Annotated in this window: 188 protein-coding genes and 48 pseudogenes (2 of these 236 running past the window's edge); 128 read left to right on the top strand and 108 right to left on the bottom strand. The window is 68.2% G+C overall.

Annotated elements, in window-relative coordinates; genetic code table 11:
* The 5 genes from OG972_RS39210 to OG972_RS39230 all read left to right on the top strand — a co-directional run.
* A protein-coding gene (locus tag OG972_RS39210; RefSeq protein ID WP_266989706.1) for a family 78 glycoside hydrolase catalytic domain crosses the window boundary here: on the top strand, positions 1 to 1,056 show its 3' portion. Its footprint begins 2,205 nt before the window's first position; the window shows 1,056 of its 3,261 coding nt (coding positions 2,206-3,261); the start codon falls outside the window, past its left edge; it ends in the stop codon at positions 1,054 to 1,056.
* A gap of 274 nt (positions 1,057 to 1,330) precedes the next feature.
* On the top strand, positions 1,331 to 1,798 hold the full coding sequence (locus tag OG972_RS39215; protein ID WP_266989708.1) for a zinc ribbon domain-containing protein: 468 nt from the start codon (positions 1,331 to 1,333) through the stop codon (positions 1,796 to 1,798).
* Positions 1,799 to 1,983: 185 nt separating this feature from the next.
* Positions 1,984 to 2,913 carry an NAD(P)H-binding protein gene (locus tag OG972_RS39220; protein WP_266989710.1) on the top strand — a complete coding sequence of 310 codons (930 nt, stop codon included), beginning with the start codon at positions 1,984 to 1,986 and terminating at the stop codon, positions 2,911 to 2,913.
* Positions 2,914 to 3,056: 143 nt separating this feature from the next.
* Entirely contained in the window at positions 3,057 to 3,197 is a 141-nt protein-coding gene (locus OG972_RS39225; protein WP_266989712.1) for a hypothetical protein, read from the top strand.
* 45 nt (positions 3,198 to 3,242) lie between these two features.
* Entirely contained in the window at positions 3,243 to 4,247 is a 1,005-nt protein-coding gene (locus tag OG972_RS39230; RefSeq protein WP_266989714.1) for a zinc-binding dehydrogenase, read from the top strand.
* 318 nt (positions 4,248 to 4,565) lie between these two features.
* Here the strand turns inward: OG972_RS39230 and OG972_RS39235 are convergent.
* Positions 4,566 to 4,721 (bottom strand): annotated as a pseudogene (locus tag OG972_RS39235) (MFS transporter); the annotation flags it as partial.
* 55 nt (positions 4,722 to 4,776) lie between these two features.
* On the opposite strand from OG972_RS39235, the pseudogene OG972_RS39240 reads away from it, so the two are divergent.
* Positions 4,777 to 4,911 (top strand): annotated as a pseudogene (locus tag OG972_RS39240) (AraC family transcriptional regulator); the annotation flags it as partial.
* Between the two features lie 105 nt (positions 4,912 to 5,016).
* Here OG972_RS39240 and OG972_RS39245 read toward each other — a convergent pair.
* The 3 genes and pseudogenes from OG972_RS39245 to OG972_RS39255 all read right to left on the bottom strand — a co-directional run.
* Positions 5,017 to 5,157, bottom strand: a complete 141-nt coding sequence (locus OG972_RS39245) for a hypothetical protein (protein WP_266989716.1) — start codon at positions 5,155 to 5,157, stop codon at positions 5,017 to 5,019.
* 316 nt (positions 5,158 to 5,473) lie between these two features.
* Entirely contained in the window at positions 5,474 to 6,958 is a 1,485-nt protein-coding gene (locus OG972_RS39250; RefSeq protein WP_266989718.1) for a UDP-N-acetylmuramoyl-L-alanyl-D-glutamate--2,6-diaminopimelate ligase, read from the bottom strand.
* A 404-nt stretch (positions 6,959 to 7,362) separates the two neighbouring features.
* Positions 7,363 to 7,593, bottom strand: a pseudogene (locus OG972_RS39255) (GNAT family N-acetyltransferase); the annotation flags it as partial.
* Between the two features lie 2 nt (positions 7,594 to 7,595).
* On the opposite strand from OG972_RS39255, the gene OG972_RS39260 reads away from it, so the two are divergent.
* The 5 genes and pseudogenes from OG972_RS39260 (at position 7,596) to OG972_RS39275 (ending at position 11,552) form a co-directional block, all read left to right on the top strand.
* Entirely contained in the window at positions 7,596 to 8,042 is a 447-nt protein-coding gene (locus OG972_RS39260) for a hypothetical protein (protein ID WP_266991005.1), read from the top strand.
* A gap of 62 nt (positions 8,043 to 8,104) precedes the next feature.
* A pseudogene (locus OG972_RS49370) lies at positions 8,105 to 8,305 on the top strand (IS5/IS1182 family transposase); the annotation flags it as partial.
* Between the two features lie 227 nt (positions 8,306 to 8,532).
* On the top strand, positions 8,533 to 8,961 hold the full coding sequence (locus OG972_RS39265) for a hypothetical protein (protein WP_266989720.1): 429 nt from the start codon (positions 8,533 to 8,535) through the stop codon (positions 8,959 to 8,961).
* A 424-nt stretch (positions 8,962 to 9,385) separates the two neighbouring features.
* Complete coding sequence (locus OG972_RS39270; RefSeq protein WP_266989722.1) at positions 9,386 to 9,994, top strand: carbonic anhydrase; 609 nt, start codon at positions 9,386 to 9,388, stop codon at positions 9,992 to 9,994.
* A gap of 82 nt (positions 9,995 to 10,076) precedes the next feature.
* The gene (locus OG972_RS39275; protein WP_266989723.1) at positions 10,077 to 11,552 is read left to right on the top strand and encodes a SulP family inorganic anion transporter; all 1,476 of its coding nucleotides are present in this window, start codon (positions 10,077 to 10,079) and stop codon (positions 11,550 to 11,552) included.
* Between the two features lie 100 nt (positions 11,553 to 11,652).
* On the opposite strand, the pseudogene OG972_RS39280 reads toward OG972_RS39275, so the two are convergent.
* Together OG972_RS39280 and OG972_RS39285 are read right to left on the bottom strand one after the other, a co-directional pair.
* A pseudogene (locus OG972_RS39280) lies at positions 11,653 to 13,091 on the bottom strand (NF041680 family putative transposase).
* 726 nt (positions 13,092 to 13,817) lie between these two features.
* A complete protein-coding gene (locus OG972_RS39285; RefSeq protein ID WP_266989726.1) occupies positions 13,818 to 14,564 on the bottom strand; it encodes a DUF1775 domain-containing protein in 747 nt (248 codons plus the stop codon).
* 500 nt (positions 14,565 to 15,064) lie between these two features.
* On the opposite strand from OG972_RS39285, the gene OG972_RS39290 reads away from it, so the two are divergent.
* Positions 15,065 to 15,292, top strand: a complete 228-nt coding sequence (locus OG972_RS39290; RefSeq protein ID WP_266989728.1) for a hypothetical protein — start codon at positions 15,065 to 15,067, stop codon at positions 15,290 to 15,292.
* Between the two features lie 44 nt (positions 15,293 to 15,336).
* On the opposite strand, the pseudogene OG972_RS39295 reads toward OG972_RS39290, so the two are convergent.
* From OG972_RS39295 to OG972_RS39305, 3 genes and pseudogenes are all read right to left on the bottom strand, one after another.
* A pseudogene (locus OG972_RS39295) lies at positions 15,337 to 15,447 on the bottom strand (DUF3093 family protein); the annotation flags it as partial.
* A gap of 14 nt (positions 15,448 to 15,461) precedes the next feature.
* A pseudogene (locus OG972_RS39300) lies at positions 15,462 to 15,749 on the bottom strand (lipase); the annotation flags it as partial.
* Positions 15,750 to 16,240: 491 nt separating this feature from the next.
* Positions 16,241 to 17,467 carry a hypothetical protein gene (locus OG972_RS39305; RefSeq protein ID WP_266989730.1) on the bottom strand — a complete coding sequence of 409 codons (1,227 nt, stop codon included), beginning with the start codon at positions 17,465 to 17,467 and terminating at the stop codon, positions 16,241 to 16,243.
* Positions 17,468 to 17,773: 306 nt separating this feature from the next.
* Here OG972_RS39305 and OG972_RS39310 point away from each other — a divergent pair, with 306 nt between their 5' ends.
* Positions 17,774 to 18,742, top strand: coding sequence for a helix-turn-helix transcriptional regulator (locus OG972_RS39310; protein ID WP_266989732.1), 969 nt, complete (start codon positions 17,774 to 17,776; stop codon positions 18,740 to 18,742).
* Positions 18,743 to 18,884: 142 nt separating this feature from the next.
* Here OG972_RS39310 and OG972_RS39315 read toward each other — a convergent pair.
* A pseudogene (locus OG972_RS39315) lies at positions 18,885 to 19,058 on the bottom strand (IS5/IS1182 family transposase); the annotation flags it as partial.
* 92 nt (positions 19,059 to 19,150) lie between these two features.
* Here OG972_RS39315 and OG972_RS39320 point away from each other — a divergent pair.
* Positions 19,151 to 19,654 carry an ATP-binding protein gene (locus OG972_RS39320; protein ID WP_266989734.1) on the top strand — a complete coding sequence of 168 codons (504 nt, stop codon included), beginning with the start codon at positions 19,151 to 19,153 and terminating at the stop codon, positions 19,652 to 19,654.
* A gap of 309 nt (positions 19,655 to 19,963) precedes the next feature.
* Here the strand turns inward: OG972_RS39320 and OG972_RS39325 are convergent, their stop codons facing one another.
* On the bottom strand, positions 19,964 to 22,708 hold the full coding sequence (locus tag OG972_RS39325; protein ID WP_266989736.1) for a family 20 glycosylhydrolase: 2,745 nt from the start codon (positions 22,706 to 22,708) through the stop codon (positions 19,964 to 19,966).
* A gap of 387 nt (positions 22,709 to 23,095) precedes the next feature.
* Positions 23,096 to 23,428 (bottom strand): hypothetical protein, encoded by a 333-nt coding sequence (locus tag OG972_RS39330; RefSeq protein ID WP_266989738.1) that lies wholly within the window; start codon positions 23,426 to 23,428, stop codon positions 23,096 to 23,098.
* A gap of 114 nt (positions 23,429 to 23,542) precedes the next feature.
* Between OG972_RS39330 and OG972_RS39335 the strand changes: the two genes are divergently transcribed.
* Entirely contained in the window at positions 23,543 to 24,412 is an 870-nt protein-coding gene (locus tag OG972_RS39335; protein WP_266989740.1) for an alpha/beta fold hydrolase, read from the top strand.
* A 100-nt stretch (positions 24,413 to 24,512) separates the two neighbouring features.
* Positions 24,513 to 25,079, top strand: coding sequence for an SMI1/KNR4 family protein (locus OG972_RS39340; RefSeq protein WP_266989742.1), 567 nt, complete (start codon positions 24,513 to 24,515; stop codon positions 25,077 to 25,079).
* 407 nt (positions 25,080 to 25,486) lie between these two features.
* On the opposite strand, the gene OG972_RS39345 is transcribed toward OG972_RS39340, so the two are convergent.
* Complete coding sequence (locus OG972_RS39345; RefSeq protein ID WP_266989744.1) at positions 25,487 to 25,726, bottom strand: DNA-binding protein; 240 nt, start codon at positions 25,724 to 25,726, stop codon at positions 25,487 to 25,489.
* A 65-nt stretch (positions 25,727 to 25,791) separates the two neighbouring features.
* Positions 25,792 to 26,394, bottom strand: a pseudogene (locus OG972_RS39350) (transposase); the annotation flags it as partial.
* 110 nt (positions 26,395 to 26,504) lie between these two features.
* On the opposite strand from OG972_RS39350, the gene OG972_RS39355 reads away from it, so the two are divergent.
* Both OG972_RS39355 and gap read left to right on the top strand, forming a co-directional pair.
* A complete protein-coding gene (locus OG972_RS39355) occupies positions 26,505 to 27,461 on the top strand; it encodes a GlxA family transcriptional regulator (RefSeq protein ID WP_266989746.1) in 957 nt (318 codons plus the stop codon).
* Between the two features lie 107 nt (positions 27,462 to 27,568).
* Positions 27,569 to 28,567 (top strand): type I glyceraldehyde-3-phosphate dehydrogenase, encoded by a 999-nt coding sequence (gene gap / locus OG972_RS39360; protein ID WP_266989748.1) that lies wholly within the window; start codon positions 27,569 to 27,571, stop codon positions 28,565 to 28,567.
* A 125-nt stretch (positions 28,568 to 28,692) separates the two neighbouring features.
* Here gap and OG972_RS39365 read toward each other — a convergent pair whose 3' ends face one another.
* The 3 genes from OG972_RS39365 to OG972_RS39375 all read right to left on the bottom strand — a co-directional run bounded on the left by OG972_RS39365 (position 28,693) and on the right by OG972_RS39375 (position 31,851).
* Positions 28,693 to 28,899, bottom strand: a complete 207-nt coding sequence (locus OG972_RS39365; RefSeq protein ID WP_266989750.1) for a hypothetical protein — start codon at positions 28,897 to 28,899, stop codon at positions 28,693 to 28,695.
* A gap of 328 nt (positions 28,900 to 29,227) precedes the next feature.
* Positions 29,228 to 31,375 (bottom strand): M48 family metalloprotease, encoded by a 2,148-nt coding sequence (locus OG972_RS39370; protein WP_266989752.1) that lies wholly within the window; start codon positions 31,373 to 31,375, stop codon positions 29,228 to 29,230.
* Entirely contained in the window at positions 31,372 to 31,851 is a 480-nt protein-coding gene (locus OG972_RS39375; protein ID WP_266989754.1) for a hypothetical protein, read from the bottom strand. Before OG972_RS39375 ends, OG972_RS39370 begins: the two co-directional genes overlap by 4 nt.
* Before the next feature lie 521 nt (positions 31,852 to 32,372).
* Here OG972_RS39375 and OG972_RS39380 point away from each other — a divergent pair.
* Entirely contained in the window at positions 32,373 to 33,119 is a 747-nt protein-coding gene (locus tag OG972_RS39380) for a class I SAM-dependent methyltransferase (RefSeq protein ID WP_266989756.1), read from the top strand.
* Between the two features lie 1,380 nt (positions 33,120 to 34,499).
* On the opposite strand, the gene OG972_RS39385 is transcribed toward OG972_RS39380, so the two are convergent.
* On the bottom strand, positions 34,500 to 35,420 hold the full coding sequence (locus tag OG972_RS39385; protein WP_266989758.1) for an immunity 49 family protein: 921 nt from the start codon (positions 35,418 to 35,420) through the stop codon (positions 34,500 to 34,502).
* Between the two features lie 427 nt (positions 35,421 to 35,847).
* On the opposite strand from OG972_RS39385, the gene OG972_RS39390 reads away from it, so the two are divergent.
* A complete protein-coding gene (locus tag OG972_RS39390; RefSeq protein WP_266989760.1) occupies positions 35,848 to 37,398 on the top strand; it encodes a M20/M25/M40 family metallo-hydrolase in 1,551 nt (516 codons plus the stop codon).
* 208 nt (positions 37,399 to 37,606) lie between these two features.
* Positions 37,607 to 38,356, top strand: a complete 750-nt coding sequence (locus tag OG972_RS39395; RefSeq protein WP_266989762.1) for an MFS transporter — start codon at positions 37,607 to 37,609, stop codon at positions 38,354 to 38,356.
* 108 nt (positions 38,357 to 38,464) lie between these two features.
* Here the strand turns inward: OG972_RS39395 and OG972_RS39400 are convergent, their stop codons facing one another.
* On the bottom strand, positions 38,465 to 38,635 hold the full coding sequence (locus tag OG972_RS39400) for a hypothetical protein (RefSeq protein ID WP_266989764.1): 171 nt from the start codon (positions 38,633 to 38,635) through the stop codon (positions 38,465 to 38,467).
* Positions 38,636 to 39,001: 366 nt separating this feature from the next.
* Between OG972_RS39400 and OG972_RS39405 the strand changes: the two genes are divergently transcribed.
* Positions 39,002 to 39,520, top strand: a complete 519-nt coding sequence (locus tag OG972_RS39405) for a DUF402 domain-containing protein (protein WP_266989766.1) — start codon at positions 39,002 to 39,004, stop codon at positions 39,518 to 39,520.
* A gap of 150 nt (positions 39,521 to 39,670) precedes the next feature.
* Here OG972_RS39405 and OG972_RS39410 read toward each other — a convergent pair whose 3' ends face one another.
* Entirely contained in the window at positions 39,671 to 40,273 is a 603-nt protein-coding gene (locus OG972_RS39410) for a hypothetical protein (RefSeq protein ID WP_266989768.1), read from the bottom strand.
* A 798-nt stretch (positions 40,274 to 41,071) separates the two neighbouring features.
* Here OG972_RS39410 and thpR point away from each other — a divergent pair.
* Positions 41,072 to 41,668: an RNA 2',3'-cyclic phosphodiesterase gene (gene thpR / locus OG972_RS39415; protein WP_266989770.1), complete on the top strand. Its 597-nt coding sequence runs from the start codon at positions 41,072 to 41,074 to the stop codon at positions 41,666 to 41,668.
* A gap of 373 nt (positions 41,669 to 42,041) precedes the next feature.
* Here the strand turns inward: thpR and OG972_RS39420 are convergent, their stop codons facing one another.
* Positions 42,042 to 43,628, bottom strand: a complete 1,587-nt coding sequence (locus tag OG972_RS39420; protein WP_266989772.1) for an alpha/beta hydrolase — start codon at positions 43,626 to 43,628, stop codon at positions 42,042 to 42,044.
* Positions 43,629 to 43,804: 176 nt separating this feature from the next.
* On the opposite strand from OG972_RS39420, the pseudogene OG972_RS39425 reads away from it, so the two are divergent.
* A pseudogene (locus tag OG972_RS39425) lies at positions 43,805 to 44,107 on the top strand (acetoacetate decarboxylase family protein); the annotation flags it as partial.
* A 524-nt stretch (positions 44,108 to 44,631) separates the two neighbouring features.
* Positions 44,632 to 45,125 (top strand): annotated as a pseudogene (locus tag OG972_RS39430) (3-hydroxyacyl-CoA dehydrogenase family protein); the annotation flags it as partial.
* A gap of 592 nt (positions 45,126 to 45,717) precedes the next feature.
* Here OG972_RS39430 and OG972_RS39435 read toward each other — a convergent pair.
* Positions 45,718 to 46,443 carry a FadR/GntR family transcriptional regulator gene (locus tag OG972_RS39435; RefSeq protein ID WP_266989774.1) on the bottom strand — a complete coding sequence of 242 codons (726 nt, stop codon included), beginning with the start codon at positions 46,441 to 46,443 and terminating at the stop codon, positions 45,718 to 45,720.
* A 281-nt stretch (positions 46,444 to 46,724) separates the two neighbouring features.
* On the opposite strand from OG972_RS39435, the gene OG972_RS39440 reads away from it, so the two are divergent.
* From OG972_RS39440 to OG972_RS39460, 5 genes are all read left to right on the top strand, one after another.
* A complete protein-coding gene (locus tag OG972_RS39440; RefSeq protein ID WP_266991007.1) occupies positions 46,725 to 47,960 on the top strand; it encodes an aminotransferase class V-fold PLP-dependent enzyme in 1,236 nt (411 codons plus the stop codon).
* 63 nt (positions 47,961 to 48,023) lie between these two features.
* Positions 48,024 to 49,325 carry a sugar ABC transporter substrate-binding protein gene (locus OG972_RS39445; RefSeq protein ID WP_266989776.1) on the top strand — a complete coding sequence of 434 codons (1,302 nt, stop codon included), beginning with the start codon at positions 48,024 to 48,026 and terminating at the stop codon, positions 49,323 to 49,325.
* 8 nt (positions 49,326 to 49,333) lie between these two features.
* Positions 49,334 to 50,488 (top strand): carbohydrate ABC transporter permease, encoded by a 1,155-nt coding sequence (locus tag OG972_RS39450; RefSeq protein ID WP_266989778.1) that lies wholly within the window; start codon positions 49,334 to 49,336, stop codon positions 50,486 to 50,488.
* On the top strand, positions 50,485 to 51,321 hold the full coding sequence (locus OG972_RS39455) for a carbohydrate ABC transporter permease (protein ID WP_266989779.1): 837 nt from the start codon (positions 50,485 to 50,487) through the stop codon (positions 51,319 to 51,321). Before OG972_RS39450 ends, OG972_RS39455 begins: the two co-directional genes overlap by 4 nt.
* A gap of 164 nt (positions 51,322 to 51,485) precedes the next feature.
* Entirely contained in the window at positions 51,486 to 51,953 is a 468-nt protein-coding gene (locus tag OG972_RS39460; protein WP_266989781.1) for a hypothetical protein, read from the top strand.
* A 175-nt stretch (positions 51,954 to 52,128) separates the two neighbouring features.
* On the opposite strand, the gene OG972_RS39465 is transcribed toward OG972_RS39460, so the two are convergent.
* Positions 52,129 to 52,482 (bottom strand): VOC family protein, encoded by a 354-nt coding sequence (locus OG972_RS39465; protein ID WP_266989783.1) that lies wholly within the window; start codon positions 52,480 to 52,482, stop codon positions 52,129 to 52,131.
* 101 nt (positions 52,483 to 52,583) lie between these two features.
* Here OG972_RS39465 and OG972_RS39470 point away from each other — a divergent pair, with 101 nt between their 5' ends.
* The gene (locus OG972_RS39470) at positions 52,584 to 53,252 is read left to right on the top strand and encodes a GNAT family N-acetyltransferase (protein ID WP_266989785.1); all 669 of its coding nucleotides are present in this window, start codon (positions 52,584 to 52,586) and stop codon (positions 53,250 to 53,252) included.
* On the opposite strand, the gene OG972_RS39475 is transcribed toward OG972_RS39470, so the two are convergent.
* Both OG972_RS39475 and OG972_RS39480 read right to left on the bottom strand, forming a co-directional pair.
* Positions 53,150 to 53,590, bottom strand: a complete 441-nt coding sequence (locus tag OG972_RS39475) for a YkvA family protein (protein WP_266989787.1) — start codon at positions 53,588 to 53,590, stop codon at positions 53,150 to 53,152. The two genes, OG972_RS39470 and OG972_RS39475, sit on opposite strands and share 103 nt — an antisense overlap.
* A 14-nt stretch (positions 53,591 to 53,604) precedes the next feature.
* On the bottom strand, positions 53,605 to 54,228 hold the full coding sequence (locus tag OG972_RS39480; protein ID WP_266989789.1) for a Chromate resistance protein ChrB: 624 nt from the start codon (positions 54,226 to 54,228) through the stop codon (positions 53,605 to 53,607).
* A gap of 210 nt (positions 54,229 to 54,438) precedes the next feature.
* Here OG972_RS39480 and OG972_RS39485 point away from each other — a divergent pair, with 210 nt between their 5' ends.
* From OG972_RS39485 to OG972_RS39495, 3 genes are all read left to right on the top strand, one after another.
* Positions 54,439 to 54,567, top strand: a complete 129-nt coding sequence (locus tag OG972_RS39485) for a hypothetical protein (RefSeq protein ID WP_266989791.1) — start codon at positions 54,439 to 54,441, stop codon at positions 54,565 to 54,567.
* A 214-nt stretch (positions 54,568 to 54,781) separates the two neighbouring features.
* The gene (locus tag OG972_RS39490) at positions 54,782 to 55,060 is read left to right on the top strand and encodes a phosphatase PAP2 family protein (protein WP_266989793.1); all 279 of its coding nucleotides are present in this window, start codon (positions 54,782 to 54,784) and stop codon (positions 55,058 to 55,060) included.
* A gap of 120 nt (positions 55,061 to 55,180) precedes the next feature.
* On the top strand, positions 55,181 to 55,780 hold the full coding sequence (locus OG972_RS39495; protein ID WP_266989795.1) for a cation transporter: 600 nt from the start codon (positions 55,181 to 55,183) through the stop codon (positions 55,778 to 55,780).
* A gap of 261 nt (positions 55,781 to 56,041) precedes the next feature.
* Here the strand turns inward: OG972_RS39495 and OG972_RS39500 are convergent, their stop codons facing one another.
* On the bottom strand, positions 56,042 to 56,680 hold the full coding sequence (locus tag OG972_RS39500; protein ID WP_266989797.1) for a hypothetical protein: 639 nt from the start codon (positions 56,678 to 56,680) through the stop codon (positions 56,042 to 56,044).
* A 331-nt stretch (positions 56,681 to 57,011) separates the two neighbouring features.
* Between OG972_RS39500 and OG972_RS39505 the strand changes: the two genes are divergently transcribed.
* The gene (locus OG972_RS39505) at positions 57,012 to 57,380 is read left to right on the top strand and encodes a BlaI/MecI/CopY family transcriptional regulator (RefSeq protein ID WP_266989799.1); all 369 of its coding nucleotides are present in this window, start codon (positions 57,012 to 57,014) and stop codon (positions 57,378 to 57,380) included.
* On the top strand, positions 57,377 to 58,306 hold the full coding sequence (locus tag OG972_RS39510) for a M56 family metallopeptidase (RefSeq protein ID WP_266989801.1): 930 nt from the start codon (positions 57,377 to 57,379) through the stop codon (positions 58,304 to 58,306). The genes OG972_RS39505 and OG972_RS39510 overlap by 4 nt, the downstream gene beginning before the upstream one ends.
* Before the next feature lie 44 nt (positions 58,307 to 58,350).
* Here OG972_RS39510 and OG972_RS39515 read toward each other — a convergent pair whose 3' ends face one another.
* Positions 58,351 to 59,388 (bottom strand): NlpC/P60 family protein, encoded by a 1,038-nt coding sequence (locus OG972_RS39515; protein ID WP_266989803.1) that lies wholly within the window; start codon positions 59,386 to 59,388, stop codon positions 58,351 to 58,353.
* Positions 59,389 to 59,757: 369 nt separating this feature from the next.
* On the opposite strand from OG972_RS39515, the pseudogene OG972_RS49670 reads away from it, so the two are divergent.
* The 5 genes and pseudogenes from OG972_RS49670 to OG972_RS39535 all read left to right on the top strand — a co-directional run.
* Positions 59,758 to 59,874, top strand: a pseudogene (locus OG972_RS49670) (zinc ribbon domain-containing protein); the annotation flags it as partial.
* Between the two features lie 66 nt (positions 59,875 to 59,940).
* Complete coding sequence (locus tag OG972_RS39520; RefSeq protein ID WP_266989805.1) at positions 59,941 to 60,285, top strand: hypothetical protein; 345 nt, start codon at positions 59,941 to 59,943, stop codon at positions 60,283 to 60,285.
* A 217-nt stretch (positions 60,286 to 60,502) separates the two neighbouring features.
* Positions 60,503 to 62,131, top strand: coding sequence for a transposase (locus tag OG972_RS39525; RefSeq protein WP_266991009.1), 1,629 nt, complete (start codon positions 60,503 to 60,505; stop codon positions 62,129 to 62,131).
* An 83-nt stretch (positions 62,132 to 62,214) separates the two neighbouring features.
* Positions 62,215 to 62,550 (top strand): helix-turn-helix transcriptional regulator, encoded by a 336-nt coding sequence (locus OG972_RS39530; RefSeq protein ID WP_266989807.1) that lies wholly within the window; start codon positions 62,215 to 62,217, stop codon positions 62,548 to 62,550.
* Positions 62,550 to 62,924, top strand: a pseudogene (locus OG972_RS39535) (cation transporter); the annotation flags it as partial. The gene OG972_RS39530 and the pseudogene OG972_RS39535, both read left to right, overlap by 1 nt.
* Here the strand turns inward: OG972_RS39535 and OG972_RS39540 are convergent.
* Positions 62,919 to 63,465, bottom strand: a pseudogene (locus tag OG972_RS39540) (transposase); the annotation flags it as partial. The pseudogenes OG972_RS39535 and OG972_RS39540 overlap by 6 nt on opposite strands.
* Before the next feature lie 236 nt (positions 63,466 to 63,701).
* On the opposite strand from OG972_RS39540, the gene OG972_RS39545 reads away from it, so the two are divergent.
* The 11 genes from OG972_RS39545 (at position 63,702) to OG972_RS39595 (ending at position 74,601) form a co-directional block, all read left to right on the top strand.
* Positions 63,702 to 64,073 carry a hypothetical protein gene (locus OG972_RS39545; RefSeq protein WP_266989811.1) on the top strand — a complete coding sequence of 124 codons (372 nt, stop codon included), beginning with the start codon at positions 63,702 to 63,704 and terminating at the stop codon, positions 64,071 to 64,073.
* A gap of 385 nt (positions 64,074 to 64,458) precedes the next feature.
* Positions 64,459 to 65,331, top strand: a complete 873-nt coding sequence (locus tag OG972_RS39550) for a Ku protein (RefSeq protein ID WP_266989813.1) — start codon at positions 64,459 to 64,461, stop codon at positions 65,329 to 65,331.
* Positions 65,332 to 65,637: 306 nt separating this feature from the next.
* Entirely contained in the window at positions 65,638 to 66,408 is a 771-nt protein-coding gene (locus tag OG972_RS39555) for an alpha/beta fold hydrolase (protein WP_266989814.1), read from the top strand.
* Positions 66,401 to 66,991 (top strand): helix-turn-helix domain-containing protein, encoded by a 591-nt coding sequence (locus OG972_RS39560; protein WP_266989815.1) that lies wholly within the window; start codon positions 66,401 to 66,403, stop codon positions 66,989 to 66,991. The genes OG972_RS39555 and OG972_RS39560 overlap by 8 nt, the downstream gene beginning before the upstream one ends.
* 194 nt (positions 66,992 to 67,185) lie before the next feature.
* Positions 67,186 to 68,307: an ABC transporter substrate-binding protein gene (locus OG972_RS39565; protein WP_266989817.1), complete on the top strand. Its 1,122-nt coding sequence runs from the start codon at positions 67,186 to 67,188 to the stop codon at positions 68,305 to 68,307.
* 3 nt (positions 68,308 to 68,310) lie between these two features.
* Entirely contained in the window at positions 68,311 to 69,195 is an 885-nt protein-coding gene (locus tag OG972_RS39570) for an ABC transporter permease (RefSeq protein WP_266989819.1), read from the top strand.
* Entirely contained in the window at positions 69,192 to 69,983 is a 792-nt protein-coding gene (locus tag OG972_RS39575) for an ABC transporter permease (RefSeq protein WP_266989821.1), read from the top strand. The genes OG972_RS39570 and OG972_RS39575 overlap by 4 nt, the downstream gene beginning before the upstream one ends.
* Positions 69,973 to 71,145, top strand: a complete 1,173-nt coding sequence (locus OG972_RS39580; protein ID WP_266989823.1) for an ABC transporter ATP-binding protein — start codon at positions 69,973 to 69,975, stop codon at positions 71,143 to 71,145. The genes OG972_RS39575 and OG972_RS39580 overlap by 11 nt, the downstream gene beginning before the upstream one ends.
* Positions 71,142 to 72,560, top strand: coding sequence for an FAD-binding oxidoreductase (locus OG972_RS39585; RefSeq protein WP_266989825.1), 1,419 nt, complete (start codon positions 71,142 to 71,144; stop codon positions 72,558 to 72,560). The genes OG972_RS39580 and OG972_RS39585 overlap by 4 nt, the downstream gene beginning before the upstream one ends.
* Positions 72,561 to 72,577: 17 nt before the next feature.
* Positions 72,578 to 72,958: a cupin domain-containing protein gene (locus tag OG972_RS39590; protein ID WP_266989827.1), complete on the top strand. Its 381-nt coding sequence runs from the start codon at positions 72,578 to 72,580 to the stop codon at positions 72,956 to 72,958.
* Positions 72,955 to 74,601 (top strand): amidohydrolase, encoded by a 1,647-nt coding sequence (locus OG972_RS39595; RefSeq protein ID WP_266989829.1) that lies wholly within the window; start codon positions 72,955 to 72,957, stop codon positions 74,599 to 74,601. The genes OG972_RS39590 and OG972_RS39595 overlap by 4 nt, the downstream gene beginning before the upstream one ends.
* A 572-nt stretch (positions 74,602 to 75,173) precedes the next feature.
* On the opposite strand, the gene OG972_RS39600 is transcribed toward OG972_RS39595, so the two are convergent.
* Together OG972_RS39600 and OG972_RS39605 are read right to left on the bottom strand one after the other, a co-directional pair.
* On the bottom strand, positions 75,174 to 75,848 hold the full coding sequence (locus tag OG972_RS39600) for a response regulator (protein ID WP_266989831.1): 675 nt from the start codon (positions 75,846 to 75,848) through the stop codon (positions 75,174 to 75,176).
* Positions 75,845 to 77,491 (bottom strand): ATP-binding protein, encoded by a 1,647-nt coding sequence (locus OG972_RS39605; protein ID WP_266991011.1) that lies wholly within the window; start codon positions 77,489 to 77,491, stop codon positions 75,845 to 75,847. The genes OG972_RS39600 and OG972_RS39605 overlap by 4 nt, the downstream gene beginning before the upstream one ends.
* 97 nt (positions 77,492 to 77,588) lie before the next feature.
* Here OG972_RS39605 and OG972_RS39610 point away from each other — a divergent pair, with 97 nt between their 5' ends.
* The 5 genes from OG972_RS39610 (at position 77,589) to OG972_RS39630 (ending at position 82,232) form a co-directional block, all read left to right on the top strand.
* Complete coding sequence (locus OG972_RS39610) at positions 77,589 to 78,590, top strand: tripartite tricarboxylate transporter substrate binding protein (protein ID WP_266989833.1); 1,002 nt, start codon at positions 77,589 to 77,591, stop codon at positions 78,588 to 78,590.
* Positions 78,587 to 79,120, top strand: coding sequence for a tripartite tricarboxylate transporter TctB family protein (locus OG972_RS39615; protein WP_266989835.1), 534 nt, complete (start codon positions 78,587 to 78,589; stop codon positions 79,118 to 79,120). The genes OG972_RS39610 and OG972_RS39615 overlap by 4 nt, the downstream gene beginning before the upstream one ends.
* A complete protein-coding gene (locus tag OG972_RS39620) occupies positions 79,120 to 80,619 on the top strand; it encodes a tripartite tricarboxylate transporter permease (protein ID WP_266989837.1) in 1,500 nt (499 codons plus the stop codon). Before OG972_RS39615 ends, OG972_RS39620 begins: the two co-directional genes overlap by 1 nt.
* 11 nt (positions 80,620 to 80,630) lie before the next feature.
* Positions 80,631 to 81,026 carry a universal stress protein gene (locus OG972_RS39625; protein ID WP_266989839.1) on the top strand — a complete coding sequence of 132 codons (396 nt, stop codon included), beginning with the start codon at positions 80,631 to 80,633 and terminating at the stop codon, positions 81,024 to 81,026.
* A gap of 78 nt (positions 81,027 to 81,104) precedes the next feature.
* The gene (locus tag OG972_RS39630; protein WP_266989841.1) at positions 81,105 to 82,232 is read left to right on the top strand and encodes a DUF475 domain-containing protein; all 1,128 of its coding nucleotides are present in this window, start codon (positions 81,105 to 81,107) and stop codon (positions 82,230 to 82,232) included.
* 68 nt (positions 82,233 to 82,300) lie between these two features.
* Here the strand turns inward: OG972_RS39630 and OG972_RS39635 are convergent, their stop codons facing one another.
* A complete protein-coding gene (locus tag OG972_RS39635) occupies positions 82,301 to 82,801 on the bottom strand; it encodes an N-acetyltransferase (RefSeq protein ID WP_266989843.1) in 501 nt (166 codons plus the stop codon).
* A 330-nt stretch (positions 82,802 to 83,131) separates the two neighbouring features.
* Here OG972_RS39635 and OG972_RS39640 point away from each other — a divergent pair, with 330 nt between their 5' ends.
* Entirely contained in the window at positions 83,132 to 85,081 is a 1,950-nt protein-coding gene (locus OG972_RS39640) for a PQQ-binding-like beta-propeller repeat protein (protein WP_266989845.1), read from the top strand.
* 67 nt (positions 85,082 to 85,148) lie between these two features.
* Here the strand turns inward: OG972_RS39640 and OG972_RS39645 are convergent, their stop codons facing one another.
* Positions 85,149 to 85,346 (bottom strand): hypothetical protein, encoded by a 198-nt coding sequence (locus tag OG972_RS39645; protein ID WP_266989847.1) that lies wholly within the window; start codon positions 85,344 to 85,346, stop codon positions 85,149 to 85,151.
* Positions 85,347 to 85,590: 244 nt separating this feature from the next.
* Between OG972_RS39645 and OG972_RS39650 the strand changes: the two are divergent.
* Positions 85,591 to 85,752 (top strand): annotated as a pseudogene (locus OG972_RS39650) (restriction endonuclease); the annotation flags it as partial.
* A 66-nt stretch (positions 85,753 to 85,818) separates the two neighbouring features.
* Here the strand turns inward: OG972_RS39650 and OG972_RS39655 are convergent.
* Positions 85,819 to 86,013: pseudogene (locus OG972_RS39655) on the bottom strand (response regulator transcription factor); the annotation flags it as partial.
* A gap of 199 nt (positions 86,014 to 86,212) precedes the next feature.
* Here OG972_RS39655 and OG972_RS39660 point away from each other — a divergent pair.
* Both OG972_RS39660 and OG972_RS39665 read left to right on the top strand, forming a co-directional pair.
* Positions 86,213 to 86,764 carry a DUF664 domain-containing protein gene (locus OG972_RS39660; RefSeq protein WP_266989849.1) on the top strand — a complete coding sequence of 184 codons (552 nt, stop codon included), beginning with the start codon at positions 86,213 to 86,215 and terminating at the stop codon, positions 86,762 to 86,764.
* A gap of 94 nt (positions 86,765 to 86,858) precedes the next feature.
* Positions 86,859 to 87,305: pseudogene (locus OG972_RS39665) on the top strand (IS630 family transposase); the annotation flags it as partial.
* A gap of 102 nt (positions 87,306 to 87,407) precedes the next feature.
* On the opposite strand, the gene OG972_RS39670 reads toward OG972_RS39665, so the two are convergent.
* The gene (locus OG972_RS39670) at positions 87,408 to 88,118 is read right to left on the bottom strand and encodes a hypothetical protein (RefSeq protein WP_266991072.1); all 711 of its coding nucleotides are present in this window, start codon (positions 88,116 to 88,118) and stop codon (positions 87,408 to 87,410) included.
* 178 nt (positions 88,119 to 88,296) lie between these two features.
* On the opposite strand from OG972_RS39670, the gene OG972_RS39675 reads away from it, so the two are divergent.
* Entirely contained in the window at positions 88,297 to 88,542 is a 246-nt protein-coding gene (locus OG972_RS39675) for a hypothetical protein (protein WP_266989851.1), read from the top strand.
* A 62-nt stretch (positions 88,543 to 88,604) separates the two neighbouring features.
* Positions 88,605 to 89,249: pseudogene (locus OG972_RS49375) on the top strand (transposase family protein).
* A 201-nt stretch (positions 89,250 to 89,450) separates the two neighbouring features.
* Here OG972_RS49375 and OG972_RS39690 read toward each other — a convergent pair.
* Positions 89,451 to 90,485: an Lrp/AsnC family transcriptional regulator gene (locus OG972_RS39690; RefSeq protein ID WP_266989856.1), complete on the bottom strand. Its 1,035-nt coding sequence runs from the start codon at positions 90,483 to 90,485 to the stop codon at positions 89,451 to 89,453.
* A 108-nt stretch (positions 90,486 to 90,593) separates the two neighbouring features.
* On the opposite strand from OG972_RS39690, the gene OG972_RS39695 reads away from it, so the two are divergent.
* The 4 genes from OG972_RS39695 (at position 90,594) to OG972_RS39710 (ending at position 95,125) form a co-directional block, all read left to right on the top strand.
* Positions 90,594 to 91,754 carry an alpha-hydroxy-acid oxidizing protein gene (locus tag OG972_RS39695; protein WP_266991013.1) on the top strand — a complete coding sequence of 387 codons (1,161 nt, stop codon included), beginning with the start codon at positions 90,594 to 90,596 and terminating at the stop codon, positions 91,752 to 91,754.
* A 281-nt stretch (positions 91,755 to 92,035) separates the two neighbouring features.
* Positions 92,036 to 93,655 carry a benzoylformate decarboxylase gene (gene mdlC / locus OG972_RS39700; protein WP_266989858.1) on the top strand — a complete coding sequence of 540 codons (1,620 nt, stop codon included), beginning with the start codon at positions 92,036 to 92,038 and terminating at the stop codon, positions 93,653 to 93,655.
* A 52-nt stretch (positions 93,656 to 93,707) separates the two neighbouring features.
* Entirely contained in the window at positions 93,708 to 94,469 is a 762-nt protein-coding gene (locus OG972_RS39705; RefSeq protein WP_266989860.1) for an SDR family oxidoreductase, read from the top strand.
* 254 nt (positions 94,470 to 94,723) lie between these two features.
* Positions 94,724 to 95,125: a tautomerase family protein gene (locus OG972_RS39710; protein ID WP_266989862.1), complete on the top strand. Its 402-nt coding sequence runs from the start codon at positions 94,724 to 94,726 to the stop codon at positions 95,123 to 95,125.
* Positions 95,126 to 95,236: 111 nt separating this feature from the next.
* Here OG972_RS39710 and OG972_RS49380 read toward each other — a convergent pair whose 3' ends face one another.
* Positions 95,237 to 95,743 carry a hypothetical protein gene (locus tag OG972_RS49380; protein WP_323135933.1) on the bottom strand — a complete coding sequence of 169 codons (507 nt, stop codon included), beginning with the start codon at positions 95,741 to 95,743 and terminating at the stop codon, positions 95,237 to 95,239.
* Between the two features lie 170 nt (positions 95,744 to 95,913).
* Between OG972_RS49380 and OG972_RS39720 the strand changes: the two are divergent.
* Positions 95,914 to 96,243: pseudogene (locus OG972_RS39720) on the top strand (zinc ribbon domain-containing protein); the annotation flags it as partial.
* Positions 96,244 to 96,304: 61 nt separating this feature from the next.
* On the opposite strand, the gene OG972_RS39725 reads toward OG972_RS39720, so the two are convergent.
* Positions 96,305 to 97,960, bottom strand: coding sequence for an IS1182 family transposase (locus tag OG972_RS39725; RefSeq protein WP_266989864.1), 1,656 nt, complete (start codon positions 97,958 to 97,960; stop codon positions 96,305 to 96,307).
* A gap of 108 nt (positions 97,961 to 98,068) precedes the next feature.
* The gene (locus OG972_RS39730) at positions 98,069 to 98,560 is read right to left on the bottom strand and encodes an FBP domain-containing protein (protein WP_266989866.1); all 492 of its coding nucleotides are present in this window, start codon (positions 98,558 to 98,560) and stop codon (positions 98,069 to 98,071) included.
* Positions 98,561 to 98,631: 71 nt separating this feature from the next.
* On the opposite strand from OG972_RS39730, the gene OG972_RS39735 reads away from it, so the two are divergent.
* On the top strand, positions 98,632 to 99,201 hold the full coding sequence (locus OG972_RS39735; RefSeq protein ID WP_266989868.1) for a TetR/AcrR family transcriptional regulator: 570 nt from the start codon (positions 98,632 to 98,634) through the stop codon (positions 99,199 to 99,201).
* Positions 99,202 to 99,294: 93 nt separating this feature from the next.
* Positions 99,295 to 100,473 (top strand): GDSL-type esterase/lipase family protein, encoded by a 1,179-nt coding sequence (locus OG972_RS39740; RefSeq protein ID WP_266989870.1) that lies wholly within the window; start codon positions 99,295 to 99,297, stop codon positions 100,471 to 100,473.
* A gap of 95 nt (positions 100,474 to 100,568) precedes the next feature.
* Here OG972_RS39740 and OG972_RS39745 read toward each other — a convergent pair.
* The 3 pseudogenes from OG972_RS39745 to OG972_RS39755 all read right to left on the bottom strand — a co-directional run.
* Positions 100,569 to 100,853 (bottom strand): annotated as a pseudogene (locus OG972_RS39745) (IS110 family transposase); the annotation flags it as partial.
* Between the two features lie 125 nt (positions 100,854 to 100,978).
* Positions 100,979 to 102,356: pseudogene (gene allB / locus OG972_RS39750) on the bottom strand (allantoinase AllB).
* A gap of 50 nt (positions 102,357 to 102,406) precedes the next feature.
* Positions 102,407 to 102,805: pseudogene (locus tag OG972_RS39755) on the bottom strand (aspartate/glutamate racemase family protein); the annotation flags it as partial.
* A gap of 422 nt (positions 102,806 to 103,227) precedes the next feature.
* On the opposite strand from OG972_RS39755, the gene OG972_RS39760 reads away from it, so the two are divergent.
* Both OG972_RS39760 and OG972_RS39765 read left to right on the top strand, forming a co-directional pair.
* Positions 103,228 to 103,830 carry a glycosyltransferase family 39 protein gene (locus OG972_RS39760; protein WP_266991015.1) on the top strand — a complete coding sequence of 201 codons (603 nt, stop codon included), beginning with the start codon at positions 103,228 to 103,230 and terminating at the stop codon, positions 103,828 to 103,830.
* Positions 103,831 to 103,849: 19 nt separating this feature from the next.
* Entirely contained in the window at positions 103,850 to 104,752 is a 903-nt protein-coding gene (locus OG972_RS39765) for a hypothetical protein (protein WP_266989872.1), read from the top strand.
* A 186-nt stretch (positions 104,753 to 104,938) separates the two neighbouring features.
* Here the strand turns inward: OG972_RS39765 and OG972_RS39770 are convergent, their stop codons facing one another.
* The 3 genes from OG972_RS39770 to OG972_RS39780 form a co-directional block, all read right to left on the bottom strand.
* Entirely contained in the window at positions 104,939 to 105,358 is a 420-nt protein-coding gene (locus OG972_RS39770) for an SRPBCC family protein (protein ID WP_266989874.1), read from the bottom strand.
* Between the two features lie 26 nt (positions 105,359 to 105,384).
* Entirely contained in the window at positions 105,385 to 106,395 is a 1,011-nt protein-coding gene (locus tag OG972_RS39775) for an aldo/keto reductase (protein ID WP_266989876.1), read from the bottom strand.
* Between the two features lie 297 nt (positions 106,396 to 106,692).
* Entirely contained in the window at positions 106,693 to 106,977 is a 285-nt protein-coding gene (locus OG972_RS39780) for a hypothetical protein (RefSeq protein ID WP_266989878.1), read from the bottom strand.
* Between OG972_RS39780 and OG972_RS49385 the strand changes: the two genes are divergently transcribed.
* The gene (locus tag OG972_RS49385; RefSeq protein ID WP_323135969.1) at positions 106,877 to 107,722 is read left to right on the top strand and encodes a UTRA domain-containing protein; all 846 of its coding nucleotides are present in this window, start codon (positions 106,877 to 106,879) and stop codon (positions 107,720 to 107,722) included. The two genes, OG972_RS39780 and OG972_RS49385, sit on opposite strands and share 101 nt — an antisense overlap.
* Positions 107,723 to 107,869: 147 nt before the next feature.
* On the opposite strand, the gene OG972_RS39785 is transcribed toward OG972_RS49385, so the two are convergent.
* From OG972_RS39785 to OG972_RS39805, 5 genes are all read right to left on the bottom strand, one after another.
* Complete coding sequence (locus OG972_RS39785; protein WP_266989880.1) at positions 107,870 to 108,907, bottom strand: TIGR03571 family LLM class oxidoreductase; 1,038 nt, start codon at positions 108,905 to 108,907, stop codon at positions 107,870 to 107,872.
* Between the two features lie 193 nt (positions 108,908 to 109,100).
* Positions 109,101 to 109,931 carry an aldo/keto reductase gene (locus OG972_RS39790; RefSeq protein ID WP_266989882.1) on the bottom strand — a complete coding sequence of 277 codons (831 nt, stop codon included), beginning with the start codon at positions 109,929 to 109,931 and terminating at the stop codon, positions 109,101 to 109,103.
* Positions 109,932 to 109,948: 17 nt separating this feature from the next.
* Positions 109,949 to 110,311, bottom strand: a complete 363-nt coding sequence (locus tag OG972_RS39795) for a nuclear transport factor 2 family protein (protein ID WP_266989884.1) — start codon at positions 110,309 to 110,311, stop codon at positions 109,949 to 109,951.
* Positions 110,311 to 110,730 carry a heme-binding protein gene (locus OG972_RS39800; RefSeq protein ID WP_266989886.1) on the bottom strand — a complete coding sequence of 140 codons (420 nt, stop codon included), beginning with the start codon at positions 110,728 to 110,730 and terminating at the stop codon, positions 110,311 to 110,313. The genes OG972_RS39795 and OG972_RS39800 overlap by 1 nt, the downstream gene beginning before the upstream one ends.
* A 46-nt stretch (positions 110,731 to 110,776) precedes the next feature.
* Complete coding sequence (locus tag OG972_RS39805) at positions 110,777 to 111,988, bottom strand: MFS transporter (protein ID WP_266989888.1); 1,212 nt, start codon at positions 111,986 to 111,988, stop codon at positions 110,777 to 110,779.
* Positions 111,989 to 112,137: 149 nt separating this feature from the next.
* On the opposite strand from OG972_RS39805, the gene OG972_RS39810 reads away from it, so the two are divergent.
* On the top strand, positions 112,138 to 112,608 hold the full coding sequence (locus OG972_RS39810; RefSeq protein WP_266989890.1) for a MarR family winged helix-turn-helix transcriptional regulator: 471 nt from the start codon (positions 112,138 to 112,140) through the stop codon (positions 112,606 to 112,608).
* Positions 112,605 to 113,534, top strand: a complete 930-nt coding sequence (locus OG972_RS39815; RefSeq protein WP_266989892.1) for an NADP-dependent oxidoreductase — start codon at positions 112,605 to 112,607, stop codon at positions 113,532 to 113,534. The genes OG972_RS39810 and OG972_RS39815 overlap by 4 nt, the downstream gene beginning before the upstream one ends.
* Before the next feature lie 124 nt (positions 113,535 to 113,658).
* On the opposite strand, the gene OG972_RS39820 is transcribed toward OG972_RS39815, so the two are convergent.
* Complete coding sequence (locus OG972_RS39820) at positions 113,659 to 114,117, bottom strand: MarR family winged helix-turn-helix transcriptional regulator (protein ID WP_266989894.1); 459 nt, start codon at positions 114,115 to 114,117, stop codon at positions 113,659 to 113,661.
* A gap of 280 nt (positions 114,118 to 114,397) precedes the next feature.
* On the opposite strand from OG972_RS39820, the pseudogene OG972_RS39825 reads away from it, so the two are divergent.
* The 4 genes and pseudogenes from OG972_RS39825 to OG972_RS49395 form a co-directional block, all read left to right on the top strand.
* Positions 114,398 to 114,931, top strand: a pseudogene (locus OG972_RS39825) (aromatic ring-hydroxylating dioxygenase subunit alpha); the annotation flags it as partial.
* Positions 114,928 to 115,197, top strand: a complete 270-nt coding sequence (locus tag OG972_RS39830) for a hypothetical protein (protein WP_323135934.1) — start codon at positions 114,928 to 114,930, stop codon at positions 115,195 to 115,197. The pseudogene OG972_RS39825 and the gene OG972_RS39830, both read left to right, overlap by 4 nt.
* Positions 115,194 to 115,751, top strand: a complete 558-nt coding sequence (locus tag OG972_RS49390; RefSeq protein WP_323135935.1) for a ferredoxin reductase — start codon at positions 115,194 to 115,196, stop codon at positions 115,749 to 115,751. The genes OG972_RS39830 and OG972_RS49390 overlap by 4 nt, the downstream gene beginning before the upstream one ends.
* Positions 115,742 to 116,146: a 2Fe-2S iron-sulfur cluster-binding protein gene (locus tag OG972_RS49395; protein ID WP_323135936.1), complete on the top strand. Its 405-nt coding sequence runs from the start codon at positions 115,742 to 115,744 to the stop codon at positions 116,144 to 116,146. Before OG972_RS49390 ends, OG972_RS49395 begins: the two co-directional genes overlap by 10 nt.
* 301 nt (positions 116,147 to 116,447) lie before the next feature.
* Here the strand turns inward: OG972_RS49395 and OG972_RS39840 are convergent, their stop codons facing one another.
* From OG972_RS39840 to OG972_RS39870, 7 genes and pseudogenes are all read right to left on the bottom strand, one after another.
* Positions 116,448 to 116,621 carry a hypothetical protein gene (locus OG972_RS39840; protein WP_266989896.1) on the bottom strand — a complete coding sequence of 58 codons (174 nt, stop codon included), beginning with the start codon at positions 116,619 to 116,621 and terminating at the stop codon, positions 116,448 to 116,450.
* Positions 116,622 to 117,664: 1,043 nt separating this feature from the next.
* Positions 117,665 to 118,162 (bottom strand): nucleoside deaminase, encoded by a 498-nt coding sequence (locus OG972_RS39845; RefSeq protein WP_266989898.1) that lies wholly within the window; start codon positions 118,160 to 118,162, stop codon positions 117,665 to 117,667.
* 184 nt (positions 118,163 to 118,346) lie between these two features.
* Positions 118,347 to 118,715, bottom strand: a complete 369-nt coding sequence (locus OG972_RS39850; RefSeq protein WP_266989900.1) for a hypothetical protein — start codon at positions 118,713 to 118,715, stop codon at positions 118,347 to 118,349.
* A gap of 185 nt (positions 118,716 to 118,900) precedes the next feature.
* Positions 118,901 to 119,317 (bottom strand): annotated as a pseudogene (locus tag OG972_RS39855) (ISAzo13 family transposase); the annotation flags it as partial.
* Between the two features lie 157 nt (positions 119,318 to 119,474).
* Positions 119,475 to 120,629, bottom strand: a complete 1,155-nt coding sequence (locus OG972_RS39860) for an aromatic acid exporter family protein (RefSeq protein WP_266989902.1) — start codon at positions 120,627 to 120,629, stop codon at positions 119,475 to 119,477.
* A 179-nt stretch (positions 120,630 to 120,808) separates the two neighbouring features.
* On the bottom strand, positions 120,809 to 121,195 hold the full coding sequence (locus tag OG972_RS39865; protein ID WP_266989904.1) for an SsgA family sporulation/cell division regulator: 387 nt from the start codon (positions 121,193 to 121,195) through the stop codon (positions 120,809 to 120,811).
* Positions 121,196 to 121,308: 113 nt separating this feature from the next.
* The gene (locus OG972_RS39870; protein WP_266989906.1) at positions 121,309 to 121,740 is read right to left on the bottom strand and encodes a hypothetical protein; all 432 of its coding nucleotides are present in this window, start codon (positions 121,738 to 121,740) and stop codon (positions 121,309 to 121,311) included.
* 406 nt (positions 121,741 to 122,146) lie between these two features.
* On the opposite strand from OG972_RS39870, the gene OG972_RS39875 reads away from it, so the two are divergent.
* Positions 122,147 to 123,361: a transposase gene (locus tag OG972_RS39875; protein WP_266989908.1), complete on the top strand. Its 1,215-nt coding sequence runs from the start codon at positions 122,147 to 122,149 to the stop codon at positions 123,359 to 123,361.
* A gap of 913 nt (positions 123,362 to 124,274) precedes the next feature.
* On the opposite strand, the pseudogene OG972_RS39880 reads toward OG972_RS39875, so the two are convergent.
* The 7 genes and pseudogenes from OG972_RS39880 to OG972_RS39910 all read right to left on the bottom strand — a co-directional run.
* Positions 124,275 to 124,448: pseudogene (locus OG972_RS39880) on the bottom strand (transcriptional regulator); the annotation flags it as partial.
* 349 nt (positions 124,449 to 124,797) lie between these two features.
* Positions 124,798 to 125,157: a carboxymuconolactone decarboxylase gene (locus OG972_RS39885; protein WP_266989910.1), complete on the bottom strand. Its 360-nt coding sequence runs from the start codon at positions 125,155 to 125,157 to the stop codon at positions 124,798 to 124,800.
* Positions 125,158 to 126,102: 945 nt separating this feature from the next.
* Positions 126,103 to 126,816: a hypothetical protein gene (locus tag OG972_RS39890; protein WP_266989912.1), complete on the bottom strand. Its 714-nt coding sequence runs from the start codon at positions 126,814 to 126,816 to the stop codon at positions 126,103 to 126,105.
* A gap of 489 nt (positions 126,817 to 127,305) precedes the next feature.
* Positions 127,306 to 127,647: pseudogene (locus tag OG972_RS49400) on the bottom strand (IS630 family transposase); the annotation flags it as partial.
* A gap of 178 nt (positions 127,648 to 127,825) precedes the next feature.
* Complete coding sequence (gene ltrA / locus OG972_RS39900) at positions 127,826 to 129,217, bottom strand: group II intron reverse transcriptase/maturase (protein ID WP_266989916.1); 1,392 nt, start codon at positions 129,215 to 129,217, stop codon at positions 127,826 to 127,828.
* A gap of 833 nt (positions 129,218 to 130,050) precedes the next feature.
* Positions 130,051 to 131,469 (bottom strand): group II intron reverse transcriptase/maturase, encoded by a 1,419-nt coding sequence (ltrA, locus tag OG972_RS39905; RefSeq protein ID WP_266989918.1) that lies wholly within the window; start codon positions 131,467 to 131,469, stop codon positions 130,051 to 130,053.
* A 617-nt stretch (positions 131,470 to 132,086) separates the two neighbouring features.
* Positions 132,087 to 132,203: pseudogene (locus OG972_RS39910) on the bottom strand (IS630 family transposase); the annotation flags it as partial.
* Here OG972_RS39910 and OG972_RS39915 point away from each other — a divergent pair.
* Positions 132,181 to 132,723, top strand: a pseudogene (locus tag OG972_RS39915) (transposase); the annotation flags it as partial. The pseudogenes OG972_RS39910 and OG972_RS39915 sit on opposite strands and share 23 nt — an antisense overlap.
* Before the next feature lie 32 nt (positions 132,724 to 132,755).
* Here OG972_RS39915 and rph read toward each other — a convergent pair.
* Positions 132,756 to 135,353 (bottom strand): rifamycin-inactivating phosphotransferase, encoded by a 2,598-nt coding sequence (rph, locus tag OG972_RS39920; protein WP_266989920.1) that lies wholly within the window; start codon positions 135,351 to 135,353, stop codon positions 132,756 to 132,758.
* Between the two features lie 1,341 nt (positions 135,354 to 136,694).
* Between rph and ltrA (OG972_RS39925) the strand changes: the two genes are divergently transcribed.
* Both ltrA (OG972_RS39925) and OG972_RS39930 read left to right on the top strand, forming a co-directional pair.
* Positions 136,695 to 138,062, top strand: a complete 1,368-nt coding sequence (gene ltrA / locus OG972_RS39925; RefSeq protein WP_266979310.1) for a group II intron reverse transcriptase/maturase — start codon at positions 136,695 to 136,697, stop codon at positions 138,060 to 138,062.
* Between the two features lie 115 nt (positions 138,063 to 138,177).
* Positions 138,178 to 138,503 (top strand): annotated as a pseudogene (locus tag OG972_RS39930) (transposase); the annotation flags it as partial.
* A gap of 296 nt (positions 138,504 to 138,799) precedes the next feature.
* On the opposite strand, the gene OG972_RS39935 reads toward OG972_RS39930, so the two are convergent.
* Complete coding sequence (locus OG972_RS39935; protein WP_266989922.1) at positions 138,800 to 140,095, bottom strand: ricin-type beta-trefoil lectin domain protein; 1,296 nt, start codon at positions 140,093 to 140,095, stop codon at positions 138,800 to 138,802.
* Positions 140,096 to 140,665: 570 nt separating this feature from the next.
* On the opposite strand from OG972_RS39935, the pseudogene OG972_RS39940 reads away from it, so the two are divergent.
* A pseudogene (locus tag OG972_RS39940) lies at positions 140,666 to 140,998 on the top strand (IS200/IS605 family accessory protein TnpB-related protein); the annotation flags it as partial.
* Positions 140,999 to 141,577: 579 nt separating this feature from the next.
* Here OG972_RS39940 and OG972_RS39945 read toward each other — a convergent pair.
* Positions 141,578 to 142,861 (bottom strand): DUF6056 family protein, encoded by a 1,284-nt coding sequence (locus OG972_RS39945; RefSeq protein ID WP_266989924.1) that lies wholly within the window; start codon positions 142,859 to 142,861, stop codon positions 141,578 to 141,580.
* 775 nt (positions 142,862 to 143,636) lie between these two features.
* Here OG972_RS39945 and OG972_RS39950 point away from each other — a divergent pair.
* The 5 genes from OG972_RS39950 to OG972_RS39965 all read left to right on the top strand — a co-directional run bounded on the left by OG972_RS39950 (position 143,637) and on the right by OG972_RS39965 (position 151,399).
* Positions 143,637 to 145,052 carry a glycosyltransferase gene (locus OG972_RS39950; protein WP_266989926.1) on the top strand — a complete coding sequence of 472 codons (1,416 nt, stop codon included), beginning with the start codon at positions 143,637 to 143,639 and terminating at the stop codon, positions 145,050 to 145,052.
* 60 nt (positions 145,053 to 145,112) lie between these two features.
* The gene (locus tag OG972_RS39955) at positions 145,113 to 146,612 is read left to right on the top strand and encodes a DUF6056 family protein (protein ID WP_266989928.1); all 1,500 of its coding nucleotides are present in this window, start codon (positions 145,113 to 145,115) and stop codon (positions 146,610 to 146,612) included.
* A gap of 821 nt (positions 146,613 to 147,433) precedes the next feature.
* Complete coding sequence (locus tag OG972_RS49405) at positions 147,434 to 147,730, top strand: transposase family protein (protein ID WP_323135937.1); 297 nt, start codon at positions 147,434 to 147,436, stop codon at positions 147,728 to 147,730.
* A gap of 30 nt (positions 147,731 to 147,760) precedes the next feature.
* Positions 147,761 to 148,027 (top strand): transposase, encoded by a 267-nt coding sequence (locus tag OG972_RS49410; RefSeq protein ID WP_323135938.1) that lies wholly within the window; start codon positions 147,761 to 147,763, stop codon positions 148,025 to 148,027.
* Between the two features lie 297 nt (positions 148,028 to 148,324).
* Positions 148,325 to 151,399, top strand: a complete 3,075-nt coding sequence (locus OG972_RS39965; protein WP_266989930.1) for an alpha-L-rhamnosidase C-terminal domain-containing protein — start codon at positions 148,325 to 148,327, stop codon at positions 151,397 to 151,399.
* A 124-nt stretch (positions 151,400 to 151,523) separates the two neighbouring features.
* Here the strand turns inward: OG972_RS39965 and OG972_RS39970 are convergent.
* A pseudogene (locus OG972_RS39970) lies at positions 151,524 to 151,838 on the bottom strand (hypothetical protein); the annotation flags it as partial.
* A gap of 31 nt (positions 151,839 to 151,869) precedes the next feature.
* Here OG972_RS39970 and OG972_RS39975 point away from each other — a divergent pair.
* Positions 151,870 to 152,001: pseudogene (locus OG972_RS39975) on the top strand (GNAT family N-acetyltransferase); the annotation flags it as partial.
* A gap of 18 nt (positions 152,002 to 152,019) precedes the next feature.
* Here OG972_RS39975 and OG972_RS39980 read toward each other — a convergent pair.
* Positions 152,020 to 152,163, bottom strand: a pseudogene (locus OG972_RS39980) (IS481 family transposase); the annotation flags it as partial.
* A 25-nt stretch (positions 152,164 to 152,188) separates the two neighbouring features.
* Positions 152,189 to 153,109 carry a LysR family transcriptional regulator gene (locus OG972_RS39985; protein WP_266989932.1) on the bottom strand — a complete coding sequence of 307 codons (921 nt, stop codon included), beginning with the start codon at positions 153,107 to 153,109 and terminating at the stop codon, positions 152,189 to 152,191.
* Positions 153,110 to 153,225: 116 nt separating this feature from the next.
* Between OG972_RS39985 and OG972_RS39990 the strand changes: the two genes are divergently transcribed.
* The 5 genes from OG972_RS39990 to OG972_RS40010 all read left to right on the top strand — a co-directional run bounded on the left by OG972_RS39990 (position 153,226) and on the right by OG972_RS40010 (position 158,113).
* On the top strand, positions 153,226 to 154,347 hold the full coding sequence (locus tag OG972_RS39990; RefSeq protein WP_266989934.1) for a diaminopropionate ammonia-lyase: 1,122 nt from the start codon (positions 153,226 to 153,228) through the stop codon (positions 154,345 to 154,347).
* 165 nt (positions 154,348 to 154,512) lie between these two features.
* On the top strand, positions 154,513 to 155,067 hold the full coding sequence (locus OG972_RS39995; protein WP_323135970.1) for a LysE family translocator: 555 nt from the start codon (positions 154,513 to 154,515) through the stop codon (positions 155,065 to 155,067).
* Between the two features lie 50 nt (positions 155,068 to 155,117).
* Complete coding sequence (locus OG972_RS40000) at positions 155,118 to 156,392, top strand: M20 family metallo-hydrolase (protein ID WP_266989936.1); 1,275 nt, start codon at positions 155,118 to 155,120, stop codon at positions 156,390 to 156,392.
* Between the two features lie 129 nt (positions 156,393 to 156,521).
* Positions 156,522 to 157,706: an ArgE/DapE family deacylase gene (locus OG972_RS40005; RefSeq protein WP_266989938.1), complete on the top strand. Its 1,185-nt coding sequence runs from the start codon at positions 156,522 to 156,524 to the stop codon at positions 157,704 to 157,706.
* A 143-nt stretch (positions 157,707 to 157,849) separates the two neighbouring features.
* Positions 157,850 to 158,113: a dihydrofolate reductase family protein gene (locus tag OG972_RS40010; protein ID WP_266989940.1), complete on the top strand. Its 264-nt coding sequence runs from the start codon at positions 157,850 to 157,852 to the stop codon at positions 158,111 to 158,113.
* A 276-nt stretch (positions 158,114 to 158,389) separates the two neighbouring features.
* On the opposite strand, the gene OG972_RS40015 is transcribed toward OG972_RS40010, so the two are convergent.
* A complete protein-coding gene (locus tag OG972_RS40015) occupies positions 158,390 to 159,229 on the bottom strand; it encodes a helix-turn-helix transcriptional regulator (RefSeq protein WP_266989942.1) in 840 nt (279 codons plus the stop codon).
* 103 nt (positions 159,230 to 159,332) lie between these two features.
* Here OG972_RS40015 and OG972_RS40020 point away from each other — a divergent pair, with 103 nt between their 5' ends.
* A complete protein-coding gene (locus OG972_RS40020) occupies positions 159,333 to 160,040 on the top strand; it encodes an SDR family oxidoreductase (RefSeq protein ID WP_266989944.1) in 708 nt (235 codons plus the stop codon).
* A gap of 230 nt (positions 160,041 to 160,270) precedes the next feature.
* Here the strand turns inward: OG972_RS40020 and OG972_RS40025 are convergent, their stop codons facing one another.
* The gene (locus OG972_RS40025; protein ID WP_266989946.1) at positions 160,271 to 160,747 is read right to left on the bottom strand and encodes a PP2C family protein-serine/threonine phosphatase; all 477 of its coding nucleotides are present in this window, start codon (positions 160,745 to 160,747) and stop codon (positions 160,271 to 160,273) included.
* A 117-nt stretch (positions 160,748 to 160,864) separates the two neighbouring features.
* On the opposite strand from OG972_RS40025, the gene OG972_RS40030 reads away from it, so the two are divergent.
* Positions 160,865 to 161,242 carry a hypothetical protein gene (locus OG972_RS40030; protein ID WP_266989948.1) on the top strand — a complete coding sequence of 126 codons (378 nt, stop codon included), beginning with the start codon at positions 160,865 to 160,867 and terminating at the stop codon, positions 161,240 to 161,242.
* A gap of 37 nt (positions 161,243 to 161,279) precedes the next feature.
* Here the strand turns inward: OG972_RS40030 and OG972_RS40035 are convergent, their stop codons facing one another.
* The gene (locus tag OG972_RS40035; protein ID WP_266989950.1) at positions 161,280 to 161,504 is read right to left on the bottom strand and encodes a recombinase; all 225 of its coding nucleotides are present in this window, start codon (positions 161,502 to 161,504) and stop codon (positions 161,280 to 161,282) included.
* A gap of 263 nt (positions 161,505 to 161,767) precedes the next feature.
* Positions 161,768 to 161,848 (bottom strand): annotated as a pseudogene (locus OG972_RS49415) (helix-turn-helix domain-containing protein); the annotation flags it as partial.
* 90 nt (positions 161,849 to 161,938) lie between these two features.
* Here OG972_RS49415 and OG972_RS40045 point away from each other — a divergent pair.
* Entirely contained in the window at positions 161,939 to 162,400 is a 462-nt protein-coding gene (locus OG972_RS40045; RefSeq protein ID WP_266989954.1) for a hypothetical protein, read from the top strand.
* Between the two features lie 19 nt (positions 162,401 to 162,419).
* Here the strand turns inward: OG972_RS40045 and OG972_RS40050 are convergent.
* Positions 162,420 to 162,632: pseudogene (locus OG972_RS40050) on the bottom strand (IS5/IS1182 family transposase); the annotation flags it as partial.
* 120 nt (positions 162,633 to 162,752) lie between these two features.
* Positions 162,753 to 163,955, bottom strand: coding sequence for an IS110 family transposase (locus tag OG972_RS40055; protein ID WP_266989955.1), 1,203 nt, complete (start codon positions 163,953 to 163,955; stop codon positions 162,753 to 162,755).
* Positions 163,956 to 164,677: 722 nt separating this feature from the next.
* Here OG972_RS40055 and ltrA (OG972_RS40060) point away from each other — a divergent pair.
* From ltrA (OG972_RS40060) to OG972_RS40070, 3 genes are all read left to right on the top strand, one after another.
* Complete coding sequence (ltrA, locus tag OG972_RS40060) at positions 164,678 to 165,940, top strand: group II intron reverse transcriptase/maturase (RefSeq protein ID WP_266989956.1); 1,263 nt, start codon at positions 164,678 to 164,680, stop codon at positions 165,938 to 165,940.
* 622 nt (positions 165,941 to 166,562) lie between these two features.
* Complete coding sequence (locus OG972_RS40065; protein ID WP_266989958.1) at positions 166,563 to 170,753, top strand: carboxypeptidase regulatory-like domain-containing protein; 4,191 nt, start codon at positions 166,563 to 166,565, stop codon at positions 170,751 to 170,753.
* A 435-nt stretch (positions 170,754 to 171,188) separates the two neighbouring features.
* Entirely contained in the window at positions 171,189 to 171,980 is a 792-nt protein-coding gene (locus OG972_RS40070) for an IS5 family transposase (protein ID WP_266991019.1), read from the top strand.
* On the opposite strand, the gene OG972_RS40075 is transcribed toward OG972_RS40070, so the two are convergent.
* Positions 171,937 to 172,488 carry a hypothetical protein gene (locus tag OG972_RS40075; protein WP_266989960.1) on the bottom strand — a complete coding sequence of 184 codons (552 nt, stop codon included), beginning with the start codon at positions 172,486 to 172,488 and terminating at the stop codon, positions 171,937 to 171,939. The genes OG972_RS40070 and OG972_RS40075 overlap by 44 nt on opposite strands.
* Positions 172,489 to 172,835: 347 nt before the next feature.
* Entirely contained in the window at positions 172,836 to 173,213 is a 378-nt protein-coding gene (locus OG972_RS40080; protein ID WP_266989962.1) for a hypothetical protein, read from the bottom strand.
* 160 nt (positions 173,214 to 173,373) lie between these two features.
* Here OG972_RS40080 and OG972_RS40085 point away from each other — a divergent pair, with 160 nt between their 5' ends.
* Entirely contained in the window at positions 173,374 to 174,633 is a 1,260-nt protein-coding gene (locus tag OG972_RS40085) for a M14 family zinc carboxypeptidase (protein WP_266989964.1), read from the top strand.
* On the opposite strand, the gene OG972_RS49675 is transcribed toward OG972_RS40085, so the two are convergent.
* On the bottom strand, positions 174,593 to 175,000 hold the full coding sequence (locus tag OG972_RS49675) for a twin-arginine translocation signal domain-containing protein (RefSeq protein WP_353961657.1): 408 nt from the start codon (positions 174,998 to 175,000) through the stop codon (positions 174,593 to 174,595). The genes OG972_RS40085 and OG972_RS49675 overlap by 41 nt on opposite strands.
* A 65-nt stretch (positions 175,001 to 175,065) precedes the next feature.
* Here OG972_RS49675 and OG972_RS40090 point away from each other — a divergent pair.
* A pseudogene (locus OG972_RS40090) lies at positions 175,066 to 175,437 on the top strand (alpha/beta hydrolase); the annotation flags it as partial.
* Between the two features lie 242 nt (positions 175,438 to 175,679).
* Here OG972_RS40090 and OG972_RS40095 read toward each other — a convergent pair.
* Both OG972_RS40095 and OG972_RS40100 read right to left on the bottom strand, forming a co-directional pair.
* Positions 175,680 to 176,674 (bottom strand): annotated as a pseudogene (locus OG972_RS40095) (IS5 family transposase).
* 74 nt (positions 176,675 to 176,748) lie between these two features.
* Positions 176,749 to 177,354 carry a TetR/AcrR family transcriptional regulator gene (locus OG972_RS40100; RefSeq protein WP_266989966.1) on the bottom strand — a complete coding sequence of 202 codons (606 nt, stop codon included), beginning with the start codon at positions 177,352 to 177,354 and terminating at the stop codon, positions 176,749 to 176,751.
* Positions 177,355 to 177,534: 180 nt separating this feature from the next.
* On the opposite strand from OG972_RS40100, the gene OG972_RS40105 reads away from it, so the two are divergent.
* From OG972_RS40105 to OG972_RS40115, 3 genes are all read left to right on the top strand, one after another.
* Positions 177,535 to 178,950, top strand: coding sequence for a cytosine permease (locus OG972_RS40105; protein WP_266989968.1), 1,416 nt, complete (start codon positions 177,535 to 177,537; stop codon positions 178,948 to 178,950).
* A 66-nt stretch (positions 178,951 to 179,016) separates the two neighbouring features.
* Positions 179,017 to 180,669, top strand: a complete 1,653-nt coding sequence (locus OG972_RS40110; protein ID WP_266989970.1) for an amidohydrolase — start codon at positions 179,017 to 179,019, stop codon at positions 180,667 to 180,669.
* Between the two features lie 994 nt (positions 180,670 to 181,663).
* Entirely contained in the window at positions 181,664 to 181,969 is a 306-nt protein-coding gene (locus OG972_RS40115) for a hypothetical protein (RefSeq protein WP_266989972.1), read from the top strand.
* Between the two features lie 162 nt (positions 181,970 to 182,131).
* Here the strand turns inward: OG972_RS40115 and OG972_RS40120 are convergent, their stop codons facing one another.
* Complete coding sequence (locus tag OG972_RS40120; protein WP_266989973.1) at positions 182,132 to 183,256, bottom strand: LacI family DNA-binding transcriptional regulator; 1,125 nt, start codon at positions 183,254 to 183,256, stop codon at positions 182,132 to 182,134.
* A gap of 95 nt (positions 183,257 to 183,351) precedes the next feature.
* Here OG972_RS40120 and OG972_RS40125 point away from each other — a divergent pair, with 95 nt between their 5' ends.
* From OG972_RS40125 to OG972_RS40155, 7 genes are read left to right on the top strand one after another with little or no spacing between them, the layout of a single operon-like run.
* Positions 183,352 to 184,422 (top strand): C45 family peptidase, encoded by a 1,071-nt coding sequence (locus tag OG972_RS40125; protein WP_266989974.1) that lies wholly within the window; start codon positions 183,352 to 183,354, stop codon positions 184,420 to 184,422.
* An 8-nt stretch (positions 184,423 to 184,430) separates the two neighbouring features.
* Positions 184,431 to 186,077, top strand: a complete 1,647-nt coding sequence (locus OG972_RS40130; protein WP_266989976.1) for an amidohydrolase — start codon at positions 184,431 to 184,433, stop codon at positions 186,075 to 186,077.
* Complete coding sequence (locus tag OG972_RS40135) at positions 186,074 to 187,093, top strand: ABC transporter permease (protein WP_266989978.1); 1,020 nt, start codon at positions 186,074 to 186,076, stop codon at positions 187,091 to 187,093. Before OG972_RS40130 ends, OG972_RS40135 begins: the two co-directional genes overlap by 4 nt.
* Positions 187,090 to 187,965 (top strand): ABC transporter permease, encoded by an 876-nt coding sequence (locus OG972_RS40140; protein ID WP_266989980.1) that lies wholly within the window; start codon positions 187,090 to 187,092, stop codon positions 187,963 to 187,965. The genes OG972_RS40135 and OG972_RS40140 overlap by 4 nt, the downstream gene beginning before the upstream one ends.
* Positions 187,962 to 188,984, top strand: a complete 1,023-nt coding sequence (locus tag OG972_RS40145; protein ID WP_266989982.1) for an ABC transporter ATP-binding protein — start codon at positions 187,962 to 187,964, stop codon at positions 188,982 to 188,984. The genes OG972_RS40140 and OG972_RS40145 overlap by 4 nt, the downstream gene beginning before the upstream one ends.
* On the top strand, positions 188,981 to 189,787 hold the full coding sequence (locus tag OG972_RS40150; RefSeq protein WP_266989984.1) for an ABC transporter ATP-binding protein: 807 nt from the start codon (positions 188,981 to 188,983) through the stop codon (positions 189,785 to 189,787). Before OG972_RS40145 ends, OG972_RS40150 begins: the two co-directional genes overlap by 4 nt.
* Before the next feature lie 14 nt (positions 189,788 to 189,801).
* The gene (locus tag OG972_RS40155; protein WP_266989986.1) at positions 189,802 to 191,451 is read left to right on the top strand and encodes an ABC transporter substrate-binding protein; all 1,650 of its coding nucleotides are present in this window, start codon (positions 189,802 to 189,804) and stop codon (positions 191,449 to 191,451) included.
* A gap of 249 nt (positions 191,452 to 191,700) precedes the next feature.
* On the opposite strand, the pseudogene OG972_RS40160 reads toward OG972_RS40155, so the two are convergent.
* From OG972_RS40160 to OG972_RS40180, 5 genes and pseudogenes are all read right to left on the bottom strand, one after another.
* Positions 191,701 to 192,193, bottom strand: a pseudogene (locus tag OG972_RS40160) (IS6 family transposase); the annotation flags it as partial.
* A gap of 74 nt (positions 192,194 to 192,267) precedes the next feature.
* Positions 192,268 to 194,007 (bottom strand): ABC transporter ATP-binding protein, encoded by a 1,740-nt coding sequence (locus OG972_RS40165; RefSeq protein WP_266989988.1) that lies wholly within the window; start codon positions 194,005 to 194,007, stop codon positions 192,268 to 192,270.
* Between the two features lie 82 nt (positions 194,008 to 194,089).
* Positions 194,090 to 194,230 (bottom strand): hypothetical protein, encoded by a 141-nt coding sequence (locus tag OG972_RS40170; protein WP_266989990.1) that lies wholly within the window; start codon positions 194,228 to 194,230, stop codon positions 194,090 to 194,092.
* A gap of 336 nt (positions 194,231 to 194,566) precedes the next feature.
* Positions 194,567 to 194,819, bottom strand: a pseudogene (locus OG972_RS40175) (5'-nucleotidase C-terminal domain-containing protein); the annotation flags it as partial.
* Positions 194,820 to 195,039: 220 nt separating this feature from the next.
* Positions 195,040 to 196,125 carry a sulfite oxidase gene (locus OG972_RS40180; protein ID WP_266989992.1) on the bottom strand — a complete coding sequence of 362 codons (1,086 nt, stop codon included), beginning with the start codon at positions 196,123 to 196,125 and terminating at the stop codon, positions 195,040 to 195,042.
* A 418-nt stretch (positions 196,126 to 196,543) separates the two neighbouring features.
* Here OG972_RS40180 and OG972_RS40185 point away from each other — a divergent pair.
* Positions 196,544 to 197,038: pseudogene (locus tag OG972_RS40185) on the top strand (integrase core domain-containing protein); the annotation flags it as partial.
* A gap of 44 nt (positions 197,039 to 197,082) precedes the next feature.
* Here the strand turns inward: OG972_RS40185 and OG972_RS40190 are convergent.
* From OG972_RS40190 to OG972_RS40210, 4 genes and pseudogenes are all read right to left on the bottom strand, one after another.
* Positions 197,083 to 197,244 (bottom strand): annotated as a pseudogene (locus OG972_RS40190) (helix-turn-helix domain-containing protein); the annotation flags it as partial.
* Positions 197,245 to 197,484: 240 nt separating this feature from the next.
* Positions 197,485 to 198,627, bottom strand: a complete 1,143-nt coding sequence (locus tag OG972_RS40195) for an SUKH-4 family immunity protein (protein WP_266989994.1) — start codon at positions 198,625 to 198,627, stop codon at positions 197,485 to 197,487.
* 45 nt (positions 198,628 to 198,672) lie between these two features.
* On the bottom strand, positions 198,673 to 198,831 hold the full coding sequence (locus OG972_RS40200; RefSeq protein WP_266989996.1) for a hypothetical protein: 159 nt from the start codon (positions 198,829 to 198,831) through the stop codon (positions 198,673 to 198,675).
* A gap of 600 nt (positions 198,832 to 199,431) precedes the next feature.
* Entirely contained in the window at positions 199,432 to 199,770 is a 339-nt protein-coding gene (locus tag OG972_RS40210) for a hypothetical protein (protein WP_266989998.1), read from the bottom strand.
* Positions 199,771 to 199,898: 128 nt separating this feature from the next.
* On the opposite strand from OG972_RS40210, the gene OG972_RS40215 reads away from it, so the two are divergent.
* From OG972_RS40215 to OG972_RS40225, 3 genes are all read left to right on the top strand, one after another.
* A complete protein-coding gene (locus tag OG972_RS40215; protein ID WP_266990000.1) occupies positions 199,899 to 200,111 on the top strand; it encodes a hypothetical protein in 213 nt (70 codons plus the stop codon).
* A gap of 1,402 nt (positions 200,112 to 201,513) precedes the next feature.
* Complete coding sequence (locus tag OG972_RS40220; protein ID WP_266990002.1) at positions 201,514 to 202,170, top strand: YeeE/YedE family protein; 657 nt, start codon at positions 201,514 to 201,516, stop codon at positions 202,168 to 202,170.
* Positions 202,170 to 202,586, top strand: a complete 417-nt coding sequence (locus OG972_RS40225) for a YeeE/YedE thiosulfate transporter family protein (RefSeq protein ID WP_266990003.1) — start codon at positions 202,170 to 202,172, stop codon at positions 202,584 to 202,586. The genes OG972_RS40220 and OG972_RS40225 overlap by 1 nt, the downstream gene beginning before the upstream one ends.
* A 326-nt stretch (positions 202,587 to 202,912) precedes the next feature.
* On the opposite strand, the pseudogene OG972_RS40230 reads toward OG972_RS40225, so the two are convergent.
* Together OG972_RS40230 and tnpA are read right to left on the bottom strand one after the other, a co-directional pair.
* Positions 202,913 to 203,379: pseudogene (locus OG972_RS40230) on the bottom strand (hypothetical protein); the annotation flags it as partial.
* Positions 203,380 to 203,549: 170 nt separating this feature from the next.
* Entirely contained in the window at positions 203,550 to 203,978 is a 429-nt protein-coding gene (gene tnpA, locus OG972_RS40235) for an IS200/IS605 family transposase (RefSeq protein ID WP_266990005.1), read from the bottom strand.
* 52 nt (positions 203,979 to 204,030) lie between these two features.
* Here tnpA and OG972_RS40240 point away from each other — a divergent pair, with 52 nt between their 5' ends.
* Positions 204,031 to 205,230 carry a transposase gene (locus tag OG972_RS40240; RefSeq protein ID WP_266990007.1) on the top strand — a complete coding sequence of 400 codons (1,200 nt, stop codon included), beginning with the start codon at positions 204,031 to 204,033 and terminating at the stop codon, positions 205,228 to 205,230.
* A gap of 123 nt (positions 205,231 to 205,353) precedes the next feature.
* Here OG972_RS40240 and OG972_RS40245 read toward each other — a convergent pair whose 3' ends face one another.
* From OG972_RS40245 to OG972_RS40265, 5 genes are all read right to left on the bottom strand, one after another.
* Entirely contained in the window at positions 205,354 to 206,016 is a 663-nt protein-coding gene (locus OG972_RS40245) for a hypothetical protein (protein ID WP_266990009.1), read from the bottom strand.
* A gap of 101 nt (positions 206,017 to 206,117) precedes the next feature.
* Complete coding sequence (locus OG972_RS40250) at positions 206,118 to 206,300, bottom strand: hypothetical protein (protein WP_266990011.1); 183 nt, start codon at positions 206,298 to 206,300, stop codon at positions 206,118 to 206,120.
* Positions 206,297 to 206,419: a hypothetical protein gene (locus OG972_RS40255; RefSeq protein ID WP_266990013.1), complete on the bottom strand. Its 123-nt coding sequence runs from the start codon at positions 206,417 to 206,419 to the stop codon at positions 206,297 to 206,299. The genes OG972_RS40250 and OG972_RS40255 overlap by 4 nt, the downstream gene beginning before the upstream one ends.
* A gap of 790 nt (positions 206,420 to 207,209) precedes the next feature.
* The gene (locus OG972_RS40260; RefSeq protein ID WP_266990015.1) at positions 207,210 to 207,581 is read right to left on the bottom strand and encodes a hypothetical protein; all 372 of its coding nucleotides are present in this window, start codon (positions 207,579 to 207,581) and stop codon (positions 207,210 to 207,212) included.
* 70 nt (positions 207,582 to 207,651) lie between these two features.
* Positions 207,652 to 208,314 (bottom strand): NADPH-dependent F420 reductase, encoded by a 663-nt coding sequence (locus OG972_RS40265; RefSeq protein ID WP_266990017.1) that lies wholly within the window; start codon positions 208,312 to 208,314, stop codon positions 207,652 to 207,654.
* A gap of 1,335 nt (positions 208,315 to 209,649) precedes the next feature.
* Here OG972_RS40265 and OG972_RS40270 point away from each other — a divergent pair.
* On the top strand, positions 209,650 to 210,252 hold the full coding sequence (locus OG972_RS40270; RefSeq protein ID WP_266990019.1) for a ParA family protein: 603 nt from the start codon (positions 209,650 to 209,652) through the stop codon (positions 210,250 to 210,252).
* Positions 210,253 to 210,391: 139 nt separating this feature from the next.
* On the opposite strand, the gene OG972_RS40275 is transcribed toward OG972_RS40270, so the two are convergent.
* The 7 genes and pseudogenes from OG972_RS40275 to OG972_RS40310 all read right to left on the bottom strand — a co-directional run bounded on the left by OG972_RS40275 (position 210,392) and on the right by OG972_RS40310 (position 214,365).
* Complete coding sequence (locus OG972_RS40275) at positions 210,392 to 210,589, bottom strand: hypothetical protein (RefSeq protein WP_266990021.1); 198 nt, start codon at positions 210,587 to 210,589, stop codon at positions 210,392 to 210,394.
* A 69-nt stretch (positions 210,590 to 210,658) separates the two neighbouring features.
* Positions 210,659 to 210,805: a hypothetical protein gene (locus tag OG972_RS40280; protein WP_266990023.1), complete on the bottom strand. Its 147-nt coding sequence runs from the start codon at positions 210,803 to 210,805 to the stop codon at positions 210,659 to 210,661.
* An 802-nt stretch (positions 210,806 to 211,607) separates the two neighbouring features.
* Entirely contained in the window at positions 211,608 to 212,399 is a 792-nt protein-coding gene (locus tag OG972_RS40290; RefSeq protein ID WP_266990025.1) for an ABC transporter permease, read from the bottom strand.
* Positions 212,396 to 213,088, bottom strand: a pseudogene (locus OG972_RS40295) (ATP-binding cassette domain-containing protein); the annotation flags it as partial. The pseudogene OG972_RS40295 and the gene OG972_RS40290, both read right to left, overlap by 4 nt.
* Positions 213,089 to 213,357: 269 nt before the next feature.
* On the bottom strand, positions 213,358 to 213,684 hold the full coding sequence (locus tag OG972_RS40300) for a DUF1048 domain-containing protein (RefSeq protein ID WP_266990027.1): 327 nt from the start codon (positions 213,682 to 213,684) through the stop codon (positions 213,358 to 213,360).
* Between the two features lies 1 nt (position 213,685).
* A complete protein-coding gene (locus OG972_RS40305) occupies positions 213,686 to 214,042 on the bottom strand; it encodes a DUF1048 domain-containing protein (protein ID WP_266990029.1) in 357 nt (118 codons plus the stop codon).
* Positions 214,039 to 214,365 (bottom strand): PadR family transcriptional regulator, encoded by a 327-nt coding sequence (locus tag OG972_RS40310; protein WP_189110929.1) that lies wholly within the window; start codon positions 214,363 to 214,365, stop codon positions 214,039 to 214,041. The genes OG972_RS40305 and OG972_RS40310 overlap by 4 nt, the downstream gene beginning before the upstream one ends.
* 1,121 nt (positions 214,366 to 215,486) lie before the next feature.
* Here OG972_RS40310 and OG972_RS40315 point away from each other — a divergent pair.
* Positions 215,487 to 216,347, top strand: a complete 861-nt coding sequence (locus tag OG972_RS40315) for a LysR family transcriptional regulator (RefSeq protein ID WP_266990035.1) — start codon at positions 215,487 to 215,489, stop codon at positions 216,345 to 216,347.
* A 237-nt stretch (positions 216,348 to 216,584) separates the two neighbouring features.
* Here the strand turns inward: OG972_RS40315 and OG972_RS40320 are convergent, their stop codons facing one another.
* Complete coding sequence (locus OG972_RS40320; protein WP_266990037.1) at positions 216,585 to 217,814, bottom strand: MFS transporter; 1,230 nt, start codon at positions 217,812 to 217,814, stop codon at positions 216,585 to 216,587.
* Positions 217,815 to 218,066: 252 nt separating this feature from the next.
* Between OG972_RS40320 and OG972_RS40325 the strand changes: the two genes are divergently transcribed.
* The gene (locus tag OG972_RS40325) at positions 218,067 to 219,254 is read left to right on the top strand and encodes an FAD-dependent monooxygenase (protein ID WP_266990039.1); all 1,188 of its coding nucleotides are present in this window, start codon (positions 218,067 to 218,069) and stop codon (positions 219,252 to 219,254) included.
* Positions 219,255 to 219,433: 179 nt separating this feature from the next.
* A pseudogene (locus OG972_RS40330) lies at positions 219,434 to 220,213 on the top strand (IS5 family transposase); the annotation flags it as partial.
* A gap of 112 nt (positions 220,214 to 220,325) precedes the next feature.
* Here the strand turns inward: OG972_RS40330 and OG972_RS40335 are convergent.
* Positions 220,326 to 220,667: a YciI family protein gene (locus OG972_RS40335; protein WP_056627301.1), complete on the bottom strand. Its 342-nt coding sequence runs from the start codon at positions 220,665 to 220,667 to the stop codon at positions 220,326 to 220,328.
* A 120-nt stretch (positions 220,668 to 220,787) separates the two neighbouring features.
* Here OG972_RS40335 and OG972_RS40340 point away from each other — a divergent pair.
* From OG972_RS40340 to OG972_RS40365, 6 genes and pseudogenes are all read left to right on the top strand, one after another.
* Positions 220,788 to 222,133 (top strand): annotated as a pseudogene (locus tag OG972_RS40340) (ISL3 family transposase).
* A 428-nt stretch (positions 222,134 to 222,561) separates the two neighbouring features.
* Positions 222,562 to 222,738: pseudogene (locus OG972_RS40345) on the top strand (transposase); the annotation flags it as partial.
* 12 nt (positions 222,739 to 222,750) lie between these two features.
* Positions 222,751 to 223,753: pseudogene (locus OG972_RS40350) on the top strand (IS3 family transposase); the annotation flags it as partial.
* 642 nt (positions 223,754 to 224,395) lie between these two features.
* Positions 224,396 to 224,827 carry a hypothetical protein gene (locus OG972_RS40355; RefSeq protein WP_266990045.1) on the top strand — a complete coding sequence of 144 codons (432 nt, stop codon included), beginning with the start codon at positions 224,396 to 224,398 and terminating at the stop codon, positions 224,825 to 224,827.
* 956 nt (positions 224,828 to 225,783) lie between these two features.
* Entirely contained in the window at positions 225,784 to 226,620 is an 837-nt protein-coding gene (locus tag OG972_RS40360; RefSeq protein WP_266990047.1) for an IS5 family transposase, read from the top strand.
* A 202-nt stretch (positions 226,621 to 226,822) separates the two neighbouring features.
* A pseudogene (locus OG972_RS40365) lies at positions 226,823 to 227,659 on the top strand (aldo/keto reductase); the annotation flags it as partial.
* A gap of 266 nt (positions 227,660 to 227,925) precedes the next feature.
* Here the strand turns inward: OG972_RS40365 and OG972_RS40370 are convergent.
* A protein-coding gene (locus OG972_RS40370) for a helix-turn-helix domain-containing protein (protein ID WP_266990049.1) crosses the window boundary here: on the bottom strand, positions 227,926 to 228,773 show its 3' portion. The gene runs 22 nt beyond the window's last position; 848 of the gene's 870 nt are visible here — the last part of the coding sequence; its start codon lies off the right edge, out of view; the stop codon is at positions 227,926 to 227,928.

Consider the following 228,773-nt stretch of genomic DNA (forward strand, 5'->3'; position numbering starts at 1 on the left):
GACTACGTCACACTGGCGGGAACCTACCGCAACGACGCCAACTGGGGCGGCGCGTTCGTTCTCGTGCCCTGGCAGCTGTACACCACCTACGGCGACCAGGAGACGATGCGCGCGTACTACCCCCAGATGAAGACGTACGTGACGTTCCTGGAGCAGAAGGTCTCCGGCGGCATCCTCGACTACTCCCTCGGCGACTGGTTCACCCCGGACAAAACCTTCCCCAAGGCGGTGTCGGGAACGTACGGCTACTGGCACATCGTCGACACCCTGGCCGACATGGCGAAGGTGCTGGGAGAGGACGAGGACGCGGCCACCTACCGCGCCAAGGCCGACGCCAGCGTCAAGGCCCTGTCCGACAAGTACTACGACCAGCAGGGCGGCACCTTCGCCGGCGGCGGCCAGGGCGCGGAGGCCCTCGCCCTGGACATGGGCGCCTACCCGGAGGGCGAACGTGGCCGTCTCCTGGACCACTTCACGGCGTCCGTCGAGGCAGCCGACTACCATCTGCTGCTCGGTGAGATCTCTCTGCCGGCCGCGTTCCGTGTCCTGTCCGGCGCGGGCCGGGACGACATCGTCCACCGGATCGCCACGCAGACCACCAGCCCCAGCTACGGCTACCAGGTCCTGGCGGGCAACACCGCGCTCGGCGAGTCCTGGGACGGCGGCTCGGGCCAGTCGCAGAACCACTTCATGCTCGGCGCCATCGACTCCTGGTTCACCACACGTCTGGCGGGCCTCGACCAGGCACCGGGATCGGTCGGTTACCGCGCGCTGCGGATCGCCCCGGCCGTCGTCGGCGACCTGACCTCGGCACACGCCACCTACACCACGCCGTACGGCGAGGCGGCCAGCCAGTGGCAGCGCGACGAGGACAGGCTCTCCCTCACCGCGCGCGTCCCGGCCGGCACCACGGCGACCGTCGAGGTCCCGTCCACCTCGGGCCAGGTCACCGCCCCCGACGGCGCCCGTCCGGCCGGCCACCGGGAAGGCGTACAGATCTACCAGGTGGGATCGGGCACCTGGACCTTCAAGTCGAGCTTCGAGTCCGGTAAGTGACCGGGTCGTCGAAGAACCTCGATGTCTGGTGCCGACCGGGACGTGGGGTTCTGGGGCCGTAGAAGGTGCTGCAGCCAAGCATCGAGGGGAGGGGTGCCCGGAATTCTTCCCGGGCACCCCGTGTCCGCGTGTGCCTGGTGGCCGCACGAGGCGCAGCGGAATAAGATCCATCACCGGGTCGCGAACCTTCGCGAGGACACCCTCCACAAGATGACGACCCGCCTGGCCTGCGAGTACGGTCACGGTCGTCGTCGAAGACCTGGGCGTCGCCGGAATGGGCCGCAACCGGCGCCTGTCCCGCCGTGTCGCGGACGCCGCGTTCGGCGAGATCCGACGCCAGCTCACCTACAAGACCCGCCGGCGCGGCACGCGACTCATTGTCGCCGACCGCTGGTACCCCTCCTCGAAGACCTGCTCCCGCTGCGGTGCGGTGAAAACCAAACTGCCCCTCAGCATGCGCGTCTTCGAGTGCGACAACTGCGGCCTCGTCCTCGGCCGGGACGCCAACGCCGGACACAACCTGGTCGCCCTCGCGGCCCGCACCACAGGTACCGCAGTGGCCGGAGACCTGGACCTCGCCAAGGCGAAGTCGAAGCCCCGTGGAGCCGACCGCAAGACCCGCACCACCCGCCCGCGCCGCAAGGCCGGGACGGGGCGGGCAGGTGGCGCGATCCCCGGCCCCCGGGCCGGGAAGGAAACGGGAGACCGTCAACAGGACACCGGCGCGCAACTCGCGCTCTGATGACCCGTTTACGGACCATTCCGGTGGAAACATCGGGATTGCTGAGATCGCTTGATGATCAAAGCAACGGGCTGGAACGGTCGCCGAGGGCGTGGGCGATCGCGTCTGTGGGCGGGAATACTGCAGCGCCGACGGCTCGGCGGGCTCCAGTTGCGCCCTGGCTGTGCGCACCACAGGCTGTCCCTATGGACCGCACCCCGGAAACCAGTGTGCTACCCATTCTGGTGACAGGTGCGGCGGGCAGTGTCGGCGCCGTCGGGCGATCCGTGGTCGAAGGCCTTCGGCGACGGGGCCTGCCCGTCCGGGCCATGGTGCGCCGCGATGACGAGCGGGCGGAGGCGCTGCGCGCGACGGGCGCCGATGTCGTCGTCGGAGACCTGACACGCGCGGGCGACGTCGCCGACGCCGTGGCCGGTTGTGGACGTATGTACTTCGGCATGGGCGTGTCGGCGCAGTATCTGGAGGCTGCCGTGACGGTGGCGGCCGTCACGCGTGCGTACGGGTGCCTGGAAGCGTTCGTGAACATGTCGCAGCTGACCGTCTCCGAGATGGACCTCACCAGCACCTCCGAGTCCGTGCAGCAGCGGCAGCAGTGGCTGGTGGAGCAGGTCCTCGGCTGGTCAGGCCTGCCCGTCGTCCAGGTCAGGCCCACCGTGTTCATGGAGAACCCGCTGTTCCATGTGGGCTTTTCCTCGATCGCGAAGTACGGAAGCATCAGGCTGCCCTTCGGGCGGGCGAAAACTTCCCCCGTGGCGGCCCGGGATGTCGCCGCGGTTGTGGAGGAGATCCTGGCCGATCCTGCCCTGCACGTCGGCCGAATCTATGAGCTGACCGGCCCGCGCTCGGAGGACGTCGCCGCCATGGCGGCGGAGGTTTCCGCAGCCCTGGGCCGACCGGTCAGTTACACCGACGTCCCGCTGCAGGAATGGATCGACGACGATCTCAGGTCGTTGGGGCTGCCCGACCACGTCTTCCAGCACATCTCCACCATGGCTCGCCTTCACGCGGAGAATCGCTACGACCGCAAGGCGGACGGGGTCGAGCAGGTCATCGGGCAGCCTCCTTCGGGGGTGGCCGATTACGTCCGTGAGAACCCCAGCCTGTTCAGCCCCTGAAGCCGCGTCCTCGTCGTGCGTTGTCGAGCGTGTTGCGGGCTGAGCATTGGAGGCGCCGGCCGACCATCGTGCACGGGTCCGGACGCCACACGGGCACCGGATTGATTTCCCACGCCGAAACCGCCCCGGAAAGGACCCGGCCAATGGGTGACGAACTCCTCGACCTGGCAAACACCACGACCGGCGGCAAGGACCGCCCATACGCCGCAGGCCATGAGCACTACGAAACCCTCGTTCCGCAGTGCACTCAGCGGAGTGCACAGGGGCGGCAGGACGTCGGTTGATGCCCGGTCCAAGACCCACACATACCGGCGCGCAGGAGAAGAATCATGAACCGTCGTGTTGCCTACACCCGTGGCGGGATGCCCGCCGACGTCCTGACCGTCATCGAGGAGCCGGAGTCGGTAGCGCCCGAGCGCGGCCAGGTCCGCATCCGCACCACGGCCTTCTCGGTGCACCCTGGTGATCTCCAGGCCATTGAGGCCTACCCAGGGAAGGCTGCACATCCGGTTCCGGCTGGCCTGGAGGCCACCGGCGTGGTGGAGGCGATCGGCGGGGGAGCGCGCTTGGCTCCGGGTGTCAAGGTCGGTGGCCGCGTAACGGTCTTCCCCCAGCCGGGGGCGTGGTCCCAGTGGATCGTGGCGGATGCCGAGGTGGTCGTCGCCGTACCGGACGAGTTGTCGGACGACGTCGCCGCGCAGATGCTCGCGAACCCGCTCACCACGGTGATGCTGCGCCGTGAGGCGCAGGAGCACCTGGCCTTCGGATACGACGGTCTTCTGGTGCAGACCGCTGCGGGCTCGTCGGTCGGGCGGCTGGTGACTGGCGTGTGTCAGTTTCACAACCTGGCGCTGGTCAACGTCGTCCGCAGCGACCGCGGTGCCGCCGAGCTGCGCCAGCGGTTCCCCGACGTGCCGGTCGTGTCGACAGAGCATCAGGGCTGGGCCGACGAGGTCCGCAAGGCAGCTGGCGGCCGCCCGGTCAGTGTGGCCTTCGACCCGATCGGCGGGAAGCTGGCTGAGGGCCTTCTGGACCTGTTGACGCCGGGCGGGAAACTGGTCAGTTACGGGCAAATCGCCGAAGAGTCGATTTCGGTGCACGCGTCGACGCTGCTGAACAAGTCGCTGACGCTGCGGGGCAAGAACATCGGCCGGTGGCTGTCCGAGGCCTCCGCCGAGAGGCGGGCATCCGACGTCGCCACCGCCCAGCAGATCGCGCTGGGGCTCCAGGACCAGTTCGACGTGGCCGCCACGTACGGCCTCGGCGAGCTGGCCAAGGCCGTGGAGCACGCGGTACGGCCGGGCAAGGTCGGCCTCGTTCTCGTCCGCCCCTGATAGCCGCCGGAAGACCGAGCTGCCGGAGCAGGCGCACGACGTCCGCGTGGTGGAAGCACATGACAGCGGCCGCTTCGTCGCCGAGGAACAGCCCGAGTTCGTCACCGGGGGCGGTCACATGGTCGCCCGGACAGCTCCTTACGACCTGATCCACTCTCTATCGTGCACCAGGTCGTAAACGACCAGGCCTCCGTTGCCGTCAGCAGACGTCGCTGCCGCTTGTCCAGATGCGGCAGGATCGCCTCGAACTTCGCCGCCAGTACGGCGCGTTGCACTTCCAGCCCACCCGTACCAGAGCAACGATGTACCGAACGGGAAGAGGACCGAGGCGGCCAGCACAACACCGGAGGCGACCGCATAGGTGTAGCCGCGTTCGGTGACGAAAAACGGCATCAGTGCTGCTACGGCACCTTGGTAGATGTCGACGCAGCCATGGCTGACGGACAGCAGGGTGATCGATGTGTTCCTTCGCACCCCCATCATGCTCCGAGCCCGGCAGCGTGTCGCACTTCCGGTAATCTGCCAAGTGATGATGGAAATCCGCCACGAGGCCATTGCTCCGCCCCGCATCCAATGGCTGGCGCCCGGCCGTGCGATCGACGCCCACCGGCACGACGACCATCAGATCGTCTATGCCGGCCGGGGTGTGCTGGCCGTGACGACCAGTGAGTGGTGTGCATCGTGAAGTTGCTGGTCACGGGTCTGGTGTGCGCGGAATTCTGGGTGCTCGTGCTGGTTGAGGGCGGATGACTTCGGTGAAGATCGTCGGTCACTGGACGACTTCGCGGTTCGTCGGGACGAGCAGGGTCCTGACCAGGGCGGTCGCCCACTTCGGGTCGGTGCGTACCTTGCCGAGCACGCGCCAGTTCTTGAGGTGGGCGATTGGTCTGGTGCCGGGTGCTGAACGCACCGAGCTGTGGCATGGAGTAGCCGGACGGGCCGACCCCAGCCCGCCCCGATCAGCGCCATCAGGCGTCCACGCCGACGGAAATGCGGGCGGCCCGAACGTCCCCCAGGTAGCCGCGGGGCCACAAGGTCTCGTGTGTAGCGGGCAGCGGGTCCCTGACGGCGCTGGAGGCCGACGATGTGCCGGACAGCCACTTTCGCTTCGGCCAGGGCCGCGGACCTGCCATTGTGCATCAGTCAGCAGGTCGGCGTCTGGAGCAGCTGCACGTCCTCGTGCCCGGCACTGCAACCAGCGCCGGGCGTCAAGAAGGCCGGTACGCCTACCGCGTGGCGAGTTCGCGTACCGTCGCCATGTCGCTGAACGGCAGCAGTTCCTCGTTGACGATCTGGTAGGGCTCGCTGCCTTTGCCCGCGATCAGGATGACGTCGCTGTGCCCTGCGGCGGACAGGGCGAAGGAGATGGCGCGGCGGCGGTCGGCGAACCGCTCGAAAGTGGTGCCGCTCGCGAGCAGGCCCGGGACGATCTGATCCATGATCGCCCGGGGGTCTTCGTTCCGGGGATTGTCCGAAGTGAGAACGCACAGATCGGAGTAGGTGCCGGCGATCTCCCCCATCCGGGCGCGCTTGGTGACGTCCCGGTCCCCGCCGCAGCCGAAGACCGTGACGACCCGGCCAGAGGCGAAGCCGCGGATGGTGGTCAGCACCTTCTCCAGTGAGTCCGGGGAGTGCGCATAGTCCACGATGACGGACGTGCCGTCCGGGGTCTCGTAGCGTTCGAACCTTCCCGGGATCGGGGGCATATGCTCGAGTGTGGCGACCAGTCCGGCCAGATTGTGCCCGATGAGGTGGCAGGCTGCGACAGTGGCCAGTGCGTTGGAGACGGAGAACCGTCCAGGCACGGGGATCGCCGCCGGATACTTGTGGCCGGCGTGGTGCAGGGTGAAGCGGGTGCCGATGGCGTCCATGGTGAGGTCGGTCGCCCGGTAGTCCGCCTCCGCGTCGATGCCGTACGTGACGACCGCGCCGGGCATCATCGCCCCGATGCAGGCTCCGACCGGGTCGTCGGCGTTGACCACCGCACGCCGGCACAGCCCCTGGAACAGACGCAGTTTGGCGTCCCGGTAGTTCTCCATGGTGCCGTGGTCGTCCAGGTGATCCTGCGTCAGGTTGGTGAACACCCCTACGTCGATGAACGAGTGGTCGAGGCGGTGGGTCAGCAGGCCCATCGACGTGGCTTCGAGCGCCACGGTGCCGACACCGCGGTCGCGCATGCACCCGAGCAGATACTGGAAGTCCGGCGACTCCGGTGTGGTCAGTACCGACCTCGGCATCGGGATCAGTTCGTCGCCGATCCGGCTGCCGCCCGTCCCGATGACCCCCACCCTGGCGTGCTCGGCGATCCTCAGCACCGACTCCACCATGGAGGAAACCGACGTCTTCCCGTTGGTGCCCGTGACGGCCACCATCTTCATCTGTCGGCCTGGCTCCCCGTGGTAGCGGGAGGCGACGACCGCGGCCGCCTTGCGCGTGTCCGCGACGGCTACGACGCATACACCAGCTGCCGACGCCCAGGTCGCGACCGGAAGTTGCGCCGTCGCGGAGCAGATGAGTATCGCCACCGCGCCGCGTGCGAGAGCCAGTCCGACGGACTCGGGGCCGCCCTCGCGATGACCGGGTACCGCGATGAACAGGGATCCCGGAGCGGCGCGGTGGGCGTCGAAGCAGGTGCCTCCGGTGATCCTCGTCTCCGGATCGCCCTCGATGATTTCATGATCGTGTCCGGCGAGCAGCTCGCTCAACTTCACAAGGGTCCTCTCGAAGATTCACCGGCTGCCGGTCGTCCGGCGGTCGGCGCGCAGGCGGCGCCAGGGCACCGAAGGATGACAAAGCAGGAAATTCTCGCGAGGATCGTCGCCGTGCGGTTACAGAGGTGGGGAGGGGCGGCCGCGCAGAAAATGGTCCGCCTGCAGGGGCGGAATGATCTGGGAAATACCGAGAATTGCCCGGAATCGTTAGCCGTGGCCGTGCAACGCGCGACAGTAGATCGCCGACGCGTTCAAGGGGTGGACGGCCGTCGCGCACGCGGCGGACGGGCACAGGGCATGGGCGGCCTGGAACAGGCACTCCCTCACTGCGCATGTGCGACCCATGTGTGGAGTGTACGCCCAGCCGCGGGGGCGATCGCCCACCGCTCGTTCGCACATCTGCGTTACTGCTGCCGCGCTGTCTCCGGCGCCCGCGCCGAGAGGGACGCCGTGCGGTGGCGCAGCCGGAAGTCCAGCGACTCGTACAGCCGGATGGCGTTGGTGTTGCGCGCGGAGGTGTGCAGGAAGGGCCTCTCGTCGCGGGCACGGACGCCGGGGGCCACCGCCAGGACCAGGCGGGCGGCCAGACCCTGCCCGCGGAAGGCCGGGTCGATGCAGACCGCACTGATCTCCGTAGCTGGAGCGGATCACGGCTCGCCGCAGTGAACTGGACGCGCTCGCCGAGGAGCTGGACAAGCAGCTGCAGGAGGTGCGGGCCGAGCGGGAGGAACTGGTGATCGCCGAGCGGGTCCTGGTCCGGCTGGCCGAGCAGGACCGGGCCGCGGCGGAGGCCGCCGCGGCCGTCGCCCCGGCTCCCGCCCGGGTGGCGGGGCGGGCGGTGCTGTTGGTCCCGCACCGCAGCGAGACTCCCGACGAGGCCGCCCTGCCCGGCGACTACCGCAAGATCCTGGCGATCGTCCGAGCCGCCGACGGCCCGGTGCAGGCCAAGGCCGTCGGCGAGGAGCTGGGCCTGGAGGTGTCGGCGCGCGGCAAACTGGAACCGCTGCGCGCGAAGCTGACCAAACTCGCCGACCGTGGCTGGCTGCACAAGCGGCCAGGCGGGCGGTTCACCGCACGCCCGTAGCCACGCGAGACGGGTACGGAAGCGGCGTAACCAGCTGGCAAACGGCGCCAGTTGGGTTTGGTGTGAAGAAAAACAACCACGCCGCCGAGGGCCCTGACGGCCTTGTCTACACCGCCCGCCTGCCGCTGTCGAGCGCCACCCTGAACTGGCTCGCCGACCTGATACGCGGCCGCATGAAGAGAATCGGCTCACGGTGGCGGGCCCTGCCCGCGGGAAGGATCGCCGGCATCGTGCTCGCGGTGCTGCGCTGTGACCAGCGGCCTCATGTGGTGGAACCAGCGGTGATTGCCGGGCCCGCCGTCCCCTTGGACAGCGGGCCCCTTTTTGACGGCGGCGACTGGCAGCGCCCGGTAGGACAGTCCACGAGTATGCGGAAAAGTCCGCGTGCCACTCGTCACCACATCAGGTGAATCCACCCGCTGATCAGCCCTTTCTGAGCGCGACGCGCGAGACTCGGGGGTTTCCTGGTAGGGAGCACAGGGAGAGCGTGATGGCACACACACCCGGGGCAGTCACGGCGGCGGCCCGCCGCGGCCTGGGCGCTGTCGTGCTGGTTGCCCTGCTGGCGCTGTTGCACGCGGCGTTCACCTCCAGCGCCTCGCATCTGTCGGCGCTGGACCTGGACGGCTGCCTGCGGCGATCCGCGGCGGTCGTCCCCGCCCCGTCCTGCGACACTTCCGCCGGTACCGCGGTGCTCGACACGCGCGACGGCGGCCATCATCACGATGACGTGCCGCAGTCGTGCAACGCGTCCGCCGGCGGGCCCCGCAAGGTACCGGGTCACGGCGGCGTCGCCATGGCCCCCGGCGGCGCTTCGTCTCCCTCGGGGGCTCCGGCTGAGCACGCCGGGCTCCAGGAGCCGGTCGACGCTCCTCGCGGTCTCGGCCGTTGTGCCGGTTCGGCCGTTCTGCGCTGCTGACCGAGCCCGGCCGCATCCCACCCCCGTGCCGCGGGGCGGTTCGGCCCGCCGTGCCTCGTCTGCCACGACCGCACCGGAGCCCTGCCATGCCCATGGACGTATACGCCGCGGTGGGCGCCCTCGTTCGCGCCGAGATCTGCCGCGCCCCTGCACCACAACCCGAGCCGCCCGCCCCGGCGGATGCCCCGGCCGACCGGGCACCGTCACCTCGCACCGAAGACGCACCCGCGCACCAGTTCCGTCACCTGCCGGCGAGGCCCGCGCACCCCGTCCCTTCCTTCACCGATGGGCACCCGCCTCGCTGATCACCCGAGGGTCGGCCGTGGGCTGCTGAGCCGTATCCGGATACGCGTGGCACGCACTCTTCGCGCCCCTTCTCACCCCGGAGCTCCACAGCTCCACGAAGCGTCACGAGGTCGATTCCATGCAGACACTCATCGAGCACGCCCGTACCTTCCACGCGAAGATCACAGACAAGCAGCAGGAGTTCGCCCAGCTGGCCCATGGGCAGCAGCCGCAGGTCCTGTTCATCTCCTGCTCCGACTCCCGCGTGATCCCCTCGCTGTTCACGGGGGCTCGCCCCGGTGACCTGTTCGAGGTGCGCTCGGCGGCCAACATCGTTCCCTCCTACCGGCCGCAGGCGGCGTGCGCGGTCGCCGGGTCGATCGAATTCGCCGTCCAGGCCCTGCAGGTGCCGGACATCGTCGTGTGCGGGCATTCGCACTGCGGCGCGGTACAGAGCCTGCTGCGCGAGCAGAGCGTCCACACCATGCCGCCGGTACGCCGCTGGCTGACCTGGGCCGGATACCGTACCTGGACCGACGAGCCCTGGCCGACGCGGGGTCTTGGCGAGGACGCGACCGCCGCGACCCAGCAGCATGTGCTGACCCAGCTCGACCACCTGCGCACCTACCCCTTCGTCGCCCGGCGCCTCGACTTGGGCCGCCTTCGACTGCATGCCTGGTACTACACGGTCGAGACGGGCGAGGTCCTGGCCTGCGCACCCGGCAGCCGCGTCTTCAAGTCCCTGTGACGCGAGTGGAACCCGGCTTTCCCACACCCTGCTGGTCGTCCCTCTGTCCGACGTTCCCCCACCCAGAGAGAACGCCTTGACCATGACCTCATCCCTCTCTTCCCTCCGCCGCGCCCTGCGCACGGACTTCGCCTCCTCCCTGGTCGTCTTCCTCGTCGCCCTGCCGCTGTGCGTGGGCGTCGCCGTCGCCTCCGGTGTTCCCGCCGAGCTCGGCCTGATCACTGGCATCGTCGGCGGCCTGGTCACCGGCCTGCTGCCCGGCAGCAGCCTCCAGGTCAGCGGTCCGGCCGCGGGCCTGACCGTGCTGGTGCTCACCGCGGTGACCGAATACGGACTGCCCGCGCTCGGCATGATCGTGCTGGCCGCAGGACTGCTTCAACTCGCCCTCGGCGCACTGCGGTTGGGCCGTCTCTTCCGGGCCGTCTCCCTGTCGGTCGTGTACGGCATGCTCGCCGGCATCGGGCTCGTCCTGATCACCGGCCAGATGTACGCCCTCGGCGACCGCAGGGCCCCCGGCAGTGGCCTCTCCAATGTTGCCGGTCTGCCCGGCCTCCTGACCGACGTCCTCGGATCGGGGCCGGCCCTGACCGCGATCGGTATCGGTGCCGGGACCGTCGTCGTCATGACGCTGTGGAAGAAAATGCCCGCCAAGGCACAGCTGCTGCCCGGGCCGCTTGTCGCGGTCGGTCTGGCGGTGCTGGCCACCGTCGCCTTCGACCTGCCCGTCGAGCGGGTCGAGGTCAAGGGGCTGACGGAGGCGATCCAGCCGCCCGGCCTCGACGGCTTCTCTCGCCTGTCGGACGTCGGTCTGCTGACCACGATCGTCGCCTTCACGCTCATCGCGTCGGCCGAGTCGCTGTTCAGCGCGGCGGCAGTGGACCGGCTGCACGACGGGCCGAAGACCGCCTACGACAAGGAGCTGATGGCCCAGGGCGCGGGCAACACGGTGTGCGGGCTGCTCGGCGCGCTTCCGATGACCGCGGTGATCGTCCGTAGCGCGGCCAACGTCCAGGCCGGCGCCCGCACCAAGGTCTCCCGCGTCCTGCACGGCCTGTGGCTGCTGCTGTTCGCCGCCCTGCTGCCCGGCGCGCTGGGCATGATCCCGACCGCGGCACTCGCCGGGGTCCTCGTTCACGCGGGCTTCAAGCTGCTGCCCGTCGAGGAGTTGGGCCCTCTGTGGCGTGAACATCGAGGGGAAGCGGTGGTGTTGACGGTCACCGCCGGGGCGATCCTGGTCACCAACATGTTCGACGGCGTCCTGATCGGGCTACTGCTCGCGGTGGTGAAGACAGCGTGGGAGACCTCACACGTCCACATCGAGGTCGACGACGCGGGCACCGGCCCGGTGACGGTGCGGATCGTCGGTCACGCCACCTTCCTGCGCCTCCCGCGTATCCTCGACGCCCTGGAACAGCTGCCCACCGACCGCCCCATCGAGCTCAACCTCGCCGGACTGCGGCACCTCGACCACGCCTGCATGAGCGCCCTGCAGAGCTGGTCCGACCAGCACAACGCGCACACCGTCCAGCCCGAGCACACCACCTCCCGGACGGCGTGAGCGCGGGGCCGTGTGGCGGTGTCCGGCGACCCCACGGACTATGGGTGACACAGCTGGTGAACAGCGACCGGCGTTCACCCGTATCCCCTAAGCTTGATCTTTAAGGCTGCTGCTCGGCCCCGCCGCGTCTAGGCATATCCGTTTTGCGCTGTTTCTTGCCGACTGGGTGGCGGGGTGCGGGGGTGGAGGTGCGGCCCTTGGGGCGGCCTGGGCCGGGGTGGGAGGCTTTCGGCGCGCGGGCCGGGGTGCCCAGGATCCGCCGGATGCGGGGATAGCCGCGCCGGACCCGGCCGGGGTGAGCCGATCCGGTGTCAGGGGCTTTTCCCAGGGGCGCCGGAGGTCCTCGGTCAGGGGGCGGGCGAGACGGAGTTGCGCGTAGGCGGCGAGGATCAGCCACACCCACCGGTCGGCCTGTTCGGGGGTGCGCAGGCGGGGTCGGGTCAGGCCGAGGGTCTGCTTGAAGAAGCGGAAAGTGTGCTCGATATCGAACCGTCGAAGGAAGATCCGCCAGAGGCGGTCGACGTCGTGCGCGGTGGCGTCGGGGTCGCTGTGCCACAGCCATAGCGGCTTGGGGGCGCGGTTGCCGGGCAGGTGCTCGACCGCCAGATGGACCAACGTTCCCTCGACGAGGGGGAGTTCGCCTTCGTGGTGGGCCCAGGAGCCGCGCCGGTCCAGCTTGGGGTGCAGGCGGCCCCAGCAGCGGGCGAGGACCTGGCCGAAGCGGTCGTGGACGCCGGCCGACTCCTGGACCGGGGCCGGGTGGGCGGCGGGGTCGGCGAGGCGGAACTCCGCTCCATGTCGGGGCGGGCGCCCGGGGTTCGTTCCGCGGCGCTTGCCGGCCGGGGCGCGCATCACCCGGTCGGCGCGGATGCGGCCCAGCAGCCGCACCGGCTCCTCGCGCAGCAGCCAGGTCAGGCGCACGAGGTCGTAGCCGGAGTCCAGGACGAACAGCACCGGCAAGTCGCCCGGTCGCCACTGCCCGGCCCGCTCCAGGCGGGCGACAAGGTCGCGGATCTGGGCGGCGGTGACCTCGGTGGGATCGTCCTCGGGCCCCAATCGCACCGCGTCCAGCGGCCCGGTCCACGAGGAGCGGCCGCCGCCGAGGGCCGCCGCGACCTGGTAGGGCCAGCCCGGGATGGTCTGACGCACCCCGTCGCACCGGCACGGACGGTGGCAGTGCAGCCGCTGGGGCGAACACTCGGCATCCGGACGCGGCCACGGAGTGACGTCCAGCGCGATGGACAGCTGCCCGTCCGCCCCGCGCGGCAGTACGAGCCCCGCCAGGGCCATCCGAAGCCGGGACACGTTGATGTGCCCCTGGGCCAGCGCGTCGTACATCGCTCCGTGCCCGCGCCGATGCACCCCCGACAGCGAGAGTTCCGGCAGGGACGTCACCGGCCCGTCGGCGCACAGCACCGCGTCCATGAGCTCGAACAGAGCATCCGCCCGCAACGTCAGGCACTCGTACAGCTCACGGCGAAACCGGGACAACCCGGCCAGGGCCTCGACGCGCACGGCGCCGTCTTGCAGACTGTCCATCACGGCCTTTGGTTGATCAACGTGTCTCTTGGCGGAAACACATGATCAAGCAGAGGCCGCCCAGCTGTCAGGCGAACGACAAACCCCACCAAGAAATGATCTTGGTGGGGTTTAAAGCCAAGCTAAGAGGAGCTCAGTACGCCCGCGCCGGCCCCGTCTGCGCAGGGCGGGCACAACCCCGATCTGGAGGGGCAAGGTGGCACACCAGCAACCGCGAGGACGCACCCGCCGCGTGGCGCGCGGCGGCGCCGTGGCCGTCGGCCCGGCGCTCCTTCCCCTGGCCAGTGCCTGCAGCGGCGGCGAGGACGATGCCAGACAGTCGGCGCCGGCGCACCCTCGGGTGACGGCGACACGCAAGACTGCTGCGACGCCGAGCCGCCCGCCGCACCCGGCCCCGTATCAGGCCGCCCGGAACGGCCCGTCCCGCTGCCGGAGCAGTACCGGCGCGGCCTGCGCCGAACAGTCGCAGCCGAAGCCGTCCTCGGCGTCATCGTGCTGGCGATCACCACCGTGCTGACCGGAACCCAGCCCAGCCGAGCCGCCGCGCAGAACGTCACCGCCCAGGCGGTCGCCCAGCTACCGTTCCTAACCAGTACGCAACAGTGAGTCCTGGACCCACTGTTGCGTACTGGGCGCAGGGGCCGATCCGCCGCAGAACCAGCCCCGACAGGTGCTCCCGCGGGGCAGCGGTGGTTCCGCCCCGCGGGTTCACCCGGACTCCTCCGGTCAGCTGTCGGACGCTGCGGCGCGGCGCTTGACCAGCCACCAGGCGCCTCCGCCCAGGACTGCCAGCGCCACGACCACCCCGCCGATGATCAGGCCGGTCGGGCTGCCCCCGTCCTCGTCCTCCTTCTCGGCGGGCGTTGCGCCTGCGTCCGAGTTGTCGGCGGCAGGCGTGGACTTGGCGGCCGACGGCGTGGGAGTGGCCGTTTCGCTCGCCGTGGGGCTGGGGCTGGGGCTGATCGGCGTGGCGCCCGGGGCGGCGGCCTTGAGCTTCAGGACGGGCGCGGGCTGTTCGGGTTCCGCGCCGCCGCTGGGCAGTTCGATCCAGCGGGAGACCTCGCCGTCGCTGTAGGTCTCGACCGTCTTGAACGCGAGCTCCTTGGCGTCCGGCAGCTGCCGGACCTTGACCTTGTACTCGGCGTCCGTCCCGACGGCGAGCTTCGGACCGCCCAGTGTGTAGCCGTCGTTCGTGGCCTTGAAATTCCAGCCCTTGGGCGCTTCCACGAGCGTGACGTCACCCGGCGCGATGCCTTCGGGAAGGACGACGCGCATCTCGGTGAAGCCCGCGCTGCCGGACTCGGCCTCGGAGACGAAGCTGAGCGTAACGTTCTCGGCCAGGGCCTGAGCGGTGTCGGCCTCGACCTCCGCGTGGGCGGAAGCCGGGCCGGCCAGGGCCAGGGTCGCCGTCAATGCGAGGGCGCCGACGACGCCGATCCGTCGCGTGGTCCGGCCGAGAACGTGCGTGGACATGGACACAGGAGAACTCCTTGCTGGTGCTGAAGCCGGGCCGGCCGAAGCCGAAGGGCCCGGGTGAGGGAAGGACCGGGACGCGCTCGCGTCCCGGAGGTCCCCTGCGCACCAGCGCATGTTCCAGAGTGTGTGTCCGCGGTGGGGCCGGATCGGTGAAGCGGCCGGCGAGCCGAGCGCACGGCGGCTTGCGGACATCACCGAGGGCGAGGCGTGGCAGCACCCGCAACAGGACCGCGGCTGCGACCGCGCGGGCGGCGCGGGCGGCGGCCAGGGCCACGGTGACGGCAGTGTCGGCGCGGTGCAGCAGCCAGGCCGCTGCAAGAGCGGCAAGGACGTGGGCGGTGGTCATGGCCGTCCCGGCGTCGTGCCAGGCATGCCCGCTTCCCATCTCCATCGCGGCATGACCGGCGTGGCCCCCTTGGCCGGGTTTCGCCTCGTGCTCGCCGCCCTCCCAGGTCAGGGCCAGGTGTATTCCGCCCTGGGCCACCAGAGTGCAACCGATGATCACCGCCAGGGAAGAGCGACGGCGGGCGAACGGCCAGGCCACCACGAACTGGACCGCGGCGAAGGCGGTCACCAGCCGCCACGGCACCGCGCCTTCGGCGACCGCGTGGTGGCCGAGGGCCGCCAGCACGCTGCCGACGAGCGCGAACAGCCCGGCCCGCACGCACGCCACGGCACGATCCGGCCCCGGGCGGCCGCCCAGGCCGTCGTACGCCGTCACTTGATCACCTGGCACGGTCGCCCATCATCCTCTCTCGTTCGTCCTGCGTCAGGCGGACCCGCGGATCGCCTCGGCGAGCAGTTGGGGCGTGCGGGTGGAGACGTAGACATACGGGGTGGGGTCATCGGGGTCGACGACCTCGACGCGGACCGCTGTGGGGGTGCAGCTGCAGCGAGGGGGCCGCGGGTGTCCTCCTGGACCGGGCACAGGGTGGGGGCCACGACCAGCAGCGGCGTGGTCGGATGCCCCTCGCGGATGGTGTCGAGGAAGCCATGCACCGCAGGGGTGAAGGCGCGCAGGCGCATCACGTCGGAGTTGACGACATTGATGCCGACCTTGACGCTGATCAGGTCCGCGGGGGTGTCCCGCATCGCGCGGGCGGTGAACGGGTCCAGCAGGGCGCTGCCGCCGAACCCCAGGTTGACCAGCTCCACTCCGCCCTGGGCGGCTGCCAGCGCCGGCCGGATGGCACCCGGGCCGGCAGTGTTAGCGAGATGCCGGGCGGCCACGGCTTCCTGCTCGAGCAGACGCTTGCACACGTCGGCCTTGCGTTGTGAACGGCTCTGTCATTGCGGTGCCCGCAGAAGTCCGCAGAGCGCACCGATATTACGCGGTGTCATATTCGCCATGGTTGATCAGGTTTGTGCTCAGATCCGTGCGCCAAGCCGAGGCCAGAGCAGTCTTGAGATTCGTTTCATCACCGGACTGAAGCCCCGCGCACGGCCAATGACCCCGGTAGCGCTGCAACGCGCCGGAGCGGGAGTGTGTGCAGGTCCGCGGGCAAAGTGTGGCTGCGGCGATCAGCGGTACACGCCCGCGGCCGCCCCCGATCGAGGGCGGCCGCCACAGGCTCTGTCGGAGCGATGGCCGACAGGTCAGGAAACTGGATGCGCGGCCGTGTCCTGGCCGGCGCGCGGCCCGTGAGCCGTGGTCCGCCGGCCGGTCCGCGCGCTCACTTCGTCGCGTCCGGCTTCACGATGTCGGGGAGCTTCGCCTCGAACATCTCGTCGAGCTTCATCGAGGGCAGGATGTGGCCCTGGTTGGGGGCCTCGTTGGCGATGCTCGCGCCCCATGTGGACGCCGCGATACGCTGGTTGGGCGTGCCGTGGTGCCCGTTGCTGCTGAAGCTGCAGTCGCCTACCTGATAGAAGGACTTGGCGGAGTCGAGCACCCGCTTGGTGTTGAGGGCCTCGCCGCGCGAGTGCGTGAGGAAGTACGTGCCGAACGCGTCCGCCATCAGCTCGGTGCGACGGGTGGCCTCCGGCCCGGTCAGTGCGGTGTTGTCGAACAGGTTGTTCTCGTACTGCACGTGGTGGCCGAACTCGTGGCCGAGGATGGCGCGCGGAGCGGTGTTGCCCAGGCCGATGGCCTGCATGGCCTCCAGGATGCCGTCACCCATGATGATGCGGTCGGAGATGCCCAGCGGCTGCGGGTCGCCCTTCTCTGAGTAGGCGAACGCGTTGAACGTGAAGATCGGGTTGGCGCCGCCCTTCAGTACGGGCTCGGAGTCGACCAGCGAGATGAACAGCTCGGCCAGGTCGAGGTTGCTCTCGGGCGTGCCGCCGTACAGCACGGACAGGGTGCGGGCGAGCCGTTCCGGGGAGGAGTAGACGTCGGCGCCGTGCATCGGCATGAGCTGGATGTCGTCGGAGTAGATGTCCCAGAATCTCTTGAGATTCTTGGCCTCGGACGTCAGCTGGTTGGTGTATTCGCCGTTGACACCGTAAGTGTTGGAACTGGACTCGCTGCCGAACAACAGCGCATCGTACGTGGGGAAGTCGAACCCGCCGAACAGAGAGAGGATGAAGATCGCGAAGGGGTCCTTGGCGCCGTCGAGCAGAGTGTTCGCATAGGCCGTCAGATCCGTGCTCTGGCACTGGTAGTCGCCCGGGTTGATGACGCTGTTGAGGATGTCAGCCCACTGGGTGTCGCCCATGCCGTACGTGGTGTTGGCGGCCTGGCGGCGCGCCTGCCAGTCGGCCGGCAGTTTGGCCAGGATCTCGTCGACGAGGGCCTTCGTCTTCGGGTCGAGCGAGGATGTGTCGATCGCGGAGCCGTAGGACGCGGCGGTGACGGCGGTGGCCGTCGTGCCGTCCGCGGCCGCTGCCGGCAGGGCGGCCCCCAACGTGCAGGTGGCCGCGGTCACGAGGGCAACGGCCCAGGCGGAGGTCTTCTTCACGGTCAACTCCTTGGTGTGTTGAAGCCGACACGCCGGTCGTCCTTGTGGGACGGGAGAGGCGGTCGGAGTGCCATGAGCCAAGAGTCTGCAAGGAACGCGCTTTCTGGAGAAGCCGTCTGTGCTGTCGGAATCCGGCATGGCAGGAAAGTGACAGATGCGATGCCATACATCCCCGTGCACGCTCGACGTGACGATCCCTGACCTGACGAAACGTCACTCCGTATAACACCCCTACCGGATGGGTAGTCGCTATGTGCACACGACCTTGACATGGAGTAAATCGCATATGCGTGCAATGATTCGAATATGCATCCACTTCGGGTCATAGGTCTCACCGCGACCGCCGAGGACATCTACCTCGCGCTCGTCCAGCGCGGCCCGGCGCCTCCGGCCGGGCTGGCAAGCACCCTGCGCGTGACCCCGGACGCCGTCCGCGCGGCGGCCGACGAACTCACCGGACTGGGCCTATTGGAACCGGACGGGGAACGGCTCGTCGCCCGCCCCCCGCGCGCAGCGCTCGATGCCCTCGCGGAGATCCGCGCGAAGGAACTCGGCACCCTGCGCGACAGCGCCGACGAACTCGCCCGGTTCTGGCGCGACCACCACGCCGAAGGACCGGGATACATCGAGATAGTCCGGACGGAGGCAGCCCGTGAAGCGCTCGCCCGGCGCGTGCAGGACGAGGCGATGTACCAGGTCCGTGCTCTCTCGATCGGCCCCACCGGCCGTCTCGCCGCACCCGCGCAGGTGGCGCCCGGCTGTCTGGAGGCACTCGCGCGTGGTGTCGCGTACTCAGTGGTCTACGGCGCCCAGATGCTGCGTGACCCGCTGGCCCGGGAGGCCATCCAGACCTGCGTCAACCTCGGTGAACGCGCCCGCGTCTTCCCCAATGTCGCGTTAAACCTGATGATCTGTGACGACCGCTTCGCCGTCGTCACCGCACCCGCGCGCGACCACCAGCGACGCCACCACATCGCCGTGCAGCGGTCGGCCCTGCTCGACGGCCTCGTCGGCGTGTTCGAGTCGTACTGGCAGATGGCCGTTCCGCTCCCCACCAGCGACGAGTCCATGGACGACGCCGGTACTTCCCCCACCGACGACGCCCGGCAGCTTCTCACCTACCTCAGCGGCGGACTCACCGACGAGTCCATCGCCCGTGAACTCGGCGTCAGCGAACGGACAGTGGCACGCCGCATCGCCCGCCTCCAGGAAGTCCTGGGCGCACAGACCCGCTTCCAACTCGGTGTCCAGGCCAGCCGCCGCGGCTGGCTCTGAGCGCGGAGCCCCATAGTCAACGGGGAAGTGCCGGCTCGTCGGGCCGCACCTCCCCGCTTCCCGCCCGGACGGCGACCCCTGGTCGGGCTGCGCGACAAGGCACTGGTCCTCACCGGGCTTTCCTCATGCCGCGCTCGGCCAGGTCGAAGCCGGGTGGCCTGCCACCAGAGCTGCCGCGTCCGACGCGGTGGGCCGCCTGGTCGGCCTTCTCCGTGATGACGTGCCGGATCGACCGTTTGCGCAGGTAGCGGCGGGTCCGGCGATTGCTGTAGCCCTTGTCCGCGCTGACGCTGTCAGGCTTCGTGCGAGGCCGGCCGACAGTCAGCCGGGGAGGTCCGCCGGGTCGGGCTCCAGCGGGCGCACTTTGTGCAACGGAGGATGGCGTGTCGTCGGGTCTAACCTGGCTCCGTGACGCAGGAAGTGAGCACGGTGGTGCTGATGTGTGGTCTTCCCGGAGCGGGCAAGACCACCTACGCGATGGAGCTGGTGCGACGCGGTTACGTTCGACTGTCGATCGACGAGGTGGTCTGGCAGCGACTCGGGCAGCGTGACGCCGGCTTGGTGCTGGAAGCGGAGGCGTTCGACCAGCTCAAGGAAGAGGTCCGCCGCGAGCAGCGGCAGGAACTGGTCGAGCTGATGCTGGCCGGGCGCGACGTAGTGGTGGACTACAGCTTCTGGAGTCGCGCCGCCCGCGATGATTACAGGGCGCTGATCGACAACCACGGCTGCCGCTGGGAACTGGTCCACCTCAAGGCCGATCGGACGACGCTAAAGGGTCGCCTCGAAGCACGGAACGGCGAGGAAGGCGCCAACTCCGTCACCGTGGATGAAACGCTGTTCAACCGCTACCTGGCCAACTTCGAGGAACCGAACGGAGAGGGTGAGCAGGTCGTCATGCAGTCCTCGACCTGAGGGCCTCAAACCGTGGTGCGGGGTGCCGTGGGCAGATCGCTGCCGAACGTGGTCGGGCGGGCGGTACGGCGCCGGCGCCGGCCGCGGGGCGCCGCACGGCGGTCCGGCCGCGCCGTCGGGCGGAGGAGGGGCGGCCCGTACCGGGGCTGCCCGCGGTGTGAGTCATCGATGTACTTCCTGCGGGGTTCCAGCCATGCGATACGGGTGTCGGCGCCTCGTGTGCGCGGTCGGGGCGCGGGTGCCGCTGCCGATGCCAGGTGTCGCACCCGCCCGGCATCGGCGGCGCACATCACATCTGCTGGAGCGGCCTCAGACGGGACGGCCGCCCACGTTGATCTCCGCAGCGCCCGCGAAGGCGTTGCCTGCCTGGGAGTTGAGGCCCGTCAGGCGCACGTACCGGCCACGGATGGCATTGAACTCGGCGTTCTGGGGAGTGAGCGCCTCGGTGAGGGAGCCGGTGGCCGCCTCTTTCCACGTGGTGCCGTCGACGGACACCTCGATCCGGTAGTCCTTGATCCTGCCGTTGCGGGCGTTCTGCCGCTGCGTGTACTGCAGGCCCGTGACGTCGTACTGCTTGCCCAGGTCCAAGGTGATGTGGTGGGGGAAGTCGGGGGACGCGTTGAACCACTGGGTGTGCCAGATCGTGTTGAGGTCTCCATCGATGGCGTTCGCGGCGGCGCCGTTCTCGCCGACGGTCTCCTGGCTGTCGACGTCGTGCACGCGGAGCGTGGACTGGTCGATCGGGTTCGGCAGCGGGCGCAGCTCGGACGCGACCGACACCGTTTGGCGTGCCGAGCGGTCGCCCTGGACGGCGCTGATCGTGTGCGTGCCGTCGTAGGTGGCGGCCGGGACGACGCCGTGGCGGGCGAACCGGCCGGCCGCGTCGGCGCGCACCGTGTAGAGGGTCTTGTCGTCGATGCGGATGTCGACGTAGCCGAGCGCGAAGCCGGTCAGCTTCAGCGGGACCCACGTTCCGGCCTTCACGTTCCGCGGGACCTCAAGTGTCGGGGCGGCGGCCGGAGCGTTGCGGTCCTCGGCGCGCGCGTCGGAGACCCGGACGCGGACGGACACCGGGTCGCCCACCGACGGGGTGAGCACACACATCGTGTCCTGGGGGAACGCCGCCTCCACAGTGGCGGTGTAGAGGCCTGCGGCGTGCAGGGAGTCGCGTGCCTGGCTCTGGGTGAACGTCGCCGGCAGGACCCGGTCCTCGCACTTCGCGGTCACGGTCAGGGGCCTGGTGAGCGCGCTGGACGAGGCGGGGTCGCCGTCGGTCGCCACGGTGTCCGGAACGATTTCGGTGCCGTCCTCGGAGACCTTGGTGCCGGGTGCGGCGACGAGCCCCAGCTCGTGCCGGGTGGTGACTCCGCTCGGGGCGACAGCGTCGGTGCCGGCGACGGTGGCGGCCCACCGCGCTCCCGGGCTCTCGTAGAAGTTGGTGCCCGCCGCGGTGAGGCGCGGGCCGAGCTGGGCGAGGCGGGAGGCGAAGTCGGCGACGTCCTTCTGCGCCTTGGGCGTCCAGCCGGTCTCCAGGATCGCGGCCGCCCGAGGCAGAGTCAGGAACTCCGCCTGGTCGCCGCCGCGCACGGTCTCCGACCACAGCGGGCCCTCGACGCCGAGCACGCCCGCCTCGGGGATGCCGCCGGACACCGTCGTGGTCGGGTCCCAGTCGTAGTAGCGCTGGAAGTCGCAAGTGCCGCCGCAGGCCCATGTCAGGCCGATCGGGGTGTCCTTGGTGTACTTCTGGTCCAGGTAGGAGCCGCCCGCGGCCGACACCACGGCCTTGCCGCCCTTGGCGATGAAGTCGCGTACCCAGTCACCGGAACCGACCCAGTACTGCACGACCGAGCCGTCCCAGAAGCCCGGTTTCTGGGACAGCCCGGCCTCGGCGTACTCTGTCCAGCCCATGGTCCCGACGCCCGACGCCGCCTTGATGCGGGGCACGGCGCGGGAGATGAAGTCGACGTAGCGGGTGTGGCCCATCGCGTGGGACTCGTCGCCGCCGATGTGCACGTACGGGCCGCCGGTCATCTCGGCCAACTGGTGGAAGACGTGCTCCACGAAGGTGTAGGTGAGGTCGTGCCGCTCGTCGAGGGCGGAGTATCCCACGTTGCCGGTGCCGTTCCAGTCCACGACGCCGGTCTTGGGGTCGGGCGCGGGCAGGGACCGGTCGGTGTTGAGCTGCGGGATCGCGTGCAGGGCGGCGTTGGTGTGACTGGGGATGTCGACCTCGGGGACGACGGTGACGAACCGGTCCCTGGCATAGGCGACGATGTCACGGTACTGCTTCTGCGTGTAGTAGCCGGTGCGGCCCAACTCGCCCCGGTACCCCTGCTGGTTCATCGCGGTCGCGCCGGACTCGCGGTGCAGCGCGCTGTAGTCGATGGGGTCGCCCGCGGCCTTGCCGTCGTTCGTGATCTCGATCCGCCAGCCCTGGTCGTCGGCGAGGTGCAGGTGCAGCACGCTCATCTTCATCCGGGACAGCTTGTCGATGTAGCGCTTGACGGCGTCGACGTCCTGGAAGGACCGGGCCACGTCGAGCATGACACCGCGGTAGGAGAAGCGCGGCGCGTCCTCGATGTGCGTTGCGGGCAGGCGCCAGTCGGTGACGACCGGAGTCCGTGACTCGGCCCAGGCGGGCAGCAGTTGACGCATGCTCTGCACGCCGTTGAACGCGCCGTGGGCGGTGCGCGCGGTGATCGACACGCCATCGCTGTTGACGTCCAGGACGTACGACTCCGGGGTGGGCGCGGCGCCGTCGACGGTGTACCGCGCCGCCGGGTCCACCGTGATGTGTATGGCGTTGGCTCCGCCGTGCGCGCGCACCGGCACCCGGAACCCGGTCGCGTCACGCAGCTCTCCCGCGAGCTGCGAGGCGACGCGAGCCGCCTCGCCGTCCGCGACGACAGCGAGCGAGGGCCGTAGGACGAACGCCGCCTTGCCGGCGTCCTGTTGGACGACGACCGGACGCGGGACGAGCGCGGTGTCCGGCGCGGCGGGCGCGGCGGGCGCGGCGACGGCCGACGGCGCGCCGGCCAGGCCGGCCATGGTCATGAGGACCACCGCAAGCAGCAGACGCGGCCCACGAGGTCGGACGGGCACAGGACTTTTCTTCTTCCGCAACCGCACGGGGACTCCCTGAGGGGCAACCAACGATGCATGCACTTGCTTGAAGAGCCAGGTTTTCTTTCAGGTTCGAGCACCATAGCGCTGCGGCGCGAAGTGGTCTAGTCCCTTTGCGCCGACTCCGGTACTGGCCCCCGGCAGGTGCTCAAGACCGGTCCGGTATGCCGACGTTGCCGTCAGAGACTGCCGTCAGCACGCGCGTAGTAGGGCCGCGGGTACGGTGCTGGCGGGGGCGCTCGTCGTCGGCGCCGGACTGGCCTTCGCGGCGCTGCGTCGTACGGCATCGCCGTCCGCCGGAAGCAGCGCGTCCACCGGTCAGGATATGGAGCACACGCGCGCACCGGACGCCGGGCGCAGGTCCACACCGGGCGTCGCGAGGATCGCCCCCAGCCGGGCCTCGGGCACCGGAGTGCTCTCCCCGACCAGCCCCGGAATCCGGGCCAGGGGCAGTGACACGTCCGCGAGCGCGGCGATCCGTCCGGCGTCGGGGCCCGCGCAGTTGACCACATGGCCCGCCTCCCAGACGCGACCGCCGGTCCGCACGCCGACGGAGGACCGCCCTCGTACGGGGCGTACTCGGGTGAGGCGACAACGCAGGGAGGTGCGGTGCCGGGCATCGCGAGCCGGGTCGTGTTCGGCGTAGTCCAAGCGACACGAAGGCGCCGCACAGTCACCTAACCTCCAGAAGCGCCCTTAAGGGTTGAAATTGGTGCATGCAGCCCGACTATGCACCCACTGAAGATCAGCAAAGGGGTTAGAGAGATGACTTCCGAAGTCCATCACCGCACCGCCACCGTCGACGGCCTCGAGGTCTTCTACCGGGAGGCCGGAGACCCCGAGGAACCCGTCGTCGTCCTCCTGCACGGCTTCCCGACCAGCTCGCACATGTTCCGCCACCTGATCCCCGCGCTCGCCGACCGGTACCACGTCATCGCTCCCGACCACATCGGGTTCGGCCAGTCGGCCATGCCGGGCCTGCAGGACTTCCCGTACACCTTCGATGCCCTGACCGACGTCACCTCCGGGCTCCTCCGGCAGCTGGGCATCGACCGGTTCGCCATATACGTGCAGGACTACGGCGCCCCCATCGGCTGGCGGCTCGCCCTCCAGGCACCCGACCGCATCACCGCGATCATCACCCAGAGCGGCAACGCCTACGAAGAAGGCTTCGTGAAGGCCTTCTGGGACGGACTCTTCGCCTACGCCCAGGCGCCCGGACCCGGCACCGAGGCGCCGGTGCGCGGCGCCCTGACCCCCGAGATCACCCGCTGGCAGTACGTGAACGGAGTTGCCGACCCGACACTGGTCAGCCCGGACAACTGGGTCCACGACCAGGCGCTGCTGGACCGGCCCGGCAACGACGAGATCCAGCTCAAGCTCTTCCGTGACTACCCGACCAACGTGGACTTCTACCCGCAGGTCCACCAGTACTTCCGCGATTCCCAGGTCCCGCTGCTGGCGGTCTGGGGCGCCAACGACGAGATCTTCGGCCCCGCAGGCGCGGAGGCGTTCGCCCGGGACCTGCCCGACGCCGAGATCCACCTGATCGACTCCGGGCACTTCGCCCTGGAAAGCCACCTCGAAACCATCACCGGCCACATCCGCGACTTCCTCGCCCGCGTCCTCGCCTGACCCGCAGGGCGTCGGGGGCTCCCGCGACTGCTGCGGGGCCGCTTGCCATGTGCGAGCCCTATGCCGGGAGAATGCCCGCCTGGCCCAGGAGGAGTGCGACATGACCGATGACGAACTGTTCGACGCCGTCCTGGCCCGGGTCAGGACGGGACGCCCAACCGACGAACCTTCCGAGGTGACGGTGCCCGAACCCGCTTCCCTCGGCGCAGTCGAGGAGGTGGAGCGCGTTGTGGGCTACCCCATGCCACCGCTGGTGCGTCGTCTCTATCTTGAGATAGCCGACGGAGGTATCGGCCCGTTCAGCGGCTTCTACCCATTGCGTGATGGGCCGGGCATGCTCACCGACTATGTCGAGTTCCTCACTTGTGAGTTGGCCCCAACGGATCCGCCACCCACACCTGCCGGCGTGTTGTTCTTCTGTTTCGAGCATGCAATGTCGGGGATGCTGCTGGACTTTCGTCACCCCGAGGGTCAGATGTGGCTCTGGGACCAAGGGGATCGGCACAAACTGGACCTGACCTTCCCGCAGTGGCTGGAGGCGTGGCTCGGCGGGCGTCTGACCGACCAGTTCATGGAGCCGCGAAAGCTGCAGGACGAGTCGTGGGTCGGTTCCTGGGTGTGCGAAGAGCTGCCCCCGAGCACGTTCGAGGTGCCGGACTCGCTCTAGGGTCTGGGCTGGGCCCTCGCTGGGCCCTCCTAGGTCAACAAGCAACGACCAACAACGACTGGCAAACCGCAGGTCGGTTGCGGGAGGGGGCCCGCTGACCAGGCCCAAGAAACGGGCCCGCCAGACCCAGGGCAAGAAGTAGCTTCACACCTGATCAAGCCCCCTGCCCGCGGTTTCTCCGTCGGCAGGGGGCTTGTCATCGTTCAGGGGTGAGTCACTCGACCCCACGTACACACAGAGTGACAACATCATGGAGGGGCAACTGGGGAACACCGCCCACGACGTGAAGCCGCCTGTCCTGGGGCTGTCGTCGGGCCGTCAGAGACCGACGGTGTGCTCTTGATCGCCGGAAGCCTATGGGCTCTCGGCCTCCGACGGAGCTATCGTCAAGACCTGGGGGTCAGTGATCAGAACCAGCTGATCGTGTCCTTCAGGAGACGGGCGACCTTCGCGCGGATTGTCGCGTTCGCTCGCCAGCTTTCCTCGACTTGAACGCTGGCGGTTGTGACTCCGGCTCGGCCAGCCCGGTTCTCCGCCGGTGTCAGGTGGCCGTTGGCCATCAGCATTGCGACGCGGGTTAGCGCGACGCCCAGCTGGCGGGCGGCTTCTGGCTGGGACATCCAGGCGTTGTCCTCGACGGTGTCCACCTTGAGCAGGAAGTAGCCGCGGTTGCTTCTCGGTCCCGACCGCCCCTGTCGGCGTTGTTGGTGCATCACGCCGCCGTCGCCTTCGGTCGCTCGACCAGGAGGCCGCGTTCGAAGCGGACGCCGGCCCGGACGAGGGCGATGAGGTGGGGTGCGTTCACGGCTCGCCAGCGGGCCTGGGCGGACTCGAGGAGCTTGAAAACCATGGCGAGGGCGGCGGCCGCGCTGCCGGGGCCCCGGGTGACCTTGGTCCGCAGACGGACGGTGGCGAAGGTCGACTCGATCGGGTTCGTGGTCCGCAGATGGATCCAGTGCTCGGCAGGGAAGTCGTAGAACGCCAACAGCTCGTCGACGTCATCGGTGATCTTCTTGACGGCCTTGGGGAACTTCGCCCCACAGGTCTTCCCGAACGCCGTGATGGCCTTCAGCGCGTGCTCACGGTCCTCGGCGCTGTAGATCTCCTGCTGGGCCTTCTTCGCCCCGGGCTGGGCGGATTTCGGAAGCGCGTTCAATACGTTGGCGATCTTGTGAACCCAACACCTCTGATGGCGAGCCTCGGGAAGCACCTCGACCAGGGCCTTCCAGAAGCCGAGGGCGCCGTCGCCCACCGCCAGGACCGGCGTCCGCTTGCCCCGCCGTCGGCAGTCCCGCAGCAGGTCGGCCCACGAGTCCGCTTGTCCTCACGGCCCGGGCCGCAGGTGGTCTCGCGCAGCTCCAGGCCGCGCAGGTTTGCGGCGGTGACGTCATCGGTCGTCATGCGAGCCCTCGTACCCTGTTTCCCGTGCCCCCTTCCCGCCTGCGTCGCGTCGCCGTCCTAATCCTCGAGGGTGCGAAGCCGCTTGATGTCGGCATTCCCGCGCAGGTGTTCACGACCCGGGCGAGTATGCCGTACGAGGTGCGGGTGTGCGGCGCGGCACCCGGGCTTGTGACCGGAGGCGATGGCCTGGCCTACCACGTCGCCGACGGTCTCGACGCGCTTGCATGGGCTGACATTGTCTTCATCCCGGGCTATCGGTTCCCGGACCGCGACGACCCACCGCAGGCCGTCGTCGCGGCCTTGATCACCGCACACGACCGAGGTGCACGGCTGGCCGCCATCTCGACGGGCGCCTTCGCGCTCGCCGCCACAGGCCTGCTCGACGGCAAGCGCGCCACGACGCACTGGCACTACACACGGGCGCTCGCACAGAAGCATCCGCTCGTCCGGGTCGACGAGAACGTCCTGTTCGTCGACGAGGGCAGCGTGCTGACGTCGGCCGGCGCCGCCTCGGGCATCGATCTGTGTCTGCATATCCTGCGCGGCGATCTCGGGGTGGCGGCGTCGAACCACGCGGCCCGGCGCCTGGTCGCGGCCCCCTACCGCAGTGGCGGCCAGGCGCAGTACGTGCCGCGGAGCGTGCCCGAGCCGCTCGGGGAACGGTTCGCCGCCACCCGCGAATGGGCCCTGCACCGGCTCGACGAACCTCTCAGCCTCGAATCCCTCGCCCAGCACGCGGCGGTCTCACCGCGCACGTTCTCGCGGCGCTTCGTCGAAGACACCGGGTACACGCCGATGCAGTGGGTCATGCGTGCCCGCATCGACCTGGCCCGTGAGCTGCTCGAGCGTTCAAAGCGCAGCGTCGAGCAGATCGCGAACGACGTCGGTCTGGGCACCGGAGCGAATCTGCGGTTGCACTTCCAGCGCATCCTCGGCACCACCCCTAGCGAGTACAGGCGCACCTTCACCCGGGGCGAGTAGCCCGACGTCCGACGCCTGGCGCGATCCTTTCGAACCATGGCGCTATCGCCAGGGCCATGGCCGGATCCCGCACGCGAGGCTGGTGAGGAACCGAAGGGACACCACACATGACTCGCATCGCCATCAACGGATTCGGCCGCATCGGACGCAACGTGCTGCGCGCCCTGCTGGAACGCGACAGCGGCCTCGAGATCGTCGCCGTCAACGACCTCACCGAGCCCGCTACCCTTGCCCGGCTCCTCGCCTACGACACCACCGCCGGACGGCTCGGCCGTCCGGTGACCGTCGACGAGGATGCCCTGGTCGTCGACGGCCGGCGCATAACGGTGCTCGCCGAGCGGGAGCCGGCGCGGCTGCCGTGGGCCGAGCTCGGCGTCGACATCGTGCTGGAGGCGACAGGCCGCTTCACGTCGGCCAAGGCAGCCCGCGCCCACCTGGACGCGGGAGCGAACAAGGTTCTCGTCAGTGCGCCGTCGGACGGCGCCGACGTCACGCTCGCGTACGGGGTCAACACCGAAGCGTATGACCCGGCCGTGCACACGATCGTCTCGAACGCCTCGTGCACGACCAACGCGCTGGCGCCGCTGGCCGCGGTACTCGATGAGCTCGCCGGCATCGAGCACGGCTTCATGACCACGGTGCACGCCTACACGCAGGAGCAGAACCTGCAGGACGGTCCGCACCGCGACGCTCGCCGCGCCCGTGCTGCTGCTGTCAACATCGTGCCGACCACGACGGGCGCCGCCAAGGCGATCGGCCTCGTGCTGCCCAACCTCGAAGGCAAGCTGTCGGGCGACTCGATCCGTGTGCCGGTGCCGGTCGGCTCGATCGTCGAACTCAACACCACCGTCGCCCGCGATGTGACCCGCGACAACGTGCTGGCCGCTTACCGCGCCGCCGCGCAGGGTCCGCTCGCCGGCATCCTCGAGTACTCCGACGACGCGCTCGTGTCGTCCGACATCGTCGGCAACCCCGCCTCGTCGATCTTCGATGCGGCACTCACCCGGGTCGACGGCCGCCACGTCAAGGTGGTCGCCTGGTACGACAACGAGTGGGGCTTCTCCAACCGTGTGATCGACACGCTGGAACTCCTCGCCACACGCTGAACGGCGACGCCGCCCTCCATTTGCCGGTCGGTCTTAAGACTGGTGAGCTCGCATGTTGAGGTGTCTCGTATTCACCAGTGATGCCCTGGCTTGGTCACAGTGAGTTGTCGTTGGTGCCCTGTCGATCAGTCTGTGCGCTCTTGGCTTGGGACGTAGGGCGGGATCGTCCAGCGCATCGTTGTCTGGCCCTCGGGGCCGCGTTGAAGAGTCACGGGATAGACCTGCCCGAAGTCGCCCGGGGCATACCGGCTCCAGGTTCCACCGGCTTCGACGACCAGGTGGGTGGTGGTCTTGTCGTGGTAGCGGAGTCCACCGGCGGGAGTGCACTGCATCGTGCGTGAGTGTGCTGCATCGCCGGTGACGATGCAGCGCATCCACCCGGTGCACACTCGTGCAATTTCCCCTCGACCACGGCCCGTGACTCTGTTGGCCAATTCAGTGGGGCGATGCCTGGAGGGCACGCGCGGTCAAGGGGAAACGGCCGCGCCTGCTTGTGAACCTGATGCAAGCCCTCCGACGCGGGATGACTCTTCTCAGACCCGTGAGACAGGAGGGGAGATATTGGCTGGTACGCCACTGCTGTACCCCTTGTTCCACATCTACGGTCTCGCATCATTCCTGGTGCCCGGCTGGTGGCCAGTTGGGGTGTAAGAGATGCGATTAATAGGGTCTGTCCGGCGGAGGGCGTCCGGGCACGGCGCGGACCGTCCAGCGGGAGAAGGGGCGGCCGCGCGGTAGCGCCGCTGTCAGGAAGGTGCCGAGGGCGGCGCCCTCGATCCCGACGCCCAGCTGGGAGCCCCACAGTGCCCGCGGCATCGGCAGCGACAGCAGTACGCCCACCACGAGCGCGGTGGCCACCGCCCACACCATGCCGCGGGTCCTGGCCAGCCCTCCAGCCAGCGTCCCCGCGGCCGCCGCCATCGTGATCGGGGTGAGGAAGTGCGGGTACGCCAGCGCGTCCAGGCCCCGCTCCTGCGCCCACCAGGTGTAGGCGGGTGGCAGGAGGGCGGCCGTCAGCGCCGTCATGCCCAGCACCACGAGGAGGGCACGCCGGGCCGGCCGGACCTGGTCCTGCACCATGTACCGGGCCAGCCGCCGCCCGCGTACCGCCCCGGCCAGCGGCACCCCCAGCAGCAGCGCCAGCAGGGCGAGCAGCCACCACGGATCGACCAGCCGGGTCATGTACACGTACTGCGTCCACACTGCGGCGTGAAGCGGTCCCGGCAGCGCGGCCAGCCGTTCGTCCATGAACTGGCCGAACTCGATCTGCCACTGGAGCCCGAAGACGGTGTCCGCCTCGGCGACCACCGCCCCCGCCACCACCAGCCCCGGCACCGCGACCGTGAGGAACGGCCGCCGCGCCAGGTCCACCGAACGGGCCCAGCAGTCCCCGAGGAACTGGCACCACAGGGTGAACAGCAGCGCCAGCAGTGCCACCGTCAGCCAGCCGGAGAACTGCGAGGAGAAGCGCAGTCCCGGCAGCATCAGATGGTCGACGACGGCACTGGGCGAGAGGGCGAAGCCCGCCAGCACCCCGAGGCCCACCCCCAGCCGGAAGGGCACCGGCGAGGGCGCTCCGGCCCGGTGGCCCAGCCGGTGCAGCGAGGCGCGGACCACCGTCAGCAGCAGCACCAGCACCACCAGCAGGGTGATCAGCCACGTCGGCCACCAGCCGCTGATGCCGCCGTCCTCCCGGATCCGTGCGGTGACCGAGGCCACCGGATCCCAGGAGGCCGGCAGGCAGAAACCGATGACGAAGGCGAAACCGAAGCCCTGGTGCATCAGCAGCGCCTGGTCCGCCAGGCAGGCCCGGCGCTGCGCGAACGACGGATGGGTGCGAGTGAGCCGCGCCCACCAGCCGCGGACCGACCGCCGGGGCCGGCCGCTGGACCCCGCCGAGGCGAGGTCGAAGGCGTGCAGCAGCGGTTCGGACGTCCCCAGCCACTCCACGACCCGGGCGTCCGCCCGGAACTCTCTGGTCCGCAGGACCACCGAACGGGCGGCGAGCGCCACCGCGGCGAGAACGGCCGAGTCGAGCAGCGCGGCCCCCGAGTACGCGGCGCTCCCTGGCACGAAGACCAGCCCGACCAGGTCCCCGAACATCCTGGGGAACAACATCAGTGCGAAGTAGCAGCGCAGCATCCCCAAGGTGATCAGAGTGATGTCGACGTCGCGGTTGCGCAGATGGGCCAGCTCGTGGAGGACGACGGCCCGGAAGGCGGCACGGTCCGCCGTGCCCGCGTCGTGGAGGCGGATCAGGCCACGGCTGAGGATGATGTGGCGGCGGCCGGCACGGCCGAAGGAGATGCCGTTCACCCCGGAGTCGAGGAAGTCCACCAGGAAGGTGGCCCCGCGGGCCTGCTCGACGCCCGCGGCCAGGCGGGCGACCTCCGCGTGCAGGGCGGGGAAGCGCTCCGCGTCCAGCGGGCGCACCCCGCGGCGCCGGGCACGGCGGGCGGAGCGGAACCAGTAGTGCGCAGCGGTGGCCACGGCGAGGATCGCGTACGAGACGAGGATGCCCTGCGAGGTGTGGTCGCCGCTGGAGTCGCACGGCTCCTGCCGAGGACCGGCCCTGATGAAGTCGCCCGTCCCGCCGGCCTCCCCCACCGCCTTGCGCAGGCAGTCGTTGAGGTCGGTGGCGCCCCGGTCGCCGGCGATGAAGTCGGCGTAGCCGGGGTGCAGGACGGACATGGACGCCAGCACCGCGCAGATCAGCAGGACGAACGCGAGGAGCGTCCCCGAGGGCAGCGGCCGACGCGGTGGCGGCACCGTCTCCAGGGGCAGCTCGCCGCTCCCGGCGGCCGTCATGTGCCGGAACCGGGCCTGTCGGCCGCCCTCAGCTGGTCCCGGACCGCCTCGGCGAGCAGCTCGGAGCGGTCCGGTGGCAGACCGAGGAGGACCGCGGTACGTCCGGCCGCGGCCCCCAGCTCGGCGATCCGTTCCTCGGTGAGGGCGGGAGGCCGCTGTTCGGCATCGGGCGCGGTTGGGTCCGCACCGCGGCCGCGGGTCAGCAGGCGGCGGAGCCGGGCCACCAGGCCGCTGCCGACCGTCTCGCCCATCATCTTGACCACCTCGGTGGCGACCCCGCAGGCGATGCTGGTGACGACGAGTTCGGCGGCACCGCCGAAGGCCAGCGGATCGTCCTCGGGGCGCCTTCGGGCCCGCCGGCCGGGACGCTTCGGCAGGCTCGCCGCGGTCTCGTCGAAGTAGGGCAGCTCCTCGGGGGCGATCCGCGCCACGATGGCCCGCCCCAGCGCGAGGTCCGCGGCCTCGGGCTGTTCCACGTCAGTCTCCCTCCTCGGCAGGACATCGAAGGATCAGCACCGTAACGCACAACGACCTTGTGTGCAGGGTTACTTCAGGGCACTGTCACATTGGCCTCACCGCGGCCAGTGCTGCAACGGGCGTGAGTATGCACGACAGTTGGACCACGTTCGTTACCGGCCGCCGTCAGACTGCGGACAGGAGCGGCGGCTCCACCACGGCGGGGGAGTCCCCGCGGAACCTGGCCATCAAGGGCCTGGAAGCAGCCTCCTACGAGGGACCCGCAGTGCCACCAGGCATCGCCCGATCACCCAGCGTGGTCGCACCACACAAGCTGAGCCAGAACCGGAGAATTGACAGCACTGGGGTACTTGCCAGGGCGGCATCGGGGTGCACCTGGGTGAAAGGTCCTGGTCACGCCGCAGATGTCGAAGGTCGAGCTGTGCGCGGCGATCCGGCGTGATCATCGCGCAGGCATGAAGATGCGCGAGCTTGAGAGTAAGTACGGTGCCAAGTACCTGCAGCCGTCAACAATGTTCGTATGACCATCACTTCGCAGGCCCGCTCGTTTGACACGGCTGCCGCCAGCTACGCTGCGAACCGCCCTTCGTACCCGTCCGAATTGCTCGACGCGGTCGAGGAACTCACCGGCTGCCCCTTGGAGGGCGCCCGCGTCGCCGACGTCGGGGCTGGCACCGGACTGGCGACGATGCTTCTCCAGGCCCGCGGTGCGAACGTCATCGCGGTCGAGCCCGGCCCCGGGATGGCCTCTCAGTTCCGTCTCAGCGTGCCCGAAGTCCCCCTTGTGATCGGAGACGGCAACAACCTGCCGCTGGCCTCCGCCTCCATCGACGTCCTCACATATGCGCAAGCCTGGCACTGGACCGACCAGCGCAAATCCGTCCCGGAAGCTCTCCGGGTCCTGCGCACCGGTGGTGCACTCGCCCTCTGGTGGAACGACTCAGATAGCACCATTCCGTGGATTGCCGGCCAAGACGCACGCTTGCGTCGACTTTTCGGTGCCGACAACAGCCCTTACGACCCCATGGCCCGGTTTCGCGGACTTCCGCCCGAGCTCGACTTCGTCCACCGGCACGTGCCGTGGACTCGGAGCGTTCCTCTCGATATGCATCTCGCCAACCTCGCCAGCTACTCCGACTTCCTCGTCCTCGGCAAGGAGGCGACGAACACCTTTATTGCCAAGGAGCGCGACCTTCTGGCCAAGGTCTTCCCGAACCGGATGGTCGAGGAGCACTACGTGGTCAGCTTGGCTGTCGCCACCTGTTGACATAGCACTGCGACACGTTGACGACCCTTCCTCAGGCAGGAATCACGGTGGACCTATCAGCCGCCCCGCCAGCGGACAGAGGTGCCGTCAATTCTGGGGTTCCGGCTCATGTTTTGTTTGCGCCGTGAGGCACTGTTGGTTCGAGTGGAGGTAAAGACCATCACCAACTCGCTGTCGCAGCAGCCGGGTTGAAGCTGAGGGCAGCTTGAGCCGGTGATGCCGGGGAGGGCGAGAGCGGCCCTGACGAAGCCGGGACGTGTCCAGTACTGCCAGATGGGGCGGGTCCGGCAAGCGTGATGGAGAAGAGTACGCGAGGAACCGGCGTTTTTACGTCTCTCAAAGAGACACCGGCTCGAACCTGGTGGATCTGGGCCGGAAGCGGTGCGTATGCAGGTCATCCTGTCGGGTGGTCTGCCAACTCCTGGGCCGGTCTACGAAAACTGGCCGGGAGGCCACGAGGAAAGCCTGCGGCGTACTCGTGGCGATGCCGCAGGGACACAGTCGGGCTCCTCCTTCATCGGGCGAACCGCAGTGAACACGGGAACCGTCCCGAACCTCGCCCCCGCGACCTGTCTCATGACCATCACCTCTCTGAGCTCAAAGCCTTCTCTGCGACCCGAGACGAGACAGCCCCGCCGTCTGTGACATGGGCGGCGAAGAAAGGCGGAGGAGCATCGCGGTGCGAGCGAACAGCGCCCGCCGACACGACGGAGCAACGGCTTGCCGGCCTGACCGGCGCGCGGGTTGTACGGCACCGGGTGCACCCGCGCCCCACTCGTGGCACCGCCCGGCGCGGCAAGGAGTCGGGACGCTCCCCGCCGTACGCGCCGGACGGCACCACGGCCCTGGTGCCGGACCTCGGCGCCCGGCTCGCAGTCACAGGAGCCACAGAGGCCACGGGGTTGCAATGGATGCGACGCGCGTGCGAAGCAGTGGTCTCCTCTTTCCCGGACCGTTGTCAGTGACTCCCACTACCGTTGACGTCGGCCGCCGTACGTCGGCCTGACTGCGAGCCAGATCCCCACCCACTCGGGGAAATCGGCGACCGAGGACAAGGGGCTCCGCCTCACGTACCGCATCCGTCTGCCCGTGGTCACGACGCCCACGGTGGGGATGCGTGGGATCTCCACCAGCCGAAGGGATCTCTGTGACCAGCGATAAGCAGTTCAAGAAGGACGTCCGCGACCTCGCCGACGCCAAGGCATCTCCTACACTGCCGCCCGCAGGCTGCTGCTGGCCGCCGCCGAGACCGCACCGGAGCCCGACACGGCCCGCTACGGGTGGGCGGAGGTCACCGCGGTGCCACCCTGGACGACAAGTCGACGCCCGTGATCACGAGTTCTGCTGGAAGTCTCACTCATGGGGCCGCAACCCATATCCCTATTGAGCTTCCCCGAACGGCGCGCCCTCCGGAGTGCGTAGCAGGCGTTCGGGGAGATAGCCGGACCTGATGCCCAACTCCCATCCGTGTACCTGGACAGCCAGCGCGGCCAGAGCGATTGTGCCGACTGGCAGGAGACTCCTGGGGGCCGGATCGAACCCCACGCTCTCCTGGTACTCGATGAGCCGGGCTACGAGGGCCCGTTCGAAGGCTTCCTGCTCATCGTTCAGGAGCACGCGCAGCAGGCGCTGATCTGGCGTCAGCGCACCGGCGGCGTCCAACCCTCGGGCAGCCTCCTGGCGCTCCTCGGCATCTGGCTTGCACAGGGGCACCTCCGGCCAGTCGCGGGGGAGGTGACCGCGCGCCTTCGTCAGGTAGCTGCACAGAGCGTCCATCTGCGCAAGATCCGCCGGATCAGACGTCGAATCGAACGTCGAGTACGGCACCCCCTTGTGGAGGGCAGGCGCGTAGTCCTCCCGCAGCAATAGACCGATCACCCGCCGCCATTCCCAGACCGCGCCGCTGACCAGGCTCAGCGCGAATGCGTCAAGCCAGGTCTCGGCTGTGGGAGCCTGTTCGACGAGGCAGCCGAAGGCGATGTCCTCGCTGCTGAGCCGCTCGTCGATGAGCGGGAAGAGGATCTCCTGGTCGCCGTCGGGGAAGCAGCCGATGCTCAACACTCCGAGGGAGCACTCTGCAGCGGACCGCAAGACCGTGCGCGTGAGCTCGTCGAGCGCGGGGCCCTCAACGGTGCGGGCGGCAACGTGGTCGAGGAGCTCGTCGCGCATCTCCTGCAGCTTTGCCGGGGACGGGTCGTCGTAGCGCATCCAGTGCCACCGACTCCGCGTCCGTCGACCGATGTCGTCGAGCGCATCGGTTATGTGCTGACCGCTGACCTCGTGGCGTGCCACTTCCTGCACGGCTGCCGTCCTCTCTCGTGATCTTTCCGGGGATGCGGCACGCTACCAATCGCTTCTGACACAGAGCGGTCCCCTGGCGAAGCCCCGCCATATCGTGCAGGAATGATCCTCCCTCCGGCAGCGGAGAGCAGTGCCTCTTGCCGATCCGGGTTCCGGTGGCGCGCTCGATCGCGGCCTGCGCGTCGGCGAACGAGCCGCGCGCCGCCTCGAGGGCGGCCAGCTTCCAACCCCCACACCACCCAAGGATTTACCGGACTACCGCGAGCCGAAACGCCTGGTCACCAGGTCCCTCAAACCGAACCACACCCTACGCCGTTCGTCGCAGATTAAAGACCGCTCATCGACTGCGACGCCCCTCACACATTGCCCCTGAACCGGGTTGATCGCGAACCTCTGACACAGCCACCCCCGCAACAAGGAGGAGAACATGGACGACTCACGTGACGTGACCGCCGTGACCCGAGTGCCGCTCGGTCGCCGCACCTTCCTTGGCGGAGTGGGCATCGCCGCCCTCGGCGCCACCGGCCTCGGGGGCATCAGCCTGTTCACCGGCGCCACCCTGAGCCCCGCGGCGGCCGCCACCGCGGTGCCGGAAGCGGACAAGGACCCGCTCAACCTGCTCCAGCGGATGCTGTCCTACGACACACAGAACTACGGCAAGGGTGCGAACACCCGCCCGCACGCGGAGATGCTCAAGGCGGTGTGGGAGAACGCCGGGGTGCCCGCGGAGATCATCGATACTCCTCAGCCGAACAACGTGCACCTGATCGCGCGGATCCCCGGGACCAGTTCCGCTGCGCCGCTGTTGATGCTTGGCCACTCCGACGTGGTGCCGGTCGAACGGGAGGCATGGTCCGTCGATCCGTTCTCCGGCACGGTGCGCAACGGGGAGGTGTACGGCCGTGGCGCCCTCGACATGAAGGGTGCCAACTCCGCGACGATCAGTGCTCTGCTGAGGCACATCTCCGAGGGGTCCCGGTTCGAGCGCGACATCATCGTGCTTACCGACTGCGACGAGGAGGCCGGCTCATTCGGGTCGGGTTGGCTGGCAGCCAACCACTGGAGCAAGGTGAACGCCGGCATGGTCCTCACCGAGGGTGGCTGGTTCCTGGCACAAAAGGACAAGACCACCCCGATGTTGATCACGGCCACCCGGCAGGACAAGGTCTACTTCAACTTGGACCTGACCGCCGACGGCACCGCCACGCACTCCTCCAAGCCCAACCCCGACTCCGCGATCGTGACTTTGTCCAGGGCGGTCGCCGAACTCGGCAGTTGGCTCGCGCCCGTGCACCTCACTGAGGTGACGCGCGAGTACTTCGCGGCGCTGGCAAAGGCAACCGACGACGCGGAGTTCGCCCGCGCCGTCAAGCTCATGCTCTCCGCACGCAGCCAGAACGCACGGGAACGGGCCGCGCGCGTGGTTGTGTCGAAGTCCTCCTATCCGTGGCTGCACCGTGCCCTGCTCCGGACCACGCATGCGTTCGTCATCGAGGACTCCGGCTACAAGGAGAACGTGATCCCGTCCTCGGCGCATGTCCGGCTCAACTGCCGTGGCATCCCCGGTGGTCAGAAGCCTCGCGAGTTCGTCGCCCAGGTCCGCGAGATGACGGCCCGCCGCGGCATCCAGGTGACGCTTGCTGCCCCGGCGGGCAAGACCGAGGAGCAGTATCTCGACGAGCTCGACGAGAGGTGGGCGACGGCGCCCGCCGACGTCGACACTTCGCTGTTCCGCGCTCTTGCCGGCGCCGCGAGCGAGACCTACCCCAACGCGGTGTTCGCACCGGCCCTGTTCGAAGCAGGCACCAGCCTGGCGCCGTGGCGCGAGCGCGGCATCCCCGGATACGGGGTCTACCCGTACGTACTCGACAACGACCAGCTCATCACGATGCACGGAAACGACGAACGGATCTACGTGGAGGCGCTGAGGCAGGGGACCGCGTTCATGTACCGGACGTTCTCCCGATTCCTCAGCTGACGATCCGATCTCCAGTGGGCATGCGCCTGCAGCCGCGCGGATCCATTCAGCGGCTTGCGGCGTGCTGCTGGGTCGAGCAGCAGTGGTGATGCTCAGTTGGGTGTGCTGAGCCCATTTCCGGGCGCAAGTCAGCCATCTTGAGCATCACCGCTCTGCGTCCCGATCCGTCCCAGTATCAGGCTGTCCACTTCAGCGGGGGAACTTCATCGTGCTGATTCTCGGCAACGCGGCCAGCTTTGCACTGTGCGCCCTCCTCCTGTTCTTGCTCCCCAACTACAGGGCACTGGCGCCACCGTCGCAGCAGCGCCGCTGGATCGCTCTCACCGACCGTCCGTTCGTGACCTTCACAGCCCTCTATGGTGCGATGGGGCTGCAATACCCGGTGGTGTCCCTTCTTCTGCCGATATGGATCTCACAGCACACAAACGCACCGCGCTGGACCGTGGCCGCGGTATCCGCGATCAATGCTGGAGTCTGCGTCCTATTGCAGACCAGAATCGGATCCCGCATCGAAACCTCTCGCGATGGCGGCAAAGCGTTCCGCACGGCAGGACTGCTCTTCCTCCTCAGCTGTCCGATGATGGCCCTGACCGCGCACGCTCCCGTGTGGGCGGCCGCCGGCCTCGTGGTCGCAGCGATCTTCGTCCACAGCCTCGGGGAGATATGGGAGTCCTCGGCCGGCTTCGCCCTTGGCTTCGGCCTGGCACCAGACCATGCCCAAGGCCAGTACCAAGGGCTTCTCGGGCTTGGCTTCAGCGCAGGCCAGGCGCTCGCCCCCGCCATCCTCACCACCGTCGTGCTCGGTCTGGGCGCGGCCGGCTGGCTGCTCCTCGGCGCGTTCTTCGCCGCTGTGGGCGCCGTCGGCCCATCGCTTGAACGCTGGGGCACGCGAACCCGATCTCCACAAGGAGCTGCAGCTGCAGGACCCAGCGGAGAACCAGACGAGGCGCATGCATAGCCGCACCCTGGGTTCTGGCGAACGCGTTCCTCTGCGGCCCGCCCGACTTCGTCTGACTGCCCGATCCTCACGGCATCACGCCCCCATACCCGCCGAACGGCTGGGCGCTCACGTAGGGCGAGCCGCTAGGTAGTCGGCCCAGCTGTCGCCGGCGAAGCGGGCCCATCGGGTGGCGGTGCCGGGGTGGATGCCGATGAGGTCGGCGATCACGATGGGGGGCAGGTCCGCCAACGCCTCCATCATGGCGGTGTTGCGTGCGGCGCGCGCCGAGGCCCGCATCGCCGCCAACTCCGTTAGGGGCCGGCCAGCTCGCGCCACGATGAAAGACCCCGAGAACCCCATGGCCGGGAACCATAATCGCGATCACTGGCACCGTTGATTACCCGGCCAAGGCTGCGTGACGAGCCACTAGCCCCGGTTTGTACGACCGCTGCACGACGCAGGCGGGAACACGGCGATCGGGGGAAGGCCCTGAGTAGTAATAAGGGCCGGAAGCTGGCGCGGTTCGGGCCCTTGCTGCATGCGTGTCCGAGCGGCGCCCAGCCGCGCGCCTGTGCGCGTGGCTGTGAAGGAACGCGATGCCCGAGTGCGGCGTTTGACGCGCGGGCGGCCTCTCGGTTGGCGCCGTTCGGTTAGCGTCTCGGCATGGTCACAGAAAGCCCCTTTGTGCTGGTTGACATACGGAAGTACGACGGCAGCCTGAGCGCGCGGTGGACTGCCATCCGGCTTGGTGAGGACGAGCACGGCGTGTGGTTGGGCACGGCGCAGGGCGTCCCCGTCAGTTCGGCCATGGGCGGCTGGACAAGCCGGTTCGCGTACGTGATGTTGGTCCCGCGCGGTGAGTGGTGGACGGCCACGTTCTGTGTGGACCCGGGCCCCGAGATGTACTGCGACGTGTGCACGGTGCCCGAGTGGAACGCGGATGGGACCGTGCTGCGCATGGTGGACCTCGATCTCGATGTCGTGCGGCCTCGCGGCGGCAAGGCCCGTATCGAGGACGAGGACGAGTTCACCAAACACCGAGTGCGCTATGGCTACCCCGACAGCGTCATCGGCAAGGCCCAACGGACCTGTGAGTGGTTGATGGAGGCGGGCCGTTGCGGTGGTGATGGCGTCGATCCTTTCGCCTCGGCGTACCGCTACTGGCTCGGCCTGATCGGGTAGTCGAAGGCCAGGCGGGGGAGCCGTTCATGCTCTCCGGGACAACCGCGGCGTGCGCGGTCGCGGCGCCCGTGCCGAGCACCGGATCTACACCCGGCTCAAGTCCCTTGCCGCCGGGCGGGCCACGGTCTTCAAGCTGCCTGACGGTGCAGCTCAATACGGGACGGGGCCCGCCTGCCGGTCACGCGTTGCCGCGGTCGGTTCGTTGTGCCGCAGCCAGGCGAGTGCTTCGGCGCGGTCTGCGCGAGGATCGACCGTGAACCCGTCCTCCTCGGCGTTCGCCGCATAGTCGAGCATGCGGCGAATGACCTGCGCCCGGGCCGGGTTGGGCACGGCCAGGGAACTTATGCCGGCCTGCCAGGTGGTGCCCGACATAGCGAGAGTGTTGTCGAGGGAGAGCATGACGAACTCCGGTCGTCCGGGGCCTCCGCCGAGCAGGTGCTCGGCGTATCCGTACGCGCTGGTTCCCAAGCGGATCGAGCAGGCGGCGCCCATGACGTCCCACTTGTCGAGCAAACGCACCCGGCGCCAGACGTGCCGCCGGTGACGATAGGCCGCTTGCGCGTTGTAGCGGTGAGCCGGCAGAGCCAGAAGGAACTCACGATCCGCAGCGAACAGGCCGAAGGAGGTCGCCAACTCGTACCAGCCCCTGTTGGCACGTTCGATCAGGTTCGGGTCGTCGTACTCGACGTACGCATCTCGCCGACCCGTCTCGGGCCCGCAACTGACCGCGTGCACGGCCGCGAACACCGGCAAGGGAGACTCCGGCACTCCTTCCTCAAGCACTTCCAGGCCCGCCCGCCTCAAAGGTTCGTACACCTTTCGGCGCATTTCCTGCCTGCCCAACCCCGCCCCTCACCGCTTGCCCGCCGGTCGCTCGGCTACGTCGCGTTCGACGGCGGCGCCGATCCGGACGGCAGCCTCGCATTCGATCACGCGTTGCAGCATGTCCGATGCGGAGGATCCTGGCCAGCGACTTACGTGGGCATCCGCCGGTCATGTATGCATCAAAGATGGCCTCCGGTCACGCCGAATGGTTTCGCGCTTGCCCGCTGGATCACGGCCGTCCGGAATGCGGCTGGTTCAGGGCCCGGGGCAGCCCTCTGTTGGCAGCCCGGGCGGCTTCGAGTTCCTCCGTTTCCTCCTCGAGCTCGCCCTGCTTTTCGGCGAGTTCCTGCTCCAACATGGCGATTCGACGACGTGTGCGAGTACGTGCTGGAGTATCTGCAGGACGAGGACGCGGCCCCGCCTCCGCAACCTGACCCGCCCAGTACCAGGGGAATCCGTGTGACACTCTCGACAGCTGGGAGTCGACGTACGCAACGGCGGAGAACGGAGCCGGCACGGGTAGCTCCGGGCGCAGGAGTTGTTTGGCGCGCGGTTCCACCGCAGGATGGCATGCTTGTCCCGCTTTCCTGGTCCGTAGCTCCAGCGGCCCGGCAGTGACGCCGCCTGCCGGAAGTGGCTTCCTCGGCATCGCGACCGCGAGCACCTCTCCCGCATTGCCTGGGCCGGCGGCCGTGTCCACTGCCCGGATGCGGTACGAAGTCCGGTGTGAACGAACAGACTCAGCCCGCGACCATTCGCGTGTTCATCGCCCTCGCCCCGCCCGATCACGCGAAGGAGGAACTGGCCCGGGAGCTGCGCCCCGCCTATGACACACACCCTCACATGCGGTGGAACCGCATTGAGGACTGGCACATCACCCTGGCGTTCCTCGGGGAGCTGCCGGCCGGGACGGTTCCGCTCCTGCGCCCGCCTCTCGCCGGCCTCGCAGCGGACCGCCAACCATTCTTTTTGGCACTGCGCGGCAGCGGAAACTTCGACGACCGGGTGCTGTGGAGCGGAATCGACGGAGACCTCGATGAGCTGCACATGCTCGCCGCCGATGTGCGTACCGCGGTCAAGAGCTGCGGTGTCGCCTTCGAGGATCGGCCCCTGCGCCCACATCTGACATTGGCCCGTGCCCGCCGGGGAGATCGGTCCTCGGCAAGAGAAATCGCCGAAGGGTTCACCGGATTCACCGGCCGCCGATGGCCTGCCGAACGCCTGCACCTGGTCGGCAGCAACGTCGGCCGTAGCCGTGGACCGATCCACTACCGCGACATCGCGGCTTGGTCCCTCGGTAACGGGAACTGCACCGGATCCTGAACGAACCAGCCAGGGCCGGCCGGCAGGCAGTACTCGACCTGCGATGAAATGGTCGAGTGCGGCGCGTCGTCCGGGGCTGGGGCTCACCATTCCATCACCGCATCCTAGGGGGCCGGTGCCGGCGGGGATGGGTGGCAACGGTCCAGGTCCGTTGTCACGGGACACCTGCCGCATGCGGGTCGTGACCGACGTGTCCGGGCTCAGGCGGCCTGCGTCTGGCATCCCCGCCAGAGCTTGAGTGCGTGCCACCGGAGCTCGAGCGGACCAGAGGTCCTCCGAGCTGATCCGGGTGGGTGCTTACGCGGTGGGGAGGTATGCCGTAGATGCATGCCTGCAGGGGAATGGGGCAAGCGCTCGTGCCTCAAGGGGCGTATTACGAGCACGTCGTGTCGTGCCTGGGGGGCGTGCCGTCGAGGAGGTACGTGTTGACAGCCCTGGTCGCGCAGCGGTTGTGGGGGTAGGACCCGTGGCCCTCGGCCCGCACTGTCAGCAGGACGCCGACCTCCTTGCCCAGTTCGCCCGCCATGCGCTTGGCGCCCGTGTACGGCGTCGTCGGGTCGCCAGTGTTGGCGACGACGAGGATCGGGGAAGCGCCGTCCGCACTGACGTCGGGGGTGACGCGCTCGCCTTCGAACGGCCAGTCGTAGCAGAGGTAGACGCCCTGGGACCATGCCTCGCCGAAGACGGGGGAGGCCGCCTTGGTCCGCTTGATCATTTCCTCGGCTCCGGTGAATCCGGGGCGCAGGCTGGAGTCGGCGCAGGTGATCGCGACGAAGGCGGACACGCCGTTGCCGCCCGAGGTCTCGCTGCGGGCGCTGACGCCGGCCCAGGGCCGGACCCGGGCGCCTGGGGCGTGGTCGTACGCCCTCTGGAGCAACTTGCTGCTGGTGCCCCGCTCCATGACCTCGCTGAGCGCCTTCACCAGCGGACCCCAGCCTTCTTCGCCGAGGTCCGGGTAGTTCGCGATGGCGTGAGCGGTGAGATCTTTGTCGAGTTTCTCGCCGCCGTCGGTGGGGGCGGGCTCTTTCTCGAGCTTCGCCAGCACCTCGATGACGCGTTGGCCGGCCTGCTCGGGGTCGCTGCCGGTGGGGCAGTCGTCGTAAGTGATCGCGCAGTGTTGCGCGAAGCGGTCGAAGGCGAGCTGGACGGCCTTGACCTGGCTGAGGTTGTCCTGCAGGCGATCCTGCGTCGGATCGACGGGGGCTTCGAGCACGAGTCTGCCCGCGTTCTTCGGGAACAGGTGGGCGTAGACGCCACCCAGCTCGGTGCCGTAGGAGACGCCGAAGTAGTTCAGCTTCTCGTCACCGAGGAGATAGCGCATCAGGTCCAGATCGCGCGCCGTCTGCGAGGTGCCGACGTACGGCAGGAGCCCACCGGAGTGCTTCTCGCAGGCGTCGCTGCCCTCGAACTTTTTCTCCCCGCAGCTGACGGGGGCGGTCCTGCCTACACCTCGCGGATCGAAGCTGACCAGGTCGTAGCGCTCGCCCAGCGTGGCGTAGTCGCCCGCGTACCTGGGGAGCCCCATGACGCCGGACTGGCCGGGGCCTCCGAAGTTGAGGAGGAGCGACCCGATCCGCTTCCGCTCCCCTCCGGTGATCCTTTTCCGGATCATGGCGACGTCGATCGTGCCGCGGCCGGGCCGCCGGTAGTCCAACGGCGCCTTCATCGTGGCGCACTCCCAGTCGTCGCCCGGGACGTCACCGTCACCCTGCGCCGCGGACGGTGCCGGGCAGGCCGACCAGTCGAGCCGCTGGCCGACGGTGAAGGCCGCGGGCAGCCCCGGTGGCGGGTTCGTCGCCTTGGCCTCGGCCCGGCGGGGCGCCTCGCCGTCCTCGGCCGATGCGGACGGACTCGAGCCCGAGCTCTCGATGACATCGCACCCGGCCCCTGCGGCCGCCACGACCACGATGGCGATGGCGAGCAGGCCCGCGGCAGCGCGGCGGCGCAGAGCGGCGGACACCACAGCAAACCGAGAGCGACCACCGAACCTGGCCACCCTCTTGCGGAAAGCCCAGGTCAAACGCTCCGAGATGCGCGTACGCATCCGCGAGTCCCCCTGCCCCCGGCACACCAGAACGCCATACCGCTCAAACTTCGACGGCACGAACCTACTGATCGTCAAGGCTCGATGGCAATGGTTACAAGCACGCTCCGCTCGACGCGGACCAGGCGCGCGAGGACATCTGCCGTCCCACCTTCATGCTGAAGAAGCTCCCCGGATACACCGGCGAGCCGCGCATCTGCGAACTGGTCCGGTTCCAGACCGAGGACATCACCGTCAAAGGGGCCTGGACCGGTCCTGCCCGGCTGCAGCTCTTCCAGCACGCCCTGGCGCCCATGGCGGACCTCCCGGTCCTGGAAGTCCTCTCCGCGAGCCACGTCCTGACCGACCTCACCCTGTCGCCCCCCGAGGTCGTCCACGACTACCTCGCCCGGTGAAGTCCTCGCGGGACACACGAAAATGAGGAGCCATCATGAACGACACTTCCGCCGTCCCCCGCTCCGCTCCGGGGCCCTGGCAGAACGTCACGGTCGTCTATCCGCGCCACCGAGATCGCGCAGGCGCTGCAGCAGCCCGGACGGCTCGTCATCGGTCATCCCTTCAACCGTTCCTGGGCAGTGAGCAGGAGTGAGTCCCGACTCACCGGCACGCCCCGAACGGTCTTGGGCGCACTGGTCCTCCGCTTTCGCGTCCCGGGCGGCGACGCATATCCCGTATGCGGTCCGTCCCAAGTGGGCGGAATCCCTACGACCTGGCCATATGGGTGTGGCCAGAGGCGACGGGGAGGCCCCGAACCATCTCTCCGGTAGAACGGGGGCCCCGACTGCTGACACCACACCCGGCGTCCCAGATCGCACCGAGAACGATACGCACACCCCGCCGGGCATACCCGCAGCTCCTCGCGCCGTTCACCCAATCGTGCCCATGTTCGCCAAAACGATGTGCCTGCCCAGCAGTTGTGAACCCTCCGCACCTCGTCCCGCTGGTGGAGGTAGTCCCCGGCGAGAAGACCGATCCGGAGGTCGTGCAGCGCGCCGTCGACTTCTACACGGCCCTCGGCAAGAAGCCCCGCGTGCTGCGCAAGGAGGTGCCGGGATTCGTTGCCAACCGTCTGCAGCCGCGCTCTTTCGCGAGGCGGTCAACCTCGTCGCTCGGGGCGTGGTGACCGAGGAGGAGCTCGACGAGATCGTCACGTCCTCCATCGGCCTGCGGTGGGCCGTCGCCGGCCCGTTCCGCAGCTTCCATCTCGGCGGCGGCCCCGGCGGCCTGCCGGCCTTCCTGGAGCACCTCGGCCCCGCACTGGAGGCCCAGTGGTGTGACCTCGGTACCCCCAAACTGGGCGAGAAGACCGTGCAGTTGCTCTCCGAACAGGCCCGCTTCGGTGCGACCATCCAGGAGATGCAGACCGCTCGGGACGCCGCGCAGATCAAGATCATGCGCGCCCTCGAGGAATGAGCCATGCGGGCCCGGGCCGTCCACCGGGTGTTCGCCTCCTGCGGCCAGGAAGCCTTCTTCGAAGGCCACGTCCACGCGCTGCGGACCCTTGGTGCGATGTGCCGGTTTGGTGTCAGTGGGTGGATGTCAGTGACGGTGTGTCAGACGAGATGGTGTTGCTGACGTGGTGTTATGGGAACGGTGGAGCAGGTTCTCTTTCGGTTTGAGCGTCTGAGAATGCCTGATCTCCAGACCGCCTCGGCGTTCTCAGCGCGTGGTCGATCGGGTTCGTGGTCCGTAGGTGGATCAAAACCCAGCGCGCCGTCGCCGTCGCCGACGGCCAGGACCGGGTGGTGTCGATCTCGTGACGGTGCCCGGCGACTGGGGATCACTGGTTTCGGCGGGCATCGCGGCCTCGGTTCCTGAGCGCGAGCCGTTGTCCGTTTACATCGGGGCCGAGTACCGCTGGGCGGCTTGCCCTCGTAGCTCCGCTACAAGGGCTTCCGGCCGCCTTGCGATCGCACGCACTGGACGACGCTCCTCGGGCAAACATTGCCGGTCACAGCACGGGCAAGGCCGCGCGAGAAAGGCGAAGCACGGGCGGACCCCGAGGTCAGGCGCCCGCCTCAGGGTTCGCCGGTGGTTCAGGGTCCGGTTCCGGTGCCTGCGGCAGGAAGGCGTGCAGCCACCTCTCCGTATGCGCCACATGTGCGGACGCCGCAGCCGCCGCCGCCACCGGGTCCCTGTTCGCGATCGCCGTCGCGATCGCTCGGTGGTCCTCGTCGCTGGAGCGCTTGATGCGGGGGCCCTCGGGCAGGGTGAAGACCTGGTACGTGCGGGAGCGGGCGCGGAAGACTCCCAGGAGGGACTTGAGGGTCGGGTTGCCACCGATGCGGGCGATCTCTGCGTGGAAGTCCTGGTCGAGCGCCGAGACCCGGTCCGGATCCTCGGTGGCCTCCATCGCCTCCATGTACGCGAAGATCGTGCTCAGCGACTCGGGCGTGATCCGCGCCGCCGCCTGCGCCGCCGCGTGCGACTCCAGGACGCGCCGGATCTCGTACATCTCCAGGAGCCCGGTCAGCGGCAGCAGGTCGACGGTGAGCGAGAGGCTGCCGACGATGTCCTCGGGCCGGAGTTGCGAAACGTACGTACCGGAGCCATGGCGCGGTTCGATCACGCCGAGTGCCGCGAGCATACGAACCCCCTCGCGCAACGAGCCGCGCGAGACGCCGAGTTCCTCGCAGAGGTCGCTCTCGGGCGGGATGCGCTGTCCGGCGACGAGACGCCCGTCAGCGATCATGCGGCGCAGGCCGTGGAACGCCTGGTCGACTGCGGACATCGCTTCACCTCTCAAGACATCGACGGCGGCGGTCCGGTGGAACCGCCCACGGTCGAATGTGTTGCCGATCCTACAGGCTCATTGGATCTCTTCCATGATTCCTTCCCAAGTCATCTGATGACCTCACTGGTCTCAGGTAACCAATTCGTGAACAACCTTGTTCTTTCCCGAGCCCAGTGTCAGGATGCGCCGCAAGTCATCAGACCTCTTTCTACGACTGTCCGATGTATCGACCGTGGCGTCCGCCGAGTCGACGAGGCCAAGGGGAGATCTTGAACCACCTGAGCGAGACCTGTGTCACCACGGCACCCCGCCCCCTGCTGCTGGCCGACGGCCGGCCGGCGATCGAGGCGTGGTCGCTGCTGGCCGCGCACCAGCACCTCAACCACGGGTCGTTCGGGGCGGTCCCGCTCGTCGCGCAGCGGGAGCAGGGCCGGCTGCGCGAGGAGATGGACCGCTCGCCCGGCACATGGTTCCCGGCCCTCCCGGCACGCGTGGCGGCGGCGCGGACGGAGATCGCCGCGTTCCTGCGGGTCCCTGCCAACGACCTCGCCCTCGTGCCCAACGCGAGCGGTGGCGCGAGCGTCGTCTACGCGAACGTCCCGGCGAGGCCCGGCGGCGAGATCGTCGTGACCGACCACGGCTACGGCGCGGTGACCATGGGCGCCCGCCGTCTCGCACGCCGCTGGGGCGGCACCGTCCGGACCGCGCGGGTCCCGCTCGACGCCGGCGAGGACGAGGCGTACGAGGCGGTGGCCGTCCAACTCACCGGCGCCACCGGGCTGATCGTCCTGGACCACATCACCTCGGCCACCGCCCGCTGGATGCCGGTGGAGCGGATCGGCGCGCTGGCGCGGGAGCGCGGGATTCCGCTCCTGGTCGACGGCGCGCACGTGCCCGGCCTCGCCGAGGACCCGCTCGCGGGCCTGGACTGCGACGCGTGGATCGGCAACCTGCACAAGTTCGGCTGCGCGCCTCGCGGTACGTCGGCCCTGGTCGCCCGGGGACCGCTGCGGGACGCGCTCTACCCGCTGATCGACTCCTGGGGCGCCGAGGAACCGTTCCCGCACCGCTTCGACACCCAGGGCACCATCGACGCGACGAGCTATCTCGCGGCCCCGACCGCCCTCGACTTCATCGACGGCGTCTGGGGCTGGGACACGGCCCGTACGTACATGACGGAACTCGCGGACTACGCGGAACGCCTCATCGGTGACGCCTTCGCCGAGGCCACCGGCGTCGGCGCCGCCGTGGACGTCGGCATGCCGGTCAACGCGCTGCGCCTCGTACGGCTCCCCGACGGTCTGGGCACGACCCACGCCGCGGCCGACGCGCTGCGCGACCGGGTTGCCGCCGAACTGGGCGTCGAGGCCGCGTTCACGAGCTTCGGCGGCGCCGGGTACTTCCGCCTGTCGACGCACGTCTACAACACCGCCGCCGACTTCGAGGACTTCGTCGAGCGTTGCGTTCCCGTGCTCGTCGACTGGGCCCGCGCCCCGCAAGCCATGTCCCAGTGACCCCCGCCGCCCCCTGTCCTGCATCACCGTCACCGATCCCCTGGAACTGGGAGGACAACAGTGTTGAGCAGAAGAAGGACCGCCACGGCGCTCTGTCTCGCCGCCGCTCTCGTGCTGTCGGGCTGTGCCGTGGGAGGAGGCGCCGCCGCTGACGGCACCGTCACCCTGCACATGGTCGAGAGCCTCACCAACCCCACCCGTACCGCCGTCCTGAAGGACCTCATAGGGGAGTTCGAGAAGCAGAACCCCAAGATCAAGGTCGATCTGATCTCACCGCCCACCGATCAGGCAGACCAGAAGATCCAGCAGATGCTCCAGTCCGGCAGCGGCATCGACACCTTGGAGGTCCGGGACATCACGTCGGGGCCGTGGTCGACCAACCACTGGCTGTACGACATGAGCAAGGACCTGAAGGGCTGGGCCGGCTGGGACGAGCTGACGGACAACACCGTCAAGTACGCCAAGGACGCCAAGGGCCGCACGTACTACATCCCGTACGGCTTCTACGGACTCAGCCTCTTCTACCGCAGCGATCTGGTCACCGGGGCCGGCTTCAAGAACCCGCCCGCGAGCTGGGACGACCTCCTTGAGCAGGCCACCGCGATCCAGAATCCGGGCAAGCGCCAGTACGGGTACGCGTTCCGGGGCGGGACGAACGCCAACAGCAACGCCGTGGCCGTCATCGAGGCGTACGTCGCCGACAAGATCGACCGCGACAACGGCTTCAAGCTCACCGACGGCAGGACGATCTTCTCGGCGCCGGAAGCGCTCACCGCACTCAAGACGTACTTCGCCCTGTTCAAGAAGGCGTCGCCGCCATCGTCCGTCGCCTGGGGCTACCCGGAGATGGTCGAGGGCTTCTCCAACGGCTCGACGGCGTTTCTCCTCCAGGACCCGGAAGTCATTGCGACGCTCGGCGAGTCGAAGGCGATCAGTCAGCAGCAGTGGACAACGGCGCCGCTGCTCACCGGGCCCAGCGGCAAGGCCGTCCAGCCGGTGGCGACCGCGGGCTGGGGGATCGCAGCGGGCAGCAAGCACAAGGCGGAGGCCACCAAGCTGGTCAAGTTCCTCGCCGAGGGCGACGCGGCCACCACGTTCGACAAGAAGAACAGCCTGGTGCCCATTCTGAAGAGCGCCGCCGACGACACGTACTACAAGACCGGCGCCTGGGCGAGCTACGTGAAGATGACGGAGAACCCGGACGCGTACATCACCGTCACGCAGCCGCGTGACTCTTCCTGGTGGACCGAGTGGATCCAGAAGTCGGATGCCGACATCCAGAAGGTGCTGCTCGGCAAGATGACGCCCGAGCAGCTCCTCACCGGCTGGGACTCCTACTGGACCGCCAAGTGGAAGAGTCAGTGAAGGAGCCGGTGGCGTTCCCCTCCGCGCGGCCGGAGGGGGAGCCGGGCGGGACGCCCACGCCCACCACCTGTAGTACGGACGCCGCCGTGGGAGCCCGCCCGGACGTCGGCCCGGATGCCGGTACGGGCCTCCGCGCCGGCGCCGGCGGGCGCGGCTCCACCGCCGCCTCCACCTCCGCCCCGACGGCCCCCCGCCCACGCCGACCCGTCTTCACCGGCCGTCAAGGGCTGACCGTCGCCGCCTTCATGGCTCCGGCCGCCCTGTTCGTCGCGGTGTTCATCTACTACCCGATGATCGCGGGCAGTCAGATGGCCTTCCGGAACTGGAACCTGAACGACCTCACCGACACCTCCTGGGTGGGGCTGAAGAACTTCCGGGAGATCTTCACCGACCCGGTGTTCGGCACGGTCCTGAGCAATACCGGGATCTGGGTCGTGGGATCGATCGTGCCGCAGTTCGTCATCGGGTTCGCCATCGCGCTGTGGCTGCGCCGCCGGTTTCGTTTCCGCGGGCTCTACCAGGCGTTGATCTTCTTCCCGTGGGCCATTTCCGGATTCCTGATCGGCATCCTGTTCCGCTGGATGTTCAACAGTGAATTCGGTGTCGTCAACGACCTGTTGGAGAAGGCCGGTCTGATCAACGAGCCGATTCCCTGGCTCGCCGATCCGAAGACCGCGATGGTCGCCGTACTCATCGCCAACATCTGGTACGGCGTCACGTTCTTCGCCATTATGATCCTCGCCGCCCTCCAGTCCATACCGGACGAAATCTACGAAGCGGCCGAGATCGACGGCGCGGGCAAGGTCCGCACGCTGTTCCAGATCACGATTCCCTCCATCCGGGGAACACTGTCGCTGACCGTACTGCTCCGCGTCATCTGGATCTTCAACTTCCCCGACCTCATCTTCGCGATGACCGGCGGCGGACCGTCCAACGAGACGCACATCGTGACCACGTGGATGATCACTGTGACCCAACAGGGCGACTACGGAAGGGCTTCGGCGATCGGCCTCATCGTCGTTGCGATGCTCCTGGTCTTCTCGGTCTTCCATCTGACGGCCACGCGCGAGAAGTCGGCCACCGGCGGAAGGCCGACCACCGGCGGGAAGCGCGCCACCGGCCGCAATCCGAGGACGCGCAAGACGAAAGGAACAGTTTCGTGATCGGGAAGGAGTCCGCCGCAGGGCGCACGGTCCGTATCCTCTTTCTCTCCCTCTGGCTGGCCGTCACGGTGTTCCCGCTGTACTGGATCACCGTCACGTCCTTCAAGAGCCCCGGGACGATCTTCTCCTTCCCGATCTCCTACTGGCCCACGCACTTCTCCCTGGAGAACTACACCGGGCTTTTCCGTGAGGCGAAGTTCGGGGTCTATCTCACCAACAGTCTGATCATCGCGACGGCCGCCGGAACGGTGGCGACCGCGATATCGATGCTGTCGGCGTACGTGCTGGCCCGTTTCGAGTTCCGCAGCAAGGGTGCGGTGCTGATGGCGGCCCTCGTCACGCAGATGATCCCGTCGTTCATCGCGCTCGGCCCGCTCTACATGATGATGACGGAACTGAACCTGGTGGACAGCCGGTTCGGGCTCACTCTCGTCTACATCGCGGTGTGCATTCCCTTCTGCACGGTCATGCTCCGCGGTTTCTTCGAGAACATCCCGGACGCGCTGGAGGAAGCCGCCATGATCGACGGCTGCTCACGCCTCGGGGCCCTGTTCCGGGTGCTCCTTCCGGTGATGCGGCCCGGAATCGTCGCCGCCTTCATCTTCAACTTCGTCAACTGCTGGAACGAACTGTTCCTGTCGGTGACCCTGATGAACGGCGACGCCCGCAAGACGGTCCCCACGGCGCTGAACGGCTTCATCTCCAGCTTCAACATCGACTGGGGCTCCATGTCCGCCGCGGCGGTCCTCACCATCGCCCCGACGATGATCCTCTTCGCCTTCGCGAGCCGCCATATCGTGCAGGGGCTCACTTCGGGGGCGGTCAAGGGGTAGGGCAACGAAGGAGGTCTCCACGTGGCGTGTGAACTGGCCGAGTTGGCGGTGGGCGAGTGCCGTGTGGCCGCCGAGCGGTCGTTGGAGGGGGCGGAGGCGGAGTCCAAGTCCGTGCCCGGGTCCGGGAGGCAGATCGAGTCCCGGACCGGTGCCGGCGTCCATGCGTGCGGACAAGCGACGGCGAGGCCGCGTACCTCAAGGTCACCCCGGCCACCCTGGGCGCGCAGCCACTGGCCGCCGCCCGCGACACCGGCACGGTCACCGTCGCGTACGGCACGCCCGCCTCGACGGACATGGCCTATGGGACGGACTGCGCCCATGAGCACGCGTGTGTTCGCTGCCCAGTCCTCATCGTGAGCCCTAAGGAGCGTCCAGGGCTGCTCGAAATGCGGAGGAACCTCATGGACCGCATTGCCGAGGCCGAACGCGAAGGCTGGCTCGGCGAAGCCGAGGGCCTCTCAGTGAGCCTTCCTGCCGCAGAGGAGGAGATCGCCCAACTTGATGCCCGGGAGGAGAGCCAGAAATCGCCGATCTTTCTCGGTGTCCCCGCCCTCTTCGAGGCCGCCGATCGCACCACATCTCCGTTCCCGTTGCAGAGACTCGACGACTCCGCATCGAAGGAAGCTGAGTAACTGCGAGACCAGTGCGGAGCCTGCGACTGCAGGCCCCGCACCGTGATCAAATGCGACGAGCCATCACCTTCGGGCTCAGACGACTCGTCCTGGTCGCCGCGGCGCGACCAGGCCCGACATACTTCGACTGACAAGGTGACTACGGAGCTCAGAGCGAAACGGACCAAACGCTCAGTTACTGGCGCCGCTGGCCAAGGACACAGAACTCGTTACCTTCGGGGTCGGCCAATACAACCCACGATTGATCACCCTGGCCAATATCAACACGCTGTGCGCCATGAGCCACCAGACGAGCCACCTCGGCATCCTGGTCATCAGGCCTGAAGTCGAGATGCAGTCGGCTCTTGAACTTCTTGCTCTCATCAAGCCGGACGAAGTCCAACCCCGGCAGGCGATCCGGCTCCGGGCGGATCTCGAACTCCTCATCAGAGGAGTGGACCACAACCCAACCAAGAGCCGTAGCCCACCACTGCCCCAAGGCCACCGGATCTGCCGAGTGAACAATTACCTGTTCCCATTCCAAGGTCATCCGCCGAGCTTAGGTCTGCCAGGGTGTCGGTGGCCAGTTAGATTCCCCCGCCCACGGCCATTTGATGGGGAGTCACCTGACGGCGAGAAAGTTCACCGTCAGTGACGAAGATCGGCATCTCGCCCCCATCGGCCCGGCCACCGCCCGGCGGCATCAAGGCTCCCTGGCCGCCCAGGCGGCTGCGGCTGGCCGGCGGTGAGACGGTCGCGCTGCGCGCGGCCGGGCAATCCGACCGCCGGGCGGTCGGTGCCCTGCACGCGCTGTGCGGCCGGCTGCCGGTGACCGGCCGTGCGGCAGTCGCCCGGCTGCTGTGCCCCCGGATGGGCTGCGCGCTGCTTGCCGAGGCGGCAGAAAGGAGGCCGGTGGCCCTTGCCGGGCTGCATCTCGACGGTGACGGCGCGGAACTCATCCTGCTGATCGCCCCCGCCTGGTGGGCGCGCGGACTGGGCGACGTCCTGCTGGCCGAACTCCTCGACGGGGCCCAACAGCTGAGGGTGCGGGAGGTCTGGATGAACACCGCCGCGGACACCACCCCGGCCGCCGCGGTCATCAACCGGTGCGGCCTGCCCGCGGCGGTCGATGACGATGCCATCGGGGCGACCTGGACCATCCGGCTCGAAGTGCCCGCAACAGCCCCGTTCCCGGCCTCCGGGAACGGCGTGCGGGGCTATGGCTGTTCCGGACCGGCCCCCACGGCATCGTCGGCGGCCCGCTGGAGCCCGGCCAGCCGGGACAGGGCGGCGAAGCCGTCCTCGGTGCCCGGCCAGTGAGCGCGGACCGCCGCGATCCCGGCCCGGCGTACGACGGAGCGCAGGACGAACGCGACGATGATGGCGTCGTCCGCGTAGCCGATGACCGGCAGGAAGTCCGGGATCAGGTCGATCGGCAGGGCCAGGTAGACCATCAGCAGGCCGAGCCGCACCCGCACCCCTTGGGGGAGGGACTTGTCGGCGGCAAGGCGGCGCAGCAGCCGCACCAAGTCCGGCAGGAGGCGGATCGCCTCGGTGAGCAGGGCGCCCTTGGGGCGGATCAGCAACAGCGTGACCAGCAGGATCAGCCAGGCCGCGAGCAGGCCCGCGCCGAGGGCGATCGGTATGTTCCACCACATGTCAGTGTCCGTTCCTACTCGACGGCGCGCAGCGTGGCCGAGGCCGGCAGGGCGCTCGTGTCGGGCTGGTCGGCGGGGTGGTGGGTGCCGTCCTGTGCGGCGATCGCCGCGTCCTCGAAGGCCGCCAGCGCCGCACGACACCGCTCCACCGCCTCCCGGGCTGCCGGGCCGCCGGGGGCGTGGAAGTAGTCGCGGACGGCAATCTTGGCGAGCCACTTCTCGAAGCGCTCCAGATCCGCCTCGGACTCCTCCACCTCCGCATACGTGGCATTGCCCCGCGTCGTCTCCGTCTCCAATTCCTTGAGGAGATCGGGGGCACGCTCGACGACCTCGCCGTACTCCACATCCCGCTCTGTGTTGAACTCGCCGATCAGCTGGGCGTATTCGGTGGCGTCGGTGATGTCCACGGTCAGCTGCCGTACGGTGCCGCCGTCGGCCCGCACCGAGGCGAGCAGCCGCGCCACCTGACGCCGTACCGCCTCACGGTCGGGCAGCAGGCACACCGACTGCTGCAGATACAGCGCCCCCAGCGAGCGCAGCTTGCGCCACACCCGCACCCTCGTTGCCGCCGGGGCGTCCGCGGTACTCACCGACACCAGCAGGAACCGCTCCCGGCCGACCGCCGTCTCACTCGACATGTAACGACCGTAACATCAGATGTGAAACGAACAGCACGATAAACCGCCAAAGTCCGTCACCGACGGCAACGCCGGCCCGCACCGCCCCGGAGGAACCCCGCCGATGATCCGCACCCGGGCCGGTCCGCCCCGCCTGCCCAACGCCCGCGAGGCCGTCACGGCAACGGCCGCGCCCTCGCGCCGGCCGCCGTCCTGGGCCTATTCGTCGAGGTGGCCGACCTGCTGGCCGACCGGAACGCAGGGCTGATCGACCACGTCCTCGGTGAGGCTGTTGAGCACCGCAGCCCGCTGGCGACCGCCTGCATGAAGGCCGGCAGCACCTCTGCCGAGATCCCCTGATGACCACGGCCGCACTCCTGGCCGTGTTACTGGCCTGTCGCGGTCGCAGTTGGCCCCCGCTCCTCGTGACCGGCGCCGCCGGCGCTCTCTCCGTGGACCTGTTGACCCTGGTCAAAGACGTCGCCGCCCGTACCCGGCCGCCGTCGGCCACCGCCGTCGTCACCAGGACCGGCTTCTCCTTCTCCTCCCGCCACACCACCGTCGCCACTGCCTCTTGCTCGCAACGGCCTACCTCCTGGCCCACCACACCCGCTCCCGTACCGGAGCAGCGGCCTGGTGGGGCGCCGCGCTGGCCCTGTCCGCCCTCGTCGCAGCCAGCCGCGTCTACCTCGGCGTCCACTGGGCCACACACGTCACCGCCGGCTTCGCCCTCGGCGCCGCAGCCGCCCTCGCCCTCATCACCGCCGACCTCGGATACGGCCTACGGGCCCACCGCCGGAACACGCATGCCGTCAACGGGCTCCAGCCTGGTGGCACCGGTCTTGTTCCATAGCCGGGCGAGCACCCTTCGGCCGCCACCGTGTACCGCATCCTCGCGGGGCGCGGCACCGCCGAGCTCACGGCCTGACCCAGCGGGGTGAGTGACGCCTCGGCAGTCTGCGAGACTTCGGCGGTGACCACGCTGGACGCTACTACCCGCACCGCCCTGCTCCGCCGCGGCTTCGCCCTGGAGTACACCACGCTCGCCTGGAACGTCGTCGGCATCGTGGTGCTCGCCATCGCGGCAATCTCCGCGAAATCGGTGGCGCTGGCCGGGTTCGGCCTGGACTCGCTGATCGAGATCGGCGTGTCCACCGTGGTGGTCTGGGAACTGTCCGGCACCGGCGAGGACCGGCAGCACCGCGCGCTCAAGCTGATCGGCATCGGCTTCGCGCTTCTCGCCGTCTACCTGCTCGTTCAGTCCACATGGGTGCTGGCCAGCGGCCATCACCCACACCACTCACCACTGGGCATCGCCTGGACCGCGATCACCGCAGCCGTGATGTTCGTCCTTGCCGCAGGCAAGGCCCGCACCGGCGCCCTCCTGGACAACCCCGTCCTGAAAACCGAGGGCCGCGTCACCCTGATCGACGGGATCCTCGCGACGGCCGTCCTGCTCGGCCTGGTCCTCAACGCCGCCGCTGGCTGGTGGTGGGCCGACCCGGCCGCCGGATACGTGCTGGTGTACTACGCAAGCCGCGAGGCACGGGAGATCTTCTCCGCCGAGCACTGACAGGCCGCGCCCCCAGTCACCACCGTCCACTGCACTCGGTCCGGTCGGCACCCGTGAGGCCATCGACGAGGCCAAGCTCCTGGTGTTCTGCCGGTTCGCCCCCCCTTTGACCCGGGTGCCGGTTGGGAGGATGCGGGCGACGGCGTGGGAGTCCCACTCCCGGACCGTCGCACCCCGGCTGGGTCCTTCATGCCGAGGTTCCGGCTGGGGCGCCATCGAACCGCCCCCTGGTGGCGGTGAGATGGGCGCACCCGAGAACGCTCAGCCGGCCACTGCCTCCTGCTGAGGTTCGACGGCAGCAGGCTCCGTGACGCCCGTCGCGATGTAGAAGACGGACGAGCCCTGCTTGGTGCGCTGAGCCTGGCTCTTGGCGACCAGCCCTTCGAGAGTGGTACGCACAACGGTGGTCTTGACGCCGCGGTCAGGGTAGGCCTGCGCGAGCGAGGCAGAGATTTCGGAGGCGGAACGCGGCTCGCTCTGCTGCTCCAGGTGACCGCGGATCAGGTTGACGAGGGTCGGCTTAGAGTCTGTCTTGGGTGCCTTCGCGGACGAGGCCTTTGCGGACGCGGCCTTGGAGGCGCTCTTCTTGGATGCCGTCGCCTTTGCACTCGTGGCGGCCGCCTTCTTCGGCTTGCTCTGCTGGGGTTCGGCCGTGGCCTGGCGCGGCACGGTCGGCGCGGCCGGGGTGTCTGCCTCGCCGGCGGGGCTCGCGCCGCCGAGCGCCTCCTGGATGCTCATCAGCACGGAGTGGTCGTGCTGGAGGGCACCCAACTGCTCCTGCAAGACCTCGATTTCCCCATTGATACGTTCCTGCTCCTTGACGTTGCGCTCAAGGTCACCCGTCACCTGGGTGATGTACTGCGACGCCAGTCCTGTGGTGTGGACCTGGATTTCAGACATGTCATGGGCCTTTCTGCAGCTCGCGGGTACGGCTGTGAAAAGCACGAACCCGGTCCGCGAGCGGGTGGAGGCAGGCGCCCCGTCTGTGCTGACTGGGTCACCCAAAGGACACAACTGCCGCAATGTGCAGCAGTGTCTAGAGATAGTACGCACGAGTAGAGCCCTGATGTGCCAGTCGCGTGATGTCTCACTCTTCCCTTCAGGTTGAGGAACCAACAGATGCGGAGCGGTTCAACGGTCGCCAGCCCGGCTCGCACGAGGCCAGGAAGCCTAGACGGCGCGTCTACTATTGCGTGACGGTGTGGAGGCGGCAGCGGAAGGACTCGGAAATATGCGGCGGCTGGGAGATCTCGAAGCCGAGATCATGGACTGCCTGTGGACGTGGGGCAGACCTGCCACAGTCCGTGAAGTGGTTGACGCGATCAACACGCGCCGCCCCGCTGCTTACACCACGGTGATGACCGTCACCTCGATTCTGTACAACAAGGGCTGGCTGACGCGCGAGAAGCAAGGGCGGGCCTGGCTCTACACGCCGGTGCGCAGCCGTGAAGCGTACTCCGCAGCACTGATGGAAGACGCCCTGGGCGCCAGTGAGGACCGTCCGGCGGCCCTGGCCCACTTCGTCCGGGGGATGTCCGAAGATGAGGTGGCTGCCCTGCGCGAGGCGTTGCGCACTGCCGGACGCGACCTCACACCGTGAACGCCGCACCTGCGCTCCTTGGCTATGCCGCAGCAGTCGGACTGCTCGGACCGCATGTCATGTTGCGCAGCAAGTGGCCGCACCGGGCCCCTGCTTTGGCTGTGGCCGTGTGGTCGGCGCTCGCCGCCTCGTTCTCGCTCTGCCTTGCGCTGGGGGCCTTCCACCTGGCAACCCCCAGTGCGCACCTCCACGGCATCTTCTACACGTGCCGAGTCGCGTTGGGTATCGATCCACCTGGTTCAAGCGCGGCCCGCTACGGGGGCATCGCGGCGGCGGGAACGGTGGTGGCCGCCCTGCTGACCACCCTTACCGTTTGCGTCCAACGTGCTCGAGCTGCCCGGGGGCGGCACAGAGAAGTGCTTGACCTGGTCGGCCGCCCGTCAGCGACCTTGAGGGTCACGGTGCTGGAGCACGCCGCGCCGGCTGCCTATTGCCTGCCGGGACGTCACCCCAGGGTTGTCGTCAGCCGAGGCGCTGTTGAGCTCCTCTCCGGCAAGGAACTTGGCGCGGTCGTCGAGCACGAGCGGGCGCATATTGCCGGCCGTCACCACTTGATGCTCGCCGCTTCTCAAGCCTTTGCGATCGTCTTCCGGGGACTCCCGCTCGCTCGCGGCCTGCGGGAACAAATTCCGCTGCTGCTCGAAATGGTCGCCGACGACCGGGCGCTTCGAAGATACGAGCACACCGTGCTGGCCACCGCCATGTACGAGATGGCTAGCGCCACGGTTCCGGACGGCGCATTGGCAGCTGGAGGCCATACCGTCCTCGTCAGGCTTCAGCGCATTCTTTCCCCCACGCCAGCTGCGCACCCGGCGTTGCGCAGCTGCATCATCGCAGCTGCGGTGGTGATGCAGCTGCTTCCGCTGCTTGTCGCCTGTCCTCCAGGTCTGGGGCTGGATGAGGGGCTGGCGTCCGCGTTCGTATAGCCGGGCGGTAGCAGTGGCGGTGCCCTTAATTCTTGGCGCGGTCGTCAGATGCGCACTCCCCACATGAATGGCATGCCGCTCTGCGCGATGGACTCGTAGCGCACCTGGGCGCCTGGCTTGGGGGAGTGCAGAATCTGTCCGTTGCCGGCGTAGAAACCGACGTGGCTGAGGTCGGTCCGCATGATGATGAGGTCGCCGGGCTTCAGTGCACTCAATGCATTGATGCGCGTGCCGATGCCGGCCTGCGCCTGTGAGGTTCGGGGAATGGACACCCCCGCCTGTTGGAATGCCCAAGAGGTCAGTCCGCTGCAGTCGAAGGAACTGGGGCCTGAGGCGCCCCACACGTAGGGCAGACCGACGCGGGTCTTGGCCGCGCTGAACGCCGCAGCGGCACGCTGGGACGCGCTGGCCTCATTGCCCAGTACAGCTCGCTCACTGGACCGATTCGCCCGCTGCTCGTTTTCGGCGATCTCGGCCCGCTCCTTGGCCGTCAGGCCGTTGAGCAGCTTCTGGGCCTGTGCGAGCTTGCCCTGGATTTCCTTCTTCTTGTCTCCCAGCTCCTTACGGGTGCTTTCCAGGTCCTTGAGCTTGCCCGCGGCCTGCTGGCGTTGCTGCTGGACTTCTCGCTGCTGTGTCTCGTAGCGCTGGAGTTCGGAGAGCTGCTGTGTGCTGAGACGGTCCAGAGCGGCCGCCTTTTCGAGAAACCCGTTGGGGTCTGAGGAGAGCAGCAGCTGCACGGAAGGGTCGAGTCCCCCGCTGCGGTACTGGGCAGCGGCTATCGAACCCAGGCGGTTGCGAAGGTCGTTGAGGCCACTCTGCCTACGGGCGGCGGTGCTCTGCAGGCTTTTGACCTGCTTCTCCAACTGACCGGCCTTCTCCTTGGCCCCGTTGTACTTCTCGGTGGCCTGAGTGGCTTCCTCGTACAGGCGGTCAATTTGCGCCTGAACGCCCTTTTTGTTGGGATCGGGCAGTGGGTCAGCCAAAGCCGGCTGCGCCGACAGGGCGACGGCCGCAGCCGCCGTCGCAGTGAGCGCGGTTGCGTATGCGTGACTGGACTGCTTGGGACGGCGGTGGGACGCCACTGAGGCGGACTCCTTCTTCTGGTGTCGCGGCCCAGGAACCTTCTGGTGTCCTGGGCCCGTTCGAAGGGCACGGTGCGGCAGCGCCTCCGCCGCCACCCCGGGCGGGCGACCGATTCCACGAAGGACTACTCGGATACTAAATTACTTAGTTGTTTAGTTTCAACCGTGGTGGGTGCGCTGCTCCACGCAGAGCATGGCGCTGCTGAAGCATCCGGGGCCCAGCCCGCGTTCGTATCCTCGTAAGGGCGAACCGGATGCCCAAGACTTCGCCTGCGCTCGTGCACCCGTCGGTCAGTTAGTCGCTCAGCTGCCGCTCGTGCTGGTCCGATCCATTGAGCAACCGAGGAGTAGCGGCACCAGCCCCGCAACACTTCCCGGCGGTGTCCCGACTGTGGGCACACCGCGAAGGGGAACCGGTTCGCGCAGGAGAAGTTCCACTGCGTCAGCTGCGGCCACCAAGCGCATGCCGACAAGGTCGGTGCTCTCAACGTTTTACGGGCCGGGCTGGTCCGTCGCATCGCCTACCAGGCATGGCGAGAAGCCCCGCCCTTTGTGATCCTGCTGGTCACCGCAGTCGGGATCGTGACGGTGAGCATGTTCGAGGGTGTACTGATCGGCCTGGGTCTGTCCGGGGTCAAGACTGCCTGGGAGACCTCGCAGATCCGCCTGAACACCTTCCATGGCCCTGACGGGCGGGTCCTGGTGCAGATCACCGGCAACGCGACGTTCCTGCGGCTGCCCAAGATCCTCGACGCCCTGCTCGCTGATCGCCCCTTCGAACTGGACCTCACCGGCCTGCGCCACCAGGACCACGCCTGCACGATGGCTCTGCCGGCCTGGGCTGCGCAACACAACGCCCTTGACGCCGACCGCGTCCAGCTCACATCGCCCCTCTGAGCAAGGGGCGGTCAGAGGCGGTTTCTCCAGGGGTGGGCAGGGGGTTGCGAGCTGCTGTTGGTTTACTGAGCCGAAGTGAGTGGTGGCGTGCGGGAGTGAGTCCTGGCGGTGCATTCGCGGGGGTGGGAACGGGGGTTCTGGGGCCGAATGGGTGACCTTGGTGGCTGCTGCTCGTTGGTTCGGGTGGCAGGTGTCCGGCCTGGGAGGGGGTGATGTGGTGGGTGGTCTGCGGACGTTGGCCTTGCCCTTCGTGGTGCCCGGGCCTTGCGGGGTGGCGGTCCGGGACCGTCTCAAGCACCTCACCCCCCACGACGAGATGGTGCTGCGCGCGGTCGGCGAGCATCAGGGTGCGCTGGCTTCCGGTGATCTCAAGGCTCGCTGTGCGGATGGTCTGGAGCACGGTGCAGACACGTGGGCGGCGCGGAAGCGGGAGCTGACGGCACGGTCGTCGTCGCGGATCGCGGGTGCGATCACCAAGGCCACGCACGATCAGTGGGCGCTTGCACGCCGTTGTCAGGCAGCGCACATCCAGAAACTGGAAGCCGGGATCAACATGCTGCGGCACCGCCTGTCCCTCCCGGTCGGGGAGAAGGGCACCAAGCGGGCGGCGGGTGGCTACCGGTCGAAGAGCGAGTGGTTCCGCAAATCTCGTCGCCTCGCGATGCTGGAGGCGCGGCACGCCGCTGCCGTTGCCGAGTGGCAGGCCGGGCGGGTGCGGGTGGTACGGGGCGGTAAACGTCTCCTCAACACCCGCCACCACCTCGCCCAGGCACAGCTCACCGAAGAGCAGTGGCGGGAACGGTGGGATGCGGAGCGCTGGTTCCTTGCCGCCGATGGTGAGTCGGGGAAGCGGTTCGGGAACGAGACCATCCGCGTCACCCCCGACGGCGAAGTGTCCATCAAGCTGCCCGTCCCGCTCGCGCACTTGGCCAATGCCCCGCACGGCCGGTACACCCTCACCACCCGTATCGGCTTCGCGCACCGGGGCCAGGAGTGGGCCGACCGCATCGAAGCGAACCGGGCCGTCGCCTACCGCATCCACCTCGACACCCAGCGCGGCCGCTGGTACCTCACCGCGTCCTGGCAACACCCCGTCGTGAAGACCATCCCGCTGGAGGCCGCCCGCGCCCGGGGCATGATCGGTGTCGACACCAACGCCGACCACTTCGCCGCCTACCGGCTCGACCGGCACGGCAACCCCGTCGGTGACCCGCGCCGCTTCCCCTACGACCTGTCCGGGACCGCCGGTCACCGCGATGCACAGATCCGCCACGCGCTGACCCGGCTGATCCACTGGGCCAGGCAGGCCGGTGTCGCCGCGATCGGCATCGAAGACCTCGACTTCACCGCCGAGAAGACCCGCGAGAAGCACGGCCGCAAGAAGCGGTTCCGGCAGCTCATCTCCGGCATCCCGACCGGGAAACTCAAGGCCCGGCTGGTGTCCATGGCCGCCGAACAGGGCCTGAGCATTGTCGCGGTCGACCCGGCCTACACCACTTTGTGGGGTGCCCAGCACTGGCAGAAACCGCTGACCACTCCACACCGAAAGATGTCCCGTCACGATGCCGCCGGTATCGCGATCGGGCGACGCGCCCTCGGACACCCGATCCGGCGACGGACGGCACCGCCCCCACACGACCGGAGCGATCGTGCGGGGCATCGGACCGCCCAGGCCGGACCGGGCGACCGGGGGCGTGAGGGAACCCGCCCACCCGCGACGGACCACGCCCCTGGAGGCGTGCCGCCGAGCGGGAAGCGAAAGCGGGAACCCAGTGCATCCAACACCGTTCGGGATGCGCCCAGTACGCAACAGTGGGTCCAAGACTCACTCACGCACACTGGTTAGGAACGGTGCCACGTCACCCCCTGCCCACCCGATACCTTAATTCAGGTTTTCCTGAATTCATGAACTCCTGTATCGTACTGGGGGTGTTGACGCTTGCTTCTGACATTGACGTCCTTGCCCGCTTCGGCCGCGCGCTGGCCGACCCGATCCGCTGTCAGATCCTGCTCGCCCTGCGCGAGGCGCCAGCCCATCCGTCCGATCTGGCGGAAGCCCTGGAGATCTCCCGCACGCGCCTGTCCAACCACCTGGCCTGCCTGCGCGATTGTGGCCTGGTCGTCGCCGTGCCGGTCGGCCGGCGTACCCGCTACGAGCTCTCCGACCCGCGCCTTGGCCACGCACTCGACGATCTGCGTACCGCGGTGGTGGCCGTCGCCGCCGACCGCACCTGTGTCGAGGCCGAAGAGGAGGGCTGCTGCTGATGGCCGTCAAATCCCTGAGCCCGTCCCCGGACCGCAGGGAAGCACTCACCCGCCGCATCCGTTTCCTGGTCGCCGTCACCATTACCTACAACGTGATCGAGGCCGTCGTCGCGATCACCGCAGGCACCCTTGCCTCATCCATCGCATTGGTGGGCTTCGGTCTGGACTCGGTCATCGAGGTCTCCTCCGCGACCGCGGTGGCCTGGCAGTTCTCCGCCCGTGATCACGCCGTGCGGGAGGCGCGCGAGAAAACCACGCTGCGGATCGTCGCCATTTCCTTCTTCGTCCTCGCCGCCTATGTGAGTGTCGACGCGGCCCAGGCCCTCGTCGGCACAGGTGATGCCGACCGTTCGGTCCCCGGTATTGTGCTAAGCGGCTTGCCTGAAGTTCTGCGCGTAATGCTTCGGTAGCCAGGGCGAGGCCCAGGGTGCGGCGGTGGTCAGTATCTGGGTGGGTGAGCGCTGCCGGAAGAAGGCGTGGACCTGGCGCGGGCGGCCTGGCCAGGTGACGGCGGTGTTGGCGAGGAAGGCCTTCAGGGCGGCCCAGATGCGCTGGACCGGGTTGTCGTGCGGGCTATAGCGGGCGCCGAACAGCAGGCGCAGGCGGGGCTGGTCGGCCAGGTAGGCGGTCACCGCCTTGGCGTGGTGGATGCTGTCGTTGTCGCAGACCACCGCGACGGCCGGGGTGTCAGGGCAGGCGGCCAGCAGCAGCTGGAGGAAGGCGACGAAGGCGGCGGCACTGCGGCGGCCCAGGGTGTAGGTCCAGGCGCCGGTGGCCACTTCCAGGGCCGAAGACGGTGGCCTGCCGGTTCTTTCCCGGGGTGGCCACCTGCTGCCGCGTCCCGCGCAGGATCCAGCTCGCCCGCACGTGCGGCAGCAGGTGCAGGTGGGTCTCGTCCTCGGCCGGGCGCATACTGGCATCGGCCTCGCCGGTTTTGTCGCGTTTTGGTCAACGTCGATGCAACACCCGGCGAGGACCCCGTGCCATCGAAGCCGTTGCGCCCGGGCGACACTCCCGGATACCGCGCAGAACTTCAGGTCATCCGCGTAGCAGGCCGCGCCAGGCGTAACCGCCCTTGATGCGGTCCGGCCCGACGCGGGTTTCGGCCATGTTCATGCCGTCCGTGGCCTGCACCGGGCGATGATCTGGGCGTGCTCGATGCGGTGCGGCAGGCCCTGGTGGCCGAGGGTTCTGTAGCCGCGCTCGTACGCGTCGAGGACCACGCGGTTGCCGAGGTCGCTGATCGCGTGCACCGCAACCTGGTAGCCGCCCCGGAGTACCTGCTGCGCAACCGCGACAGCCGCTACACCCAGGCGTTCGACGCCGTCCTTACCGCCAACGGCATCGAGATCCTCAAGAGCGCGCCTCAAACACTGCGGGTGAAGGCCCATGCGGAAAGGTTCATCCGCACCGTGCGAGCCGAGTGCACCGACCGGCGGCCGACTGCAACGAGTGGCACCTGCGACAGGTACTCGCCGAGTACGCCCACCACGACAACACCGGACGGCCGCACCGGGCCCTGAACTTTCACGCTCCCGCCGACGACCCGGATGTCATCCCGTTCTCCGTGCAGCGGATCCAGCGCCACGACGTCCCCGGCGGCCTGATCCACGAGTACTGCAACACGGCCTGACGAAGATCGACATCAGCTGGCGAACAGGCAGGTCAGCACCTATGTGGGACTTTTGGAACCCTACAGGGATCCCGTTGTGTCACCCTGCTTGATCGAAGTACACGAGCCACCGCCGAGCGCAGCTTCCGCACCCGATGTTGCATCCTCCAGGTCAGCTCTCCAAGCCCCTTGATGGCCAAAGTGCTTCGGTCGACGCATGCAGACAGGCCAAACGGAACACTCAATGCGGCCTGCTCGACATGCGATCATTGGCGGGCGTGGGTGCGATGGGAGTCATGCCGCAGACCATCATCAAGCTGGCCATCACCTGGGGCCTGTTGTCCATCCCGGTGACCGTGCACGCGGCCACCAAGGAGCACGAGGTCCCGCTGCGCCAGGTGCACACGCGGTGTGGCGGTGGCCGGGTGCGCCTGCGCCGCTATTGCGAACATGAGGACGTCGAAATCCCTTTTGAGGAAGTGGCGCCCGGTTACGAAGCCCCGGACGGCCGGGTCGTCATACTGAGCGACGACGATCTCGCCGACCTTCCGCTTCCCACCGCCAGACGCATCGAGATCCTGGCGTTCGTCGACGCAGACCAGATCGACCCGCTCGCACTGGACACGGCGTACTACCTCAGTACCGGCCCCGTTGGCGCGCGCCCGTACGCCCTGCTGCGCGACGCCATGAGGAAGTCCGGGCGAGTGGCCATCGCACGGACAGCGCTGCGCACCCGGGAATCGCTCGCCGTACTCTGGGCTCGGGACGAGGTAATCGCGATGCAGACCATGCTGTGGCCCGACCAACTGCGCCCTGCTCAGGAGATCACCGTCCCGGAGACCCCACCGGCCCGCCGCCAGGAACTGCAGATGGCGTACAACCTGATGGACGCCATGGGCTCCGGCTTCGACCTGGCGGAGCAGCACGACGACTACAGCCGCGCCCTGCAGCGGGTCGTCGCTGCCAGGCTTCAGGGCATGGAGCCGCCGCACGCACCGGAGTCCCGGGGCGTCGAGGGAGCCACGGTGGACTTGATGGCGGTGCTGCAACAGAGCGTGGACGCAGCACAGACGCGCCGTGCGAAGCCGACCGGAAGGAAGGCGGCGAAGAAGACCGCGGCAAAGAAGACCGCGGCAAAGAAGGCACACCGGCGTCGTTCCGCCGGCTGACCACAACCCGTGCCGTTCGGAAACTCGTCACCACTGGTCAAGCCGCGTATCTGTGCTCGCCGATCACGCCGCCCAGCACTCGGGTGCGTAGAAGCCGATGAGGGTCTAAGCGCGTTTCCAGAAGTCCTGCGCGTAACTGTCGGGGAGCCAGGGGCTGGTCCAGGCGTTGTCGAAGAGCATCACCGGGCCAGCTCCTGACCGCCGCAGCCCCCGGACCAGCCCCTGGCTCCCAGCCGGCTACCGGCAGAACCTCTGGAAAGCCGCTCAGGCAGCTCTCAGATCAAGGTCACGGGAGACGATATGAGGGTGGAGCTGCGTCGAGCCGACGGCGGGGTGATCGCGGTCGAGGTGGTGGGGGAGCCGGACGCGCCTGCGGTGCTGTTCTGCCACGGGTTGGCCGACTCCCGGCTGGCCGCGTACGGCTTCGCGGGCGCGGCCCACGCGCTCGGACTGCGCCTCATCGCCCCGGATCGCCCCGGCATCGGCGGCACCGACGCCCGTCGCCTGCCGCGGGTCGTGGACTGGGCTGCGGAAGCCACCCTGGTCCTGGACGCGTTGGACGTCGGCTCGCTGGCGCTGCTCGGCGTCTCGGGCGGCGGAGCGTTCGCGGCCGCATGTGCGTCCGAGCTGCCTGACCGCGTCCGCAGCCTGCTGCTCATCGCGCCCCTTGGCCCGCCTGCCTGGCCCACCCGCGGGATGGCAGCCGGGCAGCGCGCGGCCTTGCAGATCGCCCGGCACGCTCCGGCCTTCGGTGGCTGGTTTCTGGGCCGCCTGGCCACGCTGGCGCGCCAGGCGCCAGGGCTATTCCTTCGCCTGGCGACCAGCGAGATGCCCGCCAGCGACCGGCGTGCCCTCGCCCAGTCGGACGCGCGCGCGGCCTTCCTGACCAACTACCTGCGAACCCGCACCTCACCACAGGACCTGACAGACCCCTACTGCGAGCCCGTACACGGTGGTCACGTTCCGGTGACGGCGCAGGGAGGGTCTTGTATCGCAGATCACGTCAGCGTACGGTCCGTATCACCCCAGCGAACAAAGTGTTCGCTGAAGACGCATCAGGTGTTCACTCATGACTGATCGTTCGTCGCCGGACCCCTCCGCCGATGCCGCCGACGCGGCTCTGGGAGGGCGGATACGGGAGTACCGGACAATGCGGCGGATGTCCCTGCGCGCCCTGGGGGAGGCGGCCCAGGCCAGCCCCGGGTTCCTCAGTCAGCTGGAACGCGGGCAGGTGAACTCCTCCATCGGCATGCTGCGGCGGATCGCCGTGGCGCTCGGCGTCACCGTGGCCGACCTGTTCGACCAGGACAGCACGCCCGGTCCGAGGGTGGTGCGGCGGGCCGACCGGCCGATGCTGCACACCGCTCCGGGAAGTCGCAAATTACTCATTTCACAGCGCCCGCTCAGCCATCTGGAGGTGTACGCGGGCGAGTTCGACCCAGGGGCCTCCACCGGCGACGACGCCTACACCCATGGCGACTCGCAGGAGATCCTCCTGGTGATCAGTGGTGCCGTGCAGGTCGAACTCGATGGCCACGCCCACGACCTGGAGGCCGGCGACAGCATCGAGTACCGCTCCTCGGTGCCGCACCGCGTGGTCAACAGCCATGAAACGCCCGCCGAAATCCTCTGGATCATCAGCCCGCCGACGCCGGACTGACCCCCTTCCCATCGCATCCCCGCCCATCCGCCGCACTTCCCTTCCCTCTGGTGCACGCGCCTCCTCCCCAGGAACGCGCCTCGCGCTTCTTCCTGCCACCCCCTCCCGTGGCTCGCCCTGCGCGTTCCTGTCACCGCGCGCTCCACACCCTCATCGCCCTCGAGCGCCTTCACCGTCCCCTCTTGGAGTCAGTAATGCCCGGAATATCCCGCAAAATCCTCGGGTTGACCGCTGCCGCCGGTGCCCTGCTGCTGCCCCTCACCGGCTGCGCCGGCACCAGCCCCGCCGCGGCCGACGTCGACCTGGGCCCCGGTCCGGCCGTATCCGGCAAGGTCAAGAAGGGCGCGCTCGACGGCGTCACCCTCACCTTCGCCTCCTACGGCGGCATCTACCAGGACGGGCAGGAGGCCGCGGCCGTCAAGCCGTTCGCCACGCAGTCGGGGGCCAAGGTGCTCTCCGACGGTCCCACCGACTACACCAAGGTCAAGGCCCAGGTCGACGCCAAGAACGTCACCTGGGACGTGGTGGACGCCGACACCCTCTGGGCCGAGCGCCAGTGCGGCAAGCTGTTCATGCCGCTCGACAGCGACATCGTCGACACCTCCAAACTGCCCAAGGGCATGGAGGGCAAGTGCTCCGTGCCGGCCATGAGCTACGGCGTGGTCCTGATGTACGACAAGAAGAAGTTCGGTGACAACCCGCCGAAGGACTGGGCGGACTTCCTCGACACGGCCAAGTACCCGGGCAAGCGCGCGATACCCGGCTTCGCGTCGGACGCGGCCCCGGGTGCCCTGGAGGCGGCCCTGATCGCCGACGGGGTCGCTCCCGACCAGCTGTATCCGCTGGATGTCGACCGGGCTCTGAAGAAGCTGACGAGCGTCCGCTCCTCGGTGGTCTTCTGGGACACCGGTGCCCGCTCCCAGCAGCTGCTGGAGTCCGGCGAGGTCTCCATGGCCATGGTGTGGTCCGGCCGCGCCTACTCCGCGGTCAAGAACGGCGCCCACTTCGCGCCGCAATGGAACCAGTTCCTGCCGGTCTCCGACTCCCTCGCCGTTCCTGTCGGCGCGAAGAATCCCAAGGCCGCCATGGCGCTGGTCAACTACTACCTGGGCGCCAGCCAGCAGACCAAGCTCACCGAGCTGACCTCCTACTCGCCGATCAACACCGACGCCAAGCCCAAGCTCGACGAGCTCGCCTCGCAGTACGTGACCACCACCCCCGAGCGGCAGGCCCAGGCGCTCAGGATCGACAACGCCTGGTGGTCGAAGAACCAGGAGCAGATCATCCAGAAGTGGTCCGACTGGCTGGCGCGGTAACCCATGACCGCCCTGATCGAGATCGCCTCCCCGGCCACCGGCGGCCGGCCCCGCAAGGGCGCCGGCGGCCGGTGGGGGATGCTGCTGCTGCCCGCGGTGGTCCTGCTCGCCGTGCTCTTCCTGGTGCCGCTGGGCCTGATGACCTGGCGCAGTGTCACCGAGCCGACGCCCGGCTGGGGCAACTACTCCTGGTTCCTCACCAGCGACGTCGCCCTCGCCACACTGGTCCGCACGCTGACCGTCGGCGCCGTCGTCACGCTGGTGACGCTGGTGCTCTCCTACCCGTACGCCTACCTGATGACCGTGGTCGGCGCCCGCGCGCGGATCTGGCTCACCCTGCTGGTGCTGCTGCCGTTCTGGACAAGCCTGATGGTGCGCACCTTCGCCTGGGTGGTGCTGCTCCAGGACAGCGGCGTGGTCAACCAGCTCCTCGGCACCGTGGGGCTGGGCCCACTGCAGCTGATCCGCACCCCCGCCGGGGTGGTGATCGGCATGTCCCAGGTGCTGATGCCCTTCATGGTGCTGCCGCTGTACGCGGTGATGAGCGGCATCGACCGCCGGCTGCTGGACGCCGCGCAGGGCATGGGCGCACGCCCGTCCGTCGCGTTCCTGCGGGTCTTCGTGCCACTGTCGCTGCCCGGCGTGGGCGCGGGCGCGCTGACCGTATTCATCACCTCGCTCGGCTTCTACATCACCCCGGCGCTGCTGGGCTCGCCCGACCAGGCGCTGATCTCGCAGCAGATCTTCACCCAGGTCAACGGGCTGCTGGCGTGGGGCCGCGGCGGAGCGATGGGCGTGGTGCTGCTGGCGGTGACGCTGGTCCTGCTGGGACTGGTCGGCGTCGTCCTGCGATTCACCCGTAGCCGTAACCGCGGAGGTGCCCGATGAGGACTGGACCCGCGCGGATCGCGCTCTGGACGTTCAGCGCCCTGGTGGGCTGCTGGCTCATCGCGCCGACACTGGTGGTGATCCCGCTCAGCTTCACCGACAAGGCATCCCTGGTGTTTCCGCCGAGCGGCTGGTCCACCCGTTGGTACGCCAACTTCTTCACCGACCCTCGGTGGATCGACGCGCTGCTCTCATCGCTCCAGGTGGGCGCCCTGGTCGCGCTGGTGGCCACTGTCCTGGGCACCGCCGCCGCGATCGCGCTCACCCGGTCCGGCTCGCGCTGGGCGAAGGCGTCGTACGGGCTGCTGCTGGCCCCCATGATCGTGCCGACCGTGGTGGTGGCCATCGGCGTGTACGCGCTCTTCCTCCAGTACAACCTGCTGGGCACCCTGCTCGGCTTCGTCACCGCCCACACCGTGCTGGCCCTGCCGTTCGTGATCATCCCGGTGACGGCGAGTCTGCGCGGCTTCGACCGGAGGCTGGAGGACGCCGCGCTGATCTGCGGCGCCAACCGGTGGGGCGCCATCCGGCAGGTGACCCTGCCGCAGATTGCCCCCGGTGTCGTCTCCGGTGCCCTGTTCGCCTTCGTCACCAGTTTCGACGAGGTCGTCGTCTCGCTGTTCATCCAGAGCCCCTACCTGCAGACCCTGCCGGTCAAGATGTTCGCCAGCGTGACCCGGGACACCGACCCCACCATTGCCGCGGCCGCCACTTTGATCATCGTCTTCACCACGGTGCTCGTGCTGGCCGCCACCTTTGCCACCGCCAGGAGGAACCGTGTCCGCTGAGTCCAGCCTCATCAAGGCGCGCGGAGCCCGCATCGAACTGGCGCAGGTGCGCAAGGAGTACGCGGACTCCGTCGCCGTCGACGACGTCTCCCTGGTCATCGAACCGGGCGAGTTCATGACCCTGTTGGGGCCCAGCGGCTCCGGCAAGACCACCACCCTCAACATCATCGCCGGCTTCACCGCCGCCACCTCGGGCACCCTGACCATAGGCGGCAAGCAGATGCAGGACCTGCCGCCGCACCGGCGCGACATCGGCATGGTCTTCCAGCACTACGCACTCTTTCCCCACATGACCGTGGCGGAGAACGTCGCCTTCCCGCTCAAGCAGCGCAAGGTGCCCAAGGCCCGCCGCGCCGAGATGGTCGAAGCGGCTCTTCAGACCGTGCGGCTCGGCGGCTACGGCCACCGCAGGCCGCGCGAACTCTCCGGCGGCCAGCAGCAGCGGGTCGCCCTGGCCCGGGCCGTGGTGTACGAGCCGAGCGTGCTGCTGATGGACGAGCCGCTCGGCGCGCTCGACAAGAAGCTGCGCGAATCCCTCCAGTTGGAGATCAAACGGGTGCACCAGGAGGTCGGCTCCACCTTCGTCTTCGTCACCCACGACCAGGAGGAGGCGCTGGTCCTGTCGGATCGCATCGCCGTCTTCGACGACGGAGGCATCCAGCAGGTCGGCACCGGGAGCGAACTCTACGAAAAGCCCCGCAGCCTCTTCGTGGCCGAGTTCCTCGGCGAGTCCTCCGTCATCCGGGGACGCGTCGAGCCGGACGGCGACGACTCCCGCCTGCGGGTCGGCGACCGCACCGTACGCGCGCTCGGCCGGCCGGCGGGGGGCGGCACGGCCGCCGTCGTGGTCCGCCCCGAGCACCTGAGAGTGCAGCCGGCTGCGGCGCCGGTGGCCTCCGGGGTCAACGCGCTGCCCGCCCGGGTCACCCAGGAGATCTACCTGGGCTCCGGCCGCAAGCTCGAACTCGCCCTGCCCGACGGCACCATGCTGCTCGCCCGCGAGCAGGCCGACCGGCTGTCCGGCGTCCGCCGCGGTGACGAGGTCACCGTGGTCTGGGACGTCGAGCGAGGCGTCCTGCTCGATGACACGACCGGCACCACCCACCCACCCACTTCCGGTGACCGGATCCCGGTCGCCGCCGCGGAAATGAGCGGACGATGAGCACGACCACCCCGAGCGGCACTCCCGCCACCAGCCCTACCTTCGTCAACGGCGCCGTCTCCTTCTGGTACCGGGAGAGCGGCGTCCCCGCCCGCCGCCCGGCCCTGCCCGGCGATCTGGACGTGGACGTCGCGCTCGTCGGCGGCGGCTACACCGCCCTGTGGACCGCCTATTACCTCAAGCAGGCCCAGCCCGACCTCAGGATCGCCGTCCTGGAGAAGGAGTTCGCCGGCTTCGGCGCCTCCGGCCGCAACGGCGGCTGGCTCAGCGCCGAGCCGCCCGGCCAGATGCACCGCTACGCCAAGTCGCACGGCCGGGAGTCGGCCGTCGCCCTGCAGCGCGAGATGTTCTCCTCCGTCGACGAGGTCATCCGGGTCGCCGCCGAGGAAGGCATCGAGGCCGACATCCAGAAGGACGGTCTGCTGCACGTCGCCACCAACGCCGCGCAGGAGCGGCGGCTGCGCGAGGGGCTGCCGCCGCTGCGCGCCGAGGGCTGGGGCGAGGACGACCTGGTCGAACTCGACGCGGACCAGCTCGCCGAGCGGGTCCGCGTGGCCGGTGCCCGCTACGCCCAGTGGAGCCCGCACTGCGCCCGCATCCAGCCCGCCAAGCTGGTACGGGGCCTGGCCGACGTGGTCGAGCGGATGGGCGTGGCCATCTACGAGGGCACCGAGGTCACCGAGATCCGCCCGCACGAGGCGGTCACCCCGCATGGCACCGTCAAGGCGACGTACGTCATCCGGGCGCTGGAGGGGTTCACCGCCGGGCTGCGCGGCCACCGCCGGGCCTGGCTGCCGATGAACAGCAGCATGATCGTCACCGAGCCGCTGCCTGCTTCAGCATGGGACGAGATCGGCTGGCGCGGCGCCGAACTGATCGGGGACGAGGCCAACTCCTACTGCTACATCCAGCGCACCACCGACGGCCGCATCGCCATCGGCGGGCGCGGCATCCCGTACATGTTCGGCTCCCACGTCGACCAGCGCGGCGAGACCCGGGCCGCCACCCAGCTGCAGCTGCAGGCCATCCTGCGGCAGCACTTCCCGGCCACCGAGGGCGTCGGGATCGACCACACGTGGTCCGGTGTGCTGGGCGTGCCGCGCGACTGGTGCGCCACCGTCCACCTGGACGAGCGGACCGGTCTCGGCTGGGCCGGCGGCTACGTCGGGCACGGCGTGACCACCACCAACCTCGCCGGACGCACTCTGCGCGACCTGATCCTGCGTCAGAAGACCGAGCTCACCCGGCTGCCCTGGGTCGACCGCAAGGTGCGCGGCTGGGAGCCGGAGCCGCTGCGCTGGCTGGGCGTGCGCAGCCTTTACGTCGCCTACCGCGCCGCCGACCGGCACGAGAACTCCGGCCTGGAGCGCACGTCCGTCATCGCACGCGTTGCCAACGTCATCAGCGGCCGCTGAAAGGAGCGACCCACCTCATGGACACCACCGCCCTCGTCCCCGCCGTCGCCTTCCTCGCCGACGCGGCAAACGCCGATCTGCCCCCCGCGAACCCCAAGCCCACCAGCACCACCGGCCAGCAGGAGACCACCCGCCCCCTGTGGCAGTCCCCCGACGGACTGGTGGAGGTCGGCGTCTGGGAGTGCGACCCCGGCCGCTTCACCGCCACCCGCGACGGCTACGACGAGGTCTGCCAGGTGCTGACCGGGTCCGCCACCGTGCACACCGAGGGCGGAGAGGCCGTCGAGCTGGTTCCCGGCTCCACCCTGGCGATGCCAGCCGGCTGGCGCGGCACGTGGCAGGTGCAAGAGACCCTGCGCAAGGTGTACGTGCTGCGCACCCACCGGGCCGACGCATGACCCTCGTCCTGCACGGCGGCCGCGTGTGGACCGGCGACCCTCGGCGCCCCCACGCGACGGCCGTCGCCGTGTCCGGCGGCCGGATCACCGCCGTGGGCACTGACGCCGAGGTACGCCGGGCCGCCGGCCGGCCCGCCGAAGCCGTCGACCTGGCCGGCCGGACCGTGGTGCCCGGCCTCCAGGACGCGCACATCCACCCCGTCTGGGGCGCCCTGGAGGCGCTGCGCTGCGACCTCACCGGCGCCACCGATGCCGAGAGCTGCGTCGCGGCCGTCCGGGAGTACGCGACCGCCCACCCCGGGCAGCCGTGGATCCTGGGCGGCGGCTGGACCATGGACTGCTTCCCCGGCGGCTGGCCCACCCGTGAGCCGCTGGACGCGGTCGTCCCGGACCGGCCGGTCTTCCTGCCCAACTCCGACCACCACTCTGCATGGGTCAACTCGGCGGCAATGGAACGCGCCGGGATCGACGCGGCCACACCGGACCCGCCGGCCGGGCGGATCGAACGCGACGCGGCCGGCCGGCCCACCGGGGTACTGCACGAGAGCGCCATGGACCTGGTGGCCCGGGTGCTTCCGCGGGACACCGTCGAGGACCAGGTCGCGGCGCTCCGCCACGCGCAGGCCCACCTCTTCCGCTACGGCATCACCGGCTGGCAGGACGCCATCGTCGGCGCCTACGGCGGGGCCGGCGACACGCTCGCCGCCTACCGCCGGGCCGACGCGGGGGGACTGCTGAAGGCCCGGGTCACCGGCGCCCTGTGGTGGGACCGCGACCGCGGCCTGGAGCAGCTGGACGACCTGGTGGCGCGCCGCGGCGAGCCCGGTCGCCGGTTCCGGGCCGGTGCGGTCAAGGTGATGCAGGACGGCGTGCTGGAGAACGGCACCGGTGCGCTGCTGGAGCCGTACCTGGACTCCTGCGGGTGCGTCACCAGCAACCTCGGCCACTCCAACGTGCCTGCCGAGCTGCTCTCCCAGTCGGTGACCCGGCTGGACGCCGCCGGCTTTCAGGTGCACTTCCACGCGATCGGCGACCGCGCCGTGCGCGAGTGCCTGGACGCGGTCGAGGCCGCCGTCCACGCGAACGGGGCTCGTGACCGGCGCCACCACATCGCCCATGTGCAGCTGGTCGACGACGCGGACATCGGCCGCTTCGCCGAGCTGGGGGTGGCAGCCAACGTCCAGTCGCTGTGGGCGACCCACCACCAGCAGACCGACGAGCTGACCAACCCCCTGCTGGGCGAGGGACGGGCCGGCCGACAGTATCCCTTCCGTCGGCTGCTGGACAGCGGCGCCCGGCTCGCAGGGGGCAGCGACTGGCCGGTCACCACGGCCGACCCGTGGCAGGCCATGCATGTGGCCGTGCACCGCACCGAACCGCCCAGCTCGGCGCACGCCGAGTGGCCGGGCGCCGACCGCCCGTTCGTGCCCGAGGAGCGGCTGGAGTTCACCGACATCCTGCGCGCCTACACCGCAGGCTCAGCCTGGGTGAACGGCAACGACGACGAGGTCGGCCTGGTGCGCGAGGGCATGGCGGCGGACCTCGCTGTCCTCGACCAGGACCTCTTCGCCCCGGACGCGTACGTGGCTGGCGCCCGCTCGGTGCTCACCCTCGTCGCGGGGGAGGCCGTCCACGCCGATTGAGTGGTCGGATGGCGGAGTGGGTGATGGCACCAACTCGTAAGAGCAATGCCGGACGACGTCGGCCGGCCGTGGCGGACGACGCTGTCCGCCACGGGGCGTACGGGACGCTCCCGCGTTCGCGAAACGAGAACCGGCCCCTCCTGACGCGGATGCAGCGCAGATCTCCACAGCGCCGCGCTCAGGCAGTGGCATCAGCCCTGCGTCGGCGCCTCCGGGGTGAGGGGCAAGGCATCATCGCGCCGAACACCGCCCCCACCGGGCCCGCAACCAACCACCTCCCGACGCCGACCAGCAACCCACGACCATGCACAAGCCCGAAAACCGCCGACTCCTGCGCACCCGCATCCTCAGCGGCGTCATCAACGAGTACCGCTAATCGACTTGACCTGCAGCGACGACTTTCCGAGCCCCACAGGATCCGGCAGCGCCATGACCCTGCGCAGCAAGGTCATCCGCCCTGCACTGATGCCCACGAGGCTCACGTCGCGTTGCCGTCACTGCTCCCCATGCCTTCGCTGCTGTGTGAGTGGGGAGGGACTGGCCCCATGGCGGCCGGACCGGCAAGAGCGAACTCAGGCGCGCCAACCGTAGCGGCGCTCGGGTCTGCCGGCGGCTCCGTACCGCAAGGACACCTCGGCGCGGCCGGTGTCGTGGAAGTATTCGAGGTAACGGCGCGCGCTGACCCGGGAGATGCCAGTTCGGGCCGCGCACTCGGCGGCGGACAGCGTTCCGTCGGTACCGCACAGTGTGCGTTCGATCAGCTCTGCGGTCTCCACGCTCATGCCCTTCGGCAGCGCGACACTCGACGCCGACAAGCCGGCCCCGGTCAGTACCCGGTCCACGTCGGCCTGACCTCTGACGACTGTGGTGAGCAGGCTGTTGCGCTGGGCGGCGTACCGTACGAGGCGGGGACGCAGGTCTTCGAAGTCGAACGGCTTCAGCAGGTAGTTGACCACACCCTGGCGGACGGAGCGGCGGACCACGTCGGTCTCGCGCGAGGCACTGATCACCATGACGTCACAGTCGTGCCCGGCGGTCCGCAGACGTGGAATGACGTCCAGGCCGAACATGTCAGGAAGATAGAGGTCGAGCAGGACCAGGTCGGGGCGCAGCTCGCCGACGGCCGTGATCGCCTGCTCACCGGTGTTCGCCGTGCCGACGACCCGGAAGGGCTCGACGCGGTCGACGAAGTTCTGGTGGACACTTGCCACCATGAAGTCGTCGTCGACGACCAGTACGTCGATCATCGGGAGGCTCCTTCCGGTACCGCGCCGGCCAGGTTGCCGACGGACATCCTCGCGGTGAACATGGCGCCGTCGGGCGTGTTGGTCACCGCGACCTCGCCGCCGCGGCGCTCGCAGACCAGCCGGGTGAGCGCCAGCCCGATACCGCGATCCCCCTCCTGGGCAGCCTTCGTGGTGAAGCCGTGCAAGAAGACTTCCTGAGCGAGCTCGGGCGCCACGCCGGGGCCCGAGTCGCGCACCACGATCTCCACGCTGGATGCGTCCTGCCGCAATTCGACCTCCACCCAGGCATCGTGGCCGTCGTCGCCCGCCGTCGCGGCGTCGACGGCGTTGTCGACGAGGTTGCCGATCACTGTCGCCACGTCCACCGAGTCCTCCGGCGCCAGCCGGTCGAGCGCCGTATGCTCCGAGACGCGCAGCACGACCTTCCGTTCGGCCGCGAGCGAGGACTTCGCCATCAACAGAGCGCCGACGGCCATGTCGCGAACCCGTCTGGTCAGGGTCGTGTCCAGCGAATGGCGGTGTCGGCTCAGCGCGCGGACGTACTGCACCACCTCGTCGTGCTTACCGATCTGGATCAACCCGGAAATCGTGTGCAGCTGATTGGTGAACTCGTGGGCCTGCGCGCGCAGTAGCTCGGCGGAGCTGCGGAACGATCCGATCTCGCGTTCCAGTTGCGCCAGTTCGGTACGGTCCCGCAAGGTCGTGACCGAGCCGAGCTGGCGGCCGTCCTTGGTGACGGTCATCCGGTTCATCACCAGAACCCGACTCCGGCGTATGACGACTTCGTCGCGACGCTCGGCCGTGTCACTGGGGGATCCGGCGAGTACGTCGTGCAGTCGGCCCTCAATCCGGAGGTCGGTCAGGCTCATCCCCACACAGTGCTCCGGCAGATCGAGCAACCGCCTGCCGACCTCGTTCACCAGGGTGAGCCGCAACTGCGGGTCGAGGGCGATCACGCCTTCTGCGATCCCATACAGCATTGCCTCGCGGTGCTCGGCGAGCCCCGCGATCTCGCGTGGCTCCAACCCGAGGGTCTGGCGTTTGGTACGCCGGGCCAGCAGCCACGATCCGATCAGGCCGAGCCCGCTCGCAATGCCGAGGTAGGCGAGCAGATACGATGACGCGCCATTCAGCCGCTGCCAGACCGTCGGTGACGCCTCACCGATCATCACCGTGCCGAGATGTCGGCCGAGGTTGGGTTGAGCCGCTTTGAGCACCGGCACCTGGGCCACCAGCTCGTGGGCACCGTCCAGGACCAGCTTGCCTGACCAGCCGCGGGCCTGGGCGACGCCGGGGCCGAGCGGCAACCTAGTACCGATCGCTGTGGGATTCGTGGAGCTGACAATCCTGCCGCTGCTGTCGGCGACCGTCACGGAGGTGACACCCGACTGGGTCAGCGTGGTCTGGACGAGCGGGGCGAGCGTCTCACCCGACGCCGGTCGGCCGAGCTGGCTGGACATCAAGGGGTTACCGGCCAGCTGCTCGGCCAGCGCGGTGACCCGGCGTCCTTCGACCCGGTTGAAGGTCGCTTCCGACTGGGCCAGCGAGACGGCGGCGACCGCCAGCAGCACCACCACGACGATGGCGAGCTGGAGTACCAACAGCTCGCCCGCGAGGGTATGGCGGCGAAAAGTTACGACCACAATTAACTCAATCTTCAATGCTGACACAACACAGACGTGGCGTCTGCCGAGTCGCACAATCATGGCGTCCGACTGCCGGAAGTGAAAGAGACAAGCCATGAGAACTCGCAGAGCTGCTGTCGTCAGTGCGCTGGCCGCCATGTCCATGCTCGCGGTAGGCGCCTGCGGCGCCACCGCGGAGAAGGAGGGGACGGGAAAGAGCGACGAGCCCGTCACCGGCCTGCGGATCATGGTCCCCAACACCCCGGGCGGTGGGTATGACACCACGGCGCGGACGGCGGCCAAGGTGATGGAGGACACCAAGATCGCGTCCGGAATTCAGGTGTTCAATCTTCCGGGCGCCGGCGGCACGGTCGGTCTGCAGCGCACCGTGAACGAAAAGGGCAACGGCAAGCTCACGATGCAGATGGGGCTGGGAGTCGTCGGTGCTGCGTACGCCTCGAAGTCGAAGGCGACACTCTCCCAGACCACGCCGATCGCCAAGCTGATGGAGGAAGCGGGCGCGATCGTCGTGCCCAAGAGCTCTCCGTACAAGACGATCGACGATCTCGTCACCGCCTGGAAGAAGAACCCCAAGAGCATCGCTGTCGGGGGCGGCTCCTCGCCCGGCGGACCGGACCATCTGCTTCCGATGCAGCTCGCCAAGACGGTCGGCATCGACCCGAAGAAGGTCAACTACATCGGCTACGACGGCGGTGGTGAGCTGCTCCCGGCGATCCTCGGCAACAAGATCGCCTTCGGTGCCAGCGGTTTCGGCGAGTTCCTCGACCAGATCGAGGCGGGTCAGGTGCGGGTGCTCGCGGTGACCAGCGAGAAGCCGATCGACGCCCTCAAGGATGCCCCGACACTGAAGTCTTCGGGTATCGACATGGTCTTCACCAACTGGCGCGGAATCGTTGCCCCGCCCGGCATCAGCGACGCCGACAAGAAGGTCTGGATCGACTCGCTGACCGCGATGCACGGCTCCAAGGAGTGGAAGGCTGAGCTGACCAAGCACGGCTGGACCGACGCGTTCACCACAGGCGAGGAGTTCGCCACCTACCTGACGGAACAGGACAAGGCCGTTGCCGGCATCCTCACAGAGCTCGGCCTGGCATGAGCCTGGACGTCGATGAGCGCACCGACTCGGGTTCCCGCCGGCCCTCGGGCGCGGACCGCGCACAGTACGGTGTGTGCGCGTTCCTCGCCCTGCTGGGCGTACTGGTGATCGTCGATGCCACCGGGATCGCACACACAACGAGCAGCACCGACCCGATCGGGCCGCGCACGGTACCGGTGCTCCTCGGCGTACTGCTCCTCGTGATCGCCGTCGTGTACATCGTCGACGTCGCGCGGGGCGGCCGCGCCGAGCCGGAGGCCGGCGAGGACGTCGACCTGACGAATCCGATCGACTGGCGCACAGTGCTGCTGTTGATCGGCGCGTTCGTCGTCAACGCGGTGTTGATCGAACCCCTCGGCTGGGTGATCAGCGGGGCACTCCTGTTCTGGGGAACAGCCTTCGCCCTGGGCAACCGGCACTACCTGCGCAACCTGGCGATCGCAGTAGCGCTGTCGCTGATCACCTTCTACGCCTTCGCGATCGGGCTCGGCGTCAATCTCCCGGCCGGCGTGCTGCAAGGAATCCTGTAATGGACAACCTGAATCATCTACTCGAGGGGTTCGCGCACGTCGTCACCCCGATGAACCTTCTGCTGGCGTTGATCGGCGTCACGATCGGTACGGCGGTCGGGGTCCTGCCCGGCATCGGCCCGGCCATGACCGTGGCCCTGCTACTGCCAGTGACGTACGGAATGGAGCCGACCCAGGCATTCATCATGTTCGCCGGCATCTTCTACGGAGGCATGTACGGCGGTTCGACCACCTCGATCCTGCTGAATACGCCCGGCGAATCGTCCTCGGTCGTCACGGCCATCGAGGGCAACAAGATGGCCAAGGCCGGCCGGGCGGCGCAGGCCCTCGCCACCGCGGCGATCGGATCCTTCGTCGCCGGAACGATCGGCACCCTGCTGCTGGTGCTCGTCGCCCCGCTCGTGGTGGACTTCGCGGTCGGCCTCGGCGCACCGGACTATTTCGCGATCATGCTGCTGTCCTTCATCGCGGTCACCGCAGTACTCGGCTCGTCGCGCATCCGCGGGTTCGCCTCGCTGCTCGTCGGCCTAGTGATCGGGATTGTCGGAATCGACTCGGTCTCCGGGCAGCAGCGGCTCACCTTCGGCGTCCCCCAGCTCGCCGACGGCATTGATGTGGTGGTGGTCGCCGTCGGCATCTTCGCCGTCGGCGAAGCCCTCTGGGTGGCGGCGCATCTGCGGCGTAAGCCCGCAGGGGTGATCCCCGTCGGCGTGCCGTGGATGGGCCGGGAGGACTGGAAACGGTCCTGGAAGCCATGGCTGCGCGGCACCGCCTTCGGCTTTCCCTTCGGGGCCATGCCGGCTGGTGGCGCGGAGATCCCGACGTTCCTGTCGTACGCCACAGAGAAAAAGCTGACCAAGCACCCAGAGCAGTTCGGCAAGGGGGCGATCGAGGGAGTTGCCGGCCCGGAGGCAGCGAACAACGCGTCCGCGGCGGGCACCCTGGTGCCGATGCTCGCCATCGGGCTGCCGACGAACGCGACCGCCGCGGTGATGCTCGCGGCATTCCAGTCGTACGGCATCCAGCCCGGCCCTCTGCTGTTCGAGCGCGAGTCGGGGCTTGTCTGGGCGCTGATTGCCAGCCTGTTCATCGGCAATCTGCTGCTGCTCCTGCTGAATCTGCCGCTTGCGCCGGCCTGGGCCAGGCTGCTGCGGATACCGCGCCCCTATCTGTACGCGGGGATTGTGTTCTTCGCGTCGATGGGTGCCTACGCGGTCAACGCCCAGCCCTTGGACCTGTTCCTCCTCCTGACGCTGGGGCTGATCGGTTTCGGGATGCGGAGATTCGGGTTGCCGGTGCTGCCGCTGATTGTCGGCGTCATCCTCGGCCCCCGCGCGGAACTGCAGGGCCGGCGGTCGCTTCAGCTGTCGGGCGGCGAACTGTCCGGTCTGCTGGGCGGACCGGTGTCCTATGTGATCTACGCGGTGATCGTGCTCGTACTGGCCTGGCCGCTGGTCCGCCGGTACATCGTGCGTCCGCTCGTTGAGCAACGGGCCTGAAAGGGGCAGTCATGACGGTACTGGTTGGATATGTGCCCTCGCCGGAAGGTGAGGCGGCCCTGCGCGCGGGAGTCGACGAGGCCCGCACCCGGGGCGAGACCCTGCTGGTGATGAATGCCTCGCGAGGCGACGCGTACGTCGACCGCGGTTTCGCACAGCAGAAAGACCTCGACCAGGTCCGACGGGACCTGACCGAGCTGGGTGTCGACTTCGACATACGCCAGGTGGTCGGCGGGCGCGATGCCGCCGAGGAGATCGTCGAGCTGGCGGGGTCGTCCGAGGTCTCCCTGGTGGTGATCGGGCTGAGGCACCGCAGCGCGGTCGGCAAGCTCCTCCTGGGATCCTCGGCGCAGCGGATCCTCCTGGATTCTCCGTGTCCGGTCCTCGCGGTGAAAGCAGATTACTGACATTCCGTCGCCTCGGGGTGCGTCCTGGCCAACCACGCACGAGTTCGTCAGCGCCCCCTTCTACACGATTGGGTACCAGTGGTTCTGAAAACCTTCGGCTGGTCGTTCGCTGTCACCGCACTCGGTCTGGTCGCAGCGGTGCTCTACGGCGGGTGGACCGCGTTCGGGGTCGTCTTGATCCTGTCCATCCTCGAGATCTCGCTGTCCTTCGACAACGCGGTGGTCAACGCCGGAATCCTCAAGAAGATGAGTGCCTTCTGGCAGAAGATCTTCCTCACGGTCGGTGTGCTCATTGCTGTGTTCGGTATGCGGCTGGTCTTCCCCGTCGTGATCGTCGCCGTCAGCGCGAAGATGGGGCCCGTCGAGGCGGTCGACCTGGCATTGAACGATGCCGAGCGCTACGAGCAGTTGGTCACCGACGCGCACCCGTCGATCGCGGCCTTCGGCGGGATGTTCCTGTTTATGATCTTCCTCGACTTCGTCTTCGAGGAGCGTGACATCAGGTGGCTGGCCTGGCTGGAGCGGCCGCTGGCCAAACTCGGCAAGATCGACATGCTGTCGGTCTGCATCGCCCTGATCGTGCTGCTCATCAGCTCGATGACCTTCGCGGTCAACGCCCACCAGCACGCCGGGCACGCGGACAAGGCTCAGACCGTACTGATCTCCGGTATCGCCGGTCTGATCACGTATCTGGTCGTCGGGGGCCTCTCCGGCTTCTTCGAGAACAGGCTCGAGGAGGAAGAGGAGCGAGAGCACGAGGCCGAGGAAAAGGCGAAGAAGGCGGGCAAGTCCGTCCCGGCCGTCGTGATGGTCGGCAAGGCCGCGTTCTTCCTGTTCCTCTACCTCGAGGTCCTCGACGCGTCCTTCTCCTTCGACGGCGTCATCGGCGCTTTCGCCATCACCAATGACATCGTGCCGATGGCGCTCGGTCTCGGTATCGGCGCCATGTACGTCCGTTCCCTCACGGTCTACCTCGTCCGCCAAGGCACCCTGGACGACTACGTCTACCTGGAGCACGGCGCGCACTACGCGATCGGCACGCTCGCCGTGATCCTGCTCGTCACCATCCAGTACCAGATCAACGAGATCATCACCGGCCTGGTCGGCGTGGTGCTGATCGGCTGGTCGTTCTGGTCCTCGGTGCGGCGCAACAAGGCGCTCGCCGCAGAGGAGGTGCAGCCACAGGAAGCTCTCACCGGGGTGTGACCCGGCAAGGATTGACGGGCGTCGACCATGGCCGGATCGGCCAGACCCAGACGAGTTGTTCCAAAGGCTCAGGCGAGTTGCTTGTGCATGACGATGCAGGGTCGGTGGTGCTGTATGTCGGCACGGCGGTCGATCTCCTGCCAGCCCAGTGAGCTCCAGAAGGCCAGGGCGGAGGGGTTGTTCTCCAGGACGGCCAACCGGATACCGTCCTGGCCTTCGTTGCGGAACCGTTCCTCGACCAGGTCGGCCAGCAGCCGGCCAAATCCTTTGTGGTGAAGGCTGCCGTGCACCAGCAGCAACCCAATCCAGGGATGGCCGTCTGCGGGGTGGCGGTCGAGTAGACAAAGGAGCCCGACGAGCTGTCCCTGCGCGTCGAGTGCGAGTAGTACCTCGCAGCCATCGGTACCGGCTTCCTCGCGCAGGTCGGCTTCCACCTGATCGGCCTGGACGTTCTCAGGGTCGTACTCGCCAGCGGCGCGACAGTACTCCGGGTTGCTCGCGTAGAGGTCTACCACTTCGGCGAGCTCTTCCGGAGAGAAGCCAAGCGGGGAAAGAGAGAGCGTGGACATGCGGGCAGGGTAGCCAACGCGGCCCGGTCGTTGCCGAACATGAGAAGGAGGACATCCAAGCTCAGGTTGTGATGACAGGGAACCGGAGGGAATTGAACCTCTGGGAGGCAGAGCAGCCGATGGGCTTCGGGCTGCTGGATGGCAACAGGGTCGTTACGCACCCGCTTGTTCGGAGATGACCGTCGATTCCGTCTTGCTGCCGGTGGGCAGGTGGTGGGTGTGGGATCGTCGGTGTGGTCCCGCAGGGGCGGGTCCGGTGTGACGCGTGTGGCTTGGCAGGCGTCCGGACGGGGGGTGGGGGGCTTGCGGGTTGTGGGCGGCCGTTACGAGTTGGTCGCGTTCGTCGGTCGGGGCGGTATGGGGGAGGTCTGGGAGGGCCGCGATCGTGTGATCGAGCGCCGAGTCGCGGTCAAGTTGTTGCCGCACGACCGGCGGGACGCCTCCGGCGCGAAGCTGTTCTTCCGCGAGGCTCGAACCGCCGGCAGGCTGAACCACGCGGGCGTGGTGACGGTCTTCGACCTGGGTCAGGACCCCGACGACGGCACCCTCTATCTGGTGATGGAGTTCTTTACCGGGCGAGACCTGGACACGGTGCTCCGCGAGGATGGTGCACCCCAGGTGGCCACTGCTGTGGACTGGGCGGCACAGACCGCCGAGGCCCTGAAGGCCGCCCATGCAGCCGGGATTGTGCACCGGGACCTGAAACCGGCGAACCTCATGCTCGCCCCGGACGGTCGGATCAAGATCCTCGACTTCGGTATCGCCCGGTACATAGCGTCCACACACAAGTCGAGCAAGGTCATCGGCACGCTTGCCTACATGCCCCCCGAGCGTTTCGGCGACGTCCCCGCCGAATCTCGCTCCGACCTGTACTCGCTGGGCTGCGTGCTCCACGAACTCCTCACCGGAAGCACCCCCTTCCAGGCCGCCGAACCAGTTGCGATGATGGCCGCCCACCTGAACACAACCCCGGAGCCACCGGGCCGGGCTCGACCTGGTGTCCCTGCCGCCTTGGACGACCTGGTCATGGCCCTCCTCGCCAAGGACCCCGGCGACCGCCCCTCATCAGCGGCCGAGGTCCGCGATCGCCTCCGCGAACTTTCCGCCGTAACCCCGGCATCCGGTGCCGGATCCGACCTGTCCGGCGCGGACACGAAGACCGTTACCACTCCGCTCACCGGTGCCGGTCCCGGCGCAGCCCAAACGCCGGTGCCCGTGCCGGGACCGGGCGCAGGCACGCCCATGCCGACGGGGCGCATCAGCCGTCGCACCGCGCTGCGGCTCGGCATCGGCGCCAGTATCACCGCCGCCCTCGGTACCGGTGTCGCTGCCGCCGTCAACTTGTTCGACCACAACACCACTGACCACAAGACCCCCAAGACCCCAGACCCACGGCTCCGGTGGCGATACGCCACCGGAGATGCGGTCACGTCGTCGCCGGCGGTGGTTGACGGGGGCGTGTACATCGGCAGCACCGACGGGAGCGTGTACGCCCTGCACGTGACCACCGGGAAGAAGAAATGGGCCTACGCCACCGGCGACAAGGTCGAAGGGATGCCGGCGGTGGTCGACGGGCTCGTGTACATCGGCAGCACCGACGGGAGCGTGTACGCCCTGGATGCCGCTACTGGGGAGAGGAAGTGGGCCTACGCCACCGGCGACAAGTTCGAAGCGGCGCCGACGGCGGTCGACGGGATGGTGTACATCGCTGGAAACAACTCCGTGACAGCCCTGAACGCGGCTACCGGGAACGAGAAATGGGCCGTCTCCTGCGATTCCGGCCTTGAGTCGCCGGCGGTGGTCGACGGAGTGGTGTACATCGCTGGCTACAACTCCGTGACAGCCCTGAACGCGGCTACCGGGAACGAGAAATGGGTGCGCCGCGCAAGCGACTGGGGCTTCGACAGGAAAGACGAGTGGGACAACACGCCAGAGGATTGGCGCTTCACGCCGCCGACGGTGGCCGACGGCGTGGTGTATATCGGCAGCAGTAAGAGGGTGTACGCCTTGGACGCGGTCACCGGGAAGAAGAGATGGGCCTTCGATACCGGCGGCACGGTCGGAGGGACACCGACAGTGGCCGACGGAGTCGTATATATCGGCAGCTTTGACCACAACGTGTACGCCTTGGACGCGGTCACCGGGAACAAGAAATGGTCCTACGCCACCGGCGGCAGGGTCCGATCGTCACCGGCGGTGGTCGACGGGGTCGTGTACGTCGGCAGTCAGGACCACAACGTGTACGCCCTGGATGTCACCATCGAGGGCAGCTCGGCATAGCCCTCTCCACCACCCGCTTCTGGAAAATCAGGGAACCGGAGGGAGGCTGAGCCTCTGGAAGCAGTGGTCATGGCTGAGTTGGATCCTTGATGAAGCGGTGCGGGCGGGCGGCCTTGACGTACTTCATCGCTGTCTCGAGGGCGATTCCGAAGACGCGCACCCGGTGGACAGGGTCGGCTGTCTCGTGTGCTTCGTCGAAGATCCGGTCGATCGACGTAGGCTTCGCCGCCCACCACGCCAACAGGGCCCTCGCGGTGCTCCTCACTCCTGAACGCGTCCGCAGTTACTACAAGTGGCTCACGGATGGGTAGGAGAGCCCGCCGCACGCAACTCCCCGCGTGGGCCTGGCCAAGCTGCAGTTGCTGGAAGTCACGCTGATCCACTACGCGCGCCGACTCGACCTCGCCGACCTGCCTTCCTGACCCGCTGCCCGCGCTGTCCGGTCCGGTTTTCCCCTTCGGGCCGGACTGCCGACTCCGACCCCGCGCACCCCTGGCGGATGCGTGAGCTGGTTCGGCCACAGCCCCGCCGCCCGCGACCACGTCATAGCCCTCGCGGGCCGTCCACTCACCGGCCCACAGCCTGGTGCGAACGCTGTTGCGGCCGCTCACCGCGACTGGCACGCCCGTCAGGTCTTCCACGGCGAGCCACGCCCTGCCCTGGCTGCCTGACCGTGCAGCGCCGGTTTCCTCTCCGACGCGGGCCGGTGTTCTGCGCGACGGCACCGTCCAGCTGGTCTAGGCGTCGGCGATCCCCGCGTCGTGGGCGAGAAGGCCGGCCTGGGTGCGGTTGACGCAGCCCAGTTTGTCCAGCGTCCGCGAGACGTAGCCCTTGATCGTGGCTTCGGAGAGGTACAGCCGCGCCGCGATCTGCGCGTTCGACAGGCCCTCGCCGAGACCGGCCAGCACCTGGGCCTCCCGCTCGGTCAGCGAGCCGTGCTGGGCTCCTGCTACAGCCAGTTGGCGATCGTGCTCGCGACGCGGCGTAGGACACGGCTCCGGACTCACGACGCGGCGTGTCCTTGATCAGCCAGCCAACGATCCGACCCCGCGTATCCCGGACTTGCCAGGGATCGAGACCTGACTCCACCGCGGGTTCCGGGGATGGTCACCCGGAGCCCATGATGTGGGCATGAAGATTCCCGACCGACGGATCGAACTGTTCACCGGCACCGGCAGCGAGCACCGGTTCAGCGGCCCCGCAATCGGTGACGAGCGGAGCATGCTTGTGGCTGTGCTGGACGCCCAGCGCGCCACCCTGAAGCTGAAGTGCTCCGGACTGGGAGCGGAGTTGGCCTTGCGGTCCGTGTCCCCGTCCTCGCTCTCCCTGCTTGGCCTTGTCCGGCACCTGGCCGACGTGGAACGCCGCTGGTTCCGGGCCGTGCTGGCCGGGCACGACGTCGAGCTGCGCTTCTCCTCCACGGACGTCCCCGAGGGCGACTTCGACGGCGCCAGCCCCGACCCCGAGGTCGTCGCGGCGTCCTGGGCGGCCTGGCGCGCCGAAGTCGCCTTCGCGGAAGCGTTCGTCGCCGAGGCTTCGCATCTCGACATCCAGGGCCACGACCCCTGGCGGGGCACGGTCTCCCTGCGCTGGGTGCTCATCCACATGATCGAGGAGTACGCCCGTCACAACGGACACGCCGACCTGATCCGCGAACGGATTGACGGCGCGGTCGGGGTGTGACTCCGGGCGGCTGCGCTGGCCCCGCTCTACGGCTCGATCATCTGGCTCTGCAGCCTCCGACCCGCTGATTGATGACGACTCCGCACAGGCCCTAGTGAACCGCTGGCGTGCCCGGTTCGTTGAGGACCGGCTCGACGGGCTGGCTGATGAGCCGCGTCCGGGCCGGCCGCCGTCGGTCCTGCTCGACCGGGTCGAGGACATCGTGGTGGCGACCCTGGAATCCACACCGAAGAACGACACCCACTGGTCGCGTGCGTCGATGGCCGAGCACAGCGGTCTGTCGAAGTCCACCATCGGGCGGATCTGGAAGAAGTTCGACCTCAAGCCGCATCTGCAGGACTCCTTCAAGCTGCCCACCGACCCGCAGTTCGTGGAGAAGGTCGTCGATGTCGTCGGGCTGTACCACAACCCGCCCGAGCGGGCCGTGGTGCTCTGCGTGGATGAAAAGTCGCAGGTGCAGGCACTGGACCGGTCCCAGCCCGTCCTGCCGATGATGCCGGGCATGCCCGAGCGCCGCACCCACGACTACCTGCGGCATGGCATTACCCGGCGGACGTCGATCGCCAGTGGCTACCGCTGTCTGGCGCGGACGACGTGTGAAGGTGCCCGACCATGCCAGAAGAAACCAAAGCAGCTCTTGCCGTCAGGGGAAGTCCGGGCACTCGTCGGCAAAGCCCTGCGAGACGGGCTGCCAAACGCCGTGGTCCTCACGCACGCTCAGCCGATCCGCTTCCTCCGCAGTCTCGATCAGCTGAGCGGTGGTCAAGGGGGCGGCCGCCGCGAAGACCCGCCCGAGGTGGTGGCAGTGCAGCATCGGACGGAGTTCCTCCGAGTACGGCTCATCGGCGACCGCGAAGAGATCGGGCAGCGTCCAACCCAGCGGACCTGCTACGGCAGATAGATGCTGCCGGCGGTGCGGACTCGGGTCCCAGCGCCACACCATCCCGTGCAGCGTGCTGAGGGACAGTCCCATGAACGGCAGTTCGCGGATGCCGAAGCCTCGATTGCGGATCAGCGCGCCGAGCACGGCGGCAAACCTGGTCTCGGCGGGACGGCGGCCCGGCCACGCCGGCTGCACGAAGGGTTCTGGAGCGGCGACGCGGGGCAGCGAGCGGACGAAAGCCTCCAGCGCGGCGAGCTGCGAGTGGTCGCAGTAACTGGCGCGGTATGCGAACTGCCTCATGACCCTGGCGTCGCGCTCCGGGGGAAGGAGTTCCGCCGGCACCGGGTGGCCTGCGACAACGAGAAGGTCGGCGGCCGGTATGTCGAGTTCGGCGGCAAGTTCGGTGAGTCGCTGCGGGGCAGTGTCGGTTCCGCTCGCGGCGAGGCTGCTCAGGATGATGGCCCGTTCCATGTGATGAAGGTAGCGGGTGGGCTGCCAGGACAGCCGGGGCCGCATGAGTTCGCGGCTGGGACTCACCTTCGGTGATCGCCCGGGGCGTATCGGCTCCAGGTTCCACCGGCTTCGACGACCAGGTGAGTGGTGGTCTTGTCGTGGTAGCCGAGGGCCCGAGCGAGTGGCGGGGCGTGCGGTGCTGCAGGTCCCGCACCACGGTGAGGATCCCGACGAGGCCGCGCTGCCCGCCGACTACCGCACGATCGTGGTGATCGTGCGGGCTGTCGGTGGCCCGGTGCAGGTCAGGGCGGTGGGGGAGGAGTTGGGCCTGGAGGTGGTGGTGCGCGGCAAGCTGGAGTCACTGCGCGCGAAGATGACCGAGCTCGTCGGCCGCGGCTCGCTGCACAAACGCCCCGACGGGCGGTTCACCGCACGCCCATAACCGTGCGTGTCGCATGCGAGCGGGGCGTAACCGGCGGGCCCCTGGCGGCAGTTGAGTTTGGTGTGAAGAAAAGCAATTACACCGTCGAGGGCTCTGACGGCCTTGTCTGCACCGCCCGTCTGCCGCGGTCGAGTGCCACCTTGAACTGGCTCGCCGACCTGGTGCGCGGCCAGCTGGAGAAGATCGGTTCGCGGTGGCGGACCCTGCCCGCGAGGAAGATCGCCGCCCTCGTGCTGGCGGTGTTGTGCTGTGACCAGCGGCCGGGTGACCTGGCCGGCGGGAACGGGGTGCACCGCACCACCGTGACACGGTGGGTCAGGGAGGTCGTCGGCCTGCTGGCCACCCGCGGCCCGCACCTGGACCGTGCCCTGAAGAAGATCACCTGAATGGGTGGCGGGGTGGAGCTGCTGGAAGGTTCCTTGATACGCACCCGGCGGCACACCGGGGCGGAGAACCGGAGGAACTACTCGGGTAAGCACAAATGCCATGGTCTGCTCGTGATCGCGCTGACGGATGACAGAGGCCGCCTGGTGTGGGTTTCTGCGGTCCGGCCCGGGCGGACGTCGGAGATCACCGCCTGCCGTCACGACCAGCTCACCGCCAAGCTGCGGGCGGCCGGCCTCGGCAAGGTACGTACCGACCCGAAGTGGGCAACCGTGCTGGTGAGGGCCCTGCTGGTGCTGACGAACCGCGAAGTCGCCCGCTGACCGACGATCTTGGCGGGAGTCATCCGCTCGTGACCAGCTCGAGCATCCCGAAGATCGCGCACACCCGACCCGTGACCAGCAACTTCCCGATGCACACCCCTCATTGGGCCGATTCCCTCACCCTGTTGGCACTTCCAGCGCGACATGGCTGTGGGCACGCTGGGCCATGAGGAACATGGTGGAGCCGGCAGCTCGTGTGCGTCACATCGCCGGCTCCGCCCAGAGGTCGGGCGGAACGATGCCGACGGAGCGGCCGTGGGGGTCCAGGAGGCGCCCGAGCAGCTTGTCCTGCCGCAGGGTGATGACGCGGTCGACGATGTCCAGGCTCGGGTGAGCGGAGGCCAGCTGGGTTTCCAGGCGCAGTACGTCACTGACGGAGTGCAGGCTGGCCTGGAGGATGAGGTTGTGTGGGCCGCTGACGGCGGCGCAGTTGCGGGTCTCGGGCAGGCGCATGAGGGCGGGGCCGATCTCGGGGAGGTCGGCGGGTGGGACTCTGGCCCAGAGGGTGACCGAGACGGGCCAGCCGCCGAGGGGGCGGGCGAAGTCGCAGCGGAACCGCAGGAGGCCGCGTCGGGTGAGGTGTTCGGTGCGGCGTTTGGCGGTGTTGAGGCTGACGCCGAGGTCGCCTGCCAGGGCCTGGTAGGAGGCGCGGCCGTCGTGGGCGAGCCGGGTGATGAGGGCGCGGTCGAAGGGGGTGATCTCGCCCGCGGCGACAGGGGTTCGGGCCGGGGGTGGGCCGGTCAGCTGGGCGCGCTGGCCGGGGTCCAGGGCGGCAATGCGCCACCGGCCGCCCTCGGTGAACATGTGAGTGACGATCCGGGCCTGCACGGCGGTGATGCCGGGAAGGTGCGGGAGCAGGTCCAGGGCGTAGCGGGACAGGGCCGGCAGGTCGCGGGTGGCGACGATGGCAAGGATGTCGTGGCCGGCGGCCGCGCGCTCGATCGTGAGCATGTGAGGGTGGGCGCTCAGTGCCCGGGCGACCCCGGCGGTGGCTCCCGGGGCGCAGTCGATCACGACGAAGGCCACGCAGATCTGCTCGAACAGGCGGGGGCCGGGTGAGAAGCCCACCCAGGCGGCGCCCTGCTCGGACAGGCGGCCGAAGCGGCGGGCCACGGTGACCGGGTCGACCTCCAGTGCGCGCCCGAGCTCGGTCCATGAGGCCCGCGGCCGCAACTGCAGGGCATTGATCAGCGCCAGGTCGTCCTCTGTCAGCAGTGCTGGTACATCATCCTGCATGCTTCTGCCCTGCGAGGCAGAATCCTGCGTTTGGCGGCTTTCACGCGTCACTCTCCCATTGTGGAGTTCAGGGGCCCGCACCTGGCGAGCGTGAAGGAGGGCCGGGCCATGGCGTACGGCGACTATCAGGATGAGATCTACATCGACGGGCTGCGCGGGGTGATGCCGCGCTTCCCGATGACCTACGACGAACTGGAGCCGCTGGCTCAGGCCGCGCTGGCCGCCTCCGTCCGCTCCTACGTCATGGCCGGAGCCGGCGACGAGCGCACCCAGCGGGCCAACGTCACCGCGTTCGAACGCTGGGGCCTCATCCCGCGGATGATGGTGGGGGCCACGGACCGGGATCTGTCCGTCGACCTGTTCGGGATGCGTCTGCCCTCGCCGCTGTTCATGGCCCCGGTCGGCGTGATCGGGCTGTGCGCGCAGGACGGCCACGGCGATCTCGCCACTGCCCGCGCCGCCGCCCGCACCGGCGTGCCGATGGTCGCCTCCACCTTGACCGTCGATCCGCTCGAGGAAGTCGCCGCCGAGTTCGGCGGCACCCCGGGCTTCTTCCAGCTCTACACGCCCACCGACCGCGAGCTGGCCGAGAGCCTGGTCCACCGTGCCGAGAAGGCCGGATTCAAGGGCATTGTGGTCACCCTGGACACCTGGATCACCGGCTGGCGGCCCCGCGACCTCGGCGTCAGCAACTTTCCTCAGCTGCGCGGGCACTGCCTGACCAACTACACCAGCGACCCCGTCTTCCGCGCCCGTCTCGCCCGCAGCCCCGAGGACGACCCGGCGGCCGCGGTCGCCGAGTGGACGCGGATCTTCGGCAACCCGCTCACCTGGGACGACCTGCCCTGGCTGCGCTCGATCACCGACCTGCCACTGATCCTGAAGGGCATCTGCCACCCCGAGGACGTCCGCCGTGCCAAGGACGGCGGCGTGGACGGCATCTACTGCTCCAACCACGGCGGACGCCAGGCCAACGGCGGCCTGCCCGCTCTCCACGCCCTGCCCGACGTGGTCGAGGCCGCCGAAGGGACGCCCGTCCTGTTCGACTCCGGTGTCCGCACGGGAGTCGACATCATCAAGGCCGTCGCCCTGGGTGCCACCGCCGTCGGCGTCGGTCGCCCCTACGCCTACGGCCTCGCCCACGGCGGCGAAGCCGGCGTCGTCCACGTCCTGCGGTCCCTGCTCGCCGAGGCCGATCTGATCATGGCCGTCGACGGCTACCCCACCCTCGCCGATCTCACCCCCGACGCCCTCCGCCGCCTCACCTGACACCCGCCAACCAGCCGGGGCGGACGCACCGGCGGTCCCTCGCCCACCGAGTGGTGCGCCCTGGCCCACCACCGCGGCGAATCAGGCCAGGCCCTCACGCAGGCCCGTCACCGAACAGACCAAATTTCACGACAGGCACCTCTTTGTTCAGCAGGATCAGACTGGCGCACGGGTTCCGGCATCCCCACGACGCCGAAGACGGCATTCGAGCCTCCACCGAGAAGCGCTCATCCCTCCGGCAGGCCCCTTGAACCAGAAACCCAGCCCCAGCAAGAAAGTCGATGACAACAATGACTGAGCAGTCCACCGTCCGCAGTGTGACCTACGACCTGCTGCGGACCCTGAACCTCACCACGGTCTTCGGTAACCCCGGCTCCACCGAACAGCCATTCCTGCAGGAATTCCCCGAGGACTTCACCTACGTGCTGGCGCTGCAGGAGGCGTCCGTCATCGCGATGGCCGACACCTTCGCCCAGGTGACCGGCCGCCCCGCACTGGTCAACCTGCACTCCTCGGCCGGGATGGGCAACGCGGTGGGCAACCTGGTGGCGGCCTACCACGGAAACACGCCCCTGATCATCACCTCCGGCCAGCAGCACCGGGAACTCGTGATCGGGGACCCGTACCTCGGCAACCGCGAGGCCACCACGCTCCCGAAGCCGTGGGTGGAATGGTCCTACGAACCGGCCCGTGCCGAAGACGTCCCCGAGGCGTTCATGCGGGCCTACGCGGAGGCGTTGCAGCCGCCGACGGGACCGGTGTACCTGTCGATCCCCATGGACGACTGGAAGCGGCCCCTGTCCGGCTTCACCCGGGTGCGGACGGTCAGCGACCGCGTAGCCCCCGACACCGCGCGGCTGCGCGCCTTCGCCGACCGCATCTCCGCCAGCCGTCGCCCCGCACTGGTCTTCGGGCCCGAGGTCGACCGGGCCGGCGGCTGGGACCCGGCGGTCGCGTTGGCGGAGAAGCTGCGCGCGGCCGTCTACGGCGCCCCGCTGCCGGACCGCGCCTCCTTCCCCGAGGACCACCCCCTCTTCGGCGGCCCGCTGGGCATGTCGGTGAAGACCATCAGCGACCGGCTCACCGGGCACGACCTGGTGGTCATGATCGGCGCGGAGGTGTTCCGCTACTACCCCTACGTGCCCGGCGACCACCTCCCCGAAGGCACCGAACTCCTCCAGATCACCGGCAATCCCGCGGTTGCCGCGGCGGCGCGCGTGGGTGACAGCCTCCTGGGCGATCCCAAGACGACGATCGAGCTGCTCCTGGACATGGTCGCTGAGGGATCGGCGCGGACCGCTCCGGAACCGATGCCGCGGCCCCGTGAGTTGCCGCAGGCACCGAACACCCCGCTCACCCCGCCGGAGGTGTACGCCGCCCTCAGCAAGGTTCGGCCGTCCGACGCGGTCATCGTCAACGAGTCGACCTCCACGATGGCGCAGCAGATTGAGTGGCTCCCCACCAACCGGACAGGATCATTCTTCGCCACGGCCAGCGGAGGCATCGGCTGGGGTACCCCGGCTGCCGTGGGCGTCGCGCTGGGCGACCGGGACAGGGGCGTCGAACGGCCGGTGGTCGGTCTGATCGGCGACGGCTCCTTCCAGTACTCCGTGCAGGCCATCTATACGGCGGCCCAGCACAACCTCCCGATCGTGTACGTCGTCATGCGCAACCAGGAGTACTCCATCCTCAAGTCGTTCGCCGTGCTGGAGGAGACCCCCGGCGTGCCAGGGCTCGACCTGCCCGGGCTCGACATCGCCTCCGTCGCCCGCGGCTTCGGATGCCGCGCGGTCGACGTGGAGACCACCGAGGACCTGGAGAAGGAGTTCAAGGGGGCCCTGACCGCCGGCACCACCACCGTCATCGTGGTCGCCACGCAGCCCCAGAAGGCGATGTTGTAGGCCTCGTGGCTCGCACGGTCGGAGAGAGAACAGCGGAGAGAGGACAGCAATCATGGACTTCGGACTGAAGGACCGGGTGTACATAGTCACCGGCGGCACCCGGGGGCTGGGCATGGCCGCCGCGCGCGAGCTGGTGGCGGACGGTGCGCGGGTGGTCGTCAGCGGCCGCAGCGAGAAGTCGGTCGCCGCCGCCCAGGCGGAGCTCGGCGGCGCGGGGCAGGCGGTCGGCGTCGTGGCCGACAACGCCGACACCGACACTCCGGACCGGCTGATCGCCGCGGCCCGCGATGCCTTCAAGCGGCTGGACGGGGTGCTCATCAGCGTCGGCGGGCCCCCGGCCGGTACGTCGGACACCATCGACGACGACCACTGGCGCGCCGCCTTCGAGTCGGTCTTCCTCGGTGCGGTGCGGCTGTCCCGCGCTGTTGCGCCGGAGCTGGGCGAGGGAGGTGTCATCGGCTTCGTCCTCTCCAGCTCCGTGTACGAGCCGATCCCCGGCCTCGCGATCTCCAACGCCCTGCGGCCGGGCCTGGCCGGCTACGCGAAGAACCTCGCGAACGAACTGGGCCCGAGGGGCATCCGCGTCGTCGGCCTCATACCCGCCCACGTCGAAACCGACCGGGTACGCGAACTCGACGCGCGACACGACGATCCCGCCGCGGCCCGCGAGCGTGCGACCGCCGGCGTCCCCCTGCGCCGCTACGGAACCCCGGACGAGTTCGGCCGCAGCGCCGCTTTCCTGCTCTCGCCCGCCGCGTCGTACCTGACGGGTGTGATGCTGTCGATCGACGGGGGCGTGCGCAAAGGCTTCTGACGTAGGCCACGGCGAACGACACGACCGACCATGTGAACACCGAGGGGGTGCCAGGAGCCAACGCCTGCAGCGTTGCGGATCCCGGGGAATCCTTCCGATCCGGACCGGACCGATAACCTGCGCGCTGACCCGATCGGAACGGATCTCCTGCCCGTTACGACGCGAAAACCCTGGCTCGGGATGCGTCAACCGTCACTGTCTGCTCAGGCCCGCCGTCTGTCAGCCGTGACACCCCAGGCAGTTGAGGAGTCATCATGCCCATCTACACCTGCACTGCGGCCCAGGGATCGCTGACCAGCGAGGTGAAGGCCCTGCCAGCAGCCGAGATCACCCGGATTCACGTCGATATCAACCACGTGCCACCGGCCTACGTCAACGTGGTCTTCTCCGAGTTGCCCACGGACAGTGTCTTCGCGGGCGGGCAGCCTGAGACACCGCTGATCCTCACTGGCTGGGTGCGGCGAGGCCATCCGCAGAAGGAGGCGACGCGACTGGCCCTGGAGCTGTCCTCAGCGATCGCCCGGATCTCCGGTATGGACGAGAGCCAGACCATGGTGGTGCTGCAGGACGGTCGTGCCCGGTCCGCTGTCGAGGGTGGGCACGTGCTGCCCGAACCAGGTGAGGAAGAGAAGTGGTTGCGCCGGACCGGCGGCTGAACAGCGTGTGCGTCTTTGTGCTCGTCCAAGCCGGACGACATCGACCAGTCCGCCGGACAGCAACTCACTGTCGAGCTCGGGCTGTTCGACGTCGGCATCGTCCAGCACCACTCACATCCGAACGGTGTGAGGCGGTGTGAGGGTGACTGCTTGATGGCGGCAGGGAGACCGTGCGGTCTCGGCATACGCGCACCATCCGCCGTGCTGCGCCGGTCCGCGCGGGCGGGTGCCCGCCGCTGCCCCCTCGCAGGGGCAGATCGCGAGGTCCACGTGCATCCGCCAGACGAGAATTTCAGCGGGCGCGGAGACACTGATCCGCCGGCCGCCGCTCGCGGTGAAGCGGACAACGTCACCCGCGGCGGCGCGTGTGAACACGGCGACCATCGCCACCCCACCCGAGGTGTTGGACAGCAGACCGACCGGGACCATCGCGACGGCGAGGCCGACCGGCCACCGGCGCCGCAGCCAGACCGCCGCATGAGCGATCGCGCCGAGTGTCTGGTCGAGGACGGCGAGGGGATGCGACAGGCCTGGTTTGTCAGGCAGGGAGTGCGCCGCCCTCAGGCCGAGGACGACCGCCAACAAGAAACAGGAGAAGTCGACGGCCCAGTCGCGCACGGTACGCCGCGGCCGGATGTGCGGCGCCCGATTCCAGCTCGTGGACCAGCGCGGACGGGAACAGCCGCCGGCACCCCGCCGGTCCCGGAGGCCTCCGCGCCAGCTCGTCAGTGGTCGTGATCGACAATTCTGACCTCGCGCTACCACGTGGGGGCTGTCCAACGGGTGATTCCGTAAGCGATGCCGCATGGTCGCAGTTCCGGAGCATGCTGGAGTACAAGTCCCAGTGGTACGGGCGGGACGTGATCGCAGTCGACCGCTTCTTTCCTTCCTCCAGGCTGTGCTCCGCCTGCGGCAGCCTTCAGCGGGAGATGCCGCTGCATGTCCGTACTTGGACATGCGACTGCGGCACGACTCACGACCGCGACGTGAACGCGGCACGCAACATCCTCGCGGCCGGGCTGGCCGTGAACGCCTGTGGAGCCGGTGTAAGACCTCAACGGAGAACTCCGGGCGGGCAGTCGGCAATGAAGCAGGAAACCCTACAGCGCGAGCCGTAGGAATCCCCCTCCTTCAGGACTCCGTTGGGAAATGCGTAAACCGGCGGGTGTGATCTTGTCGTCAGGCGGCGAGTTGGAGTCGGGCGAGGTGTGAGGTGCGGGTTTGGCCGAGGGGTGTTTCGCTGAGCCAGGCGTCGAGTCTGATGATGTTGATGGCGGTGGCGGCGAAGATGTGTCCGAGGTGGGTTTTGGGCAGGCCCGTGTAGCGGGTCCGGCGGATGCGGGTGCGCCGGATTGCCTGGGAGATGGTGCCCTCCACTCCGGCGCGGATGTTGTAGCGCTGCTGCCACTGGTCGGTGAGCTGTTCGCGGCGTCGGTCTTCCAGTGCTGCCTGCTGGTCTTGGGGCAGCAGGGTCAGGCTTCGGCCCCACTTGCCGTTCGCCGCCTTGGTGCACTTGTCCTGCACCGGGCAGGCCGCGCAGTCTTGGGCGGTGAAGTGCACCCGTGAGACGGGAGTGCCGCTGCTCTTGCGCTGGTCGGACCAGCTGGCACTGATCTTGCCCTGGGGACAGACGGCGTTCTTGGCTTCCCAGTCGATCGTGAACGCGCTCTGCGTGAAGTGCTCACCCTCGTAGTTCTCGTGGCATGTATCCAGCCCGACCGGCCCCAGCAGCTCGATCCCATGTGCGTCGCGCGCGGCCACGATGTGGGCGGCGGTGACGTAGCCGGCATCGACGTCGTGCTCATCGGGTAGCAGTTCACGTGCGGCCAGGCCCTGGTGGACTGCTGCGGTGACCTCGGTGTCGGCGACGGTGGCGTCCGTGGTGACGACATGGGTGATCAGGTGCGGGGCGTGGGGTTCGCAGGTCTCGCTGAGGTGGGTCTTGTAGCCGCACCAGCCCGATCCGCGCTTGGTCGCGTAGCGGGCGTCGGGGTCGTAGGGCGAGGCGAGCCGGCGTCTGCCCGGCGGGAGGTCTTTGCCCTCCCGCCAGCGCACCTCCTCGCCGTCGCGGTGGTACTGCTCCACCCAGGCCCGGCGCAGGACCTGGACAGCGGGGACTTCCCGTAACCACGCGGGAGCCTGGGGTGCGTAGACGGCCTCCAGGATGGTGAGGCCGTCCCTGCCGACCTGCCCGGCCCACTCGGCGCGGACGTTGTCGCCCTTGGGAAAGCGGTAGGAGTCGATCCGGGCGCCGTAGCGTTTGGCCCAGTCGGCGGTGACCAGCGGCAACAGCCATGCCGGGGCGGCGGCGGCCAGGGCTTCCAGCGCCGCGCGCAGGGTCTCGCCGACGAACTCCATCCGGTTCAACGTCCGCACGGCCGCGAGAACATGGGTGGAGTCGGTGCGCTGACGCCCCCCGGAACGCAGCAGCCCGAGGTCAGAGATCCGCTCCAGGATCAGGTCCAGGACCTTTTCCTCCAGGCCGTGCTCGATCAGCCGGGCGCGGAAGTCGCTCAGCACGGAGAAGTCGAACCCCGAATCGTCCAGCTCCAGACCAAGGAGGAACTTCCAGTCCATGCGGGCCCGCACCTGGTCAGCGGCCTGCCTGTCAGTCAGCCCCTCTGCGTATTGCAGCACCGACACAAGCGCCAGCGCCCCCGGCGACACCGCCGGACGACCCCGTGACGAAAACGCCTCAGCGAAGGAATCGTCTTCGAACAGCGGGCCCAGCACTTCACGCACGCGGACAGCCAGTGTCCCCTTCGGGAACGATGCCCGCACGACCCGAGCAGTCAGCTCCGGCACCCCACGGTCGTCCCGAGACTCCAGCGACACCCAGCCCCACCTCTCGCTCCGACGAACAGAACGATCATGTCAAGCTCAGCAAGCCGACGAGCCCGGTTTACGCATTTCCCAACGGAGTCCTTCAGGAGGGGGAGGAAGTCAATCGGTGACCCTGGCGATGAACGCGGCGAGGTTCACGACGGTCCGCTGGATCTTCTCCTCCAGGGTGAGTGACTCGTGGAGCCGTGCACCGATGCCCGCGTCCTTCTTGCCCCGTACGTACAGCGAGCAGGCGAGGTCGCTGCATATGTAGGCGCCCACGGAGTTGCCCTGCTGCCCGGCCTTGCCGGCTTTCGCGGCGACCATGAGCGAGACGCCTCCGGTGTGGGTGGTGATGCACATCGAGCACATACTGCGCCGCATCTGCCAGGAGGCGGGGCTCGGGCAGCGCAAGGCGAGCGCTACCGGGCGGCCGTCCAGCTCGGTGGCGAGGTAGGCCCGGTCGGGGGCCTGGGGGTCCCTCCAGCCAAGGAAGTCCAGGTCGTCCCAGGGCCGCTCGGCCAGGTCGCGGGGGACGGACAGGCGCTTCGCCTCGCCCTTGGTGCAGTTCACGAACGCGGTACGGATCTCTTGCTCAGTCAGCGGCTTCATAAACGACACGCTAATTTGCCTAAAGCTATTAGGCAAATGCATAATAGTTGTCGCTGGATAGGAGGAAGGTTATGGTTCGAGCAGGACTGACCACGGAGCGTCTGACCCGGGCGGGAGCGGAACTGGCCGACGAGGTCGGCTTCGACCAGGTGACCGTCTCGGCGCTCGCCCGGCGGTTCGACGTCAAAGTCGCGAGTCTGTACTCGCACCTGAAGAACTCCCAGGACCTCAAGACCAGGATCGCCCTGTTCGCCCTGGAGGAACTCGCCGACCGGGTCGCCGATGCCCTGGCCGGGCGTGCCGGCAAGGACGCCCTGGCTGCCTTCGCGGATGCCTACCGCGACTACGCCCGGGAGCACCCCGGTCGCTACGCAGCCGCCCGCTTCCGGCTCGATCCCGAGACGGCGGCCGTCAGCGCCGGGGCGCGGCACGCGCAGATGACGCGGGCGATCCTGCGCGGCTACGACCTGACGGAGCCGGACCAGACGCACGCGGTCCGGATGCTGGGCAGCGTCTTCCACGGCTACGTCAGCCTGGAGTTGGCCGGAGGCTTCGAGCACAGCGTCCCCGACGCGCAGGAATCCTGGGCCTGGATCGTGGATTCCCTCGATGCTCTGCTACGGAACCGGGCCACACCCTGACCAGCAGCCCCCCGCACCGCCGGAGGCAGTCCGCTGCGCCACGCACCGGCGCATCTGAACATTTTCGGAAATATTGATCAACAGGCTGAGGCAATGAACACTGAGCACTACACGATCACCACACCTGTCACCGCGGATATGCTGCGCGGTCACCTCGACGTGGAAGCGACCGCGCACGGTCTGCTGCCGCATCGGCTGCCCGCCAGGGCGCGCCGGCAGATCCCTGACAACCAACTGGCCGTGGCCGAGGCCCAGCCCTCCGGTGTGCGGTTGGTCTTCCGTACCCGGGCCACCACGATCGACTTGGACACGCTGCCCACCAAGCGGGTCTACCGAGGTTTCCCGGCCCCGGCGGACGGCGTGTACGACCTACTGGTCGACGGCCGTCTCGCTGCCCAGGCCACGGTGGCCGGCGGTAACGTGCGCATGATTACCGACATGTTCACCCAGTCCTCCGAGCTGTCGGAGGGGCCTGCCGGCACCGCCCGGTTCACCGATCTGGCGGCGGGTGACAAGGATGTCGAGATCTGGCTTCCGCATACGGAGAGCACCGAGTTGATCGCCCTGCGCACCGACGCCCCCATCGAGCCGGCGTCGGACAGCGGGCGCAGGGTGTGGCTGCACCACGGCAGTTCCATCAGCCACGGCTCGAACGCCGCCCATCCGACCGCCATCTGGCCGGCGCTGGCAGCCGCCCAGGGCGGAGTGGAGCTGGTCAACCTGGGGTTCGGCGGCAGCGCGCTGCTGGACCCGTTCACCGCCCGCGCGATGCGGGACACCCCCGCGGACCTGATCAGCGTCAAGGTCGGCATCAATGTCGTCAACTCCGACGTGATGCGCCTGCGCGCCTTCACCCCTGCGGTGCATGGCTTCCTCGACACCATCCGCGAGGGGCATCCGACGACGCCGCTGCTGGTCGTGTCCTCCATCCTGTGCCCGGTCCAGGAGGACACCCCGGGCCCTCTCGCGCCCGACTTCGACGGCGGCACCTTGCGGTTCAAGGCCACGGGCGATCCGGCCGAACGCGCCGCCGGGCGCCTGACGCTCAACGTCATCCGCCACGAACTTGCCCGGATCGTCGAACAGCGGGCGGCCGAAGACCCGAACCTGTACTACCTCGACGGCCGCGACCTGTACGGCGAGAAGGATTACGCCGAATTCCCGCTGCCCGACGAGGTCCACCCTGATCCCGCAGGACACCGCCGCATCGGCGAGAACTTCGCGCGGCTCGCGTTCGGCGGTGGCGGTCCCTTCGCCACCAAGACAAGCTGAGCAGGCTCACGGTCACATAGGCCGCGGTCGCCACATCGCCATGCTGCTGCCGGAGTTCACGCCCGCGATGCGCCCCCACGCCGGCTCGCGCGTACCTCCAGCAGTTCGCTGATCTGGGCTTCCAGGGCCCGACGTTGTTCGTGGACGGCCGCGAGTGAGCGGGCCAGGGATGGGATGACCACGTCTAGGGTGCCGGTGCCCGGAACGACGACGGTCTGTTCGTCGAGAGCGTCGAAGACGTCGTCGATGAGCCGGGTGGCCATGCGCGGGGCCTTGGGGCGGATCAGCTCGACGAGTTTGCGGCGGCCGGCTTTCCGCAGGGCAGCCGGGGAGCCGTAGCGTTCCAGCAGCCAGGTGACGGCTTGGTGCTGCGGACCGACGGTGCCGTGCGCTCTGCCACACACGAACACACGACTGCTCGGCACCATGCGCACTGCGGCCCCCGACGCGTCCGTCGGAGGCCGCAGTGCCCGCTCACCTGCCGGCGACCACGCCGGCCCCGGCCTCAGCCGTTCCTGTCGAGCAGGCGTCCGGTGGGCTCGGCGAGAGTGCCGCGGTCGGCTATGCGCTCTCCGCGCAGCCAGGTGGAGGTGACGACACCGTGCAGCGTCTTGCCGGCGTAGGCGGTGACCCGGTTGCGGTGCTCCAGCTCGGCCGGGTCGACGGTGAAGGTCGCGTCGGGGTCGAGGACCGCGAAGTCGGCGTCCCGGCCAGCCTCGATCGCGCCCTTCCTGTCCAGGCCCGCGAGCCGTGCGGGTGCGGTCGACATCCAGCGGACGACGTCCTCAAGGCTGCGGCCACGGCGGCGCGCCTCGGTCCAGATGGCGGGCAGGCCGAGCTGGAGGGAGGAGATACCGCCCCAGGCGGAGGCGAAGTCGGGGCTCTTGAGTTCCGCGGTCGAAGGTGAGTGGTCGGAGACGATGCAGTCGATCGTCCCGTCGGCGAGCCCCTCCCACAGGGCGTCCTGGTTGGCGGCCTCACGAATCGGCGGGCAGCACTTGAACTCGGTGGCGCCGTCCGGGACTTCCTCGGCCGTCAGGGTGAGGAAGTGCGGACAGGATTCGACCGTGATCCCGACTTCCTCGGCCTTGGCAGCGGCGATCAGCGGCAGAGCGTACGAGGACGACAGGTGCAGCACATGCACACGGGCCTTCAGTTGCCGGGCCTGGGTGATCAGGTTCTCGATCGCGGTGTTCTCGGCGTCGCGCGGCCGGGAGGCGAGGAAGTCGACGTACTTCCCCCCCGCTCTTCTGCGGGGCCGCGGCCAGGTGGTGCGGATCCTCGGTGTGCACGATCATCAGGCCGCCGAAGCCAGCGATCTCGGCGAGGGAGTTCGCGAGCTGCTCCTGGTCCAGCTCGGGGAACTCGTCCACGCCGGAGGGCGACAGGAAGCACTTGAAGCCGAAGACGCCGGCGTCGTGCAGGGGCCGGAGGTCCGTGACGTTGTCGGGCAGCGCGCCGCCCCAGAAGCCGACGTCGATGTGCGCTTTGGTGCGGGCGGTCTCCTGCTTGACGCGCAGGTGCTCCACCCTGGTGGTCGGCGGGAGGGAGTTGAGCGGCATGTCGACGAGGGTCGTGATGCCACCGGCCGCGGCCGCGCGGGTGGCGGTCCAGAAGCCCTCCCACTCGGTGCGCCCGGGGTCGTTCACATGCACGTGGGTGTCGACGATCCCGGGGAGTACGACGTCGTCGCCGACGTCCTTCAGACGGGCACCGGCCGGTACCTCGGCGTCGTACCGCAGCACCGCGGCGATCGTCCCGCCGGAGACGGCGATCGACGCGCGACGCGTCCCCTCGGGGGTGATGACGCGTGTCGAGCGCAGTACGAGCTGTACGTCGGGCAACGGATGCCCCTCCTCTTTCGCGGTTGATTGTGTCTTCATGGGTCGTCCGCCCGGGCCGGGCACCGGTCGCCTGTCGTGCGCGACCCGCTTCAGCGCGCCTGCGGGGGCCAGTTGACGATCTTCTTGGGCCGGGGTGCCGCGTAGGTGCGCACCTTCGACGTGGTCAGGCCGAGGCGTACGAGGGACTCGGCGATCGTCACTGCGGCACTCACGCCGTCGACGACGGGCACCCCCGTACGCTCGACGACGCGTTCGGTGAGGCCGGACATGCCGCCGCATCCCAGGCAGATCACTTCCGCCCGGTCGTCCTCCACGGCTCGGGCGGACTCTTCGACGATGGCTTCGACTGCGGCCTTCTCGTCCCGTTCCAGATCCAGCACGGCAAGACCGCTGGCGCGCACGGAGGCGCAGCGCGCACTCAGACCGGCGGCGTGGAGACGTTCCTCGATCAGCGGGACCGTGCGGTCGAGGCTGGTGACGACGGAGTAGGTGCGTGATGCCGGAACTCCAGATGCTGCAGGGAGCCCTCGTCGTAGGGGGCGTCGGTCAGGAAGACCGGCTGGCGCATGCCCTGGTCCAGTCGAACAGGGACAGCTGGGCGCCGGGGTGCGGGCGCTCATGGCGGACGATGAAGCGGGTTTTGTCTCGGCCGAGGCGGTCATCAGGTAGGTGCCGTCGATGGCTACCTCGACCGCGGACTGGTCGGCACCTATCGCAACCGGCCTGGCCTCGCCCCGCCGCCGCAGTAAATACGCGGTTTCCTGCGGCTCCATTCTGACGAGCTGTCAGACAATAACAGATGCCACCGTCTCCGCCCTGCGCGGCGCGGGGAGGCTCATCATTACCCGGCCGGGCCGCCCCGGCCGCGCGGACGACGAGACCGAGGGGCCGAGGACCGTGGGTGGCGGGGATGGCGGACGCGGCGAGCGTGGGACGTGCGCACGAGGCCGGGGAGGACGGCGGGCGGATCGCACCGCTGGACCGGTGGGTGTTCGCCGTCGCGGGGGTGGTCCTGGCCGTGCTGATGGCGCTGTTTCCGCGCTACGGCTTCCACCGCGACGAGCTGTACTTCCTCGACTCCGCCCGGCACCTCCAGACGAGTTATGTGGACCAGCCGGCGCTGGCCCGGGTCTCGCTGTCGCTGTTCGGGGTCTCGGCGGCGGGCCTGCGGCTGTGGGCCGCGCTGGCCGCGGCGGGCACGGTGGTCGTGGTCGGGCTGACCGCGCGGGAGTTCGGCGGCACGCGGCGGGCGCAGTTGCTTGCGGCGATCGCGACGGGCACCATGCCCGTGCTGCTGGGCAGCGGGCACGTCGCCAATACGACGTCGTACGAAGTGCTGGCGTGGGCGGCGATCGCGCTCGTGGTCGTGCGGATCGGCCGCACCGGCGACACGCGGTGGTGGCTTGCCGCGGGAGCGCTGGTCGGCCTCGGCTCGGAATTCAACCACCTCGCGGCTATCTTCGGGACCGTCCTGCTGGCCGCGGCGCTGCTCGGCCCGCCGGACCGTAGTTGATCGCCGCCTGCTTGCGGGCGTGATGATCGCCGTGCTGCTCGTGCTGCCCGACCTGTGGTGGCAGGCGCGGCACGGCTGGGCCATGTTCGCGATGACGCGGGCGCTGAACGGGGAGCACGGAGGCGCGGGGAACATCCTCACCTGGATCGTGGGGCAGCTCGGCATGTCCTGTCTGGCGATGACGGTGCTGTGGATGGCGGGCCTGCGGTTCCTGTGGCGATCCGGCCGGCCGCTGTGGCGGTGCCTGGTGACCGCATACGCCGTGCTGTTCGTACTGTTCGCCGTGACGACCGGAGCGCAGGTCTACTACCTGGGCGGGTTGTACGTGTGCCTACTGGCGGCCGGCGCGGTGGGACTCGACGGGTGGCTGCACTCCCGCCCGGAACGGCTACGCGGCCTGATGATCGGAACCGCCGTCTCGGCCGCGCTGTCCGCTGTGATCGTGCTGCCGGTGCTGCCGCCCTCCGACGTGGCTTGGACGTACGGCGCCAGCCCGATATCGGGAGAGACCCTGGGCTGGCCCCAACTGGTCGGCACCGTGCGGCAGGTATGGACCGGGCTCCCGCCCGGGCAGCGCGCGAACGCGGTGATCTTCGCGGCGGACTACAGCGAGGCCGGCGCCATCAACGAACTGGGCCGCAGCGCCGGACTGCCCACCGCCGCGGGCGCCCAGAACACCGACTGGTGGTGGGGCCCCGGCAACCCGCACGCCACAACCGTGGTGGCCGTCGCCCCTGGCCCCGACTACGCCCCCGGGTACGCCGCCCACCTGCGCCGCTACTTCCGGCACGTCCGCGTGGCCGCCACCCTCTCCAACCCAGGCGGCGTGCACAACATCGAATGGGGCGGCCACGTCTACGTCTGCACCGGCCCACGCCGCCCCTGGGGCGCGATCTGGCCCGAACTGCGTAACTACGCGTGACGCCCGTGTCCCCGCGGTAAGGGACGGACGTCATGAGGCGTCCTGACCGCTGCACCACTGACGTTGCGCACGCGGCCCCTGCCGCTCCCTCGGCGGAGGGCGAGGCTGTGGTCCGGGGGAACCGCAGCCCGGGCACGCGAGATACATGTCCGGGCTGCGCGGTTTGGCCGTGTCACGGCTGTCGTGTCAGGCGGAGAGTGCCTTGTGCAGGGCTTCGAGGCCGTCGCGGTAGATGCCGGCGAAGAGGTCTTCTGCCTCGGTGTCGCTTACGCCGTTGGGGGCGAAACGGCCGGACCACTGGACCTCGGCGATGTCGTCGCGGCCGGGGACCGTGTGGACGCGGAGGGTGGAGACGTAGCCGGTGACGGGGAAGGGCGCTTCGAGGATGGCGTAGCTGTAGTGGCGCTCGGTCTCGTTGAAGTCGACCAGCCGCTCGGTGATCACTTCGCCGTCCGGGTTGGTCAGCCGGCGGACGCGGCCGCCCTCGAGCGCGGTGCTCTCGGGGATGTAAGGGAGCCAGTCGGGGAGGGCGTCGAAGCCGCCGATGAGGTTCCAGACCTGCTGCGGCGGGGCCGGGACTACGCGGCTGACGGAGGCGGATGCCATGGTCGTTCTCCTGGTGTGGGTGGGGGTCAGGCGTTGTTCGGGAGCGGGGCGGCAGGGCTGACCAGGCCGCTGGCGCGGAGGTCGGTCCAGAACGCGGTGGGGATGTTCTCGTTCAGGGCGGCGGTGTCCTCGGCGATGCGGCTGGGGCGGGTGGCGCCGGGGATGACGGCGGCGGCCGCCGGGTGGGCGAGGGAGAACTGGAGGGCGGCGGCCTTGATGCTGATGCCGTGCCGCTCGGCGAGGGCCTTGAGCTTCCCGACGCGCTCGATGATCTGCGGCGGGGCCTGCTGGTACTCGAAGTGGGTGCCGCCGGCGAGGATGCCGGAGCTGTAGGGGCCGCCGGCGACCATGTCGACGCCCTGTTCCTGGGCCATGGGCAGCAGGCGCTGGAGGGCGTGGTCGTGGTCGAGGAGGGTGTAGCGGCCGGCGAGGAGGAAGCCGTCGGGTCGCGGCTCGTCGAGTGCGAGGGTCAGTTCGATGGGTTCGGTGCGGTTGACGCCCAGGCCCCAGGCCTTGATCACGCCCTCGTCGCGCAGCCGGGACAGCACGCGGAAGGCGCCGGTGCGGGCCTCCTCGAACTTCTGCAGCCACAGGTCGCCGTGGAAGTCCTGGGCGATGTCGTGGACCCAGACGATGTCGAGGCGGTCGGTGCCGAGGCGCTTGAGGCTGTCCTCGATGGAGCGCTCGGTCGCCTCGGCGGTCCACACGTGGAGCATCTTGTTCGGGTTGCCGTGCTCGAACAGGCCACCCTTCTCACCGAGGTCGCGGGCCGCGGTCTCGTGTTCGTCGAGGATGACGCGGCCGACCTTGGTCGACAGGACGTAGGAATCGCGGGGCTTGGTCGAGAGCACCTCGCCCAGACGCTCCTCGGCGAGGCCGGCCCCGTAGAACGGAGCGGTGTCGTAGTAACGGATGCCCTGGTCCCAGGCCGCCTCGACGGTGGCGGCGGCCTCCTCGTCGGGGATCGCGCGGAACATGTTGCCGAGCGGGGCGGTGCCGAAGCCGAGGGAGCCGGGAAGGATTTCCTTGAGCGACATGATGGTGCCTTTGCGGGGGGAAGGGTGGACGCCCGCGAGTGCGGCGGCTCCGCTGACGGGGCCGGGGCACCGGGGGAAGGGGTGGCCCACCGGGTGAGCGCCGCATGTAAATGCAAGCGCGCCTTACATGCATAGACAATACTTGCATACGCGGGTAAATGCAAGAGGTGGCCTCACTTGGTGATGGTGCCTCTGCTGTGGGCGTAGGTGGCGGCGGTCGATCCGGCCGGGAAGCGGTTGCGCCGTCCGCGATCCAGGACGGTGCGGCACGGCGGCCCCCAGTGGCTGGGAGGCCGGTCAAGAGGAGTGGACGGCTGCGGGGCCGGTCGGGCGCCACTCTCGGGCGTCGGGTGCATGCCGGAGATATCCGCCACCGCTCGCATGGCTTGCTGGTTCCGTCGATGTGCCGTGCCGCAGTCCGGCCGGCGCGCGGATCATCGAGGGCACGGCCGCGATCGCCGTCGGCAGCGCGGTCCGCAGCGTGCGGGTCGACGATGAGTTCGTCGGCGCGGACGCCGTGATCGCGGCGGCCGGTGCCTGGTCGCCGCACCTGCTCGAACCGATCTGCGTCAAGGTGCGCATCGCGCCGCAGCGCGGCCAGATCAGGCACCTGCGGCTGCCGGGCGTGAAGCACTGTCGGTCGCCCCCGAACCGGCAGACGTCACACATGTGGAGACCCGCATCGGGTTCCACTCGGTGGGACCCGATGTCCGGCCGCTGCTCGGCGCGGTGCCGCAGGTCGGACTACTTCGCCCGGACAGGCGTCCCGGCGGCCAAGTCCCGCATCTACATCGACCTGATCGCACTGGACGCGGCGACCGCAGTTCGGCTCGGCGTGCCGGAGGGCCAGGCAGTGATCCGGCTGCGCCGATTGACCTGGCTGACCGACGGCAGACTCGCCGAGGCAAGGTGGGACATCAGCGCCCGGACCCCGTCGCGTTCTACTTCGAACAGACCGTTCAGCCCACTTCGAACTCCTAGGCCCCGTCCGGCTGATCAGCACGGGCTCGCCTCCTCGCCGGGTCTTCCCAGCGTTCCGCCCTGCCTGTGCACTGCCACGGTTATGCCCGGACTTTTACGGGCGCGGATCCACCTTTGGCGCCGGAGTACTCATCGCCCACGTCGGGATCGGCTACCGGTCAGGGTGGTCCGCCTTCGCCTACGAGGGCTGCGTGCTGGTCGGTTTCCTCCTGCTGACGCTGCCTGCCGATGGCCTCACCGTGGCAACCCCGAGGACCTCCTGGCGGATTTCCGCCCGCGACACCTGATCGGCCGCACCGAACTCCCGCACCTTCGACCGGCGCGCTTCGCGGGGCTGCAGCGATGAACCCTCTCCAGAGGTCCTGCCGACAACAGCGCCGCCGGCAGGAGCGCGGCACCCCGCACTTCGGCGAATGCTTGTCCTCAGTCATGTCACGCCAAGCTTGAAGGAGCAGACCTGTGGACATATGCGGAGCCGGTGTGCCTCCGGTGTTCAGGAAGCGACAATGCCGACTGCACCGGTCCCGGTCGCCGTGCTGGGAGAGGGGAAGTGCGGCAGGACCGTCTCGGCGAGCTCGTGGAGGACCTCCTCCACGGGGCGGTCGCCGGGGCGGAGGTTGAACGAGACGTGGGCGACGCCGAGTTCGCCCATCGCCCGCAGATGGTCGATCAGGGCCCGGTGGCCGGTGCGCAGACCGAGCCGGATCGGGCTCGCCGCGGTGGACGGATCCTCGGTGAGGTCCAGCTGCATGGGCGTGAGGTACGGCTTGGGTGTGCCGGCGGTCAGCTCCTGCCACTCCCGCGTCTTGAGGCGCAAGGCCCCCAGCGGACGTGGGTAGTTGAGGGATGCGTCCGCGTTCTGCGAGATCCACTCGGCGGACTGCTGGGCGTGCCCGGCGATGGCGAGGGGCACGGACGGGCCCGTCGGCTTGGGCAGGACCTCCAGATGGCGGTCGGCGCCCAGACCGAGCTCGGGCAGGTCCATGCCCGCGCCGTCGGTGTGCCGGGCCCACGCGGCGTGCAGGATCTCCACGCCCCGGCGGAACGCGGCACCGCGGCTCTGGAAGTCCTCCCCGAACAGCGGGTACTCGACGGGCCGGTCCCCGCTCGCGAGGCCGAGGACGGACCGGCCGCCGGAGAGCACGTCGACGGTGGCCGCGGCCTTGGCGACCAGCAGCGGATGGCGCAGCGGCAGCACGACGGCGGCGGTACCGAGCACGGCCCGCTCGGTCACGGCCGCGAGGTGCCCGAGGTGCGTGAACGTCTCGAAGACGGAGCCGGCGTCGCCGAACTGCTCGGGATCGTAGAGGGGGACGTCCCGCACCCATAGCCCGGTGAAGCCCAACTCGTCGGCCAAGCGGGCGAGTTCGGCATGACGGGTCAGGTCCGGGACGCCGAAGGGGCGGCCCGCGGCCCGGTCGGCACGCAGCCGGGTCGCGCCCCAGTCGTTGTCGAGGGGCAGTTCGAGACCAAGAGTCGGCAGGCCCGTGGGGCTCACGAGCCGGTCCAGGGCAGTAGGAGTGGAGGACATAACCGGGGACACCTTTCAGCATCGCAACGATGCAGGGGAGGTGGGGTGGGGCGACCGGTGACGGCGCCAGGACGCGACGCACGGCCGGAAGTGGGGGCTCGCGCGGGCGGGACCTGCCATCCACGCCCGCGCGAGCCGGAGCAACCCGGCGGGACGGCGCGGTGCGTCGCCCCGCCCGGGCCGGTCGGAAGTGTCAGTTGAGCTGGTCGGGGTGCGGGCCCGTGCGCAGGTCGCGGTCGAGGGCGGCGATGGCGGTCATCTCGTCGTCGGTGAGGGTGAAGTCGAAGACGTCGAGGTTTTCGCGGATGCGGGCGGGCGTCACGGACTTGGGGATGACGATGTTGCCGAGCTGGAGGTGCCAGCGCAGGACGACCTGGGCGGGCGACTTGCCGTGCCGGGCGGCGATGGTGGTGATGGCGTCGTCCTTGAGGACGGCGCCCTGCGCCAGCGGGCTCCACGCCTCGGTGGCGATGCCGAGCCGGGCGTGGGCGGCGCGCAGCTGGTTCTGCTGCAGGCCGGGGTGCAGCTCGATCTGGTTGACCGCCGGGACCAGCTCGGTGTCGGCGAGGAGCCGCTCGAGGTGCGCGGGCTGGAAGTTGGACACGCCCGCGGTGCGGATCCGGCCCTCGGCGACGAGCTTCTCGATGGCCGTCCAGGACTTGCGGTACAGGTCGCGGGCCGGGGTCGGCCAGTGGATCAGGTACAGGTCGACGTGGTCCAGGCCCAGCTTGGCCAGGCTGGCGTCGAAGGCCTTGAGCGTGGCGTCGTAGCCCTGGTCGGCGTTCCACAGTTTCGTGGTGATGAACAGGTCCTCGCGGGCGATCCCGGAGTTGGCGAGGGCGCGGCCGACGCCGGCCTCGTTCCCGTAGATCGCGGCGGTGTCGATGCTGCGGTAGCCGGCCTCCAGGGCGGCGCTGACCGCTGCGGTGGTCTCGGCGTCGGGGACTTGGAAGACGCCGAAGCCGAGCTGGGGGATCTCGACGCCGTTGTTGAGGGTGACGGTGGGGATGACGGACGGTGCCATGGCGTGCGTGTTTTCCTTCAGGCGGTGTGAGCAGTACGGGTGGAGAGGGTGTAGCGGACGGTCTGGGCGCTGATGAGTCCGTCCCGGAAGACGAACGTGTCGACGCCGTCGGTGACCTCGTGGGTGGCGGTGGTGGCGGTCCACTGCAGGAACAGCACGTTCCCGGCGAACTGCGGAGTCAGCCGCCAGTCGGCGTCGGGGAGGTCGGCGAGCAGTCGGCCGATGCCCTCCCGGACTCCGGCGCGCCCGGTCAGGACGCCGTCGGGGGTGACGAAGACGGCGTCCTCGGTGTAGTTCCGGCTGAGCAGGTCGAGATCACCGGTGCCGAGGCGGGTGCCGTGGTCGGCGAAGACCTCCCGCGGCGTGCGCGTGGCAGACATCAGGACAGCTCCTTGATGGCGGCCTGGGCGAACCCGTGGTCCTGTTCGGGGGTGCCGCCGCCGACGCCGATGGCGCCGATGAGGCGGCCGTCGCGGTGGAGGGGGAGGCCGCCGGCGATGAAGAGGAGGGGCTGGTCGAGGGCGGTGGGGAGGCTGTGGAAGGGGCCGTCGGGCTTGACGAGGTCGACGAGGTCGGCGGTGGGGGCGTTGAGCTGGAGGGCGGTATAGGCCTTGCGGGTGCTGGTCTCGCCGGAGATGAGGACGGCGCGGTCGTCGCGGCGGAAGACGAGGAGGTGGCCGCCGGCGTCGAGGATGGTGACGCTGACGGTGACTCCGGCTGCTTCGGCGGCGGTGCGGGCGGCGGTCACGAGGGTTTCGGCCTCGTCGGTGGTCAGCGGGACGATGGCGGTGGTGCTCATGAGGGGTCCTTCACAGGGGGAGTGGATTTGGTGTGGGGCGGCCCGGTCAGTTCCGGATAGCCGCCGGAGCCTTTTCGTTCACCGTGGTCCCGGCGACGACGCGTCCGGCGGTCCGGGTTCGGCGGTCGAGGTAGGCGGCGACGAAGGCGAGGAGCAGCGCGGTGCCGGAGAGCAGGGCGCCGACCCAGTTGGGGGAGGTGTAGCCCAGGCCCGCGGCGATCACGATGCCGCCGAGCCAGGCCGCGAGGGCGTTGCCGAGGTTGAAGGCGCCGATGTTGGCGGCGGAGGCCAGGGTCGGGGCGGCCGAGGCCTGGTCGAGGACCCACTTCTGCAGCGGCGGCACGGTCGCGAAGCCGAGCGCGCCGATCAGCGAGAGGGTGATCGCGGCCGGCACCTTGTTGTGCGCGGTCGCGGTGAACAGGAGCAGGGCTGCGCTGAGGCCCGCCAGAGAGGTGAAGAGCATCGGCATGAGCTTGCGGTCGGCGAACTTGCCGCCGAGCAGGTTGCCCAGGAACATTCCGATGCCGAACAGGACGAGCAGCCAGGTCACGGCGCCCTCGGTGTAGCCGGCGACCTCGGTCATCATCGGGGTGATGTAGGTGATCGCGGCGAACACGCCGCCGTAGCCCAGGACCGTCATCGCCATGGCGAGCCACACCTGGACGTTCTTGAACGCCGCGAACTCGCTGCGCACGTCCTGCGTCTTGGGCCGGCCCATCTCGGGCACCAGCTTGGCGACGCCCAGGAAGCCGATGACACCGAGCGCGGCGACGATGAGGAACGTGACGCGCCAGCCCGCGGCCTGGCCGATGGAGGTGCCGCCGGGGACGCCGACGATGTTGGCCACGGTCAGGCCCATGAACATCAGGGAGATGGCCGAGGCCTTCTTCTCGGGCGCCACCAGGTCGGCGGCGACCACGGAGCCGATGCCGAAGAACGCGCCGTGCGCGAGGGAGGCGACGACCCGGCCGACGAGCATGAGGCCGAAGCTCGGGGCGAGGGCGGAGAGGCTGTTGCCGATGACGAACAGGGCCATCAGGAACATCAGCATCTTCTTGCGGGACACCTTGGCGCCCAGCACGGTCAGCAGCGGCGCACCGATGACGACGCCGAGGGCGTAGCCGGAGACCAGCCAGCCGGCGGTGGGGATGGTGACGCCGAAGTCGCCCGCGACCTGGGGCAGCACGCCCATGATCACGAATTCGGTGGTGCCGATCCCGAAGGCCCCGATGGCCAGGGCCAGGAGCGCGAGAGGCATGGGGAGCTACCTTCCAGGTGATTGCGTGAGGCGCTTACGCCCTAACACAATAGTTGCAGACGCTTGATAAGTGCAAACGCGGTAAAAGTTGGAATGAATTTGCCTTCGTGTGCAACCATGAAGGGGATGGCCCGACGAAGGAGGCCCCGATGACCGCAACCGCCCCCGCGCTCACCGCCCTGGCTCACGGCTGGCGCGCGCTGTCCCTGCTGCATGACAGGATCGAGGCGCACCTGGAGCGCGTCCTGCAGGCCGAGCACGGACTGAGTGTGCGCGAGTACTCGCTGCTCGACGTGCTGAGCCGCCAGCACGACGGAGAGGGCGGTCACCTGCAGATGAAGCAGGTCGCCGACGCCGTCGTACTCAGCCAGAGCGCCACGACCCGCCTGGTCACCCGCCTCGAGGACCGGGGTCTGCTCATGCGCTACCTGTGCCCCACCGACCGGCGCGGCATCTACACGAACGTCTCCGACGCCGGCCTCAAGCTCCTCGAAGAGGCCCGCCCGACCAACGAGACGGCGCTGCGCGAAGCCCTCCAGGAGACGGCCGAAGACCCCCGGCTGGAATCCTTGGTGCGCGCCTTCGAGGCGGTCCGCGTGCCGGTGGGGGCTGCCGCATGAAGGCGATCACCCTCAACGGATACGGCGGACCGGAGACGCTGCGGCTGACCGATCTCCCGGACCCGAAGGTTGCCCCCGGCGAGGTGCTGGTCCGGGTTAAGGCCGCAGGGGTCAACCCGGTCGACTGGAAGCTCGCCGAAGGGCGCCTCGACGCGCTCATGGAGACGCACTTCCCCCTCGTCCCCGGCTGGGACGTGGCCGGAGTGGTCGAGCGGGTCGGCTTCGACGTCGAGGAGTTCGCGCCCGGCGACGAGGTCTTCGGCTACATCCGCAAGGACGCCGTCCAGTTCGGTGCCTACGCCGAACTGGTTTCCGCACACGTGCGCATGCTGGCTCTCAAGCCCGCCGCGCTTACCTGGGAACAGGCCGCGGGTGTGCCCCTCGCGGGCCTGACGGCATATCAGGCGATCAAGAGGGTCGGTGTCCGCGCCGGTGACACCGTCCTGGTGCACGCGGCCGCAGGCGGCGTCGGGTCGCTCGGCGTCCAGATCGCCGTGGCGCTCGGCGCACGCGTGATCGGCACGGCGAGTGCGCGCAATCATGACTACGTACGACAACTGGGCGCGGAGCCCGTGGCCTACGGCGCTGGGCTCGTCGACCGCGTGGCGCGGTTGGCGCCCGGGGGAGTCGACGCGGCCCTCGACTTCGTCGGTGCAGACACCGTGGACGCATCGCTGCACCTTCTCGGGCGGCCGGAGCGGCTCGCGTCCATCGCTGACCCCGAGGCGGCCGCGAAGGGCGGACACTATGTATGGGTCCGTCCCGACCCGGTGGACCTTTCCGTCCTCGCCGACCTGGCCGACAGGGGGAAGCTGGGTGTGCATGTCGAGAAGGTGCTCCCGCTCGACGAAGCGGCGGAAGCCTGGCGCCTGAGCAGCCAGGGGCACACGCGCGGCAAGCTCGTGCTGTCCGTGGAAGGGCGCTGATCGGCTCGGTTGCCTACGTCTGCGGCAGGCCCGGTCCAGGGTCGGCCGCGGGTGTGCCGCGAGGCTGCGCCAGGAAAGGGCGGGCCCGGGGTGCGCGACGTGCCTGGACCGCTCGGGCCGGCAGTCAGGCGGGTGCGGTTCCGGATTCCACGACCTGCACCAGCGGGGCCAGCTCCGGCCGTGTGTTCGCCTCGTCCAGCGCTTCGCGCAGTGCCGCGTCGTTGGTTGGCCGTGCCTCTTCCAATAGCCTCATGCCCGCAGTGGTGACGTTCGTGTAGATGCCGCGCCGGTCGGTGGGGCACAGGTAGCGCATGAGCAGACCCCGGTCCTCGAGGCGGGTGACCAGGCGGGTCGTGGCGCTCTGGCTGAGTACGACGGCGTCGGCGACCTGCTTCATCTGCAGGTGACCGCCCTCTCCGTCGTGCTGGCGGCTCAGCACGTCGAGCAGCGAGTACTCGCGCACACTCAGTCCGTGCTCGGCCTGCAGAGCGCGCTCGATGTGCGCCTCGATCTTTCCGTGCAGCAGGGACAGCGCGCACCAGCCCTGGGCCAGGGCGGTGAGCGCCGGGTCTGTGGCGGTCATGTGGTCTGAAGCCTCCGTGTGAGCGACTGAAGTCAAGGATAGGGCATGGCCGAAATTGCCTGCGATTGCATATATGGCGCGTATGCAAGTATCTCCTCTATGTGCAAGGCGCGCCTGCATGAGTTGAGTCGCCCACCCACGCGCATCGGAGAAGGTGACAGACCATGCCTCTCGCACTCCTCGCCCTGGCCATCGGAGCCTTCGGCATCGGCACCACAGAATTCGTGATCGCGGGGCTGCTTCCGCGGGTGCCGGCGACTTCGGGGTCTCGATCCCCACCTCGACCGAGGTCGACGAAGAAGCCAACGTTGTCTACGTGAGCCGTCACATGGACGACGCCGAGTGCCCGCCCTTCTACTACAAGTCCACGGGCATCGAGGGCCGGATCACCCGCTGGCAGGACGTCGAGTACCACGCGCCGTGCCTTTACCTGCTGCACAGCCGGATCGCGCCGGTCGGCATCCTGCCACCGGAGTAGGGTCCGGACGACCAGGCCTTCCATGTCGAGGTGACCTACGGCATCACCCCCTCGACCGAGCACGAGACCCTGGACTCCTGGATGGTCTCGCGTGACTTCGCGCTCGGCGACGAGAAGGTCACCGAGTTCCTCGCGACCAACAACCACGCGGTGGTCATGCAGGACGTCGTCGCCCTCGACCTGCTCGAAGAGGTCGTCGCGGGCGAGAAGGAGAACTACCAGGAGCTGTCGATCAACATCGACAGCGGCGCCCTTGCCGCCCGGCGGATCCTTACCAAGATGGTTGCCCAGGGTGAGGAGAGGACGGCCGCAGCCAAGACGGTGACCGCACCATGAGCGGCCTTGACCAGGCCGGTCCCGCCGCCCCCGTTCGCGCGGATCTGCCGGCGCCGACCAAGATGCTCGAGGGGCGGACCGTCTACCGGGTGGTGTGGAAGCTCCACACCGACGCGCTCGTCGGCTATTGCTGGTGCGGCGCCGGCCACGAGGACATCGACCCCATCAGCCTCTGGGAGTGGCTGCTGGCGCACCCGGACACACACGGCGGCGGCCGGGCCGACTCCGCCGTCCCTGACCCCGAGCCCGAGTTGGTGGGCGCGTGAACGCTGAGATCGAGCTGGAGCTGGTCGTCGTGGCCGCCGCGGAGGTTGCCGCGGACGTTCGGCTCCTCGAACTGCGCAGCCCCGACGGGGCCGAGCTGCCCGCCTGGTCCGCCGGTGCCCACGTCGACCTGCTGCTCGATGACGGGCTGGTGCGGCAGTACTCGCTGTGTGGCGATCCGACCGACCGCAGCCGCTGGCAGGTCGCCGTGCTGCGCGAGCCGGCGAGTCGCGGCGGGTCGGCGTACGTCCACGACAAGCTCGGCGAGGACGACCCGATCAAGGTCCGCGGTCCGCGCAACCACTTCGAGCTGGAGCCGGAGTCGGCGTACGTCTTCGTGGCGGGCGGCATCGGGATCACGCCGATCCTCCCGATGCTCGCCACGGCCGATGCTGCCGGCACCGATCGGCGGCTCTACTACGGTGGTCGCACCCGGGGCTCGATGGCCTTCGTGGACGACCTTGTGGCGAGCTACGGCGACCGGGTCGTCGTCCGCCCGCAGGACGAGGCCGGACTCCTCGACCTGGGGCAGATCGTTGCCGGCCGGTGCGGCTGATCTACTGCTGCGGACCGGCGCCGCTCCTCGACGCCCTGGAGACCGCGTGCGCGACCCTGCCGCCCGGCACGCTGCGGACCGAACGGTGCACGGCGCTCGAGGCCGACCCGGACGCCGTCTCCGCGGGTTTCGAGGTCGAGCTGGCCGACTCCGGACAGGTTCTGCAGGTGCCGGCCGACAAGTCGATCCTCGACGTGATGGAGGAGGCCGGCATCGAGATCCTCTCCTCCTGCCGGGAAGGTACCTGCGGCACCTGCGAGACCGGCGTCCTGTCGGGCACGATCGACCACCGCGACGTATTGCTGACGAGCGACGAGCGAGCGGCCAACGATGTGATGTTCGTCTGCGTCTCGCGGGCTGCTCCCGGCTGCTCGAGGCTCGTCCTCGACTGCTGATTGCGGTCAGCCGGGGAACTCGGCAGCGGAGCGATGGTATGTCCGAGCGCGGCGGCGCAGAGGACCCGGTCGGCGAAGGTATCGACGTTGCCGACCGGGAGGTCGGGCTTGGCGATGAGCAGCGCGGCGCAAGGACGGGCGGCTGACGTGCGAATGACCTGCTCGTGGAATTCACCGCCATCGACTATGCCTGACCCGGATTACCGGCTACCGCCGCTGCATCCACTGTCGCAGGACATTCAGCAGCCCGCCGTTGCACTTTGGTTCGGTGCAACGGCGGGCTGTGTCGGCAGGGGCGTTACTACAGCGCCCGCTCGATCTGGCTCTCGCTGACCTTGTCTTCGCGCATGGTCGCCTCGTTCTGGACGGCGTAGCGAGCTTGCGCCCCGCTGCCCTCGGCGCTGCGGATCTCGCCCCGCTGAAGCTCGTCCTGCTGGTCCCGGTACTCCACGTGCTGTCCCTTGCGGTAAGGCATGGGGATCTCCAAGTCTCATGTGGGTCGGTGGGGGGCTGCCCTTGCATGTTCGGCAGGGGGTGCCCCGCTCTCTTGGCGCCCGCGACTATCGCCAGGCGCACTGACAGCCCACCTCCAACTCCGCCCTACGGCAATCACTACGGGCCGAATGGGTGACGCCTCGCCCGCCGCCGTGTCGACGTCCTCTGGACCTTCTTCTGCGACGGACGGTGCTACGAGCCCGTGCCGCCCACCGCTCTCGCGGCTTGGTATCCGGTCAGGGCCCGCCCGGTTGGTCCGCACCTGCCAGCCCGGCCGATATGTCCGTTCTTCGCGGGGAGATCTGGGAGGTCATCCCCTTGTTTGCCTGGTGGACGAGTTCACCTGGGAGCCTGGGAGGCAGGCCAGGCACTGGGGGGCGGCGGTGATGGGGACCGGGGAAACCGTCGTTCGGGGGCCAGCGTCCGCGGCGTGCTCACGTGGTGGTGCGGACCGCCTCGGGATGGTGGCCGGCGCAGCAGCGCGGATCGTCCAGCCATTCCACGGCCAGTAGATCTGCCAGGGCGCACGGTCCGTGATCACACGGCCCGGCATGCGAAGGCACCGGGGCCGCCAGGACGAGCGGCTCCCTCGGCGGCGTCGGGTTGTTCGATGATGCGGTGTGTTGTGCCCCCAGGGATTGGGTGAGGGTGTGGGTGGGCCGGGTGTGCCACAGCAGGGTGAAACGGATCCCGGTACGTCGGCGCAGGTTGAGGAGTTGCTGTATGCGGCGGGTGGTGAGCTGGTGGGTGCGGGTGACGATGAGGCGGCCGCGAAAACGTGACGGGGGATTGAGATCCTCCCCGGCCTGCAGTTATCCGCCGGGGCGGATCTCAACGTTCGGCGGTAAGGGCCCAAGGACAGCCGAGCTTCTCTCGGCTGTCGGGGCAGCGTCCAATCCTGGGCAGGGTCCTTGCATCCCCCGCCTCGCCGAGCAGGGTGTCGAGGCGGCACCAAATCACCCCGCTTAATGGCCACATCCGCGACCCAGTCGCAGCGCAGTCACATGATCGTCCGGACAGCCCTTAGCGGGTCGGCAGGTGGAAGGTGCGGTGCATTTCCTGCAGACGGCCGGTCAGAGCCGGGACAGGGCCCTGGACCACAAGGCCGGGCACTACGTCCTGGACCGCCAGGGAACGCACCGGTGATGACGGTACGCCGAGCTCGGTCAGCCACTGCGTCAACTGGGCCGCGGAGTGCGCATAGACGATGCGGCCGAGGCCGACCCAGCCGTGTGTGGCCGAGCACATGGGGCAGTGCTCGCCGGAGGTGAAGACGGTGGCCGCGGCCCGCTGGCGCGCCGTGAGGTGTACGGCGGCCCAGCGAGCCAGTTCGAACTCCGGATGCCGGGTGCTGTCGCCGAGACTGTGCACGCGGTTGCGGTCTTCGGCGAGAATCTGGCCATCGGCACTCACCAGGACGGAGCCGAACGGCTCGTCCCCGGCCTGCAGTGCCTCGGCCGCCAGCTGTACGGCCCGCTCCAGGTGCTGGTGTTCCACGTCGGTCAGTTCGGCAGATGACAAGACTCGCTCCTTACGTGTACAGGATCATCCTCGCCGTCGGGGGTAGATCCCACGGAACCCACCGTGCCAGGCCGTGGCCTGCGGCGTCCAAGAGATGTCGGCCATCCCGGCCATCGGCGCCGTCTATTGCCACGTGTGATCGAAGTCTTCAGCCGTGGTGTTCCACAGGAACCAACGGTGGCCGTCAGCGGTATGAACGCCCCTCGTGCTCCGAGACCCAGTGGTGAGCTCCATGGTGGTCCCGCATCCATTCGATCTGGTCACTGACCCAGTGTCGACGGCTGTCGTCGTCGCTCAGCCGGTAGCTGACTCGGTCGTGGTCCCGCATCCATTCGATCTGGTCACTGACCCAGCGTCCACGGCTGTCGTCGTCGCTGCCCCGGCCCTCGTCATGAGTGTCGAGGAGCCGCACGGGGTGGGAAACGACGGCTACCCGGCCATCGGTCGGGAGTGCCGCTGCCGAGGCGGGACCACCCGTCGCGAGGAGTCCGGCAGCTGCGACCGTCACAGAAGCGGCCGCGACAGCAGCGCGTCGCGCAATCCTGAAACCCATGATCTTTCCTCCTTGCTTACCCCGTGACCTGCACAACAGGCCGGGAGAGCTTGCCTTTAATCAGGCACTGACGACAGTACCCGGGAGTGGTTGAATAGTGAACTATCTGCGGGGTGAGGTACACCATGCCCCGAAAAATTACTGCCGCGGAATACTTCCGGTAGCCCCCATCAGTCGCCTGCCGCCCCGGGGTTGGGCAGCTGGCAGAGCAGCTCCTTGTTCTTCCCGCCGATGCTGACGACCGACCCGCCGTCGCCTTGGTGCTGCTTGGCCTGCCCGTTGATGGACCGGAACCGGTTGTTGCTGTCCGGGTGCTGCCGGCCCTCCAGGGTCTTGGCTGGGCCTGGAGGCTGAAGTCGTTCCCCTTCAGCAGCCGACCGGCCGTGACCGCCGGGACGGATGACCCCGACGGATCGGTTCCTCGCCGAGGTTGCGTCCCCAGCCCGGCCGCCGTACTCGCTCACCCCAGCGGCACAAGCAACGGTTTGTACGTCGCCGCGCCCCGGCAGCCTTGCCCCGGTTGCCGGCGCCGGCCGACGCTGCCGCTCGTTCAAGAACCGCAGCAGCACAACACCACCAAGTGCGAATCCGGTTGACCGCACACTCCTCCGAAGTCGCCATGCTGGTTCAACGGCGACTGCGACCGGAGGGCATGCTCTGTTCCCTTACGGCTCCAGTGGACGACCAAGTGCCTTTTCGGCCCTGACCTGAAAGCTCGGGCGGGGTCGAAGGTTGCGTGGGCCGGGTGGAAACGCTCAGTCAGTGAGTGTCCGCGCGGTCCAGGTCGGCCAACAGCCTTTCCACGTCGGTCATGAGTGAGCCGTAAACGTGCCAGGCACCCGGCTCGGTGAGAGTGCCCCGGCCGATCATGTCGGTCATGGTGTCGTGCCAGGTCAGCGCGCCGTCGATCGCTCCGCGCAGGCGTTCACGGGGAGATGTGTCCGGTGAGCCGGTCGCCGGGCCCGATTCAACGAATGCCTGGACGGCGGCTCCGGCCAGCTGGAGGGTTTCGGCGTACTGGTCGAGGAACTGGTGCCCCAGGTGGTGATCGGCGTGGTTGTCGTGTGCGTTGTCGGCCAGGGTCCGTGCGATTCCGCGTACCTGGATCGACACGCCGCGCAAGGCCGTGAATGTGTCGTTGAAGGTCGCCTCCTTGCGTCGCGTATGCGCGACGCAGCGCGTGTTCCATCGCAGGCTCTCGTCGGCCTGCCGCACCTGTTCCTCTGCACGAGTGAGGTGTTTGTCCAGGTTGCGCGCCTGGTGCAGCCAGTTGTGGGCCTTCGAGGTGAGCTGTCGCCGGGAGAGGCCGGTACCCATGTCGTGCAGCAGCGTTCCCATGGAGCGGGCGAGGTCGCGTACGGCGGAATCGGACTCGTTCAGGTAGAGCGGAGGCAGGATGAGAGCGTTCACCGCGATGCCCACGGCCGCGCCGGTGAGCGTTTGGAGCGCGGGGGATACGAGACTGCCCATGGGATCGGTTGCGGTGGCGGCCAGTGCGATGACTGCGGTGGAGGCGACCTGGAGACGGTCGTCAGCAGTGCGGCGGGGGCCTGCCAGGACCGCGATGACCGCGATGACCGCTACGGCGCCCGCGGTCGGTCCCAGCAGCCGGGCCGTCGCGAGGGCGAGGATCAGCCCGGCAACCCTCGCCACCACACTTTGTGTCGCCTTGGTCACGGACTGGTAGACCGTGGACGCGTTGACCATGAGCAGGGCCGTGGCGACCGCCATGTAGGGCCGGCCCTCGGGGGACCAAGGGGCCACGATGCCCCAGGTGAGCAGTGCCGCGATGAGGGTTTTGGCGCCGTGCACCACGTGGTCGGCCCGTTTGGTGCGGAGCCGGCCGGTGAGGCGACGTATCGGCTCTGTCATCGCCACCGGCGTGCGCTCCAGCTGAATGGTTGAATCTTGCACGACATTGATGATGGCATCGTTTGTCCGTTTTGACCTCGTGACGTCGGCCACGGTCACCCGTGGTGCCCCGTGGGTACGCCGTCTTCGCTGCCGTCGCGCCGGCCCGTCACGGTCGGCGTCGGGCGGGCAAGACGCTCAGGCGTGTGTTGAAGGCGAGCCTCCAGGGACCCCGTGACGGCTCAGGGCGCTCCGTCCAGGAATTGGGCGAGGCGGGATTCGAGGTCCAGTGCCTCGACTTCCCTGTCGGCGGGCACGAGCTGGTATGTGCGGCGCAGCCACCGCTCGACCGCAGCGAGTGGGGCCGTGAGGTGGGCGGACCCGTGGGGGGAGGACAGGAGAAGGTGCAGGAGCGCCTCGGGGCCGGTTTCGGCAGGCCAGACCTGCACGTCGCCTTCCCCGCTGAGGGCCTGAGTCCCTGCGGCGAGAAGGTCGCGTGCGAAGACCCACGGGATCGGGCCCTGGAGACTGTCCTGGAAGAGGAGCTGCACGGCGAGCGGGTCCTGCGATCTGTAGAGCAGGTGGGTCGGCACGAGGATCCGCTCACCCAGGGGGGACGCGAGCTCCATGTGGAGCATGTGTTCTACGCAACTGGTCATGGTTCGACGTGTTGGGGCCGGGGGCGCCGGGCCCGGGCGGCAGGATCGGTGCCCGGACTCGGCGCTCGCCGTGGTCCGCTTGGTCAGCGGAAGATGCTGTAGTCGAAGCCGTGCGCGTTGCCGATCACGACGACCCATGTGCCGCGCTCCCACTGGTAGAAGCGGTGGTTGTCGAAGCGGTAACGGTGGCCGTGGTCGTCGCTGTACCAGTACCAGCCCTCGCGCTCCCAGCGGCGGTGACCGTCCCAGCGCCGGTCGCCGCGGTGGTCGTTTCGGTCGCTCCAGCGGTGGCCGTTTCCAATGCGGTCGCTCCAGCCATCGCGGTGGCCGTCTCGGTCTCCATGGTGGTCGCCGTACGGCGTGGCGGTCAGGGCGTGGGAGGAGGCCGGCGCGGCGTGGTCGGCCGCAGGGTTCGGAGCTGCCGAGGCGGCGCCGCCCGTCGTCAGCAGGGTGCCGACTACGGCGGCGAGAGCGACGGCCGTGGTGGCGGCGCGACGTCCAAAGGTGTGATTCATGATCTTTCTCCTTGTTCTGTGCCTGGGCCCCATGGATGGGGGCCCTGGCCGGTGCCCCGGGGTGGTGGGGCAGGAGCGACGCTACTCCCAAACAAGTTGAACGTTGAACGTTGTCTCCTGTGACATATTTCATCACCTTTAGGGTCTTCTTCGGCTCCGGGGGCGTCGCGGCGAAGTCGAGCGCCATCGCCTGCGGCCCCCTTGCATCCGCATCGTCCGTGCTCACAAGCGGAGCAGCCGGCAGCCGGTGTCGTCTCCCTCCATCCCTGATCTTCGCGGGGAATCCCGGCCTTCAGGCCGGGCGGGAATGCGATCCCTGGCCCGGAGGCGCGGAGCGCCGGAGTTCTCTGCGTTGTCAGTGGCGCCAGCTATGTTGACCGGACTGACCCAAAAGGGGGTGGGCTGGATGATTCGTGCGTACAAGTTCCTGATGCGGCCCACCACGGGCCAGCAGATCGCGCTTGGCGAGATGCTGCGGGATCACTGCTCGCTCTACAACGGGGCGTTACAGGAACGACGGGATGCCTACCGGCATGTATCGAGGACCACCGTCCGGTACGGGATGCAGTCCGGGCAGTTGAAGGACATTAGGGCGTTCGATCCTGAGCGTCAGGGGCGCTGGTCGTTCTCCTCGCAGCAGGCGACGCTGCGCCGGCTGGACAAAGCGTTCGCCGCGTTCTTCCGCCGGATCAAGTCCGGTCAGACGCCGGGCTATCCGCGCTTTCGTTCGGTGAGCTGGTTCGACACGCTGGAGTTCCCGAAGGACGGGGACGGCTGCCGGTGGGACTCCACCCCGCACGACCCTGTCACCCGCGTGCGGCTGCAAGGGGTCGGGCATGTCAAGGTTAACCAGCACCGTGCGGTGGTCGGCAGGGTCAAGACCGTCTCGGTCAAGCGTGAGGGCCGCCAGTGGTTCGTCGTGCTGACCGCCGAACAGGAGCAGCCCGAACCGCTCCCGACGACCGGCAGCGTGGTCGGTATCGACCTGGGCATAGCCAACTTCCTTGCCGGCTCGGGCGGCGAGTTCGTCTCCAACCCGCGCCACGGCCGCCGCGCTGCTGCGAAACTCCAAGCCGCACAGCAGGCCCTGTCCAGGTTCCCGCGCCGCAAGGCCAAGGACCGCACCAGGAACCACCAGCGCGCAGTGGACCAGGTCGCCCGGTTGCACGGCAAGGTCCGCCGCCGGCGGCTCGACCACGCGCACAAGACCGCGCTCGACCTGGTCCGGGCGCACGATGTCATCGCGCACGAAGACCTCGAGATCCGCAACATGAGCAGGGCCCCCGCACCGAAGCCCGACCCCGAGCAGGCGGGCGCATTCCTGCCCAATGGGGCAGCGGCGAAGGCTGGACTCAACCGCAGCATTGCCGACGCCGGATGGGGGGTGTTCCTGACGATCCTGCATGCCAAGGCTGAAAGCGCCGGACGGGAAGTGATCGCCGTGGACCCCCGCAACACCTCCCGGACCTGCCCCGAATGCGGGCACGTCTCCAAGGAGAACCGGCCCACACAGGAGACCTTCCTCTGCCAGTCGTGCGGACACACGGCACACGCCGACACAGTGGGAGCACTCAATGTTCTACGGGCCGGGCTGGCCCGTCGCAACGCCCACACGGCATAGCGAGAAGCCCCGTCCCTTCAGGGCGGGGAGGAGTCACCTGGTCCCGCCATCCCGAGCGCCGGGCTGCTCACCGCACCCGTGCCATGCTGCTGGCACGCCACAGGCTGCGTCAGCGTCAGAACAGGCGACAGGACGACGGAAGGGCAGTTGCCGGCTGGAACCCATGGTTTGCTCGGTGGACACGGCTTGCCTGAGGGGAACTCACAGTCATCCCCGATGGTGAACATCTCGCCCCAGTCGGCGACAGGGCCACGTCGGCGCAGGATGTGTCGGCTGGCCTGGCCAGGCCATCTGCGAAGAAAACTCCCGCAGTTGTGGACCTAGACCAGACCGGACTACCTGGGGGCCTCCCGAGCTGAGAAGCCGTCATGGCCGCGGCGGGGCCCTGGCCGGCTTGGCGGACAGCGGCCAACCGCCCGGGTATGCGGTTCAGCGAACAGATGCGTTGGCCGGGCCCGAGTGATGCAGACGCTCCTCTCGTGGACCGGGCGCGTGAGAGAGGGGGCAGGTGCTTACGTCAGGACTTGATGTTGGTGCCGTAGTCGGTGGACGGTTCCGCCAGGCCGGCGTCAACCCTGTCCAACGGCACTAACCTTCCCGCCTGTTGCCTAGCGTTAGACCTCTGCAGTGTGGCCACGGTCTCACCTGGGGCGAAGGGGCTGAGCTGGAAGCGGAGCGCGGTGTTGGGCTGTGAGATGTCCGCCTGCCGCGGGGTCACGGCCGCAGGCGGCAGCCGGCTGGGCCTGGAGGTCGATGCTGACGACCATTGCGTCCGGTGCCCGGGATCAGGCGAGTTGCATCCAGGTATGCGGCAGCTGGCTGCTCTTGGCCACCCGGCCGGTCCTGCCGGCCTGGAGTCCCTTGCCGACGGGACATGGAGACTGACCCTGTATCAGGCGCCCTTGGCCTGCAGGCCCCGCTCCAGCCGCGTGTAGTACTCGACGCTCGCATCGGCGAGCGTCGCGACCTCGCTCCGGCGCAGACCTGGCACCCGGCGGGGGGCGTAGTCGGGCAGCCCGGCCTCTTCGGGTGTGATCCTGTCACGCCGAGACTTCAGAAATGTGCGGATTTCGGAGCGGTTGTCCATGCGTTCAGGGTAGGTGCGCCCAGCGGGCTCTGAAAAACCCTGTCGGTACCCCTCTCGGTAAGCCGCTGCGGACCGGCTGCCAGTACGTACCAACGCTGGCCCGACGACTGATTCCCGTGCTGGTCCCCGGCCCGACTGACATGGGTCGAGAAACAGTCGTGGGCGGTTCCCTCCGCAGGTCGCAGGCGGGGCCACTTCGGATCGGAATTGAAGCCGCAATCGAGGTTGGCGGCTGCGTTCTTGCCCTGGGGGCGGCGGCATTGCGGTTGCTGTACACCGGTGCTGTACAGCAACCTGCTGACCGCCGCCTTCTGGCGCGCGTCTGCTGCGGCTCGCGGTCAGGAAGAGTTCAGGACTTGCTGCGGCTCTGGGCTTCGGCGATGGCGATGGCTTCGGCTTCGGTTTCGGCGAGTGCTAGAGCCGCGACGCCGAAGGCCTGGGCGATGTGGCCCGCGGCCGACATGACGCGTGCGGTGCCCACGACGGGGGCGATCGCCACGAGAACGTCCTGCAGCTGTTCGATGGTCAACTCTGCCTTGATCGCCGGATCGATATGAGCCAGGTAGGAGATCGCTGGTGCGTCCATGGCCGCGAGGGCCGCGATGCGGGTGAGGATGAGTGTCCTGTCGTCCATGCCGCAGCGCTCGACGGAATCGATGGTCATGGCGGCGATCGTGTCGAGAACGGGGGCGTCAGACGCGGTAGCCATATCGGGACCGCCTTTCGGTGTGGTACGGAGCCGAAATGCAGCCGCTGACCGCGGGATACCCTGCGTGTCGGCGGTGCCATTTCAGCGTAAGTGTCCTCTGTGCTTTGCGCGCGTGGAACCGGACGGGCGAATCACAGGTAGTCAGGGCGCTTCGACGACACGTGTGCCTCGCGGCCCGCATGCACCCTCCATGGCCTCGGATGGGGGAGGACGGTGACGGTGATCTCTGGGGCACCGCATTGTTCGCATCCTCGTCAGGCGCAGCAACTGGTCGGCGGAATCCGGTCAGTGGTTCCTCGATCGATCGCGGCATCCGCAACCGTGACGAGCTGGCCCTGCTCCTCCCACCGTTCTCAAGACAGTTCATTCGATGTGCGGCACACGTGCTCTGCGCCGCCCCGAAGTTGTGCTCGGCGACCCGACCACGGAACGCCGTGATATCGAGCACGGCTCCGGACTCGGCAGCCGAGGCTGTGCAGCGGAGCGCCTTCGTCCACGTGGGCTGGTTCCGCCAGCCGTAAATCTGCTGGGAGAGGTTCAGCGACGGCATCCACGAGGCCCTTTTCACCCTTGCACGCGCACGCATCTGGTAGCAGTCCGCGTCCTGCTCTCTTGCATCCGTCACCAGTCATGGCCACGGCGCAGGAGCGCGTGATGCGGATCTGGGGTCGCATCCGCGGGCGGGGCCGGGCCTCTGAGCTTGGCCAACGTCGGCAGTCCGAGCAGCACGGTAGGTCCATGCGCGTTCGATGGCGCCCTGGCCCAGGAGCGAGGCGGTGAATGCGCGCCGTTGCCTCAATCAGCCGGATCGCTCCGACCGGCAGATCGTTCCAGCATTACCTCTGCTCACTCACGGCTGTAGCAGGCACCGGCCTCTCGATGGTGGACGGCAGCGCTGGCGCGCTGCCGTCCACGTGCCACGACAGTGCTCACGCGCGGGAAGCGTTACTTGGCAGGGGCTTGGTAGAGGCCGGGTCCGGCACGATGAGCCCTGGATGTGGCAACGAGCCGGTCGAGTGTGCTGCGTACGGTGTTGATGCTGCCGGCTGTGAGCTCGCGTCCCAGGGCCTCGGTGACATCGCGCGCCCGGAGGGGTGTGCCGCTGGCAGCGGACACCACTTCCATGACCTGCTCGATGAGACGGCCCCTGTCCTTGGCCTCTACAGGTGCCGCATTCTGGGCAGTCTGTGCCTTCTCGGACTTGGCAGGAGTGGCCTTTCTGGACGGGCGTTCCTTCTTCTGCTGTGCAGGATCCTTGGGAGCTGCCTTACTGCCCTTGGCAGCAGCAGCCCTGCGGGCCTTGCGAGGGCCGGGGATGACTACTGCTTCCGGTGTGTCTTCACTTACGGCGGAGGGGCCGGGTTCGTGGTGACCCTCCGGTGTGGCCTTCGATTCCGATGCGGCGTCTGCGTCGCTGCCGGCCGACGAAGCAGGCCGGGTCTCGGATTCCCCGTCAACCACGGCGGCTGCCGGCACGGGGGGTGCGGCGGACAGTGCCTGCAGAGCGGTCAGAGCAGTGCGCACCGAATCCAGGCGTTCGGTGACGGTGACGAACTCCTTCTCCAGGGCCTGCTTGCGCTCTTCCAGACGCGGAAGTTCCGCCTGCAGGAGAGCTGTTGTGGCTTCGACGCTGCCCGGGGTGCTGGTTGCGGAGGTCATGATGCCGCCCTTCTGTTCCGGTCGCCCGTTGGTGACCGCTGCAGTGCAGCGTAGGGGATGTTGTGTTGTGCCCTGCGTCTGGCCCTGCCTGGTTTCCCTGGTCAGTTGAGTTGAACCGTTCCGGGTTCGGTAGGGACTCGATCATTTGAAAGGATCGAATCATGGCACATCCTTCCCCTTGCCTCCTTCATCGACGAGCACCGTGAGCTTGATTCCCTTCGGTGGAAAGGGGCCGACCTTCAGTGGCCGCAGGGGCGATCCGGTGCCGCGACGGTCCACGCCACGTCTTCCGTGCTCGGATCGAGTACAGGTTGCCGACGGAGTCGGGCACGGCCAGAAGCGTTCCGTCCAGTGCCAGTACCCGCATTCCCCGGAACAGGTCCCGGGATCGTGCCCAGCGGGCGAGCCACGGCCCGGAACAGTTCGCGCATCACCGACCAGCGCTGCACCGGTGCGCCGTGGCGAGCAACAGACCCCAGTGTCGGATCGGGCAACGTTCGCCCTGTCGACGACTGCGCGTAGCCGCCGGTCGTCGGCGTGGCAGTTTCGCCAGATGATGTAGTGGTGGATCATGCTGACCTGCTCTTTGTGGGTGGCGTGGCCGGTGCCGTCGAGGGTGAAGTAGCGCAGGGTGGTGAACTGGACTTCGATACGGTTGAGCCAGGAGCTGTTGGTGGGGATGCATGCGATCTCTACGTGGTTCGCTTTCGCCCAGTCGCCGATTCGCTGGCATCTCCAGGTGGTCACGTGGGGGAGAAGCTGTCACAGACAATCGCGATCCGCACCGACGGTGAAATAGAGGGTGCGCAGGTAGAGGCAGAACTCCAGGAACGGTCGCGGTCCTTGTGCTTGCCGCTGTGTTCGGCCCCCTTCCGGCCCATGAGATTGAGCGGTTGGGTCGGGGACGAGACGCCGTGCACCCTTGCAGGTGTCGGTCTTCCCGTCCCCGCCCGCCGAACCGGACGTGCCCGTTGGCCGGGCATCCGGCTCTCCACGTGATCCGAGAGGGTCAGGTGAGGTGTTCGCTGACCTGGCCGACGAATGCCATGTCGTCGTGGTCGGTCCGGCGGAAACGTGCTCCGTCGGGATCGACCTCGTCCATGTTCCATGGCGTGCTGATCTGCGCTCCGCGGTAGCGGTAACGCTCGACCCGCATCTTCGCCGGGTTGTAGAGGACCATGCGGTCCTCCGCGATGCGGTCGGCCCCGTAGTAGCGCCGCCGCAGCTGCTTCCAGGTCAGGTGAGGGTGCTTGCGGCGAATCCACAGAAGCAGCCTCCACCATGCGTACCAGCCGAGGTAGGAGAACGTCTTCTTCGATGCGCCGTAGCGGAAGTAGGCCGCCCAGCCCCGCAGGACCGGATTGACCTTCCGCAGCACCTCTGCCAACGAGAGCGAGGTCGTTCCCTGCCCCGTCAGCTTCTTGATCTTGTGCATCACCGATGCCAGCGCCTGCTTCGCCGGAATCGTCAGCACGACGCGACGTCCGTCGCCACGGGTCTTGCTCTGGATGTGAAAGCCCAGGAAGACGAAGCCGTCGACGATGTGGGTGATGTGTGTCTTCTCGACCGAGAGGGTCATCTTTAGCCTGCTGGCCAGCAGTTCGCCGATCTGCGACTTCAGCGCTTCCGCGTCAGACCGGGTGCCGTGCACGAGCACGACGAAGTCGTCGGCGTAACGCACCAGCCGAAAGTTCGGCAGCCCCTTCTTGCGCCGGTACTGCCTGCGCCAGCGCGGACTCATCTCCTCGTTCCAGATCCGGACGAAGTACCGGTCCAGCACGGAGAGATAGATGTTGGCCAACAGCGGGGAAGCGACCCCGCCTTGCGGAGTGCCGTTCAGACTGTCCGCGAAGCCACCGTGCAGTTCGATAACCCCAGCCCGCAGAAACGCACGGACCAGACGCAGAACCTTCCGGTCCCTGACGCGGTCTCCCACCAAGTCCATCAGGACGTGGTGGTCGACGTTGTCGAAGCACGCGGTGATATCCCCCTCCACCACCCACTCGTAGGAGAGGCTGGTGAGCCGGTGGATCTCGGCGATGGCATCCTGGGCCCGACGCCCAGGCCGATACCCGTACGAAGACGGGTAGAAGTCGACCTCGAAAATCGGCTCCAGGACCAGCTTGAGGGCCATCTGCGCAACACGGTCGCGCAGGGTGGGGATCCCCAGATGACGGACCTTGCCGCCCTTCTTGGGGATCACCGCCTGCTTGACCGGCAGCGCGGTGAAGGACCCGTCCTTGAGAGAAGAACGCAGTTCCTCCAGGAACGGAATCACTCCGTGGTCCTCGACGTGATGACGCGTCACCGCGTCCACGCCCGCTGTCCTGGCACCCCGGTTGCCTGACACCCGCTCCCAGGCCACCAGCAAGGTGGACCGGTCGCAGATCAAGTTGAACACGTCGCCGAACCGGCGGTCCGGATCGGCCCTTGCCCATCGGTGCAGTTTGAGCTGATGATCGAGTACCCGCCGCTCAGCCGCGAAAATGCTCGGCCAAGTAGTCGACGGCGCGTCGCTATTCAACAACGCTCCTCCCCGACATCAACACCACTGCGATCACGCTGTCGCCCTTCCCCATGCGGCCGGCTTTCCCGGCCTCGGAGTACTACGGCGACTCCGCCACGATCCGGTGCCATCAGTGAGCGTCGCACCTGCCCGCCGCCCGGCTGGCTGCCGGACGGGGAGGGCGACACCGGATCGCTTCCCACGTTCACTGAGGATCCTTCGACGGCGTCGGTGCCCAGCTCTACCCCGGCGGCATCACCACGGACCGCACATCGCAGTCTTGGTCCGGGCCTCCGACTGCCCAACCTGCGGACAACCGAAGAGGAGAGGCCATCGGACAGAGCACTCTCCAGTACCGCAAAGCGACCCATCCACCAGATTCGGCAGGCCGCTGACGACTCACGGGGCTTCAACCACTGGTTCAGTTTCCTTACACCCATTCCGTCTTCGCTTGCGGGCACGAACCGCCTGGTGGTGTCGGTCCGCCCCTACGTTGTCGAGGCTGCTTCCGGCCTCACCCCCAACCTGGGGATCGGCCTGCCTCCAGCTCCAACCGGTCACTGCGATGACCAGCGGCGGGCTCCTCCTCCCGCACGATTCCTGTGAGGTCGACCCGGAGCGCGGTGCTGGCCTTGCGGTCAGTCCGTTTCTCCGGGTCGCCTCCCGAACCCGGCGTGCGCCGCTAAGCGCACCGGGCTCTCCACAAGTCCCGTGGGTCGGTGTTCACCTCATGCTGTGCTCGGCCATGGTGTCGGGATGCGTGTTCCCCGGTAGTAGTAGCGCTTGGCGCTCACCCTTGCCGGGTCGAACAATTCCATCCCGCCTTCGGCGGGCCAGATACCGTAGCGTCGGCGTAGTACCTTCCAAGGAACACGCCGGTGCTTGCGCTCCTGCCATCTGATGATCTCCTTCCAGAGGAAGGCCCTCAAATAGCTGAAAGTCGCGTTCGAGCATCCGTACTTGAAGTACGCGGTCCAGCCCCGCAGCATCCGGTTGAGCTGACGCAGCAGGTCTTCGAGCGGCAGGTTCATGCTCCGCCGGCAGATTGTCTTCACCTTGGCCATGACGGCCGCCAGGGCCTTCTTGGCCGGATAGACGTAGACGTATCGTTTGCCGGTGCCTCGCTTCTGGTGACGTTGGATGCGCCAGCCGAGGAAGACGAGGCCCTCGTCGATATGGGTGATCAAGGTCTTCTCCGGCGACAGGCGCAGGCCCATCGTGGACAGGACCCCGGCGATTTCTTCCCGCAGGGCTTGGGCGTGCGCCTCGGTGCCCGACACGAGCAAGCACCAGTCGTCCGCATACCGCACGAGGCGGTAGTTGGGCAGACCTTGACGGCGTCGCTTGGCCCTTCCATACGGGCTGGCTCCGGGGCCGCCCGGCCCTTGGGCGATGTGTTCATCCAAGACCGAGAGAGCCACATTGCTCAGCAACGGTGAAAGAATCGACCCTTGCGGAGTCCCGGCGTTGGTATTCACCAGCGTGCCGTCCTCACCGAGGATGCCTGCCTTCAGGAATGCCTTCACCAGATCCAGGACACGTTTGTCTCCGACACGTTCCCGCACCCGGTTCATGAGAGCGGAGTGCGAGATTTCGTCGAAGCAGGCTTTGATGTCACCCTCAACAACCCACTCATACGAGCGGGATGCGAAATGGTGCACCTCGGCCACCGCATCGTGAGCTCGGCGATTCGGACGGAACCCGTAGGAACACGGGAGGAAATCCGCCTCGAAAATCGGCTCCAACACCAGTTTCAAGGACGCCTGAGCGACCCGGTCTCGGATGGTCGCGATCCCCAGATAGCGGACCTTGCCGTCAGCTTTGGGAATCGCGCGTCGCCGAGCCGGTAGGGGTCGGAAGGTGCGGGCTTTGAGATCTTCCCGCAGTTCCGCAAGGAACCCTTCCAGCCCGCGCACGGACTCAATGTAGTAGGCGGTCTCGCCGTCCACTCCCGCCGTGCGCGCGCCCTTGTTGTTCCGCACCCGGTCCCAGGCCACCAGCAGGAAGCCCGGATCCGCGGCGAGGTTGTACAGATCATCGAACCGGCGATGAGGTTCATCACTGGCCCAACGGTTCAGCTTGGTCTGGATTTCCAGTACCCGGCGTTCCGCCTTGAGCAAGGCGTATTCCAGTTCGTCGGTATTCACCAACGACCTCCCGGCATTCCAGCATCCTTACTGCCGACTTGCTGGCCCCCTTCGCCATGTGCGGACCTCTCGTCCGCTCGGACTACTACGGGGCCTCCGCCCCGTCCCGCGCCTTCGACAGACGACGCATCTATCCCACCGGCCCGGATGGATTCCGGGCCTTGGGAGCGACGCGGGACGGTTCCCGTGTTCACGGTGAATCGATCGATCAGTCCGGCATCCAGCTTTGCCCCGGCAGCATCGCCACGGTTACGCCGCAGGCTTTCGCCGTGGCCTCCCCACCGACACGCCAAGTCGGCTACGGAGTCAGTCCGTTCAGCAAACGGACTGTGCACTGCAACCCGGCCCATATCCACCAGATTTGAGCCGGTGCCACGCTTACGGAGCTTTACCACTGATTCCTCTCGTATGCCCTCTGATCTCGCTTGCCGGACCCGGCCCGTCTGGTAGTTCCGAGCAGTCCCGGCTTTGTCAGCGCTGCTTCCCGCCCTCCCCGGCGTCTCCCGGATCGGACTGCGCTCAGCTCCCACCAGTCTGCTGCGACAGGCTGGCGAGGAGGTCTTGCACCTCCTTCGATTCACCGCGCCTCACGGCGCACCAGCGCCTCGTGGCGCACGCCCGAACTCGTCCATGCAGAAGATGACTTCGGGCTTGCCGTACTCGGGTATGACCTCGCCGTCGGCGATCGCGTAGAGGTGCTCCACGCGAGCCTTCTTGCGGCTCGCGAAGCCGGGCCGGTGGCTGTCGTACTCGGTCGGCATGACCGTCACCGCCGCCGTCCACCAGGCGGTGCTGAAGGTCCCGGCCTCGGCATGGACGGCCGGCGATCGAGCCGGGCGGCGAGATCCGTGACGGAGCCTGGGCCACCGAGCTCTCCGAGGATGTCCTGGCCGGCTGGCCGAAAGGCATGCGGCTGATCGTCCGCAAGGAAGGCTCGTACCCCGGAGCCCAGTTGCGCTTCACCGACGCCGACGGGATGCGGCTGACCTGCTTCGCGACCGACACCAAGAACGTGCCGATCGACGAGCTGGAGCTGCGGAACTGACAGCGGGCCAGGGCCGAGGGCAGCTCCCGGGCCGCGGGCCACCGGCCTCACCAACCTGCCCCTCCACGACACCGCGCAGAACGAGATCTTTCTGGAGATCACCCAGGTCGCCCTCGCCTGGATGCCGATGCTCGCCCTGACGGGGCCCGCCCGACGCTGGGAACCCAGGCCCGCGGCTGCGACTGTTCCCCGTCGCCGCCCAACTCGTGAAGCTACGGATGGGGCTTCTCGGTGTGGTCGGTCAAGGCAGGATCTCGACGTATCCGTCGGTTCCGTGCACGCGGATCCGCTGCCCGTCCCGGATCAGCCGGGTGGCCTGCTCCACGCCCACGACGGCCGGCAAGCCGTACTCCCGGGCGATCACTGCGCCATGGGTCATCAGGCCGCCCACCTCTGTCACCAGGCCCGCGATTCCGACGAACAGCGGCGACCAGCTGGGGTCCGTGAAGGTCGTGACCAGGATGTCGCCCGCTTCGAGATCGGCCTCCGCCATGTCAAGGATGACGCGGGCTCTTCCCTCGGTGGTCCCGGCGGAAACCGGTAGGCCGATCAGGGCGCCGGCCGGCACGTCGTCGCGCCGGTACGCCCCGGTGACGGCCTCGCCATCCGATGTGAGCACCCGGGGCGGTGTGAGCGCGTGGTACGACCGGAACGCGTCCTTGCGCTGCTGGATGAGCTGGTCATCCACCTGGTTCGAGCGCACGACGTCGTGGAACTCCTGGAACGTGAGGTAGAAGATGTCCTCCTTCTCAGGAAGCACGTTGGCCTGCACGAGGCGCTCGGCCTCCTCCAGCAGGGCCTGCTTGTAGACGAAGGAGCGGCTGACGATGCCGTACTTCGGGTACTCCCGGTACCCGATGAAGGTTCTGACCCGGTCGATCATCCGCTTGGCCTCGTCGGCCTTCTGGTTCCCGTCCGGCAGGGCCCGCAAGCGTGACAGCACGTCCTGTTCCTTCTTCTGCGCCTTCTGCCGCCCTTGCTCGAAGCGTCGCTCGGCGGCGCCCGGCTCGAAGTTCCTTACGTTGTCGAGGATCACGGGCACGAGCGTGGTGGGGCGCTCGCGCCAACGTGGCCTCGTGATGTCGATCTCGCCGACGCAGCGCATGCCGTACCGGTCGAGGTAGGCCTCTATGGCGTCGCGCGCTTCGGTCCCGCCCGCGAGCTTCGCCAGCTCGTCCAGGAAGCCCTCGTCCTCGACGCCCTGCAGGAACGCCACCACCTCCGACTGCGGGCGGATCACGTCCGCGACGTCGAGCAGCGCCAGTCCCATCTCCGACGTGACGTTGTCGGGGGCGGACAGCGTGAGCGTGTCAGCCGCGTTCTTCTCGCCCAGCCACTCCTGCAGCTTGTCGTTGAGCCACCACGTGGCCTCCATCCCCGCCATGATCGCCTGAAGGTTCAGCGGATCACTGAGGACTCGCTTGTGCTCCTTGAAGGCCTCCAACAGGAAGTCGAACAGCGCCGGTCCGGTCTTCGTCCGGATGTCGCGCTCCAGGGCGGCGATGGACACCTGGCTGCGCTCGATCAGCTCGGCGACGATTGCCGGATCGGTCTCGATCGGGGCGGACGCACCGCTGGCCGGCGGCCCGCCGGGACCCGCGTCCGGGAGCGACGGGACGAAATCGTCGCGGTCGAGGACGGTCTCCAGAGCGTCCCTGATCAGCGGATCGCCTCTCCCCATGACGTCCAGGAGACCGGCGCGGCTCGCGGGCGAGGCCAGGCGCCGGGTGACGTCGACGAACAGTCTTCCGCCGGCCTCGTGCATCGGCACCATGGCCGTCAGCTGCCACAGGGAGAGCCCCAGGGGCTTCATGGGGTCGGTCATCATCTGCCCATGACCAACGGAGACGTAGACGTGATTCTCCTGGTCGCCGGTCTCGGGGATGGGGAACAGCGTCGTGATCGGCCGACTCTGAACGATCTGGAAGCCATCATCGACCAGGCACCATTCGATGTCCTGCGGGCGGCCGAAGTGCGCTTCGATCCGCCGCCCGAGCTGCACGAGCCGCACGACCTGCGCATCCGTCAGGGCCGGCTGCTCCTGCCGCTGCGAGTCGATCGCCACTTCCTGCGTACCGCCAGCCGGCAGGGCGTGAACGGCACGCTGTTTGGCGGCGATCGCCTTGGCCACGACTTCGCCGTGTCGCACCTTGAAGACGTCCGGGTTCACCAGGCCGGAGACCAGGGCCTCGCCGAGGCCGAAGCCGGCGTCCACGGTGGCGACCTTCCGGTTGCCCGTGACAGGGTCGGCCGTGAACAGGATGCCGGCCGCATGCGGGAAGACCATCTGCTGCACGACCACGGCCATGTGGACCGTAGGGTGGTCGATGCCGTTCCGCTGGCGGTAGGTCACGGCCCGCTCGGTGAACAACGAGGCCCAGCACCGGCTGACGTGCTGGAGGATCGCCGTCGGCCCCACGACGTTCAGGTACGTGTCCTGCTGACCGGCAAAGGAGGCCGTCGGCAGGTCCTCTGCCGTCGCGCTGGATCGGACGGCGTAGGCGGCTTGCTCGCCGAGCTGGGCGAGCGCCCGGGTGATCGCCGCCGCGAGATCGCCCGGGATGGCAATCCCTTCGATGGTCCGACGAATCTGCGCGCTGAGCGTGCGGATAGCTTCCCGGTCGTCCGGGTTCAAGCGCGACAACTGATCGAGCCGATCGTCGATCGACGGCGCTTCCGCCATGATCCGCCGGAAGGCGTCCGTCGTCACGCAAAAGCCAACCGGCACGCGGATGCCTTCGATCCGCGACAGCCCGCCCAGGTGCGCGCCCTTGCCGCCAACGACCGCGACCTGCATCTCGTCGACCTCTTGAAGATCCAACACGTACCGCTCAATCATTGCGATACCTCCGAGGCAGCCGTGCTCCGTCGCACTGCGGTGGCCGATCGAATCACCGGCGCCTCCAACTCTCTCGAACCTCTTGTCGAGCAGGTCCTCATCCCTGGTTGCCTTCCCTCTGACGAGTCGGCCGGCCGCTCCACCCAGTCGGGCGGCGCGCACCCCCGCACCTCCGCGCCGAGCACCCGCAACTGCACTGCCGGTCCCACCACTGGTTCGACGTCACCGCGTCCCCCATAGATCGACAACAACACACGCACGTCGTGCCCCCATTTCCGCAGGCTGTGGCATCGGCCGACGATTCTGCGCCGTGACCCGGGTCTTGCGGCAAGCCCCCCAGTGCGCTATACGTTGAGAGTGGCAAGGAGAGAGCTCTCCTTGCCTCTGCCTTTTGCCGTCCAATGGAACTGACAAACTTCTCGCGAAGCGGTGGCGCGCCGCGTACGGGTACGCGTCGTTGGCCCAGGCGGATGTCCCATCGGCCTACGGATGCAGGCGCGGAACCAGAGGTTCTTTCCCTTGTCGGCAAGGCCCGAACGTCGAGCGCGCCGCCATCTCGCGGAGGTAATCGCGCCACGCGAGTGCTGGGCCAAGCTCGCCAAAAGGACGCTTGACGGTCGCCCTGGTGCCGTGACCGGCACCCGAGCGAACGACCCCACGCCACTCCGCCCAGATCGTGGCCCGGCTGTCCCGCCGCACCGACCAGATCCTCCTCCTGGGCGCCACTTAGCCTCACGCTTTCGTACGCCCAGCAGAATCTGGAGGTTGGCCATGTAGGTGGTTGATCGTGGTTCGTAAGCTCGTCGTCGCCTGCCGGTGTGAGTCCGGTCCGGGTAGCTGCCAGGAGGCCCGGTAGCAGGCTGGCGGCGTCGGGGGGAAACGCCCGGCGTCGAAGTCCAGCGTCGAAAGCCCTGTGAAGGGGGAGCGAAGAAGCGGTCCGTAGCATCACGCGAAGTCTGCGGCGTCGTTAGAGGCCCGCCCGTGAGGGTGGGGACAGGGAGAGCCGAGCCCCCGAAATCAGGGTGAAGGCCATGGAAGCGGTGAAGATCCTGGAAGGGCAGCCGCGAAGGACTCCCCGGCGTATGGGACATGGAACGTTTCGACGGTGACGGCGGGAACTGGGGAGGCCCTCCCTGGCCCGGCAGCCTGCGGCAAGAGTGCTGTCGGAAGCATCGCGACCTATAACCGGGTGAACCCCGGGAAGGGGAAGCGGGCCGGGTGGGCGTCGGAGGCGGCCGTAGTACTGCTTGAGCCGGACGGACAACACAACCGCCGGTGAGGGAAGGGCCGCTGCTTCGTCGATGCGTACTGCTGAAGTGGAGGGGCCCGGTGAGTGCCCGTGTGGCTAGTCCCGCCGTCGGGGGACGTTCTCCCTCGGATCCGGTCCGTGCCCTGCAGCATGCGCTCTACCGGGCGGCCAAGGCCGATCCCGGACGGCGGTTCCACGCGCTGGGGGACAAGGTCCACCGCAGGGATGTCCTGGCGCGTGCGTGGTCAATGGTGCGTCGTAACAACGGCGCTCCGGGCATCGACGCGGTCGATCTCGGGCAGGTCGAGGAGTACGGGGTCGCCCGGCTTCTTGATGAATTGGCCGCGGAATTGAAGGACGGCAGGTGGCGGCCGCTCCCGGCGCGCCGGGTGTTCATTCCCAAGCCCGGCACGGCGGAGCAAAGGCCCTTGTCGATTCCTGCGGTCCGCGACCGCATCGTGCAGGCCGCACTGAAGATCGTGCTCGAGCCGGTCTTCGAAGCCGACATGCTGCCGTGTTCCTTCGGGTTCAGGCCCAGGCGCGGTGCGCACGATGCCCTCCAGGTCTTGATCGATGAGTCCTGGCGGGGACGGCGATGGGTCGTTGAGACGGACATCGCCAACTGCTTTGAGGCGATTGACCACGAGAAGTTGATGCAGGCGGTCGAGGAACGCGTCTGTGACCAGTCTGTCCTGAAGCTCTTGCGCGCGATGCTGCGGGCGGGAGTCATGGAAGGCGGTCAGGTCCGCCGGCCGGTCACCGGTACTCCTCAGGGCGGGGTTGTCTCCCCGCTCCTGGCTAATGTCTTTCTGCACCGGATCGATCGGGCATGGGAGACACGGCAGCACGGGGTGCTGGTCCGCTATGCCGACGATGCGGTGGTGATGTGCGCGACCCGCGAGCAGGCCGAAGCCGCTTTGGAACGGCTGACACGCCTGCTGGCTGACCTCGGTCTGGAACCGAAGGCAGCCAAGACTCGGATCGTTCACCTGGAGGTGGCAGGCGAGGGATTCGACTTCCTCGGCTTCCACCACCGTTTGGTGGCATCCCGGTCCCGCGACGGGAAACGCCCTGTGACCTTCCTCGCCCGCTGGCCCGCGGGCAAGGCCATGCAGCATGCCCGCGACCGGATCCGTGAACTCACGGAACGGCGCAGACTGCTGCTGCCGGTCAAGGTGATCGTGGAGGACGTGAACACGTTCCTTCGCGGATGGGCCGCGTATTTCCGGTTCGGGAACTCGGCTCATTTCTTTGACCAGATCGGTTCGTATGCGCGGATGCGGATAGGCGGATTCCTCGCCAAGAAGCATCGGCGCACCAGGAAGTTCGGGTGGGCGGTGGTTTCCTCCGCCGCTCAGGATTCCCTGGGCCTGATCGCCTTGCACGGGACCGTTGTTGCACCCAGGCCCTTCCGGGACTGGCGGGGCAGGCCGAATGCCGGTGGTGAACGGCGTCGGTGAGCCGTGTGCGGGAGAACCGCATGCACGGTTCGATGTGGCGGGGGCTGGAAACGGAGCGTACGTACTACGCCACCGCGCCAGCCCCCGACCCTACGCCAGGCTTGGTGTCCGGCAAATGAGCACCCGCCTCGCCCTGGCCCAACTCCCCAAACCCCTGCGGCACGGGCGCCAGACGCTGATCCGCACCGACTCCGCCGGCGGCACCCACGCCTTCCTCGACTGGCTGTCCAAACCGGGCCGATGGCTGTCGTACCCGGTCAGCATGACCATCACCGATGCCATCCACCAGGCAGCCCTGAAAATCCCCAAGATGGCGTGGACCCGGCCTATGACGCCGGCGGCACCGAGCGGCCCGGCGCCTGGGCCGCGGAGATCACCGACATGCCCGACCTGAGCACCTGGCCCAAGGACATGCGGCTGATCGTCCGCAAGGAACGCCCAGCTCGTACACACCGGCCGCCGCCACTGGCTCCGCTTCACCACCCGATGGCCCTGGACCAGCGTGATCACCAACGCCATGGACCGGCTCCAGGCCCTGCCGAACCCCGGCTGACCAGCCACGTCGACCGTCCCAACAATCCGCAGTAACCAAACCGGAGAGTGGAGCCCGGGGCCTACCCGACGCGGGAACCGGGCCCTCTCCCTGGGCCGGCCCCGGAAAAGCCACATCACACAAGAACCAAGTCCCCACCAGCGAACCGACCCGGACTCATGAACGATCGAGGCTGAAGATCAAGCTATGCAATGTTTGGGTCATTGTGAGCCGTTCCTGCTGTCCATCGCCAATAGAGCTCCGGCTCAGGCTGTTTGTTGCAGCTGACGAGACCGAGTCGGGGGTGCTGCGCCGTCCTTGAATTCCAGTAAGGGGGGAGCGAGCGGTCGTTCTGGTAGAGGCACATACCTTTCTCTCCCACGATTCGCCATGCCGTGCGCTTCCAGGTGGTACTTTTCCAGGGTTTGTGTGCCCATTTCTGTTCTGGACGTGATGCGTTACACGGTGCCAGACCGGCGCCGCTGGTCAGTTTGGTGAGGCAATATCCTCTATGGAGTCGTGTTCTGATTGTTCCGGCGTCTCTGATTTCCCATTTCTGCGCGCTGGTTCCATTGCAGGTGTTGATCCGGACTGTGCCGTACTTCGGTTGCATGCTGACTGCTTCGAGGCACTGCTCCGGATCCCTGCTGCTGAACTCGGTGGTTCTTCCAATGTCTCCCATGATTTCTCCGAGGCGTGGGTTCCGGTGCTCTTGCCGGTACTGACGGTGAACCCAGTCCGAATCGTCGAGTTGGAGCGGCCCCCTGTAGGTGTCAGCCGTGGCGCAGCCATTCTTGGAATGGCAATCGGCACGTGCGATGTAGCGCCTGACGGCTGCTTCCTTTTCGGCCACTTGTTCAGGGGGCAGGTTGGGTTCAAGTGACGACATGGTGTATCCGAGATAGGACTCGACGGGGATGCCGGAGAGATATCCAGCTTTTCTGAAGTATCTGGCACCGATGCCGTGGTCGCTGTGGTCGACCTTGCCGCGGAGACCGAAGGCGAAGGAAGCGTTGTCGTAGTCCAGCGTGAGAATACGTTGCGCTCCTTCCTGCCGGGCGAGGTCGGACAGGGTTTGCAGGAGCTGGTCCTCGGTGTAGCTTTCCACGCTTTGGAAAAGCTGAATCCGTTTGCGGGTCGCCAGGAACAGTTTGAGCATGCTCTCACTTTCCTGTCCGTGGGGAAGCCCATCGTGCAGTCCCAGGAAGAACAGTTTGACGGGAGATGGGGAACCGCTTCCGAGGCTGAAGGATCTGATGTTGCGTCCGTTGACCCGTGTGCTGTCCTCGGTCCAGCGATCCGGGGCCCCGGCAAGCTCCGCATAGGCAGCGCGCACCCCGTTCTCTCTTCTTGCGACGTAGTCCCGGGCTGCCTGTGGGCTCTTCCCGTCATCGCCCGCGGTGAGATAGACGGTGGTGACCGCGCATCCGGCACGGATGGTCTCCCTGATCTCCGGGTCGACAAAATAGAGGTCGTCGTCGGGATGTGCGACACCGATCATGGTGCGTTGGCATCCGTGAGGTTCTTGTGCCGCCTTCGACGTCCGGTGCGACGTGGGGCCCGCGACCCTGTTTGCGGGAGGAGAATCACTCGAAGAGCACGATGATCCCAGAACTGCGCACATCACCAGCACCGTAGCGGGAATCAGCCGGTGCGCCGAGCGGGTTTTATTGATGTCCTTCGTCCACTCCACTCAACCATTCCGTCCTTCTCATCCTTTTGGCCCGCATCAGGTCCATGCTCGGGGGTGGTCCTGGGCGGATCGTGGTAGCGAGTGTGACACTCCGGCGAGGCCCCTTGGGATTCGCCGAAGCGCACAACTCATAGGGGTACCGGTAGTTGGACTGCGCAGAACGACCGACTCGCCGGGATGACCGAATATCCAGTGAGTGAAGGGGTTGCGAGCTGCTTTCGGTTTACTGAGTCGAGGTGAGTGGTGGCGAGCGGGAGTGAGTCCTGGTGGTGCATTCACAGGGGTGGGAACGGGGGTTGTGGGGTCGAATGGGTGACCTTGGTGGCTGTTGCTCGTTGGGTCGGGTGGCAGGTATCCGACCGTGAGGGGGGTGGTGTGGTGGGTGGTCTGCGGAAGCTGACGGCCTCCTTCGTGGTGCCCGCGCCTGCCGGGGTGGCGATCCGCGACCGTCTCAAGCGCCTCACGTCCCAGGACGAGATGGTGCTGCGTGCGGTCGGTGCGCACCAGGGTGCGTTGGCTTCGCGTGATCTCAAGGCCCGCTGTGCGGATGGTCTGGGGCACGGTGCGGACACCTGGGCGGCGCGTAAGCGGGAGCTGACGGCACGGTCGTCGTCGCGGATCGCGGGTGCGATCACCAAGGCCACGCACGATCAGTGGGCGCTCGCGCGCCGTTGCCAGGCAGCGCACATGAAGACGCTGGAGGCCGGGATCGGGGGGAACCCCCACCCCCCACCGAACGATGTCCCGTCACGATGCCGCCGGTATCGCGATCGGACGACGCGCCCTTGGACACCCGGTCTGGGATGGGGTATCCCCTGCTCGAACGGAGTTGAGAGCTTGGGGAAGGACGGCACCGCCCCCACACGACCGGAGTGATCGTGCGGGGCATCGGACCGTCCAGGCCGGACCAGGTGACCGGGGGCGTGAGGGAACCCGCCCACCGACAACGGACCGGCCCCCTGGAGGACCGTCGCCGAGCGGGACGCGAAAGCGGGAACCCAGTGCATCCAACACCGTTCGGGATGCGCGCAGTACGCAGCGGTGGGTCCAGGACTCACTTACGCACACTGGTTAGGAACGGTTCGTCGGAATGACCGCGGGTTGGGCAGTGCGTCAGGCCGTTGTGCGTCGTCCGTGTTCGGACTGCCCCGGGCGATAGCTTATTGGTGTGCCGTGGTGTGGGCCGCCGCGAGTGGGAAGAGGCTGCGGCGGGCCTTCGATGAGCTCGGAGCCCGCGCTGGGCCGGACCGGTCGCGGCGAGTGATCGACTGAGTCTGCACGTGCCCGTGCTCAGGGGAGTCCTGTCGCCAGAACCACGCGCTCCAGATGGTAGTAGTGGGCCACGCATGAGGCGGGCCACGGCTTGCGCCCGTCGTCACCGAACGGTTCGGTCATTTTGCTGATGGGCAGTCGTGTGTAGGGGAGTACATTCGCGCCCGTCGCGGACTGGCTGCGCAACCAGTGATCCTGGTGGTCCCATTTCCGAGCGCGTACCGCCATGTCGGCGTCGAGGTGCACGAGCGAGACCGCAAGCGCGAGGCAGACGAGGGCGTACACGGATGCGGCGGCGGCCTTCGGCGGCCCGGTGGGGCGCCCGCTTTCTCTCCACGCGCGGCCGAGGAGTGTGCCCACGAGGACAAGCAGCAGGATGTAGAGCAGCAGGTAGTCGTTCCAGAGTCGTGTGGACGTCATGACGCTCGGCCCGAAGACCGGGTAGGCGATGACCGTGCACAGGTAGCCGGAGACGAGGAGGGCGCAGACGCCGGTCCGGGCGAGCAGCATCCCGCATCTCATCGGGGGAAGGCGGCCTTCGTGCTGCCGGGTCAGCAGACTCAGGAGCAGTCCGGCCACGAAGGCCCCCAGGTACTGCCATGTCGTGAGAAGGACGGCTGCGTTGTGCGCGAAACCGCGCAGCGAAGCGAGGAGCGATTCGGGAGTGAGTATCGACGCGGCATCGTGACGTTCACGCCGATGTCGTGAGCCCGGAGAACTGAGGAGGATCAGGCTTCCGATGACGATTCCAGTGATCCCGGCGGCGCACCAGCCGCGGAAGAAGGTACGTCGCTCCTGCGGGAAGATCCGGCCGCTGATCAGCAGCAAACAGCTCAGTACAACCACACCGACGACACAGGTCTCCTCCGACAGAGTGCCCAGAAGGAACCCCGCCACGAAGACCGTGATCAGGGCGAAACCTCTGCCCCCTCGTGATGCGGCCCGCAGGAGAGGAAGGGCCGCTGCGCAGGCGAACACGGGCGGCAGGGTGTGCGAGACGGACGCGGCCGGCCAGTAGAACGTCTTGTAGGTGTTGGGGGACCCGAACAAGAACATCGCCGTCACCATCGATGCCAGCAGGAGGGGGACCCCTCGTGGCACCGTCATCCCTGCCCTGGGCAGAGCGCCGGCGACCACGGCCCAGAGGAGCCCGAGCATCAACACACCGCTGATCAGGCCGAACCATTGTTGTCCAGCGACACCGAACCGCGCATAGCACCAGACCAGCACAGCGTTCATGACGCGCCCATTGTCCAGGTAGTAGAACTTCCCGACGATCGCGGACAGCCCCCCGTCACGCACGACGGGCAGAAAGCACCAGTCATCACCGGACGGACGCACCCAACGGCCGAACCAGGCCGCGGCCGCCAGCAGAGCGATGGGGAGAATCGAGAGCGAACCGACCCACAGAGATGTCCACCACCGAGCTGTCCTGCGGTCCGGAACACCGTCCCTCCGTCCCTCCTGAACGGATTCACCTGGGGGACGTTTCACGACCAGTGTTCCTTTCGCTCGGGCTCGACACCGCGCTGCGGCCCTCGCGTCCGGTCCCGCCCACAGGCTGACGCAGTCGGAACCAGTGCGCTCCGGCGTGTCGCAGCCCTCGGGGAGCCGAACCCGGTAGGAATCGCCGGCCCCCACAGCCCACGCCCCTCGCTGTCCGGCCGGGCACAGCAGTTCACCGACAGCGATCAGGGCAACCAGGGCCGGACAGTCCCGAACCATCCCAGAAGATGGCCAAGTGCCACACAGTTCAGCAGAACATGAGCGCACGTGCCGTTGATCAGAGCCGAGTCTGCACAACTCTCTGTTCGAAGAACACTGCAACGCAGCAGGGAGGAATCAGGAGTCGGCCGGTCAGGCGCATCGCCAAGGACCGTTCGGACAGCGGCGGGACGGATGCTTCACCCATTCGGTGCCATCCCGTGGCGTGATTCGGCCGGAAGGCATCGCTTAGAACGATGGGACCTGCAAAATTCCTTTGACGACGCCTCGGGCCGAGACGCGTCAAGAGGGCACAGACGCATGCTCCGAGATGCACTCCGAGATGCCGTGACCACATCTCCCAGGGATCCGAATGACAGAGTGCCAGGTTTCGATCGTAGTTCCCTGTTTCAATGAGGACGAGGTGATCGAGCGATTTCACGAAACACTGGTTGTCGTCCTCGAAACGACTCGACGCAGCTTCGAAGTCTGTTACGTCGACGACGGCAGCCGGGACGCGACCAGGGAGCAGCTGCGCGCCATCGCCGCCGCGGATCCGCGGGTTCGCTACACCTCCTTCAGCCGGAATTTCGGCAAGGAGGCCGCGATGCTTGCGGGATTGCGTATGTCCCGGGGTGACGCCGTGATTCTCATGGACGCCGACCTTCAGCATCCGCCCTCACTCGTTCCCCGGATACTGGAGCTGCGACAGCACGGCTACGATCAGGTCGTCGCGCGTCGGGACCGTTCGGGGGATGGCATGCTGCGCAGCGTCGTCAGCACGGCCTACTACCGTGCGATGGGGCGTTGCATGGATGTCGACATCACCGACGGAGAGGGAGACTTCCGGCTGCTGTCCCGTCCTGCCGTCGAAGCGGTGCTCGCCCTGCCCGAAGCCAACCGGTTCTCCAAGGGAATCTTCTCCTGGATCGGCTTCGACACCGTCAGCTTCACCTACCACAACGTCAGCCGCGCCGCCGGCACCTCGAAATGGGGCGGAAGACGCCTGCTCAACTACGGAATCGACGGACTGATCTCCTTCAACAGCCGACCGTTGCGTCTGGCTGTCTACATCGGTCTCACGCTCTTCTCCGCAGCGTTGGCGTACGCGCTATGGATCGTCATCGGCGTTGCCCTGCACGGTGTGCGCGTCCCCGGATTCGCCACCTTGCTGACCGCTGTCGTAGCACTCGGCGGGGTGCAGCTGGCCACGCTCGGCATTATCGGTGAATACGTCGGGCGCATCTACTTCGAAACGAAGCACCGGCCGCCCTACGTGGTGCGCGAGACGGAGGTAAGCGTGCGGCAGGAGCACCACATCGTTGCCGACCTTCATCCGCCTGAAATGCCGTCAGCGACGGATGCGGGAGCCTCCGCGATCGGATCGTCCAAGGGGCGCACCCTGCGCCAGTTCTTCGTCTTCGCGTCGATCGGAATCGTCAATACGGCGGTCTATCTGGCGGTGTACGCCTCCCTGAACCGATGGATCCCCTATCTGATCGCCCACGTCATCGGTTTCGCCGTCAGTATCGTTGGGTCGTTCTTCCTCAATACGTACATCACCTGTCGTACGAAACCGACGTGGCACGGATTCTTCCGGTATCCCGTCTCGAGCCTCGTCAACCTCGTACTCACCGGCGCTCTCCTCTTTGCCGGTGTAAATGCCCTGGGCATGGGCAAGAACGTCGCCGCCGTGGCGGCAGGACTCCTTGCCACCCCGCTCTCGTTCCTGCTCGCCCGATGGGCCATCAACTCCGGCGCTGCCCTCACCCAGCAACGTGCCCGCTGATCGGGAACCCGCGTCGGCCGGACCCGAACGGCGCCTCCATCATGAAGGGCACCAGGACACATGACCACAGGCGAATCGAAGGCCCCTGACCTCTCCCACCCGGAAGACGGATCCGGTACGGGGAGCAACAAGTGGCTCGCGTCACGGTGGACGACGGTCTGGACCACCGTTCTCGTACTGCTGCCACTCGGCCTTCTGGGCGCGGCGGTCTGGATCGGCCGCCTGGTCCGTCCGGGAGCGGACGACTGGTGCTTCCTCCCGGTAGTCCGGGACGACGGCGCATCCGGTCTGATCGACAAGTTCTACTTCCAGGACAACGGACGTGTCGCCAACGCACTGCTCGTCGTCGCCTACGCCGCGTTCGGGGTCCCGGGCCACAGGTGGTTCGCACTGAGCACCGGCATTCTCGTCCTGGGCATTCTCTGGGCAGTGACCGCCGCAGTGCTCCGCAGCACCGGGATGCGTGCGCCCCGTGCGATCCCGCCGCTGGTGGCGGCGCTGATGACAGTGGTCTTCCTTTTCGCCACGCAGAACACCTACAAGACGTTCTACTGGCCGGCCTCCTCGGTCTCGCACACCCTCGCGCCAGTTCTGGCCGCCGGCTCCGTCATCCCGCTGCTACGCGCGCGCACCCGCAAGGGCCACGTCTTCGCCCTCGGTACCGCACTCGTGGCCGGTGTCTTCATCGGCACACTGTCGGAGGAGACGGCGGTCGTGGTGTTCGTCGTCCTCGCCCTCGCCTTGCTGACGAGTTACTGGGCCTTGCCGGGCCCCGGCCGGACTCTGGTCCGCTCGTGGTGCGCCGTCGCCTTCGTCGGTACCGCGATCGGAACCGTCATCCTCTACACGTCGCCCGGCGCGCGCACCAGGCGCCAGCGGTTCGACGCCGATGCCACGTCAATGTTCAGCCCGGACACGCTCATGACATGTCTGCGCGCGTTTATGGACATCCTGGGGACAATCCTGTCGACGTGGCAGTACGCCGGGGCCTTCGCGGCCGGCCTCCTCCTGGGACTGCTGGTGCGCGGAGACGGCCCGCGGACGCAGGGGCTCCTATGGAGGCGCCCTCTCATTCCGGTCGTGGTCGGGGTAGTCGCGTTCCTGCTCTCCGGATATCTCTGCACTGTCGTCGCCCATCCGGCATTCGGCGCGAGCGTGGCCACCGCCTCTCGCACCTGGAACGACTATCTGCTGCTCTACGTCATGCTCCTGGTCACCGTCGGTGCCATGCTGGGCCGCGTCCTGCGCACACGCCAGTGGTTGCCCGGCCTCGCGATGGCGGCCGCGGCGGCGGTCTGCGTCATGGCATGCGTCGGACTTGCCGTCCCTCTGGCCCACCTGGAGCGGAAGATGGAGGTGCGGGCCCAGCACTGGGACCGCCAGGACCGGTGGCTGCGCACCCACGCGGCACACGGCGACCAGGTGCTGCCCTACACGCCGGTGTCGGTCAGTGGACTGGGCGAACCGTTCGGCCGGCACGGTCAGAAGCCGTGGCCAGCCAAGTGCGTTGCCCAGTGGTACCACCTCAAGCGCATCACCTACTCACCTCGGTTTCCCTGAGCGCAGCCAGGCCATCCGATGGCACCGATGGACTGAGGGTTGTGGCTTCACCCGGGCCACATGGACGACCGTAACCATCTCGGCCGACGCATCGTGATCGTTTCCGGTACGAGAGCACCCGGGCCGCGGCGCGGGGCCGTGGGGGAGGGCCCGCGGCGCCGGCGAGCGCCTGCGGCGGCGGACAGCTCTGTGGCTCTCCGATCTTCACGAAGCCGGTGTCGTCGATGATCAGTACGCCGTTATCCGTGCCGAGGGGCTCGGTGACGTAGGCGTGCAGGCCGTCGCGGACCTTGTCGGCATTCCGGCGGCTCCAGGGGAGTTCGGCCCGTCGCTCGACCGGCGCGGGCAGAGCACGCGGAGCGCACATCCCACTAACGAGTTCCCCCGCGATTGATCGGGTCGGGGCCGTGACACGACGAGGGCCGCACGGGTTCTTCGAGTGTGATCAAGAAGTGGGCCCGCGCGGCCTTGTCTCATCCTGCCTTCTGCGGCGTGAGCCGCCAACACTTCGGCGAGTTGCTCGACGAACTCGAACCTTGGTGGGAATCACGGTGCGAGAGCGGGCGTCACGACCGGCGCGGACACGGCCGTCGCCGTCGGGCCGGGGCGGGACCGAGGTACGAACTCGCCTTCCGCGACCGGCTGGTGATCACGTTGGCCTACCTGCGTACCGGCCTGCCCCCAGGATGCCCTCGCCGTGGTCTACGGCGTCGGCTCCTCGACCATCGGGCGGGGCGATCGGCGAGGTCAGGCCCCTGCAAACGGCCCGCGGCTTCGCCGTCCCCGACCGGCCCGGCCTGCGCCTGTGCACGCTGGAGGACGTGTTTGCCTACGCCGAGAGCGTCGAGCTGCGGCTCGACGGGGCCGAGACCCAGGTCCGCCGTCCGAAGACCGGCCGCCCCGGGCGCCGGGCGTTCGTCTCGGGCAAACGCAGGCAGAACACCATCAAGACCACCACGTTCAGCGACGGTCAGGGCCGCCTGCTCTACTCCGGGGCGGAACGGCCCGGCCGGATGCACGACCGGATCGCTGTTCGCACCGAGGGCATCGCCGAGCAGTTCCGGACCCGTCCCGGCGTCAGGGCGAAGGTCGACTCCGGCTACCTGGGCCTGGCCTAGGAGTTCCCCCGCCAGGTCATCGCGCCGCCGATGAAACCGCAGGAGGACGCCTGCGATGGCGACAACTATTCGTGGCGCGAGGCGAGGCGACGGCAGTCCTCGGCCCGGATCTGCGTCGAGCACACCAACGCCGAACTCCGGCAGTGGGCCCCGATGAGACGCTTCACCGGACGCCGCGAGACCTTCCCCGAGACCCAGCGGGCCATCGCCGCCCTGATCTCCGACCGTGCCGCCAAGAGGCCCACCCTCCGCGCGCACAGCACCGCACTCGTCCTCGCCCGCGACGCCGCCTGCTGATCACCCGCCAGCCGAACCGCCAGACCAGCACGCCCCGAACTCAATCGCGGGTGAGGTCGTTAGCTAACTCGAGGATCAGCAGCCACGGTTGGCACTGACGGACCGACCGTGCACAACCGTTGACAGGTGGCTCGGCCACTACATAGCCTCACGGTGACGTATTGATACGTTTCAAAGGGTGTGCCCGCAGTCACCCGTTGGTCACCTCGCCTTGTAGCGGGGACCTTTTGCGCGCCGGCAGGGGCACTCGATCGCACGTGCATTGAAATGTTCAAACCTTTCGAATGGAGGCGCGTCATGAGATTGCCGCTGGCAACCTGCAGACGGTTCGGCCTGTTCGTTCTCACATGGGGACTCGCGTTCAGCGCGGCGCCCCAGGCGTTCGCCGCCGGGCCCGTCCGAAATCACGCGCCGACCGCGCCAGTCGGACTCACCGTCAACGACCGGGTCGACCCCCTCGCCGTGGACGGCGCACCGCAGTTCGGCTGGCTTCCTCAGGACATCGACAGCGGTGAGACCCAGTCGGCCTACCAGGTCGTCGTCCGCGACGGGGACGGCACCGAGCTCTGGAACAGCGGCAAGGTGTCCAGCTCGGCGCAGAGCTGGACACCTTACGGCGGATCGGCCCTCAAGGCGGGAACCTCCTACACCTGGCGGGTACGCACCTGGGACCACGCGGGCGCCGAGTCGGCGTTCTCCGACCCCGCTTCCTTCGGCGCCGGCCTCGGGGACGACGGCTGGTCCGGGGCGCAGTGGATCCGCCGCCCCGCGACCGGCAACGATGCCACCAACGAATGGACCGCTGCCCGCAAGATCATGACTGTCTCGAGCGGCAGCCCGGTGACCGACGCGCGCGTGTATGTGGCCTCCATGGGGGACTGGGAGGTGAACGCCGGCGGACACGTGGTGCAGCGCAGCTCCTCCTACGAGTACGCGGGCGAGGGGTACTACGACGTCTCGAAGCTCGACGGGATCACGGCGGGCCAGAAGCTGCCCGTCGGCGTTGTCACGCACTACTGGAACTGCAAGTGCCAGGGCCGCGCCAACGGGCCCAGCGGCTCCGAAGGCCCCTCGGGCCTCCTGGTCAAGGTGGTGGTGGACCACAAGGACGGGACGCGGGACCTCATGGTGTCCGACGGCTCGTGGAAGGTGCACCGCTACGAGCCCCAGAGCGTCGACACCGTCACCTATCGCAACAGCGACTCCGGGGACCGTCTGGAGTACTACGACGCGACGAAGGAAATGACGGGCTGGGGCACCGCTCCTTACGACGACAGCAGCTGGCCGGCTGCCACCGCCATCGGCCCGCACCCCCGCCCGAACCCGGCCAACTGCGCATCATATGAGGGTAGTTCGTCACCCTGCGCCTTCACGCATCTGTCCGCGCTGGAGGCCCACCTGTCACAGAAGGTCGTCCACCCCGTCTCCCTGCTCCACCTGCCGGACGGCACCGTCTTCGCAGACTTCGGCAAGGTCTACGCCGCCGTTCCCTCGGTGCGTCTGCAGGACGGCGCCGCCGGACGCCAGTTGACGTTCACCACCAGCTACCGGCGGAACAACAGCACGCTGACCGCGGCCGTCTCGGCCGGCGCCACCACCTTGACCCTGGCCGTCGTCGGCAACGTCCACGTCGGTGACCGGATCACCGTCGACGCTCCCGCAGACGGATACGGAGCGGGCGACCCCGAGACGCACACCGTTCAGGCGGTGGACGGCACCACGGTGACCCTCGACGGCGCACTGCTCAGGGGCCACGCCAAGGGCAGCTGGGTGGAGAACTCCCGCGCGGGTACCTCGAAGCTGGACACGCAGGGCAGCAACATGCACTTCTACTACACCGAGAAGGACGGCCCGCAAACCGCGCAGCCCTTCACCTACTGGGGCTGGCGCTACCTGCAGATCAGCGACCCGGGCGAGAACCTGACCACCGACGACATCAGCGCCGTGGTTCAGAACACTGACGCCGCCCATCCGGCCACCTTCTCCAGCAGTGACGCAACCCTCGACGGCGTCGTCGCGCTGATGCAGCGCTCCGCGCTCCAGTCGTCGCAGAACGTCTTCCTCGACACCCCAACCCGTGAGAAGGGCCAGTTCCTCGGCGACAGCATCGACGAGTCGTTCGCCACCATGTCTTCGTCCGGCGAGCGCAGCCTGACCCGGCAGGCGATCGTCGCCTTCATGAACTCCCAGGCCCGCTACTGGAACAACGGCGCCCTGAACTCCGTCTACCCCAACGGTGACGCCAAGCGGGACATCCCCGACTACACCGAGATGTTCCCCGAGTGGGTGCTCCGCTACTACCAGACCACCGGTGACAAGGACCTCCTGCGCCAGGCCCTGCCGGTGATGAAGAACGTCGCCGACTACATCTGGGGTGCCGTCGACAACCGTGGACTGGTCGCCGACCTGCCCGGCGGCAGCGGCGACTACCAGTACGGCATCATCGACTGGCCCGCCCCCATGCGCTACGGCTACGTAACCAAGGGCAACGTCAACCGCACGGTCGTCAACGCGCTCGGCGTGGGCGCGCTGCGCTCGGTCGCGACGGCGGCCGAGGCACTGGGCGACACCGGCACCCGGACGACGTACGACGACCGGGCCGACCACCTGACCGCGGCCATGCGCGACCAGCTGAGGGACCCCGGCACCGGTGCCTGGTCCGACGGCCTGGACGCGGCAGGCTCCCGTATTGATCACTTCGGCGAGCACTCGCAGTCCTTCCCCGTCGCCTACGGGATCGCGGACCCCTCCGAGTACGCCGCCCTGGGTGACCGCATCTCCGAACTGGGCATGCAGCAGGGCCCGATGACCCTGCGGACGCTGCTCGAGGCACTGCGGATCACGGACCGCCCGGACACTTTGGTCAAGATCCTGACCGACCCGTCCCACGACGGCCCGGCCCAGGTCCTCTCCGAGGGCGGCAGCTTCCTGTGGGAGCAGTGGACCCCCGGCTGTTCGACCTCCGACTGCACCGGCACCCAGGTTTCCCAGAGCAGCAGTGAGAGCTTCTCGCACGGCTGGGGAGGTGCCGGGGTCAACGGCGTCCTCGAGGGCGTCCTCGGCCTGACCGTCACCTCCCCCGGTGCCGAGACGGTGCGCATCACCCCAGCGGACAAGGGCCTGACCGCTGCGTCCGGAACCCAGTGGACCGAGCGCGGCGAGGTCGGGGTCGACTGGCATCGCACCAGGTTCGGCGTGAACACCAAGGTGGACATCCCGGTGAACGTCACCGCGACGGTCGCCCTGCCCGCCGTGGCCGGCGGCATGTATCACGTGACCGGCCAGGCCACCTACCTCGGCATCAAGGACGGCAAGGCCTTGTACCAGGTCGGATCCGGGAAGACCATATTCCACGCGGCGGCCGGCGAATAGCGCACCCTCGCCCCCATGTCAGACGCCGACGGCACGGACGCGCGACCATTGCGTCCAGCAGTGCCTACGGCAACTGATCACTGGCAGGAGGCCGGGCAGGGCACCGTATACATGCGGCTTCCCTGCCCGGGTGCTCCGCCGCGTCCAGGGCACTCTCCACACCGAGTAGCGGCGCGCCCTGCGGTGCCTCCTCGTAGTCCGGCGCGTGCAGGGCGCCCCGGTCGGGCCGCGCTTGTCGCGCAGCTTCTGCAGCACCCATCCCGAAGACCGGCGCTCCCCGGGTACCTCGCGGACCACCGAGGGCGGCGGTGTCTCCAGCCGCTCGGTGACGACCTGGTCGTAGTCGACACCGTCGACGGGGCGCACATGCTCCGGGGCACGGACCCACCCCCCAGTACTCCGCCGCCTCGACATCGCCGTCCAACTGGTGGAGAGGCAGTATTGCGAACGTGCGCTATTCGTTTGAGCCGTGCACGGAGGCCGCCAACGACAGCGCGATGCGCCTCGCGGCGAAGCTGGGGTTCACCGAGGTGGAGCGGTTCGAGGAGTACGGCGCCGAGCAGTGGTTCGGCGTGTGGTCTTCGGTCACGTCGTTCGGTTGAGTTCGTGCCCGAGTCTGGCTCCCGCCGGCAGGTCTGCACCCACCGCTCCATGATCGAGTTCATTCTCGGCATCCGGACGCCGCTGAGCACCACCTGGATGCCCGCGTCGTTCAGGACAGTGTCGAAGAGCTCGGGGAACGTGCCGTCCCGGTCCCGGATGAGTGGGCCAACGGTGAGCTGTGCTGCCCTATGCCTGGTCGGAGCGGAGGGTGACCGCGCGCAGGAGGGCGTCGCGGCACGCGAGGACGGCCGGGTGCTGGCTGCGGCCGCGGCGTACGACGGTGAGGACGCGGCGGGTGCGCCGGTCGCGGGGGAGTGGCCGCAGGGTGACGGTCGGGGGTTGTCCGCTCCAGACGAGGTCGGGGAGGAAAGCTGCGGCGTGATTCTGCTCGACGAGGCGGAGGTGGAGCAGGAGGTCGGTGGTCTCGAACCGTACGTCGGGTTCGAAGCCGGCGTTGCGGCACAGGGTCATGGCCCAGTGCCGGGCAGCTGTGCCCTCGGGTTCCATCACCCAGGGGTGGTTGGCGAGCGAGCGCAGCGCCGCCATCGGGCTCTCGGTGTCCGGGCTGTCGGCCGTTTGGGGCAGTGCGAGGTGCAGGGGGTCGCTGAGTAGGTCTTCCTGTTCGAGTTCGGCGGGCCGTGGGTTGGGGTTGCCGGGGTATTCCTCAGCGAGGACCAGGTCGAAGTCGCGGGCTTGTAGAGCGGGAAGGGCCTTTTCCGGTTCCATGTGTGTGACGTGGACGCGCAGGTGCGGGTGCAGGTCGCGCAGCAGGCCGAGCGCGGTCGGGACCAGGGCCAGGGCGGCCGTTTGGAACGAGGCGATGCGCAGGGTGCCGGTGAGGTCGGTCAGGGAAGTGGCGATGTCCGCCTCCGCGCGCTCCAGGCGTTCGAGGACCGCTTCGGTGTGGGCGACGAGAATCTCGGCCTGCTCGGTCAGCCGCACCCGCCGCCCGACCGGTTCCAGCAGCGGGACGCCGACTTCGGCTTCCAGTTGCGAGAGCTGCTGGGAGACGGAGGAGGGAGCGTAGGACAGGGCGGCGGCCACGGCCGCGAGCGTGCCGCGGTGCTTGAGTTCGCGCAGCAGGCGCAGCCGGTGCAGGTCGAGCATGGCCGGACCGCTTCCCTCGCCGTCGCGGAGCGACTCTTAATAGTCGGTTTCTCCGATGAGTATAGGTCGAAAACATTCGCTGGACCGATCGTAGGAGGGCATCGGACTCTGTTCGTGTGTCTGAAAACGCCTCCTCCCCCCGTGCGCCGCTGTGGTTTCTGCGACCCAGCGCCCGTACCTGGCGGTGTGAACCCGCACCCGTCGAGGTGCGGGGCTTCCACGCCGCGCTGCCTGGCCATTCACCCACTCCACTGACCGAACTCCCTCCGTTGGCATCGGAGTTGGGGGTCGGCCGGGTCTTCGTCAAGGACGAGTCATGCCGCCTGGGCCTGCCCGCATTCAAGGCTCTGGGTGCGTCCTGGGCGGTCCACCGCACCCTTGCCGAGCGGACCACGAGCGGCAAAGAGCCGGGCCTGGTCACTCTGGTGACTGCCACCGACGGCAATCACGGCCGGGCAGTGGCCCGCATGGCACGCCTGCTTGGGCAGCGCGCCCACGTTTTCGTTCCGCAGGGCGTGCATCCGCGGGCTGTGGCGGCCATCGTCGCCGAGCACGCGAAGGTCACCGAGGTCTCGGCGCCGTACGACGAGGCCGTGCGCCTTGCGGCCGAGGCAGCTGCCGGGCCGGACGCGGTCCTGGTCCAGGACACGGCCTGGTCGGGCTATGAGCAGATCCCGGGGTGGATCGTCGAGGGCTACTCCACCCTCTGCGCCGAGACTGACGAGCAGCTGGCGGCCGAGGGGGTCGACAAGGGGCCTGACCTCGTCTCCATACCGGTGGGTGTGGGGTCACTGGCTCAGGCCGTGGTCACCCACTACCGCAGCCGCCCCTCCGGGTGGGCTCCGGCACTGCTGTCGGTGGAGCCGGAGGCCGCGGCCTGCGTCCTCGAAAGCCTCATCCTCGGCGAACCCGTCAGTGTCACCACCGGCGACACCACCATGGCCGGGCTGAACTGCGGCACCCCGTCCAGCATCGCCTGGCCCTACCTGTACAGCGGGCTGGACGCCGCCGTCGCCATCCCCGACGCCGACAGTGCCCGCGCGGTCGCTCAGCTCGCGGCCCTCGGTGTCTCCTCGGGTCCCTGCGGGGCCGCGGCGCTCGCCGGTCTCCGTGCGGTGCTCACTGGCGTGGGCGCCGAGGAACGCCGTACGGCACTGGGGCTGGATGCGACATCGGTGGTCGTGCTGTTGAGCACCGAGGGCGCGGCTGCCAACCCGAACTCCACCGCCGATCCCTGAACACGCCACACGTGAAAGACGCCTGCGTTGAGCCACCGCACCTTCGTCCCCTCGCTGCCGACCGGTTTGATCAGTTCGATCAGGAGAAAGGCCGGCAGCGTGCTGACCCACTTCATAGCCGCACCCGGTGTCCTCGGCCTGCTGACCATCGTGCCGGGCCCGGACATGGCGGCGGTGCCCCGGTGTGCCGTCGCGGCCGGTCTCCGCGACGCGCTGCGGACCGTGGGCGGGATAACGACCGGGCTGCTGGTCCGGGGCGCGCTGACCGTGGTCGGGCGCGCGGCCGTACCGGCCGCCTCACCCGCGGCCTACCCGGCCGTCAAGCTCCTGGGCTCCAGCTACTTGGTGTTCTTGGGCGTGCAAGCGCAGTGGCACAGCCGCCACACCGTGTCCGTCATGGCAGATACGGGGACCGCCTCCCGTCGGGGGCCCGTGGCGGACCGGCCCGGTCAGCAACGCCCTCAACCCGAAGATCGCCGTCTTCTGCACCGGGATGCTTCCCGCGCCGGCCCCGTCTCAACTGGCCGCCGCCCGGGCCATGATGCTCCTCGTCCTCCTCCACACCACCCCTCACCCTCGCTTGGCTGGGCAGTTACGTGCTCCTGCTGTCCAAGGCCCGGCACGTCCTCGAAGAGCCGCGGACCCGCCGTGCGCGCTCGGGCGGACCACGGACGTCGTGCTGATCGGCTTCGGCCTCGTGGCGCGACCGCAGCCGACTGATCCGCAACGCCATCCACTCCACCGTTTCCGACAACTCCGGGAGACAGGTCATGACGAGCCCCACCCCCGACAAGATCACTATCAACGGCGACCGCCTGTGGCAGTCGCTGATGGACCTCGCCGACATCGGCGCGTACGACGACGAGCGCACCGGCCTGCGCGGCGTCAATCGCCTCGCCCTGACCGACACCGACGCGACCGGCCGCCGCCAGGTCATCGCCTGGATGGAACAGGCCGGCCTGACCGTCCGCATCGACCGGATGGGCAATATTTACGGCCGCCGCGAGGGCGCCGATCCCACCGCGGCCCCGGTGCTGACCGGCTCGCACATCGACAGCGTCGCCACCGCCGGTGCCTTCGACGGCTGCCTCGGTGTGCTGGGCGGCATCGAAGTCGTCCGCATCCTTAACGAACGTGGCATCACCACCCGCCGCCCGGTCGAGGTCGGCATCTTCACCGAGGAAGAAGGTGTCCGCTTCGGCACCGACATGCTCGGCAGCGCGGTCGCCGCCGGCCGCCTCACACTGGAGTACGCCCACGCCCTGACTGACCGCGACGGCCTCACCCTCGGTGGCGAACTCGCCCGCACCGGCTTCAACGGCCTCGCCGACGTACGCCTCGACTTGCCGCACGCCTACGTCGAATGCCACATCGAACAGGGCCCCGTCCTCGCCGAGAACGGCGTCGAGATCGGCGTCGTCACCGGCGTGCAGGGCATTTCCTGGCAGGAGATCACCATCCACGGCCGCGCAGCCCACGCAGGTACCACCCCCACCCACCTGCGGGTCGACGCCGGCCTGGCGGCCGCGCAGATCATCGTCCACCTGCGGGCGCTGGTCGACTCCGGCGAGTACGGGGATCTGCGGGCCACCGTCGGCCATCTGATCGTTCATCCGGACCTGACCAACATCGTCCCGGCCCGCGCCGAGCTGACCGTCGACCTGCGCAACCCCGACGACGTCCAGATGGCCCGCGCCGAGGAAGCCCTCGCCGCGTTCCTGCGCGACCTGGAGGACAGCCGGCCCGGCCTGTCGCTGACCGTCCGGCGGATGGCCAAGACCGCCTACGTCCCCTTCGACGAGGGGCTGCAGAAGGTCATCGCGCAGGCCGCCGACGACCACGGCCTGGACCACATCTCGCTGCTCTCCGGCGCAGGCCACGACGCCCAGGAGATCGCCGTGCTCTGCCCCACCGCCATGATCTTCGTACGCGGCGAGTACGACGGCATCAGCCACAACCCCCGCGAGTACTCCACCCCCGAGGCATGCGCCCACGGAGTCGACGTCCTGGCCACCACCCTCCTGCGCCTGGCCAACCAGGACTGACCGCCCACGGCCTGCAACAGCCAACACGCACGATGCACGGTGCTCGGCAAACACTGCCGCTCCCCACGTGCCGTGCCCACCGCCCCGCCCCCGACTCACGGGGTGGCATCAGAACTTCGGAAGGCCCTCATGCTCCCCGAGACCCCCTCGACCCCAGCGGCCCCTGATCCCCTGGAGTCGGATCCCAGCCGCCTGCTGGCCCGGCTGATCGCCATCGACTCCGTCAACCCGGACCTCGTTCCCGGCGGGGCCGGCGAAACCGTCATCGCCGACTTCTGCAGTCAATGGCTGGCTACCCGCGGCTTCGAGGTCCACAGCCTGGAAAAGCGCCCCGGCCGGCCCTCACTCGTCGCGATCGCCCGCGGCACCGGCGGAGGCCGGTCACTCATGCTCAACGGCCACCTCGACACGGTCAGCCTCGCCGACTACGACGGCGACCCCCTCGACCCGCAGATCCGCGACGGCAGGATGTACGGCCGCGGCACCTTCGACATGAAAGGCGGCATCGCGGCCATGATGGTCGCCGCAGCCCGCGCCACCGCCCACGGACCCCTGCGCGGCGATGTCATCCTCGCCTGCGTCGCAGATGAGGAGCACGGCAGCTCGGGCACCGAGGAAGTGCTGGAGTCCTTCACGGCCGACGCGGCGATCGTCACTGAGCCGAGCCACCTCGAAGTGACCCTCGCCCACAAGGGCTTCGCCTGGTTCGACGTGGAGATCGAAGGCCGCGCGGCCCACGGTTCGCGGCCCGAGCTCGGTATCGACGCCATCACCAAGGCCGGGCACTTCCTGGTCGCGTTGGAAGAGCTGGGACAGCGCCTCGCGCAGGGTCCGGTACACCTCCTCCTGGGCACCGGCACCGTGCACGCCTCCGTCATCCACGGTGGCGAGGAACCCTCCACCTACCCGGCGCACTGCCGCATCACCCTGGAGCGCCGCACCATCCCCGGCGAGAGTGCCGACAGCGTCGAGCGCGAACTGACTGACGTCCTCGACCGCCTTGCCGACACGGTCTCCGACTTCCGCTACCGGCTGACCCGCGGCCTGCACCGCGAGCCCTTCGAGGCCGACCCCGAAGCCCTGATCGTGCGCACCCTGACCCGCCACGCCGAGCAGGTCCTCGGCCACCCGCCCGTGGTACGCGCCGAGCCATTCTGGACCGACTGTGCCCTCCTGGACCGTGCCGGCATCCCCTGCCTGCTCTTCGGCGTCGACGGCGCGGGTGCACACGCGGCCACCGAGTATGTCGACCTCGCCTCGCTGGACCGCCTCACCGACATCCTCACCGGCACCATCGCCGACTTCTGTTCCTGAACTCTCACCCGGACCCGGACCCGGACCACGGGTTCGGCACGCAACGAAAGATGCAGCACCATGACCACCCAGGCAGACCAGCGCCAAGACAGTGGCCACACCGCCGACAGGTCTGCTGATCGTCGCGGTCTGGGAGCCGTTCTGTGACGGCTGGGAGATCTTCCGACCGGACGCGGCCTGACCGATCCCGACATGGGCCGACCCTCGTCAACAGCAGCGCGAGCGTCATCAAGGCGCTCCTATCCGCGGACCTGCTCGACTGGCTGTATCTCATGATCTGCCCCGAGACCGCCGGGGGTGGGCAGCGGCTGTTCGACGACGGCCTGCCAAGTTCGAAGTGGAAGCTCACACACCAGGAGACCGGCGAGCTGGGCGAGGTCGCCATGGTCTACGACCGAGTCCGCTGAGCCGGCCGATCAGCGCACTCAGCCGGCGAGGCGACCCCAGCTCGCGCCACGGACTGCACGCCCCACTTGGCGCGTGAGCAGCTGAGTCGGCACCACAGAGCGTGAGAGTTGACAGAGCCCTCTGTGCGCCGCTTCGGGCGTGCGGTGATGGAATCGTGGGCACAGCTTGTGCGGTGAAGCCAACGGCAATGGCGTCACCGCCCCCTTCCTCGCATGCGACCGGTTGCGGCCGGCAGCGCTCCCGCACTGTCCGCCCTTCAGACTGCCGCGAAGCGCTCAGCTGCTGAGCGCCTGGGTGCCGAGGACGGTGAGCAGGGCGAGGCGTTCGGCGTCCTCGGTGCCGGGTTCGGCGGTGTAGATCATGATCCGCAGGTCGCTGCCCGCGACGGTGAGCACGTCGCAGTCCAGCGTCAGGGGGCCGGCCTGGGGATGGTCGATGGTTTTGCGTGCGGCCTCGTGCCGTCCGACTGTGCCGGAGTCCCACAGCTCGGCGAACCGCTCGCTGCGCGCGCGCAGCTCCGCGACCAGCTGCCGCAGCCGCGGGTCGGCCGCATAGCGCCCGGCGGCCGCGTGCAGGTCGGCCACGAGCGCGGCCTCGAACCGGCGCAGCGACTCCGGCGTGTGCCGGGCCCGCGAGCCCGGTCCGACGAACTGCCGCCACACGCCGTTGCGCTCGTTGCCCCGCCAACCGGACGGATCACCCATCAGGGCCGCGTACGGAGGGTTGGCCAGGAGCAGAGTCCAGGACGCGTCGTAGACCGCGACGGGTGTCCCGGTCAGCCGGTCCAGCAGTCGCTGGACGCTCGGGGTGATGTACGCGGGGACCGATTCCGGACCCGGCGGTGCCAGCCCGGCCAGCCGGAACAGGTGGGTGCGCTCGGACCCCGACAGCCGAAGCGTTCTGGCCAGGGCCTCGACGACCTGCGCCGAGGGGTTGGACGCGCGGCCCTGTTCGAGGCGAGTGACGTAGTCGACAGAGATCCCTGCGAGCGGGGCCAGTTCCTCCCGGCGCAGTCCGGCCGCGCGCCGGTGCCTGCCGGCCGGCAGCCCGACAGCCTCAGGTGAGACCCGGTCGCGCCAGCGGCGCACCGCCTTGCCGAATTCCGCCGTCGCCATGCCCACCAGTGTGCATCGCCTGCCGAGCAGCCTGCCTGGTACCAGCAGTCCCAGGAACACAAGGCGTCTGGCTGACCGCCCCGTCCTGCCGGAACGTGTGGGTATGACAACAACACTGATCACCGGAGCGAACAAGGGCCTGGGCTACGAGACGGCCCGCCGCCTCATCGCCGCGGGCCACACCGTCTACATCGGCAGCCGGGACCCGGAGCGCGGCCGCCGCGCCGCCGAGCAGCTGGGCGCCCGGGCTGTCCAGCTCGACGTCACCGACGACACCTCCGTCGCGGCCGCGGTGAAGACCATCGAGGCCGACGGCGGACTGGACGTCCTGGTCAACAACGCCGGTGTCGAGGGGAGGGGCGCGAACAACGACGTGGCCGGCGCCGCAGACGTCACCGTCGACATGATGCGGCAGGTGTTCGAGACCAACGTATTCGGCACTGTGCGCGTCACCCACGCGTTCCTGCCGCTGCTGCAGCGGTCGGCCGCCCCGGTCGTGGTCAACCTCAGCAGCGGCCTGGCCTCGCTCACCCGGGTCACGACCGCAGGCACCCCGACCTACGCCTACCCGGGGGTCGCCTACCCGGCGTCGAAGACCGCGGTCAACATGATCACCGTGCAGTACGCGAAGGCGTTCCCGAACATGCGGATCAACGCGGTGGAGCCCGGCTACACCAAGACGGACCTGAACGGGAACACCGGCATCCAGACCGTCGAGCAGGGCGCCGAGATCATCGTCCGCATGGCGCAGGTGGGCCCTGACGGCCCGACGGGGGGCTACTTCGACGCGGAGGGCGCGCTGCCCTGGTAAGCGTCTCTCGCGGGGTGTGGACCCAGGATGACTTTCACAGGTGGCCTCGGCGGCGGCCGGGCGGTGGAGGAGGGGGACGGGTACCCGAGCGGTCCGGCGACGCACCCCGAACCGACCAGAGAAATGATCACAGCAGGACGTACCCGCCCCCGGAGCGCGGCGGCGGAGCCGGCGGCACCACCGCTGCGGTCCGGGCTCGCCCGACCACCGCGGCCCGGTGTTTCCGGTGCTCAGGACCCCTCGCGCTGGAGGGCGACCGCGGCCATGTCGTCGTCCAGCGGGCCGGCCACGTAGGCCTGCAGGTCCTTGGTCATTGCCTCCACGAGCGGCCCCGGGCGCAGGTCGGCCCAGGCTGCGGCGCGCTCGAGGAGCGGATAGAAGGTGCCGTGCCGGTCGCGGGCTTCGGTGACGCCGTCGGTGTAGAGGAGCAGACGGTCGCCGGGGGCGAAGACGAAGGTGGTCGGGGTGTAGGCGCTCTCGGCCAGGCCTCCCAGGCCCAGGGGAGGTGCCGGCTGGGCAACGTTCAGGAAAGTGGCGGTGCCTTCGTGCAGCAGGAGCGGAGGGAGATGCCCGCAGCTGACGATGTGTACATACGGTTCGTTGTCCGGAATCTCGACGACGGCCGCTGTCACGAACCGTTCGCCGACGTCGGCTTCGACCCGCGGGTTGGCGAACTCCGCCAGGCCCCAGCGAACGCTCGCTTCCAAAGTGGCGACCTTCTCTGCACTTCAGCCGATCGAGTGGTCAGTGGCTCTGGTGACCAGTGCCTGGCTGGAGGCAGAATCGCGTGGACCGCCGTTGCCCGGCCGTGATCCACTGAGGTCATGAGCTTGTCGGTGGATGTTTTCGTAGTCGGTGAAGACGGCCAGGTGGATGTCCTGGACGTTCCGAGGGGTAGTTCGGACCTCGCCGGCTTCGAGCGCTGGCGTACCTCGGTGTGGGGGTCCGATGCCGTTCGCTCACTGGGCGCGAGTTTCTTTCCGGCCCTGGCAAGCGGTGACTTGAAGGTGTTCCCGGACCAGGTGACGGATTTTCTGGCTGAGTGTTCCTTGATCCGCAGCAACCTCGAAGTCGTCGCTCCGCGCACCGATCCGTCAAAGACGCATGCCGAGTACGTATGGCAGATCTCGGAACGATTGAGGAACATCGAGGACGCAGCTGAGCGCGCGCAAGGCGTCGCCGGAGGCGTACTCATCTGGTAGTGCGTGCTGCCTTGAACTCTGCTCATCTGGAAGGCGATCACGGGGTCTCCTCGGGGCGGGGACGTGGGATGCCGAGGTCGGTGACGGGCCTCTTGGTCAGGCGGGCGGCTTCGGCTTGCTTGGCGCGAAGGAAGGTCAGGGTCGAGTCGATGCCTTCGACCTCACCCAGCCACTGCTCCTCCTGGGCCCGCTTGCGGCGGAGAAGGAGGTCTTTCTCGATCTCCGCGAGGCGGGGCAGCATCTTGGGGTTGACCTGGAGCATCGGGCAGCGGATGCATGCGTGCTCGTGGGGGAGTGTCTGATCAACGGCGGATCTGCTGATCAAGGAGAGACGCCAAGTGAGCGAGACGACGATCGAGCGAGTCCGTAGAGGAGCCGGCCGGTGGTGCGATGCCGTCGGCCGCGTCGGACGAGTGTCAACATCCCGTGCAGCAGCGAGGTGTAGCAGCTGTGCGGGGTCGTCAAACCCACTACCTGCTCGGCGAAGGTCACCGCAGTGCAGGCGGAGTTCTCGCAACGGAACCGGCTGATGTCGTAGACCACCCCCTCGGCGACCAGGAAGTCCGCCAACTTGGACAGGCTCCAGGTCGAGAACGGCAGGTCGTGCCGCTGGGGGGACTGCTGGACCCCCGCTCTGCGCCTACCGCTAGAGTGCGATGCTTGTTCGATTCACCGCGAGGCAGAGGGGGAAGGGTTGTGAGCGCACAACTGAGAGACACCGCAGGGGAGTTGGCGGAGATCTTGTGGCGGGAACACACCGTATACCGGGAGCGATCCGGCGGTGTGGTCATCCGGGGTGAGCATGTACGGCGGTGGATCAGCCTCGCTCCGGCGGGCGGCCGGGGCGAGGTCCTCGTACGCGCGGGGCGCATCCTGGACGGCGGCACCACCGCTCCGGCGCGTTCGGAGGCCGTGGTGCCCCTCTCCGCCGGTACAGGCGTGCTCGCCGCGACCTGCCGTCGCCTGCTCGCCGAGGCGGCGGACGATGCGGCGCCGGTCGTGCCGGGACGGGCAGCGCCCGGGCGGTCCAATCACTCCCGGAAGGCCGCGCGGCCCAAAGGTAGTGGGAAACACACCAGTTTCGGTTCATGGGTGATCCTCGCCTGCGTCGTCGGTGTGATCGCCCTGTACGTCTACAGCACCGCGATGCACGGCTAGGGCGCGTATTGAGGTGTGATCAATCGGCGGTCCGGGTGAGGTCTTTGATCCAGATCATCGAGGCGCGCAGGTGCAGGCCGGCAAGGTAGCTGTCCGGGGTCTTGTCGTACCGGGTGGCGATGCCTCGCCAGGCCTTGGGCTTGCTGATCAGGCGCTCGACGGTGTTCCGCTCCTTGTAGAGGTCGGCGTCGTGGCTGGGCGGCCGACCGCCTCCGGAGCCCTTCTTCTTCCGTTGTGTCCTGAATATGAAAGGGAGTTGGTTGCAGGACAGCTTCTGGGAATAGTGCTGTGCGGGAGATGGAGGATTTGTGGCCTTCCGGAGTCGCCCTGCGGGGGGCCCCTATGGGTTTGGTCAAGGTGATGGGGCAGGTTGGGGTTCGTAGAAGGTGCCGTCGCGGAGCATCGCGAAGAGGACGTCCGCTCGTCGGCGGGCGAGGCAGAGGAGTGCTTGGGTGTGGTGTTTGCCCTGGCTGATCTTCTTGTCGTAGTAGGCCCTCGATCGTGGGTCGGCGAGGGCGGCGAACGCGGAGAGGAAGAAGGCCCGTTTGAGCTGCTTGTTTCCTCTTCGGGAAGGTTGTTCTCCGCGGATCGAGGACCCCGAACTACGGGTTGTCGGGGCGAGGCCGGCGTAAGCGGCGAGGTGGGCGGCGGACGGGAACGAACTGCCGTCGCCGACGTCGATGAGGATCCTGGCTCCGGTCCTGACGCCGATCCCCGGCATGGACGTCAGGACTTTGGAAAGAGGGTGGGACTCCAGCAGTTCCTCGATCCGGGCGGCCAGGAGCTTTCGCTGGTCAAGCACTGCGGTCAGCGAGCCGGCGAGGCTCGGGACAATCAACGTGGCCGCGTCCGTGCCCGGGACGACGACGGTCTGTTCGTCCAGGGCGGCGAAGATCTCCTCGACCAGTCGCTCGGCCATTCTCGGGGCCTTCGGACGTATCAAGGTCACGAGCCGTCGTCTGCCGGCCTTGCGGATCTGGGCAGGGGATCCGAACCGTTCCAGCAGCATCAGGACGGCCGGGTGCTGGATCCGCGGACCGAGAACCCGCTCCAGATGCGGGTGGATCTGCGTCATCAGCCCCCGCAGACGGTTGGAGACTCTTGTTGCCTCGCCGGCCAGGTCGTCGTCGAAGCCCACGACCATTTCCAGCTCGGCGATGGTCTCGTCCTCGAGATCGACCGAGCGAAGTGTGTGAGGCATGACGCGGGCCGCGTCCGCGATGACGAACGCGTCGCGGGCGTCGGTCTTTGCCTCGCCCGGATAGAGGTCCGCGATCCGCCGCATCGTCAGGCCGGGCAGATAGGCGACCGGGCAGTCCATGTCCCGGGCCACCGCCAGCGGCAAAGCGCCGGTCGAGGCCGGCTGATCGACGACCACCAGCACGGTCCCGTGCTTGGCCTTCAGCTTGCCGAACACCTCGCGGAGCTTCGGCTCGCTGTTGGGCAGCCGCTTGTCGAAGGCTTTCTTCCCGGCCGGCGTGACGGCGGTGGCGTGGTGTTCGCCTTTGCCCACGTCCAGACCGAGGAAGGCACCGATGTCGCTGATGTCGATCACGCGCTTCCTCCGGTCGTCCTCACCCGGCCGTCCCACGGCACCGATCGCCACATCCACATTACGAAGAGCCTCCCGACCTGCGAAAAGGCCGGTGGTCATGCCCCTAATCAGCGGTCTGTCGATGCCTCCGGAGCCGGTGACACCACCCCCCAAGACATGCGATCGACAGGGGGAGAAAGTCATGCCAACTCCGGAGGCCGGGCGCCCCATTGCGGGGCCACCAAAACGGTAATGGGGGGGGGGCTCCAAACCGCCTCATGCTGCATTGGTTTGAAGACCGTTGTGGTGAGCGATGAGGAAAAGGCGTCGTAAGAGGCGTCAGGTGGGGTCCGGGAAGACGAACGCAAGTGAATCGCTGCTGACGTGTCGAAAAGAAGTCAGACGACATCAAAACCGGGGTGTCGTAAGAACTCCGGGATAAGCCTGGCGGGTGCCCGTTTATTGGCCAGGTGGTGTCCGGCATGCAGGCGACGTGAGTCCGGACTGCGGCTTCCGCATGGAACAGGAGAAGGCGTGCTCCGATACGGTCCCGTCCTTGCGGCGGGCGAGAGAGAGCGCCCCAAGCAGCAGACACTGCGAGGGGCTGAGTACCGATGCGGTGCGCGCTGGCGGACCGGCTCGTAGTAGTGGGGAGACCCCTGTAATGGGGGTGGAGCGAAGGGGCCGGGTCGTTCGTGACTGTGGTGATCACATCAACCGGACGGCAGTCCGGGAGGAGTGCGATGAGCCAGTTGAAGTCTCAGGCCAAGCCGTTTGATATCTCGAAGTGGGAAGTCAAGGAGGCATGGGAGGAAGTCAGAGCGAATAGAGGTGCACCCGGTGTGGACGGGCAGAGCATCGACGAATTCGAGAAGGACCTGCGGAACAATCTTTATCGGGTCTGGAACCGGATGTCGTCGGGCTCCTATTTTCCGCCTCCGGTGCGCGCTGTTGAGATCCCCAAGCCGCACGGCGGCGGCACGAGAATGCTCGGCATTCCCGCTGTCGCCGACCGAGTGGCCCAGACTGTCGTGGCCCGGCATCTGATGCGAAGGGTGGATCCTGTTTTCCATCCGGACAGCTATGGATACCGGCCTGGACGGTCCGCTTTGGACGCGGTGGAAATGTGCCGGGAGCGCTGCTGGAAGCGGGACTGGGTGGTGGAGTTCGACATCGCCAAGTTCTTTGACAGCGTGCCCTGGGACCTGCTGGTTAAGGCGGTGGAGGCTCACACTGACGCCGTCTGGGTGAAGTTGTACGTGCGTCGGTGGCTCGCTGCCCCGCTCGTCATGCCCGACGGCTCCCTGCTGGAGCGGGAACGCGGAACTCCGCAAGGGGCTCCAGTGTCTCCCGTCCTGGCGAACCTGTTCCTCCACTACGCGTTCGACACCTGGATGACGCGGGAGTTCCCGACCATCTGGTTCGAACGCTACGCGGACGACGCGGTGCTGCACTGCGTCACCGAGCGCCAGGCCCGCCAGGTGCTGGCCGCGCTCAGGGACAGGTTGGTCGAAGTCGGGTTGCAGCTGCACCCGGACAAGACCCGGATCGTCTATTGCAAGGACACGAACCGCCGCGGTTCGTACGAAAACACGGCGTTCACGTTCCTCGGGTACACGTTCCGCCCCAGGAGAGGCCGGAATCGGCACGGCAAGCAGTATCTGTCGTTCACGCCGGCTGTCAGCAAGGACGCACTGAAGAAGATCAGCCGCGAGGTGCGGTCCTGGCAACTGCATCGGCGCACTGACCTGTCCTTCCAGGATCTCGCCCGCCGGATCAACCCGGTTGTGGCCGGATGGGTCAACTACTACGGCCGGTTCCGGTCCTGGGAATTGCACCCCCTCCTGATGCGCATCAACGCCTACCTGGTGCGCTGGATCCGCCAGAAGTACAAGCGGCTCGCAGGGAAGCGGAAGGCCATCGCGAAGATGCGGGAGATCGCCCGGCGACACCCCCACATGTTCGCGCACTGGCGGCATACAACCGCCCCCGCATCGGCTTGGTGATCAGGACGACAAGAGCCGTATGACGAGAGATCGTCACGTACGGATCTGTGAGTAGCTGTTGTCGTTCCGATCTTGAGCGGTGTCCGTCGAACGGGAGTCTCGATTGGGTGGTCGCGGGGCGCTGGGCGCATACGAGCAGGGCCTCCTGAACAGCTCGTTGGTGTCGAATCACCGAGCAACAGGAGGCCCGCCGCTCCGGCAGTTCCGGGAGCTCCTTCTCAGGCTGGCCGCCGACGCCTTCTGCCGTCCCGCTGCGAGCCGTGGTCGAAGTACCTGACGGTTGATTCAGGATTGGAACCCGGCCGCTGAGCACCGCCGCCGCCGACAACAACGCTGTGCGCCCTGCGCCGAGGACAGCGGAGTGTGCAGCCGGTCCTCATGGCGCAGCTCACGGATACGCATCCGGACGCTGCTGGGCAATGTGGTGATGGTTCATCGGAAAAGTCTTGTTCGGTGCATGGCGGATTGCCGCCATGCCATGCATCCGCCACGCGTTGCTTCTTGCTGCGGTGGCGGGTTGCCGCGCCAATGGTGGACCGGCGGATGAATGCCATCCGCTGTCGACCGGGAACCAGTGCACGGGTCGACCCCAGCTCTACATGGGAGTCACACGTTGCCCACTTTGAGGCAATCGAGACCAGTCGCGCGGAGGATATCCGCGCGGTTGGCCGTACTGACCGCGGTGGCCGTGGCCGTCATGGGGGCGGGCTTTCCCGCCGCCCAGGCCGCCACGGACAGCGCGGCCGCGGCTTCGGGCACCTCCGCATCAGCGGCCGGTCCTGGGGTGGAGCAGGTCTGCAGCACGCCCAAGAAGGGCGAGTTCAGCTGCTTCGCCCTGCGTCGTACCGACATCAAGGGCGTCAAGGGCGTCCAGTTGGCGGCCGCCGCACCGAGCGGCTTCGGCCCCGCTGATCTGCAGAGCGCCTACAACCTGCCGGCGGACGGTGGCGCGGGCCAGACGATAGCCATCGTCGACGCCTACGACAATCCGAACGCCGAGGCGGACCTGGCTGTCTACCGCCAGCAGTACGGCCTGTCCCCGTGCACCACCGCCAACGGCTGTTTCCAGAAGGTCGACCAGCGTGGGGGCACCAACTACCCGGCCCCGAACGCAGGCTGGGCGGGCGAGATATCGCTGGACCTTGACATGGTCTCCGCGGCCGCCCCCAATGCCCACATCCTTCTCGTCGAGGCCGACAGCGCCGGCTTCGCGGACATGGGTGCGGCCGTCGACCAGGCCGTTGCCATGGGCGCCAAGTACGTGTCCAACTCCTACGGCACCAACTACACCAGCACGCCGGGCAGTGGCGAGGACTCGTCCGAGCTCCTGCTGGACGCCCACTACAACCACCCGGGTGTCGCCGTGGTGGCCTCCTCCGGCGACAGTGGCTATGGCGTCTCCTACCCGGCGGCCTCGCAGTATGTGACCGCGATCGGCGGCACCGCCCTGAAGCGGGACACCGCCACCAGCCGCGGCTGGTCCGAGTCGGTGTGGAACAACGTTTCAGGCGGCACGGGCTCGGGCTGCTCGCTGTACGAGCCCAAGCCGGCCTTCCAGACCGACACCGGCTGCCGCAAGCGGTCCGTCGCTGATGTGGCCGCGGTCGCCGACCCGGCCACCGGGGTCGCGGTGTACCACACCTACGGCGGCTCCGGCTGGGCCGTCTACGGCGGCACCAGCGCCTCGGCGCCGATCATCGCGGGCGTGTACGCGACCGCAGGCACCCCCGTCACGGGCAGCTACCCCAACTCGTACCCCTACCAGAACTCCCAGAACCCGTCGGCGCTCAACGACGTGACGACGGGCGCCAACGGCAGCTGCAACCCGGGCTACTTCTGCACCGCCGGTCCCGGGTACGACGGCCCGACCGGCCTGGGCACGCCCAACGGCACCGCAGCGTTCCGCAGCGGCCCGCACGGCAAGGTCTCCGGAACCGTCACCGACACCTCCGGCGCGGCCCTGTCCGGCGTCTCCATCGCCGCCGGCGACTACCGCGCGACCACCGACGCCAAGGGCCACTACAGCCTGGTCGTGCCGCCCGGCACCTATGACGTCACCGCCTCCGCCTACGGCTACGCGACCAAGAAGACCACCGGGGTCACCGTCCTCGACGGCGGCACCCTGAACGCCGACTTCGCCCTGGCCGTGGTGCCCAGCCGGACCGTCACCGGCAAGGTGACCGACGGCTCGGGCCACGGCTGGCCACTGTACGCCAAGATCACCGTCGACGGTGTGCCAGGCGCACCGCTGCACACCGACCCGTACACCGGCGCGTACAGTATCGAGCTGCCGCAGGACAGCACCTACACCCTGCACATCGACGCCCAGTACCCCGGCTACCAGCCCGTCACCAAGCAAGTGACCGTCGGCGGCTCGGCGCAGACCGTGGACGTCGCCGTCCCGGTGGACGCAAAGGCGGCCAGGGCCCCCGGCTACGCGGTCAAGCTGACCGGCCCGACCGAGCCCTTCGACTCCACCACGTCCGCTCCCGAGGGCTGGAGCGTCGTCAACGCCGATGGCACCACCGGCGGCTGGGAGTTCGGCGACCCGGGCAAGCGGGGCAACAGGACCGGCGGCTCCGGCGGATTCGCCGTAGTCGACAGCTACTACTACGGCAGCGGCAAGAAGCAGGACAGCTCGCTGCTGTCGCCGGTCTTCGACCTGACCGGCTACGCCGACCCCAAGGTCGCCTTCGACACCCAATTCCTGACATTCGGCCAAGGCCTGACCGCCGACATCGACGTCACCACCGACGGCGGTGCCACCTGGACCAACGTCTGGAAGCGCACCGCCACCCTGACCGGCCCGAGCCACGTCGAGGTCCCGCTGACCGCCTACGCCGGGAAGTCCGGTGTGCAGCTGCGGTTCCACTTCACGGGCTCGGGCTACTGGTGGGCGCTCGACAACGTGTTTGTCGGTCAGCGCACCTACGAGCCTGTCCCCGGCGGCCTGGTCGCCGGTACCGTGACCGACGCCAACACCGGTGAGGCCATCGTCGGCGCCACCGTGGTCAACGGCGACGCCCCGCAGGAGAAGGCCATCACGGCCGCCACCCCGGACGACCCGGCGCTCGGCGACGGCTTCTACTGGATGTTCACCACCAAGACCGGCGACCACGCCTTCACCGCCTCCAGGCCCTACTACTCCGACCTGGCCAAGACGGTGAACGTCGCCCCGGACAGCACCACCCAGGCCGCCTTCGCCCTCAAGGCAGGCCGGCTCACCATCACCCCAGGATCCGTCAACAAGACCCTTGACTGGGGCAAGCAGACCACGCAGGACCTGACGGTGAAGAACACCGGCGGGGCACCCGCCACCCTCACCCTGGGCGAGCAGTCGGGCGGTTTCCACATGCAGGCCGCCGGAGGTGCGCCGCTCAACCTGGTGAAGGGCACCTTCTCGCCACTGGCCACCAAGGCCGACAAGGGCACCGGGACGCAGGCCCGGGCGAGCGCGGCGACCGCCAACGCGGGTGGCGATGCCTGGCAGCTGGCGGCCACCCTGCCGACCGGCCTGCAGGACAACGCGGTGGACGCCGGTGGCGGCAAGCTCTACTCCGCCTTCGGCTACACCGGTAGCGAGGACACCAACGCGCTGTACGCCTACGACCCCGGCACCGGCTCCTGGTCCCAGCTGGCCTCCGCGGCCGACACCCGCAGGGCCCCGGCCCACGGCTTCATCGGCGGCAAGCTGTACGCGGTCGGCGGCTGGGGCGTCTCCGGCAGCCCCGACGCCAAGCTCGAAGTCTATGACCCGGCCTCGAACGCCTGGACCACCAAGGCCCCCTCGCCCAAGCCGTACGCCGGTTCGGGCAGCGCGGTGCTCGACGGCAAGCTGTACGTCGTCGGCGGCTGCGCCACCAGTTCCTGCGGCACCAAGGACGTCACCGTCTACGACCCCACGTCCGACAGCTGGTCGCAGATCGCGCCCTACCCGGAGCCGGTCTCCTGGGCGGCGTGCGGCGGCATCGGCGTCAAGCTCTACTGCGCCGGCGGCGTGACCGACACCGCCTCTGTGAAGCATGCTTACGTCTACGACCCGGCGTACGACAGCTGGTCTGCCATCGCCGACCTGCCCATCGACCTGTGGGGCTCGGCGTACAGCTCGGCCAACGGCCTGCTGCTGACCTCCGGCGGCGTCACCGCACAGGGCGTCACCAACCAGGGCTTCGCCTTCGACCCGCGCACCGGCAGCTGGACCGCCCTGCCCAACGCCAACCTCGGCGTCTACCGTGCCGGCGGCGCCGCCGGCTTCTACAAGGTCGGCGGCAGCCCCGGCGGCAGCGTGACGCCGGTGGGCATCGTCGAGGTGCTGCCCGGCTACGACCAGGTGGGCTCCTGGGACGTCAGCTGGCTGTCCACCTCCCAGCAGAAGGTGACGCTCCAGCCCGGGGCGAGTACCACGGTCACGGTCACCCTGAACGCTTCGGTCCCCGAGATCACCCAGCCCGGCGACTACACTGCCGCGCTGACCGCCCGGACCGACACTCCGTACCAGAGCCCCGAGATCGACGTGACCATGCACGTCAACCCGCCGGCCAGCTGGGGCAAGTACGCCGGCACCGTGCTGGGCGCCGACGGCAAGGGCGGCACCGTGCCGCTCGCCGGGGCCACGGTCCAGATCAACGGCTCGGCGGCGAGCTACACGGTGCGGACGGCCAAGGACGGCACCTTCGCCCTGTGGCTGGACAGCCGCAACAACCCGCTCACCGTGACCGCGTTCAAGGACGGCTACCAGTCGATCACCACCAGTGTGAAGATCAAGAAGGGTGAGACGACGACCGGCAACTTCACGCTGAAGAAGGCCTCCTGACCGTGTCCCTCTGACCCACGCGGGCCGGTCCTCCGGGACCGGCCCGCGTGGCACTCAGATGCCAACCGTCGTCCAGGAAAGAGGGGGGTACCGCTGGCAGTTCACGGAAACGCATGCGGCCACGGCTGGGCAATATGGTGATGGTTAACCGGTAAAGTCCTATTAAGTAGCTGTTGTCTTTCCGATCTTGAGAGATGCGCGTCGAACGGGAGTCCCGATCGGGTGGTCGCGGGGCGTTTGGTGCATACAGGTGGGGCCTCCTGAACAGCTCGTTGGTGTCGAATCACCGAGCAACATCAGGAGGCCCTGGTGCCGCAGTGTTCCGTGTCGATGGCCGGGCAGTCCAGTTTGGTCGCCCTGGAGTGTGACTGTCTGGCTCACCGGTTCGGAAACGCCGCCGACAACGGGGCCCGGCAGCCGCGTTATCCGACGGACATGACGGACGAGGAGTGGGCTGTTGTCCGTCCTTTGCTGCCGGTGCCGGGCTGGCTGCGGGGCCGGGGAGGCCAGCCGGAGGCGTACTGCCACCGGGCGATGCTGGACGCGGTCCGCTACCTGGTCGACAACGGCATCAAGTGGCGGGCGATGCCCGTCGATTTCCCGCCGTGGGACCGGGTGTATGCGTTCTTCCGCCGCTGGCGTGACCACGTACTGGTGAAGGAGTTCCACGACCGGCTGCGCGCGCGGGTCCGCGAGCAGGAGGGGCGGGACGCGGAGCCGACGGCCGGGGTGATCGACTCGCAGTCGGTCAAGGCGGACGCCGTGGTGGGCACCGACAGCCGTGGCTTCGACGGCGGAAAGCTGATCAACGGCCGTAAGCGGCACGTCGTGGTCGACACGCTCGGACTGCTGCTGGGTGTGATCGTCACCGCGGCGGACACCGGCGACCGCACCGCAGCCCAGGTGCTGCTGCGACAGGTCGCCGACGCGCACCACCGGCTGGCCCTGGTCTGGGCCGATGGCGGCTACACCGGCAGCCTCATCGAGTACTGCCTCGCCGCGCTCGCCCTGGTCCTGGCGATCGTCAAACGCAGCGACGACATGCGCGGCTTCGTGGTGCTGCCCAAGCGGTGGATCGTCGAACGCCTCTTCGCGTGGCTGATGCGCACCCGCCGCCTGGCACGCGACTACGAACGCCGCACCACCAGCGCCGAGGCGATGGCCTACTGGTCGATGACCCTGCTCATGACCCGCCGCCTGGCCCGGCCACACCCGCAGCGGGCGTGAACCGGCCCGGTGCGGGCTCGGCCAGCCAGCCGCGGGCAACCAGGCGTTTCGCCTTCGACCGCAGCGCCTCCACCCGCGCCGGCACCGGATCCATACCGAACGCTACGGCCATCTCCTGGCAGGTCAGCGGCCCTTGACCGAGCCGGCACCGGTCCGCGAGCAATTCCAGGATGCGCTGGTAGTCCACCGACAGCACCGACCGGGCCAGCCCCTCACGCCACACCGGCATCTGCGACTTCGTCTTCGCCGCCTCCGGCACCTGCGCGGTCTTTCCAGTCTGCTCCTCGGCAGCCGTCACGGTCAGGTCGGCCCGGGCGTGGTCCTGCCCGGTCTCGTCCGCCGGGGCCAGCACTTCGCCGACCCGCAAGCGGGCGATGGCCCACTCCTGCCATTCCCGCTCGGCCACGGCCAGTTCGGCCTGGATACGGTCGGCCTCCTCCCGCAGCTCGTCCACGCGACGGCGAGCACCCAGCTCACGCTTTTCCAACAACCCAACCACCGACGGCATCCACGACCTCCCGGGGAGCGACACAACCACAGGCCACTACTCCCACAGGACCTCCCGCCCTACGCCCGACCAGCGGAAACGCAGCCCTCAAGTCCGGAAAGACAACAGCTACTGAGGGCCGAGGGGTGAAACTCCCCTCGGCTACTCGGCGTTGGCGGCCTGCCTGCTCGTCGTGACGAGACGGCCAGTGGTCGTGAACGTGCCGGGTCTACAGGCGAGTTGGCGCTCGAGTGCGGTTTCGAGGTTGGTCTCCGAGCAGTACCCGGCGTCGGCCAGGGCCAGCTTGGGCGAACGTTGCCTGATGCGGCACTGGACATCGCGGTGCTCGTTGGGGATGGCGGCGAGACCTATCGGGAGACGTTCGGTTCGAAGGGCGCCTTGCGGAGCTCTACATCCACGCCCGTGCCGGTCTCGGGGAACTCTTCGCCGCAGACGTCGCCTCGCGTCGTGGTGTGCTGCAGAGCATGTATGCCACCGGCCTGGTCCTGGTCGACATCGGCGGAGAGGCCGGGCGTGCCCGGGCGCAGGCCGAGGCCGACCTCCGCAACGGTCCGCCGGCGCTGGAGCCCGAGACGGTCGAGACCGCGAGGTATGGACTGACAGACGCTCTGGATGATCTGGCGGACGCGGACGATCCCTTGGAGAGCCTGGCGGCGGCCGGGGTTGTCCTCAACGCCGCTGCTGACCTGCTGTTCGACCACCACCGTGCCTGGGCGGGGGCGCACATCGTGGTCTCTTCGTCGCCGAGGCTCCCGGCCCTCGGGACCCTTCGCCGACATGGGCATTCACATACGCCCCATTGACCTTTCCTTGACCCTCGGGTCAGCATCATCCGGAACGCCCCCCACGCCAGTCCCACCCGTAACGTCGTGAGGAGCCCGCCCCATGCGCACCTACCGCAGCACGCGGAACACCCGTCCGCGAGCGATACGCACAGCCGTTGCCACCGTCGCAGCCTCCGCCGCCCTAGGCACCGTACTGGTCACCTCACCGGCCGCCGCCACCGCCACGGCCGCCGCAAGCGAGCCTGGCAACTGCAAGACCTCCGACGATCCGTCCTGGTCCGGCTGGACCGACCATAATCAACTCGGCGCCACACTGCTTCAGATCGAGAAGACCAGCAAGGGTCGGGTGCAGGTCGAGGTCGCCGGGCGCACCACCCAGGGACGCGAACTGTGGGCCGCGCGAGTCGGCACCGGCCCCCGCGTCCTGATGGTGACCAGCGCCATTCACGGCAACGAGCGCACGGGCACGGAGGCCCTCATCGGCATCCTCAAGGAGCTCGGTTCGAGCTCTGGTCCGAAGACCGACGAACTCCTCAGCAAAGTCACCCTGGTTGCCATGCCGATGGTGAACCCAGACGGCGGCGAGCTCAACCGTCGTATCAACGTACGTTCCTGGGACCAGACCGTCGCGCAGTTCCCCCAGCTGGCCGGGGCGCCGCGCGCCTGGTACCACAGCCTCCGCGGAGACGGCATCGACCAGCCCGGCTATGACCTCAACCGGGACTTCAACCCGGATCTGAACTATGTCCCGCAGGCATCCGACCTCCCCGGCAAGCAGACCGACGCCGGCTTCTTCCTCTCCCCCGAGTCGCGCGCGATCCGTGACACGTATGTGAAGATGCGCAACGAGAAGGGATCTGTCGACGCGTTCATCGATCTGCACCACATGGGTCCCTGCGAGCGCATCACGGGCGGCCCTCAGGACGGCAAGCTGATCACGGTCTCGCTGGACTATCCGCCGCTCGGTGTGAACGATGGGGCCAAGTACAAGAAACAGTGGCCGAAGCTGGACCAGGACAAGTCCCGCCGCTATGCGCTCACGGTGGCCAATGGCATCGCCGACGCATACGGAGAGCAGTCGAGGCTCGCCGCGACCGGCCGCTATCTCCACCCTGACGCGCGCGAATACGCTGGCCAGGGCCGCTCCGCTTTCGCCCTCAACGGAACCGGCACAGTCCTCTTCGAAGTCCGCGGGCAGCAGGACGACTTGGGACAGCGGCAGCGCGGCATGTTCGTCCAGTCCGTACGTACCGGAGTGGAGTCCCTGATGACGGGCCTGGCCACGGGCAGCGCCGACCGGGTCAACGGGGACGACTTCTTCAAGCTGCCGGACTACGGGTGGGAGACCACGGCGGACTGACCTCGGCGGAACGGGTCCCGTGCGCAGGCACGTGACCCACGGCAGTGACGCGGCCCGCGGCAGGTTCCCAACCTGCCGCGGTTACCGCGTCTGTTGGTTGCCTGCCTGTTCCATGGCGGCCCGGCCCAGGCGGGTCTGGCAACCTGCTTTGATCTGCATGTCCGTGCTGTATTCGTCGCCGATGTTCATGCGAGCCATGCCGTCGAAGAGGGTCCCCTCGGGGAAGTCGGCAGAGAGGGCTTCGCCTGGGCCTGCAAGGCTGGGGCTCGTCGGCCTGGGCCGGCTGCGCTGCCGCGCCGCCCAGGACCGCACTCGCGGCGGTCGTTCCGGAGTATCCGAGCAGGGATCGTCTGGAGATGCTGGACATGGTTCCCCTCCCTATTCACCGGCCCTGCGGGCGCCTCCTGGGGCCGCCGGAAGATCGAACGCACCCTGGACGCCCTCCAGGAACTGCCGGAGATCGGCACCGGTGGCCCGGTCGGCTACTACGGCCTGAACATGGGCACCGCGATCGGCATCCTGCTGACGGCGGCCGAACCCCGGATCACCGCTGCGGTCTTCGGCCTGTTCTGGCCCGACCCGCTTGCCGAGACGGCGAAGCAGATCACCATCCCGATCCAGTACGACCTTCAGTGGGACGACGAGCACATCCCCCGCGAAGCCGGCCTCGCCCTGTTCGACGCCTTCGCCTCGAAGGAGAAGACCCTGCACGCCAACGCGGGCAGCCACAAGGAACTCCCCAGGTTCGAGGCCGACGGCGCAGCCCACTTCTTCGCCCGCCACCTTGTGACGTCACCGGCGTGACGTAGGGCCGGTATAGGAGCCCGGCACACCAGCTGGGCCCCGATAGCGGCGTCACACGCCGCCTGAGGGTGTTTCGGCTTTCGCGTCCCGCCACCGACAATCGCAACCCGCGTCAATGTGGTCGCCTCCACGCCGTGTTGCGAACCAACCGTATCCCAGACTCGGGGGACGACCCGCCGCCGGCGGTCGGGGTGCCCGGCATGATCCGAAAGGGAGGCCCTAGGGCGTGTTCCAGGTTCGGATCATGTGGGGCGGAGACTCCGGAGCCAGATGATCGATCCGCGTAGGTGGAGTCCGGCGAGGTAGCTGGTAGGAGTCTTGTCGTAGCGGGTGGCCAGCCCTCGCCATTCCTTGATCTTGTTGATGCCGCGCTCGACGGTGTTCCTCTCCTTGTAAAGCTCGGCGTCGTGGGAGAGGGGGCGGCCGCCCTTCGAGCCTCGCTTCTTGCGGTGGGCGGCCTGGTCCTTCTTCTCCGGGATCACCGCCTGGATCCGGCGTTTACGCAGGTAGGAGCGGTTCGCGCGGGAGGAATACGCCTTGTCGGCGGCGACGGCCCGGGGGCGGGTGCGGGGCCGACCGACCGGCCCACGGATCCTGACTCGGTCGAGGACCGCGGCGAAACGCGGACTGTCGGCCGCCTGTCCCGGCGTCACCACGAACGACAGCGGGCGGCACCGCCGGTCGGTGGCCAGGTGCGTCTTGACCGTCAGCCCGCCCCGCGAGCGCCCCAACGCGGCAGCTTTCAGGCGGGCCTTGTGGCGGCGGCGTATCCGTCGTCGTTCGGCACGTAACGCTTCCTCGACCGGGTCGCCTTCGGCCGTCACCTGGGCGGATTGTCCCTTTGCTGGAGCCCCTTTTCCTCCTCGGCGGCTTTCACCAGTTCCTCCAGGAGCTCGGGGTCGACGGCCATGCCGGCCGCGTGGTGATGCGCGCGTGCGACGGTGGAATCGACGCTGACCAGGTCCAGATCGGCCTGTCCTCGCCGGGCCGCCTCGGCGATCATCCGCTCCATCAGCGTCTCGAAGGTGCCCGCAAGGGCCCACTTCTGGAAGCGGCCGTAGACGGTGGACCAGGACCCGTAGCGTTCGGGGATGTCGCGCCACGGGCTCCCGGTCCGGAACCTCCACATCACCGCGTTCAACTGTTTACGCAGGTCAGGGATCGGTCCGCTCACGCCGAGCGGCAGGTGCGGCTCGAACAACTCCCACTCTGCATCCGTCAGATCGCCTCGCGTCACCCCGGATGTCTACCGTCCCGAGCCACTCCGGCGGAGCGATTTGACCCAACAGTGATCTGAACCTGGAACACGCCCTAACCCCGCTCCACCAGCCGCTCGGTCGCCGAAAGCGCCATGCGCAGCGCGCTCGCCCGGTCCGCTCCGCGCTGACCGAGGACCACACGCGTGCTCAACCCGTCGAGCAGGGCCAGGAGTTCGGAAGCGCGGGCCGCCGTGTCGAGGTCTTCGGCGAAGCGGCCCTGCCGCACGCCCTTACCGAGGAGCGATTCGAGGTCCTCCTGCCAGCCGCGGTCGATCTCGGCCTGGGCCTGTCGCAGCGGCTCGTTCGACGCCGTGCGCGCCCACAGTTCGATCCACAGGGTCCAGCGCGGATCGCGCGGTCCGCGGGGGAGGTACAGCTCGACGAACTGGCCGAGCTTGCGTTCGGCGCCGGCCCGGCCGGCCAGCAGCGCCCGGCGCTCCTCGGCGAGCGCACTCTCGCTCCAGCTCAGCACCTCCAGGAGCAGCCGGTCCTTGCTGCCGAAGTAGTAGAGGATGTGGCCGCCGCTGGTGCCGAGGCGCTTGGCGAGTGCCGACATGGTGAGTCCGGCCAGGCCGTCCTCGGCAATGGCCGTCATCGCCTCCTCCAGCATGCGTTCCCGGGCCAGATGCCCGTCCCGCCGTCGCGTCGTCGCCGCCACGCCACCCCTCCTGTTCCGTGGACCCCGGTGACGACCTTAGCTCGCCTCGGCCCACGGATTTCGGCGGAGGTCTTGACGAGCCCCCGCAGACACATCTTGAATGCCATTCAAACTTTTAGAACAGTGTTCAAAGTACTGTTCCGGGGCTTCTGGAGCACGCACGGATGAGAGGCAGGCCGCATGACGCAGCAGGAGACGACCGCGAGGGCGCCGGGCGTGACCATGGCCACCGACCAGGTCTTCCAGGTCGAGACACACGGCATCGACCCGATTCCCGACGAGGAGCGCCATGGCGGCGCGAGGGATCTGTTCTGGCTCTGGTTCGGATCCAACCTCACCTTCACCTACGTCATCAACGGCGCCCTGGCCGTCGCCTTCGGGCTCTCCTTCTGGCAGGCGACCGGCGTCGTCGTCATCGGCGGACTGTCGTTCTTCGCCATCAGCGCCGCCGGACTGAGCGGCGTACGCACCGGCACCGCCACCCTGGTCATCTCCCGGGCCCCCTTCGGCGTCCGCGGCAACTGGCCCGCCGGAATGCTCAACTGGGTGGTCAGCATCGGCTACACGATCCTCAACACGGTCGTCGGCACGCTCGCCCTCGAAGCGTTCTTCGCCGATCTGGGATGGGCCTCCGGCCACACCGGACGGGCCCTCGCCCTGCTGATCACCCTTGCGCTGACGTTCCTCGTCGCCCTCTGGGGCCATGCCACGGTCCAGCTCGCCGAGCGCTGGATCGCGTACGTCCTCGCCGTCGGGTTCGCCGCCCTCCTCGTGTTCCTGCTGCCGGGCGCCGACACGGGCGGGGCGGCGGTCCATCCCGGCGCCTCCGGGTGGAGTCTCGCCTTCGTCGTGATGCTGGCCGGGCCGTTCTCGTACGTCCCGATGCCCGCCGACTACACGCGCTACCTGCCGAAGACGACCTCGATGCGCTCGCTCACCTGGTACGGAGCCCTCGGCGGCGTCGTCTCCTCGGTCGCCCTGGGCGTGGCCGGGGTGGCCGCCGCAACGCAGACGGACATGACCGACGCGGTGGCGGGCACGGAGAAGCTGCTGCCGGGATGGTTCCAGCCGCTCTTCCTCGCCCTCGTGCTCGGCGGATCGGTCACCAACTCGATCGTCACGCTCTACTCTTCGAGCCTGAACCTCCAGGTGCTGGGCGTCCCCTGGAGCCGCTCCAAGGCCATCATCATCAGCGCGGCCGTCACCGCGGCGGGTTCCCTGTGCGCGCTCTTCCTCACCGACTTCACCAGCTCACTGCTGTCCTTCCTCTCCCTGCTGATCATCGTGTTCGCACCCTGGGGCGGTGTGTTCCTCGCGGACATGATCATGCGCCGCTGCCGCTACGACGCACCGGCACTGCATGCCGGACCGGACGGTGCCTACTGGTACCGGTCCGGCTACCACCCCGCCGGCATGACCGCGCTGCTCGTCGGCATGGTCTTCGCCGCGCTGACCTGCGATTCCGAGCTGTGGACCGGCCCGCTGGTCGCACCGTTGGGCGGCGCCGACCTGACCCTGCTCGGCTCCGTCGTCTCGGGGCTCGTCTACTGGGCGCTCGCCCGGCGGACCGTCGCACCGCACACCGAACCTTCCTGACCGGCGGCCACGACCCGCCCGAACCACCGACCGACCGCACCACCGCACCGCAAGGAGTCCCACCACATGGCCAGCCCCGCCCGTCCCGCCCACCTCGTCCTGCGCAACGCCCGCATCCATACCGTCGACCCGGAACTCCCCGAGGCACAGGCCATGGCGGTGGTCGACGGCCGTATCGCCTGGCTCGGTTCCGACGAGGACGCGAACGGGTGGACAGGGCCTGGCACCCGAGTGATCGATGCCGAAGGCAAGCTCGTGCTCCCCGGGTTCGTCGACGCCCACAACCATGTCCGGCTCGGCTCGGACGACGCCTGCGTCCAGCTCTCCGGCGCCGGAACCCTCGACGAGGTCCACGCCCGCATCCGTGCCTGGCACACCGCCAACCCCGACGCCGGGTGGATCGAGGCGGAAGCCTTCGACTACTCGGCCATCCCGGACGGCCGGATGCCCACCGCCGCCGACCTCGACCCGGTCACGGGCGACGTACCGGCCTTCGTACTCAGCTACGACGTGCACACCGCCTGGGTCAACACCGCGGGCCTGCGCCGCCTCGGCATCGACCGCGACCACACCCACCTGCCGTTCGGCGAAGCCGTGACCGACCCGGCCACGGGTGAACCCACCGGCTTCATCAAGGACTTCGCGGTCAAGGGCCTGTCCCGCGACGGCCACCGCGCCCTCCAGCAGCTGGGACTTCCGTGGGCCTCACCCGACCGGCAGTACGGGCGGCTCGCCAAGTCCCTGGACGACGCCATCCGCTTCGGCATCACCACGGTGGTCGAACCTCAGAACTCGCTCGACGACCTCCCGCTCTTCGACCGCGCACGCGCCGAGGGCCGGCTCAAGTCCCGGATCGTCGCCGCCCTCTTCCACCCGCGCGGCACCACGGACGCCGACCTCGACGACTTCGCCACCGCCGCCCACCGCTACGACGACGACCGGATCCGGGTCGGACCGCTCAAGCTCTACATCGACGACGTGGTGGAGCCGCGGACCGCGGCCCTGCTGGAACCCTATGCGGGTTGCCGCCACCACCGGGGCGACACCTTCTACCCGCCCGAGGAGTTCGCCGAGCTGCTGACGAAGCTGGACGCTCGCGGCTTCCAGTGCTTCGTCCACGCGACCGGCGACCGGGGCATCCGCACCGTACTGGACGCCGTCGAGCGGGCCCGCACGGTCAACGGGGAGCGGGACGCCCGCCACCAGGTCGTCCACGTCGAGTGCCTGGACCCCGACGACACCCCGCGGTTCGCCGCCCTGGGCGTGGTCGCGTGCATGCAGCCCCGCCACTGCGCCCCGGAGGTCGCCGGCCCCGGCAAGGACTGGGCGGAGAACGTCGGGGCCGAGCGCTGGCACAAGGCATGGCCGATGCGCAGCCTGCATACGGCCGGGGCCGTGCTCGCGCTCTCCAGCGACTGGAACGTGGCGGAGATGGACCCGATGATCGGCATCCACACCGCGGTCACCCGGCGCCCGCTGGGCGGTGGCGAGCCCTGGATGCCGCAGGAGACGGTCAGTGTGGAGACCGCGGTCCACGGCTACACGATGGGCTCTGCATACGCCAACTTCCTTGATAGCGAACGGGGTTCGCTGACCGTCGGCAAGGCAGCCGACTTCGTGGTCCTCTCCCGTGACATCCTGCGCGCCGCACCTGAGGACATCCCCGGCACCGTGGCGGAGACCGTCGTGGTCGGTGGAGTCGTCGAACACACCGCGTGATCGGCCCCGACGGCCTCCCGGAGTGCCACGCGTCCGCGTGCCCGGAGGCCGTCGGGGTTCTTCCCGTTCGTGGTGCAGGGTGGGGTGGCCCGCGCGGCCGTCAGGCGCAGGCGCTCGGTCGTGACCCGTCGGCGGCTTGTACAGCGTGACACGGCTGCCGCCCCGCCGGTCCTTGGCAGGGATCGCCTCCCGTACTCGTCGACACTGTGGTTGACGCGGAGCAGGCGCCTCCCGAACCCGAGAAGTGACTTCGCAGCTGCTGCTCGAAAAGCCATCGGGTTCTGGCACACGTTCTACGGAAGGGGCTTCGGAGCGCGCGCACATGGCTGGTGGCGGCCCCGTGACCTGCGATGTTCCGGCCCGTCTGCGGGGCGTTCCGCGCCACCACGGCGTAGTCCACAGAACTTGAGCCAGAAATCCCAGCCCGGGCAGCAGCCCAGACAAAGGGCGGGGAAGTCGACGATGATGGCGCGGCAGATCCGTCGACGCACTTCAGCTGAGAGTAGGCCTCGCAGACCCGCCGGCGAGTCGACGCGAACCACGTGACTGCTTTTACTTCTCGCGAACATTCCCAAGGTGTCTGACCCGCGGTCGTTCTCAGAACCCATCGACAAACGTTCTTGGTCGTGACCTACGCAGCCATGCTCGCCCTGGTCGGTGGTGGGGAACCGTCCCTTGCTGCCGCGGCGGTGGGACTGGGTGAGTTTGCGGGCCTGCCGGGACGTCACGACCGGGGCTCCCGGGGTGACGGACTCAACTCCAGGGGAAATAACCGTAGTTGTCCGGACGCCGCGGAACTGTACGGAGCCTTGCGGAAAGGTACGAGGCGATTGTGAGCCGGGCGTTCGCTGCCTATGGTCCTGGAGATGGACACCACACGCAGGATGTTGTTACGAGGCGTGGCCGCGGCCCCCCTCGCGGCCGCGACTGGGGGACTGTGGGTGCCCTCCACCGCCAAGGCGGCACCGCCGCGGTTCCGCGGTTCCGCGTGACCATGCGCGACCGTCCGGAGCAGCCTGTTGGTTACACCTACCCGGCGGCCATCGCGGGTCTGCTCGCCCGGCTACCGGATGCCAGGCCGGAGACCGTGATCGCGGGCGCCCGTTTTCACGGCGTGGCGAACCCGGGCGGCTGGGCCAAGCCCGATCGGCTCGCCTACGCCTTTGCGTGGGATCCGCGCACCAAGGACCCCAAGGATCCGGACTGGTACCCGCAGGGCATCACGACCAGCTACGACTCCCGCCCCGGCGGGATGCCTAGCGGCAAGAGGATGGTGCTCAGTACTAGCCGCTGCCGATAGCGTTGTGTTCTGTTCGCCCGGCGCAGCAACTGTCGCAGCAGCCGCCCCCGTTCCTCCACGCGTGCGTGTCCCACCGCCATGCGCACCACGTCGTCCCACTGGTCGTCGTGGGCGTCGGGGAACAGGACGCCGAAGTCGCGGGCCTCGACCGCCGCCTTCGCGTCAGGCGTTCGTGTCGGTGCGTCGCGAGGATGCGCGGACCCGGAACCGGGCGGTTGTCAGGACCGGTCCCGCGCTCGGCTCGCCCGCGATGCGCGCTTGGAGAAGGTCGAGCAGCGCCAACGTCGTTTCCGCGGCGTTGAGTTCTACTGCTGAGATGGCGGGCCGGCTGTGTCGGGTGTGCTCGGAGTCGGAAGCCGCGGCAAGCATCGTCCGATCGGGCACAGCGACGCCGCGAGCCGTGAGGCCCGCGAGCACTCCAGCCGCCTGACGACCGGTGTGACAGAGGATCGCATCGGGGATCCCGTCGTCCACGATCGCGTGCGCGATGTTCTCGCCGCCGTGCTCGCCGGCGCGCTCGGCCGACATGTAGACGCGCGGCGTGATCCCGACGCTCTCACACCATGCGCGGTACGTCGCCTCGCTGTCGATGTTCCACGCATTGGGGTCGGTTCCGCGCAACAGCACGATCGATCGGGCACCGGATGCGGCGAAGTGCTCGTAGATGCGCCGGAAGCTTGAGCCCTCGTCCTCGGTGGCCCAGTCGGTGAAATTCGGGCGGCTGGGATCGCGTCCCAGCGTCACGTACGGGATCCCACGCCGTTCGAGGAGACCGACCACCGGATCATCCACGTGCGGCATCGTCACGATGTAGCCATCGAGCGACAGCGCCAGTGGTGGTGTCGGCCGCTTGGTTGGGTCAGGCACGAGCATCACACTGAGTCCGCGGTCCATCGCCTGCGCCGAGGCGGCGCCGATGTAGCGAGTGAACACATCGACGCCCCGCGGCGCGTACTCACCCAGCGCGTCCAGCGACCGCATGACGAGTCCGATTGCCCCGACCGACGAACGTCGCAGGCCGCGCGCGAGGGCGTCGGCTTCGTAGTCCATCTCCTCGGCGATGGCCCGGACGCGCAGTCGCGTGGCCGCGCTCAGCGTCCCGGTGCCATTGAGCGCCATCGAGACCGCCGCGACGGAGACACCCGCGCGCTGGGCGACATCGCGAATGGTGACGCCCTTCGATCGAGCCACGGCGACCTCCTTGGTTCGTACCTTCCGATGCTGCCTCACGCCGCCGGACCGCGGTCGCCCACGCAGGCCCGGGCGACAAAAGGCAGAAAGTGACATGAGAAACACCATTGTATTAAACGTTTTACCTACCTAGCGTGTCGCCCGCCCCTCACCGTGACGGGCCTCACAAGCAAAGGTCGCACAGCAACACCATGAAGCTGCACACACTGCGCACGACCACCACCGACTTCCGCGACCGTGGACGCGAGATCGGCACGCGGTACGCGGACCAAGTGCGTGACGTCAGCGCCCGCTACCTGGCGCATTTCAAGGTTCTGGGCATCTCGGAAACGACCGTCCGCGACATCGTCGCCCACAGCTACGACGCCTTGCGCGACTGGTACCCGGGTCTGGTCGAGGAGTCCGACGGAATCGCCGAAGCATCAGGAATCGCGCCATGGCAGGTGGCAGCGGTCGGCGCACGGACCGAAGTACTTGCCGCCGCGCCCGGGAAGGGCGAATGCACAACCGCCGTGCACGCACCGGCCTCCGGCGGCCCACCCGAGACGATCCAGACGTGGGACTGGCACGACTCGCTCACGCCGGACGGTCTCCTGCTGTCGCTCGTGACCGGAACGCAACGCCGGGTGAAGCTTTTCACCGAGTTCGGCACGGCCGCAAAGATCGGGGTGAACGACGCCGGCCTCGGCCTGCATTTCAACATCCTGAACCATCGCTCCGACAACGCCACCGGCGGCGTGCCCGTCCATGCTGTTGCGCGTCGCGTCCTCGAGGAGGCGACAACGGTGGTGGAGGCCCGCGACATCGTCGCCTCCGCGACCGTGAGCGCATCCACCGTGCTGACCGTCGCAACCTACCGAGACGGCCACGCCGCAGCAGCGTCCATCGAGATGTCACCCTCCGGATTCGCCGTGGTGCAACCCGATACCGACGGCTGGGTCATCCACACGAACCACTTTCTTGATTCCGGCCTCGCCGGCGGCGACACCAGCACTCCGGAATCGGTGTCGGTCGAGCGGTACCACCACACGCACGCTGTGCGCGGCAGCATGACCGGCCGCTCCGCGCCGGAGCGCGCGGCCGCCTTCTGTGGCGGCGACGGGGCCGCCGCCGTGGTGTGCGTCCACGCCGACGATTCCCAGCCGGGCCACGAGCGGTGGAGCACGTTGCTCACGGCATCTCTCGACCTCCCCGGCTTTGCCCTCGAGTACCGGGCAGGCAACCCCGACGCTGCGGCCCGCGAGGGCCTCGACCGGTTCTGAGGAACCCGATGGACAAGGACACGACCATGCCCGCTCATCTCTACTGCAACGCCCAAATTTTCACCTCCGACCAACGCCCGTGGGCCAAGTCGCTCGTGGTGGTCGGCGACCGGCTCGCCTACGTCGGCGACGAGGCCACCGCGGCGCGTGTGGCCGGACCGGATGCCCTGATCCACGACCTCGACGGCGCGACCGTCCTCCCCGGATTCGTCGACGGCCACGCGCACGTGGTCGGCACCGGCGAGGCGGCGGCCCAGGTCGATCTCTGGGGCGCCAACACGGTGGGGGAGATCCAGCGGCGCGTCCGGACGTGGGCGCAGGAGAACCCCGACGCACCTCGCGTGCTCGCCACCGGGTGGAAGCACGGTGACATCCCGGGCGGCCTGCCTGATCGGGGCATGCTCGACGCCGTCGTCGCCGACCGGCCCGTCTATGCGCAGGCCTACGACTTCCACTCGATCTGGCTGAACTCGGCCGCCCTCGCCGAAGTCGGCATCGACGACACCACGGCATCACCACCGGGGGGAACGGTCCACCGGGACGAGCGGGGCGCGGCCACCGGCCTGGTCGACGAGACCGCGATGCACCACCTCGTGTGGCCGGTGCTCGACAGCTTCGCCAGTGACTCCGACCGTGACGAGGCCCTGGCGGTCGCCCTGGCGGCGTACGCCGAGTCCGGGATCGTCGGTTCGACCGAGATGGCGCTGGGCGAGGGCGACTACGAGGCGATGCGTCGTGCCGATGCGGCGGGCGTCCTGACCACTCGCATCGCCGCGTTCTGGCGCGTCCAGCCCACTGGTGACGAGGGCGGGAACCTCGCCCAGGTCGAGCGCGCTGTCGAACTCGCCACCCACCGGTCGACCCCGTTCCTGCGCGTGACCGGCATCAAGGTCATGGTCGACGGAACCGTCGACGGGTGCACCGCATCGCTCGGAAAGCCCTACGTGAACGGCACGAACGCCGACCCGATCTGGGGTCTTGCCGAACTCGCGCCGGTGGTGGCCGCCGCGGACGCGGCCGGCCTGCAGGTCGCCATGCACGCCATCGGTGACGAGGCGATCCGGGTCGCGATCGGTGCCGTCGAGCACGCCGTCGCTCTCAACGGCCCCAAGGAGCGTCGCCACCGCATCGAACATCTCGAAGTCGTCGACCCTGCAGACATCGACCGACTGGCCGCACTCGGCATCACGGCGAGCATGCAGCCCGTGCACGCCGATCCGGCCATCCAGGAGAACTGGCGACGAGTGCTCGGCGACGAGCGGGTCGACCGCGGCTTCCCGTGGCCCGAGATGACCGAGGCAGGAGCCACGCTCGTCCTCGGCACCGACTCCCCCACGTCGCCGCACGCCCCGCTGCCCAACATGTTCATCGCGGCGACACGGCGCTCGGCCCTGGATCCGTCATTGCCCGCCAACCACGCGCACTACGCCCTGCCACTGGCGGACGCGGTCGTCCACGCCACCCGTGACGCCGCCTGGGCGAGCCGCTCCGAGCACCTTCACGGCCGTCTCGCCGAGGGCCTGTACGCCGACTTCATTGTTCTCGACCGGGACATCTTCGCCCGGCCACTCGAGGAACTGCTCGACACGCGAGTGCTGCGGACAGTCGTGGGTGGCCGCGTGGTCCATCACGCACAGCCGGGGGTGAACCGATGAGTGACGCCACCATGTCGGCACCCGTGCCATCAGGGCAGGTGAAGGCGAAACAGCGGCCCGCCGGGGCGATGCTGCGGTTCATCGCCACTCGCATCGTAGGGCTGGTGGTGACCTTGTTCATCGCGAGTCTGGTCGTCTTCGGAGCGCTCTACGCCGCGCCGGGAAGCCCGCTCACCTATCTCACGCACGGTCGCACCATGAGCCCCGACGCGATCGCCGCGATCAAGGCCGAGTATCACCTCGACGACTCCATCTGGCAGCAGTACCTGAGGTGGCTGGGTGGCGTGGTGCACGGCGACTTCGGAACCTCGATCATCTACAACCAACCGGTGTCGTCGCTGGTCGGAAGTCGCGCCTCCGCGACCACGCTTCTCGTTTTCATGGCCGCGGCGATCGTCCTGGTGCTCGGGTTGGCCATCGGCACTCTCGCCGGCCTCAAGCCCGGCTGGTTGTCGCGGTCCGCCATGGCCGGCGCGACGGGCGTCATGGCGGTGCCGACCTTCGTCGGAGCGGTTGTGCTGATCATCGTGTTCGCCGTCGACCTGGAGTGGTTCCCGGTGTTCGGGGCCGGCCGGGCGGGCCTCGACGAGGTCTACCACCTGGTTCTTCCGTCGATCGCGCTCGCTCTCGCCTCCGTCGCGTTCGTCGCGCGACTCGCCCAGACCGCGATCCGACAGGAACTGTCGGCCGATCACGTGCAGACGGCGATCAGCCGCGGACTGCCCCGCGCAGTCGTCGTACGCAGACATGTGATGCGCAACGCCGCGATGCCGGTGCTCACCGTCGCGGGTCTCACGATCGCGGGCCTGATCGCGGGAAGCGTCGTCGTGGAACAGGTCTTCCAGCTCGGCGGGCTCGGTCAGTTCCTCGTGAATTCGGTGCAGCAGAAGGACTTCCCCGTAGTCCAGGCGATCTGCCTGATGTACGTCGCCGCCTTCATCGTGCTGAACACCCTCATCGACATCGCCTACACACTGCTCGACCCGCGCGTGTCGATCGGGAAGAAGGACTCATGAGCACGACAGCAGCGGTGCGACGTATCGGAGCCCGAAAGGCCGGCCGGCGTACGACGCGTCGTACGAGAGGCATCGGCATGTCCGGTTGGGTGGCGATCGCCCTGCTCGGACTCGTCGTCTGCTTCGCCGCCCTCGCGCCCCTCCTTTCACCGCACGATCCGAACGCCGTCAACCTCTCCGGTGCGTACCAGGGTTCGAGCGGCGCGCACCTGCTGGGAACCGACGCGAGCGGGCGGGACCTTCTCTCGCGCCTCGTCCACGGTTCCCGAACCGCGCTGATCGGACCGTTCCTCGTCGTGGTGATCTCGACGCTCCTCGGGACGATCCTCGCGCTCGCGGCCGTGTGGTTCGGCGGCTGGTTCGACCAGATGGTGGTGCGCGTCGTCGACGCCGTGTTCGCCTTCCCCGGTCTGCTGCTGGCGATCCTGGCGACTGCCCTGTTCGGGTCCGGCCTGAACGCTGCCGTTGTGGCGCTGTCCATCGCCTACGTCCCCTACATCGCACGGATCGTGCGGAGCGCGGCGCTGCGAGAGCGCTCGCTGCCCTACATTGCGGCACTGCAGGTTCAGGGCGTGCACGGGTTGCGGATCGCGTTGCGGCACATCCTGCCCAACGTGGGTGGGCTGATCGTCGCCAACGCCACGCTCGCCTTCGGGTTCGCCCTGATGGACCTCGCCGGCCTCTCGTTCATCGGCCTCGGGGTGCAGCCACCGACGTCGGACTGGGGCGCGATGGTCGGCACTGGTATGGCCGGTGTGCTGCAGCAGCACCCGCAGGAGGCTCTGTTCGCCAGCGCACTCATCGTCATCACCGTCGGTGCCGTGAACATGCTCGGCGACCGACTCACGGAACGCTGGGAGGCACGCTCGTGAACGCACTTCTCGAAGTCGACGGTCTGACCGTTCAGTTGCCGGTCGCGGGCGAGTTGCGCACCGTGCTGCGCGATGTCTCGTTCTCACTCGACCGTGGAAGCACTCTCGGCCTGGTCGGCGAGTCCGGTTCGGGCAAGTCGATGACGGTTCGCACCATCGCCCGCCTGCTCCCCGACGGCGCCGACGTCCGGGGCAGTGTCCGCTTCCACGGCGCCGAGGTGTTCGACCTTCGCACCGACGCCCTGCGGTCCTACCGGGCGAAGGACGTCGCGATGATCTTTCAGGACGCACGGGCCTACACGAACCCCGTACGCACGATCGGCGACTTCCTGACCGAGGCGATGCGCACCAACGACCGGATGCCGAAGGCCGCTGCTCGCAAGCGCGCACAGGAGCTGCTCGCCGAGGTCGGGATCGAGGACCCGGAGCGCCGGCTGCGGCAGTTCCCGCACGAGCTCTCCGGCGGCCTGCTGCAGCGGGTGATGATCGCTGCCGCGGTCGCCGCGCGGCCTCGGCTCGTCCTCGCCGACGAGCCGACGACCGCGCTCGATGTCACCACCCAGGCGGAGGTGATGGCGATTCTCGGGCGTATGCAGCGCGAGTACGGCATGGCGATGCTCTTCATCACGCACGACCTGGAGCTCGCCGGTGCCGTGTGCGACGAGACGATCGTGCTGTACGCCGGCCAGGTCATGGAACGCCAGGCGTCGGTGCAGCTGCACGAAGATCCGCTCCACCCCTACACGGCCGCACTGGTGCAGGCGCGGCCCGAGATCGGCCGGCGTGTCGATCGACTGCCCGCGATCACCGGTCATCCGACCACCGCCTACGAGGCGCCGGACGGCTGTGCTTTCGCGCCGCGCTGTCGCTTCGCACAAGAGGAGTGTCGGGCGGGGGTGCCGCCCCTGCTGCAGATCGGTCCGTCGGAGACCCGCTGCGTCCGGATGCCCGGCCTGCGCGGCCGGATGGTGCCGCAGGAGCACGTCGGCTCCGCTTCGAACGAGGAGATCCAGCGATGACCGAACCGCTGCTCGTGGTCGAGCACCTGACCAAGACGTTCGGCTGTGGGCGGGCCGAGGCGACCGCGGTCGCCGACGTGAGCTTCGCCCTGGCTCCGGGCGGAGCCCTCGGCATCGTCGGCGAATCCGGCTCCGGCAAGACGACCACGGCGCGGATGATCATCGGCCTGGAACGTCCCTCCGGTGGCCGCATCGTGTTCCGTGGCGAGGACCGCACACACCCGGCGCGTTCCGCACGCAGTCGCCGTGAGCGGGGCCGGGACATCCAGATCGTCTTCCAGGACCCGTACACCTCGCTCGACCGCCGTCAGCGCATCGGCGACTGCCTCGCGGAAGTTGTCGGCGTTCATTCCCGGCTCGGCCGCGACGAGACCAGGAAGCGCGTGAGCGAACTCGCCGAGCTCGTCGGACTCGACGACCGGCAGCTCGCGGCACTGCCGAGGTCCCTCTCCGGAGGGCAGCGCCAACGCGTGGCCATCGCTCGCGCGCTCGCTGCCGATCCGGACGTCCTCATCCTCGACGAGGCCGTGTCGGCCCTGGACGTCTCGATCCAGGCACAGATCCTCAATCTGCTCTCTGACATCCGGCAGAAGCGTGGCGTGAGCTACCTGTTCATCAGTCACGATCTCGCCGTCATCCGCCAGGTGACCGACGACACGATCGTCATGCGTCACGGCGCCGTCGTCGAGCAAGGGCCCACCGCCGACGTGCTCGACAACCCTCAAAACCCCTACACCCGCTTGTTGCGCGACAGCGTCCCTCGCAGCGGGTGGGACCCCGAAGCCATCACAGCCCGACACTGACCAGGAGTTGCGCAATGTACTCACCCCACCCACGCAGACGGGCAACGGCACTCGCCGTCGCCGCCGCCACCACCCTCGCGTTGGCCGGTTGCTCCGGAGGCACATCCGGCACCGAAGCGACCGGGCCCTCCGACGCGCTGACGACCTTCACGCCGACAGGCTCGGGCTCGCTCGACACGATCACCTGGAACGTCTTCCAGGGCGAGCCTCAAACCATCGACCCCTTCCAGTCGGCCGACTACACGCCGAACATGATCAACTCGAACATGTGCGAGACACTGCTCGCCCAGACGCCTGACTTCCAGATCAAGCCCAATCTGGCGACGTCGTACTCGAACCCCGACCCGACGACCTGGGTCTACAAGCTGCGCAGCGACGTCACCTTCTGGGACGGCTCGCCGATGACCGCCGACGACGTCGTGTGGAGCATGCGGCACAACATGACGGACAAGTCGAGCTTCTACGGCTACCTGTACTCGAACGTCGCCTCGATCGCGAAGACGGGCGCCGACGAAGTGACCGTCAGGCTCAAGAAGCCCGACTACCTCTTCAACGACGAGTTGGCGAGCTTCGCCGGTGTCGTCGTCAAGAAGAAGTTCTACGAGCAACACGGCAACAAGGTCGGTACGCCGGGTGCCGGCGTCATGTGCACCGGCCCCTACAAGTTCGGCAAGTGGACGCAGGGTCAGTCGATCAAGGTGAGCCGCTACGACGGCTACTGGAACAAGTCGCTGCCACGGAAGGTGAAGAACATCGACTTCACTTTCCTGACCGACGACTCCGCGATTACCTCCGGCCTGCTCTCAGGCCAGATCGACGGAACATACGGTCCGCCGATGGCCGGGCTGGCACAGCTGAAGGCATCGTCGGCGGGCAAGCTCTACTCGGGTGCCGCGCCACTGGCTGTCACGCTCGTGGTCGCGAATCAGAAGGGCGCGATGGGCAACGCCGACGTGCGCAAGGCGCTCCAGATGGCCATCGACTGGAAGGGCATCGGCGACCATGTGTACGCCGGTGAGGGGACCCCTGCTTCGCTGCAGACCGTGCCGGCCGTGTACGGCTTCGCGAAGGATGACCTGACCTCGTACGCCGACTCGGTCAAGACCGATGGCTCCGCGAAGATAGACGAGGCGAAGAAGCTGCTCGCCGGCGTTCCGGCTGACGTGAAGTCGAAGCAGATCAGCCTTGTGGTTCCGCAGCAGGCGGAGACGCAGCAGCTGGGCGTTGGGATCAAGGATGCGGCCGACAAGATCGGCCTGAACTTCAAGCTCAACGTCGTACCTGCGACCGGCTACTCGAACTACCTGTACGACCCGGCGACGCGTGGCAACACCGACCTGCTGTACACGCAGTTCTGGCCCAACATCCCGAACCCGCTCGACTGGCTGGGCCTCACCGCGGTGACCGGCGGCACCTTCAACCAGTCCGGCTACAGCGGCATCGACGGGCTCTACGCCAAGGCGATCAGCACGCAGGACGACAACGCCCGCTCCAAGCTGGTCCTGCAGATGGAGCAGAAGCTGCACGACGAGATGGATCCGATGTTCTCCGGCATCCAGCTGACGAACGACGTGTGGCTCGGAAGCAAGATCACCGGGGCGCCGGCAGCATTCGACTACGTCTACTACCCATGGGCGGCTCACCTCAGCGGAACTGGCAAGTAGTCCTCACTTGACTTCCCTCCCGCCTTGCCTCGCCGTTTCGGTCGCGGCGGGTCTGGCTGGGGCACTGTCACGTTGGTGAGGGTGGGGGCGTCTGATGGTGTGTCGGGGTGTGGGTCGGTCCCGGGCGGCGGTCTGGGTCAGGCCGTTGTGGGCAGGGCGGCGGGGCCGGTGATCTGGTCCCAGATCGTGAATCGGGTGCTCATCTCGGTGGCGGTCATCAGGTGGCGGCGAGGTCGGAAGTGGGGGTGAGATGCCGCTGAACGCGGACAGGAATCTCTGTGCTCCGCCGACCGAGCGGAAGCCCTTCATGGCGCGTTCGCGCTGCCGGGTGGGTTGGTGGGAATTCTCGGCCCGGTTGTTCAGGCCCTTGTGGGAGCGGTGCTCCACCAACGGCATCGCCTCGCGGTGGGCGGCGCCGTAGGAGCGGAGCTTGTCGGTGACGATCACTCGTGGCACCGACTGGGTGGCCTTCATCAGCTTCCTGAAGAACCGCTTGGCCGCGGCCTTGTCGCGGCGGTACTGCACGAGTATGTCGAGCACGTTGCCGTCGGCGTCCACCGCCCGCCACAGGTACTTCCGCTCACCGTTGACCTTCACGAAGACCTCGCCCAGGTGCCATTTGCCCCCGGGCAGGCTTACGCCGACGACGCAGTGCGTTGGCGTAAGCCTGCCCGAACTTCAGGCACCACCGCCGGATGGTCTCGCGGGAGACGACCACGCCGCGCTCCAACATCAACTCCTCGGCCTCTCTCCACCGGGTACCGGTGACCCTTGTACGACGGCGGCACACTCTCCACAGACGGTCCCCTCGCCTTTCTATGCACTGCGCAGTCGGGCGTACACCCCGCCCCGCGCGAGCAGTTCCCCGTGCGTGCCGCACTCCACGAACCGGCCGCCGGCCACGACGAGAATGCGGTCCGCGTCCGGCGCCAGCGTCAGATCGTGCGTGATCATGATGGTCGTACGGCCCGCCATCAGCCGGCGCAGCGGCTGCATCACGCGTCGTGCCGAGAGCGCGTCGAGACCGGCCGTGGGCTCGTCGAGGACGAGGACGGGGGCGCCGCGCAGCATGGCGCGGGCGATGGCGATGCGCTGCAGCTGGCCGCCGGAGAGGGCACTGGTGCCCGGCGCGATCCGGGTGTCGTAGCCGTCGGGCAGGGCGGCGATGAAGTCGTGGGCGATCGCGTCCACGGCGGCCTGCCGGATCTCGCGCTCGCCGACGCCGGGCCGGCCGCAGGCGATGTTCTCGCGGACGGTGCCCTGCAGGATCAGCGTCTCCTGCGGCAGCAGGGCGACGTTCTCACGCAGGAACTCCAGAGGTATGTCCGTAAGCGGCACGCCGTCGAGGCGTACGGTCCCCTCCGAGGGGTCGTAGAAGCGCAGCAGCAACTTGGCGAGCGTGGACTTGCCCGCCCCACTGGGGCCCGTGACCAGGACGAGTTCGCCGGGCTCGGCGGTCAGCGACACATCGGTCAGCGATTCCGCTGCGGCGTCGGGGTAGCGGAAGGAGACGCCGTCGAAGCCGATGCGTCCGTGCACGGGCCATCGCGGCAGGGGCGAGGCGGGATCGGTCACGGCGGGCTCGGCGTCCAGGATTTCCTGGATCCGTTCCGCGCCGGCCGTGGCAGCGGTGAGGGCGAGGCCGAGCTGGCCGAGGTTGCGGATCGGCGGATAGAGGTAGCCGATGAAGGCCGCGAAGGCGAGGAGCTCGCCCAGCGTCATACGGCCTGCGGAGATCTCCCAGGCGCCGAACCCGATGACGGCCAGCACGCACAGCGTCTCGACGACCTCGACGCACTGCTCGTACAGCTCGCTCGCGCGGGCACCGCGCACGGAGGCGCGCATCCAGGCGCAGGCCTCACGGTCGAGCCGGCGTTCCTCGTCGCGACGCCGGTTGTAGGACTGGGTCAGGACGATGTTGCCGAGGGACTCCTCGACGACCGAGGTGATGGCGCCGTCGGCTGTGCGCTCGTCGCGGGCCGCGGACCTGATCCGCTCGGAGAAGCGGCGAGCGGCGACAAGGAAGAGGGGAGCGAGCAGGAAGGTGACGAGAGCGAGGTCCCAGCGCAGCCAGAGGGCCGCGGACGCGTAGAAGACGGCGGAGAACAGCGCCGATGCGGTGCCGACAACGCCGGAGACCACCATCTGCTCGATGGCCTCGACACCGCCCGTGAGCCGCTCTACGAGATCTCCCCGGCGGTGCTTCTGGAAGAAGTGCGGCGGCAGGCCCTGCACATGGCGAAACACACCGGCACACAGCCGCAGGACGAATCTCTCGGCGGTCCATACGGCGAGCGAGCTTCCGGCATATCCGACGGCGGCACCGAGCACGGCGACACCAAGCCACTGTGCGGCGGGTCCCCAGAAGGCGGAGAGCGAACCGGCGTTCAGCGCATGGTCGGTGAGGTCCGCGAATATCAGGATCGAGGTCGTCTCGGCGAGCGCGGCAACCACGACGCAGACAACAATGAGGACCAGCCATCTGCGGTCACCCCGCGTCAACGGCCAGAAACGCCGGAATACCTGAAGAGCACCCACACCCTTACGCTCCCTCAACTCCCCAACTCCCTTTCCGGGGACGGGAACACGGCTGAGGCGGGCCCCCGGTACATCACGGGGCCCGCCTCGATGGCAGTGGTCAGCAGTCCTTGCCGGCCTTGTTGCCGACCGGACGGCGGCGGGCCTCGGGCTTCGCCTTGGCCACGGGCTTCTGGGCGGCAGCCCACTTGGCGCCGGGCTTGCGGGTCTTCTTGACGGGGGCGATCTTGTGGAAGCTCATGAGGTTGTCCCTTTCTCCGTGCTGCTTTTTCCTTTGCCGTAAGCCCTGTTCGGCTTCGACACGGAAAACACTATGCGGGCTCCGGACCGCAAAAGACCAAATCCGATGAGACCTCCATTAATTGCCGCTGAGTTCGCTTCTCATCTATTCTCAGGAACCAAACAGGCTTTCACGCAGAATTTATCCGCGATCACGGGGGCAGTCCGCGCCCTTTCCTTTTTCACACAGAACTTACCTGTGTCCGGCACAAGCAAGCGGGGCGGCCGACGGGACCCACCGGGTCCACACCGACCGCCCCGCCGCGGCTTTCAGTTCCTCATGTGCCTCTCGAGTGCCTCACTTGACGACCGTGATCCGGTCGGCCGTCGGCACGGGATACGGCGTCGCGCCCGATGAGCTCGCCGTCAGATACGACTCGAAGGCCGCCAGGTCGTCGCCGCCGACGAGCATGTTCGTGCCCTTGCCGAGCTCGGCGAAGCCGTCGCCGCCGCCCGCGAGGAAGGAGTTCAGTCGCGACGTGGTGCGTGGCAGCCGGATCGATCGGCGCGCCGTTCAGCTTCACCGAGTCGGTCACGACCGGGGCGGCACCTGCACCTCCCTCGTGGGAGGCGCGATCAGCGGACCGTAGTGTCGCGAGCGGCGATGGCGTTCCATCAGACGTGGCGAGTCTGAACCTCGTCGGCGAGCGTGGAACGACGCACCGTGTAGCCGTTGAAGGCGTTCAACCGGGTCTTCAAAGTTGAGCGGTGCGGAGGTGTCCGCGGGTTCGCCGGCGTGCCGTCGGGATCTGCGTCCCGGCCGCCCGGCTTTCAGTGGTCGCAGGTGACGTGGAGGCGGGCCCAGGCGTTGTTGGCGTAGCCCTTTGGGTTCCAGACCGTCGCTGGGGACTCGGGCTGTACGGCTGCGGCGGAGTCCCAGGCGCGGGCGAGGAGTTCCGTCTCCCCTGCCGGGAGGGTGAGTGTGGCGCGCCAGTGCTGCCACGTCCATGGGCTGTCCGGTGCGTTCAGATCAGCGTGGACCCACGTGGTGCCGCCGTCGGCGGACACGTCCACGCGTGTCACCGTGCGGTCGTCGCCGGCGAAGGCCACGCCGGTGACCTCGGTAGGTCCGGACGGCAGCTGGGCGCCTTTGCCGGGCCGCAGGATGGCGATGTGAATGACGACCGGCCCGAGCGTGATGCCGTCGCCTGGTCCTGCCTTGTGGGGGTCGGCCTCGGGAGGCAGGAGGCTGTATTCCCACTGGAAGTAGTTGTCGGACGGTTCGGTCTGTGCGGTGATGCGCTGGAGCCATTTGACGCTGCGGGCGCCGATGTAGCCCGGGACGACGGCGCGCAGCGGGGCGCCGTGCGCGACGGGAAGAGCCTGATCGTTCATCGCCCAGGCCAGGAGCACCTCGCTGGAGGTGGCCTTCGCCGCCGGTATGGAGGCGCCGAAGGGCTGTGGCGGGTCGACGTCCTGTGACACGTCGGCACCGGTGAAGGCGATGTGGGCCGCTTCTGCCTGCAGCCCTGCCTCGGTCAGTACATCCGCCAGGCTCACACCGGTCCACCACGCTGTGGAGATGGCTCCGGGGCCCCAGGGGACCTGGCCGGGTATGTCGCGGAACTCCACGAGGTCGGCGCGGCGATTGCCCGCGCACTGCAAAGTGGCGAGCACTTTGCGTTCGGGGAAGCGGCGCCGCAGCTCGTCCAGCGACAATTCCAGCGGGCGGTCGACCGTGCCGTCCACCCGTAGCCGCCAGCTCGCCCCGTCCAAGCGGGGGATTGGGGCATGGTTGCGGCCATAGAAGGTGTCCAGAGAGGTGACCGGGTCCACGAGCGCGCCAGGAGGTGGTTCAGCGTTGTAGGGCTCGGTCTGGTGCACGATCATGTCGTCTCGTTTGTCCCATATGCCCATATCGCCACTATGCTCGAAGTCCTTCCAAGCGGCACTTTCGATCCCGCTCGGTTTCGGCGACAGCTGCGCATCGCCGCGGCCTCCAGTAGGAGAGCGAGTCATGGGCAAGGAACGCCCCGGGGGTGACACAGATCCATCCCACGCCCGAGATCATCTGGCGGACGAGCGCTGCGGTTGCCGATAAATCATCCGTGCAGGTGGCAGCCTTGAGCGCCGATCTCTGGGCGGCACCCGCTGCTCGTCCCGCGATCTTCACGGGACAGGTGCCGGGCGGCATCATGATCTGTCGTGCTGCTGCGCCTGACCTACCTCGCCGTGACCAACACCTTCGCGCTCCTGCGCCTGCCGCCGATGAGCGATCGGGACAAAAGACATCGAGATCCTCGCGCTGCGGCACCAACTGCTGGTCCTGCAGCGCATCGAGCACGCCACCAGACGCGTCCGGGTCCTGGGCGCCACCGCGCACCCCGGCGCGCAGTGGATCGTGCAGCTGGGGCGTAACCTCGTCATGGACCTGCAGGACGCAGGCGGCCGGGCCAGGTTCCTGATCCGCGACCGGGACTCGAAGTTCACACAGGCCTTCGACGCCGTGCTCGCCGACGCCGGGCTGGAGGTCGTCACCAGCGGTGTCCGGATGCCCCGAATGAACTCCATCATGGAGCGCTGGATACAGACCTGCCGCAGGGAGCTGCTGGACCGCACCTTGATCTGGAACCGAAGCCACCTCCTGCACGTGCTCCAAGAGTTCGAATCGTTCTACAACGGGCATCGGCCGCACCGGCCCCTCGGCCAAGCCGCCCCGCTCCGCCCGCTACCTGAACCGATCACCGAACCAGGACAGTTCGTGCATCTGGAGGTCCACCGACGAGACCGGCTCGGCGGAACCCTGCATGAGTACCAACATGCCGCCTGAGCAGGTCGGATGATTAATCGGCACCCGCAGAGTCGCGGTCGACCTGGCGAGCCCTTCGACAGCACCCCGTCCTCGCCCTGCTCGCGCCAGGCCCGGCGCCACCGCTCCACCGACCGCTCGCTCACCCGTAGCGCGGCAGCAATCTCCCCATTTTTCTGCCCGCCTTCGAAGCGCTCCACGGCCTCCAGCCGTAACCGCTCCCGCATGCCCCTCTCGGCGTCGGTCAGCCCACCACCCTGCGCATACCTCACGCCCCAGAGCTACCGGCACCAGCCTGCGGGTGTCAGGCGAACGGCCCCGACATCATCCAATCAAGTTCAGTACCGAGAGGCCCCTCCTACATGTGCCGATACCGCAATGATCACCCGATCCAGAACCCAGTTCGACTGATCAATCCCGCTGAACGGTATGCGGAAGCCTTCTTAGGCGGACTCAATCGAATCCCGTCACCCGGCATCCAATACGGACTCAGTCGCGTAATCGCCCATCATGATGTCCGAGGTCATCTCATGCCAGTATCCACCCTCAACGAATGCTTCCGGGTCCACCTCCCGCACGAGGCGTAGTACATCGTCAGCAGCTGATTCCCATTCTTCCTCGCCGGCATCCTGCGAATAGAACGGAAACCGCTCGATCACCGCTTGAATGCACGCCGTAAAATTTCGCAGGGATGAGTTGACAGGGTTGGTCGATTCGAATTCATCGTTGGACTCCACCACCGCACCGGTGACCGTGTTCAGCAGGACGGCGCCACTCGCCCCCGTGTAACCGAGGCGGACGAACCGCGTACCGCCGATGTCGACGGTCTCGAGATCTTCCGCCGCCCAGTATGCGTGCCCGACCGACTCCAGCGGGACTTCGAGTGACGACTGGGCGCCCTCCAGCAGAACCATGGAAAACGTGGGCATTTTCGATTCGTCGCCCACCGACTTTTCATTAACCATGGAAAACCTCCCAGATGGGCCCGATATGTTCAAAGTTGACATCTCCATGGTGTCCTGCGAGGTCGCCGCGTCCGGCGCGATCGTGATTGTCGGATCGATCGCTACCGGGTACTGCCGCTCCTTGGCCGCCAGCCACTTGGTGTCCGGCGTGACCGTGAGCTGCCATTTGTCGCCGTCACGGGTCAGCCTCTGGGCGACCTTGGTGGAGTAGATGCCACCCGTCGGCGACAGCGCGTCCTCCTTGGCGTCCGTCATGTACGGCGCCGGGATCACCATCACCGGGCTGTTCGGCAACTCACCGAACAGCGCGACCGAGCCATCCTTGCGGGCCTTGGGGGTCAGCCCCGCCGTATCGAGCGTGAAGGTGTACGAGACCGGGCCCACCGGGGCCCGGTCCAGAACGATGTTCTCCTTCACCTGGCCACGGCCGACCTTGTACTCCAGGTCGGCACCGTTCGCAGCGTCCTGATAGGTGACCGTGTCACCCTTGATCCTCGGCTTCAGGCTCGCGTTGTCGGCATCCAGGCCCATGGTGACCGAGCGGCCGTCTGGCGACTGGAAACGCAGCAACTTGCTCGCGTCCGAGCCGAACCAACTCTTTCCGATGTTCGCGGTGTTGGAGAAGCCGAAGCCCTTGACCTTCAAAGGACGCACCGCGGTGTCGATCGGCAGCCAGGACTTGCCGGACTTTTAATCCACCGGCACAGCCGACAGCTCGGCCTCCACCCGGCCGTCCGACATCTGCCAGAACCGCGCCTGCGAAGTCCGCTTACCCGTCAGCTCCTTGACCCGCTTGGCAGCGGGAAGTCTCTTCCCCTTCGGCAGCTTCTGCCGACTTGGTATCTCCAACTTGCCACCTTTGGGCGGTGACTTGTCGTTGTTGTCGTCGGAAAACCATCCCTTGACGGTGTCGACGAACCAGCGGCAGTTGCCGCATGTGCGGCAGCCGGAAGACCTCGTGCAGCCGTTCGGTCTCCGCGTCGATGCCGCGCTGGCGGCCGGCCTTCTTCAGCAGCGCCCGCAGCTGGGCGCGGGTGAGCTTGGCGGCCTGCCCCGGGGTGGGGGCGGAAGCCAGGATGACCAGTGCGCCGGGGAAGTATTCGTGCAGGTGGGAGCAGAGTTTGTTGCTGGCCTGGGTGCGGTCCCCATCGGGGGCCGGGCGAAGTTGCCGAGGCCGCCGAGCACCGTTCCGCGGCGGCGGACGAGCGCGGTGAGCCGTTCGGCCGCCAGCGGCAGAGTCGGCTGCGCCACGCAGGCGGAGACGACGTCCCGCAAGCCCCGTTCGCCGCCCGTGGCCCAGGCACGTGCCTGCTTCGTCATCTGCAGGAGCTGTCCTGTGCGGGCCAGCCTGTGCAGGTGAAGCGGGTTGGCGTCGGCAATCGGATCGGCCCCGCAGCCGGTCAGGAGGGTGTCACGGCCCAGTTCCGCCGCGGCGGCATGGAGCCTGCTTCAAAACGGGGCGCGGAAGGCGTGCGCATGAGGCTCGTCCGTGTACCCCGCGTGGTGCCAAAAGTCGTCGAAGTCGGCCACGTCATCGACATCGATCATCATCGGGTGGGCCGCGGGCATATGACGGCGGATCGCTTCCATCGCCTCGTCGAGGTACGGCTGTTCCTCGTCTGCTTCGACTCCTTGCCGGACTCGGCCGGACAGGAAGACGACTCCGGCGATGCCGACCTGCTCTGTCTGCTCCTGGGCGACCAGGCCGAACCCGGCTTGCGGGACTGGGGCTGCGAGGCGCTCCTGCGGTTGTACAGCGCCCCGGATTGCCCACCGGCTCCGCCGCACGCGACTGACCGTCCCGCCCCCTCCCCGGCAGGGCGCAACGCTTTGTGGGTGCCGTGCGGCTGGGTGGGTCCGCTGTGCTTTCCCGCACCGCCGCACGGCGTGCCGGTTGCGCCGTATGTTCGGGGCTGATGGGGGGAAGTGCTGCGACCCAGCTCGGCAGCGATGGCGCGGACCGTGGCCTTCTCCCGCAAGCGGTCGGCTATGTGGATGCCGTCGGCTTCGCGCAGGTGCGGGTCCCGGTCCGCCGCTCCGCAGTGGCCCCCGCGCTCAGCAGCCCCGGCCTGTTCCTGCTCTCATCCGGCAGTGTGGTCAATGTTCGCCGGCCGGAGCCTGAGCACTGAGCAGGACCAGGGTGGGGATGAGAGTGGGGGCGACGAAGAGGTCACGGTGACCGTCTCGCTGACCGTCACTGAAGAGGTCACCTAGGTTCCCCCGAGATGCGGGGAGAGTTGACAGTGGGTCAGATGGGGCCTTTCATCCAATCGGCCAGCCGGGTCCACCAGCCACCCCTTGGTCGGTCTGACGAACTCCCTGGGCGCCGGGCGACGCGTGTGGGTCGTGAGGGCTCGCCCGACCCGACCGACACCGCTTCCAATCGAGCCGTGGCCTCTGGTGACCAACTGCGCGCGCGCCTGCCCGCCGCCGACTCACACGTGCACTGCTGAGGCATTGGCACGCCGATGAGTACTTGCTCGACATGCCTCCCGCACCCCTCATAGGTCGCCTTCAGGCACGTCGGACAGACAACACGTCGGCACATGATTCCCCTCCACTAGCGTCTTCATTTACGATCTGCAATATTCACGCCCTCGCCACGACCAACTCAAATATTCGCACCCTCTTCACAAATGACTGCCTCGCGCCAACAGAGGCCACGGCCATGAGCGCGAATTGTGATCGAAGTGACCTCGCTGTCAGCCGCGAATATCCGGACATGGGAGATAGGCGAGCACATCCATCGCGTGGCATGTCTCGCTAAGTGATGTCAAGTGGTCTGGTTGAAAAACTCCCTGAGGTTGCTCGGGACACCGAAACAATGGTTGCATCACGCCTGAACGCGGTGACGGGAAGTCACAGTACGGTGCCGTGCCTGCATTCCTCGACGCTTTGAGATCGTCGACCGGGCGCGACAAGGACAAGAACCGAGAACGGCAACCGCCCTCCCCGAACGGGCGGTGTGTGCCGGTCAGGACGGAGTAACGTGGCTTGCTCGCACGCCGTAGGATGTCCCCTTTTCCCCCTACTCAGGGCGAGCTTGCAGGGCTGGCGCGACTACTACTGCGACAGCGAGGATCGATGGCACGACTGTGCGCGCTACCAGTTGTCACTCACCGGCGAGCGCGTGCCCATCAGTCTGTTGCCCAACGGACACCACGCGCACCACCTCACAGTCGAGGCCGACGCGGGCCGGTCCGGCGCGGCCAACTCAAGGCAGGCACCCCGACAGGCCCCGCCGTCACAGCCCGATCCCCGGTCACCGGAGATCGCGTCTGGGTCCCAACCGGCCCCGGCCCGACCGGCAGAGCCGTATGGACCTGGAACCGCGGCGCCTGAGAGCACAGCCCACTTCGGAACGGCACCGTTTGAAACAGCACCCCCGCCGCCACCGGCCTGGCATCACCAGCCGTCACCATCCGTACAGTTTGCCCAGCCGGCAGATCACCTCGTTCGACACAGCCGGCAAGCGCCCAGCTCGAAGCGCGGCTGGTGGGCTCGATTCACCGAATGGATGGGAGGCCCCGCATGAGTAACTACTGGCCCTGGTGGGCCGGCGCTGCCGGGCTCGCTCTCGTCACCATCAACTACACCCTCACCACGGATCGCTCTTTTGGGGTGTCGTCCGCGTGGGATCGCGTGTTGCACTGGCGCCGCGAACGCCACCTCGAGGAGATGGACGAGGAGTTCGCCGACGATCAAGCGCTCGCTGAGGCGCTCGCCGCAGCTACGGCGGAGCACTTCGGCACCGGCACCGGCGCGTCCACCCTGCCACAGGTTCCGTACGGGAATTCGCAGCCACTCGAAGCGGATACCGCACCAGCGGCGAGCGAGAGCCCCGCGGCAACGAGCCTGCGCCCGGCCCCGCTGGTCACCCAGGCTGCCCTGCTGATATCGATCTTCCTCGGCGGATTGATCGCTGCGGTCACCTCCGGGCGGTTCCACCTCCGCTACGACATGGGCCCGGGTTTTCGGAACCTGGTCACCGCCAGTCCGACCGCCATGATCGCCCTGCTGTTCGTGGGAGGCGTGCTGGTCGGCTTTGGCACTCGGCTGGCCGGTGGGTGCAGCTCCGGCCACGGACTCAACGGCTGCGGCCGTCTGCGCCCGGTCAGCATCGTCGCGACCGCCGTGTTCTTCGGCACCGCCATCGTGGTGTCGTTCCTCCTGTGGAAGGTGATCTGATGCGTACCCGGGGCGCGATTCTGCTGGCCAGCATCATCACCGGACTGGCCCTCGGCTATACCGTCACCAACATCGGCTTCGGCGATTACGCCGAGCTGAACCGCATGTTCACCTTCCAAGACCTGCGCATGCTCCTCTCCTTCGCCGGCGCCGTGGTGATCATCGTGTGCGCATTCGCTCTGCTGCGGGTCCGCCGCACCCCAGGGCGGATCCACGCCGGCGTGATCCCCGGCGCCGTGTTGTTCGGTACGGGCTGGGCGATCTCAGGTGGGTGCCCGGCAATCCCGATCATCCAGGTCGCCAGCGGATACCTGCCCGCCCTGGTCACCATCGTCGGCGTCATCGTCGGTATCCGGCTGTGCCGCTGGGCCAACGCCCGTTACTTCCACCTCGACCGCGGCTCCTGCGGACTTTAGCCAAGGGTGTCCACCGACACGACTCACCAAGCAAGGGTCTTCAACTGTTGGGTGATTGGCTTACGGAGCCGTAGCGATGCTGCATCACGGGGGCTTGAGGATCCGGTAGCCGGTTGCGCGTTCCTGCCCTTGGAGGGCGCCTGCGGACTCCGTCATCGCCCGCTGGTGTGGGTATGTGGCGACGGGGCTCGGGCCGTGTCTTTGTGTGAGGGTCGTTCGTTAGTCCGATCAAAGCGCCGGGGGTGGCCGCTTCGGAGGGCTGACCGGGATCGTGCGGAAAAGGAAGAGGGGTGGGTGTGGCCAGGTTGATGGCGACGGCCACCAGTCATGTGACGTCGGGCGACCTCCGCCAGGGCGCGGTCGCAGCCGGTCATCACGGCCAGGATGTCGATGATCTGCTCGTGCCAGATCGCCACCCCGTACGTATCGCGCAGCACGGGTTTCTCCCGACGGTGTTCGAGTCCTGGATCAGGGCGAAGGCGAACTGGTCGTTCAGCGGCACGTGGTCGGGATTGTCGAGGTCGATCGGCCGGCCGGTCGTGCGGCGGATCTCGGTGACGGCGTGCGCCATCGCCGACTGCATCCGCACCTCGAGGACGTCGAGCTTGAGCAGGCCGAGGTCTTCGACGCCTTCCTTGTGGGCCTGGACCATCGGGTACTGCCCGCCCGGCGTCGGCTGCACCGGCAGCCGGCCCAGCAAGGTTGCGTTCGACAGGATCACGCCGCACGGGTGCATCGCGATCCCACGCGGCAGTGCGTCGAGGCCTTCGGCGAGTTCCTACAGCGGACCGTGCGAGTTGGCCTACGTCGGGGGCGCACACTCTGTGGTGGGGAGGCTGCGCCTGGGACTCGTTCGCCATCCCTGTTCTTGCGTGGGTATCCCCGGCTTCAGCCGGGGAGGGAAACGCGTCCTAAGCCCGGAGGCGCGAAGCGCCGGAGTTCGCTCCGCCTCTGTCGTTGCGGTCAGATAGGCCGCTTCTGGCCTTCGATGTACTGGCGGATCACGGTCAGCGGTGCACCGCCGCATGATCCTGCGAAGTAGGAGCGGGACCAGAACACTGCCCCCATGCCGATCCGGTTGATGCGGCCGGTGTACTCGGCCCGCAGGTACCGGGAGCTTACGCCCTTGAGGGAGTTGATCAGTTTAGACAGGGCGACTTTCGGCGGGTAGTGCACCAACAGGTGCACGTGATCCGCCTCGCCGTTGAACTCGCGTAGCTCTGTCTCGAAGCTGGCGCAGACCTCTCGCATGATCTCCTCGCACCGTTTGAGCATGGCGTCATCGAAGATGTCACGCCGGTACTTGGTGACGAACACCAAGTGTGCGTGGAGGTTGTAGGTGACGTGCCGTCCGGTGCGGATATCGGGGTTTGGCTTCCAGCGTGGTGACATACGCCAAGCGTAGTATGATCAAGCGAGCCAACGTGGAAGGGGGGTGGGCCGGATGATTCGTGCGTACAAGTTCCTTATGCGGCCCACCATGGGCCAGACGATCGCACTGGGCGAGATGCTGCGCGATCACTGCTCCCTCTACAACGGTGCCTTGCAGGAACGCCGTGACGCGTACCGGCACGTATCGAAGACGAGCATCAAGTACGGGATGCAGTCCGCGCAGCTCAAGGAGATCCGGGTGCACGACCCGGAGCGTCAGGGCCGGTGGTCCTTCTCCTCCCAGCAGGCGACGCTTCGCCGTCTCGGCAAGGCATTCGCCGCGTTCTTCCGCCGCGTCAAGGCGGGGGAAACGCCGGGCTACCCGCGCTTCCGTGGCGTGAACTGGTTCGACACGGTCGACTTCCCCAAGGACGGGGACGGCTGCCGCTGGGACTCCACTCCGCACGACCCGGTCACCCGCGTCCGCTTCCAAGGTGTCGGGCACGTCAAGGTCAACCAGCACCGGCCGGTGGTCGGCAAGGTCAAGACCGTGTCCCTCAAGCGTGAGGGCAAGCGCTGGTACGTGATCCTGACCGCCGAGCAGACCGCGCCTAAGCCGCTTCCCGCGACCGGCTCTGTGGTCGGCATCGACATGGGCATAGCCAACTTCCTTGCCGACTCGGGCGGCGAGTTCATCGAGAACCCCCGGCACGGGCGGAAGGCCGCCGCGAAGCTCGAAGCGGCACAGCAGGCTGTCGCTCGGTGCAAGCGCCGCAGCAACCGGCGTAAGAAGGCCGTCCAGAAGGTTGCGGACCTGCACCGAAAGGTCCGCCGTCAGCGCCTCGATCATGCACACAAGACCGCGTGGGGCCTGGTCCGCGAACACGACTTCATCGCGCACGAAGACCTTAAGATCCGCAACATGGTCAAGGCCCCCGCACCGAGGCCCGACCCCGACCAGCCGGGCAGCTTCCTGCCCAACAGGGCCGCCGCAAAGGCCGGACTCAACCACTCGATCTCGGATGCCGGATGGGGGGTGTTCCTGACGATCCTGCACGCCAAGGCTGAAAGTGCCGGACGAGACGTGATCGCTGTGGACCCCCGCAACACCTCCCGGACCTGCCCCGAATGCGGGCACGTCGCAGCGGAGAACCGGCCCACACAGGAGAAGTTCCACTGCGTCTCGTGCGACCACAGCGCGCACGCGGACACGGTGGGCGCCCTGAACGTTCTACGGGCCGGGCTGGTCCGTCGCGAAGCCGCACCGGCATAGCGAGAAGCCCCCTCGTTCACGAGGGGGAGGAGTCACGTCGCTATCTTGCCAGGACGGCGATCGGGCGGGCTGGCACCACACCATCGCCCGCTTCACACCCCATCTCAATCGCGGGGGAACTCGTTAGCTGGAGCCCCGTGACGGCACCGGGTCCGCAGAGGTGTCGCGGGGGCTGTTCGCCGGCTCCGCAGTTGCAGCGTCCCCTTCTCCACGAGAAGCCTCGCGCATGAGCTGCTCTCTGGCTGTCGGTCCGATGAAGGGCTTGAGGAACCTGCTGAGCAACGGGATGGATGAGACCAGTCGTAGAGCAGTGGACGTGTAGAGGAGCATCAGGGGAGGGACGAAAGCGCCCACCAGCAGCATGACGAATCCGGCACCAGCGATCAGGGTCACGTTGCGGGCCATGTCGGGGGAGGGAGCTCGTTCGGTGGTGGCGAGCCAGCGAACGAGGTACAGCTCTGCCAGAACATGGAGGACGGCCAAAACGCCCCAGACAACGGCGAAAAGACCCTCAAAGATCTTTGCTTGCCCAGGAGGCTTCCGGTTCTCAGCCTCCTGGCCGGATGAAGTGTCGGCATCGGCTTGGCTGCCGGCTTCCTGGCTCAGGATCCGGTACATGGCCGCTCTGATCTCACGGTCGAGCGAGGGTGCCTTCTTGGCGACGTACGTGGTGGAGAGCTTTTGGACCTCGGCCCAGCCCAGCAGCAGGATGATGGGGATGACTGTCACCATCGCCGAGGCGAACTCCTCGGTCATCTTGAAGTTGCCCGTCATGTAGCCGCCCATCGCGCCTCCCCGTAGCCCAGTCGCCGGATAGGAAGGTAGCGGAACATTGCTTCGCGGCCGAACCGCTCACACGGGCCAACTGCTCTGCATCGAAAGGCAAGTCAGAAGTCAGCGGCCGCGTGGGCGACGACGGTGAAGTGCGCGCCGACGAGCGCGTCCTCGAGTTCCTCGGCGTCCAGTCGTTCGCGCACTATGCGCAGCAGCCACTGCGCGGGGTCCTGTCCGTCGCGTTCGGCGGCCGCGGCGATGGGCTGCATGTCGGTGTCGGTGAACAGCTCCGTCATGGCCGGGACAGTAGCAGCGCGCCGGGGCGCAGCGGGGCGCCGAAGACCTGCATCACCAGGGTGCGGTGCGCGGCGTGCAGGTTGCGCACCGTCCTGGCCGACGCCGAGCCGGACACCATGCGCTTCCGCCTCTACCACCTGCCCGCCCGCCTCACCGACCGCGCCCGACGCCGATGGCTGCACGTCGACGCGACCTGGCCGTGGGTAGACACGTTCACCACCTGCCGGCAGCGGTTCACCGCCCTCGCGGCTGTCACCCGACGGCCGGGCACTGCCCCGACAAGGACCAGGAAGGAGGAGGCCGGCAGCAGTTCGGGCCCGTGTCGCGTTGGTGCCGGCGAGGGCGATGGAGGCGATCGCGTTCGTGGTCACGAGTGGGCCGATGAGGGGGTGCCGCCAGGTGTAGGCGAGGCCGGCCCGGATCTCGCTTCGTAGGCTCGGTCTTTCGGCGCGCGGGCTTGGGGCGGCCTCGGGGATGCGAATGGGCAGGGTGCACCAGGCGGTGACGAGGTAGGAGACCGCGTCGGCGGCGACCGCGCGGGCGGCGCCGATCACGCCGATCAGTCCGCTGGCGAGGGCGGGGCCGCCGATGTCGGCCAGCGTGTTGGCGCTGGCCAGTTTGGCGTTGGTCTCAGGAGCCGGTGCGGCGGCAGGAGGTGGGGATTGTACGAGAGGCTGGCCGTCATGCCCACGACGTGGCAGGAGCCGACCACGAAGGCCGCCACCCACAGCTGCATCAGGGTCAGCCTGCCGTAAGCGGCAGCCAGCGGAATTGACCCCGTTGCCGCCGCGCAAGAGCAATTGTCAAGAGTTGTGGATCGGGTGTGACTGAGCGAGACAGCTTTCGCTTGGGTGCGACGTCTGTCGTGGGCCAGTTGGACGCGGGTGACGGTCAGGTGGTCCCGCTGGTCAGGCGGGCCGCTGGGCGGGGAACAGTCGCTCGACGGCGGTGACGATGGCCTCTCGTCGGGCAGTCAGGAAGGTGTCGCGCTCGATGCCGGCCGCGGCGATGTCGGGCTGGTCGGCCCAGGAGGCGGCGATCTGGTTGACGAGAACGAGGATGTCGAGCGGGCCCCAGGCGGGATCGAGCTGCCCGGCCTCCTGGGCCTTGCGCAACTGCTCGGTCTTGTGGGCGACGGTCTGCCGGATTGGGTCGTCGGCTGCTCGTTCGGTGTCGCCCAGTTCCAGTCGACCCCAGGCCATCAGGCGGTACCGCTCGGGGTGGGCGGCGAAGTAGTCGTGGACGTGGCCCGCGTAGGCGGGCAGGTCGGTGGGGTCCATGCGGGTGGCCTCGGCGACGGCGGCGAGCTCGCGGCCGGAGACGAACCGGTACAGCTCCTCCTTGCTACCGCTAGGCCCGGAAGTCCGACTTGCGCTCGGGTGAGGCGTCGGCTAGAGCCTTCGTCACGCCGTCGACGTCGGCGCGGAGCCCGTAGACCGGGGTGCCGGGCTGCTGGCGCCAGGAGTCGTCGATGCCGCCGGCGTCGACGGTGTCGAAGCCGAGTTCATCGATCAGGGCGCGGACCCTCGTCTTGGCGGTCTCGTCGTCCGAGGCGACGGGCAGCGCGATCCGCTCGGGGTGCCCGGCCGGCCGCGGCATGGCGAGGATGTCCTGGGCGAGGGTGCCGTTGAACGCCTTGACGACCGGATGGCCGAGGTTCTGCTCGGTCCAGCGGCTCTCGGTCAGGCCGTCTTCCTCGATCGCGGCGATCCGTCCGTCGCGCTCCTTGGGGTAGTAGTTGCCGGTGTCGATGACGGCGAATCCCTCGGCCGCGCCGTCGAAGAGGCCGGAGGGCAGGCCGGGGACCCTTCGAAGCGGGATGGTCACCACGACGATTTCCGCGCCGCGGGCGGCTTCGCCGGCAGTGACCGGGGTGGCACCGGTCTCCTCGGCCAGGGCGGCCAAGGTCTCGGGGCCGCGGGAGTTGGCCACGGACACGTCGTGCCCGAGCGCGGTGAGGCGACGGGTGAGGTTGCCGCCGATATTGCCTGCTCCGATGATGCCGATTTTCATGAGTTGTCCTTCGAGAGTGGTTCGGTATCCGGCGTCGGCATCCAGCGTCGGTCAGACGGGGCTGCTGAGCGCGTCGAACTCGCCGTCGGTGAGGGTGATGAGCGCGGAACCGGTGTGCGCCGAGGGCGCCGGCTGCGCGGGGCTTGCCCCAGGGCCTGCCCGGCCGATCATGTGACTACTTCATATCCGGATCGTTGTTGTGGACATGGGGCGGCGCGATCTGACGGATGCCAATTCGTAGACGTGACGGACTCGGCCAAGCCGCGGTACGAGCACGTTCTCCTGGTCGAGCCCCGCGCGATGCCCGGTGAGCCGTACGACTTCGGGCCTGTGAACGTGCACGCGGGCGGGATCGCGTGGCACCGGAACCGGCTCTATGTCGCGGACACCAAGGGCGGTCTGCGAGTGTTCAACACCGATCAGATGTTCCGGGTCTCCACGGGCGGTCCCGCCAGGAGTTGGTGCGGGTACAACGCGGGGACGCGGAAGTACTGCGCGTACGGGTACCGGTATGCCCTGCCGCAGAGCCGGGCCTACGACAACGCGGGAGCGCGGCTCGTCTACTCCCAGGCCGCGATCGACCACTCGGCCGGCCCACCGACCCTCCTCGTCAGCGAGTTCAAGCGGTCGGGTACCTCGTGGGTGGTGCGATGGCACCTGAATCCCGTGACCGGTGCGATCACGACCGAAGAGGCTCGGGGCCAGGAGCAATTTTCCTTGCTGAGGATCCAGGGTGCGGTGAGCTGGCGGGGGCACCACTTCTTCTCGCTGAGCAACGGTACGAAGCGGCGGGGATGGCTGGCGGCGCGCGAGGTGTGGGCGACCCGGCCGGGCCTGTTCGGCCGCCTGTCGATCGGGCCGGAGGATCTCGGCTTCAGCGCGTACGGGGGAACCGGCGCATCTGGGGGCTGGGGGAGTACCCGGGCAGGCGCCACGTCTACGCGGTGCGGCTGCCGCGCTTCAGTCGTCCGCCGGGCATTCCGGGGCTCGACGAGGACTGACCAGGCCGCTGGGAAAACGGGGGAGCGGGGAGGCCACCGTCCACGTCGAGCGGTGGGAAAATGTCCGACATGGACGATCATGACCTCGTCACGCTGTTCCTCAACGCAGAGGTGATGCCGGGCCGGGGCGTCGACCAGATCCTGCCGCGTTTGGGTCTGGTATGAAGGGCTCCTCCACGGCATCGACGAATGCGTCCGTCTTGCGAAACTCTCCACCGTGTACGCCGTCTACAAGCAGGCCGTGCTTGACCTCCTCCGGGCAGGTTGAGGCCCCAAAATTGGCCGCCGACGGCGCTGCCTTGCCCGCGGCCTGGTGGTCCGTCTGCCCGATCACGTGGTCCGCGAGGTTGTGGCCGACCGCGAGCACCGCCCACGCTTCGGCGACCGGCTGCGAGTCCTGCCCTCCGCATTCGACGCCTTCCTCCTCGACTCCGGCCTCACGGTCTTCCGCGGCCCCCGCCACGCCGCCCTCGAACGCGCTCTCGCCTCCGTCGAAGAGCACTTCGATGTCATCGTCATCGACCCGCCGCCCAGCCTCGGCCTGGCCATGGACGCCGGGCTCGTCTACGGCCGCCAACGCGACGACGAAAAGCCCGGCGCCTCCGGCCCCGTCACCCCCGTTGAAGCGGAAGACACCTCCGCCCAGGCAAACGGAATGCTCATCAACCAGGTCGGATCACTCACCCGGGACTACGACATCGACGTCGACGTCGAACAGCTCGGACTCGTCGTGAACAAATACGACTCCCGACGCGGCTTCATCGCCACTTCCTCCCTCGACAAATGGAAGGCACTCGGCACCCCTCGCGTGCTCTCCGTCATCCCGGACGTCAAGGAACAGCGCGAAGCCGTCCGAGTCCAAAGGCCCCTCCTCGACTACGCACCCGAGTCCGACCAAGCCCAGAGCATGCGGCAGATCGTGCGGGAACTGGCATGAAGAAGGCAGAGTCCCTCGGCACATCCGCCACCGTCGACGCCGTCGCCCACCCCATCAGCAGCCGCGCCGCATCCTTCGCGCGCTACGCCGGACACGGCGAGGATGTCGCCCAGCCGCCATCAGTGAAGGCCACACACCGTCACCGACGCTGCGTGTCACGCAGATTGCCCATAATCCGTTCAACCCCTGGGAAGAACTCAAAGCGGTCGAAGACATGGCTGACAGTCTCACCGCACGAGGTCATCCAGCCTTCATCGTGGTGACCCGAGCGGCCTTCCTCCGCGCACGTCCCGGACACGAAGGCGATCTCGGGCTGGCCGCGTACGTCGTCGTCCACGGAAACCGCCGTCCTGCCGGTGCCCACATGGCCGGCCTCGACGTCGTCGTGGACGGCAAACCCGTGGAGTCATTCACGGACGCAGCTGAGGCCGATGAATACGCGGCGGAGATCCCGAACGCCCGGATCGTCGACGGGCTGCGCCTGCCGGACCGCGTCCTGGTCGAGCTGCTGGAGTGGGTTGTCGAGCTGTTCGGCGGAGGCGGCGGTCAGCACCCTCCTACGTCGTCTGGCGGCTCTGCAGCAGCATCGCCGCCGCCTGGGAGGCGTGGGACGGGAGTTTCGCCCTCCAACTCCAAGGGCCGCCGAGGGTTCCGAGTGCAGCTGCTCGGCCGGTGACGACCAGCCGTACTAGACCCACGGCGGGCGGACCCCGTGCCGCCCGTTCCACCCACTGAGTGCCGCCCCGGCCGTACCCTGCTGTGTGGCCGGGGCGAGGCTGTGTCAGAACGGGGGTTCGTCCGGCCAGGCCGGGACGGGCAGGAGCGGGAGGCGCAGCGTGCGCCGGGTGTGAGCGAACCATGGCCTTGTGCTGCCGGTGGACCGTGTCTTCCGGCACGCTCCGGTTGGCCGGGCGCGGTCCCTGCCGCTCGACACATACCGAGGCCGGCATCGACACCAGGACCGCGACGGCGCGCATCCCGTGACGTTCGTCGCGTCGATCACCGTCGTGGCCTTCCGGGCCATTCGGCGCTCCAGGATCAGGTGCAGGGCGTCGACCGCGTCGGCGGTCGCTGCGCACCCAGCCCGCGAACCCCGACATCCGACTCCTGAGGTAAGGGGCGCCCAGACCCGGCCCCGCCGTGTCCTCGACCTGGTCGCTGCCAGAACCGGTGCTCGCCGCGGCTGGTCGACTGCGAATCGATGTGGATCAGTGCGGTGTGGCGGGATCGGGCCAGAGCCAGCCCACCAAGGGCTGTGGCGATCACCCCCGCCACCGGCCGGGCATACGGGTGCAGATCTGCACGCGGACGGTGCGGGATGAGTTGCGGGGAGGTGGCCAGCGCGGTCGTCTCGGTTACTTCGGGTCGCGGTTGAACTGCGCCATCGACCAGCGGTAGCCGAGCGCGATCAGGCCGATGCACCAGGCGATCGCGATCCAGCCGTTGTTGCCGATCTCGGTGCCGAGGAGGAGGCCGCGGAGGGTTTCGATGGCGGGGGTGAAGGGCTGATACTCGGCGATCGGCTGGAACCAGCCGGGCATGGTGTCGGCCGGGATGAAGGCGCTGGAGATGAGGGGGAGGAGGATCAGCGGCATGGCCATGTTGCTGGCCGCCTCAGGGTTCGGGCTGGCCAGTCCCATGCCGACCGCAATCCAGGTCAGCGCCAGGGCGAAGAACACGATGAGCCCGAATGCTGCCAGCCACTTCAGGGCGGTTGCGTCCGTGGAGCGGAAGCCGATGGCCACGCCGATGGCGCCGACGAGGACCACGCTCATGACGGATTGCAGCACGCTACCGACAACGTGCCCGATGAGTACCGAAGGGCGGTAGACCGCCATCGTGCGGAAGCGGGCGATGAGGCCCTCGGTCATATCCATGGAGACGTACACCGCGGCCCCGATCACGGTGCTGCCGATGGTCATCAGCAGCAAACCCGGGACGATGTAGGCGATGTAGTCGGAGCGGTCGGCGCCGCCGCCGCCGATGCCCGCGCTCATCACGTCGCCGAAGATGTAGACGAAGAGCAGCAGCATCATGATCGGCGTGAGCAGCAGGTTCAGGGTCCCTGACGGGTAGCGCCGCGCGTGCAGCAGGTTGCGGCGCAGCATCGTGTTCGAGTCACGTACAGCGAGGGAGAGGGAGCTCATCGGACGTTCTCCTTCGGCTGGTTGGGAACGTTGGCTGGGCTGGTCAGGGCGAAGAACACGTCGTCGAGGTCGGGGGTATGGACAGTCAGTTCGTCCGCCTCGATGCCGGCGGAGTCGAGCCAGTCGAGAAGGGAGCGCAGTTCGCGCTGACTGCCGTCGCTGGGGATGGACAGCGACAGTGCCTCCTCGTCCCGGGTGACCTCGCGCAGGGCGTCAGCGGCGGACTGGTACGTGACCGGGTCGGTGAAGCGAAGCCGGATGTGCCCGCCCGGGATGAGCCGCTTGAGCTCCTCGGCAGTGCCCTCGGCGGCGATCTTGCCGTCATTCAACACAGCGATGCGGTCCGCGAGTTCGTCGGCCTCCTCCAGGTACTGGGTGGTAAGGAAGACGGTCACGCCGTCGGAGACGAGGCCGCGGATGATGCCCCACATGTTGTGGCGGGAGCGCGGGTCGAGCCCTGTCGTCGGCTCGTCGAGGAAGATGATCCGCGGGCTGCCGACCAGCGTCATCGCGAGGTCGAGGCGGCGCTTCATGCCGCCGGAGTAGGTCGAGGCGGGCTTCTTCGCGGCCTCCACCAGATCGAAGCGCTCCAGGAGTTCAACGCAGACCCGCCGCCCCTCGCTCTTGGACAGGTGGTGCAGGTCCGCCATGAGGAGGAGGTTCTCCTCGCCGGTGATCAGGCCGTCGACTCGGAGGCTGGAGACGCAGGGGGAGTGGAAGCTGTTTCGGAACCCGGGTTGAGTGACTGTCCGTGCTACACGTCAGTCGTGTCATCTTGGGGAATGGTGTCGAGCGGCCCGCCGCCGGAGACCTGCTCGCCGGGGGCATGGGCAGGACTGAGCCAGGTATCGCCAGCCTGCTCGACCACCTCGGTGGACAGGATCTACGGCGGCTTCCGGTGGCCGGTCGGCCCGCGCCTGTTTCCGCTGCGCTGAGGCGAACGAACCCGCGTGCGGGCTTACTTCTCGGCCGTGCCGGGTTCCCTGCTGATGGACTCCTGGTAGACGTCCGCATAGGTGCGTGAGTCCTTGACCAGGTCGTCGCAGAACGCGGCGACGTCATTGCCGATGAGTTGCAAGACCCCCTTGTCCGTGGCGGCGCCCTCCTCGAAGAAGTCGACGATCCCGGGGAGCAGGGGCCCGTCAGGAAGGTCGATCGGTCCGACCTTGAACAGGTACTTCTGCATCTCCTTGTAGACGATCTGGTAGTCCGGCGGGAGCGCCTTGACCCGAGCCATGTGCGCCCGCCACTGCTTCTTGCCCTCGATGATGTCCTGGATGCCCACGTCAGCCTCCCAGCCGGCTCAATTTCCTTGCGACGTTCCTGTTCAACTGCTCGCGCCACCGGTCGCGATAGGTTCGGGCCCCTTCTCCACCGGCCAAAGCCGTGCAAAAGCCTCGGATGTCGTCGCCGAGGACCTCGTGGACGCTCTGCCCGTCCGCCGCTGTTTCTTCGAGCAGCCCCAGGGCAGCGTCGAGGATCGGCATCAGGTTGCGGCCGGTGAAGTCCCCATGGGGAAAGAGGTAGCCCTTGATCTGTTCCCACGCCGCCCGGTAGTCGTCTGGCAGGGCCTCGGCCCGGGCTTCGAACGCCTTCCATTCCCTGGTGAGATCGCTGCCTGTGATGGTCTCCCAGAAGTTCATCTCCCGCCTTCCTTGAGCCTGTCGATGCGTGATGAGACGTACTGCCATTTCGTCCAGAACTTCGCGAGTTCCTCGCGTCCGGCGTCGTTGAGCGCGTAGAACTTGCGCGGCGGACCGACCCCCGATGGTCGTTTCGTCACCTGGACGAGTTTGTTCCTCTCCAGTCGCAGCAAGATGGTGTACACCGTCCCCTCGACGACGTCGGCGAAGCCGAGCTCGTTCAGCTGGCGGGTGATGGCGTACCCGTAGGTTTCCTCGCTGCCGATGATTTCGAGCACGCACCCTTCGAGCGTGCCCTTCAGCATCTCCGTCAGGTCGTCCATCGCGAGTCCTCCTCGGCCCTAGCGGTACTGCGTAGTACCGAGTACCGCTATACGGTATCACCGAGTAGTGGAGGATGTCAGTGCGGCAGTCTTGCCTTCTGCAGGCTTGGGGCTTCCCCTACCGCAACACGCTGAACTTGACAGAGAAGTCGTCGCTCACCGCGCCGCGCAGAGCGTCGAGGGAGAACACCTGGGACGCGGGCCAGGTGCGGGCGAGCGTCGACTGCCGGGCACTCCGTCGAGGAGGCGGTCGCCTTCGCTCGCCGCTTCCCGTCCTGGTGCGGCGTCGCGCCTGAAGTGCTCGCGGCGTTTGGTGCGGCGACGGCGGCCCTGTGGCGGGAGATCGCGGAGCAGAACGGCACCGTGTGGAAGCGGGCGATGGCTCAGCAGGCTGCCACGCTGGGGCGCGCTCTCGGTGCGCCTGTTTCTGAGGCCGGTGGCGCCTCTGCCAGTCACTGTCCCGGCCCACGCCGCTGACGCGGTCACGTGAGGCCGGATGCCCACCCGCCACGCTCGCCGGAGCGCGATCGTCCGCTGCGCCGATCGGCTGCGGGCGGATTTCACACGGAAGCGATGACTGGCATGGAGAAATCGGACCAGGGCCTCAAACCGCGAGGCCGAGATGGAGCCAGGCCCGATTCGGCGCGCCGTCGACCGCTCATCCACACAAAGACACGGCCCGAGCCCCATCGCCACATACGCACACCAGCGGGCGATGACGGAGTCCGCAGGCGCCCTCCGAGGGCAGGAAGGCGCAATCGGCTACCGGATCCTCCAGCCCCCGTGATGCAGCATCGCTACGGCTCCGTAAGCCAATCACCCAACAGTTGAAGCCCCTTCGGCCTTCAAGCGGCTGAAGGAACCCTGCGGTCCGGCCGAAGAGTGGGAGCTGCGTATCGAAGACCGCGAGATTTCCGGCCCCGGAAAAGCCCCGGCTGCGAGGCCTCATAAACGATGAGAAAGCGCCCTTCCGGCAGAGCGCTGTCGGTGGCGTGTCGTTGCTGGTCAACGGGGGGATGGCGCTGCCACAAGTTCTGCAGCGGATACGATGAATTGTGGGGCGGTGATCTCGTAGAGAGATGATGGGCGCGGGATGCCGAATCGGAGAGGCGGCGAGGGCCATGGACCTGCGGCAGATGGAGGTTGTCGTCGCGGTCGCCGAGGAAGAGGGGTTCACGGCGGCGGCGCAGCGGCTGCACGTCGTGCAGTCCGCGGTGTCGACAACGGTCCGTTCGCTGGAAAAGGAGCTGGGCAGCAAGCTGTTCGAGCGCACCACGCACCGGGTGACGCTGACCCCGGCCGGTGAGGCGTTCGTACCGGCGGCACGTACGGCGCTGCGGGCTGCCGAGCAGGCCCGGGCCGCAGTCGATGCCGTGCGGGGGGAGCTTCGGGGGCGCGTCACCGTCGGCACGATGCAGGGCGTCTGGGCCGGACTCCACCGTGCTCTGGCGAGCTTGCGGGCGGAGCACCCGGGCGTGGTGGTCAACCTCCGGCAGGCGGCGGTGGCCGATATTCGGCAGGCGCTGCGTGAGGGCACGGTGGATCTGGCCGTTGTCGCATTCGATCGTCAGCAGCAACGGGGTTTGGTGACCCGGCTGCTGTCACGCGAGGAGATGGTGTTGTTGGCCTCGCCTGAGCGGGCTTTCGCCGATGACTCCGTGGTGACGTTCGCGGAAGTCGCACGTCTGCCCTTCGTGGACTTCACACCAGGCTGGGCGATCCGTTACGCAGTGGACCGGGCCTTCCGTGCGGCTCTCGTCGAGCGCAGTTACACCTTTGAGGTGAACGACATTGTCGCTGCGTCCGAACTCGTCCGGCACGATCTGGGCGTGTGCATCATGCCGGAGTCGATTGCCGCACGTTTCCCCGATCTGGCCGCGCGCCGATTCGCCCAGCACGCGCCTGGCTGGAAGGTCATGGTGGCGCGGCCCCGCGGCGAAGCGCCTCCGGCGGTTGCGGCACTGCTGCGGCATATCACGTAAGGCAGTGTTCCCTCGGATACGTCCGTGACCGCTGGTATCGGAGCCCGCAGGGAGGGGCTCGCTGCAGGGCGAGGGCCGGCGTGGTTGGTCCCGTGAACGACATCCTGTCCGTCCAGGACACCGCACCCGCTTCAGCCGGGAGGGGTGTCTTCCTGGGCTGAAGCGGGTGCGTCCTGTGGTCGGCAGTGGCCTGTGGTGGCCTGGCGTATCAACGCGCCGTCGGTGGGTGTGTCGGGGTCAGCGTGTGGTTCGGGTTTGTGCCCGGCGTTCCGTGGTCCAGTAGAGCAGGGCCAGGACGGGCAGGGCGGCGCCGAGGATGGTGAGCGCGCTCCAGCCTCCGGCGTGGTAGACGATCGAGCCGAGCTGGGAGCCGGCGGCGCCGCCGAGGAAGAAGGTGGCGATGAACGCGCTGTTGAGGCGTGCGCGTGCGTTCGGATCGAGCTGGTAGATGGTGTGCTGGCCGAGGATGAGGGTGGTCTGCACCGCCATGTCGATCAGGATGGCGGCCAGGGCGATCAGGATGATGCTGTGCTGGCCGAAGCCCGCGAGGGCGAAGGCGACCGCTGCGACGACGAAGGCGACGCCGGTCATGGGGCGAACGAGCTTGCGGTCGGCCCAGTGACCCGCCACAGGTGCGATAGCGGCGCCGGCCGCGCCGACGAGGGCGAAGATGCCGACGCCCACCGGGGAGTAGTGGAAGTGGGGGCCGGTCAGGACGAAGGAGACGGTGGTCCAGAAGGCGCTGAAGACGGCGAACATGGCCGCCTGGTAGAGGCCACGGCGCAACAGCGCGGGGTGTGTGCGCACCAGCTGGACGGTGGAGCGCAGCACGTGGTGGTACGGGATGGTGGTGGTCGGGGCATGATGAGGCAGAGCCACGCGCAAGGCCACCGCGAGGACGGCCATCAGGACGGCGGAGCCGAGGAAGACGACGCGCCAGCCGGCGAGGTCGGAGACCAGACTGCTCAGCGTGCGGGAGAGCAGGATGCCGGTGAGCAGACCGCTCATCACCCGGCCGACGATGCGGCCCCGGGCGTGGTCGGGCGCGAGGCTCGCCGCGAAGGGCACCAGGATCTGGGCGACGACCGAGGTGGCGCCGCTGACCAGCGAGGCGATCAGCAGCATCGGGAAGCTGGTGGCAAGGCCGGTCGCCACCAGGGCGAGGGTCGTGACCGTCAGCAGGGCGGTGACGAGGTTCCGCTTCTCCAGCCGGTCGCCGAGCGGGACCAGGAAGAGCATGCCCACCACGTAGCCGACCTGGGTGAGGGTGATCAGTGCGCCGGCGGTGGCCGTGCTGGTGTGGAAGACGCTGCTCAGCGAGGACAGCAGGGGCTGGGCGTAGTACAGGTTGGCGACGGTCATACCGGAGGCGACGGCCAGGAGCGCGACCAGCCATCCGGGTACGCCGTGCGTGGCCTTTGCGGTGGTCGGCCGGTGTGGGGCCTGGAGCTGAGTGGATGCGGACACGGACACCTTCTCGGGAGTGAGCTGCGGATGCGGCTCGGGCAGAACACTGGTCGGTGTCTGAGCAGCGTCCTTGCTGCTCAGACTGTCACTCCAGCGTCTGGCGCACTGCATTGCTTCCCTCAACAAGGAGATGATTCGTGATGACGGTTATCTCGATTGCAGATGTCAGAGCTCAGGGAGGACGAGATGCCCTGGGCGCGCCGTGGCTTCGGTCCGCCGTAGATGCGACGATCAATGGTGCGGACGCCGCCCGTGGAACAGCGCAGGTTCACGATGGGTGAGAGGAACGCCTTCAAGGCGCTGATCATCGGTGGATCCGTCGGAGGTTTGGCGGCAGCGCACGAACTGGGATCCGTCGGTGCGGAGGTCGCTGTCTACGAACGGTCAGCCGGCCGGACCGAGCCCCGCGGGGCCGGGATCGTCATGCAGCCTGAGGTCGAGATGCTGCTGGAGCGGCTGGGATCGTCCGCGCGATCCGTGGGCGTCCTCCTGCACGAACGCCAGCAACTCCACTTCCATGGCAAGGCCGAGCGCTACAAAGCCCCGCAGTTGATGACTTCCTGGGACACCCTCTACCGCGCGCTTCGCGATCCGCTCACCGATGTGTGCTACCGCCTGGACAGCTCGCTCGCCCGTGTGCGGGTGGAAGGCCATGACGTCACGGCTGAGTTCTCCGACGGGTATACCGTGCGTGGCAACTTCCTTGTCGGTGCCGACGGAATCGGATCGGCCACGCGAAGACTTATCGACCCCGCTGCTCGTCCCGCGTACGCGGGCTACGTGGCCTGGCGTGGACTGGAGTCCGAATCCCGGGTGCCGGACGACTTGCTGGAGCTTCTTTCGGACCGATTCACATTCTTCGGTTCGCGTGGCATGCAAATGCTTTGCTATCTGGTTCCAGGGCCCAACGGCGAGTTGGAGGAAGGGGCGCGGCGGGTCAATTGGGTGTGGTATGTGAATGTTGCGGAGCGTAATCTTTCGAGGCTCATGGCGGGGCGCTCCGGAGAGCAGTTCGCACATTTCCTGCCGCCAGGGGAGCTGATGCCGGGGACGGTTGAGGAGGTCGGTGCCCAGGCGGATTCCTCCTTGCCGCCGCAGTTCGCCAGACTTGTTCGGCTGTCGGAAGTCTTCATGCAACCGGTATTCGACCTCCCTCCCTACCGCATGGTGGCCGATCACGCGGCCTTGATAGGGGATGCTGCGGGAACGGTCCGGCCGCACACTGCTTCAGGAACATCCAAAGCGTTCGGTGACGCTGCCGGCCTCGCCGCAGCGATGAACGGGTGGACGCCCTCGAAGGCGCTTCCCGCCCGGGGCCTCGAAGAATGGGAGGTCCGGCGGCTGGCACACTTGGCCAGGCTGTCGGAGATCGGAATCGAGTTGGCGGTGACATCCTCGCTCGGAGTGGCGAATGGCCGTCAGTTCTTCGACTCGGAATGACCATGTCCCGAGGCCGGGCAGGAGCACGCAATCAGGCAGAATTTCGGAGCCGCGTTCGGCAACATGCGTGAAGCGTGACGGTCGTGATCTGCCCTCCGGGCATGGCGACGGCCCCGGAATGATCACGTGGTGTGTGCCAGTGCGACAACTCCGAGGCCGTCAGCGGCCCATGCTGTCCGTCCAGCCTGACCGATGAGATGTGGGAGATCATCAAGCCGCTCCTTCCCGTGCGTGACCTGCGAAAAGGCGGCGGGGTGCGCAAGTACGGAGACCGGTTGGTGTTCGCCTCGGTTTTCTACGTGCTGCGGTCGGGCTGCCAGTGGCGGATGCTTCCGCGCGATCTGATGCCCTGGGACGCGGCCCACCGCTGGTTCACCAAGTGGCGCCGGGACGGTACCTGGGACCGCGTCCACGACGAGCTCCGCCGCCGGGTCCGGATCGGGGCCGGACGCGATCCCGAGCCGTCGGCCGCCGTGATCGACGCCCAGTCGATCAAGACCAGCGAGGGCGGCGAGGCGCGTGGATTCGATGCGGGCAAGCGAACGACAGAGCGGAAGAGACACGTGATCGTGGACACGACGGGCCTGCTGCTGGTCGTCGCCGTCACCTCCGCGTCCGTGCAGGACCGGGCCGGAGGCCGCGCCGTCCTGGCCCGGCTCGCCGTCGGCTTCCGCACGATCAGTCTGGTGTGGGCCGACGGCGGATACGCCAACTCCGTTGGTTCCACGCTGCTTTCATGGGCTCGCGACGCGTTGGACATCGTCGTCGAGATCGTGAAGGGGACCGACGACGTCAAGGGCTTCAAGGTCCTGCCCCGTCGGTGGGTGGTGGAGCGAAGTTTCGGCCGGCTGGTCCGAAACCGTCGGCTGGCCCGCGACTACGAAGGGCTGAGCGCGACATCCGAGGCCATGATCAAGGTGGCGGTGATCCGTCTGATGCTCGTCCGGCTCGCCGGGCAGCCATCGCGGTGGAGCCATGAATCCCACCGCAAGACCGCCCGAGCCAAGACCGTCGAGGACCTCATCGCGGCGTAATCAACCGGCCACCCGACAGGCTCTGAGGTTGCCCTCGTCAGCTGGCCGGGTCGTACTGGAACTGCCGGACCTCTTGCGAGCAGCGGCAGGCGACGGCGATCTTCGCGGCCCACTCGAGTGCTGCCTCCCGCGAGGGCAGCTCGAGAACGGTGTAGCCGCCGTTGGGCACTTTGTGGCCTGGGTACGTGCCCTCGGTGACGGTGCCGTCACCGGCCACGAGCACCGGGTCTACGTCCTCATCGATCCCGCCGCCGAAGACGTACACGCCCGCCGCCTTGGCCTCGTCGATGACGGCATGCGAGGCTTCGACCACCGCCTCGAAGTCCTCCTCGGGGAACACCATGGCCTCACCGGGGAACGAGATCAGGTACTTCGTCATTCGAGGACTCCTCTGCTCCGGCGGCGCCATCCGTCGGCTCTTCTCTGCGGCACCGCTCTGGTGCCCAGCCCGATTATGGCTCCGGCGCCCGATATGTAGTTCTCTCCGGGAGACCTCGACGTGCTCGACGCTACCCCCACGACCGCTTTCGCCTGTCCTGAGCTGACCACGTTCTGTCGGCTCGACGAGCTGGTTCTGGAGGTCACCGGGGAGCGGCTCGAGCCCGATCGTGCGGTGCTGGCGTGTCGGGTCGTCGAGCCCGGCGATTCGATCGACCGGTGGTGTCGACGTTGCGGGCTCTAGGGCATGGCGCGGGACACGGTGACCCGGGAGTTGGCGCACGAGCCGCTGGGCTGGTGTCCCACGGTCCTCGAGGTCACGATCCGCCGGTACCCGTGTATCGACTGCGGGCACGTGTGGCGACAGGACACCAGCGCCGCGGCCGAACCACGAGCCAAGCTGTCGCGGCGGGCGCTGCGGTGGTCCCTGGAGGCCATCATGTGCCAGCACCTGACCGTAGCGCGGGTCGCCGAAGGGCTCGACGTGTCGTGGAACACCGCCAACGACGCGGTACTGGCCGAAGGCAAGCGTGTCTTGATCGACGATGTCGACCGGTTCGACGGCGTCACCGCGATCGGCATCGACGAACACGTGTGGCGCCACACCAGGCGTGGCGACAGGTACGTCACCGTGGTCATCGACCTCACCCCGATCCGTGAGGGCACCGGCCCCGCCCGTCTGCTCGACATGGTCGAGGGCCGCTCCAAGCAGGCGTTCAAGACCTGGCTGAGTGACCCACGGCTTGGCGCGACGCCGTGGAGGTGGTCGCGATGGACGGGTTCACCGGATTCAGGACCGCCGCCGCCGAAGAGCTCCCCGAGGCGGTCGCGGTCATGGATCCCTTCCACGTGGCCCTCCTGGCCGGCAAGGCGCTCGATGAGTGCCGGCGTCGGGTCCAGCAGGCCATCCATGGCCACCGCGGCCGCACCGGTGACCCGCTCTACGCCGCACGGCGGGTCCTGCACACCGGCGTCGACCTGCTCACCGACAGGCAGGTCGACCGACTCGCCGACCTGTTCGACATCGACGTCCACGGCGAGGCCCACGTCGAGGTCGAGGTCGAGGCCACCTGGGGCATCTACCAGCGACTGGTCGCGGCATACCGTGAACCCGACCGGGGCCAAGGCAAGCAGCTGATGCAGCAGCTGATCGACTCGATCAGCACCGGCGTCCCTGCCGCGCTGACCGAGGTCACCACGCTCGGTCGGACCCTGAAGAAGCGAGCCGCCGACGTGCTGGCCTACTTCGACCGACCCGGCACGTCCAACGGTCCAACCGAGCCCATCAACGGACGACTCGAACACCTACGCGGCTCCGCCCTCGGGTTCCGCAACCTCACCAACTACATCGCCCGATGCCTGCTCGAGACCGGCGGCTTCAGGCCCCAACTACACCCTCAAACATGAAGAGCCCCTTTTCCCCGTCAAGTTGGTTGAACGTGCCCAGGCTGAAATCTCCGTACCGGAGCAATTCGCCGATCGTCGCCCATACGGCCGCGCCATGCATTGCACCTTCGCCTTTATAGCGGCGCGACACTCCGGGACGGCCGCTCGGCATGCGCGGACTTGGAAATCGTGCTTAAGCTCGTCCGCGGCAGATGCCTTGTGTGCTGCCGACCCATCGTGACCTGTGGCGAGACCCCGTGTAAAGCGCCTCAGGGGGTCCCTGCGGCCTCGCTCAACTCAGGTCGGCAAGAGGTGTAGTTGTGCATCAATGGACACGACGCGAGGACGAAAGGCTACTCACGGGAAAGGGCCGCTACGGGGCCTCCCCCCTGATCGTGGACATCTCGGAGGCTGGATCATGAGTGGTCCAGGGAGAAGAGGGGTCCCGAGTGGGGACATGCAGGTATCCGGCGGAGTTCCGGGCTGACGCGGTGGCGTTGGTGCACTCGTCCGACCGTCCGGTGTCACGCATCGCCGAGGAGCTGGGCGTGAACGCGGAGACGCTGCGACAGTGGGTGAAGAAGGCCGCGGACACGGCCGAGCACTCCCAAAGCTCGCCACCTGCGGTGGCGGCGCCGGCCCAGTCGGCGAAGGATACGGAGATCACCCGGCTGCGGCGGCAGGTCCGTGAGCTGGAGATGGAACGGGACATATTGCGGCGGGCCGCGAAGTATTTCGCGAAGGACAACTGGTGAGTCGCTTCAGTTCGTCGAGGACCACCGCGGCGCCTTCGGCGTCAAGCGACTGTGCCGGGTACTGGAATGCTCCCGATCCGGCTTCTACCGCTGGCTGGCCGGCGCCGAGGCCCGCTTCGCGCGGCAGCTGGCGGACGCCGAGCTGGCCGAGCACATCCATCGCATCCACACCGACTCGGACGGCACCTACGGCTCCCCGCGGGTGGCGGCCGAGCTGGCGGACGCCGGAGTGCGGGTCAACCACAAGCGGGTGGAACGGGTCATGCGGGCCTTTGGCATCGTCGGGGTGCATCTTCGCAAGAAGGTCCGCACCACGATTCCGGAGCCGTCCGCGACGCCAGTGCCCGATCTGCTGCGACGCGACTTCACCGCGCCGGAACCCAACACCCGCTACGTCGGCGACATCACGTATCTCCCGGTGAGAGACGGTCAATTCCTTTACCTGGCCACGGTGTTGGATCTGTGCTCGAAACGGCTGGCGGGCTGGTCGATCGCCGGCCACATGCGCACCGAGCTGGTCACCGACGCGCTGAAGGCCGCCGCCTTGACGCGAGGCGGCAGCCTGGACGGAGCGATCTTCCACAGCGACAACGGAGCGCAATATGCCTCGAAGGACTTCGCGCAGGTCTGCGCGGACCTGGGCGTGATCAGATCCCGCGGAGCCGTCGGCACGAGTGCGGACAACGCCGCCGCCGAATCCTTCAACGCGAGCCTGAAGAGGGAGATCCTCCAAGGCCGAAACAGCTGGTCAGGACCGCGAGAGGCCCGCCTCGCCGTATTCCGGTGGGTCACCCGATACAACACCAGAAGGAGGCACTCCAGCATCGGCCAGATCAGTCCGATCGCCTACGAACAGAGATCCATTACGCTGACCACGGCCGCATAGGAATCGATGTCCACGATCCAGGGGGAAGCCCCAAGTGTGCGACTCGATGGCCGCCAGGCGTGATCTTTGCATGGCAGGCTTGCCGCCGGTAAGGGACCCGGGCTCACGCTCCGTGTGTACGCGCACCTGATGCCCTGTGTACGCGCACCTGATGCCCTCCAGCCAGGAACGTACACGCACGAAAGTGGCCGCTGTCTTCGATACGGCCCGATCAAGCACCTGACGACCCAGCGACGGCCCCACCTGAGGCGCGAGCACCGCTTTAGGAGCGAGGTGGGGCGAGTTGACGCCTGACCTGCTGAACGCAGGCTTCGGCGTCTGCTGGCTTTGGCCCCCGCAGGCAGCCGCAGTTCCCCGTGAGTCCCCGCCCGATCTGGCGCGGTTGTGGCACGGTCCACCGCACGAACCTGTGCATGGGAGGCTGGCCGCACGCGCTCACGCGCGCAGCCTGTCGATGAAGTTGAACATGTTCAGTAATGCTGGCAAGGTGACGAGTACGTGTTCGACGACTGGTCGAACCGCAGTCGTTCGTGGTGCCGAGACGGGGGTCGGATCGTGAAGACCAAGCCACCTAGCCTGGCAAGGTGCCGGGCCGTGAGTCTTGTCGCCTGCCTGCTCGCATTGGTGGGATGCAATCCACACATGTATGACGAGGTACCCGCACTGCGTGACGCGAAGAGGGCGGACATTGCGGGTTCGTGGCGCTGCGTCGACCACACCGAGGTCACTCTCCGGCCTGATGGCAAGGCCGTCATCCGCCTCCTGGACGGGCAGGAATTCGACTTCGACGACAGGTGGCGGCTGTCGGGCATGGGGACATGGGAGTTGACCGACGAGCGCATGGGATGGAACGACGGTCAGCATGTCCGCATGGCTCTCACCTCGCGCACGGCATCGGCCACTCGCGCGCCGGATCCGGCTGAGCCGCTCGACGAGCCGGCCGAACGTGCCCCGGCACCTGTGGCCTACACGTGGACGTTCGAGTTGCGGCGCGACAACAGGGAGGAGCTGGAGCTCTATTTCTTCTTCGGCGACCCCGACTCCCGCAGTACATACGTCCTGACGAGAGAGTAGCCATAGCCCACCCGACCCCGGAAGGGTCAGCGGGACCCGGCCGGTCGCCAGCGTCGCAACCCTATGCCGACAGGGTTACGGCGGCTACGAACGCCAGAGGGAGAGTACCGGCGCGGGCGGTGGAGTCTCAACGGCCAAGTCAAGCCAGGGCCCTCCTCCGCCAGGTTGAGGGCCCCCGGCTGGCCGCAGGACTTGAACCTGTGGCCGCATCCTTATCAGGTCGATCGCGGCACTCCATCAACGTCGCTCAAGGCACTGCGCCCTGCGCTCGTCTGGCTCTTGAGGTTCCGGGTTGGCCGTCGCTGTCCGTGCTTGTTGATGTCAGGAGTTGATGTCAGGATCCGGCTCGGTAACCCATGGCCAGGCACCTCGGGGGGATCGCATGGAGCTGAACGACATACAACCGGCAACGCCACGGCGTCGTATCGGCGTGTATGCCACTGGCTGGATCGTCGTCTCGTTGTTCTTGCTGGCCGGTGCTGGCTGGGGGGCCATGGACTGGGCCGCTGCCCTGGGCAAGGGAGCGGCTGGGACATTGCAGATCGACGAGTGCGGGATGAAGTCTGGCTCCCGAGGAACCAAGAACCGGGTTTGTGCGGGCACATTTCGCTCAGCCACTGGTGTGATCGATAGCCACGCCGAGGTGCCGTCACAAAACAAGGTTGGCGATCGTGTAGCTGTGACCCGAACACTCATCGGCGAGTACATACAGCAGGACGGGCAGTCTGCTGCTGGAGCTGCGGCTCGGACGCTGATCTTCAGTGCCGGGGGTGTCGGTTGTGGCATAGCTGGCGGAAGGTACGTTCGTCGCCTCGTCAGGTAACCGCAACCTGTGATCGAGGTCGGCGGAGCGGCTTCGGGGCGAGCGATCATGGCCCCTTAAGGACTCCTAACGGAATGAAGCCGGGGAATGACTATGCGTCAGATTCTGTTCCTTCTGCATCGGTACGAGTTGGGTGTGCGAGGCGGCTACTGGGACGGTCAGGCGCAAGCCGTGGGAGATCGAGGATGGGTTGTGGGAGCGGATCGAGCCGCTGCTGCCGGTGGTGGAGCGGCGCTTCCGGTACCCCGGACGCAAGCGGCTTGACCAGCGCAAAGTCATGTGCGGGATCCTGTTCGTGCTGTACACCGGGATCCGTTGGGAGTTCCTGCCGCAGGAACTGGGCTTCGGCTCGGGGATGACCTGCTGGCGGCGGCTGCGGGACTGGAACGAGGCGGGAGTGTGGCAGCAACTGCACGAACTCCTGCTCGCCGAACTGCGCGCCGGCGACGTACTCGACCTGTCCCGCGCCTCCGTCGACGGCTCCCACCTGCGGGCCTTGAAGGGCGGAGACGCCACCGGGCGCTCGCCGGTGGACCGGGGCAAGACAGGCAGCAAGCACCACGTCATCGTCGACGCTCACGGCATCCCGCTGGCCGCCACCGTGACCGGCGGCAACCGCAACGACGTCACCCAGCTCCTGCCCCTGATCCACGCCGTGCCGCCGATCCGCGGCAAGCGCGGACGACCCCGCCGGCGCCCCGACGTGCTCTACGCCGACCGCGGCTACGACCACGACATTTACCGCCGCCAGGTCCGCGAGCTGGGCATTCGTCCGCTCATCGCCCGTCGCGGCACCGAGCACGGCAGCGGCCTGGGCAGGAACCGCTGGGTCGTGGAGGCAGCCTTCGCCCTCCTGCACTGGTTCCGCCGACTGCGCATCCGCTGGGAGATCCGCGCCGACATCCACCAAGCGTTCCTCACTCTCGGCTGCGCGATCATCTGCTGGCGACGCCTCAAAACCTCATTCTGATCTGAGTCCTAAGCCTTCGGCGAGTCGGGCAGTCTGTGGACCTGCTCCCTGATCTGCATCAACCCACCACTCTCCCCAGCTCCCATCCCGTCCGCCTTCGGCCCACACATCGTGGAGCGGGCGTGGTTCAGGGCGTCAAGGTGGAGCGCGCCACTGTACGAACGACCTTGACGCCCTGGGCCGCGACTGCTCGGCTCTGCCTGAGATCGTCGGCAAGGCCCTCAAGAACCGACGCGATGACGTGGTCCTCGCCACCAAGTTCTTCATGCCGATGAGCCAGGACGACCCCAACCAGCGGGGAGGCTCAAGGCGCTGGATCATCCGCGAGGTCGAGAACTCCCTGCGCCGGCTGGGAACCGACCACATCGACCTCTACCAGGTCCACCGCCCCAGCCCCGACACGGACGTGGCCGAGACCCTCGGTGCCCTCTCCGACCTCGTGCACCAGGGCAAGATCCGCTACATCGGCTCATCCTCGTACTCCGGCTCCCAGATCGTCGAGGCCCAGTGGGTCTCGCGGGAGCGGCATCTGGAGCGGTTCGTGACCGAGCAGCCGCCGTATTCGATCCTGGTCCGCGGCATCGAGGAGGACGTGCTGCCCACCGTGCGCCGCCACGGCATGGGCACCCTCACCTACAGCCCACTCTCCGGCGGCTGGCTGTCGGGCCGCTACCGCAAGAACGCCACCGAGGGCCCCGCCTCCGCGGCACGCCCCCAGGCCCGCTTCGACATGAGCACCCCCGCCAACCAGCGCAAGCTCGACGCCGTCGAACAACTCGCGCTCCTGGCGGAGAAGGCGGGTCTCACACTGATCGAGCTGGCCGTCGCCTTCGTCATCAACCACCCCGGCGTCACCTCGGCGATCATCGGACCGCGGACCATGGACCAGTTGAAGGCGTTCTTGCCCGCCGCCGACGTCACGCTGTCGTCCGACTTGCTCGACGCCATCGACGAGATCGTCGCGCCCGGCGTTACGGTCAACCCGGTCGACAACAGCTACGGCGACTTCGAGCTGCGCGGCGATCAGCGACGCCGCTGACGCGTTCCGGACTGGCCGGTCACGTCGGCCGGCCGCACCGACCTCACGCGACCACGGGAGGCGCACTCTGACGTCCTGGCACACCGGCCGGCGGCAATACGGACAGCTCATCCGGTCCTGCCCCGTACCTCGGCCGACGTCTCACCGCTGCCACGGATCCGCAGACTCTGCTCGTCTACGGGGTCGAGCCGATCACGGGTGTGCTCCGCAGAGCGGCACGAGCGTCATAGCCAGTACGTGGGGCGGCATGACCACGGTGGGTGGCCTCACTCGGCTGGTTCTGCGGTGGCCTGTTGCTGGTCTGCGGCCCAGGAGGCGAGGATGCGCAGGCCGTCGTGGGTGGGGGATCCGACTTCGGCGGTCCAGACGACGAGTTGCTGGTCGGGATCGGTGCTGGCGGTGAGGGTGTCCCAGTCCAGGGAGAGCTCGCCGGCGACGGGATGGTTGAGGACCTTTGTGCCCACGCTGAGGGTGGCAACATGGTGTGCGGCCCACCACTGGCGGAAGTCCTCGTCCTGTACGCACAGTTCACCGACCAGAGCGGTCAGACGTGGATCGTCCGGGTACTTCGCCACCTCCATGCGCAATTGCGCAACTGCGGTCCGTGCGACGCTTTTCCAGTCGGCATACAGGGTGCGCATCGCCGGGTCGGTGAAAAGGATCCGCACGTAATTACGGTGCTTTTCCGGGACGGCGGCGAAGTCGGTGATGAGCGCCGCCGCGAGGGGGTTCCAGGCGATGACGTCCATGCGGCGGCCCATCACGATGGCGGGCGTGGCGGTGAGGTCGTCCAGGACTCTGTGCAGCTGGGGCTGGACCTTCTGCCGGGCGCGCCGGCGCGGCTTGGCCGTCTCTCTTCCGGCCAGGGAGAACAGGTAGCTGCGCTGGTCGTCGTCCAGTTGGAGTGCCTGGGCCACTGCTTCCAGCACCGGCGCCGAGGCAGGCAGGCGGCCCTGTTCGAGGCGGGTGTAGTAGTCCGTGGAGATCGCGGCGAGCTGGGCGACCTCTTCCCTGCGCAGCCCGGCGACGCGGCGCGGCCTGCCGCTGTCGGACAGGCCCGCGGCGCGCGGACTCAGCTGGGCCCGGCGGGCCTTGAGGAATTCGCCTAGCTCGT

It is taken from the genome of Streptomyces sp. NBC_01669 (assembly GCF_026339735.1).
GTDB classification, from domain to species: Bacteria; Actinomycetota; Actinomycetes; order Streptomycetales; family Streptomycetaceae; genus Streptomyces; species Streptomyces yanii.

Bases quoted from the DNA above. Each gene is read 5' to 3' on its own strand.
- OG972_RS39365 (WP_266989750.1), bottom strand. From the start codon at position 28,899: ATGCAGTGCACTCCCGCCGGTGGACTCCGCTACCACGACAAGACCACC.
- OG972_RS39965 (WP_266989930.1), top strand. From the start codon at position 148,325: ATGAGATTGCCGCTGGCAACCTGCAGACGGTTCGGCCTGTTCGTTCTC.
- OG972_RS40120 (WP_266989973.1), bottom strand. From the start codon at position 183,256: ATGTCACTTTCTGCCTTTTGTCGCCCGGGCCTGCGTGGGCGACCGCGG.
- OG972_RS39475 (WP_266989787.1), bottom strand. From the start codon at position 53,590: ATGTGGTGGAACATACCGATCGCCCTCGGCGCGGGCCTGCTCGCGGCC.
- OG972_RS39690 (WP_266989856.1), bottom strand. From the start codon at position 90,485: ATGCAGGATGATGTACCAGCACTGCTGACAGAGGACGACCTGGCGCTG.
- OG972_RS39775 (WP_266989876.1), bottom strand. From the start codon at position 106,395: ATGTCGCTCAAGGAAATCCTTCCCGGCTCCCTCGGCTTCGGCACCGCC.
- OG972_RS39600 (WP_266989831.1), bottom strand. From the start codon at position 75,848: ATGATCGACGTACTGGTCGTCGACGACGACTTCATGGTGGCAAGTGTC.
- OG972_RS39670 (WP_266991072.1), bottom strand. From the start codon at position 88,118: ATGGAACGGGCCATCATCCTGAGCAGCCTCGCCGCGAGCGGAACCGAC.
- OG972_RS39635 (WP_266989843.1), bottom strand. From the start codon at position 82,801: ATGTCCACGCTCTCTCTTTCCCCGCTTGGCTTCTCTCCGGAAGAGCTC.
- OG972_RS39735 (WP_266989868.1), top strand. From the start codon at position 98,632: ATGGTTCGAGCAGGACTGACCACGGAGCGTCTGACCCGGGCGGGAGCG.
- OG972_RS40250 (WP_266990011.1), bottom strand. From the start codon at position 206,300: ATGACGGAGCTGTTCACCGACACCGACATGCAGCCCATCGCCGCGGCC.
- OG972_RS39590 (WP_266989827.1), top strand. From the start codon at position 72,578: ATGGACACCACCGCCCTCGTCCCCGCCGTCGCCTTCCTCGCCGACGCG.
- OG972_RS39625 (WP_266989839.1), top strand. From the start codon at position 80,631: ATGACGGTACTGGTTGGATATGTGCCCTCGCCGGAAGGTGAGGCGGCC.
- OG972_RS39215 (WP_266989708.1), top strand. From the start codon at position 1,331: ATGGGCCGCAACCGGCGCCTGTCCCGCCGTGTCGCGGACGCCGCGTTC.
- OG972_RS39575 (WP_266989821.1), top strand. From the start codon at position 69,192: ATGAGGACTGGACCCGCGCGGATCGCGCTCTGGACGTTCAGCGCCCTG.
- OG972_RS40155 (WP_266989986.1), top strand. From the start codon at position 189,802: ATGTACTCACCCCACCCACGCAGACGGGCAACGGCACTCGCCGTCGCC.
- OG972_RS40220 (WP_266990002.1), top strand. From the start codon at position 201,514: ATGAGTAACTACTGGCCCTGGTGGGCCGGCGCTGCCGGGCTCGCTCTC.
- OG972_RS40290 (WP_266990025.1), bottom strand. From the start codon at position 212,399: ATGAGCTCCCTCTCCCTCGCTGTACGTGACTCGAACACGATGCTGCGC.
- OG972_RS39270 (WP_266989722.1), top strand. From the start codon at position 9,386: ATGCAGACACTCATCGAGCACGCCCGTACCTTCCACGCGAAGATCACA.
- OG972_RS40085 (WP_266989964.1), top strand. From the start codon at position 173,374: ATGCGCACCTACCGCAGCACGCGGAACACCCGTCCGCGAGCGATACGC.
- OG972_RS40020 (WP_266989944.1), top strand. From the start codon at position 159,333: ATGACAACAACACTGATCACCGGAGCGAACAAGGGCCTGGGCTACGAG.
- OG972_RS40180 (WP_266989992.1), bottom strand. From the start codon at position 196,125: ATGGGCATATGGGACAAACGAGACGACATGATCGTGCACCAGACCGAG.
- OG972_RS40335 (WP_056627301.1), bottom strand. From the start codon at position 220,667: ATGACGAAGTACCTGATCTCGTTCCCCGGTGAGGCCATGGTGTTCCCC.
- OG972_RS40000 (WP_266989936.1), top strand. From the start codon at position 155,118: ATGACGAGCCCCACCCCCGACAAGATCACTATCAACGGCGACCGCCTG.
- OG972_RS39840 (WP_266989896.1), bottom strand. From the start codon at position 116,621: ATGCCTTACCGCAAGGGACAGCACGTGGAGTACCGGGACCAGCAGGAC.
- OG972_RS40310 (WP_189110929.1), bottom strand. From the start codon at position 214,365: ATGGACGACCTGACGGAGATGCTGAAGGGCACGCTCGAAGGGTGCGTG.
- OG972_RS39950 (WP_266989926.1), top strand. From the start codon at position 143,637: ATGACAGAGTGCCAGGTTTCGATCGTAGTTCCCTGTTTCAATGAGGAC.
- OG972_RS40215 (WP_266990000.1), top strand. From the start codon at position 199,899: ATGGGGGGAAGTGCTGCGACCCAGCTCGGCAGCGATGGCGCGGACCGT.
- OG972_RS39285 (WP_266989726.1), bottom strand. From the start codon at position 14,564: ATGTCCACGCACGTTCTCGGCCGGACCACGCGACGGATCGGCGTCGTC.
- OG972_RS39340 (WP_266989742.1), top strand. From the start codon at position 24,513: ATGACCGATGACGAACTGTTCGACGCCGTCCTGGCCCGGGTCAGGACG.
- OG972_RS39780 (WP_266989878.1), bottom strand. From the start codon at position 106,977: ATGCGCACCTTGACGCAGATCGGTTCGAGCAGGTGCGGCGACCAGGCA.
- OG972_RS39875 (WP_266989908.1), top strand. From the start codon at position 122,147: ATGATTCGTGCGTACAAGTTCCTGATGCGGCCCACCACGGGCCAGCAG.
- OG972_RS40070 (WP_266991019.1), top strand. From the start codon at position 171,189: ATGACGGACGAGGAGTGGGCTGTTGTCCGTCCTTTGCTGCCGGTGCCG.
- OG972_RS40130 (WP_266989976.1), top strand. From the start codon at position 184,431: ATGGACAAGGACACGACCATGCCCGCTCATCTCTACTGCAACGCCCAA.
- OG972_RS39870 (WP_266989906.1), bottom strand. From the start codon at position 121,740: ATGAATCACACCTTTGGACGTCGCGCCGCCACCACGGCCGTCGCTCTC.
- OG972_RS39310 (WP_266989732.1), top strand. From the start codon at position 17,774: ATGCATCCACTTCGGGTCATAGGTCTCACCGCGACCGCCGAGGACATC.
- OG972_RS39225 (WP_266989712.1), top strand. From the start codon at position 3,057: ATGGGTGACGAACTCCTCGACCTGGCAAACACCACGACCGGCGGCAAG.
- OG972_RS39290 (WP_266989728.1), top strand. From the start codon at position 15,065: ATGATCACCGCCAGGGAAGAGCGACGGCGGGCGAACGGCCAGGCCACC.
- OG972_RS39955 (WP_266989928.1), top strand. From the start codon at position 145,113: ATGACCACAGGCGAATCGAAGGCCCCTGACCTCTCCCACCCGGAAGAC.
- OG972_RS39390 (WP_266989760.1), top strand. From the start codon at position 35,848: ATGGACGACTCACGTGACGTGACCGCCGTGACCCGAGTGCCGCTCGGT.
- OG972_RS39405 (WP_266989766.1), top strand. From the start codon at position 39,002: ATGGTCACAGAAAGCCCCTTTGTGCTGGTTGACATACGGAAGTACGAC.
- OG972_RS40315 (WP_266990035.1), top strand. From the start codon at position 215,487: ATGGACCTGCGGCAGATGGAGGTTGTCGTCGCGGTCGCCGAGGAAGAG.
- OG972_RS39935 (WP_266989922.1), bottom strand. From the start codon at position 140,095: ATGATCGGTGTCGCACATCCCGACGACGACCTCTATTTTGTCGACCCG.
- OG972_RS39500 (WP_266989797.1), bottom strand. From the start codon at position 56,680: ATGTCTGAAATCCAGGTCCACACCACAGGACTGGCGTCGCAGTACATC.
- OG972_RS39820 (WP_266989894.1), bottom strand. From the start codon at position 114,117: ATGACCGCCACAGACCCGGCGCTCACCGCCCTGGCCCAGGGCTGGTGC.
- OG972_RS40135 (WP_266989978.1), top strand. From the start codon at position 186,074: ATGAGTGACGCCACCATGTCGGCACCCGTGCCATCAGGGCAGGTGAAG.
- OG972_RS39370 (WP_266989752.1), bottom strand. From the start codon at position 31,375: ATGACGGCCGCCGGGAGCGGCGAGCTGCCCCTGGAGACGGTGCCGCCA.
- OG972_RS39730 (WP_266989866.1), bottom strand. From the start codon at position 98,560: ATGAAGCCGCTGACTGAGCAAGAGATCCGTACCGCGTTCGTGAACTGC.
- OG972_RS49410 (WP_323135938.1), top strand. From the start codon at position 147,761: ATGAAACCGCAGGAGGACGCCTGCGATGGCGACAACTATTCGTGGCGC.
- OG972_RS39220 (WP_266989710.1), top strand. From the start codon at position 1,984: ATGGACCGCACCCCGGAAACCAGTGTGCTACCCATTCTGGTGACAGGT.
- OG972_RS40240 (WP_266990007.1), top strand. From the start codon at position 204,031: ATGATTCGTGCGTACAAGTTCCTTATGCGGCCCACCATGGGCCAGACG.
- OG972_RS39705 (WP_266989860.1), top strand. From the start codon at position 93,708: ATGGACTTCGGACTGAAGGACCGGGTGTACATAGTCACCGGCGGCACC.
- rph (WP_266989920.1), bottom strand. From the start codon at position 135,353: ATGATTGAGCGGTACGTGTTGGATCTTCAAGAGGTCGACGAGATGCAG.
- OG972_RS39740 (WP_266989870.1), top strand. From the start codon at position 99,295: ATGAACACTGAGCACTACACGATCACCACACCTGTCACCGCGGATATG.
- OG972_RS39795 (WP_266989884.1), bottom strand. From the start codon at position 110,311: ATGTCTGCCACGCGCACGCCGCGGGAGGTCTTCGCCGACCACGGCACC.
- tnpA (WP_266990005.1), bottom strand. From the start codon at position 203,978: ATGTCACCACGCTGGAAGCCAAACCCCGATATCCGCACCGGACGGCAC.
- OG972_RS39790 (WP_266989882.1), bottom strand. From the start codon at position 109,931: ATGGCACCGTCCGTCATCCCCACCGTCACCCTCAACAACGGCGTCGAG.
- OG972_RS39865 (WP_266989904.1), bottom strand. From the start codon at position 121,195: ATGGAGCTCGCGTCCCCCCTGGGTGAGCGGATCCTCGTGCCGACCCAC.
- OG972_RS39710 (WP_266989862.1), top strand. From the start codon at position 94,724: ATGCCCATCTACACCTGCACTGCGGCCCAGGGATCGCTGACCAGCGAG.
- OG972_RS40225 (WP_266990003.1), top strand. From the start codon at position 202,170: ATGCGTACCCGGGGCGCGATTCTGCTGGCCAGCATCATCACCGGACTG.
- gap (WP_266989748.1), top strand. From the start codon at position 27,569: ATGACTCGCATCGCCATCAACGGATTCGGCCGCATCGGACGCAACGTG.
- OG972_RS39760 (WP_266991015.1), top strand. From the start codon at position 103,228: ATGGCGGACGCGGCGAGCGTGGGACGTGCGCACGAGGCCGGGGAGGAC.
- OG972_RS39230 (WP_266989714.1), top strand. From the start codon at position 3,243: ATGAACCGTCGTGTTGCCTACACCCGTGGCGGGATGCCCGCCGACGTC.
- OG972_RS39830 (WP_323135934.1), top strand. From the start codon at position 114,928: ATGAGCGGCCTTGACCAGGCCGGTCCCGCCGCCCCCGTTCGCGCGGAT.
- OG972_RS39620 (WP_266989837.1), top strand. From the start codon at position 79,120: ATGGACAACCTGAATCATCTACTCGAGGGGTTCGCGCACGTCGTCACC.
- OG972_RS40035 (WP_266989950.1), bottom strand. From the start codon at position 161,504: ATGCTCCAGGTCAACCCCAAGATGCTGCCCCGCCTCGCGGAGATCGAG.
- OG972_RS39570 (WP_266989819.1), top strand. From the start codon at position 68,311: ATGACCGCCCTGATCGAGATCGCCTCCCCGGCCACCGGCGGCCGGCCC.
- OG972_RS39265 (WP_266989720.1), top strand. From the start codon at position 8,533: ATGGCACACACACCCGGGGCAGTCACGGCGGCGGCCCGCCGCGGCCTG.
- OG972_RS39325 (WP_266989736.1), bottom strand. From the start codon at position 22,708: ATGACCATGGCCGGCCTGGCCGGCGCGCCGTCGGCCGTCGCCGCGCCC.
- ltrA (WP_266989956.1), top strand. From the start codon at position 164,678: ATGAGCCAGTTGAAGTCTCAGGCCAAGCCGTTTGATATCTCGAAGTGG.
- OG972_RS39505 (WP_266989799.1), top strand. From the start codon at position 57,012: ATGCGGCGGCTGGGAGATCTCGAAGCCGAGATCATGGACTGCCTGTGG.
- OG972_RS39435 (WP_266989774.1), bottom strand. From the start codon at position 46,443: ATGTCCGCAGTCGACCAGGCGTTCCACGGCCTGCGCCGCATGATCGCT.
- OG972_RS40150 (WP_266989984.1), top strand. From the start codon at position 188,981: ATGACCGAACCGCTGCTCGTGGTCGAGCACCTGACCAAGACGTTCGGC.
- OG972_RS40005 (WP_266989938.1), top strand. From the start codon at position 156,522: ATGCTCCCCGAGACCCCCTCGACCCCAGCGGCCCCTGATCCCCTGGAG.
- OG972_RS39275 (WP_266989723.1), top strand. From the start codon at position 10,077: ATGACCTCATCCCTCTCTTCCCTCCGCCGCGCCCTGCGCACGGACTTC.
- OG972_RS39465 (WP_266989783.1), bottom strand. From the start codon at position 52,482: ATGACCTTGGAATGGGAACAGGTAATTGTTCACTCGGCAGATCCGGTG.
- OG972_RS39770 (WP_266989874.1), bottom strand. From the start codon at position 105,358: ATGGCATCCGCCTCCGTCAGCCGCGTAGTCCCGGCCCCGCCGCAGCAG.
- OG972_RS40140 (WP_266989980.1), top strand. From the start codon at position 187,090: ATGAGCACGACAGCAGCGGTGCGACGTATCGGAGCCCGAAAGGCCGGC.
- OG972_RS39695 (WP_266991013.1), top strand. From the start codon at position 90,594: ATGGCGTACGGCGACTATCAGGATGAGATCTACATCGACGGGCTGCGC.
- OG972_RS49675 (WP_353961657.1), bottom strand. From the start codon at position 175,000: ATGTCCAGCATCTCCAGACGATCCCTGCTCGGATACTCCGGAACGACC.
- mdlC (WP_266989858.1), top strand. From the start codon at position 92,036: ATGACAACAATGACTGAGCAGTCCACCGTCCGCAGTGTGACCTACGAC.
- OG972_RS39815 (WP_266989892.1), top strand. From the start codon at position 112,605: ATGAAGGCGATCACCCTCAACGGATACGGCGGACCGGAGACGCTGCGG.
- OG972_RS39810 (WP_266989890.1), top strand. From the start codon at position 112,138: ATGACCGCAACCGCCCCCGCGCTCACCGCCCTGGCTCACGGCTGGCGC.
- OG972_RS39850 (WP_266989900.1), bottom strand. From the start codon at position 118,715: ATGGGTTTCAGGATTGCGCGACGCGCTGCTGTCGCGGCCGCTTCTGTG.
- OG972_RS40110 (WP_266989970.1), top strand. From the start codon at position 179,017: ATGGCCAGCCCCGCCCGTCCCGCCCACCTCGTCCTGCGCAACGCCCGC.
- OG972_RS40075 (WP_266989960.1), bottom strand. From the start codon at position 172,488: ATGCCGTCGGTGGTTGGGTTGTTGGAAAAGCGTGAGCTGGGTGCTCGC.
- OG972_RS39560 (WP_266989815.1), top strand. From the start codon at position 66,401: ATGACTGATCGTTCGTCGCCGGACCCCTCCGCCGATGCCGCCGACGCG.
- OG972_RS40015 (WP_266989942.1), bottom strand. From the start codon at position 159,229: ATGGCGACGGCGGAATTCGGCAAGGCGGTGCGCCGCTGGCGCGACCGG.
- OG972_RS39480 (WP_266989789.1), bottom strand. From the start codon at position 54,228: ATGTCGAGTGAGACGGCGGTCGGCCGGGAGCGGTTCCTGCTGGTGTCG.
- OG972_RS39565 (WP_266989817.1), top strand. From the start codon at position 67,186: ATGCCCGGAATATCCCGCAAAATCCTCGGGTTGACCGCTGCCGCCGGT.
- OG972_RS40255 (WP_266990013.1), bottom strand. From the start codon at position 206,419: ATGGTGTCCGGCTCGGCGTCGGCCAGGACGGTGCGCAACCTGCACGCC.
- OG972_RS40125 (WP_266989974.1), top strand. From the start codon at position 183,352: ATGAAGCTGCACACACTGCGCACGACCACCACCGACTTCCGCGACCGT.
- OG972_RS39660 (WP_266989849.1), top strand. From the start codon at position 86,213: ATGAAGATTCCCGACCGACGGATCGAACTGTTCACCGGCACCGGCAGC.
- OG972_RS40105 (WP_266989968.1), top strand. From the start codon at position 177,535: ATGACGCAGCAGGAGACGACCGCGAGGGCGCCGGGCGTGACCATGGCC.
- OG972_RS39985 (WP_266989932.1), bottom strand. From the start codon at position 153,109: ATGCTCGACCTGCACCGGCTGCGCCTGCTGCGCGAACTCAAGCACCGC.
- OG972_RS40355 (WP_266990045.1), top strand. From the start codon at position 224,396: ATGTATGACGAGGTACCCGCACTGCGTGACGCGAAGAGGGCGGACATT.
- OG972_RS39610 (WP_266989833.1), top strand. From the start codon at position 77,589: ATGAGAACTCGCAGAGCTGCTGTCGTCAGTGCGCTGGCCGCCATGTCC.
- OG972_RS39595 (WP_266989829.1), top strand. From the start codon at position 72,955: ATGACCCTCGTCCTGCACGGCGGCCGCGTGTGGACCGGCGACCCTCGG.
- OG972_RS39995 (WP_323135970.1), top strand. From the start codon at position 154,513: ATGGCGGCGGTGCCCCGGTGTGCCGTCGCGGCCGGTCTCCGCGACGCG.
- OG972_RS40245 (WP_266990009.1), bottom strand. From the start codon at position 206,016: ATGGGCGGCTACATGACGGGCAACTTCAAGATGACCGAGGAGTTCGCC.
- OG972_RS39400 (WP_266989764.1), bottom strand. From the start codon at position 38,635: ATGCGGGCCTCGGCGCGCGCCGCACGCAACACCGCCATGATGGAGGCG.
- OG972_RS39550 (WP_266989813.1), top strand. From the start codon at position 64,459: ATGCCGCAGACCATCATCAAGCTGGCCATCACCTGGGGCCTGTTGTCC.
- OG972_RS40115 (WP_266989972.1), top strand. From the start codon at position 181,664: ATGCGCGACCGTCCGGAGCAGCCTGTTGGTTACACCTACCCGGCGGCC.
- OG972_RS39885 (WP_266989910.1), bottom strand. From the start codon at position 125,157: ATGGCTACCGCGTCTGACGCCCCCGTTCTCGACACGATCGCCGCCATG.
- OG972_RS39380 (WP_266989756.1), top strand. From the start codon at position 32,373: ATGACCATCACTTCGCAGGCCCGCTCGTTTGACACGGCTGCCGCCAGC.
- OG972_RS39335 (WP_266989740.1), top strand. From the start codon at position 23,543: ATGACTTCCGAAGTCCATCACCGCACCGCCACCGTCGACGGCCTCGAG.
- OG972_RS39890 (WP_266989912.1), bottom strand. From the start codon at position 126,816: ATGACCTCCGCAACCAGCACCCCGGGCAGCGTCGAAGCCACAACAGCT.
- OG972_RS39805 (WP_266989888.1), bottom strand. From the start codon at position 111,988: ATGCCTCTCGCGCTCCTGGCCCTGGCCATCGGGGCCTTCGGGATCGGC.
- OG972_RS40030 (WP_266989948.1), top strand. From the start codon at position 160,865: ATGAGCTTGTCGGTGGATGTTTTCGTAGTCGGTGAAGACGGCCAGGTG.
- OG972_RS39615 (WP_266989835.1), top strand. From the start codon at position 78,587: ATGAGCCTGGACGTCGATGAGCGCACCGACTCGGGTTCCCGCCGGCCC.
- OG972_RS40305 (WP_266990029.1), bottom strand. From the start codon at position 214,042: ATGAACTTCTGGGAGACCATCACAGGCAGCGATCTCACCAGGGAATGG.
- OG972_RS40170 (WP_266989990.1), bottom strand. From the start codon at position 194,230: ATGAGCTTCCACAAGATCGCCCCCGTCAAGAAGACCCGCAAGCCCGGC.
- OG972_RS40260 (WP_266990015.1), bottom strand. From the start codon at position 207,581: ATGGACCCCACCGACCTGCCCGCCTACGCGGGCCACGTCCACGACTAC.
- OG972_RS39785 (WP_266989880.1), bottom strand. From the start codon at position 108,907: ATGTCCTCCACTCCTACTGCCCTGGACCGGCTCGTGAGCCCCACGGGC.
- OG972_RS40265 (WP_266990017.1), bottom strand. From the start codon at position 208,314: ATGAAAATCGGCATCATCGGAGCAGGCAATATCGGCGGCAACCTCACC.
- OG972_RS39800 (WP_266989886.1), bottom strand. From the start codon at position 110,730: ATGAGCACCACCGCCATCGTCCCGCTGACCACCGACGAGGCCGAAACC.
- OG972_RS39585 (WP_266989825.1), top strand. From the start codon at position 71,142: ATGAGCACGACCACCCCGAGCGGCACTCCCGCCACCAGCCCTACCTTC.